Below are 229,098 nucleotides of genomic sequence, written 5' to 3'. Positions count from 1 at the left end.
CTGCGCGGCGGATCGGAGTCTATCCATTCCAATCGGGCGATTGCCGCCTGTATTGCCAAGGGCCTGGCCAAGGCCGGCTTGCCGCAACAGGCGGTGCAGGTGGTGGAAACCACCGACAGGGCGGCGGTCGGTAAGCTGATCACGATGAAAGAGTTCGTCGATGTGATAGTGCCGCGCGGCGGCAAGAGCTTGATCGAGCGCATCAGTGCCGAAGCGACGATTCCGGTGATCAAGCATCTGGACGGCATCTGTCATGTCTATATCGACGGCAAGGCCGACCTGGACAAGGCGGTGGCGATCGCGATGAATGCCAAGACCCACCGTTACGGTGTTTGCAACGCGATGGAAACCTTGTTGGTGGCGGAAAGTATCGCCGCGAAGGTGCTGCCGATATTGGCGGAGCAATATGCCGCAAAAGGCGTGGAACTGCGCGGTTGTCTGAAAACCTGCTCGTTGATTCCGAATGCGGTGCGGGCGACCGAAGAAGACTGGCATACCGAATATCTGGCGCCGATCTTGGCTATCAAGATCGTCGCCGATATGGACGAGGCGATTGTCCATATCAATCAGTACAGCTCGGCGCATACCGAAGCCATTGTCACCGAGGATTACAGCTTGGCGCGGCGCTTCCTGCGCGAGGTGGATTCCAGCTCGGTGATGGTCAATGCTTCCACCCGTTTTGCCGATGGCTTTGAATACGGCCTGGGCGCGGAAATCGGCATCAGCACCGACAAGCTGCACGCCCGCGGGCCGGTTGGTTTGCATGGTTTGACCTCATTGAAATTCATCGTGTTGGGCGATGGCCATATTCGCCAATAATGATCGGTATTTACGGCGGCACCTTCAATCCGGTTCATTACGGCCATTTGCGTACCGCCTTGGAAGTTAAGGAGCTGTTTGAGCTGGAGCAGCTGCGTTTGATTCCTTGCCGCTTGCCACCGCATCGCGACGAACCGGAGGTGCCCGCCGAAATCCGCTTGCAAATGCTGGAAGCGGCTGTCGCCGATACACCAGGGTTTAGCGTGGACCGCCGCGAATTGGATAGGGCAGGGCCGTCTTACATGGTGGAAACGTTGCAATCCTTGCGCGAAGAGTTGGGCAGGGAAGTGTCCTTATTGCTATTTATCGGCGCCGATGCCTTCGCCGGCTTGGCAGGCTGGTACCAATGGCAGCATTTGTTCGATTATGCGCATGTCGTGGTGATGACCCGGCCGGGCTTTTCCGGTCAAGCATTGCCGGAATTTTTACAACAACGTTGCGCTCGCACTGGCGAGCAATTGCGCCGTCAAGCTGCCGGTTATTTATATTTCCAGGAAGTCACCGCGTTAGCGATCTCGGCAACCGAGATCAGGCAACTGCTGGCGGTTGGCCACAACCCACAATTTTTATTGCCCGACTCTGTCATCGCTTTGATTCGTCGGTATCAACTTTATCAAGCACCTATTCATTACACAGGAAATTGAATGCAAACCGAAGCATTACTGAAATTAGTCGAGACCGAACTCGACGAACGCAAAGGCCAAAACATTAAGACTATCGATGTGCGCGGCAAAACCAGCATCACCGACTACATGGTCATCGCGACCGGTACTTCCTCGCGTCATGCCAAGTCGCTTTGCGATTATGTCGTTGAGAAAGCCAAGGAGCATGGTCATCAGCCTTTGGGCTTGGAGGGTGATCAAAGTTGCGACTGGATTTTGTTGGATTTGGGCGACGTGATTTTGCATGTGATGACCGGTCAGGCGCGGGAGCTTTATCAGCTGGAAAAACTTTGGTCGGTGGCTGGCGACAAGACCCACGGCTGATTGGCGATGGTTTGAATTGTAGATTCTTCCTCAAGAAAAACCGCAACCAGTCGATGACTTAGGCAACTGGGAGGAGGAGCGATGAACGCGTTTAACTATTTGTGCCTATCGGCTTTATTGTTGATTTTAAGCGGGTGTGCCGCAGTTGGCGGTAACAGCGCTGAGACCTACCCGGCCGGTAAAACTTTGCGCGCCAGCGGTTACAGTCGTTTCGACGACAGCGGCAATCTGGCCGTCAATCAGCGTTGGCTACAGGCGCAACAGGCCGCTAAGCTCGATGCCTATCGGGACTTGGCGGATTTGCTCTACCGAGAACCCCTGGGTAATCAAGCCACCGTTGGCACGCAGGTGATGCGCAACGAGATCTACCGGGTTTATTTGGATACTTACCTGCGCGAGGCCCGTGCTACCGATTATCGTGCGGTCAAGGACAGCCTGAAAACCACGCTGGAATTACATTTAAGCCCGCGTTTTTATCGATGCATGGCCGGCGATACTGCGGTGGTGGGGCAATGTTTGCAGGAAGACAATAAGTTGGCATTCACTCGGCTGGGATATAAGCCGGCGACGGTGACGTCCGCTAACTTGGCCTGCGGTTCTCGCGATTGCAGCGACCAATTTTACGTGCAAGGTTTTTCCAAGCAGCCCCATGTCGTTAACGATGTGTTGCTGGACCTTGGCATGTATGACGTGGAATGGACCGCCAACACGGCGGTACGTTTAATATTCAATCATCTATTGATCAATGGGTTTTTGAATGTGCTTTAAAGGTGTTCTGTTTGGAATATTGGTCGTGTTGCTGGTGGGCTGTAGTCATCCTGGCAACGGCAATAGGCGCAGCGGTGACGTCGATGCCTCGGTGTCGGGCCAACAAGTTAGCGTTCAAGGTGCGGCCCCGTTAGCTCAAGGCGGTATCGAAGACGTCCGCCGGGCAGCCATTGACGACGCAGTCAACAATGCTTCATTACAACTCAAGCGCAACAATGCTGCGGCGATGCTGATCAGCGACATTAAAGTCGTCGATGAATGGCAGGATGCTAACCTCTATCATGTACAGGTATTGGCGGTGCTGTCGGACAAACAACGTTGCGCCTCGCCGTATCGCAAAAAAATCGTCGCCACCGGTTTTCCGATCATGAATACCGAGCAGGTCAGTGGCACCGAAAGTCAGGATCTGTTCAGCGGGATTCCTAGAGAAATCAACAACCGCTTGATGGAAACCGGGGATTTTATCGGGCGTAACCTGACCAATACCATATTGTACAGACGGCCGGACATGGCACCGGAGATACAGCCGGAAGACGGCCCTGGAAACGCCGCGTTGCTGCGCATCGCCAGCATGCATAATGCCCAATTCGTGCTATCGGGAGTGATCCGGGATTTTCGGGTGGAGTCTGCCGAATATGTGCGCGGCAGCGGTATATTGGCCGAGTTGAAATCGATGGCGCGGGATTATATCGCTCGGCGTAGCATTGGTATCGATGTCTTTGTTCACGACGGTTTTAGCGGAGCTTTGCTATTTCAGCATCGCTATACCGATTCGATCATCGGCGACGTCACCTTGCCGACCGGTTATACCGTGGGCAGCGACCGATTTAACGCGACGCCGGCCGGCCATAAAATCGGCGAAATTATTCAGCAAGCCAGCGAGGACATTCACCGGCTGTTCGGTTGCTATCCGTTCGCGGTGCGGGTGGTTCAGGCCAGCAGCAATCGCGTCGTGATTGCCGCCGGCGCCCAAGACAAGATCAAGATGGGTGACAAATTGATGGTATATTCCGCTGGCGTCGGCGGGCAGGCGGGAGCAGGTTTGGGCGAGCCCGTGGGCATTTTGACGATTACTGATGTTAGCGCGACCTCGGCGGCCGGCAGCCTTGATTCGAGTGCGCACGTTGGCATAGTGCGGCCTGGCGATTGGGCCAAAAGTTTTCCTACCCCCTGAACGCTAGTCGTTTTTCAGCAAGCGTTCTATGCCCCTGCTGATCGCCGACGGCGATACTATCGGCGCGTAGCGCTTGTAGACCTTGCCATCCCGGCCCACCAGAAATTTGTTGAAATTCCATTTGATACTCTGGCTGCCTAACAAACCAGGCGCGGCGGCTTTCAGATAGTTGAAAAGCGGGTGAGCATGCTTGCCGTTCACCTCGATTTTTTCAAACATGGGAAAGCTCACGCTGAAATTCAGTTCGCAAAACTCGGCAATGGTTTGGCTGTCACCGGGTTCCTGGCTGCCGAACTGATTACAGGGAAACCCCAGTATTTCCAAGCCTCGGCTCTTATACGTTTGATACAAGGCTTCCAATTCCCGGTACTGCGGGGTAAATCCGCATTGACTGGCAGTGTTAACGATTAACAGCACTTTGCCACGATAATTTTCCAATGCGACCGTTTCGCCGGCAATACTGTTGGCTGAGAATTGGTAAATAGAGTTCATACAGGTGAAAATCCGGTTATAGGGTGATATTGGGAAGTCAATCGAAGCTATCCAAGATATATCGCTCGCGACCTTCAACTTTCGGTCTTGCCGGCCGGAGTCTTACCAAAACAGACGCGAAACCACTGAGGGAAAACTCTCCGGATTAGCTTGTCGGCCATCCGGAGTTTGTCATAGACATTGGGTAGCGTTGCGACGCGTATGACTGGTCTGACTATGCGGCGTATTCTGTCAAGCGTTGTTGCAGTTTTGCCTGCACCAAGCCTTCGTAGTGACGTTTCAAGGCGGAATCGGTCGGTTTAGGGGGCAGTTCCGCTTCAATCTCGCTGCGCAGTTGGCTCAGAACATGTCGCTTCAGTGTCGAGTCTTCCGGAATGCGCTCCTTTTCCGCAATCGGCGCTTTTACTTCGGCTTGCGGCTGGGGTGATACGGTTTCTGTAGCGGTGTTAGTGTTAGGTACGGCGACTTGGTGCATGGTGTCATAATGCCTGCGCAGCACGGAATCGGTCGGATAAGGGTTACTGATATGATCTTTTTCGGCTTGCAAGGCGGCGAGGTGATGCCGGCTGAGGACTGAATCTTCTGGAATTTTGTCTGTTTCAATTTTGGCTGGAATCGGGCTTGCGGACTTGACGGCAACGGGCTGTGCCGGGGCTGGTTTAGGCGCTAGGCTCGATTCAGATACTGAAGCGGGTTTAGTGGTATCCACGGACTTGGCAGTCTGTTCGCTCGTTGTGGTAACGGGGTTTGTTTTGGGTTGTGGATTATTGACTGCAGACGATGCTGGTTGATGGGTTGTTGTCGGGATTTTGCCGGTTGTCTTGTTCTTGTTTTTGATTACCCAAACGACTGAACCGATGGCTAACACTGCGGCAACGAATATTAAGATTTCTAACATGACCTGTCCCCCTGGAATAAAATTATTGACCCGACTGGCATTGCCAATCGGTTTTTTTGTGGCTACCCTGAATTTCCACCTGGCGGATAGCGCTTTGTTATCGACTGTCAGCGAGCACAGCACGGCCGATGGTAGCGACTCAAATAAGCAGCGCTTTATATCATAAATCCTCGAAACAGATGACACCAAGCCTTTGGAGCGTGGTTTAACTGTATGCACGGTAAAACTTGGCAAAGCCAATATCAGCCGACATTGAAATCTTCATCAATTCTTAATCTGTTCCTAATCAAGAATTAAATAATGCGCTCTACACTAATTAGCAACTGAATTACTTTTCCAGAGAAGGCGTTTTTTATGTTCAGAGTGACAGGTTTAGTTGCAATTGGTTTGTTGTGTTCGCCTTTGGCCTACGCTGATGGGCACGGTCACGGGCATGGACATCACGGTCATCATCATGGGCATCACCATGACCATTATGTTGAAGTTGAACGGGTCTATTATCCCGAGCGCGTAGTTCATTACGCGCCGGCACCGCAGCCAGCGCCGCGCTATCAAAGTTACGATCAGCGTTCGACTCAAGGTTTGGTCGGCGGCGCTTTAGGCAGCATGGCGGGTTACGAAATGAGCAAAGGCGATCCACTCGGTGCGGGTATCGGCGCGGCAGCGGGCGCTTGGATTGGCAACGGCATCAGCAGATAAACGAAACAGTATTGTCGTAGGCGGCGCCATCGATTTGGCTTTGACATGTCTCATGGAACATCGGAGGGTCGGATGAGAGCAAAAAATGCTAAAAAATATCAGCAAGAACAATACAGTAGAGTCGAAAAACTATTGAATGTATTGCTTTTGGTGTCTGTGGTTTATTACAGCTATTACGTTTTATCGGTCACCCAAATTGGGGTGTAGATATAAAAAACGCTGAGGTTAAGCTAGTCCTTTGCCGATAAATCAGTATAAGGTTTGCGCTGTTCGGTGCGAGGCGCGCCAATAACATGTTGGCCGGTACGGTAAACATTCCGAATCGATTCGAATAACTCGCCGCAGCGCAATACGCGGCTCTATGGTTTCTCCATGGTCTTGATGAACGCATCCGCTTCATTGATCGATTTTTCCATCTCCACCACCAAAGCCGATACGTCCGATTTGACCGAATCCAATTGACCTTTTAGCGCGGCAATCGCTTGGGCGTTCAGGTTGTGTTTCAAATACAGCACTTGATCTCGGAATACACTCAGCACAGGCTCGATTTTAGCCTCAGCCTTGCGCATCGCGGCTAGCAATTGCTGATAGTGAGCCTTGGTCGCGGTCAATTTTTGTTGGCTGGTTCGGCGCAACGAGGCGTTGCTGTATTGGCCCAGCTCGGTTTCCCATTCGCTGAATAGCGCGTTGGAAACGTCCTCGATATCGGCGATGCGTTTATTCACTTCCTCCGCCTTTTTGACGCTGGCTTCGTACTCACCGTTTAGTTTGTTATAGGTGGCTTCCAGATCGCCGCCCTTGAAATTGGTCAATACGGTGAATTGCTCCAATGCCGACTTGAACTGCTGCTTGGTTTCTTCCTGGGTGTCGCGGGCTTTTTCCACGCGATGCACCATCACCTCGCGCTTGGGGATGCCAATTTTCTCCAAGCCGCTGTAGTACACGGTGGAGCAGGCTGATAAGCCGAATGACAGCGATAGTGCCAATGCCAGTTGTGTTGCGCGTTTCATAAAAGCTCCCAAGCTTAATTTATTGTTTTCGAAGAAAATTGAGTTTTTCTTTGATCTTGGCTTCCAAGCCGCGCTCGACCGGAAAATAGTAGTGGCGGCCCTTTAGCGGCTCCGGGAAATAGTTTTCGCCGGCTGCATAGGCGTTCGCCTCGTCGTGGGCGTAGCGGTACTCGGCGCCGTGGCCCAGTTCCTTCATCAGTTTGGTCGGCGCATTGCGCAGATGGACAGGCACTTCCAGCGAACCACTGTTGCGGGCGTCGTTCATCGCCGCCTTGTAAGCGACATAGACCGCATTGCTTTTCGGTGCGCAGGCCAGATAGACCACCGCCTGGGCCAGCGATAATTCGCCTTCCGGGCTGCCCAGCCGTTCGTAGGCATGCGCCGCGTTCAGCGCCAGTTCCAGGCCGCGCGGATCGGCGTTGCCGATGTCTTCCGATGCCATCCGAATCACCCGGCGGGCGATATACAAAGGGTCGCAGCCGCCGTCCAGCATCCGGGCAAACCAGTACAACGCCGCGTCGGGATCGGTGCCGCGCACCGATTTATGCAAGGCCGAGATCTGGTCGTAAAAAATATCGCCGCCCTTGTCGAAGCGGTTGGCGTGGCCTTGCAAGACTTCGTTGATAACTTCCGGGTTGACGGTTTCCCGGCCGTCGACGGTCTCGGCCAGATCGGCGGCAATCTGCAAGATGTTCAGGCAGCGGCGGGCGTCGCCGTCGGCGGCTTTGGCGATCAGTTGCAGGGTATCGTCGTCTACGCTGAGCTGGCGTTGACCCAGGCCGCGTTGCGGGTCATGCAGCGCTTGTTTCAATAGATTCGTCAATGCTTCGGCGTCCAGACTGCGCAGTACGTAAACCCGCAACCGGGACAACAGCGCATTATTCAATTCGAACGACGGATTTTCGGTGGTAGCGCCGAACAGGATGATGGTGCCGTTTTCGATCGGCGCCAACAGCGAATCTTGCTGGCTTTTTGAAAAACGGTGGATTTCGTCGATGAACACCACGGTATTCAGATTGCGAGTCAGTTTGACATCTTCGGCTTCGGCGACCGCGGCGCGGATTTCTTTGACACCGGCCATCACCGCCGACAATTCGATGAAATGGCAGTGGGCGCTGCTGGCTATGATTTTGGCCAGCGTGGTCTTGCCGACGCCGGGCGGTCCCCAGAAAACCAACGAGTGCGGCACACCCTGGTCGATGGCGGCTCTGAGCGATTTACCTTTCGCCAACAGATGCTGTTGGCCGATAAAATCATCCAGTGTGGCCGGACGCATCCTGGCGGCTAGCGGCGCATGCACTTGGGTCTCTAAGGTGGCGTTTTTGTTCATTTTCTAGGCGGTTGGGTAAAACAGATAGGCAATATCGGCTTTTTTCATTAGAATTGCCGACCATTTTAGTGATTCTGACGCCGATTGACATGGATTTAAAATTCTTAGATTTTGAACAGCCTATTGCCGAACTGCAAGCCAAGATAGAAGAGCTGCGCAAGGTCGAGCTTGATAATAATTTCGATATTTCCGAAACCTTGAAGTTGCTGGAGCAGAAATGCGAAAGCCTGACCGAGAGTATCTTTTCGGATTTATCCGATTGGCAGATTTCGCAACTCTCCAGACATCCGGGCCGTCCGTATACGCTGGATTATATCGATCTGATTTTTACCGAATTTCATGAGCTGCACGGCGACCGGGCTTATGCCGACGACCCGGCGATAGTCTGTGGCCTGGCGCGTCTGGAAGGTCGGCCAGTGGTGGTAATCGGTCATCAAAAAGGCCGAGACACCAAGGAAAAGATCTATCGCAATTTCGGCATGCCGCGTCCGGAGGGCTATCGTAAAGCGCTGCGAGTGATGAAACTGGCCGAACGCTTTAATTTACCTATCATCTGTCTGATCGACACCCCCGGCGCATATCCCGGTATCGGCGCCGAGGAGCGCGGACAAAGCGAGGCGATTGCCCGCAATTTGTTCGAAATGTCCAAATTAAGAACACCGATCATCTGCACCGTAATCGGCGAGGGCGGTTCCGGCGGCGCGCTGGCAATTGGCGTCGGCGATCGCTTGTTGATGTTGGAGTACAGCACCTATGCGGTGATTTCGCCGGAAGGCTGTGCGTCGATCTTGTGGAAAAGCGCCGACAAGGCCCAATTGGCGGCGGAAGCGATGGGGATTACCTCGGACCGGGTGCGCGAACAGGGATTCTTGGACGAAGTGATTCGTGAGCCAGTGGGCGGCGGTCATCGCAATTTCGAGAAAATTGCCGGGAATTTGCAGGAGGCGTTACTGAGACATCTTGATGAGCTCAGTAACGAGGCGCAAAACTTGGATCAGCTGTTGGAAAAACGCTATCAACGTATCATGCGCTTTGGTTCGTATATCGAAGAGCCCGTTAAATAAACTTAAGCTAATTTTTGTTCGATAAAGGCCGATTTCACTCGGCCTTTTTTGTGGGTAAAACATGCCTGTACTCAGTTATAAAGCCATCGCTTCGCTGTTGCCGGAATCTGCCGGCAAAATCTACGTGGCCTACAGCGGCGGCATCGACTCGCATGTCATGCTGCATTTGTGCGCCACGCAGCCGACGCTCAAAAGCAAAATCGTCGCGGTCTACGTCAACCATGGTTTGCAAACAGTCGCAGCCGCTTGGGGCGAACATTGTCGTCGGCAAGCCGAGCGCTTGGGTGTTGATTTTCAACTGTTAATAGTCGATGCCCGTGCCGAAAACGGTCAAAGCCCGGAGGCCGCGGCGCGCGAGGCTCGTTATCAGGCGTTGCGGAATTTGCTGACGGTCGGCGATGTATTGTTATTGGCCCAGCACCGCGAGGATCAGATGGAAACGCTGTTGCTGCAATTGTTTCGGGGTGCCGGCGTGGCAGGGTTGGCAGGGATGCCGGTCGCCGCCGAGTTTGGTCTGGGGCGAATGTTGCGGCCTTTGCTAAATGTGGCCAAACAGGACATAGCGCAATATGCGCAAACCCATCGTTTGCAATGGGTTGAAGACCCTACTAATCAAAGCAGTGATTTCGATCGCAACTATCTGCGCAATCAAATCCTGCCATTATTGAAACAACGCTGGCCGTCCCTGGACAAAACCGTGGCCCGTTCGGCAGCGCATTGCGGCGATGCGACCCGGATGATCGACGACTGGACTGAACAAACCTTACAAACTATTTTCGATCCGGCGGATGGCAGTCTGTCGATAAGTGATTTACCGATCATGTCGGCCGCGCAGCGCAATGGTTTGTTACGGCGATGGCTAAGCCGGATGGGCTTGAAGCCGCCTAGCCAAGCAGTGTTGCAAACCTTGGTCGATCAATTGATCGACGGCCGGGACGATGCGCAGCCGCAGCTTTATATTCAAGGCTGTTACATCAAGAAGTACCGGCAAAAATTGTTTTGTATAGCCGCCGAGCATTTGCGCAAGCAGGCGCAGCCCATAGTCTGGCCGCGGCAGGATAAGAGCGTGGCACTGAGTAATGGCTATGTATTGAGTAAAGTGGTCTCTTCGTCCGGCATCGCCAAATCGTTATGGGATATTTCGGAAGTGGTCGTGGCTGCGCGGCAGGGCGGCGAAAAATTGAAGTTGCCGGGGCGGATAGGGCATCATTGTTTGAAAAAACTCTATCAAGAAGCGGCTGTTCCGCCTTGGGAAAGAGATGCCCGGCCGCTGATTTATCTAGGCGAGCGCTTGGCGGCGGTGGCCGGCTTATGGGTGGCTGAATGGGCTTGGTGCGATGCATTGGATGATTGTTATCGCGTGGATTGGCGTGCGCCCGAAAGCGTGTGATGATAAGCGGCAAATTGTGTTGGGAGGAGTCATGATGATGTTTCCGGATATACTTCAGGCGGCAATAGTGGGCATGATGATCGCGATACCGGCCATCTTGATCTACAAGAAAGCCGGTCTGAATCCGGCCTGGGCTGCGCTGGTGTTTTTACCTATCTTTGGTTTGTTGATTGTTTTTATGCAATTGGCCTTGCAAGCTTGGCCGCATGCTAAAAAGGAGCGCTGATCATGGAACTGTATTTTATTTTACTACCGGTCTATGTGTTGTTTTGCTTGTGGCTGGGTTATCGAATTTTGGAAAAGGCCGGATTCGATGGGCGTTGGACGCTAGTATTGTTAGTGCCGGTCGTCAATATCATCATGATCTGGGTGTTCGCCTTCAGCTCTTGGCCCAATTTGCGATCGGGTGCCGAGCAGGATTTATAAGCTCAAAAAAGTAGGCGTTTTAGCGATTGGGGCGGGGCAAGCTCAAGCGTATTCCCGGCGGCAACGCGAGGTAGTTGCTGGTTGTGTCGAATTAAAAAGGCAATTTCAAACCAAAACTGATAAAATTTGCGCCTTTTTCGACCCCTTGCTATTCGCTGAACAGGGCGCAAAACGTTCATGACAAAATTCATCTTTATCACCGGCGGTGTGGTTTCATCCTTGGGAAAAGGGATAGCCGCTTCGTCCCTGGCGGCGATTCTTGAAGATCGCGGCTTGAAAGTCACTCTCACCAAGCTCGATCCATATATCAACGTCGATCCAGGCACCATGAGCCCGTTTCAACATGGCGAAGTATTCGTCACCGAGGACGGCGCGGAAACCGATCTGGACTTGGGCCATTACGAGCGGTTTTTGAAAACGACGATGGCCAAGAAAAACAACTTCACCACCGGCCAGGTCTACGAGCAAGTATTGCGCAACGAGCGCAAGGGCGAGTACCTTGGCGCGACGGTGCAGGTGATTCCGCACATTACCGACGAAATCAAGCGCCGGGTGTATGCCAGCGCCGAAGGCACCGACGTGGCCTTGATCGAGGTCGGCGGCACGGTGGGCGACATCGAGTCGCTACCCTTCCTGGAATCCATCCGCCAAATGGGCGTTGAACTGGGCCGCGACCGCGCGGTGTTCATCCATCTGACACTGGTGCCCTACATCAAATCGGCCGGCGAGATCAAAACCAAACCGACCCAACATTCGGTAAAAGAACTGCGCACCATCGGTATCCAGCCGGATATTCTGATCTGCCGTTCCGAGCAGCCGATTCCGGCCAGCGAGCGTCGCAAGATCGCACTGTTTACCAATGTCAACGAAAAAGCGGTGATTTCCGCGATCGACGCCGATACGATTTACCGTATCCCGCTGCTGCTGCGCGAACAAGGTTTGGACGATCTGGTCGTCGACCAATTACGTCTCGATGTGCCGCCTGCCGATTTAACGGCCTGGGAAAAAGTCGTCGACGGTCTGACTCATCCGACCGATGAGGTGGAAATCGCTATTGTCGGCAAATATGTCGATCATACCGATGCTTATAAATCGCTGAACGAAGCCTTGATTCACGCCGGTATTCATACCCGCCACAAAGTCATCATCAAATACATCGACTCGGAAACCATCGAAGCCGAAGGTACCGCGCAATTGAAGGATGTCGATGCGATTCTGGTGCCGGGCGGTTTCGGCGAGCGTGGCGTGGAAGGCAAGATCTCTACGGTGCGCTTTGCTCGCGAAAACAAAATTCCTTATCTGGGCATTTGCCTGGGCATGCAGTCGGCGGTGATCGAATTCGCCCGCGACGTGGTCGGCCTGGAAGGCGCGCACAGTACGGAGTTTTTGCCGAACAGTCCGCATCCGGTGATCGGTTTAATTACCGAGTGGATGGACGAGGCCGGACAATTGAATGTACGCGACGAAGATTCGGATATCGGCGGCACCATGCGCTTGGGTGCGCAAAAATGCAGCCTTAAAGCCGATTCGCTGGCTTTCGAGTTGTATCAAAAAGACGTGATTACCGAACGCCATCGCCATCGTTACGAATTCAACAATCAATATCTCAAACAACTGGAAGAAGCCGGTATGCGCTTCTCAGGCAAATCGCTGGACGGTCGCTTGGTGGAGATTATCGAGTTGCCGGATCATCCCTGGTTCCTGGCGTGCCAGTTCCACCCTGAATTCACCTCGACGCCGCGCAACGGCCATCGCTTGTTTTCCGGTTTCGTCGAAGCGGCCGCCAAACACAAATGCTCTCAAGAGCACAAAAAACAAGGTTAAGCATGAAATTATGTAATTTCGAAGTGGGCCTGGATCAGCCGTTTTTCCTGATCGCCGGTACCTGTGTGATTGAAAGCGAGCAAATGACGCTGGATACCGCTGGTAAATTGAAGGAAATCGCCGACGAATTGAATATCCCTTTCATCTACAAATCGTCGTTCGACAAGGCTAATCGGTCGTCATTGGGCAGCTTTCGCGGCCCCGGTCTGGAAAAAGGCCTGCAGATTCTGGAAAAGGTCAAACAGCAGTTGAACGTGCCGGTGTTGACCGACGTCCACGAAGACACGCCGTTGGCGGAAGTCGCGGCCGTGGTCGATGTGCTGCAAACCCCAGCTTTCCTATGTCGGCAAACCAATTTCATTCAAAGCGTCGCCGCCTTGGGCAAACCGGTCAATATCAAAAAGGGCCAGTTTTTAGCGCCTTGGGACATGGCCAATGTCGCCGCCAAGGCCAAGGCTACCGGCAATCAACAGATCATGGTTTGCGAGCGCGGCGTGTCGTTTGGTTATAATAATTTGGTTTCGGACATGCGGTCTTTGGCTGTGATGCGCGATACCGGTTGTCCGGTGGTGTTCGACGCCACCCATTCCGTGCAGTTGCCGGGCGGGCAAGGCAATGTCTCTGGTGGCCAGCGCGAGCATGTGCCGGTATTGGCTCGGGCAGCGGTAGCGGTTGGCATTTCAGGGATTTTCATGGAATCGCATCCCAAGCCGGAAGAAGCGCTCAGCGACGGCCCCAATTCCTGGCCGCTGCACCGCATGAAAGAATTATTAGAAACGTTAGTAACAATAGACCGGGCTGTTAAATCCAGCAGCCTGATTGAAACCACACTATAGGGCAAGGTAATGGCAAGAATAGTAGACGTAAAAGCAAGAGAAGTATTGGATTCACGCGGTAACCCGACTGTTGAAGCGGAAGTCTATCTGGCGTCCGGCATTGTCGGTAGCGCAATGGTACCGTCAGGCGCTTCCACTGGCGAACGCGAAGCGATCGAATTGCGCGATGGCGACAAAGCCCGTTATTTGGGTAAAGGTGTGCTGAAAGCCGTCAACTACGTCAACACCGAGCTGCGCGAAGCGGTGGTCGGCCTGGATGCCTCTAATCAGGCTGCTCTGGACGAAAAAATGATCGCGCTGGACGGCACCTCTAGCAAAAGCCGTTTGGGTGCCAACGCCATCCTGGGCGTCTCGCTGGCCGCCGCTCGCGCTGCTGCCGAAGAAGCCGGCCTGCCTGTGTATCGTTTCCTGAATACCAGTGGCGAATTCATCTTGCCGGTGCCGATGATGAACATCATTAACGGCGGTTCGCATGCCGACAACAGCGTTGATCTGCAAGAGTTCATGATTCTGCCAGTCGGCGCGCCAACTTTCCGCGAAGCAATCCGTTACGGCGCCGAAGTGTTCCATAACCTGGCGAAAGTGTTGAAATCCAAAGGCCTGGCGACCACCGTCGGCGACGAAGGCGGCTTCGCGCCTAACCTGCGTTCCAACGAAGAAGCCATCGAAGTCATCCTGGAAGCCATCGAAAAAGCCGGTTACAAAGCCGGCCAAGACATCTACCTGGGTATGGATGCCGCTGCTTCCGAATATTTCGACGACGGCAAATATGTATTGTCCGCCGAAAACCGCAGCTTTAATTCTGTGGAAATGGTCGACTTTCTGGCGGCCTGGGTTGACAAATATCCGATCATCTCGATCGAAGACGGTCTGGACGAAAACGACTGGGACGGCTGGAAATATCAAACTGAAAAATTGGGCAACCGCATCCAGTTGGTCGGCGACGATTTGTTCGTGACCAACCCGGCGATTCTGAAAGAAGGTATCGAGAAAGGCATCGCCAATTCCATCCTGATCAAAGTCAACCAAATCGGCACTCTGACCGAAACTTTGGAAGCAATCAGCATGGCCAGAGCGGCGGGTTACAGCGCGGTGGTTTCACACCGTTCAGGCGAAACCGAAGATACTACCATCGCTGATCTCGTCGTTGCTACCGGCACCGGCCAGATCAAGACCGGTTCATTGAGCCGTTCCGACCGTGTCGCTAAATACAACCGTCTGATGAAAATCGAAGACGAGTTGGGCGCAAAAGCCAGATACGCCGGCCGTAGCGCGTTTAAAATGCTGTCTAAATAATGTAGGTTGGGTTAGGCTCTGAGCGTAGTCGAAGGGCGTAACCCAAAATGTTGGCCTTATTGTTGGGCTATGCTTTCCTGAGCATAGCCCACCTACATGATCGAGATACCCGCCATTAAAACGTTGATCGCCGTCATCATTCTATTGATTGTCCACTTCCAGTACCGGTTTTGGCTGGGCGATGCCAGCGTCTCGCAAATTAGCGATTATCGGGAACGCCTGGATACGCTGACCAAGGAAGCCCAGGAAAAAAAGGAACGCAACGATTCCTTGTATGCAGAGGTGCTCGATCTGCGCCGCGGCCTGGAAACCATCGAGGAACGTGCCCGCTACGAGCTGGGCATGATCAAGGAAAGCGAAACCTTCTTTCAAGTGCTGGAATAGCATGAACCCAATTCTCAAATGCTGGGCCGTGGTGCCCGCAGCCGGCGTCGGCAAACGCATGCAAGCCGACCGCCCCAAACAGTATCTGCCGCTGGCCGACAAGACCGTCATCGAACACACTTTGCTTCGCTTGCTGGAATCCGGCGCTTTTCAGGCAGTTGCGGTGGCGATTTCCATCGAAGATCCGTACTGGCCAGAGCTGGAAGTTTCCAAGCATCCTAACGTGATTACCGCCCCCGGCGGCAAGGAACGTGCCGATTCCGTGTTGTCGGCGCTGAAATCCTTGCAAGGCCTGGCCGACGAAGACGACTGGGTGCTGGTGCACGACGCGGCACGCCCTTGCCTGACCTCGGCCGACATCCATCTCCAGATCGAAACATTGAAGAACGATCCGGTCGGCGGCATCCTGGCGCTGTCCTCGCACGACACGCTGAAACACGTCGACGGCGACACCATCACCGCTACCGTCGACCGCAAACACATCTGGCGGGCGCTGACGCCGCAGATGTTTAAATACGGCATGCTACGCGATGCGCTGCAACAAACCGAAGGCAATCCTGCGATCACCGACGAAGCCAGCGCGCTGGAACTGTTGGGCTACAAGCCTAAGATCGTCGAAGGTCGCCCCGACAACATCAAAATCACCCGGCCCGAAGATCTGGCGCTGGCGCAATTCTATATGGAGCAACAAGCATGATCCGAGTCGGTCAAGGCTACGACGTTCACCGTTTCAACGACGGCGACCACATCATTCTGGGCGGCGTCAAAATCCCTTATGAAAAAGGCCTGGAAGCCCATTCCGACGGCGACGTGGTCTTGCATGCCCTGGCGGACGCCATTCTCGGTGCGGCGGCTTTGGGTGACATCGGCAAACATTTCCCGGATACCGACCCCGAATTCAAAGGCGCCGATAGCCGCGTGTTGTTGCGTCATGTTTATAAAATCGTCCAGGAGAGCGGCTATACGCTGATCAACGCCGACGTAACGATCATCGCTCAGGCGCCAAAAATGCTGCCGCATGTACCTGCCATGCGCGCCAATATCGCTGCCGATCTTAAGGTCGATGTCGATTTCATCAACGTCAAAGCCACCACCACTGAAAAACTCGGCTTCGAAGGCCGCAAGGAAGGCATCGCCGTGCAGGCGGTGGTGTTGATCGAAAAGTGAGCAACTTTGCATTACCCGAATGGCCTTGTGCCTACGGCGGACCGTCCGGTACCGGCGACATCAAAACCGAAGCCGACGACTTCATCGTCGAGGAAATTTTGTCGTTCGAGCCGGAAGGTAGCGGCGAGCATGTCTTTCTGTATATCGAAAAAGTCGGCGAAAATACCGAATATGTCGCTCGCCTGCTGGCTCGGTATGCCGGCGTCCGCCAGCGCGATGTCAGCTATGCCGGCCTGAAAGACCGTCACGGCCGCACCCGGCAATGGTTCAGCGTTTGGTTGCCGGGTAAGGAAGATCCTGACTGGTCCGGTGTCGAAACCGACCAGTTGAAGATTCTAAAAGCGGTTCGCCACGCCCGTAAACTGAAGCGTGGTGTATTGGCTGGCAATCGATTCACGCTGTTGATTCGTAATTGGTCTGGCGACAGGGAACTCGCCGAAAAGCAGCTGGAACAGATCAAAGCCCATGGTTTTCCGAATTATTTCGGACCGCAACGTTTCGGGCGGAACGGGCAGAATATCGTTCGCGCGCAGGCGATGTTTGCCGGCGCTAAAGTCAAACGCGAACATCGTTCCTTGTATTTGTCGGCGGCGCGCTCTTATTTATTCAATCAGATATTGGCGCGGCGGGTCGAGTTAGCTAATTGGAATCGCGCGCTGGAAGGCGATGTGTTCAAGCTGGACGGCAGCAACAGCTGTTTTACCGGCGACGCCCACGACACTACGTTGGCCGAACGCGTCGAGCAAGGCGATATTCATCCAACGGCGGTGATGTGGGGGCGCGGCGGCAGTTTGACTAGCGCGGAGGCGGGGGCGATAGAGATTGCCGTGATAGCGGCGAATCCGGCGTTGGCCGACGGTCTGATCGCATTTGAACTGGAAGCGGACCGTAGAGCCTTGCGGGTATTGCCGGAAGCCTTGGGCTGGCAGTGGCGGCCGGTGCAATTACAGCTAAGTTTTACCTTGCCGGCCGGTAGCTATGCGACGGCGTTGTTGCGGGAAATCATCGGCGACGCAGCGGACACGGCGATTTAAGCATTTTTTGAATTAGTTTTGATAAAAAAGCTTTTTGGGTTGTAATCGTCTAAATTTATAATTCTTACACGGACGGTAGCGCGTGATCGCGTTATAAAAATAATAACTTTTACGCTCATCCTACATGTTTGATAGCGTCGCCGGGCCGGGCCGGGCCGGGTCCGACGTTTGACGGTCCTGTGTTGCGGGCATCGCGGTCGGTTCTGTAATTTATTGGATATCCCGCAAACTGCGAAGGCCTTGGTCGCGGGTCTGCTTTAGCCAACAACAAGTTGACGTCGGCAGTGTTCGTTCGCGCGGCCGATATGGGTTTTCTTCGTCCTGGACAGAAAGCTGTGGTAAAACTTAGTTTCTATTTATGGTGGACCGGATGTTTCGCTGGGACATATTAGTGCCGACAGCGTTCCCGGTTAGAAAAAGACGAAGATAATTACTATTTGATTCGATTATGTACCGCAAAAAATCATCTGGAAAAAACGGCGGACGAACGACTCGAAATTATTGCCGGGATGGCAGCTGAGGTCGATATTTTAAACGGCAAGAAAACGGTACTCGATTATTTGCTAAAGCCGATATTGAAAGCCATAAATCGGGCATTAAGAGAACGATAACCCCAACGACATTTATATTATTCGTGGCTAACATACTGATTTATTCTAATAATCCTCAGCTGACCGCGCAATGGACCCACGCGCTGATCTCGGAATATAACGTTAGTATGCTGCACAGTATCCGTAGCGAATATACAGCCGATGCGGTGCTTTTCGATGCCAAAAAATTGGACGACGACGCCAGTTTGTTATCGGTTTTTGCTAATAAAAATACCCGTTTTCTGGTTATGGGTACGGATTGGCCGGAAGATAAGCAGATCGATGTGTTGATTAACGGTGCCGCCGGTTATTGCGAACAAGCCGATGCGCCGGAACTGTTGGCGCGGGCGATCGCCTGTATTCTTGCTGGTGACATTTGGATTCGTCGCGCTTTGGTACCCAAGGTAATCGGGGTGTTGACCAGCAACTGGCGAGCGCAACTGACGCCTAAAACCGCCGATACTGAACAAAAATTGAAAATGCTTGCCAGTTTATCGGTTCGCGAAGTGGAAGTGGCCAATATGATACGCCAGGGCGAGAGTAATAAACGCATCGCTTGTGCCATGAATATATCGGAACGAACGGTGAAAGCTCATTTATCTTCGATTTTTAGGAAGTTGAACGTCGATGACAGGCTACGGTTAGCCATATTGCTAAAAGAAATCGATCAATATCAAAGAGGAATGGCCTGAAGTTCAACAGGAGATTGATAGTAGATAGCAATGCAATTGGTCTGTGTATCCATGACCAAGCCAAGGATATTCGCGGTAATATCCACCGACAAGTCCTTGAAAGCATGCGTTTATCGTGGGTTCCCCATCAAACGGTCAGAAGCCAGTTGAACAGACATTTGGGTAGGACTTTACCGCAAGAAATTCAGCTGCTTAGTTCCGCTGTTTAAGTAGAGTCTGCTCAGTAAATCAGCTGTGGCAATGACGAGCAAATCGGGTCGGCCAAGTTAGAATGGGTGCGCAGATTCCAAATCTTTTGTTTCCAGGCGCGCACGATCATTTGCAGTAACCCGACCAGGCGGCATTGACCGAGGGCAAAAAAGATCCCTTGCAGGACCAGCAGGTTCATCACCAAGAAGATGGTGTTGATCCAGGCGAACGAGGTGTTGGCGCGCTTGGCGCGGATGTAGTTGAGTCGGTAACCGCTTTTACCTTGGCCGAATTTGCCTTCGATGGGGATGCGCTGCAGGTATTCCTGCCGGCGCTGTTCTTTGTCGTGTTTGAGTTGCTCCCGGTTGGCCTCGGTTTCGCGTTTGGGGCGGCCGAGCGGTTTGCCGGCAAAGCGGATACCGTGTTGCTTCAGGTAGTCGCGGTTGGCGCGCGTGCCGTAGATCGGATCGGCGAGCACCCGTTCCGGATAGTGGCCGTAGCGCGCCAAGTACGCTTCGACTTGCGAGACCAGATCCAGTCCTTCGTGAAAGGCATCCCATCGCAGGTGATCGACATGAGCTAGGCCTTCGCCGCTCAGGCTGACGCTGAGTTTGGCGCCGAATTCGACCGGCTTGTCCAACTTGCCGCGCACCATCGGCCGCACATAGGGTTGACTGATACTGACGATGCGGCGGTCGCAGCGGCGGGTCTGGTTTCGATACATGTCCCATTGTTGCTGGTACAGATGCTGAATCACCCAGTAGCGATGCAGCAGCCAACCCGGCAACGGCAGCGGCGAACCCTGAGGGATGGGCGCCAAGAGTTGTTCGATGTGGCTCAGGTTGCGGCGCAGATATTGCCACTGTTGCTTGATGCCTCGGCGTAGCACTTTCCGGCCGGGGCGCTTTTGTTTGGCGACGGCCAGATACGCACTGCGGGCTTTGTGGCGATAAGTCCTGGGTTTGTCCGTGACCTTCAGGCGCTTGCACAGGGTGTCGATGATCCGTTCCGTTAATTCCCGCGCTTCGTTCAACAGGCTCAAATCGGTGGGAAAGCGGATGGCTTGTTCGACCACGGTGGCATCCAGAATCAATTGGCCGCGCGGGGCGGCCGGTGCTTCCGGCTCCGGTGCCGATGGGACACCGTCTTTATCGGCAAAATCCAAGGCCGCTTCGGCCGCCTCGGGCTGAACCTCAGCTTCAGGCGCGGTCACGCTAGCCGCGGCCTTCGGCTCAGACGCAGCGGGCGTTGCCGCGGCCGGCGGCGTTTCCAGTTTGGTCGGGGTCGGCTTTTGCCCCTCGTGCGCCTCGATGATGGCGCGGTGAAAGCCTTCGAACACGGCTTCGCCCATGCGCTTGCGCACTTCGACCAATAACGACGGCGCAAACGGCGCCGCCGCTTGGTAGCCGGGCAAGCCGACGAAGTATTGCAGGTACGGGTTTTCCTGGATTTGCTGGACGGTTTCCACGTCTGACAAACACAGTTTGTGCTTGATGATCACCGCGCCGATTACGCGCCGCGCGTCTTTCAGCGGCCGGCCCCGGTCCGCCCTCATCCCTTGGTAATAGCATTCCGCCAGTTCGTCCCACGGGATGCACTCACTCAGTTTTACCCAGCGATTGTGTTTATCCAGGGCTGTCTCGAACGGCCAGTCGAATTCAGCTATCGTCAGTTGTTTTGAGCTCGTGGTTCGAATCATGGCTGCACGGTTTTTGAGGCTAATGGCATGTTTTTCGTGCAGCAATTATACCAAAATCCCTCAATAACTAAGCTTAATCAATGGGTTATATTTTCTGAGCAGACTCTAAGTAGCTTTCATTAGAAAGCTGTAAGCTTACCAAGCTTGTTCCCCAAGAGTTTCAGTTGGGGAAACGCCCGGTTCTCTCTGGAATGCTGTTGGTGTGAGCAGGGTGGCTTATAGCGTTGTTTTGGTAAGCCCTACTGATCAGGATTGTTTGGCAATGTGCAATACCGCTTCCGACACGATGTCCATCAATTCAGTGCCACCTTGCTGGACATACTCGACGATAGCTTTACGCATGCGGGGTTCCCAAGAGTTTCTGATGTGCTGCTCGACGCCTTGGATGGCAAGTTCTCTATCGGGTTCGGATTTGAAGAAGGCGCCAATATTATTGGCCATTTTAATGAGATTGTGGATATCCATGATTTATGCGGCTGATTCTTGATAATGTTGTAAACGATGAGGGTTGGTATAGATTACGTGATTCTCGTGACGGGCGAAACCGATCAAGGTTAATCCGCACTCTTCCGCCAGTTGAATGGCTAAGGCCGTGGGGGCGGATATCGCTGCCAGCAAGGTGATACCGACACTGGCTGCTTTTTGCACCATTTCGTAACTGGCGCGGCTGGTGACCAGCAGCCAGCCGTTTTCAAAATCGCAGTTGGCCTTGGCCAGCGAACCGATCAGTTTATCCAGCGCATTATGACGGCCCACGTCTTCTCGAACCGCGACAACGCCGCGCTCGGGATGCAGCCAAGCCGCGGCATGCACCGCGCCGGTCAGTAAATTAAGGGATTGTTTTTGCGCCATATCGGCGAAGCCGCTGCTCAATAATCCCGCATTCAACGCTAAGCCTTGCCCGACCTGATGCGGATGTCGGATGGCTTGCTCCAAAGTGCTGGCGCCGCATAATCCGCAACCGGTCCGGCCGGTCATGTTCTTGCCTTTGCCGTGCAGTTTTTCAAAACGGCCCTCCGGAATCGTCATCCGCACTTCAACGCCCTTGGAACGCTGCACGACACGTACCGATTGCAATTCCGAGGCATGGCCGATGATTTCCTCGGTCAGGCTAAAGCCCAGCGCGAAATCTTCCAAATTCAACGGCGTAGTCAACATCACCACATGTGGGATAGTGTTGTAGACCAGCACCACCGGCACTTCCTCGGCGACGTAATCTTGCTTGCTGGTATGAACCGATCCGCGCCAGCTATCGAAAGTACCGGTTCGATAGCTGGTCCAGCCCAATTCGCTTGAAACTGCATCCATAAGCCGGGCTGTTGATTATTCGCTGACCGCGATGCGATTTTCCAACAGGGACAATTGATTGTCGGAAAAGTCCTGGTATTGCTGCTGCCATTCCGACGGTTGCGCAACTTTGGCGACATGCACGGCTGTGACTTTATATTCCGGACAGTTGGTGGCCCAGTCTGAGTTGTCGGTCGTGATGACGTTGGCGCCGGAATGCGGGAAGTGGAAGGTGGTATAAACCACGCCCGGCTGCATACGGTCGGTGATCTTGGCTCTCAATACCGTTTCGCCGGCACGGCTTTTCACGCCACACCAGTCGCCATCGCTAATGCCTAATACTTCGGCATCGTGCGGATGCAATTCCAGACGGTCTTCTTCGTGCCAGGCGACGTTTTCGGTACGGCGAGTTTGGGCGCCGACATTGTATTGGGACAAAATTCGGCCTGTGGTCAGGATCAACGGATATTTGCTGCTGGTGCGTTCTTCGGTAGCTACATATTCGGTCAACATGAAACGACCTTTGCCGCGCACGAAGTGATCGGCATGCATGATAGGGGTGCCGTCCGGTGTCTCGTCATTGCAAGGCCATTGGATACTGCCCATCTCTTCGATTTTGGCGTAACTGACGCCGGCAAATTGCGGGGTCAGCCTGGCGATTTCATCCATGATTTCCGACGGATGGTTGTAATTCATCGGATAACCCAAGGCGTTTGCCAAGTCCTGAGTGACTTCCCAGTCTTCCTTGCCGGCCAGTGGCGTCATGACTTTGCGTACCGGTGAAATTCGGCGTTCGGCATTGGTGAAGGTGCCATTTTTCTCCAGGAATGAGGAGCCGGGCAAAAATACATGAGCAAACTTGGCGGTTTCATTCAAGAAAATGTCCTGAACCACCAAGCATTCCAATTCGCGCAAGGCATGGTGCACATGCTGAATGTCAGGGTCGGATTGGGCAATGTCCTCACCTTGCACGTACAAGCCTTTGAAGCTGCCGTCGATGGCGGCGGCAAACATGTTGGGGATGCGCAGGCCGGGTTCGGATGCTAGCTTAACGCCCCAAGCCGCCTCAAATTGCGTGCGGGTTGCCGCGTCGGACACATGGCGGTAGCCGACGAACTCATGCGGGAAGGAGCCCATGTCGCATGAGCCTTGTACGTTGTTCTGGCCGCGTAGCGGATTGACGCCGACGCCGTCTCGGCCGATATTGCCGGTTGCCATTGCCAGGTTAGCGATGCCGATGACGGTCGTCGAACCCTGGCTATGTTCGGTAACGCCCAAGCCGTAGTAAATCGCGCCATTGCCGCCGGTTGCGTACAAACGCGCCGCGGCGCGCATGTCTTCGGCGGGTACGCCGGTCAATTCGGCAACTGCTTCGGGCGCGTGTTGAGGTAGTGCAACAAAGGTTTTCCATTTATTGAACGACTCGACATCGCAACGTTCGAGCGCAAATTTTTCGTCTGCCAAGCCTTCGGTGACGATGACGTGGGCCAGGGCGGTAACGACGGCAACATTGGTGCCGGGACGTAGTTTCAGATGATAATCGGCTTTGACGTGCGGACTGTTGCGTACCAAGTCGATACTGCGCGGGTCAACGACGATCAGCTTGGCACCTTGGCGCAAGCGGCGTTTCATCATCGAACCGAACACCGGGTGGCCGTCGGTTGGGTTGGCGCCGATCACCATAATCACATCGGCTTTCTGCACCGAGTCGAAGGTTTGTGTGCCGGACGATTCGCCAAAGGTGACTTTCAGTCCATAGCCGGTTGGCGAATGGCAGACGCGGGCGCAAGTATCGACATTGTTGTTGCCGAAGCCGGCGCGGATCAGTTTTTGCACCAGGTAGGTTTCTTCGTTAGTGCAGCGCGAAGAGGTGATGCCGCCGATCGAGTCTTTGCCGTATTTGGCTTGAATGCCTTTCAATTTGTTGGCGGCAAAACCGATCGCTTCTTCCCAGCTGACTTCGCGCCAAGGGTCGGAAATTTTCTCGCGGACCATCGGTGTGGTGATGCGGTCCTTGTGTGTCGCATAACCAAATGCAAAACGGCCTTTGATGCAGGAGTGGCCATGATTGGCCTGGCCGTTTTTATCCGGCACCATACGTACCAGTTGTTCGCCCTTCATTTCGGCTTTGAAGGAACAACCGACCCCGCAATAAGCGCAGGTGGTAATAGTGCTGTGCTCGGGTACGCCATTGTCGATCACCGATTTTTCCATCAGTGTCGCGGTGGGGCAAGCCTGTACGCAGGCGCCGCAGGATACGCATTCCGATTCCATGAACGGTTGGTTTTGTCCCGGAGAGACTTTAGAATCGAATCCGCGGCCGTCGATGGTCAGTGCGAAGGTGCCTTGCACTTCTTCGCAGGCGCGTACGCAACGCGAACAGACGATACATTTCGACGGGTCGAAGCTGAAATAGGGATTGCTGACGTCTTTTTCGGAATTAAGATGGTTTTCGCCGTCGAAGCCGTAACGCACTTCGCGCAAGCCGACTTGACCGACGGTGTCCTGCAATTCGCAGTCGCCGTTGGCGGCGCAGGTTAAGCAGTCTAAGGGATGATCGGAGATATACAGTTCGGCGATGCCGCGCCGGATGCTAGCCAATTTGTCGTTCTGGGTACAGACCTTCATGCCGTCCGCGACCGGCGTCGTGCACGAGGCCGGATAGCCGCGCGCGCCTTCGATTTGCACCAGGCACATTCGGCAAGAGCCGAAAGGATCGAGGCTATCGGTAGCGCAGAGTTTAGGAATGTTGATCCCTGCTTCGGCGGCAGCGCGCATCACGGAACTGCCGGCATTGACAGTGACCTCGTGGCCGTCGATTTCCAGAGTGACTTGATTTGCGGACGAACTCGCTGGAGTTCCGTAATCTATTTCGTTATTGGCAGACATATTAATCTCCTGGTAATCGATCAGGCTTTGGCGGCTTCGAGGCCAAAGTCTTCAGGGAAATGATTCAGCGCGCTCAACACCGGAAAAGGTGTCATGCCGCCCATCGCACACAAAGATCCGTAGGTCATGGTGTCACACAAATCGCGCAACAACACGGTATTTTTATCCTTTTGCACGCCGTCGACGATGCGGTCAATTACTTCAACGCCGCGCGTCGATCCGATCCGGCAAGGTGTGCATTTGCCGCAGGATTCTTCCACGCAAAATTCCATCGCATAACGGGCCATGTCGGCCATATTGACGGTTTCGTCATGCACGACGATGCCGCCGTGGCCCAATACCGCCGATATAGCCGCGAAGGCTTCGTAATCGAGCGGGGTATCGAACTGGCCTTCGTGTAGATAAGCGCCCAAGGGACCGCCGACCTGCACGGCGCGTATCGGTCTGCCACTGGCAGTGCCGCCACCGTAATCGTAAAGCAATTCGCGTAAGGTCATGCCGAAAGCCGCTTCAAACAATCCCGGATGTTTAATGTTGCCGGCCAGTTGCAAGGGCAGGGTGCCGCGCGAACGGCCCATCCCGTAGTTTTTATAATATTCGCCGCCTTTGTCCAGAATCACCGGAATTGAGGCCAGTGAAATGACATTGTTGACGATGGTGGGCTTGCCGAACAGACCGACGATAGCGGGAAGCGGCGGCTTGAAGCGCACTAAACCGCGTTTACCTTCCAGACTTTCCAGAAGTGAGGTTTCTTCGCCGCAAATGTAAGCGCCGGCGCCACTGCGCACTTCCAGGTGGAAGGTCTTGCCGCTGCCTTGAATGTCTTCGCCCAAATAACCATTTTTGTAGGCCGCTTCAATGGCTTGATTCAATGCTACCTTGGCATGCGGATATTCGACGCGCAGATAGATGTAACCTTGAGTCGCACCGACCGCCAGACCGGCGATGGTCATGCCTTCGATCAAAACGAAGGGGTCGCCTTCCATGATCATCCGGTCAGAGAACGTGCCGGAGTCGCCTTCGTCGGCGTTGCAGACGATGTATTTTTGTTCGGCCGGTGCATTCAACACGGTGTTCCATTTGATGCCGGTTGGGAATGCCGCGCCGCCGCGACCGCGCAGGCCCGAGTCGGTAACGTGCTTGACGATTTCAGCGGGTTGTAAGCCTAAGGCATTTTTCAGGCCGCGATAGCCGTCGTGAGCCAGATAGTCATCAATGTTGACTGGGTCGGTCAGGCCGACACGAGCAAAGGTTAAGCGGTTCTGGTTTTTGAAATACGGTAAATCTTCGATGTTACCCAAATAGAGCGGGTGTTGCTTGCCTTCCAGCAGGCCGGCGTCGAGTAAAGACGCAACATCTTCTACTTGAACCGGGCCATAAGCTACTCGACCTTGACTGGTTTCAACTTCGATGAGTGGTTCTAGCCAGAATAGTCCGCGTGAGCCGTTACGGACAATTTCGACATTTTTGTCTATGTCGGCGGTTTGCTGCTTGAGTGCTTTGCTTACTTGCTCCGCGCCGAGAGAAAGCGCGGTGGAGTCGCGGGAAATAAATACGCGGGTCATTATTCGGTACCTTTAAATGAGGCTAGCAGTCGATCGAATTTTTCCGGAGTGACGCGGCCAAACACCTCGTCGTCTACAGTAATCGATGGTGAGCAAGCGCAGTTTCCCAGGCAATAAACAGGTTCCAGTGAAAAGGAGCCGTCGGCCGTGGTTTCATGAAAGTCGATGCCAAGCTTATTTTTTGCATGATTTTCTAAAGACTTTCCGTTCATGGCCTGGCACGATTCGGCCCGACAAATTCTGACGGTATGTTTGCCGGGTGGAGTGTCCCGAAAATAATGATAGAAACTAATAACCCCATGTACTTCTGCGTGGGAAAGATTGAGCGATTTGGCAATGTCCGCGACAGCTGCGGGCGGGATGTAGCCCAGTGTATCCTGAATGCCATGCAAAATTGGCAACAGGTTACCCGGCATCGCTTGATGAGTGTTCAGTATCTCCAACACTATGGGTTTTTGGGTTTGATAGTCTTGCATCATCGGCTCTGTGATAAATAACGGAAAGGTTATCGACGTATTTAATCATGAACAAACCCGGGTTTGCAATTCGGGTTCATGCCTCAATCCCGCGTATTTCCTCAGCAAAACTGAGAAATTACGTTATTCGACTATCTGTGCATTGGGAAGTTCGAGCCTGCAAAAAAAGCGAAGTGGGACACTTTACTTTTAAATGATAATTGTTATCATTAATCCGAACTTGGATTTTGAGAGGGCATTATGTACGTTTGTGTGTGTAAAGCGATCACCGATAAGCAGGTAACTCAAGCAATCAATCAGGGTGTGTGTAGTCGTAGGCAGTTGATGCAATGCACGGGGGCGGGCGGCGTGTGCGGAAAATGCACGGCCAGCATCAAAGCCATGCTGGACGAGAATCTGCAAAATCAGCCGATGCGAGCGCAGGCGGCTTAATTGCGGTATGTTGTGCGGCCGAATCAGATTCGGTCGCCAATGATGCGCGGGTTTAAATACAAGACAGGGCGGATATACCGCCCTGTTTTTTAGGAAGGATTACTTCGCTGTGCTTGCCGGTTCGGCGGGTTTGGCTTCGGTGGTTGGTGCTGCGGCGGCTGGTTCAGCAGGTGCCTGTTCAGCAGCAGGCGCTGGCGCGGCCGGTTCTGCCGGAGCGGCTGGTTGGGCTTCTTCCGCTTTTGGCGGTGTGGGCGGCAACAGCACTTCGACTTTAGCGTTTTTACGCAGATTTTCGATCATGGCCTGTGCTTTCTGACGCTGCAGCATCGGCCGAATTTGTTCCTTCACCGCGTCGAACGGCGGTGGGGTCAATGCTCTGGATTCTTCACGCAAAATCACGTGCCAGCCGAACTGAGTTTGCACCGGTTGTTTGCTGAATTTGCCGTTTTCCAGCGCAACAACCGCTTCGGAGAAAGGCGGGACCATGCGGTCGGCGGTAAACCAACCTAAATCGCCGCCTTCCGAGCCCATCGGGTCGATGGAATGTTTCTTAGCCAGCGCAGTAAAGTCGCCGCCTTTTTCCAGTTCCGCGATCAGTTTTTTCGCTTCGTCTTCGGTTTTTACCAAGATATGACGGGCTTTGTATTCGCTGCCCATATTAGCCATTTTAGAGTCGTATTCCGCTTTGATTTCTTCGTCGGTGACCGGGTTGGTTTTCAGATAATCTTGCAGAGCGGCTTGCGATAACAAGGAATTTCTAACGGTAGCCATACGCTCGATGACTTCCGGGGCTTTATCCAATTGCTTTTGTACGGCTTGTTGAATCAACAATTCGCGTTGAATCAGCTCTTCCAATAATTGCTCTTTAGGAAACGTCTGGCCCTGGCTGCGTTCGGCAATTTCTTTTTCCAGGGTTTCCAGAGTTTTTTTGCTGATATAAGTACCGTTAACCGAGGCAACCGCGTCCTCTTTAGTGACAACCGGTGCCGCTGGGGCAGCAGTGTCTTTAGCTTTTTCTTCGAAGCAGCCTGGTAACAGGGCGGTGCTGGCCAGTATCAGGGGGATAAGTTTCAATTTCATATCAAGAATTTCCTTTAGCTGTTTTCAGAGGGGGTTAAAGCGTTAATGCCGAGGGCATGGATTTCATCCTTCATCATGTCGCCCAGAGCTTGGTAAACCAGCTGATGCCTTTGCACCAGCGATTTGCCTTCAAATTGAGCGGATACGAGAGTGACATGGTAATGGCCGCCGCCCTTATTGCCGGCATGTCCGGCGTGAGCGGCGCTATGATCGATGATTTCGATTAATTCTGGCTTAAAAGCTTCTTCCAGCTTCTGTCTGATATGGTCGGCTGTCATTGGGGAAATACTTGTTTAAAAGGTTTAACAATAACGCTGGCATAAACGCCGGCGGCGAGATACGGGTCGGCGTTTGCCCAGTTTTGTGCATCCTGCAAGTCGGTAAACTCGGCAACGATCAGGCTGCCGGTAAAACCGGCATCGCCGGGGTTGTCGCTGTCGATAGCCGGATGTGGGCCGGCCAATACCAAACGGCCCTGGTTTTGCAGATATTCCAAGCGTTGCAGATGCTGCGGACGGACAGCTTGTCGTTTACTCAAGCTATCGGCGACATCTTCCGCAATAATGGCATACAGCATTATTCTTTCGCCTCCGGCGCCGGCACGTATTTATATAAGAAGATCATCTGCACGGCAATGAAGATGATCATCAAACCAGGGACGCCGAAGGTTTTGAAACTGACCCAATCGTCGGTGCTGTAGTTCGACATCACGTATAGATTAAGAAAGCCGATCCCGATAAAAAACAAAGACCAACTTAAATTCAGACGCTTCCATATCCGGTCCGGCAACTCCAGATTCGCGCCCATCATCCGTTCGATAAAGGTTTTCTTGCCGATAAACTGACTGACCAAAAAGGCGCCGCCGAATAACCATTCTATGATGGTTAATTTCCATTTAATGAATTGCTCGTCCTGTAAATATAGCGTGGCGCCGCCCATCACCAGAATCAAGCCTAGAGTGATCCACTGCATGGTCTCGACTTTGCGGTATACCAGCCAGTAGGTAATCACCTGGACGATAGTTGCCGCGATCACCACGCCGGTGGCGATGTAAATGTCGTACAGTTTAAAGGCGACAAAGAACAGAACGATAGGGAAAAACTCTAAAAGCGGTTTCATGATTGACGGTTAAAAATGGGCGGGATGGTTAGGCGTAAAAATCGATACCGGAAATAATTTCGGCGACTCGAAGCTGTGCGGGTTGATTGCGGTTTTCTGTATAAGCGTTCAATGCTTTCAAGGTGCGCGAATTGGTTGGCTGGTCGTTATTATTGACTGTCAAACCGTTCTCAGCCAAGGCTGCCTTGATTTGCGCGGTTGACGAGGGCTTCGGTAAGTCCAGATTGTGCTGGTTTCCACCGATGGCGTTGCTATCAGGGCTTGGCTTTTGTTCACGATTATTTTCCAGTCGTCCAGCTTGGGGCTGGGTATAACCGACCGGATAGAAAGCGAGAGATGAACTGTGTATGGTGTTCACGGAGCGACGTTAAAAGCCTGAGTAACGATACTTCATTGTAGAATCTTTGTTCGCAATTGTACATGAGCCGAGCGGCTTTGCTGCTAAAATGCCGGTTTTAAAGGAGGATTTCATGGTTCAAACCGATCATATCGAATTGGAAGCCGCAGCTTTCAGACAACTGCTAGCCCATTTGCAACAGCATACCGAAGTACAAAATATCGAACTGATGGTGCTCGCCGATTTTTGCCGGAATTGTCTAGCGAAATGGTATGCGGCCGCGGCAACCGAGCGCGGCGTTGAGATCGATTACGAGCAAGCGCGGGAAATTGTTTACGGTATGCCTTATAGTGAATGGAAGGCTAAATACCAACGCGAAGCCACCCCCGAACAACTGGCCGCTTACGACGCCAAACAAAAGTTAAAAGGACAGTCATGATGGCCAATAAGGCCTTCGATGCGATGTTCTCCGGCGTGATCGGCCAGGAATATCAAATGTTGAAGTTAATTTGCCCGCTGGCGACGGAAATGAGTCGCCTGGTTGGCGTCGAGGTGGGCACCTATTGCCAAGCACAACAGAGTCCGCAAACGGTGGTCGAACTTGGCGGCGGTACCGGCATCACCACCTTGTCGATTTTGTCGGCCGCCGATCACTTGAGCCTGCTCAGCGTCGATAACGAGCCCGCTATGCAGAATCAGGCTAAACAGAGTTTGCAGGACTGGGTAGCGGCGGGCCGCTTAAATTTTTCCGGCGACGATGCACTGAGCGCATTGCGGGCGCTGGCGAACGATAGCGTCGATATGGTGGCGTCGGCCTACACCATGCATAATTTTCAAAACGATTATCGCCGACAGGTCTATGCCGAAATATATCGGGTGTTAAAACCCGGCGGCAAATTCGTCAACGGCGATCGTTATGCCTTGGACGACATGTCCGCGCATACTCGCAGCACGCAGCGGGAAGTGGGCGGTTATTTTAAGGTATTGACCGAAATCAATCGGCTGGATTTGCTTGAACATTGGATTATCCACTTGTTCAATGACGAATCGGAAAACCATATCATGCGGGAAGCGACGGCTCTCGGACAACTGGCCGACGCCGGATTCCGGCAAATCGAGTTAAAACAACGCATGGAGGTCAATGCGTTGGTGACGGCGGTTAAATGACGCTTGGCGGCGCTTCGCAAATCAGGATTCGCCGAATAATCTGCGGCTTAAGTGAGAAAAGACATGGCTGAATCGACAGGTAGTAAAAAGACTGGCGCTAAAAACAAAAAAACCTTGGATGCGTTCGCTGACGATTTGGATGCGATGCTCAATATTGACGATATATCCAGCAAGACGGTCGGCACGATAGACGACGATGAGGCAATCGATCGCCTATTGGTTGGCGACGAAACCGTCGAGCGAGACGAGCGGCAGGAATTCGAGGAGTTTGCCGACATCGACAGCTTGCTAGCCGGCGACGACCTGAGTGCTAAGCAAAATCTGGCCGATGATTTCGATGAATTTGGCGACGATTTCGACACAGACATCGCCATCCATCCCCGTCGCACCGGACAAACGGTTGACGACGAGTTTGCCGACATTGTTGGTGCCGAAAACCGCCAAGAGGACGTCGAACTGGCGGCGGCCGAGGTATTTGACGAGGTGGCGGCATTGGAGCGCGTCGGCGAGGTCGAGGATTTGGCCGACGAAGAGCCGATGTTAGTCGCCGGCTCGGCAGTAGCGCCCAGGGATGAGTTGGAGAACATGACGGAAATCGATGAGTTTTCCGATGACTCGGCGTTGGTGGGTACTCATGCCGATTTTCTAATGGCCGATTTCGATATTTCTGCGGACGACGACTTTGTATCGCCGGTCGTGCCGCCAATCGATGAATTTGCGCTGGCCGAGGAATTTCCAGCCGCTGGCGTTGAGCCTGTCGACGAACAGCCGTTGCCGACTGGGCCGGATTTATCGATGGAGCAGGAATTGTCTGCGGCCATCGAAGAGGAACCAGTCGAAGAGGTGGTAGCTGCGCCGGTGCGAGAAGCAAATCCGGAACCGTTGCGGACGCCGGAACCGGTCCAGCAAACGCCGCCCGCGCCGATACCGGTACCGGCGGTCGATTATAGCGGCGACATTGGCACGTTGAACCGGCAAATCGTCGAGCTTAAGAAACATCAGCAACAAATCCGGCACGACTTGACCGAGTTGGCCGGCAAAGACGAATTATCGAGTTGCCTGAATGGCCTGGAAAGTTTGCAGACCGAACAGAAAAAAAACAAGCGCGGCTTGGATGCGCTTGCCGCTAAAAAACCGGTGGCGGCTTATGTCGCCAACGGCGTGGCCGCCGCGGCCTTGTTGATCGGCACCGGCCTGGGCATTCAAGGCATGATCGCCAAGTCGCAGGTCGGCGACTTAGTGACTATCATCGGCAAGTTGCAAGAACAGATCAGTTCCGCGCCGGCCAGCGATGCCGCCGACAAGGAAATGCTGCGCAAGCAGATGGACGAATTGACGGTAAGCAGCGGGGTGATGTCCACCCAGATCGGTGAACTGAACAAGGCCATACAACCCGATGCCGGAGGTGGTAAACCTACCGGCGATCTGGGCAAACAATTAGCCGAACTTGGCAACCAAAATATGCAAATGGGCGCGGCGATAGAAGCCTTGCAAACCAAGATGAGCGTGCTGGAAAAAGGCCGGTCGGCGGCAGCGGCGCCGGTGGCGAAACCCGAAAAGAAAAAGCCGGAAGTGGTTCAGGAAAACTGGGCGGTGAACCTGATCGCCTTCAAACAGGACTGGTATGCCAAACGCAAAGCCGAAGAGTTTGCCGGCAAGGGTGTGCCGGCCAAAGTCAGCAAAACCGAAGCCAAGGGCGAAAGTTGGTATCGCTTGAGTGTCGATGGTTTTAAATCCCAGTACGAGGCCGCGTCTTACGCGGCGAAGGTCAAGAAAACCCTCAATCTGGATTCGGTATGGGTTACCCGTAATAAAGACTAGCGGATCGGCAGATGGATAATCAAAAACTGGTGGTGGCCGTGTCGTCGCGGACCTTGTTCGATTTGGACGAGTCGCATACGATTTTCGAAAACCAGGGCAAGGAAGCGTTTTGTCGTTACCAGATCGAGCACGAAAACGAAATTTTGCAGCCCGGTTTCGGGTTTTCCTTGGTGAAAAAATTCCTCGACATCAATAAAGCGTTTCCCGGTGCGCCGCTGGTGGAGATCATCCTGCTATCGCAAAATAGTGCTGACACCGGTTTGCGGATATTCAATTCCATCAACCATCACCAACTGGCGATCAGCCGGGCCGCGTTTACCAGCGGGGTTTCGCCTTACGAATATATTCCGGCCTTCGGCGCGCATTTGTTTCTGTCAGCCAACGGCGAGGATGTCAGGAAAGCGCTGGCTGCCGGTTATGCTGCGGCGACCATCGTCTCGGGCGCAGTCGCCAATCCGTCGTCGCAATTGCGTATTGCATTCGACGGCGATTCGGTGCTGTTTTCCGACGAATCCGAACGGATATATCAGCAACATGGTTTGGCGGCATTTGCCGCCAACGAGCGTAGCGAGGCGCATAAGCCTCTGTCCGGCGGGCCGTTGAAGGAATTCTTAAGCGCCTTGCACCGGATCCAGAACCATTTCGATCAAGAATTGTCGCCGATCCGCACTGCACTGGTCACGGCCCGTGCCGCGCCGGCCCATGAACGGGTAGTCAGAACCTTGCGGGCTTGGGGGATTCGTATCGATGAAGCCTTGTTTTTGGGCGGCATGCCCAAGGGCGCGTTTTTAAAAGCGTTCGGCGCCGATATTTTCTTTGACGATCAGAAAGGGCATTGCGAGTCGGCGGAATTGCATCAGGTTGCCGCCGCTCACGTGCCGCACGGCGTCACGAATCAAAACGGATCCTGAAACGGGCGAAACAATCGTTGTGTTCCACGCATTCCTTCAGATAAAAGCTTGGGCCGTATTTCAGCAAGATTTTACTGTCAAGACTGTACTTGCCGCTGGGTAAAAACACCTCGGGATGGTCGGTTTCCCCGCCGATAATAATGGCTTGTTGGCCTTTATTGCCGGCGCCGCTGATGTGGTAGATCGCAACACTGTCTTTTATTTCTTCCATCAGGATCAATTTAACATCCTCATACAACGATTGTTGACGCACGATCACCAATATCGCCGGTTGCTGCGCTCGGCAAAGCAAGCCAATATCGCCGGTAGTGCAGTTCGGGCTAGTGCTTTCCGCCACCTGATACTGATTGCTATGGCTTCGTAACAGGTTTAAGACCGAACGCGTCTCTACGAAGTTAACCTTGGCCGGATCGATCGATTTGTAATGGCTAGACTCATTTTCCAGCGGAACCAGCGTCATGCCACGGGCGATGGACTTGCCGTTATTTAATTGAGCGCTGAGACGCATGATTTTGGTGACTTTGTCTTCGGCATGCAAGGATGTAGTGACGGAAGCAAAACCGGACAACAATTGCGCGGGTATCGGCTGGCCGATAATGGTCGAAGCGAATATCTGCGGGTAACCGGTCAAATGTTGCACTAGCTTGATTTGCGTCTCTGCGGGTAGCTCGGTTTTGATTTCGCCCATTTGCAAAGCATGGCCGATGGCAAGACTGTTGACCGCGACACACCCCATTGGCAGTTTCCAGTGCGCTTGTTTTTTCGGGTTCGGCTCGCCGCAGTCCGCTTCCCAGTAAAAGTTGAAGTCGGTAGCCTGATGGTCGCCAATTTCGAGTAAATGCTGATACTGATTGGCCAGTTCGAATAATTGGCTGATTTCGCCATACGAGTAACGGTTAGGTTGGCTGATTGCAAACAACAGATTGCGTCTGATGACTGCGGCAATGTTGGGATGTAGCTTAAATTCCGGAATTTTTGTCGGTATCGTTTGTTCTAGCCACTGTTGCTCGACGGCCAATTGATAAAGAAACGCGGTCTTTTTCCACAAAGTGGCAGACCACATTTCATAAAACAGTGCGCCATTGCGTTGGCAGTAACCAATTAATTGCAAGGCATGGTATATCGCCAACCGGGCTTGCGCTTCCTCCAACTCCTCATGCTCGGCTAGCTGGCAAAAAACTAGACTCAAATGTCTGGGCAGTTGGATGGCCAGCTTGGCGATCTTGACAGCTTTTTTGTCGGTGGTCGATTGGGTGTCCGGGCGCGCCAGATTCGCCAAATTGTTGGATAAATGCAAGGTCAGCGGGGTTAAATTAACCAGCAACGGTAACAATGCGTTGCTGAGCGCTTCGCCACGCGTCAGTTGTTTCAGGGTTTGATTCAATTGGTTGGCGGCATTGGCGGGAGGTAAGGCACTTAAGGATTTTAACCAGCCGGCCAGCGATTCGGTAGAAAGCTCAAAGGGCAACGAAGCGTTATGGGTCATGTACTTGCGACTTAAATTGCGTTGGAAACGATAGCAAGTTTAGTCCAGATTAAAATTTCAGGCATCCGCCGATTTTGAGTAATGCCAATGGCTGACTAAAATGCCGGCATCACTCGCTGAATACACAAGCCTAAATGAATAGACTACTAAAGTACCAATGGGAGTTGGCCGCCCCCTTCTGCGGCGCATTATTGACTTTGGCGTTTGCGCCTTACGATTATGCATACGTCGCCATCTCGGCGCTGATATTTGTTTATGCGGCATGGCAGCAACGGACGCCGAAACGCGCAGCATTGATCGGCTATTTATTTGGTTTGGGTTTGTTCGGGACCGGCATCTGGTGGACCTATATCAGTATCCACGACTTTGGCGGCGCCGATCCTTATAGTTCGATCGCGCTGACGGCATTGCTGGTGGCGGTCTGGGCTTTGTTCCCGGCCTTGACCGGCTGGCTGATTGCCAAATGGTCGGTTGTGCCGGCTAACGGCTTGCGGATCGTCGGCGCTGCACTCGCTTGGGTGGCGGTCGAGTATTTTCGCGGTTATTGGTTGTTGAATGGTTTTCCCTGGTTGCAAATTGCGTACAGTCAAATTCAAACGCCGTTGGCAGGATTTGCGCCATTGGCCGGTGTCTACGGCGTCGGTTTTTTATTGGCGTTATCGGCCTTCACTGCGGTGGAGATGCTGCGAGGCAGAGTGGCTACGCGGCACGGCCTGCCGCTTTTGCTGGTGATCTGGGCGGGCGGGGCTTATTTGCAAACCGTGCAGTGGACCGAAGCGGCCGGCGAGCCGATCAAAATCACCCTGGTGCAAGGCAATATCGGTCAGGAGCATAAATGGCAATCCAGCCAAAAACTCGCCACGCTCAAGCTTTACCGCGAACTGACCGAACAGCACTGGGATTCGGATGTGATCATCTGGCCGGAAACCGCGATTCCAGCCTTTCTGTCGCAGGTCAAAGAGTTTTATATCGATCCACTTCAGGCCGTCGCGCGTGAACACGGTGTCGATCTGGTGGTGGGTTTGCCCAGCAGCGGCCAAGGCAAGGACTATTACAATAGCGTGATGACCTTAGGCGAAACGCAGGCCTTGTATCACAAAAATCATCTGTTGCCGTTCGGCGAATATTTACCGCTCCAGCCGTTATCGGGCTGGGTTTTGGATCAACTGCAAATTCCGCTCGGCGATTTCGCCGCCGGCGGCGACCGGCAAACCTTGTTGAGCGCCGGCGGCCATGCTTTTGTCACGACTATCTGTTATGAAGACGCGTTTGGCGAACTGGTGGCGCGGCAAGTCGCCGAGGCCGGCTACATCGTCAATATGACCAATGACGCCTGGTTCGGCGATTCTTCGCAACCGCACCAGCACATGCAAATGGCGCAGATGCGGGCGCTGGAAACCGGCCGTTATCTGGTGCGCGCCACCAATACCGGCGTTACCGGCTTCGTCGGCCCGGACGGTGTCTTGCGCAAACAAGCGCCACTGTTCAATACCGTGACGATTACCGACCAAATCGTGCCGATGACCGGGCTGACGCCTTACGTTGTGTTGGGTGATAAAGGCCTGTTTGCGCTGCTGGCGGTGCTGTTAACGGTGATGTACGGGTGGCGCCGCTGGTTCGCCGGCTATACGCCCAAACCGGCCGCTGATGCAGTCGAGAGCATTGGCGATTGATTTAAACCTTAAACTGGCATCCAAATTTAACGGAATATCTTATGCTGAATCAGCAATCCAAGGCCTTGCTGTTGACTGGTTTGTTGGTCATTGCATCAACCCCGCCACTGGCCGAACCCATAGTGGAAACGCCAGCGTTCTGGCGGGAATCCGGTGAAAACGCGATTAAAGCGGCGGAGCGATTGGTCGCCAATCAGGCGTACGCTAAAAATGTGATTCTGTTTGTTGGCGACGGCATGGGGATTTCCACCATTACCGCCGCGCGCATCTTGGAAGGGCAACGCAAACCCGATAATCGTGGCGGCGAGGAAAATTCGCTGAGTTTCGAAAAAGCACCCTATGTCGCCTTATCGAAAACCTATAGCGCCAACCAACAAACCCCTGATTCAGCGCCGACTATGACGGCAATGATTACCGGCGTGAAAACCAACGACGGCGAATTGTCGGTAGGCATGCAGGTGGCTCGACAGGAAAAAAATGCCGATGTGATTAATACCTATAAGGTGAAAACCTTGCTGGAACAAGCCGAGGAAAAAGGCCTGTCAACCGGCGTGGTGTCAACCGCCCGCGTCACTCACGCCACCCCCGCCGCGTGTTATGCGCACACTTCGGAGCGCGATTGGGAGTCCGATGCGCAAATCCCGGCCGGCGCCACGGTCAGCGACATCGCCAAACAATTGCTGGATTTTGACTATGGCAACGGCCTGGAAGTGGCGTTGGGCGGTGGCCGCAGCATGTTTTTGCCCAATACCACCCCCGATCCGGAAGATAGCGATAAATTCGGCGGCCGTAAGGACGGTGTGGATTTAACCCAGCGTTGGTTAACCCAATACCCGAAATCAGCCTATGTCTATAACAAAGCCGGTTTCGATGCTGTCGATCCCAAACGCACCGAGCATTTATTAGGCTTGTTCGAGCGGTCGCATATGGAATACGAACACGATAGGCTCAGCGATAAAGGCGGCGAGCCGTCGTTGACCGAAATGACCGAAAAAGCCATCGATATTCTGTCGAAAAACAAAAAAGGTTATCTGCTGATGGTGGAAGCTGGCCGTATCGATCATGCCCATCACGCCGGTAACGCATACCGGGCCTTGACCGAGGCTGTGGAATTATCCAATGCGGTGCGCAAAGCATTGGAAAAAACTAATCCTAAAGACACCCTGATCGTCGTCACCGCCGACCATAGTCATACCTTTACCATTGCCGGCTATCCGCAACGCGGTAACCCGATCATGGGGTTGGTGAAACAAGCCGGTGAGGCGGGTTTGGCCAAGGACAGTAACGGTCTGCCTTACGCGACCTTGGGATACGCTAACGGCCCCGGTTATCGCGGAGCGAACGGCAGACCCGATCTGAGCATGGTCGATACCGCGCATCCCGATTTTCTGCAGGAAGCCGCGGTGCCGCTGGCTCTCGAAACTCATGCAGCCGAAGATGTGGCCATTTTCGCTTTCGGTCCCAAAGCGCATCTATTTCATGGCGTGCAGGAACAAAGCTATATCTATCAGGTGATGGCGCATGCCTTGAAGTTTAAAGCCGGCCGCTAATACATGATGCGATTGACGACTGGAGCCGCCTGCGGGTGTCTCTTCTTGTTTCCGGAGTAATGATGTTCAAAAAATTATTGCTAATTCCTATCGTGTTGTGGGTATTGAGCGGCTGTTCGAGTCAGCCTGCCCAGCCTTTGCAAATTCAAGTGCTGCAACAATTGCCGGCCTTGGCGGCGGAGTTTGAAACCACCGTCGAAACCGATGGCCATGGCGATGAACCGGCTCGTAGTTATCGTTGGCGCTTCTGGCGTGCGGCCGATTACGTCGAAACCCATAATTTGCACGACGACAGCGGCGAAATCTGGTCCAAATCGGCCGGTACGGTTGCCTACCAACAGGTGTTTCATAACCAACGCCAAGTCATCGATTACCTGCCTGGCGACTTGAAAGCCATCGGCGCCGAGCCGGATTGGCGGGCAATCTCGACTTTACTGAATCAAGCGACGATCGCGCCATTGCTGGCCGATAGGCGGGAAGAGGCGCTCGGTCGTCCAGCGCTGCTCTATAAAAGCCGTTCGCCGGACGATGTCATGGAAGTCAGCTGGTTGGCGCGCGAGCAATTGCCGGCGCTGATCAAACGCAGCGAACACGGCCATACCCTGACCACCCGCATCGTCGCGCTTTACCCGTTGGCGCAATCGCCCTGGCCGTATCGGCGCTCCGGTGATTACGCCTATACCGATTTTGCTGACATTGGCGATAAGGAAAACGACGCTTTCATCAAATCCATACTGCCTAAAATCAAGGGTGGACAGAGTCATCGCCATTAAAGCGGCAGAATCCGTCAATTTCAAAAGCGGTGAAAACTTAATCCATTGAAAGCTAGCGGGTCTCTGACGAAAACGGACCCGCTAGTCCGTCGAAGGCGAGACCCCGGGAAAATTAGTACCTAGAACTGTGTTTTTGCGTCGACGATTAGAGTTTCTTGAGCGCCGCTTAAGTCGCCGTTCGTATGGATTTTGCTTGAGACCGACATCAACAACCCTCGCTATTCTGCGTTTATCAAAACGTCACCGATCTGTCATTTAATTTTCATATTGATTGTCAACAATGAGCCTGCCTTGCGAAGGGCAGATGTGATTAGGTCAGCCATTATTTCTAATGAGTGGCGCCTTACTAGATGATCAATTCAATTTCGGAGTTTGAAAAATGTCAGTGTTAAACAAAAAAGCGATGGCTGTTGCTGTAGCCGCCATGCTGTCGGGCGCGGCTTATGCTGAATCGACCATCGTTAATGGTCCTATGGGCTTTGATCCGATCGGCGCTTCCGCATATGCTCAAGTAACCACCGATGCGTCCATCCTGAACAGCCAACCCTGGGTTATTCCAGCAGGCTTTACCCAGTCCATCGTTTCTGACGAAAGCGACCTGAACATCTATTCTGCTCATGACTGGAATGACATGAACACTGTCAACGAGACAGGCAAACAAGCAGGCCGCTACCTGTACCGCACGCATGAAGTGCGCCCAGATAGCGCGACTGTTGCTGGCAACTCTGCCCGCATCGACGGAAGCAGCGGCGGTGCGGTTTCCGTGGTTGATTTGCAAACCGGTGAAGCCAAAGAAGTCGTAGGTCGTGCCGATTGGGAGGCTTTGGATGGTATCGTTTGGACACCTTGGCAAACCGTATTATTTGCTGAAGAAATGATCACCGCAAACCGTCCTGATCCGGTCGCTACACAAGCTACCAGCGGCCTGGTTTATGAATTGAAAATGAAGAAAGACGACCTGACCAGCATGGAAAGCGTAGCGGTACGTCCGATGTTGGGTGCGCTGTCTCATGAAGGCCTTGAACTGGATGACGAAGGCAACGTTTATGTGATCGACGAAGACCGCAAAGGCTCGATCTATAAATTCGTACCGACCAACTATGGCGACCTGTCCAGCGGCCAACTGTACGCTTTGAAAGTAGCCAACGGTGCCAAAACCGGCACTGCCGAGTGGGTTGCGCTGGATATGGCTCAAGCCCAAATCAGTGCGCGCGTAGCCGCAACTGCCGTGGGTGCTACCCAATTCTGCCGCCCTGAAGATCTGGAACGCCTTGGCGAAACCTTGTATGCGGCGCTGACCTGTGAAGATGTCGATAACGCGGCCAACACCAGCGGTGCCAACGCTCAAGGTTACTCGGTCGGAGCGGTGCTGGCCGTGGAACTGGGCGAGCAGCCTACTGTGAAATATGTGGTGGCGTCCGGCAAGAATGCCCCGTTCGAAAAACATTCGACCGCTACCACCGGCTTCGCCAAAGTAGACAATCTGGCCCACGGCCCGGACGGTAAACTGTGGATGGTGGAAGACAATGACTACAGCGATATCTGGGTATTCGACCCTAACTCCGAAGACGCTAATAACGATGGCTACAAAGACGGTGTGCACCTGTTCGCTTCTTTGAAGGACAAACCAGCGGAAGGTACCGGCATTTACTTCGGTAAAGACCCACATACCTTGTTCGTCAATGTTCAGCACTCAGGTACTGGTAACGACAAAACCGTGATGATTACCAACCGCGACGAATAATCGTAAAGCGAGTTGGCAGCCGCCGCCGAGGGCTTGGCGGCGCTTGACGGGGTTTCCCTACTGCAAGGCTCATGGACACAAGGGTGTGGCGCATTGGCGATCGCACCCTTTTTTATTGTCAAGATAACGGGCCGTTGTCATCGCCAGTAACAGGATCTTAAAACCAGAATGCTAGCGAAGCATCTTGTCTGATGAAAGGTCGGTTCGGACCCGGTAAGTGGCGATCAGCGGAAACTCTAGGCAATATGAGTGGTAGCTACAGCCAGCCGGCATAGTCGCTGGTTAATCTTCCCGCAAAATAGCCTTTACTACCCGGATTGCCGACTGCGAAGCGCCGTTGGAATGCGTATCCTCGGTAAAGTCACCGGCAAAATACACTCGGCCTTGCGGCTTTCTCAACGATTCCGACAAGCTATCGAAGCGCGAGCGGCCTACCGGCCAAGAGGCGATGGCGCGCGGGTGGTAGCGGTAAAAACTCATCTGTTTCACCGATTGCCGAAAACCCGGCCATTGCTTGTCAAAGGCCGCCAGCAAGGCTTCCTGAATCTGGTCCGGATCGCTGATCCGCGAATTAAAGCGCTCCGCGTCGGCCCCGCTCACCAGTAAATTCAACAACGCATCCTCGCCCGGCTTCGAGGCGCCTTCGTAAATCACTCCCAGCGGTCCGTCGGTCAATATCGGCAGCACGCTTTCGCCGGCATGGGTCCAGAAACTGTTGGCGGCATTATCCACCGTCAGATGGGCGGTAAAGTAAGCGCCGGCGGATTGGGTCTGGATAGCCTGTTTGCGCTCGGCGCTCAACGGCGGGCTGAACTGGATGTCGTTGAGCCGGAACAAAGGGATCGCGGTAATCGCGTATTTGGCGCGGAACACCTGTTGCTTAAAACTGCCTTGGTCGGTGGCGGTGACTTCCACGCCGCTGTCGGTGGACTTGATGTGCGTGACCAGTTGGTTGAGCAGGATGCGCTCAGTGCCGATAAACTTGGCCAGCGCCAATGCCGCGCGTTGGTTGCCGCCGACCACATGGCGCGGCGCCAGACCGTTTCCGGAAAAGTAATGCCACTCGGCGATGCCATCCAGCGCGCTGATTTTTTGCCAGGACGTGGCATATTCCGGCTCTGTTTCGATGCGTATCAATGCCTGGGCCTTCGCCGGCAGGCCGCTGGTGTCTTTAATCCAGTCGGCAAAGGAAGTCTCTTTCAGTGCTAACAGGTGGTCCGGTAGCGGGCGCCGATCCAGTTGCCGGTATAGCTCGACCATTTTAGCGTCCCAGTTTTGGTAAGCTTTCAACTCGTCGGCATCCAGCACCGACGCCAGGAATGCCGGATTGGAATCTTGGGTAAACGGATACAGTTTGCCTTGGTAATAAAAACTGGAAAAACTGCTGTAAGCGGTTTCCATCGGCATATTCAGCTCCCGAAATATTTCGATAGCTGGATTATTTTCCCAGAACTCTTCCAAGCCCACTTCGGCATGAGCGCCATCGGCGTAGGATGCGGTACGAATCCGGCCGCCGATATGCGGACTCATTTCCAGAATCAGGGCGGATTTGCCGGCCTTTTTTAAATGATAAGCCGCACTCAAACCCGATAAGCCGGCGCCGACGATCAACACCTCGGCGCTAGCGGGTTCCGCGCACAAACCGGCCGAGCGCAAGCTCAGCGACAGCGTCAACAGTATAAAACCAACAAAACGGCTGGTTTGTTCAGGATAAAGAGGGGTCATTTGCATTGCCTGCTGGAGGTTGAGGTAGCTAATCATGTCAGCGTATTACCTTAATATTGCACAGCCATGACTAAACCCGCGAGCACAGCTTCGATATGCAAAGCGTCACATAGCGGTCACAAAGTTGTCGTATTCTCGGTTTTTACCGAATCATCCCGTACCTTTTGGCTTATGATCTATTCCGCAACCGGACAGGGCAAGAGTTTTAGTTTTCGCGATCTGCGCACCTTGATGGCCAAGGCTTCGCCGCGTCGAGCGGCCGATGAACTGGCTGGCTTGGCGGCGGAATCGGAAGTCGAGCGTGCCGTCGCTCAGCGGCTATTAGCGGATGTGCCGTTACGGCAATTCATCGAAGAGCCTTTGATTGCATCGGAGCAGGACGAGGTGTCGCGACTGATCTTGGAACGACACGATGCCGAGGCATTTTCACCCGTGGCAATGTTGAGCGTCGGTGAGTTTCGCGATTGGCTGTTAAGTGACGGAGGCGATTTGGCAGCCATCTCGCCTGGGCTGACGCCGGAAATGGTCGCAGCGGTCAGCAAGATCATGCGCAACCAGGACTTGATCGCCGTGGCCCGCCGCCGGCGTGTGGTCAGCCGTTTTCGTAATACCGTAGGCTTGTCTGGCCGGCTGTCCACCCGCCTGCAACCCAACCATCCTACCGATGACCCGCGCGGCATTGCCGCTAGTATTTTGGACGGCCTGCTGTACGGTAGCGGCGATGCGGTGATCGGTATCAATCCGGCCACCGACAATCTGGATAATGTTTACACCTTGTTGAATTTGCTCGACGAGATCATCAATCATCACCAAATTCCCACTCAATCTTGTGTGCTGTCCCACGTCACGACCAGCATGGAACTGATGCGCCGCGGCGCGCCAGTGGATTTGGTGTTCCAATCCATCGCCGGCACCGAAGCGGCCAACCGAAGTTTCGGCATCGATTTGGCCATGCTCTACGAAGCCAAGGCGATGGCCGAAGCCTTGGGCCGCGGCAGCGTCGGCAAGCAATTGATGTATTTCGAGACCGGCCAGGGCAGTGCGTTGTCCGCCAACGCCCATCATGGTGTCGATGCTCAAACCTGCGAGGCGCGGGCGTACGCGGTCGCCAGGGAATTTGATCCGCTACTGGTCAACAGCGTGGTCGGTTTCATCGGCCCGGAATATTTGTACGACGGCAAGCAGATCATCCGCGCCGGCCTGGAAGATCATTTCTGCGGCAAGCTGCTGGGTTTGCCGATGGGCTGCGACATTTGTTATACCAACCACGCCGAAGCCGATCAGAACGACATGGACACTCTGTTGACGCTGTTGGGCGTGGCCGGCTGTAATTTCATCATGGGTATACCGGGCGCCGATGACGTGATGCTGGCGTATCAAAGCACGTCGTTTCACGACGCGCTGTATCTGCGCCAAGTGCTGGGTTTGCGGCCGGCTCCGGAGTTCGAGGCATGGCTGGAGCGGATGGGTATTTTCGACAATCAAAACCGTTTGGCGTCCGGCCGGATTGCAGCGCCACTGCTGAGCGATTTCCACGGTTTGCCGGCAGCGTAGCGATGAACGATTCCTGGTACAACCTACGCCGTTTTACCCAGGCCCGCATCGCCCAGGGCCGCGTCGGCTGCGGCCTGCCGACCGCCGCGCTACTGGATTTTCAGCTCGCCCACGCCGCGGCGCGGGATGCGGTGCATCAACCCTGGGACGTGGCCGGATTTGCCGAGCGCGTGGAGAGGCTGGGATTGGAAACGTTGATTTTGGCGACGCCGGTTGCCAGTCGGCAGCAGTATCTGCAACGTCCTGACCGTGGCCGTTGCCTTGCCGAATCGAGCCGGCAATTGCTGGAGACTCGCTGCACTCAAGCGGTCGACGTGGCTTTGATCGTCAGCAATGGCTTGTCGTCGACGGCTTTGGATCGTCATGGTTTGGCCTTGTTGGAAGCAGTGGTTGCCGCTTACCGGAGTAGCTCGTTAACGCTCGGACCGATCTGTCTGGTAGCCAACGCTCGGGTGGCGCTAGCGGATCAAATAGGCGCGTTATTGAAGGCGCGGTTGGTGGTCATCATCGTCGGTGAGCGTCCGGGCCTTAGCGCTGCCGACAGCTTGGGCGCTTATTTGACCTACGCGCCGAAAATCGGCAATACCGATGCGGAGCGCAACTGCATCTCCAATATCCGCCCGCCGGACGGTTTGTCCTACCCAGCCGCTGCCGCCAAACTGGCCTATCTCGGTAATCAAGCCTTGATGCGCGGGGTTTCCGGCGTGATGCTGAAAGACGATATGCCGACAGATCGCTTATGCGGCGATGCCCATACCATTCAATCACCGTTATCGCGACAAGAGGACAATCCAAGTCTTCTTTGATAACTTTGGCCTCGGTCAATCAAACCCGCCAAATTGATTGACGAAACTGCTGGAGACGCCGACCGGCAATTGCTAATCTAAATTCACTATCTGAATTTGGAGAATGCGATGATTGATACCGCCGAGGCGATTGTGCCCGATCCCGTCCGCGAACGCTTGTTGAAAGCCGCTCTGGACAGTTTTTTGTCCGATGATTACCACAAAGTCACGACCCGGCTGATCGCGGAAAAGGCCGACGCTAACGTCTCGATGATCCGTTATTACTTCGGCAACAAGGAAGGTTTGTACGAGGAGATGATCCGGGAAACCTTGAATCCGCTGTTGAACGTATTGGACGGGCCGCTGTTGGATACGCTGGATGGCGTTAAGGATTTCCTCGAATTGTATTACCGGACGATGTCCCAGCAACCGGAATTCCCAAAGTTGATCCTGAAAGTGCTGGCATTAAACCAAGGGCCGGGCCGGCGTTTCATTCAACAGCTATTGGAACGCGGCCGCAGCCGAGGCGCCAAAAAGGTCAACGAGCTCAAATCGGCTGGACAAATCGGGTCGGCATCGGACCCCGACATCATACGGATGGCATTCGTCAGTTTGGCGATGATGCCGATGCTGCTGAAAGATTTTTTCGAGGAGCAGATGGGCCAGCCCATGGACGCCGCATTCCTTGAACGATTGGCGGCATTCAATGGCCACTTGTTTGCCGCCGGCTTGGCGCCGGCCAAAGAACAATAAGAGGAGGCAATACATGTCGTTCCAAAAAAATGCTGGCGCGGTGAGGCGCTTTGCCAAGCTGATGAAGTTTGCCGTTTGGCTGCAACAGCTTCCCAATAAGTTGATGCCGGCGCCGTTTCGGTTGATCCAGATCGGCTCGGCGTTTTGGCAGTCGCGCGCGCTTTATGTTGCCGTGCGTCTGGACATCGCCACGGTGTTGGGCAATCAACAGCTCGCAATCGAAGTGATCGCGGAACGGGTCTCGGCTCAGCCTGATGCCGTTTATAGATTGCTGCGCATGTTGGCGGCGCTGGGCATCTTCGCAGAAGTATCGCCCAGGGTTTTTAAAAACAACGCACTATCTGAGCATTTGCGTGAAGATCATCCGCACAATGTCAGAGCGATGGTGTTGATGCATAACTCGACGGCAATGAGCCGGCCTTGGTATGAACAGCTGGAGCAGGGGCTGCGCGGCGGAGCGGTGCCGTTTCAACTGGCTCATGGCCGCGAGCTATATGCCTACATGGACCAGCATGCCGAATTCGATGCGCTGTTTGCCCGCGCGATGGATAGTGTCGAGGCCTTGACCGGCGACTGTTTTGCCGACGATTTCGATTGGGGACGCTTCGAGCGCATCATCGATGTAGGCGGCTCGAAAGGCAGTAAGGCTTTGGCGATCTTGAAACGGCATCCGCAGCTAACGGCTTTAGTGTTCGACCGGGAGCAGGTGATTCAAACGGCGGCAAGCGATTGGGCCGGCAAGCAGCCGCCAGAGCTGCTGTCCCGTTTGAGTTTCCAGGCTGGAGACCTGCTCGAAGCGGTTCCCCCGGCCAAGAGCGGCAAAGACATCTATTTATTAAGCGCCGTGCTGCACGGCATGGGCGACGAGAATTGCTTGAAAGTGCTGCACAATCTGGCTACGGCCAGTGCCGGTAGCGGTGCCCGGATTGCATTGCTGGAAATGGTGGTCGCGGAATCAAAGGCGGATTTTGCCAGTGCGGCGTTCGATATGCAGATGTTCGTGAACACCCGAGGCCGGGAAAGAACGCTTGGCGAATGGCGCGGGCTTTTCGAGAAGTCCGGATGGGCGCTGGAGGAGTCGGTGGGTTTACAGACGATGGGCAAGATACTCGTTTTGAAACCCGCGTATTGAGATCGGCGCGGTAGCTTCAGCTGCAAATGCATTCGGTTCGGCAGGCGCGTGCGGGCAGTGTTCCAGTTGGCGAATGCGACGCAAAAAAAAAGCCCGCCGTATTGCAAACCGGCGGGCTAAGTACTACAGAGCTTACAACTACAATCGCTTATGGCGCCAGCAAGATACGATTCCGTGGACCGGGCTCGACGACGCCGTTGACGGTGAAATAGTTTTCCAACGCATCCAGATCCAGCGCGCCACCCAGGCGGTTAGTGCCCTGCGTCAACACATAATATTGATCGCCGCCGTCGGCCATGAAATTGTTGACGGTAATCCGGTAGCTGACGGCAGGATCGACCACGACGCCGTTGATCTTGATGCTGGCCGGATCGACGTTATCGCAAGGCGTGCCTTTTTCCTGCCATGTGTAGCTGAAGCCGTTGGAGACTTGCAGGATACGGTTGAAAGCTTGTCCGCCAGTGGGCGCACCGGCCGGATAGCCCTCTGTGCAACCGGTGAATTGTTGTTCCAGCAAGCTGTGAATTTGCGCGCCAGTCAAGGTCAAGGTCACCAAGGTATTGCCGAAGGGTTGTACGGTAAAGGCTTCGGCGTAAGTGACCTTGCCGTCGCCTTCGCCCACTGCGCTGGAGGCATAGCTTAGATCGGCACGGATGCCGCCGGGGTTCATGAACGATGCCACCGCTTCGCCGAAACCAGGTTTGCTGGTGGCCAGTAGTTGTGCGTCGGCAATTACGTCGCCCAAGGCGGATTCGCCGGCAGCAGTGGCAGCTCGGGTGATTGAGCTCTTGATCGTACCGATCACCCGGTTGGCAATGGGGGTAGCAATCAGTTTGTAACCATCCACGATGTTTTTAATGTCCGCGTTGGGTGTGACGGCAGTGTTGTTGCGATCGACCACAATGTTTTTCGCACTGACGCCGCTGACTTCGCCGTTGGCGGTGTTGATCGCGACATCAATATCGGTCAGTACCCGGCCTTGAGAATTGGCACTGGTCACTGAAATCAGGCGTCCCTCCTCGTTGGCAATCTGGCAGTTATAGGCTTGATGGGTGTGTCCGGAAATAACCAAATCGACCGCATTACTTAACTGATTAACAATAGCTTTGATCGGCGAGCCTTCCAGTTCGCCCTCGCACGAGTTGATGGTTGCAGCGCTTTGGGTAAGCGGTACGGTTCCGCCTTGGTGGATCAGCACGACCACCGCCTTAACGCCTTGGGCCCGAATCTTAGGAATCAGCGCGTTCACGGTCGCGGCCTCGTCGGCAAATTGCAGGCCGGCGACGCCGCTTGGCGTCACGATAGTGGGCGTTTCTTTTAAAGTCATGCCGATAAAAGCCACTTTGACGCCGCCCACCTCTTTGATGGCGTATGACGGGAAAATAGTGTTGCCGGTTTCGGTTTCGATGACATTGGCAGCCAAAAATTTGAAATCCGCGCCTTCGAAGGGCACCGGTGTGCCGACCGACGCGCCCTGGCAGGAATTAGGGTCGGATGGGTGGCAACCGCCGGTTTGCATGCGTTTCAGCTCGTCCTTGCCTTCGTCGAATTCATGGTTACCCACCGCGTTGAAGTCCAAGCCGAGGCGGTTCATCGTTTCGATGGTGCCTTCATCATGAAACAACGCCGAAATCAGCGGCGTTGCGCCGATGATGTCGCCGGCTGAAACTACCACGGTATTGGGGTTTTCGCTTTTCAAGTTTTCAACATAGCCTGCCATCCAGTCCACGCCGCCAACCGGGATGTTGGTTGATTGGGGGCTGGTCGGAGTTTGACGAAAAGTACCCGGCGATTCCATTTGACCGTGGAAGTCGTTGAAAGCGACGATTTTGATCGTGGTGGTTGCCGGTTTGCCGTGCCGGGTTTGATCGTCTGTCGCCAGCTCATGATGGGTGCCGTTTGCATTCAGATCGGAAGCTCCGGCTTGGGCAGTTAAGGCCGACAGGATGGCCGCGGCAAGAAACGATTTACTAAACATTCAATTGCTCCGTTAAATATTCCCACTGCCCCGATTTTCGGAGCGGGTTACTTGATTGTGGGTCGGTTGAGAAAAGTCCAGCGCACTGCTTAAAGCCGGGAGATTAGGGGATTTTTATGATGAACTTGTGATTATTCGATGACAGTTTCGCGAAACGTAATACAAATTTGGCCCGACCCGCTTTGCACGGACGTCGTCGTGGCAGTTTGTGGGTTGCTGTGGCGGTCCGTCGAGAGGGATAAGGATCAGCGTTCGCTAAAGCCGATCAGGTTTTCATAAAGCGTTAACAAGTCCGAGATCAAACGGCGGCATCATAAGAAACGCTACCGGTATACCGTTGATTGTTAGCTTAACAACAATGTTAGGACGAGCACGCCTTCGTTGTAAACAATGGTACATAACGAATATTGACCGCCGAGGTCGGAAAAAGCCGGCGATGTGCTGAGACACAGGCTTTTCGGTTCGAAAAAGACAAATGGGTAGACGGGTTTCCGAGTGACATATCATTGATCGTAGGCATAACGTATTTTACTGGCATACATGTTGCTAATTTAGTCGTTATATACCATAGGTTATAACGAATGATTAAAATTCAGCACGGACGCGAACCGTTCTCGCACAACAAACTTACGCTTGCTATTTCGACGGCGCTGGCTCTGGGCCCCATGCCGCTGCTTGCTGCCCCCACGGACGGCGTGGTCGTCAGCGGCAGCGCGGTGATCGGCCAGACTGACGCGGCGACCAACATCACCCAGCACACGCAAAAGGCGACTATCAACTGGCAGGGCTTTTCGGTGGGTCGTGGCGAAACCGTCAACTTCCAGCAGCCGGATTCGTCTTCGATCACCCTCAACCGCGTGCTGGGTAACGAACGGAGCCTGATCGAAGGGGCGCTCCACGCCAACGGCCAGATCTTCCTGATCAATTCCAACGGCGTCTTGTTTACCAAGGGCAGCAGCGTCAATGCCGCCGGGCTGGTGGCCAGCACGCTGGACATCCGCAACGAAGACTTCGAAGCCGGCCGCTACGTGTTTCAGGGTAGCGGCGGCAGCGGATCGGTGATCAACATGGGCACCCTCAGCGCGGCCGACGGCGGCTACGTGGCGCTGCTGGGCAAGGAGGCGTTGAACCAGGGCGTGATCCTCGCTACCCGTGGCACGGCGGCGCTGAGCGCTGGCGAGCGGATCACCCTCAACTTCAACGGCGACTCGCTGCTGAGCGTGAGCATCGACCAGGGCGCACTCGATGCACTGGTAGAGAACCGGGAGGCAATCTACGCCGATGGCGGCAAGATATTCCTCACCGCCCGCGCGGTCGACGAACTGCTCGGCAGCCAGGTGAACAACGATGGCTTGGTACAGGCGCGCACGCTAGCCGACCTCAAGGGCGAAATCGTCGCCTATGCCTACGGCGGCACCGCCAACATCGCCGGCACCTTGGATGCTTCGGCGTCGGGCGGCGGCGATGGCGGTTTCATCGAGACCAGCGGCGAACATGTCAAGATCGCCGACAGCGCCGTTATCACCGCCAAGGCTGCTAGCGGCAAGAACGGCACCTGGTTGATCGATCCCGACGGTTACACCATCGCCAACAGCGGCGGCGACATGACCGCTACCCAACTAGCCGGTTTCCTCTCCAACGATGCGGCGAACATCATCATCCAGTCGACCCAGGGCAGCGGTTCCGACGGCGACCTCGACGTCAACGATGCCGTCGGCTGGAACAGTAACGCCAAGCTCGCCTTGCAGGCCACCCACAACGTCAACGTCAATGCGGCCATCACCGCCGATGGGGACTCGGCCGGACTTACGCTGACCGCCGGGCAGGATGTCAACGTCAATAACGGTATCGCGTTGAGCGGCGACCATGCAGCGCTGGCGATGAATTACGGCGGCGACTACAACATCCGCACCAAGGCCAGCTACAGCGGAACGGTGCTTGATGCCAACGGCAATCCGGTCGCGAAACCCGATACCAGCGGGGGAATATACGGCAGCGTGACGCTTCCCGGTAGCAATAGCAGCTTAACGCTCAATAATCAAAACTATACCCTGATCCGTAATATGGACAGTCTGGCGGCTATCAGCGGCGTCACCGGCAAATACGCGTTGGCAACCAACTTCGATGCGACGGCCTGGAGCAGCGCCCATACCGGGGCTCTGTCGGTGGTGGATTTGTTTTCAGGCGTGCTGACAGGGCTTGGGCATACCGTCAGCAATCTAACCCTCCGGGCGTCGGTCCCCGACGCGCTCGGCCCCTTCAACGGTAACTGGGGCGGTATCGGATTTATCGGCAAAGCAACCGATCCCTCGGCGACGGCCCGCGATATCGGTATCGTCAATGCGGATATTTCCCGCGTGGACACAAACTCACGCGGTGTGGCTGGTGCCGGCATATTAGCCGGAAGCTTCTCGGGCACTACTATAAATTTTACCGGCAATATCTCCAACGCCTATAGCACCGGCAAAATCTCAGTAGAAGCTTCGGGAGGTCTTGCAGGGGGATTCGCGGGGACAATGACCAATGCTTTTTCAAGCGTGGATATTTTAGCAGGTGGCGCTGGGTTATTGGGCAGCGCTTCTAGAGGCGTGCTTAAAAACGTCCACGCGACCGGGAATGTCACCGGGAACGGTGCTGGCTTGGTCGGTGCTGCATATAACACAAGTATATTCAATGCCTATGCCCTGAGTAACATTATAGCCCTTGATTCGTCATACGCCGTTGGCGGCTTGGTCGGTCTCATGAGTTATAGCCCCGGACTTCCGGGTTCTCTAACGTCCATGACTGTCAAGGATTCCTTTGCCACCGGTAATGTCAGCGGCGGAAAGATGATTGGCGGGCTTATCGGCCAAATCAAGTTAAATGGTTCCACCCAAACCCCGGTTAATATCATAAACGTCTATGCGACCGGAAATGTGACCGCCAACTACTCGAGAACCGATATTGTAGCGGAGGGCGTAGGCGGATTGATAGGCAACGCCGATCTGGGACCTAATGCCGGGATATTAACGATGGATCGCGCCTATGCCACCGGCGACGTTGTGCTTGGCCCCGGTTACATCGGTACCGGTTATGTCGGCGGATTGATTGGCAGCTTGAGCGCCAAAGCCGGCACGATCACAAACTCTTATGAGACCGGCAATGTTTACGCGCCGAACGGAACCAATGTAGGCGGCTTGATCGGCTATGCGAATGCCGGACGTCCCGGAGGATACACGCTAAACATCAGCGGTTCTCACGCTACCGGGAATGTCACGGGCAAGCAAAACGTAGGCGGTTTAGTTGGTCAATTTAGAGTCGCTCTTGGCTCAGGGCCGGCCGGCACCATCAGTAATTCATGGACGAGCGGGACAGTCACCGGGAGTTCAGGCGTCGGCGGTGTGATCGGGCTATCGAATAAAGCGAACGTTAATTCCGATGTGTATTACAACGCCCAAGGGGTTTCCGGCGCTTTCGGCAATTCCGACAACTTCGTGAATAGCGCCGGAACTAATAGCAGTCATGGTTTGAGCGGAGATCAGGTTCCCGACATGGAGTACTACGCAAACGGCACCATCGATCAGGTGCTGGCCGAGCGGACCGCAGCAGAGGCTGCTGCACAAGCTACTGCTGACGCTGCCGCGCAAGCCGCTGCCGAGGCTGCTGCGAAAGCTGCCGCAGACGCCGCCGCACAAGCCGCTGCCGAGGCTGCTGCGAAAGCTTCCGCAGACGCCGCCGCGCAAGCCGCTGCCGAGGCTGCTGCGAAAGCCGCCGCAGACGCCGCCGTGCAAGCCGCTGCCGAGGCTGCTGCACAAGCTGCTAAAGCCACTGTCGCCAGGACGGCGTCACAGCTGGGTTCGACGCGTGCGGCAGAGGCCCAACGGCAGGCCGTCTCTAGCGCCGGCATCAATACTCGATCAGTCGAAGCTCCATCCAGCATTGACAATAATATTGTTTTCATTGACTCAGACAGCTATTCCGCGAACGTGCGGCGTATCGAGGTCGATGGGGTCATTTACGACTTAGATGAGGAGGAAAAACCGAATAGTAATAATAGTAAATAGACGCCACACCCTGCTGTTCTCCGGTTGACGATGATCGGGCATAGCTACGTTTCTGCACTGCTCGCGGAGATGCCAGCCGTCGCAGGCGTCGGCGACCGGCCTTTTACCATTCACTGTTACCAGCCATCAAATGAACCGATCTTCTCGCTGTGCCGCTGCAAAACGACGGCTATTGACCCTTTTCGCTCTGGCTATGGGCTGTACCTGTTCCGGCGCTAGCCAGGCCCAGACGCCTGTAACCCCCAGCTACCGCGCCGGCGACGCAGTCAAGGACACGCAGCCGCCGCGCCGTCCCACGCCGCGCGAGGCGCCGGAGCCGGAAATCATTCAGCAGGAGACGCGCCCGCTGGACCTGCCCAGAGGCGAAACGTTGATGGTGCGCGAGTTCCGCCTGGAAGGCGCCGAGTTTATCCCCGAAGCCGAATTGCAAGCCGAACTCGCTCCCTACCAGGGGCGGGCGCTCAGCATGGCCGAGATTCAGGAAGCCGCCGCCAAGCTCACCGCACTGTACCGCAGCCGCGGTTATCTGATGGCGCGGGCCTATGTGCCGCGCCAGGATGCCAGCACGGGTGTGCTGACCATCCGCATCATCGTCGGCAAGTACGGCAAGCTCATGCTCGACAACCAGTCGCTGGTGGACGACGGTTTGCTGCTCGGCGCCTTCGCTTCGTTGCAAGGGGAAAACGCGGTATCGCGGCCCGATCTCGAACGTGCGATGTTGCTGGTCGATGACATGCCCGGCGCGGCCATGCCCAAGCTCACCATCGAGCGGGGCATGGCCGCCGGCACCTCGGATTTCGGTATCGTCGTACCTAGAGATCAACGGGTGTTGGGCTATCTGCTGGGCGACAACTTGGGTTCGCGCTACACCGGCGAGTATCGTCTGAGCGGTGGGGTGTCGTTGAATTCGCCGTTCGGCTTTGCCGATCAGCTCACCGCGCGCGGCATGGTCAGCGACGGCACGGGGCTGGTAAATGGCGGCGCGGTATACAGCTTCCCGCTGATGGACAATGGCCTCCGGGCAGAAATTTCGGCGGCGGCGACGACCTACGAACTGGGTTCCGTCTATGCCAACCTCGACGCGACCGGCGAGGCCTATTACTTCGAGTCGTCGCTGAGCTATCCGCTGCTGCGCGGCCGCGAGGAAAGTCTCTACCTGTCGCTGGGATTGGCGAAGAAGCTGCTGCGCGACAAGGTCGGCGTGTCGGGCCTCATCATTTCCAGGGAGGCGGAAACCGGCACCGTCAGCCTGCGCCACGAGCGCTGGGGTTCCTTATTCGGGATGGGAGTCTACAGCAACCTGACGGGTGGCTTCACCTACGGCAACCTTGATTTCGACGATGCGGAACAGGAAGCGCTCAACCGGGCCGGCACCAACACCGCCGGGGATTACGCGCGGCTGAATATCGATTTTTCCGCCACGCTTGCGCTGACGCCGTTGTGGAGCCTGAACGCGACGGTGAGCCTGCAGAAGGCGCTGTTGGATAAGAATCTCGATGCCGTCGAACAGATGAACCTGACCTGCAGCAGCTGCGGCGGCCTGAAGGTTTACCGCGAGACGGTGACCGGCGACAACGGCTTCATGGTGGGGAGCGAACTGCGTTACACGCTGCCGGAATGGGGCGGCATCAGGCATGCGGCGGGCGTGTTCGCCGACACCGGCGGCGTCTATGTGGAGCATGCCGGCTATACGCAAGAAAACAGCGTCCAGCTGTCCGATGTCGGGGTGGGTTATTACGCGGGCTGGCGCGCCTTCAACAGTCTGGTCCAGTTCGCGCATAGCATCGGACCGATCCCGACCGCCGTGGCAAATGCCGAGGATTACCGGGTGCGGGCGCAAATCGGCCTGACCTTCTGAAGTCGTAAAGGGAGGTATCGGCATGAACATGGAGTGGCGGGGCGCTATGGACCAGAACCTATCCGTTCCGCTGGCTAGGGATAAGAAGATGACGTTACTGCGCTTCAGCGACATCGCCGATATTCAGGCACGGCTTTTCAAGGGTGGCCCTATCGCTGGAGGTGAACGGCTCATGATTGCGTTGGTTCAGGGAACGCGAGCGGTATATGTGAGAGCCAGGGATGTGATGCGCACGGAGACAGGGGCGAAGGCGCCCGTAGTCGCAGATTCCCGTTTTGGTCTGGCTTTCCTCAGCTTGGCCGTTTCGCTGGCGCTGCATGCAGGGCTGGCGATGGGCTTGTTAAACGAAAAGCGTAGCGAGCCGCCGAAACGCGAACAACTATTGGTGGTGGAATTTATCGGCATGGTCGGCAACCGCCAGCTCGAACAGAAGCAGAGGGGCAACGATAGTGCGCAAAAGGCGCCTGCGTTGCCTCCCCAGGAGATGGCGAAAAAGACGGCGAAAAAGGCGACGGCGCCCACACGCAAGGCGCCAAGTCCGGTAAAGGCGAAGGCGCTGCCGGAGAAGACCGAGACCAGGCCAGAACCGAAACTGGAACCGGAACAACAGCCGGAGCAGCAGGCGACAAATGCCGCGCCAGCCGCCGGCGAACAGGCGCTGCCCAAAGGGGCGGATACGCAGCAGGAGCTGCAAACCTTGAAGCCGCGAGAATTGGAAGCCAGCCTGATCCGCAAGTACCTTGCCGGCCTTAAACAGGCGATCCAGAACCATCTGGAATATCCGCAGGAAGCGCGCGATAGCGGTTACGTAGGCGCACCGGTGATCCGTTTTACCATTACCGATAGCGGCGATATCCTGCCGGGATCTCTGGCCGTCCAGAAGAGCAGCGGTTCGGCCCTGCTCGATGAAAGGGCGTTGCTGGCGGCGCGGGGCGCCGCGCCGATGGCTAAGCCGCCGCGGCAGATGGCGGTGACGATCACGGTGGCATTTACCCAGGACGGGTGACCTGGCCTGGATCAAGGACGATTTGAGCGGACGACAGGGAGCGTGCACGGAATGATTTTAAACAGATAGCACAACAACGAGAATACTATGAACCCTACTTTGAGTTTTTCCGAAACTGCCATAGTCGGTGGCACGCTATACCTGCTGGCCTGCTTCTCGGTATTGACCTGGAGCGTGATTTTGCTGAAGGCTGGCGAACTGCTGTGGCACCGCTACCGACTGAATCAACTGATGCCGCCGATCGATCTTAACGAACTGATGCCTAGTGGGGCGGAGCGAAGTCCATTACAAGGCAAACAATTGGCGACACCGGTTGGCCGCTTGTGGCAGGTCGGCCAGCAGGCCTATGGACAGGCCAGCGCACAATCTCGGAAAACCCTGCAACATACCGCGGCCTGGCATGAGCTGATCGAACGTAGTCTGCGTCAGCAACTGCAAAAGGAACGGGCTTTGTTCGATTCCGGCCTGGGCTGGCTGGCCAGTATTGGGTCAACGGCACCGTTTGTGGGTTTGTTCGGTACGGTCTGGGGCATTATGCACGCGCTGAAAGACATCAGTGTGCAAGGCAACGCCAGCCTGGAAGTGGTGGCCGGACCGATCGGCGAGGCCTTGATTGCGACTGCGGTTGGCCTGGCGGTCGCGATTCCGTCGGTGATTGCCTATAACGTTTTTCTGCGTCAGAACCGAGTGCGACTGGCACAACTGGAACATTTTGCCACCGACTTTTTACGCGTCTGCATTCAAAACGATTTAAGCAACGCTCATCAGGAGAACGAGCATGTCCATGCAACGGCCTAGCGACGACGAAGGCGGCGAACTGAGCGAAATTAACGTCACGCCGCTGGTCGACGTGATGTTGGTGTTGCTGATCGTGTTTATCGTCACCGCGCCGTTGCTGACCCAGGCGGTGAAGGTCAAACTACCAAAAACCGGACAGACCGAGCCGACACCGGACAAACACGTAGCCGTTCTGGCCGTCACCGCCGGCGGCGAAGCGATGCTGGACGACAAGCCGGTGCCTCTGCCCAATCTGGAAGGCGAACTAAAGGCCTTGCAGGAACGCGACCCCGACATTAGCGTCCAGTTGCAGGCCGACAGAGCGGCCGTATTCGATTCGGTAGCCAAGGTCATGGCCAGCGCGCAACACTCCGGGATCGGCAAGTTGTCCTTCGTGACAGTGGAGCAATAAGGCTGGGCAGCAAATATCCTCCGGCAAAGCCGGGGATATTTACTGGTTCCAACTGCGTGTTTGCCACCGTAACTTGATAGAGCACTCAGTAGAAATACTTTTTCATCCATTCACTTCAAAAACGTCGTCCGTGGGCTGATTTCTGCCCTGGATGGACGCAGCAAGTCGTTCTTGCGCTTTGGATACGCAGCCAACCCCCACTGCCAGCGTACCTTTCCCGCGACCCACGATTTATCAGGCGCTTCAGGGCGATCAGGTTCTTATGAGAGCAGTTAAGGCGCGGTTTTCATAAAGCCTTAACAAGTCCGACATCAAACAGACACATTCGAAAAGTAATTTTGTGAGCCATGTCTAGTTTTTCATTGAACTGGATAGTCCCTGCCGCCAGCGCGTAACGATCCGGTCAATGCCGGGTTTGTCGCCGGCTAAGCACTGTTATCCCCATAAAAATCAGGAAACATCATGGCTGGAAATTCATTACCTAAGCGGCATCCCTTGAGTTTGGCGGTGTTGGTCGCACTTAATTTTGTGCCGTTAGCGCATGCGGTGAGCACCGACATCGTGATTAGCGAGTTTCGCACTCGCGGGCCCAATGGCGGTAACGACGAGTTTGTCGAGTTGTATAACTTGTCCGGCCAAGCGGTCGATATCGGCGGCTGGAAAATCAATGGTTCCAGCAGCACGGGGGCTACCGGTACCAGGGCGACGATTGCGGCGGGTACTGTTCTCGCACCCGGTTGTCGTTTTTTGGCGACCAATAGCGCGGCCAGCGGATACTCAGGCGCAGTCGTTGGTGATCAAACTTATAGCACCGGTATTGCCGACAGCGGCGGGCTTGCGGTTCTAACAGCCGGTAATGTGGTGATCGATGCGGTCGGCATGTCGGCCACTTCGGCCTATAAAGAAGGCACGGTATTGGCGCAAACGACCAGCAACGCCAACCAAAGCCAGGAGCGTAATGCCATCGGTCAGAACAACCAGGATACCGATGATAATGCCAGCGACTTTACGCTGAATAGCGCTTCGAGTAATCCGCAAAATCGGGCATCGGCCTGTACCCCGATTAACGCCATTCCGAGCGTCAATCTTGCGGTTAGCGTTACGGCAGCTAGCGAAGCAGGGGCAACGGTCGTGACTGTCACGGCCACCGCTTCGGCGGCGGTCACCGACAACGAAACCGTCAGTCTGACGGTTACCGGTACCGGCATCACGGCTGACGACTATAGCCTGAGCAACGCCGTCATTACCATTCCCAGCGGTAATACTTCGGGATCTGTCACCTTTACGGTTGTCGACGACACGCTGGCGGAAGGGACGGAAACCGCAGCTTTAACGATTAGTAACCCATCCAGCGGGATCACGCTCGGCGCGACTACCAGCCAAAACATTTCGATCGCCGACAATGAGCTTGCCACGGTGCCGACTTTAACCGTTAGCGATGTTTCTCGGAACGAGGGGAACAGCGGCATCAGCAATTATGTGTTCAATGTCGGTCTATCCGCGCCGGCCCCTGCGGGCGGTGTGACATTCGACATCGCTACCGCGGATATATCGGCAACGGCGAATAGCGATTACGCAAGTCAAAATCTGACCGGTCAAACCATCCCGGCAGGCAGTTCCAACTATACCTTTACGGTGCCGGTCAACGGCGATACGGTTGTGGAAGCCGACGAAGCCTTTCTGGTTAATGTCAGCAATGTCAGCGGCGCAACGGTTACGGGCGGTCAGGCCGTCGGTACCATCATCAACGACGATGCGGTTAACGCGTGCGGCACGCCGGCCACCAAAATTTCCGCCGTGCAGGGCAGCGGTGCCAGCACGCCACTTGGCGGCGTAGCGGGCACCACGATTGAAGGCATCGTGGTCGGCGATTATCAAGGTAGCAGCGCCAATTCGCTACGCGGTTACTTCGTACAGGAAGAAGACGCCGATGCCGATGGCGACTCTGCCACTTCGGAAGGTATTTTCGTCTTCGACGGCACTACGGCATTAGCCAATGTCAGTGTCGGCGACCGAGTGCGGGTTACCGGCACGCCGGCGGAGTTTTTCAACATGACTCAACTGGGTACTCTCACTGATGTCCAGGTATGTGCCAATGGCCAAGCCATCCCGACTGCAGCCACGCTGACGTTACCGGTGCCTAATGTGCCGAATGGCAATTTGACAACGGCCACGGACGTCATTAACGCCTACTATGAAAAAATGGAAGGGATGTTGGTCACGATACCGGCGACTTTGAAAGTGTCGGAATATTTTGAACTGGAACGTTTTGGTCAGTTGGTCTTGTCGCAGGGCGGACGTATCCCGACATTTACCAGTGTCTCCAATCCCAGCGCGACCGGCCTGGTTAACCAAAATATCACGCTGGCTAAACGTCAGATCATTCTGGACGACGGCAATAATGCTCAAAACTACGCTTTGAATAGCGGCTTGCCCTTGCCGTATCCCAGCAACGGCCTCAGCACCACCAATCGCTTCCGCGGCGGCGATACCATGACTAACCTGAGCGGGGTTTTGCATTGGTCATTTGCGGGAGCCTCAGGTACCGATGCCTGGCGGATACGTCCGGTCGAGGCATTGTTCGATTACACGTTTAGCTCGGCGAATCCGCGTAAGGCGGCGCCTGAGCTGGGCGGATCGTTGCAGGTGGCCAGCTTCAATGTGCTGAACTATTTCACGACGGTCGATAATAGCGTCAGTAATGAGTTTGGCGATTGTTTGGGCGGTCAGGATTGCCGTGGTGCGGATTCGGCGGCGGAACTGGCGCGGCAAACGGCAAAGGCCGCTGCGGCATTATGTGGGATGAATGCCGACATCCTGGGCCTGATGGAGATTGAAAACAACGCAACGGCCTCGTTGAGTGCTTTGGTTGGCGCGGCCAACGGTATTAGCGGGTGCGGACCGTACAACTATATCGACACCGGCACCATCGGCACCGATGCGATTAAAGTCGGATTGCTATATAAAACCTCGACGGTTAATCCGGAAGGCAGCTTCCAACTATTAACTTCCAGTGACGATGCGCGCTTTATCGATACCAAGAATCGTCCGGCCCTGGCGCAAACCTTTAATCAGCTTTCCACCGGTGAAAAACTGACGGTTGCGGTCAATCATCTCAAGTCGAAACGCCCGTCGGGTTGTACCGACGCGGGGGATGTGGATGCGAATGACGGTCAGGGTAGTTGCAATCTGACCCGCAAAAACGCGGCGATGGCGCTGGTGGATTGGTTGAATAGCGACCCGACTGGCAGTGGCGACCCGGATTACCTGATTATTGGCGATTTGAACAGCTACGCTAAGGAAGATCCGATCAGAGCGATCGAAAGCGGCCCTGACGATATTGCCAATACCGGCGATGACTACACCAATCTGGTCAAAGCCTTTGGTGGCGAATCTGCCTATTCTTATGTGTTTGACGGTCAGACCGGTTATTTGGATCATGCCTTGGCCAGTAAAGCCCTGCTGCCGCAAGTCAGCAACACCTCGGATTGGCATATCAATGCAGACGAAGCGCCTTCATTCGACTACAACGACACCATCGCGGATGCCGGCGAAGCTAGCTTCGAAGCCAAACCGGCTGCGTTACCGTTATACGCCGCCGATCAATACCGCACCTCGGATCACGATCCGGTGATCGTTGGCCTGCAATTGGGCGAAACCATCAATATTGTCAACGGCACATCAGCCAAAAACATTTTGAACGGCACCACCGGCAAAGATCGAATCAGCGGCTTTGGTAGCGCGGATACCTTGACTGGCGGCTTAAATGACGATGAATTTGTCTATGTCGGCGTGACCGACGGTATCGATACGATCATTGACTTTACGCTGGGTGAAGACAAGATCGTGTTGACAGCGTTGCTGCAAAGCCTGGGTTATCAAGGCGCCGATCCACTCGCCGACGGTATCGTCAAGTTTGCCGCCTCCGGTAACGATACCTTGGTGTATATCGACGCGGACGGTGCCGGTCCGGCCGTGCAACGGGCTTTAATTCTGGTGCGCGGCGTCATCGCCTCTGGCCTGAATAACGCCGTTAACTTTGTTTTCTAAACAATTGCTTAGGCACCGCTCTCCATACAGGCGGGCGGTGTCAGACCCATTTTAAATAGGATGATATATGTTCAATTTTTCAAAAATTGCTGCCGCTGCCTGCTTGTGCTGGATGTTAATGATCGCCCCAACAGCCGAGGCGGCGCTGGTCGGTTACGATTTCAACGGCACCATTGATTCAGGTTCGCTGCTTGGCGAATCTTATAGCGGCAGTTTTGCCTACGATAACGCCAGCCTGACAAATTCAGGCTTGGAGTCTATTAATCTGTCGTCGTTGACGTTCAATTTTTTATCGACTTCGTTTGATTTGACCCATGCCGAATTCACGCCGACGGCCGATTTCTTGGATGGTCTATTTCTGGGAGTCAGTTATGCCGTTAGTGCTTTCGCCCCTGAGTTTGCCTTGGTGTCAAGCTCCGGTTTGCCGGGAGACGCGCCTTATCTTGCCTATCAATCGCTGTCCGGCGATGCGGGTTTTGGTTCGTTCAATATTGCTGCGGTGCCGTTACCCGCGTCGGCCTGGTTGTTTGCGAGCGGTTTGGGGTGGATGGTGTCCGCTCGACGCCGGAAAGTGGCTGAAAGGCGCTAATTGAGCGGGAAGCGAAGCTGCCGCGACTGGGGGGCTTCGTTCACAGGATTAGTCTGGATGAGGGTAATTCGGTTTTCGCTTGATGGTCTTGAAGCGGCGCTTCTTGTTTGAGCCATCTGATCAACTCAAGGCTGCCATCGTGGTGTTCGACGATGGCGGTGCAGCTTTCGACGAAATCGCCGGTATTGACGTATAAGAAGTTTTCAATTTCCTTGATTTCGGCATGATGAATATGCCCGCAAATCACGCCGTCCAGGCCTTCGTTTTTCAGGGTGCGGACGATACTTTCTTCGTAATCTGAAATAAATTGCACCACATTTTTCACTTTGAATTTAACGAAAGCCGCTAGCGAAAAATGCGACTGGCGGCCGAATAGTCGTCTAAACATCCGCAAAAATCGGTTGATTTCGATCAGCCAGTCGTAACCCAGGCTGCCAATCTTCGCTAACCATTGGTGATGCTTGGCGATGGTGTCGTATTCGTCGCCATGTACGATCAGGAAACGCTTGCCTTGCGCAGTGGTATGAATGTCGGATTTTTTGACGACGATATCGCCAAATATGTAATCGTCGTAATCCCGAACGTTTTCGTCGTGGTTGCCGGGTATGTAGATGATCTGGGTGCCGTGCCGGGCTTTACGCAGGATTTTTTGAATGATGGTGTTGTGATCGCGCGGCCAGTACATTTTTTTGGACAGTGCCCAAAAATCGATGATGTCGCCGACCAAATACAGTTTTTCGCTGTCGTTATGTTTTAAAAAATCCAGCAGCGCGTCGGCCTGACACTGGGTGGAGCCAATGTGCAGGTCGGAGATCCAGATGGTTCGATAAAAAGGTGTAGTCATAAGCAAACGCCGAATATGTAGTGTCGGTCGGGGGTATTTTTGTCTGTGTTTGTGACAGCAGCGTGACAAATCGAACTTCTCTTTCCATGGATTGAAAGTCGGTGCAAGCGGTCTTGTTTAAATGTTTGCGAATCGGAAGATCGATATTTTTCGGTGGAGATTAAAAAATTATTGTTTAAAAACAAAGGCTAACTAGCTATTTATGGCGCCAGGTCACATTCCTGTCATATTGCTGTTCTATGGTTTGCTTATTACCAATTGCACTTTAAACTAGCAAGAGACAGGGCGATGACGAATCAAATTGAGACCGTGAACAATCTACATACCTTGCATGTGTTCGACACTGAATTAGGGTATATGGGTAGCCTGCTTCTGGAAATGACCGATCTGTTGGTCTATCAGCTGGAACAAGCGATGCGCGCGCTGGATTACGGCGATGCCGAGTTGGCGCAAAAAGTCGTATCCCGGCACAAAAAAGTCGCGCATTTGGAAAGCAGGATCGATACCGAAGTCATGAACGTGATCGCCCGCCATTGTCCGGTGGCAAACGATCTGCGGTATGTCATATCAACCTCTAAGATTACCGTCGAGCTGGCCAGAATAGGCGATGAAATAGTCGATTTTGCTAAGTTGATCGTGGTGTTGTTCGATCCCGATACCAGCGATCCGAATCAAAAGCTGTTAACCGACATCGTCAACATCGGCGGATTGATTAAACTGATCTTGGATAAGTTGATGGTGGTTTTCGAGAGTCGAGATTCCAAGTCAGCTTACGTATTGTTGCAATGCGACCGGGATTGCGAAACCGAATTGCAAGAAGGCATCAAACATCAGTTGGCGCTGGTCATGCATGACGCTCGGATGATTCGGCGGGCATTGGATGTGATGCAAATGATGAAAGCCCTGGAACGTTGCGGCGAACATTGCCGGAACATTGCCGAGCATGCGATTTTCATGCTGGATGGCATCGATGTGCGGCATGGCGGCATGGCGCGCAAGCTGGCAGTTGGCTAGTTGTCGGATTTGCGGATTGTAGGGATTTATCGCGTGATAAAAACAAAAAAGCCGGCAATGCCGGCTTTTTTGTTGTCGGTTGCTACCGAAAACCTTATTTGTGAATTTCCAGATGCAGGGCTCGATATTCCTCGGTTAGCTTGTGAGTGGGCGCATAGTGAATCAAGGGCTGGGCATCGCTGTGCGATTCGCGGACTTTCACCGAGGTGGAAATTTTGGTTTCCAGCACTGGCAAGCCTTCGGCGATCAATTCGTCAACCAGTTGTCTGGGTAGATTGGCTTGTTTTTGATACTGATTGACGATGACGCCTTCCACTTCCAGCTTCTCGTTATGATCGGCCTTCACTTCGGCGATGGCACGCATCAAGGTGTACAAGGCTTCGCGGGCGAAAGTGTCGCAATCGAACGGAATCAGGCATTTTTCGGCGGCAATCAGGGCCGACAGGCTGTAAAAATTCAGGATAGGGGGGGTGTCGATATAAACCTGATCGAAACCCTCCAGTTTTTCCAAAGCCTCTTTCAATTTGTAGATTTTATGGCGCGATTCCAGCCGGCTTTGCAAACCTTCCAGGTCCGAATGCGATGGTAATACATACAGATTGGGGAACGGTGACTCATGAATCAAGCCATCCAAACCTTCCTTGCCGCCGCCGAACAGGCCCAGGCCCAGACTGTCCTTGAAAAAGTGGGCGATGGTTTTATCGGAATCGGCGATTTTGTCGCCCAGCAGATATTGGGTGGAATTGCCTTGCACATCGAGATCGATCACCAGGGTTTTTTTGCCTTCGACAGCGCTGATGGCCGCCAGATTGCAGGTAATGGTGGATTTACCTACGCCGCCTTTCTGATTAAAAATCACCCTGCGCATAATCGCCCTCGATTGCTAAAAGATAAAAGCCCGCATTATAAGGTTAAAGCCTGCAATATCAACAGCGTGAGAAACTATCGCCTTTACATTCCGGGCAAGCCGGGATAATGCTGGTCGATTTGAAGGCAATTTGCTTGCCGCAAGCATCGCAGACGAAGGTGCCGGGGCCGGCGACTTCGCCGCTTTTATAAGGATGATACAACTTGGCCTCCATCTCCAGCGCGGCCAGCTTGACGCGGGTCTTGTCGGCGATGTCCATGAAGGCATCCAGCGCGAAGTTCTCGATCAAATCGATGTCGAATTTCAGCCATTCCGATAGCGAATTGTTTTCTTCCTTCAGTGTGGTCTGCGAGGTGGCGACATGCTCGACGTCGCGCATCACGTAGTCGGCGACTTTATTGATCTCTTCCTGGGTGTGGCCGCCCAGCGCGCTGGTTTTTTCCTTGGCTATTTCCAAAGCGTCGGCAATGGTGTGCAGCGTGTCGTCCAGCGCCTCGTAAAGATGGCCCATCAGATCGTCGTACGCTTTGATCAATTTGTTTTCGCCCATGGTTCCTCCCGGTTGTTTTAATGATTTCACGCTTTAGATTTAAGCGCCTCTAAGGTATTCTAGCGCCTTTTTATAGCAAAAGACGAATAGGATGGAAGAGCATTACAAACCGTCGGCGATAGAGCAAAAAGTACAAGCCGACTGGGAAAAATCCGGGGTGTTCACAGCTTCTGAAGATACCGGCAAGGAAAAATACTATTGCCTGTCGATGTTTCCTTACCCCAGCGGTAAGCTGCACATGGGCCATGTCCGCAATTACACCATCGGCGATGTGATCAGCCGTTTTCAGCGCATGCAGGGCAAACATGTGCTGCAACCGATGGGCTGGGATGCCTTCGGCCTGCCGGCGGAAAACGCGGCGATGCAGAACAAAGTGCATCCGGCCGACTGGACCTATTCGAATATCGATTACATGCGCGAGCAGCTCAAACGCTTAGGCTTCGGTTACGACTGGAGCCGCGAGCTGGCGACTTGCGATCCGAGCTATTACCGCTGGGAACAATGGTTCTTCCTGCGCCTCTTGGAAAAAGGCTTGGTTTACAAGAAAACCGCGCCGGTCAACTGGTGTCCGCACGATCAGACCGTTCTGGCTAACGAGCAGGTCATCGACGGTTGCTGCTGGCGTTGCGATACCCAGGTCGAGAAAAAGGAAATTTCGCAGTGGTTTTTGAAAATCACCGCTTATGCCGATGAATTATTAACTTCGCTGGAGAACTTGCCTGGCTGGCCGGAGCAGGTCAGAACCATGCAAGCCAACTGGATAGGCCGCTCGGAAGGCGTGGAGATGGATTTCGCCGTCGAAGGTTTCGACGCGCCAATTCGGATTTACACCACGCGTCCGGATACCGTGATGGGGGTGACTTACGTCGCCGTGGCCGCCGAACATCCGGTTGCCTTGAAAGCCGCCGAAAGCAATGCCGACATCGCGGCCTTCATCGAGTCCTGCAAGCTGATGGAAACCTCGGAAGCGGCGATGGAAACCATGGAAAAACGCGGTATCGCCTCCGGCTACACCGCGATACATCCCTTGACCGGCGAATCGGTGCCGGTCTGGATCGCTAATTTCGTGTTGATGAATTACGGCACCGGCGCGGTGATGTCGGTTCCGGCTCACGATCAGCGCGACTACGAGTTTGCGAAAAAATACGGTATTGCGATCAAGGAAGTCATCGCATCCGCCGATGGCGCCGACGACAGCGTCGCGGAAAAAGCCTTTACCGACAAAGGCGTGCTGCTTAATTCCGGTGAGTTCGACGGTTTGAATTTCAAGCAAGCCTTCGACGCTATCGCCGTCAAACTGGCCGGCTTGAACAAAGGCGAGCGCAAGACCAATTTCAGACTTCGCGACTGGGGTGTGTCCCGCCAGCGTTATTGGGGCGCGCCGATTCCTGTGATTTACTGCGACGATTGCGGCACCGTGCCGGTGCCGGACGACCAGTTACCGGTGACCTTGCCGCGCGACGTGGTGCTGGACGGCTCGCAATCGCCGCTGGCCGCGCATCCCACCTTTCCGCATACCGATTGCCCGAAATGCGGCAAGCCGGCACGGCGCGAAACCGACACTTTCGATACCTTTATGGAATCGTCCTGGTATTTCGCCCGTTACGCCAGCAAAGACTGCGACACGGCAATGCTGGACCAGCGCGCCAATTACTGGCTGCCGGTCGATCATTACATCGGCGGCATCGAACATGCGATTTTGCATTTGCTTTACGCGCGTTTTTTCACCAAGCTGCTGCGCGACGAAGGTCTGGTGGTTTGCGATGAGCCGTTCAAAAATTTGCTGACGCAAGGTATGGTGATCGCCGAAACCTTCTATCAAACCGACGATCACGGTCACAAACGCTATTTCAACCTGACCCAGATTGACGTCGAACGCGACGCCAAGGGCAAGATCGTCGGTGCCAAATTGCTGGAAGACGGTTCGCCGGTCACGGTTGGCGCGGTCGAGAAAATGTCGAAGTCCAAGAATAACGGTGTCGATCCGCAGGTGTTGATCGACAAATACGGCGCCGACACCGTGCGTCTGTACACGATGTTCACCTCGCCACCGGATCAATCCTTGGAATGGAATGATGCCGGCGTGGAAGGCGCGTTTCGCTTTTTGAGACGTTTGTGGCGGCAGGTGTATCTGCATGTCGAGACTGGCTTGCCGGAAGCTTCATTGGATAAGTCAGTGTTGGGCGACGACCAAAAAGCTTTGCGTCGCCAGTTGCATCAAGCCTTGCAAAAAGTCACCGACGACATGGCCCGCCGCCATACCTTCAACACCGCGATCGCCGCCAACATGGAACTGGTCAACGCCTTGAACAAGTTCGAGGATGAAAGCAGCAACGGCCGGGCGGTGCGTCAGGAAGTGCTGGACGCTATCGTGTTGATGCTGGCGCCCATCATTCCGCACGTGGCTCAAGCGCTGTGGAACGAGTTGGGGCACAACGACGACATCGTGGTTGCCGCTTGGCCGGTGATTGACGAATCGGCCTTGCAACAGGACGCTATCGAGATGGTGGTGCAGGTCAACGGCAAATTGCGCGGTAAATTATCGGTAGCGGCGACGGCTTCGAAGGAGCAAATCGAAGCGCTGGCCTTGGCTGACGAGAACGTGCAGCGTTATCTCGAAGGCAAGCCGGTCAAGAAACTGATCGTGGTGCCGCAAAAATTGGTGAATATCGTTGTTTAACCGCCGTATTTTCGAGAAGCAAATGATGAAGCAAACGAGCCGGATGGTATTGATAGCTGTATTGGCGGCGATGGTTGGCTGCGGATATCATCTGCGCGGCTCGATCGAGATGCCGGAAGCGCTGAAAAATCTCTATGTTTTCGGTTCGTCGCCGCCGCTGCAAACTGAAATACTGTCGTTGATGAAAGCCTCGAAAGGCAAGATAGTTGGGTCTCCGAATGACGCCGGCGTGGTGGTGAAAGTGCTCAGAGAAGAGATGCGTAGTCGGGTGCTCTCGATCGGTTCCACCGGTAAATCCAGCGAGTCGGAGCTGGAATATTATCTGCGCTTCCAATTTTTCGATAGCAAGGAAAATGCTTTAATGGACGAGCAAGTGATCGAGATCTCCAGGGAGTTTTTTAACGACCAGACCGCCGTGCTGGCGAAGGGCAACGAAGAGCAATTGATCCGCACCGAAATCTACAAACAAGTCGCTCGTATGATTTTGGCGCGCGCCCGCATCGCCGTCGACAATCAGAAAAAATAAGCATGCGTCTCAAGCTTGACCAATTAACCGCTGCCTTGCAAAAAAACCTGGCACCGGTCTATCTGGTCAGCGGGGATGAGCCTTTGCAGCTTGGCGAGGCGGCGGACGACATTCGTCGAGCCGCCCGTCAGGCTGGTTACGCCACCCGCGAAGTGATCTCTATCGATACCGGCAACGAGTGGCCGCAATTGACTGCCGAAGCCGAATCGCTGTCGATATTTTCCGATAAAAAGCTCATCGATTTGCGCCTGCCTTCCGCCAAGCCCGGCATGGAAGGCGCTAAAGCGCTTAGCGCTTATTGCCAGCGCTTGCCAGAAGATACGCTGTTGTTGATTACCGCCGGTAAATTGGAAAGCGCAGCGCAGAAGGCGCAATGGTTTCAAGCGTTGGATAAGGTGGGCGCGATTGTGCAAGTTTGGCCCTTGCAAGGCCAGGAGCTGTTGTACTGGCTGCAACGCCGGGCTGAGCGCAAAGGCATGCATCTGGAGAACGACGCGTTAAAAAGTTTGGCGGGTCGGGTGGAAGGCAATTTGCTCGCGGCGGCGCAGGAGATCGAAAAGCTATACATCTTGCATGGCGCCAGCCGTATCGACAAAGCCATGATTGACGACGATGTGGCCGACAGCGCTCGTTTCGATGTGTTTAAGCTGATGGACGCGTTGTTATCGGGCAAGTTGAATCGGGCCGTTAAAATTCTGGCCGGGCTTAAAGCGGAGGGCGTTGCGGCACCGGTGGTGCTGTGGGCGATTAGCCGCGAAGCGCGGACGCTGTTTAATATCAAGGCCGAATTGAAACGGGGTGGCCAGCAAGAGTCTGTCTACAAAAAATACCAGATATGGGATAAGCGTAAGCAATTGGTGCAAGAGGCCTTGCATCGCTTGAAGGCCAGGGAGTTGGAAACGATTTTACAAGCCAGTAGTGATGCAGATCGCCGAATCAAGGGTCAAATTGCCGGTGACGAGTGGGAGAGCTTGTTTGCGATATGCGTGTTGTTCTCGAAAAGCCGTGGACTAGTTAATGTTACCTTCTAATATTCGTGGTTTTTTAGGCGGGGAGCATGGGCTACAATTCGGCCGCTTTGTTTAAACCATCCACAAACTGAGGATCTAAAATGGCAGAATTTAGAAAATACAAATGCAAAACTTGCGGTCACATTTACGACGAACAATTGGGCGATCCAAGACAGGGCATTGCACCTGGCACTCGCTGGGAAGACGTGCCGGAAGATTGGGGCTGCCCGAAATGCGGCGCCGTTAAAGCGATGTTCACCTTGATGCGATAACATCGGCTTTCGGCAATATACGTTTAGCCGGAAATAGAAAAGGGCGCAGATTGCGCCCTTTTTTGTTTAATCAATCCCGGAGGATTTTCGTCGTTTAAGCCAATTTTGCTTTGATGAAGCTGACGATGTCGGCAAACGCCACATCCTGGCTTTCCTTGTCAAGCCGGCCTTGATATTCGACAGTACCGCTGTCCAGTCCGCGATCGCCGATGACGATACGATGCGGGATGCCGATCAACTCCATGTCCGAGAACATGAAACCGGCGCGAACTTTCCTGTCGTCCAGCAGCACTTCGATGCCGGCATCCTGTAATTCCTGGTAGATTTTTTCGACAGTATCAACCAGACGGTCCGATTTATACATATTCATCGGGCAAATCACCACCTGGAACGGCGCCAGTTCGTTAGGCCAGATGATGCCGCGCTCGTCGTGACCTTGCTCGATCGCCGCAGCCACCACGCGGGAAATACCGATACCGTAGCAGCCCATGATCATGATCTGGTTTTTGCCGGCTTCGTTGACGATAGCCGCATTCATCGCCTCGCTGTATTTGTTGCCCAACTGAAATATATGCCCAACTTCGATACCGCGGGCGATAGTAATTTCGCCTTTGCCGTCCGGACTGGGGTCGCCTTCCACCACCATGCGCAAGTCGGCGATTTGTTCGGGTAATGGCAAATCACGTTGCCAGTTGGTGCCTTTATAATGCTTACCATCCTGATTGGCGCCGGATATAAAGTCTGACATGACCGTGACGCCGCGGTCGGCAATGATAGTCATCTTCAGGCCGATAGGGCCAATAGAGCCCGGTTTGCAGCCGCAGGCATCGATAATTTCGGCATCGCCGGCAAATTGCAGTGGTGATAGCACACCGTCGATTTTTTCAGCCTTAATCGGATTCAATTCGTGATCGCCGCGCAGCAACAAGGCTACCAACGTGTCGTTTTCGCCTCTGACGATTAAGGTTTTCAGGCATTGCTCGGCGCCGACATTAAAAAAGCGGCTGACTTCTTCGATGCTGTGCTGATTGGGCGTGTCGACCAGTGTCAGTGCTTCGGTGGCGTCGGCGCGTTGGCCTTGCGGCATCAGCGCTTCGGCTTTTTCGATGTTGGCGGCGTAATCGCTGAGCGTGGAAAAGGCGATGGCATCTTCGCCGGTATCGGCCAGCACGTGAAACTCATGCGAAACCGCGCCGCCTATCGAGCCGGAGTCGGCGATCACCGCCCGAAATTTCAAGCCAAAACGGTTGAAAATATTGGTGTAGGCGCGGTACATCACTTCATAGGTTTGTTGCAGCGATTCCTGATCAAGATGGAAGGAGTAGGCGTCCTTCATCACAAACTCGCGGGAACGCATCACGCCGAAGCGGGGGCGGATCTCGTCGCGGAATTTGGTCTGGATTTGATAATAGGTGATAGGCAGTTGCTTGTAGCTTTTCAGCTCATTGCGGGCCAGATCGGTGATGATTTCTTCGTGAGTGGGGCCCAGGCAAAAATCCCGGTCGTGGCGATCTTTCATTCGCGCCAGTTCCGGACCGTATTTTTCCCAGCGGCCGGTTTCCTGCCATAATTCCGCCGGTTGCAAGGCGGGCATCAATACTTCCAGACCACCGGCTTTGTTCATTTCTTCGCGGACGATATGTTCGACTTTGCGTAATACCCGCAGGCCCAGCGGTAGCCAGGTGTATACGCCAGCGGCGAGTTTGCGGATTAAGCCGGCACGTATCATGAGTTTATGGCTGGCGATTTCAGCATCAGCGGGTATTTCTTTGACGGTGCTAAGTGGAAATTGGGAAGTGCGCATGTTGGCCCTAAGGTTGGTTTATCAAAGTAGCTATTTTAACGGCTAAAAGCTAAAACGACGAATCAGCTAATAAGTTTCGGGTCTATACTGATGGTGCTCGGCATTGCCGATGATGGCGAAATCTGGGAAACTTGACGGGATAGATAGGTCTGGCGATAGGAAGATATGATTAAAGTGTTGTTGGTTGATGATCATGAGTTGGTCAGGAGTGGTATAGAAGCATTGTTGGCTGCGGAAAACGATATCGACGTGGTCGGGGTTTGCGATTGCGGCGAACAGGCTTTGCAAATCGTCGAAAAGAATCCGCCCGATGTAATTTTGATGGATATTAATATGCCAGGGATCGGCGGATTCGAAGCTTGTCGGCGGGTTTTGCAAACCAGTCCCTCCGTGAAGATCATCGCGTTATCGGTTCATAACGACGGTCCGATACCGCAGCAATTGCTGAAACTCGGTGTGGTCGGTTTTGTATCCAAGGCTTCACCGGTCAGCGAGATGGTGGCGGCGATCAAAACCGTGATGTCGGGCAAGCGTTATTTGTGCCAGGATGTGGCCAGTAATCTGGCTTTTCAATTTCTGCCGGGTGGGGACGTTTCGCCATTTTTGCAGTTGTCACAGCGTGAGGCGGAAGTAGTGCGCTTGATTTTACGCGGCAAAAGTATCCAAGAGATGTCGGAGGCGTTGGCGCTTAACCCCAAAACTATTAATACCTACCGTTACCGGGTGTATCACAAACTCAGTATTAAAAACGATGTGGAATTAACCAGGCTGGCCGTCAAGTTTAATTATCTCGATAGCATTTGATGGAGCAGGATTCGGTGCGGTAAAGCGCCGAATCCTGAAAGATTTACACCAGTGTGCGTGCTTTGCTAAATGCTTCGCGAAAATCCAGGAATATCGGTTGTTCGGTTTCCAGCAGCGATTTGAGCAATTCGTGTTGCAGTTGGTACTTGACGTTGCCGACTGCTAACGCACCGACGCCAACCGCATTAGCCGATTGACAGGTCAAAGGCGCGGCGAAATCGTTGAGTTCGATACCTTGGATGCCTAATGGCGGTACTGCGTTGACGTCGCCCGCCACTTTCAATTGTTTGGCCTGTGCCAGCACTGAAGCGTTGATGACGCGGATACCGGCTTTTGCAGTGCAGAATACAATGTCCGCATCGGCGATCAAGGCTGATTTTTCCTCGTCGTTACGGGCGACCGCCGCGCTCATGTGGGCACCAAAGCGCCGGTTATATTGTTTGGCAGCGTCTTGGGCGGAATCGATGGATAAATGATCCACCAAGATTGTTTCGGCGCCCTGCAAGGATGCAAGCACGCCGGTGGCGATACCAACCGGGCCGGTGCCGCCGAAAACCAGAGCCTTGCAGTCCTTCAATTCTTTGCCGTGGCTGTCCTTGAGGGCTTTTTCCACGCAGGCCACCAACGCCGCGGCAGTGGTGCAGGCGCCGCTAGGGTCGGCAAGCACCGATACCTGAAACGGTGGCACCATGGCCGGTTTGCAGGCTTGCAGCATGTCGATGGCCATCCCCATATCGCGTCCGCCGATGAAAATGGCGGTTTTTTTGATGCCCGACGGGCTGCGCGAAAAAATCGCATCCTGAGTCAAGTTATGGATACTTTCCAATTTGACGTTGGAGTAAGGCATCAATACATCAAAACCTGCATCAAGTGCCATGTTGATGTCAAACGGGCTGTTGTTTGGCATCGGGTCGAACATGTGGAGTATGCTGCGTTTTGCCATTTTTACCTTACCCTCTGTGATTGGCAGACTTTGGGGGGAACTTAGCTTGTTAATTAGTCGATTTAATAAATTCACGGGCGACTTCAAAAGCGTGTTCAAAGTGCAGAAATAGCGGTTGATCGCTTTCCAGCATTCTTTTCAGTAGGCGGCTTTGTGCCTGATACTTGATATTGCCTATCGCCAGCGCGCCGATACCCACCGCGCCGCTAATAGAGCCGGCAATGGGTTTGCCATTATCGAACGCATCGACACCGGCGATGCCTGATGGCGGTACCGCGTTAACGTCGGCCGCAACTTTCAATTGTGGGGCTTTGGCGATCAATTCGGCGCTCAGCAACTCGATGCCGGCAGCGCCAGTGGCAAACACGATGTCGGCAGTTTGCATATATTCGGCTTTGTCGGCATCGGCACCGGCGGATACGGTGATTTTGCCGTCGCCGAATTCCTCGCTACACAGCTCTGCGGTGCGTTCGGCTCTATCCAGCTGTCTGCCGATGATTCTGACATTCGCGCCGGCTTGCGCGGCAATCACGGCGGCGGCTTGGCCGACCGGGCCAGTGCCGCCCAAGGCCAGCACGTTTTTGCCTTCCAGCGTGGTGTCGAATTTATCGGCTAATTCTTTTTCGACGGCGGCGACCATGCCGGCTGCGGTGGTAAACGCGCCACTCGGGTCGGCGAATACCGATACTTCGAAAGGAGGCACCATGGAGTTCTTGGCCATTTTCAGCATGTCCATCGCCTGCTTGGTTTCGCGGCCGCCGATGAAGATTGCGGTGCGTAACAGACCTTTAGGGCTACGGGAGAAAATGGCATCTTGAACCAAACCCCTGACTTCGCTGGGCTCAACATTGATATACGGAATCGCTGAAATCCAGCCGGCATCCATCGCCATATTGACGTCGAATGGGCTTAAATTTTTGGCTGTTGTCAGCATGTGCAGGATAAAGGGTTTTTCCATGATGGCCTCTTATAATTTGATTAGCCGGTAAGTATAAAAGAAAAGGCGAGTTGATAACAATTCTAGGCTGGTGGCCGAAAGGCACTTTATTTCAAGCGTGCCGGCACATGCGGTTCGATGGCGTGGTACATCAACTGGTGCATTTTGGGATTGCCGACGATAATGTTTCCGGATTGCAAGTACTTGTCGTTAAAGGAAAAGTCGGTGGCGACGCCGCCGGCTTCCTGTACCAACAATACCCCCGCGGCGATATCCCATTCCTTGACGCCGATTTCCCAATACGCATCCAGTCGGCCGCAAGCAACATAAGCCATGTCCAATGCAGCTGCCCCGGCGCGGCGGATGCCGGCGGAGTCGGCGCAGACGGCTTTGAACATGCCCAGATAAGGCTCGATGTTTTCCATGGTTTTGAAGGGAAAGCCGGTGCCGATCAAGGCGCCGCGCATACTGCTTTGCTTGGTGACGCGAATGCGTCGATTGTTAAGCATCGCGCCGCCGCCGCGTTCGGCGGTGAACAGCTCGTCGCGGGTAGGGTCGTAAATCACGCCCAATTCCAGTTTGTTTTTGTTTTTTAAGGCGATCGACACGGCATATTGCGGGAATCCGTGCAGAAAATTGGTGGTGCCGTCCAATGGGTCGATTATCCAAGTGTAATCGTTGCCTTTGTGTTCGCCGCTTTCCTCGGCCAGAATCGCGTGATCGGGAAAAGCCGTGCGGATGATTTTGATGATTTCCTGCTCGGCAGCCCGATCGACTTCCGAGGCGTAGTCGTTACGGCTTTTTTGGTCGATGGTGAGTTTCTCGATGTTTTGAGAGGAGCGTTGGATTAGGTCGCCGGCGTTCCGCGCTGCGCGGACGGCAATATTGAGCATCGGGTGCATAGATTCGAATTGAAAATGAGCTGTTAGAAAACTCCGATAGAATAGCAAATCTTTTGCTAGAATCGCCGCTTTTTTAGCCACAGAGGCCAGGCATTGCTATCTCATTTTAAAGTGGTTTTAGTCGAAACTTCGCATCCCGGCAATATCGGCGCGGTAGCTAGAGCCATGAAAAACATGCGGATGGATCAATTACGCTTGGTTAGTCCCAAGTTTTTTCCGCATGCCGACGCCACTGCCAGAGCCTCGGGTGCCGATGATGTGTTGAGAACGGCGGCGGTCTTCGATTCCTTGTCGGATGCCATTGCCGATTGCCGGATTGTGCTGGGATCGAGTGCCCGCGATAGAACCATTAGTTGGCCGAGTTTGACGGCTCGGCAAGTCGCGGAAAAATGGGTGGGGGCGTTGCCCGTGCAAAATATCGCCCTGGTGTTCGGTCGGGAAAACTCCGGATTGAAAAACCACGAGCTGGATCTATGTCATTATCTGCTGCGCATACCCTGTAATAGCGAATATAGCTCGCTGAATCTGGCGGCGGCGGTACAGGTGGTCTGTTACGAATTATTCGTGGCGTCCGGTCAGGAGATCGTCAGCAAGGTTGGGGATTACGGCGAAGAACCATTGGCGACCGCGGAGCAAATGGAAGCTTTTTATGGTCATCTCCAGCAAACCATAGCGGATATAGGTTTCCTGCATCCGGAACGTTCCAAGTCCATCATGCGTCGCTTGCGGCGGATATTCAACCGGACCCAGCTCGATACCAAGGAGTTGGACATCTTGAGAGGCATTTTGCGCTTCTCGCAAAATCACAATACCAAGTAAGCAGATGTTGGCCAGACTGAAAGAAGATATTCACTGCGTATTCGCTCGGGATCCGGCTGCGCAATCGGCTTTTGAAGTGATTACCACCTATCCGGGTTTTCATGCGATGCTGATTCATCGCTGTAGCCATTGGTTGTGGTTGCGCGGTTTTCGGTGGGCGGGCCGTTATGTGTCTTTCTTGGGGCGGTGGTTGACCGGCATCGAAATTCACCCCGGCGCGCAGATCGGGCGGCGATTTTTTATCGATCATGGCATGGGCGTAGTAATCGGCGAAACCGCGGTGATCGGCGACGATTGTACCTTGTATCATGGCGTTACCTTGGGCGGTACCAGTTGGGACAAGGGTAAGCGGCATCCGACTTTGGGCAACGCGGTCGTGATCGGCGCCGGCGCCAAGGTATTGGGACCGATTGAAATCGGCGACGGTGCTAGGGTCGGTTCCAATTCGGTGGTGGTGAAATCGGTGCCGGCCGGTGTCACCGTGGTAGGCATTCCCGCGCATATCGTCGATGCCAAGGCCAAGCAAGAAAAAGCCCGACGCGACGCGATGGCGCAGAAAATTGGCTTCGATGCCTACGGCGCTACTGGTGATGTGCCCGACCCGATTGCCAATGCCATTAATTTGATGCTTGACCACATTCATCAACTCGATAAGCAGATCGAAGACATGCAACAAGTGTTGAATAGTGCAGGTATCGATTGCCACCGCCAATCCGTACCGAAGTTGGACGACTGCGAGATTAAGGACCAGCAATAACATTGCGTTAAGTCCCCCGAGTTGATTTCCCGTTATGAGTTTCCCGCAATGGGTTTTATGGGAATGGCTTGATTCTAAACAAAAAATAAGCGAAATAAGGCAATGCAATTGGCCGAAATTTAAATTATGACGATAGAGCGATTAGTGAATACTTGACCAAATTACTGGGTTTATTTATAGTCGCTTTCATTTTCATTAATTTATTAAGGGGTTTGACATGCGGCTTACCACAAAAGGGCGTTACGCGGTTACCGCGATGCTGGATTTGGCGTTTCACAGCCAATCCAACCCAGTAACTTTGACTGATATTGCGACTCGGCAAACCATTTCCCTGTCTTATCTGGAGCAGTTGTTTGCGCGCTTGCGCAAGGCAGGTATGGTGAAAGGGGTTAGAGGGCCGGGCGGCGGTTATACGCTGAGCCGTCATGCCCGCGAGATCAATATCGCCGACATTATCGAAGCGGTCGATGAACCGGTCGACTCGACCAAATGCGGCGGCAAGTCTAATTGCCATAACGATCAACCCTGTCTGACGCACGATTTATGGATGGGCTTGAGCGAACAGATTCGCGCCTATTTAAAGGAAATTAGCTTGGGACAGTTGCTGGAACGAGATTTTGTTAGTGACGTGGCAAAAAGACAGGGTAAGCAAGTAGAACATGTCATCGAACTGCAAGCCCGACAGGAAAAACGCACCGCGTAAATGATCTATTTCGATCACAACGCTACCACGCGTTGCGACGAACGCGTGGTGGAAGTCATGCTGCCCTATCTCAATTCGATGTATGGCAATCCTTCCAGTCTGTATAAGCTGGGCCGTATCGCCCGCAGTGCGATCGATACGGCTCGAGAGCAACTCGCCGCACTGATTGACGCGCCAGCGTCGCAAATTGTGTTCACCAGTGGTGGTACCGAAGCCAATACCTTGGCTTTGACCAATGCACAAGGCGCCGGGCTATGGATTTCGGCCATTGAGCATCCTTCGGTTTTTGAAAATGCCCACGATTACCGAGCGTCATACCGGCATGTACGAACCTTGCCGGTGGATGCATCCGGTATCGTGCCGTTGGCCGTTATTGCGGCTCAGGATTGGCGAGTAGGCGACTTTGTCTCGCTGATGCTGGCCAATAACGAAACCGGCGTTATTCAGGATGTCGAAGGAATAAGCGAACTATTGGCCGAGCGGGGCGTCAAGATGCATAGCGATGCCGTGCAGGCCTTGGGTAAAATTCCAGTCTCGTTTAGAAAGCTGGGTGTGACGATGATGAGTCTGTCCAGTCACAAAATATACGGCCCCAAGGGGTGCGGGGCGCTGGTGGTTGCCGAGGATATTAATTTAATAGCGTCACAGCGTGGCGGCGATCAGGAGCGCGGTCGGCGGGCCGGTACTGAAAATGTAGCGGCGATAGTGGGTTTTGGCAAAGCGGCTGAGTTGGCCAAAGCCGAGATGGAACAGCGCTCCGAGCGGATGCTGGCATTGAGGACTCGCTTGGAACAGGCTTTACGCAGCATTCCGGGTTTGGTGGTTTTTGCCGAACAGGCTGAAAGATTACCGAATACCGTGCAATTTGGCATTCCCGGTATCAATGGCGAAATGCTGTTGATGCAACTTGACCAGCGCAATATAGCGGTCTCCAGCGGTTCCGCGTGTTCGGCTTCTTCCGGCGAGATTAGTCCGGTGTTGGCGGCGATGGGTATAGAAACGTCGCTGGCTAAAGCGGCTATTCGGGTCAGTTTGGGTAAAGATAACCATGAAGTCGAAATCGATCAATTTGTCGATGCCTTAAAGGCATTGATAGTCAGTCATCAGGAGAGTTAACAATGAGTATTACCGTTACTGAAAGTGCCGCCAGGCAAATTCAAAAACAACTGCAAAAACGCGGTTCCGGTCTGGGTTTAAGGTTGGGCGTTAAAACCTCGGGCTGCTCGGGATATGCGTATGTACTGGATTATGCCGACCAGGCCGAAGCGGATGATGTGATCTTCGATCAATACGATGTGAAAGTGCTGGTCAAACAGGCGGATTTGGATAAATTGAGCGGCATCGAGTTGGATTATGCCAAGGAAGGCTTTAACGAAGCATTCAAATTCAACAATCCGAACGTTAAGGGAACTTGCGGTTGTGGGGAGAGCTTTTCGGTTTAACGAACTAATGCCGGCTTTGTCGATGACAAAGCCGGCGTCACCGGCGCTTATTTCATATTAGCGCCGCAATTGCCTTCCGTTTTTTTACCGTCGGCAGCTTTATCGGCAGCCGGTGCCGGTTTGTTGCCGGCGCACTTGCCTTCTGTAGCCGCTTTGGTGTCAGTGCTTTTTTTCATGGATGCGCCGCATTTGCCTTCTCCACACGCACCGTCTTTCATTTTATCTGCACCGGCTTGATCGGGTTTGGCTTCGGCGGTCAACATATAACCTGAACTCAACTCGGATAACGCAAACGGATTGCTGTCGGCTTGGGCAATATTGCCGGCCAGTGTTGGCAGCAGGGAGGCGCCGATTGCAATGGCGAAAGGGGTTTTATTGATTTTTTTCATACTATCTCCTGTGGAAAAACTAATTGTTGTAATAAACGATTGGCGACCGGATCCACGTATTTTCGGCGATGGGCCTGCCGCTAATATCACAAAAAAGCCTAGTAAAGTAAAGGCGGGAAGATTGCGCGGATCGGCAGTATACTGGCGCCCGAAACGACTATTTTCTGCAACCTGCCGATGCGATGTTCGCTACAACCATGACCTTAAAAACACCCATAGCGCAATTGGGCGCGGAAGTATTACGCCGGCAGGCGCAGCCTGTTGACGACTTTGCCAGCCCCGAGTTCCATAGCCTGATCGAAACTATGCACGATACGATGCTGGAGGCCGGTGGGGTCGGTATAGCGGCGCCGCAATTGGGCGCATCCTGGCAGATTCTGATTATTGCTTCTCGGCCTACAGCCCGTTACCCTCATGCCCCGGATATGCCGCCGATTTTGATGATCAATCCGAGCTTTGAGATTGTCGATGGCGCCTTGCATAAGGATTGGGAGGGATGTTTAAGCGTACCCGGCGTTCGGGCCTTGGTGCCGCGCTATCAAGCCATTGATATCGAGTATCGGAATCAGTTGGGCGAGATCTGTCATTTGCCGTTGCAGGGCTTTCCAGCCCGCGTCTTTCAGCATGAATTCGATCATTTGCTGGGGTTGGTATATCTGGATAGAGTCGAAAATAACCGAGATATTATTTCCGAAACCGAGTTTTTCAAACGCATCGCCGTATAGGAGTCGATTGCATGAAGTTTGTGTTTTTTTGGATGGGGATGTTATTCAGTGCCGGTAGTTATGCGTTGGAGCCCCTATCGGTCAATCAGGTAGCGCCGGGGATTTATCTACATTTATCAGAACATCATTGGCCGGATCGGGACAATCACGGCGAAATCGCTAATATTGGATTTATCGTCGGCGAACGCTGCGTAGCGGTGATCGATAGCGGCGGTAGTCCGCAGCAAGGTATAGCACTACGTCACGCCATTAAACAAACGACCGTTAAACCGGTTTGTTATGTGATTAACACCCATGTGCATCCCGATCACATGTACGGTAACCGCGCTTTCAAGGAACCGGGTGTGCAGTTCGTCGGCCATCATAAGTTGGCGCGAGCCATGGCAACGCGCGGCGAGCATTATTTGAGCCGGGCGGCGGAAACGCTGGACATTCATATCAATCAAGACAATATTATTTCGCCCGATTTGCAGGTAAAAGATACCATGACCTTGAATCTGGGTAATCGCGAATTGGTGTTGACCGCTCATCCCAGCGCCCATACCGATAACGATTTGAGCGTTTATGACAAGACCACCGATACCATGTGGTTGGCCGATTTGCTATTTCTGGAGCACATACCGGTGGTAGATGGCAGCCTTAAAGGCTGGCTGGCGGAGTTAGATAGGCTGGAGCAGAATCGCTACAAATTGGTCATTCCTGGGCATGGCAGGTTGGTAACTGATTGGCCTGTTAGTATGCAGCCGCAAAAGGCTTATTTGACCGGGTTGGCGCGTGAAATCAGGGCCATGATCAAGCAGGGCAAAACCTTGGAACAAGCTGTCGAAACGGTCGGTTTGGCGGCAAAAAACGATTGGCAGTTATATGAGCAATTCCACCGTAAAAACGTCACGATCGCGTTTGCCGAATTGGAATGGGAAGACTGAATATCACAGAGGAGCGCACTCATGCACAAACCCTACAACGTTTTTTATTGGTTGGCTTTACTGATTTTACCTACGATCGCGGCGGCGGAAGGTGATGACATCACCTGGAACAACGTTTTGAAAAACCAGTTTTTTGCCGGTAAAAGCATCGAAGAATCCAATGCGGCCATCGAATTGGATGTGCCTTATCGGGCCGAAGATCCGGCTATCGTGCCGGTTAAGGTCAGCAGTAAATTTCTGCAAAGCAAAGACAAATACATCAAAAAGATCTGGTTATTTGTCGATAAAAATCCGTTTCCGTTCGTCGGCGAATTCGAGTTTTTCCCGGAAAGTGGCAAGGCCGATCTGGCTATGCGAGTGAGGGTCAATACCTATAGCGATATTCGCGCGATCGCCGAGACCAACGACGGCAAGCTGAGTATGACCAAGAAGTTTGTCAAAGCTAGCGGCGGCTGTTCGGCGCCGATCGGCGCCGATCTGGACGAAGCTATGAAACGGATCGGCAAGGTTAAATTCCGTCTCGACGATGGGATTCAGAGCGGGCAGCCGGCGTTGACGCAACTCATGATTAGCCATCCCAACCTCACCGGTATGCAGATGGATCAGATGACTCGATTTATCAGAAAGTCGCACTTTATCGATCAATTGAGAGTGACTTTTAACGACAAACCGGTGCTCAATGCCAAAATCGATATTGCGATCAGCGCCGATCCAAATTTTCGCTTTTACTTCGTACCCGATAAAGCCGGTGAGTTGAAAGCGGAGTTCACCGATGTATCCTGCGAATCGCCGACCAGTCGGAATGTGTGCAACAAGGGTAGCAGTTACTCGCAAAGCTATACGGTTAGTCCCTAATGACTCGGCGGGCTACCTGGAAAATACTAATGGCATTGATGATGTTGGCATCTGCCGACGATGTATTCGCGTTACGCTGCGGGCATAAGCTGGTTCAGATTGGTGCTCACAAATCGGAGGTATTGGAAAGATGCGGCGAGCCGGATTCGGTTGAAGAGCGTAAGGCGATCCGCGGCAGCCGATTGCGACATCCCTACGGCTCGCTGGAGATCGATCAGTTCGAAGAAGTGTTGATAGAAGAATGGATTTATAACTTTGGGCCGCGCAAGTTCCAGCAGTTGCTGGAGTTTGAAGACGGCGAGTTGAAAAAAATCCGTAATCTGAGTTACGGATACTGAGCAAAAATGGCCGGGTTGATAGAGATCAGCCCGGCCGGCTGTTACATCCCATTAAGATCGGTTAGCGCATCCATCACCATGCCGCTACCGATGGCAATCATTAAAATATCCGACGCGACTCGTACAAAACGATAGCCGGCAGGCGCAGGGCCGATGATGGTGGAAGGGATGTCGTAATAAATAACATCTCTGGGCAATGGGTAACCTAATCGCCATTTTTTGGCTTGGCCTGGCGGTAGACAGCCGTTATGTTTCTTCCGCAGTCCGGGGGGGCAATGGCCGGAGCGATACTGATCGGTGTAATATTGGTTAATGCTTAGCCGGTGTTGGTCATTGAAATAGCGTTCTCGGCGCGAACCAATATCCTCACGGTTATATGATCGATCATCGTAATTTCGCTGATCTTCCCGTTCGTGTTTCTGATGTTGTGAATGCTTGCGCTCATTGCCATGGCCGCGGCCCGGTTTTTCTGCATATGCTGGGGCGCTGCAGAGCGCACTGACGAGCAATAGACTCAATCCATGCCAAGGTATCAAAGGTAGTTTGCGCATGTTGTATTCTCGTGATCTGGAGTTGGAGATGGAGGTCGGTTAAAGTATGAAGCATACGAGATTAGCATAGGCTATTTTGGAGTATATTCGGCAAAAAGCGTAAATTTGCGAATATGGTGTAGTCGCGGCTAACCTCAATATGAGATGCGTTTGATGTCTATGTATGTTTCTGAATCAGCAGGTATTTAGTTTGGGGTGGTTGAGTGGATATAGCATTTTTGGGATTTTTCTTCCCTTTTTTAAAAAAAGGGCTATAATTGTCGATTCGAGTATGTTGCAGTAACAAGCGCATTAAAAATGTAGGGAGATAGTATGCTTATCTTGACTCGTAGAGTGGGAGAGACCTTGATGATTGGTGACGATGTGACTGTTACGGTTCTTGGGGTAAAAGGGAATCAAGTTCGAATTGGCGTAAATGCCCCTAAGGATATATCTGTTCATAGGGAAGAAATCTACGAGAGAATTAAGAAAGAACAGTCGGAAGCAGGGAGTGCGGAAGGCTGAGCAGTTTTAGGAGAGATGGCCGAGAGGCCGAAGGCGCTCCCCTGCTAAGGGAGTATGTGCCAAAAGCGCATCGAGGGTTCGAATCCCTCTCTCTCCGCCACTAAAATAAACCTTGACATAGGTTGAAAGAAAAAAGATAATAAGCGGCTCAGATAAGCGCCCGTAGCTCAGCTGGATAGAGTACTCGGCTACGAACCGAGCGGTCGGGAGTTCGAATCTCTCCGGGCGCGCCATATCGAGAAGCAAACAAAATATTAATCCCCTGTAGCTCAGTCGGTAGAGCGGGTGACTGTTAATCACTAGGTCGGCGGTTCGAGCCCGTCCGGGGGAGCCAAATAAATCAAGGCTTTAGGTTAAAACCTAAGGCCTTTTTTTTGGCCTGATGAAAATTTGTAGGCATTTTGTAGGCAGTTTTAACGACTTTTTCGGAATACCGATCAACACTTTTGATATGCTTCCTATTGGCGGGACGACGAATGGCGAGCCATCCATTCGGACAATTTCAATAGTGTCTGTCCTCGTATTGCCGCCAGCCGGCCGCCAAGAATGGGTAGCATTACATCGAAAAACCTTAATTGTTATGGGCCCGTCTAGCGCGTAGGAGAACCGTAAAGGCAGTTGCTCGCGTGTAGATAAGGCCCACCCTCTAAACTTCAGACGCTCAGCATTGAAAGCGAACAACATGTGGTCTAAAGTGACGGTTAAGCCCGTTGTAGAGCTGTAACCCAACTTCTCGTCATTATTTAAGGCGGACGAGTCGAGGCCGGCAAACCTGCCAACGGGCTTCGCCATTTCTATCGCTTGGTGATTGCGAAAAGCCATATTCAGCTATTCATCAACATAAGCACCAGTCCTCATAGCACCACGCGCCAGCCTTGCCGCCAATGAGTCAGGGTTTCGTGCGGCTATGGCTTCCAATTCCGCTTTGGCATGCAATGGCTTTGATGATTGTTTCAGGCGTGCATTCGCTAGCCGATCAGCCAAGCCAATATCAACCGTTTTTCCCTCGAGTCGTTCCAATCGGGTTTTAATGCTCATCGTGCTTTTTCTCCAAGGCTTCGATTCGTTTGGTGAGTTCTTCCGCTTCGATAATTTTGGACTGTGCCGCGAGTGCGGTTATCAATTGGCTGCCAATGTCGGGCGGGATACGTCCGGCCATGGTTGCCTTGATGATTTCGCCGCCTTGCTCAGCCAATGAGCCATTGACCGGCAAATTGACAGACTGCGCCTGCGGCCTGCGCGGTGGGCAAACTATCAATCAAAACCTTTGCCGCTGCCACGTCTCCGCCCTTGGCTAGCTCGACCAGTTTTTTTAAAACGTCCGGCATGTCACCAAGAATCGATTTTCTAAGCAATGTCGCCGGCGTCTTGTCTTTAGGTCGGCCTGCTGGGTTTCCGCTTTGGCCGGGTTTGAATTTTGGTGTTGGCATGTTGTTCTATCTCTGCACAATTCAATAAGTTGAGGGTATCGATTCCACAACCACATGGCAAAAACCATCGGCACTGAGTGTTACCGTGTAATCGAGTTGGTGCGTCTGGCATAGTCGCCGATTAACCAACGATAGCGGCACGACGACGCGCCATGGTGAATGATTGGCGCGATAGGCTAGGATGGGTAGCCTATGTTTTTAAATAGGTTATATGTTTTTACTTAGAACAATTCAGACAAGTTATTGAATTGGGAGAGGGGCGAATTGATGAGCCGGAGGGTTTGAAAAAACGATGATTCCTACCGTTAATAGTCGCCGGGTAACGTATTTAAACTACTACCGTTTCGCTTGTGTCAATCATACGAAAATTGTGTGACATAAATATGACAATTCTTTCGGCTCATTGGCAAACGTTGATTTGAATAGCTTATTGGATTGACGTACGTAAACTTGCTAACAAATTTGTAATATTTGGCTAATAAAATTCAAGGCGCGTGAATCAGCGCTGACGTGCTTTAACTTGCTTTTTGCAACCAATTAATCTGGAAAACACCATGACCGAAGTGAACTCTAACGTACCAACCCTTACCATGGGCGACAAGACCCATCCCATCGACAGTCTTAGCGATATCGCCAAAGCGCAAATCACCAATCTACAAATTGTCGACGCGGAGATACAGCGGCTGCAACAACAATTGGGAATAGCACAAGTTGCTAGGGAAAGCTTTCTGGCGACGCTGCAAGCGGAATTTTCCAAATTGGGTTGATTTCCGCTCTCTTTCGACTAGTAAGGGCAATGCCCGAGCGCTATGGAATTCTCGCTGTTAACGCTCAATCTACATACCTATCAGCAGCACCCTCGCCACTGTTGTTTTGAAACCATGCATCTGCATGAACGGGAAGTGCACATCATTGCCGAAGCCATCGCGAACTTAAAGATCGATGTCGTCTGTTTTCAGGAGGTTGGCGAATACAGGCACGATCCGATTACCCAGCCTTATGGCGAGTCGCCTTCCAATATGGCGTTTCGGATTTGCAGTAAACTGCGTTACTGGGGGCTTTGGTATCACATCCACCAAGATTGGAGTCACATAGGCTTTTACAGGTGGCGGGAGGGCACGGCGATTTTAAGTCGTTATCCCATGCATCACAATTACTCGGCCTATGTTTCCGATGATCAGCGCAAAGATAATTATATGTCTCGCAATATCACCTTATCCTGCATCGATGTACCCTGGTTTGGGATGTTACATGTTGCCAATGTGCATTTGAGCTGGACACATCACGGTTTTTTCGATGAATACCGACGTTTGAAACAACTTATCGATTCTCGTCGGCATTTCGGCATCAGGGCGGAATTAATGGTAGGGGACTTCAATGCACCTGCCGGCGAGCAAGCCTATCGCCATATCGTAGGCCATGCGGAATATGTGGACCAATTTTACGAATTACATCCCCATCGATTTTACGAACCGAGTTTTCGCGGCCAGATAGACGGTTGGCAACATAGTCCGCCCAAACGTATTGATCATATCTTCAAGCGAAACGGTCATCCGATGCGAGTTAAATCCATGGATGTCATTTTTAATGACGGCTTTTATCCTACTGTTTCCGATCATTTCGGATATTTGGCTAGGTTTCACTTGTTTTGATTGTTTGGTGCACAGGACGCACACGGCGTCATAAAACTGTCAATTTTTCTTCGATGCTGATCGCGCTCTACATGCGTGGCTATTCCCAACGCCAATCTTACAGGCTATGAAGATTCCATTGTGGCATTGGCAGCCGAAACCAATTTTTTCGGAACACCGCTGGTCCTGGTGAATGGCGATAGTCACTATTTTCGTCTCGACAAACCATTGCCTTCGGAAGTTAAAGTCACCAAGTTTCCGATCATCGTGCCATGGGAAGCCAGCGAACGGAGGCTGCAAAACTTTATCGCGTAGAAACCTTTGGCAATTCCCATTCGGATTGGATAAAAGCCACTATATACAGACAGGATCCCAATGTTTTCTCTTTCGAAGCGCAATCGTTGAGAAAATATCGCACCACGATGTTAGGTTGCTTGGGTTAGAAAGTGCTTTGTAAACTGCAATTGCACTTTCTGATCGGCCAGTGAGATGGTTACTAACAAGTGGGTCCAAAAGCCTGATAGCTAATCAGTCTTGAAACTTGGGCGTCCCGTAGGTACTTTGTCCACGTTCTCTATGGCTTTTTTGAGTTCTTCCGGATTTGCCTGGGTCAATAGATACAAGCCAGCCCGGAGAATTTCACTTTTCTTCACATGAATTCCAGCGGCTAAGCAGGTTTTTTTCAGTTCCGAAATTTTCCGGTAATCGTGTTCTGGAAATGAAAAGCTATCTCTAATGACTTTGGTTTTTGAGACCTTTCTTTTTTTAACCGAAGTTTTTTCTTCGTTATCGGCTGTTTCAAAAGTGGTTTCGAGTTCAGGCTTTATATTTGATTCAGCAATGACCGGCTCGTTTTCGGCTGGCCGTGTAGCTTCCGTTTTTGACTTTGGTTTTTTGGTATTCATCACGGTTTCCCAAACTGGCAGCGAGGTTAACAGTATATACCGTTTATACTGTTTTTGTTGGGAATCAGTCCAAAACGATTGGGACGAGATAATGATGTCAAATCAAAAGTGATCAAACCTATCGAATCAAATATTTAAGACCATAAATCATCAGTAATCACTAATGTGTTACTGTTATATCCATCTTTTGGTAATGTGGTACCTAGGGAGGGCCGATGACGTGTACACGGAGTATGCTTTTTCCCTGGCTCTCGAATACAAATGTCAGTACGGTTCTGATAACACAAAACACAACGATTTAACCGACGCTGGTAACGGCAATAGGCGCCAATTATTAAGCGGCCAAGATGTTCCAATCTGCTGGGGCGTTCTAGGGATGTAGTCGCCTCCTTGGCGAGTAATGCGGCATAAAGTTGACGTGCTTGATTGATTAAAATGTCATTGTCCATCACAACCTCCTGGTCGTTCTGAATGTCGGAATATACTGAATCAGAATCCTGCTAAGGACTTTGATTTCCGTCAAGACATCGGCGAATTGTTTACTTTGTGGTGTTCAGAATTGCCCCCTTTTTAGCCAGTCTGACGTGTTTCATCGAAAAGTAAATGCTTAGGATTTCTGGTCACGGTTTGGTCACAAAAGTTATCCACAGACATCGAGGAGACTACGACACAGGCCCTTGTGCCGGCTCAATTCACAGGTCAATTCTTAGACGAACTGGTCGAGGCCTTTTGTCGCTGTATCTGCTCGAGATAGATCTAACAAATCTTCAATTTGAAGAAACTTGCCGCTATTCAAGGATTTCAGCAAAGTACAAATTCAAGTCATCCTTTTTTCCATTAGTAATACGCTTGAGTACTTTGGCAAGGGGAAAAATCCAAGTTTCACCCTCCAACAAGCCGATAGCTTGGTGGTCATGGTTAATCTGCCATTCACCACCCTTGTTCTGACGATATACCTCCCCTATATAACTCCCAAGCATTTTACAAACATTTTGGACGTCCTTATCTGATGGCTCTTTGCGAAAGAGCTTCGCTATGAAGCCCTTGGGTCGAGTATGAAATAGTCGGTTTGCTAGCGCTTCAACTAGTTCAACGCTCTCAACAGTAAAATCAAGTGATATGCCAAAATTGCTTTGAGCGAAATTAACTGCATTTGCCGCATAGGCAGCCATAATTTCATTCGGAGTAGGTTCAGTCATCGTCGATCTCAAAAGGATAAATGGTTTCTACAGTAATAATAAAATGAAGCGAGACAGTCTCTAACCCCAGTTATCTAGGTCAATATCACAATAATCTCTTCCCTATTGTAGAAGCTCGAGGTGATAAAGTCCGTTACTATCACTAAACAGACATCAAATAATTTGTGGCGAAGTCAGACGTTGGGTCTATTTTTTTGAAAAAGTCGGTTTTTGGTGAATTTGGCCAATTTTGCTGACAATTAATCTTTAACTTATTGTTTTCAATGATAAACAATTTAGCTAAAAATTGATTTTTCCACACAAGAGCCTTTTTCAACACAATCGGTCGAACACAGGCTTTCGTGGGTAACCGCAATAGGCGAGAATGCTAAGACCTTGTTATTTTTCTTAGGGCGCCACTTAGATATATTCTGTACCATACCAAGAAAACCAATTCCTATGGAGGATTGCATGCGAAAAACAAAATATATTATGTTGTTGGCACTGGTCCTGTCTGGTTGTGATGATATGAAAATGGATCGTAAAGTGGGTAAGCAAATGACAATTGCAGAATCAGTGGTAAGTGATTCGACCGATTTGTCGTAGCCTCGTATGTCGAAAACACTTCTTTCCTTAACCATCTGAATGCCATTATGAAAAAAACTACGACAGTTTCTGAAACACCAGTCGCTACACCTGAAAAGTCTAGGTCGGTGAAAGCGACTAAAAAAACCATTGCCAAGTCAGTTGTCGTTAAAGACACGCAAGAAGCTCCGGCTTCACCAGGCGGAACCAAAACCAAGTCCAAAGTAGCCATTGCCCATGACACTACGAAAACAACTGGCGAGGTGCCGATTTCCACAGATAGCGTCGAAAAAACGCCGGAAGCTCCGGTTGCTAAAGCAGCACCGAAAAAAAACAGTCCAAAGCCAAAAGCCCCAAAAGTAGCGCCTGCAGTGGAGCCCGAGTCGAGTGTGGCTCCAGTCGTCATTTCTATGTATGAGCGGATAGGATTGACCGCCGGGGTCATCTGGCATCATTTGGCTGAAAACGGCGCCACACCGGTTGCGAAATTAGTCTATGTGCTGCCGGAGGAAGAGGCCATCATCCAACGAAGTATTGGCTGGTTAGCGCAGGAAGACAAAATAACCCTGTCTGCTAGAGGGGGAGACCAAGTCGAGACGATCGTGCTGAAGGGGTGATTTTTCACGCTGGGGAAACTGCTCATCGCGGGGAGGGCCTCAATTGCCCAGAGCTGGGCCAGACGCTACTATAAACGGCTGCATCACCAACCCCGTCCGCCGTACCCTGCCACATACTGCTCCGAGGTGTGCCGCTGGCGCCCCGCCCCTATATGACGTCCGACATGTGCCGATTCGGGCGCCTCTGGGTGCTAGTCTAGGCTGATTTCCCTGCCTACAGCGCGAACCCCTGCAAATCGGCAGAGTTTGGCGCGAAGCACGGGGTTCGGTTCGGAAAATTCGGCGCTGGGTCGGAGCGGTAGCTAAAAATCCCTTGCGCATGTTCAGCTTAGCGGGAAAGTTCGGCTTTTTCCGAGCGAAAAGGTTCGGAATAAGTTCGGTTTGAAAGAGGCCGTAAAGGACCTCGCGGAAAAGTGTTACAATTTCTTCGACTTGCTAGCCCGAGTCGCCACTCGCCGTCGTTCTGTTAATCACTAGGTCGGCGGTTCGAGCCCGTCCGGGGGAGCCAAATAAATTAAGGGCTTGCAGAAATGCAGGCCCTTTTTTTGCCTGATCGGGTGGATTTTGATACTTCGGATCGGCGTTTGCACTGATTTCCGTTTTGCAGTCCCTTACTATTCCCCTTTATACGCCAGAGACCATACATTTTGAGTTTAACTAGTTACCTCGCGGTTGATCGCCAACAATTAGCCAACGATATTACCCAACTCCACAGGCAAGCCCTTGCCGATATAGGCCCTGAAGATGTTATCCATTTTAAAAAAATGGAACGCTGGGGGAAAATTTGTTCGCTGATTGGTTATGGTACGGCCTGGATTTTTCCTAATCCGATTTCCGCCTTGCTGATTAGCCAGGGTAGTTTCACCCGTTGGACCCAAGTTGGGCATCCGGTGGTGCATAAAGGCTATGACAAACTGGAAACGACACGCACGCAATACAGCAGCAAAACATTTGCTCGAGGTTGGCGGCGGTTTCTCGATTGGCCGGATTGGATGACACCTGCCGGTTGGCACCATGAGCATGATTTATTGCATCACTACAATTTGGGCGAAATCGCAGATCCCAACAACGCCCAACACAACATGGAATGGCTCAGGCAATCCAGTCTGCCAATGTGGCAACGTTATTTGATCGTGGCATTCTTTTCCGGTATCTGGAAAGTCAGCTATTACACGCCTCGCACCCATAAAGAACTATACCTCAATGCTGCTAGGCAACAGGGCCTGCCTGCGCCCGAGATGACGCGTGTCGGGGCGTGGAGCTTGTTTACCCCGCAAGGCCGTGCGTTGTGGGGGCAAAGTATCTTGCCTTATAGCGCCTACCGTTTTGTTTTGCTGCCGGTGCTATTCTTACCGTTGGGCAGCTTTGCCGTCCTGAGCGTATTGATCAATTCCATCTTGGCGGAAATCTTCACCAATATGCACAGCTTTTTGGTCATGATCCCCAATCATGCCGGCGATGATGTGATGGCCTTTGATGAAAAAGCCAAAGGCAAGGGCGAGTTCTATCTGCGGCAGATTCTCGGTTCCGTGAATTATCCGACCGGGTCAAATCTCAACGACTTCTTCTACGGTTGGTTGAACTATCAAATCGAACATCATTTGTGGCCGGATTTGCCGCTCAGCCAATATCAAAAACTACAGCCGCAGGTAAAGGCGTTGTGCGAAAAGCATAATATTCCGTATCTTCAACAATCGGTTTTCAAACGCCTATTGAAAGCAGTGGATATTATGGTGGGGAAAACTTCAATGTTGAAGCCGGCGGCGGCTTAGTAATTCTATGTTGCGGTTTTAGTTTTTTCGAAGGTAACGCTATGCAATTGTTCTATAGAGTTGGATGATCACCAACGCTTTACCAGTCCTCACGCCACTGTCGCTAGGCATAAAAACCCCGCTGCCTACTCATAATAGCGCCGGTGTTTTATACCGGTTCGCAATCAAACAGATGTCGGTGACCAATCAAGGATAGGAAAAAAGTATCGCGATTCTCACCTGAACGCCGTTTTTGCCACCCAGTTATCATTCCAGCGCTTGTATGCCTCCTCGGCGGAATGACCGGCTCCGATTGCGATAGGGCATGAGCAAATCCAGATATGTTTGATTGTCTTCAATTTTGGCTTTGGCATATTGTGGGTTCTCCAGCTTAGATATGTAATGTCGTTGGAAACATTTTCTCCGCGCTGTCTTATAAAATGCTTAACTGAAGCAATGATTGAGTAGCCAGGAATTTGGATGACTCGAAAGGATAAATGAAGCATCAGCCGATTTGTTTCGTCGGCCGGCCGGTTTATGAATCCATTCTACGGACCAAAACAGTAGGTGCCGACGGTAGGGTAACGACGCAATCATAAGCCAGCCCCGGTAGCGGCGTAATTGCTATTGAATGCCGGGAAAAGGCGGGGGTGGGGCGCTGGTTTTCAGACGGTAAACAACATCAACGCAAGCCCCTTATTCGTAAGCGGCGGTCGACTAGCCAATGATACAGTCTAGCCAATAAGAGCCGAATCAACGGCAGGCCGATTATCCAAGCAAGGGGTTTTAATAACGGCACTTTGTTCATCAACAGAATGTAGGCATCCAGTTCCGAAACGATCCGGCCATTTGTATCGCGCACATGTAATTCGGATAAGGCTTTTTGCGGATCGATCCCCAGTTCCTGCAATTGACTTTCTCGCCCAGTTATATCGAACCAGCAAACCTCTTCGCTGGGAGAGCCCGCCAGTTTTTCATAAGTTTCTCGATCGCGTACGCATTTTGGGCATGCACCGTCATAATAAACCACCAACTTATCTTGATCGGCGCTATCCTGATGAGTCGATCCAAGGTTTGACGGCATCGTGATATCTTACTGTGTCCGAACAAGATGCTCGAATTGGGGTAGCCAATCGGCAAAATGGGCGATGTAGTTATAGCCACAGACTGTTTTCAAGCATTTGGCACTAACGACGTCATAAATCCGCCGCGCCTGATTCAGGGTGTCCTGCTCTGGCCCGTAGGGATTGAAATACATGCCGGTCTCCGTCAGAAACACATAATCGCAGATGAACAACACATCGAGATAGATATAAAAGGTAAATCCAGGTGTGTGACCACCGACGTGATAGGCCTCAATACCATAGGCAGTAAAGTCATTGCTAAAACGCCGGTCTATATCAAATAAAGTCACTAACCGATGTTTGGCATCCAGGTCATGCAGCCAGACTTCCGAATGCCAGAGGCGCCGATATTGATTGGATGCACCGAGGAAATGATGGTGGGTGAACAAGATGGCATCCACTGGCGCCAAATTGCGGTTGAAAGCCGATGGCGAATCGATCCAGACCGCGCCGGTCTTGGTTTCGATGCGATAAGCAGCGTGCTCCAGTCCCAGTTTCGGCACCGAAAGCAATTGGCTGACCACATCGTTTACCGCGTGGGTGGTGACGCTATAGGTCTTTTCGGCGTCGTCCCAAGTCATGAAACGATCATGCCGGGCGCCGCAAAACGGACAAATGTCAGGCATTTCACCGATCATGTTATACCCGCATTGTAAGCAAACCCATTGTTGCGTGTCCCGTGGGAGATTTTGCGTAGTCATCATGCACTTTCCCGTGACGTCATCGTCATGAATAAATTTGGCGCTCAGGTTCGCCAGGGATGAGAGGGTAAATCGGACAGCCCGATCACATCCACGCCTGCTTTGGCGACCTGATGATCGTTTTCCACCGAACTGCCGCTGACGCCGATTGCGCCAATCAGCACCCCATCCTGATCGACTATCGGCACGCCGCCGGGAAAGGTAATCAGCCCCTGGTTCGAATGTTCGATGCCGTACAGTGGTCTGCCCGGCTGTGAAAGCTGGCCGATTTGTCCGGTATTCATCCCGAAGAAACAGGCGGTCTTGGCTTTTTTGATGGCGATATCGATGCTGCCGACCCAAGCACCGTTCATGCGGGTAAATGCCTTCAAATCGGCGCCGGAATCGACTACGGCGATACACATTTGCGTGCCCAGCTTTTTCGATTCGGCAAGTGCAGCGGCAATCGCCTTTTCTGCTTGTTCGTAACTGACGTGCATGATGCTCTCCTTAGGTAGTGGCGATGGAAATCTGTCTTCTTATGCGATCGAGATTATCTTTCCGATGCGATCAGGCGGCGAACGGAGGCTATAGCTGTCCGTTGGTTGGCCTAATCGCGTAGTATGCTAAAACTGTTTCGGAGATATGCCTCCGCGGTCGTCAATGTGAAGTGCAGACGCAAATTGGAAGCGGGTTAAACGGAGACCTGTTTAAACGCGCTGAGTTCCAAATGTCCCTACGTCCCGGCGCGGTCGGTCAAGGGTTGGGGAAGCGTTGCTAAATGGTTTGCCCGGATTTGATAGTAGCGAGTTAGCGCTGTAACTGGTGTTTGTTCTGTTTTCTCTAGCCGTCCCATCGTGTACCATGTAAGTATTCAGAATTTGTGTACCAAGGCGTGTACCAAAAAACATGCGCTCGTTGATCACGTCCAATTAAAACAATAGCTTATGCGCATTCTTAATATTAGCTTCAAAAATATCAATTCACTGGAAGGTGAAGGCCGGATCGATTTCGATCACGGGCCGATCGCCGATAGCGGCGTGTTTGCTATCACGGGACCCAATGGTTCCGGCAAGACTAGTATTCTTGATGTGATCACCCTCGGTTTGTACGGTGAAACTTTTCGTTTCGATAAGCCGGCAGAACACGTTATCACCAAACAGACCAACGATAGCTTCGCGCAGGTTGAATTTGCGCTCGGCGGCGAGACATTTCGTTCCAGTTGGCAGGTCAAGCGGCTTGCCGATGCCAATCAAGACCAGCCATTGCAACCGGAAATGGCCCTAATTCGTCTAAATGACGAGCAGGAGTTGCTGGCTCGGACGCCCAATACCGTGCGGACTCGAATTGCCGAATTGACGGGTATGGACTTCCACAAATTCAGCAAATCCATGGTGTTGCCGCAAGGCGATTTCGCGGCGTTTTTGAATGCGCTAGACAGCGAGCGCATGGATATTCTGGAAAAAATTAGCGGCACTGCTATTTATACCGACTATCGAAATCAGGCCGATGCCAACTATCAGCAAACCCGTAACCGTTTGGCGCAATTGCAGCAGGATATCGAGCTGATACCGCTATTGAGTCAGGAGACTTTGCAGGCCAGCGAACACGATTTGCAAGATTTCAATGAGCAGGTTGCCGAACTGAAAGACCAGCAAAATCAGTTGCGGCAGCAATTGTTAGGTTTTAAAAGTATCAATGCGATCGAAGGCCGGCGGCAGAAGCTGGCTGATCAGTCTCAACAAATCGAGGCTCAAATTGATCGCTTGCAACAGGATCTGCAGCGGATTGCTGGTATTCGGCAGGCTGCTCAGTTCCGCGAGGAAGTGGTTTTGCTCGACGGCAAGCAGGTGCAGATAGCGCAAAGTCAGGAAAGTTTGGCCGCTTATCGCCGGGAACTTGCCATGTTGCAAGAGCAGCTAGGTTCGGCAGCTGGTGATAATGCGCCTGGTTTGGTTGGCAAATCCATTGAAGAACAAAAGCAGGCGATCGATGCGCTTAAATTGAAAGTCAGCGAGCTCAAACTGGAATTGCCGCGTGAAACTGAAGCGGTGCAAGTCGTCCAACAGCAACTCGATGAAAAAAAGGCATCGCTGACCGAAGTGGAAAGCTGGTTGCAACAGCATCAGGCCGATGCCGGGTTGGCGCAAGATTTTCCCGACGTGGCGCGGTTGCGCAATCTCAGAACCGAGTTGGCGGCATTGGGTGGTAAACAAAAAACTCAAGCCAATTGGTCGAAGAATACCTCCACTGCGCTGAAAAAAAACCAATCAGCCTTGAGTGACGCCAAAACCGCCATCGCGGACTTGAAGGAGCGCATCGAGGCGGCGCAAAAAACCATGCTGGAGTTGGCGCAAGGTAAAAGCTTCGATGAATTGAAGGATTTGCTGATTGAACAGCAAGGCCGGGTCAATGATTTCCAAGAGTTGTATTCCTTGGCCAGCGTCAATGCCAAATTTACCCAGAAAGGTTTTTTTAGTTGGTTCTCGCGTAACAAAGAACCGGCTTTGCCCGACGTAGACCGTTTGCAAGCTCGGCTCGATGCATTGCAAGAGGAAATGAGTCGGGAAGAGAATATCGGTAAGGCCTTGGAACAAGCGGTTGCCAACGAGGCCTTGATCAAAAGATTTAGTGGAGAGCGCGGCAAACTGGTCGATGGTAAGCCTTGTTTTTTATGCGGCTCCTTGCAGCATCCTTACGTTACCAAGCCGCCCGCGCTGGCCAATTCGAAAAAGGCCTTGGTTGATCAGCGCGGCAAGATGCAGGCTTTGAAAACGGCTATCGATGGCATATCCATTCAGTTGGCGGTGGCTCAAAAACGCGGTACGCAATTGTCTGCCCGCGAACAGCGCTTGCAGCAGATGCGTTCGCAGTGGCAAGTGTTGAGCAATAGGTTGAATGCGGTTAGCGCGGAATTGGACATAGATAATCTGTCTTTGCAAAAACGCTTGCTGGCGGACGAAAGCCAGGAATTGGAGAAAATCAAAAATTTGGTCAATGAGCATGCGCAATTGCAGCGCAATGTGGCCAAGTGGCATGCGGAAATCGAAACCAAACAAACATTGTTAGAAAAATTAACGTCCTCCATCGAGCAACTTGATGCCGCTTGGAATAACCGGCCGCCGGAATTTATCGAGGTGGAACAGCACTTTAACAACGGCAAGGCGGAAGAAAAGGCCTTGGTTGAAAAGTTGGAAAAGCAATTAGGTTTGCTGGGTGAGAAATTGCCAGGGAAGGGCAAGGAAAACGCATTATTTGATCGGCTGAATAGTCGGCGCCAGGATTATCAGATCAGAGAATTGCGTCAGAAAGGCTTGCAGGAAGAAATCGCCAGTTTGCAGGAAAGATTGCAAGCCAGCCAGGCTAAAATTATCGCTTATCAGCAACAAATGACTGACAATTTGAGCGACTTGCAAAGCGAGGAATGGCTGGGATTGCATTTGGCGGTGCTGGAAAAACAAAAGCTGATTGCCGACCTCGAGCGGCAATTTTCCACGCAGCAAATCGAATTGGAAGCGATGCAGCGCGTGCTGGCAAGCAAAATTACAGGCAGCGGTTTTAACGATGTCGATAGTCTGAAAGAAGCCTTAGCCTTAATCGATAGGCAGATAGAAATCGAGCAAATCGCTGAGCAGCAAAACAGTCAATTGACGGCAATCCATCAGGAATTGAGCAAAGTGGATGCCGAGTTGCAACAGGAATTGGCCGGTATGCCGAGTAATCTGAATGAGGCCGATCTGCTGGCGATGGAGCGTCAGCTGGCCCAGAAACTCGATATTGCCGAACATGAGGTTCGCACATTGGAGACCAAGCTTGATAAACAGCAAGGCTATCGCGACAAATATCAAACCTTGCAAGCGCAATTGGCTGAGCAATTGGCCTTACATAATCAGGCCGAGGCGGAAATGAAGCTTATCAGCGATGAGCAGGGTGGATTCCGACGCCGTATTCAACAATTGCTGGTGGATAAGCTGTTGTCGCAAGCCAACCAAATCTTGGAAAAATTGAGTGGTCGTTACTATGTGCGTAGCGCGGTTAGCGAACACGGATTGGCTTTGGAGATTGAGGATACCAAGCAGAAAAATCTGCGGCGTTTGCCGAAAACCTTATCCGGCGGCGAGAGTTTTGTGGTCAGTTTAGCCCTGGCCCTGGCGTTGGCCGAGATTGCCAATAACGGCAAGGCCATCGATTCGCTGTTCCTGGACGAAGGTTTTGGTAATCTGGACGCCGAAGCGCTCTATCTGGCGATGAGCGCGTTAGAAAGCTTAAAAACCCAAGGTAAAACGGTAGGCATTATTTCCCACGTCGACGGGGTGAAAAAGCGTATTAAAACTCAAATTGAGCTCGTGAAAAAAGCCAACGGCTTGAGCGAAATGAAGATGGTTGCTTGATGACGGGCGCGCCAGCATCGGCCTGAAGCCGATGCTGGCGTTGGGTTAACGTTAGTGGCTGGTGCGGAAGGCTTGGCCATAAGTGGTTTCTACGTCGAAATTGTCCCAAACATATACAGGATAGACGATGGGCTGGGTCGGAATCGGTGCCGATACTAAGTCCAGTACACCCACGCCGATTCTGCCGCCCATATTCAGTAAGCCCTTGAATGTGCCGCCAATAAAGCCGTAAATGACATTGCTCCGATTGTTGACGAGAATAATGCTTTTCGGGATTTCCAGCGACGATGTGGTGATATTGGCTAAACCGTTGACGACTTTTCGACCGAAGGTTTGACCATAACTTTCGGGTTCATCGGCTTGGATCGGTAAGCTTGCGCTGAGAGATGCAGCCATTAACAGAGCGGCCAGAGTGCGGGAATTTCGTTTCATGACATATCCTGTAATTTGAGAGCGGATGTTGGTACAGCTTGACCGATTAGTATGATGCTGAATCGGCCAAGGTTTCGGCCAAAAGTATAGCAGAGCCTAGATTCTTTACTTTTTCAAAGCCTTGGCGAAAGCATTGCTCATGCTGTTCTGCAACGCCGGTTGCGGTTTTGGTTTATGCGCGGCCTTTTGCGGTTTCTCGCTACGAACGATGTCGCTGCTGTCTATGTCTTTCTTCATGCTCAGCGAAATACGCTGACGCGCTACATCGACTTCCAATACCCGGACCTTGACCATATCGCCGGCCTTGACTACGTCGCGAGGATCTTTGACGAATTCGTCGGCCAAATGCGAGATATGCACCAAGCCATCTTGATGTACGCCGATGTCGACGAAAGCGCCAAAATTGGCGACGTTGGTGACGACGCCCTCCAATTTCATGCCGGGTTCCAGGTCGGTGATTTTTTCGACGCCTTCCTTAAATTGCACGCTTTTAAACTCCGGGCGCGGGTCGCGGCCCGGTTTTTCCAGCTCTTGCAAGATGTCGCTGACGGTTGGCAAACCGAATGCTGCATTGGTGTAATTGGCGGGACTCAGGCTACGCAGAAATTGGCTTTGACCGATCAGGTCGCGGATCGATTTGCCGGTATCGTCAAGGATCGCATTCACGACCGGATAGGCTTCAGGGTGCACCGCCGAGGCGTCAAGAGGGTTGTCGCCGTTCATGATGCGTAAGAAACCAGCGGCCTGTTCGAAGGCCTTGTCGCCGAGGCGAGGTACTTTTTTCAATTGGTTGCGATTGGCGAAGGGGCCATTGGTATCTCGAAAAGCGACAATGTTTTCGCTAATACTGCTACTGAGGCCGGAAACCTGTTTCAGCAGTGCCACCGAGGCGGTGTTGACGTCGACGCCGACGGCATTCACGCAGTCTTCCACCACGGTATCCAGCATCCGCGCCAGTTGCACTTGATTGACGTCGTGCTGGTATTGGCCGACGCCTATCGATTTGGGATCGATCTTGACCAGTTCCGCCAGAGGGTCTTGCAGGCGGCGAGCGATGGAGACTGCGCCGCGTAAGGATACATCCAAATCCGGAAACTCCTTGGCCGCCAATTCGGATGCCGAATAGACCGAAGCGCCCGCCTCGGAAACCGTGATTTTTTGAAAATGCAATTCCTTATGCCGTTTCATTAGATCGGTAACCAGTTGGTCGGTTTCCCGCGAAGCAGTACCGTTACCGATGCTGACTAGTTGCACGCCGTATTGGGCGATCAAACGCGCAAGCGTAGCAATCGATTGATCCCATTGGTTTTTCGGTTGATGTGGGTATATCGTCTCGGTTGCCAGCAATTTGCCGGTAGCATCGACTATGGCCACCTTGACGCCGGTGCGGATGCCTGGATCGAGGCCCATTGTCGCTTTCGGGCCCGCCGGCGCGGCTAGCAACAGATCGCGTAAATTACTGGCGAATACTCGAATGGCTTCTAGTTCGGCGGCTTCACGCAGCCGTAGTTTCAGGTCCATGTCGATACGAGTGAATAGTTTGATTTTCCACGCGAAGCGGGCGGTTTCCGCTAGCCAGGCCTCGGCAGGTTTAGCGGTGTTCTGAATTTGCAGACGTTGGCAGACGAATTGCGTGCAGAGCTGATGTTCTTCCTGATCCAGTTCCGCCGGTTTGAGCGTCAGGGACAACAAGTCTTCGTTACGGCCACGGAACAAGGCTAGCGCCCGATGAGATGGGATTTTGTTGATGGCCTCGCTGTAATCGAAATAATCCTTGAATTTGGCTGCTTCCGCTTCCTTGCTGGCGACCAGACTGGAGTGCAAGATCCCCTTATTCCAGATGCGTTCCCGCAATTCAGTTAATAGTTCAGCGTCTTCGGAGATGCGTTCCATGATGATTTGCCGAGCGCCGTCCAGAGCGGCGCCGACATCCGCTACGCCTTTATCGGCGTCGATATAAGCAGCGGCGGCTTGTTCGGGAATCACATCGCGATTATCGAGTATGGCGTCGGCCAAAGGCTCCAGACCGGCTTCGCGGGCAATTTGAGCTTTGGTGCGGCGTTTGGGTTTGTAAGGCAGATATAAATCTTCCAGCAGGGTTTTGGTGTCGGCTTCGACTATCGCTTGTTCCAGTTCCGCTGTGAGCTTTCCTTGCGAGCGAATTGTATCGAGAATCGATGCACGTCTATCGTTAAGCTCGCGCAGATAAATCAGTCTTTCTTCAAGATGACGCAATTGCGTGTCATCTAGGCCGCCGGTCACTTCTTTCCGATAACGAGCGATAAACGGTACGGTGGCGCCTTCATCCAGCAGGCCAGCGGCGGCGGCGACTTGTTGAGGCTTAACGGAAAGTTCTTCGGCAATGCGTTGGATAACGTCCATCTGTATGAAATGTAGAATTGGTAAAACCGGTCATTCTACAGTAGGGCAAGATGTCGAAAAAGTTATCTGTTTGTTGGGCGGGAGGAGAATCTGGCAGGCATAAAAAAGGCGTCAGCCGAAACAACGGCTGACGCCTAAGTTGCAAAGCAAAATTATTTTGCTTGGCTTAACACGTCATTGTTAAAATCTTTGTGTTTTGCCAGAACTTGCGCTTCAGCTTGGGCAGAAGTTTCTCCGCCGTATTGAAGATGTTTGGTTTCGTCTTTTTTCAGCATAACGACGCCGGCAATCGCAATTGCAGTAACGACAGCAACTACAGTAAAGGTATTGTCTTTTTCTTGTTCAGCCATTTTTATAATCCTCATCTTGTTGTTGTAATAATTAGCCCTAAATAGGGGCAACTCGAGTTGTATGTCGAAGTTAGTATTATTGTTAGTCGACGGGGCATTTTTTACACTTAAATTTGTTTTGTGTCAAAACAATATTTTTTAGTTAAGTTTTTTTGTTGCTCGCGCGACTGACGAGACGAGAGTTTTCAGGAGGGCGATACCATGTTCGGAGTTTGGTCCTGCGGTATCGAGCCCCTTTTGATTGGAGCGGGTAGCGAAGACAGGTAATGTATCTCGGGCGAACTTCCTGACGAAGGGGGCATCAAGCCGCCGTGGCTCTGATTTCAAAATAGCGGGTAAGCCAAAGCCGATTGCCCGAAAGTGTTGCCACAATTGTGGTGTTTTGGGTATCGGGAAAGCATGTCAAACCCGGAGAGGATGTATACAATTCAGGTTCAACCAAAGAAGCGCAGCCGTTAGACAGTGATCAGCCGGTTTAACCAGGCGTAACTTGGCGTGATAGGATGAGGCTTCGTTATCCGCAGTTAATAAAATTTTTAAAGAGGCCTGCATTTATGCTGAAACACATCCATCTTCTTTTTGTAGCGATCTTAGTGGTCGCTTTCATTGGTCGAGTACTGCTCGCCGAATTCAAGCCTGAGTTGTTGGCGCAAAAATGGTTGAAGATAACGCCCCATGTGCTTGCGAGTCTGGTGTTGTTGACCGGTTTTGTTTTGGTTTTTCAAGGTAACTGGCTAGCAGGGGATTATGGTTGGATTATTGCCAAATTACTGATTCTGCCGGTTTACATCGGTTTGGGTGTGGTGGCGATACGTCAGCAGGGTCAAAAGCGATGGTTGGCCTTTGCCGGTGCATTGTTTTGCTTGTTTTATATTGCCAAGGTTGCCGTTGCCAAACAGGCTTTTTTCTTCTTTTGAGGTGCGCCGATTGGCCCTTGAGTCCAGAATTATCAACGTTTTCAAGCGCTTTGTTATGTAAAATAAATAATTCTTGACAAGCCATAAAAATCGTAAACTAACGAAAAAAGCTTGTCAGGCTATTTTTAATCGGTTAGTCTCTGAACCTCCTGTCAATACTCAACGTAAGGAGGGTAGGATGCGAAAAGCGAAATGGACGGCCACAATTGGGCTGTCAATGAGTCTAGCGTCTTTTAGCTCTGTAGGTTTAGCGAAAACAGAAAGACATGGTTTGTTTTCCATTGAACAAAGCGGTGTCGCGTCTTATTACAGCGACAAATTGCATGGTCAGCGGACAGCGAACGGTGAGGTTTACGATAAAAATGCATTAACTGCGGCCCATAAGAGTTTACCGTTTGGGACGGTGCTGAAGGTAGTTAACCTAAGCAACAACCGCAGTGTCGAAGTTCGGGTTAACTGCCGAGCGCCTCAGTCCAATAAGCGTTTGCTTGATTTATCCAAGCGGGCGGCTAAGGAGTTGGATTTTGTGCAAGCGGGGTTAGCCAGAGTCAAAATTGAAGTGTTGCGTTTGGGCGAGGCTGCCTAAGCTTAATGTCTCCCATACCCCGCCGCGAAGCAGCTCGGGGTATGGGCTTCAAGCCACTTTCTACATCAGAATGTTTGCCGATAAGTGGCTATGCTAGCTGATCGCTTTAAAGCCAATATCCTTGCGATAATAAACATCCTGCCAGTCGATTTGGCCGCATAATTTGTAGGCTTTTTGTTGCGCTTGCGCAATGCTATCACCCAATGCACAGGCACACAGGACTCTTCCGCCCGCGGTGACAATGGCACCGTTAATTTGTTGGGTGCCGGCATGAAAGACTTTGCAATCATCAGCACTATCGGTTGGCAAGCCGCTGATCAGATGTCCCTTGGCGTAATCGTCCGGATAACCGCCGGCCGCCAATACCACGCCCAATGCCGCGCGCTCGTCCCATTCTGTCACGATTTGATCCAGGGTCTTATTTAAAGCGGCTTGGCAGAGGTCAATCAGGTCGCTTTTCAAGCGCATCATGATCGGTTGGGTCTCCGGGTCGCCGAAGCGGCAGTTGTATTCCAGCACCTTGATGTTGCCGTTTTTGCCTATCATCAAGCCTGCGTACAGAAAACCCGTGTAATCGTTGCCATCTTCACGCATGCCTTGCAGCGTGGGATTGATGACTTCGTCCATCACGCGTTGATGAATTTCCGGCGTAACGACCGGCGCGGGCGAATATGCGCCCATGCCACCGGTATTAGGCCCTTGGTCGCCGTCGTCGCGGGCCTTATGGTCCTGCGAAGTAGCCATCGCCAGCGCATGCTGGCCGTCGGCGATGACGATGAAGCTGGCTTCTTCGCCTTCCAAAAACTCTTCGATCACCACCCGGTGGCCGGCTTCGCCGAAACTATTGCCGGACAGCATGTCTTGCACCGCCTCTATCGCCTGTTGTTCGGATTGGGCGACGATTACGCCTTTGCCGGCCGCCAGGCCGTCGGCTTTAACCACGATCGGCGCGCCTTTGCGTTGGATGTAAGTAATGGCCTGGTTAACGTCGGTAAAGGTTTGATACTCGGCGGTGGGAATACCGTGGCGGGCCATGAAATCCTTGCAGAACGACTTCGAGCCTTCCAGTTGCGCGGCTTGCGCGCTTGGTCCGAAACAAGCCAAGCCGGCGGCGCTGAATTGATCAACAATGCCTTTTACCAAGGGTACTTCCGGGCCGACGATGGTCAAGTCTATGTCTCGGGCTTGAGCGAAATTCAGCAAGCCGGCAATGTCGTCCGCCTGAATATCGACATTGTCGATGCCTGGCTCTAAAGCCGTACCGGCATTACCGGGAGCGACGAATACGTTTTTGACCTTTGATGATTGTTTGGCTTTCCAGGCCAGGGCGTGTTCACGGCCGCCGCTACCGACGATTAAAATTTTCATGGGACTGTGCAGAATAATTAGAAAAATTTTAGGGTCGAATCAGTTTCTGACTTTTCGGGATTCGACCCCGTGTATTGATGCCGTGAATTAATGGGCGTGTTTTTCAATGCCTAAAATGCCGCATCCCGGTCAACACCATCGCAATATTATGCTCGTCAGCAGCGTCGATGACTTCCTGATCGCGCATTGAGCCGCCGGGGTGTATCACTGCGGTGATGCCCGCCGCTGCGGCGGCATCGATGCCGTCGCGGAACGGGAAGAAGGCATCCGACGCCATCACCGAGCCAGGCACTTGCAAACCTTCGTCGGCAGCCTTGATGCCGGCGATTTTCGCGGAATACACCCGGCTCATCTGACCGGCACCGACACCAATAGTCTGACCGTTTTTGCCGTAAACGATGGCGTTGGATTTGACAAATTTCGCGACTTTCCAGACAAACAGCAGATCCGCCAGTTCCTGCTCGGTCGGTGCACGTTTACTCACCACTTTCAGAACAGCAGCGGTAATGCTGCCGGTATCTCTGTCCTGTACCAACAAGCCGCCGCCGACGCGTTTGAAATCCAGCGCAGTCGTGTTGCTGCTTGCCCAAAATCCTGTTTCCAAGACGCGGACATTTTTCTTTTTCGCCAGTGCGTCTTTAGCACCTTCCGAAACGACCGGAGCGATGATGACCTCAACAAATTGACGCTCGGCAATTTCGGTCGCGGTTTTTTCGTCCAGCTCGCGGTTGAAGGCGATGATGCCGCCGAAGGCTGAAGTCGGATCGGTGGCGTACGCCAGGTTGTAAGCGTCGAAGATATTGTCAGCAATCGCGACGCCGCAGGGGTTGGCGTGCTTGACGATTACACAGGCCGGTTGTTCGTCGAAGGATTTGACGCATTCCAATGCCGCATCGGCGTCGGCGATGTTGTTGTATGACAATTCCTTGCCTTGTAATTGCTGGGCACTGGCGATGCTGCCGGCTGGCGGATTTTTCTCGCCGTAAAATGCCGCATTTTGATGCGGATTTTCACCGTAGCGCATGCTTTGCAGGCGGTGGAATTGCAGATTCAAGGTTTCCGGGAAATTGCCGGCATCGACGACCTTGCTTAGATAGGCGGCGATCATGGTGTCGTAGCGGGCGGTGTGCTCGAAGCTTTTCAACGCCAGTTTGAAGCGAGTTTTATAGCTTAAAGCCGTGGCGTTGGCCTGCAGTTCGGCCAAGATGCCGGAATAGTCGGCCGGATCAACCACGATGGCAACGTCATTGTGGTTCTTGGCCGCGCCGCGAATCATGCTGGGACCGCCTATGTCGATGTTTTCGATTGCGGTTTCCAGATCGCAATCCGGTTTGGCGACGGTCTGCTCGAAGGGGTAGAGGTTGACCACCACCATATCGATGGCCTTGATGCCGCTTGCCGCCATTACCGCATCGTCGATGCCGCGCCGGCCGAGGATGCCGCCGTGTACCTTGGGATGCAAGGTCTTCACCCGGCCGTCCATCATTTCCGGAAAGCCGGTGTAGTCCGAGACTTCGGTGACGGCGATATGGTGTTCGGCTAGCAGTTTGGCGGTGCCGCCGGTGGATAATAGTTCTATTCCTAAACTGTTCAAGCTGCGGCAAAATTCCAGTATGCCGGTCTTATCGGAAACGCTGACCAGGGCGCGGGTCACTTTTTTGTTCATGCAAACCTCAAGAAGGGGAAAAGAATAGGGGCGAAATCAGCCGATACTGTAGTGCTCGAGCTTTTTACGCAGCGTGCTGCGGCTAAGGCCGAGGATAATTGCCGCTTTGCTCTGATTGTAATCGCAGTGTTTCAGCGTGGTTTCCAGTAACGGTTTTTCGACTTCGGCCAATACCAAATGATACAAGCCGCTGGAATCGTGGCCGTTTAAGTGGGCGAAGTAATCTTCGACGCAATCACGTACATGGTCCGATAGCGTCTGATCGCTGCCGGTGTCGTTATCGGTGTGATGTGTTCCCATCTAGGCGGCTCGTGGTGTAATCAGGTTGAAAGAGGCGTTGACTAGCGCGAGTTGTTGCACCGCTTGCTGGGCCTGGTTTATTGCCGCCTTCTGTGCGGTAGGCAACGTGCCAAGATGATCGAAGTACCAGCCGATGTGCTTTCGGGCGATTCTAACACCACTGTCGTTGCCGTAAAAACTGTATAAATTTTCCAGATGCTGGTTAACAACCGTTTTGATTTCGGTCAAGGAAAGCGGCAAATAGGATTTGCCATGCAGTTGGGCGTTAATCTCTCTGAAAATCCAGGGTCTGCCTTGCGTCGCTCGGCCTATCATCACCGCGTCCGCGCCGGTGTAATTCAAGACTTGCCGAGCCTTGGCCGCGCTGTCGATATCGCCGTTGGCAATGATGGGAATGTTGACCGCTTGCTTGGCTAGTTTAATGGTGTCGTATTCTGCGTGACCTTCGAACTTACAAGCTCGGCTGCGGCCATGAATGGTTAAAGCCTGAATCCCGCTGCTTTCGGCTATCTTGGCGATTCTGACAGCGTTGCGATTCGCCAAATCCCAGCCCGTACGGATTTTCAGTGTGACCGGGATATCGACTGCTTCGACCACGGCCTCCAGAATACCGCTCACCAAGGATTCGTCTCTGAGCAATGCCGAGCCGGCCGCGACCGCGCAGACTTTTTTAGCCGGACAACCCATATTAATGTCGATAATCCGGGCGCCGCGATCTTGATTGAGTCGCGCGGCGTCGGCCATTTGCCGAGGATCGGTGCCCAGAATTTGTACCGAACGTACACCCTTTTCGCCACTGTAATCGGTTTTTTTCAGCGTTCTCGGATGTTGTTGCAGGCTGCTGTTGGAAATCACCATCTCCGAGACGGTCAATCCTGCGCCGAATTGGCTGCACAATTGTCGAAACGGTTTGTCGGTAATCCCGGCCATCGGCGCGAGTAGCAGATTGTTGGGAAGTTGATATGGGCCGATTTGCATGAAAAGCAGGGCGAGTCAAAAAGGCGGCTAATGATACCCGAAAATGCGTCAGTTAACGATGGCGGATGGAATTTGAAAAGTGCTTATTTTTGTTTGTCAGCTACACATGATCGTTCAGGATTGCTTAATATTGGCCTAATCAAGTAGGCTTGCCAAATTGATTAGGCATGGCAAACGTTATGGACAAACAAAGCACAAATACGGTGTGGCATCACGCCACAGTTACTCGCAGCAGACGCGAGGCGTTAAACGGGCACAAATCGGCTATTTTATGGTTTACCGGACTGTCTGGTGCTGGCAAATCGACATTAGCGCACGCGGTTGAAGAGCGTTTACATCGCTTGAATTGCCGGACTTTCGTGTTGGATGGCGATAACGTCCGTCACGGCTTGTGCGGCGACTTGGGTTTTAGTCATCAAGACCGGCAGGAAAACATCCGTAGAATCGCCGAGGTAGCCAAGTTAATGTTGGAGTCCGGCACAATCGCATTGACCGCGTTCATTTCGCCATTTCGCGCCGAGAGGCAGCAAGCGCGTAACTTAGTACCTCATGGCGATTTTATCGAGATTTATTGCTGCTGCGATTTGGACATCTGTGAGCAACGCGACGTGAAAGGACTTTACAAGAAGGCCAGGCAAGGTGAAATTAAATTATTTACCGGCATTTCGTCGCCGTATGAAGCACCGGAAAATCCGGACCTAAAAATCGATACGGATGCGAACGATTTGGCTACCTGTGTTGATCAGGTGATGAGCCTGCTCGAACGGCGCGGTGTCATCAGAATGTCTTAACCAGTAGGTATACGGCATGAATATCGATGTTTTTAACGGCGATGCAGACGGGATCTGCTCATTGTTGCAGTGGCGGTTGGCGTATCCGGTCGATTCCGTTTTGGTTACCGGCGTTAAACGCGACATCGGGTTGTTGAGCCGGGTGTCGGCGCAGCCGGATGACCAATTGACGGTATTAGATGTGTCATTGGACAAAAATCGTGATGCGTTACGAGTGTTGCTTGAAAAGGGCGTCAGGATTTTTTACATCGATCATCATTTTTCCGGCGAAATTCCCAATCATCCCGGCTTAACCGCGCGGATCGATACCGGTGCGAATGTTTGCACCAGCTTGTTGATGGACGCTTATTTGGGCCGACGCTTTACGGCGTGGGCCGTGACGGGGGCTTTTGGGGATAATTTGGATGATGCCGCTTATCAAGCCGCCAAGGCTCTGAATTTATCGGCGCAGGAATTGCTTCAGTTAAAGCAGCTTGGGGTTTGTATCAATTACAACGCATACGGTAGTTGTGTTGCTGATCTATATTTTGCTCCTGACGTTCTATATAGGCATTTAGGAGGTTATACCTCACCAATTGATTTCATGACGGACAAGGCCGATGTTTACCAGCAACTACTCAGTGGATATGCCGAGGATATGGATTTAGCCAGACAGGTCAGTGCTACACATCAGACGGACAGCATTGCAGTATATATATTGCCCGACGAAAAGTGGGCTCGGCGAGTAAATGGTGTGTGGGGAAATGAATTAGCTAATCGACATCCGGACAAAGCACATGCCATCCTTAGCAGTAACCAAAAAGGCGGTTATCAGGTTAGCGTTAGGGCGCCTTTGAATAATAAAACCGGCGCCGATGAATTGTGTGTTCTATTTTCTGGTGGCGGCCGTAAAGCGGCGGCCGGGATTAATCACCTTGAATATGATCAATTAACTAAATTTATAGAAATTTTTCAATCCCGATATCAATGACTTAAATTTTTTTAAAAATACTTGTGAAGAATCGACTATTAACTGTCTGCATTATTTATACGGCCTTTGTTGTCTATGGCAGTCTAGTGCCGTGGCAATTTAGAAGTTTGCCATTAAACGAAGCATGGTCGCGTTTTCATAATATTCAATATTTGCCCTATGGGGTTTCCACTAGGTCGGATTGGGTAGCAAATATCTTGTTATTCATACCTCTCACATTTCTCTGGCTGACAAGGATTGCCGGTCATTGGCAGTTTCTCGGAAAGATCATGGCAACCGCTCTTATCTTGGGAGTTGGTTTTTTACTTTGTTCGACTATTGAGTTTGCTCAATTATTTTTTCCTCCCCGATCACCGTCGCTAAACGATATAGTCGCTGAAAGTATAGGGGGCGTGCTCGGTGCAGCGGCATGGTGGTTCTTGGGGCAAAGGTTTGCTAATTGGTTAGAGAGTTGGAAAATTAAAAAATCTGACTCGATTCCTTATTTACAGTTCTATTTGGTCTGTATGTTTTTTTACAATGTCATGCCATTGGACTTAACGTTGAGTCCAGTTGAGTTTTACCATAAATGGCATGAGGGGCGAGTCATATTATTGCCTTTTTCCGGTCTAAAGGGGGATGTGGCAAGGGATATATATGATTCTTTGGCCGATATTGCATTGTGGCTTCCAGTTCCCTGGTTGTGGTTAAGGTTTGAGTCGCTAAGCAAGATGCAGGTGCTAAAAAAAGTGTTCTTTGCTGCGGTAATAATTGAATTTTTTCAGTTGTTTGTCTATAGCCGCGTTACAGATGTTACGGACGTGTTACTTGCAGTACTTGGTGGTTCTATTGGTGTGGGTTTGATAGGTTTTAATTCAAAACTATTTGCGCAGATTGATAATAAAGACAACTTGAATAGGTATGAAAAATATTGTTTTTTATATGCACTGCTGTTGTATTTTTTATGGGTCTTTGTGATTATTTCTGTTTTTTGGTACCCCTTTGGTTTTGAATGGGATTATGTAAATTTTTCTAATTTTAGCGACAGATTTTTCAGGATACCATTTTATGCCTATTATTATGGAACTGAGTATAGGGCTATTACAGAAGTGTTTCATAAAATATTGTTTTTTATTCCGCTAGGGGTGATTATTGGACAGGGCGTAAGGTTCATCGTTAATCGGTATAAGTCGATAATGATTGCCTTGGTATTGATTGCCTGTACGTCATTGGTTGTAGAACTCGGGCAGATGTTTTTGCCAAATAAGAATGCCGATATTACGGATGTGGTTTTAGAGATTCTAGGTGGTTATATTGGATTTGTTGTAAGTGCCAATTTGGCGCAAGGGTCTTCTATTAGGCAACAGGTTGAGAATGGCCGGAAATTTGATCGAACTTACATGGCATCAAATTTAAATATCGGTGCTCCGCATATGTTGCGTCGAGATGATGCGTCAAATATCAATAATCTATTTGATGTTCAAAAGATGTGGTTAGTGTTTTGGGCTGGAACAGCAATTCCAATTATTGGGGCATTAATGTTTATTAGTGGCTTCGAATCGGTGCCTTATAACGTCAGAGAGTTATTCTCTGTCGATTATCCAATTATTAGCGCATTGGGTCTAACTATATTAATATATTGGTGTTTTTCGTATCCTCTATACTCTTTAATGAGGGTAGTAAAAAAAAATAAACTGGAAGTTTTTTTTTGTGTCAAAGTTGTAATGTTTCATTCTTTGGTGGCTTGGCTGTTGGTAAGAGCTATTATTCCAATCGAAAGCATACATGATATTTTAGGTTCCCCTATTTTGAGTATTCCTGTGGAATTGGAGTTAGTGCTTCGGTTTGTTGCTTTGTTCAGTGTTTATTCTTTGATGACGCTAGGTGCGACGCATGCCGCGCTTTTGTTCGTGGTTTCCGGTCGAGAGTTTGAAAGGCTATTCTTTTTAGGCGCTTTTTGGCTATTGCTACTGTTGCCTGTTGATTACTGGGTTGTTGTGATTAAGGCTGCTACTGACAATTTAACAGAGCTAATGGTCAATGATGGACATTCATTTTCAGTAATTAATTTATGCATCTATTTTTTCTTGGTTGGATGGCTAGGTGCATCTATATCTACTTTAACGATTTCTCATAACATTCGCCGAGTTGCCATTGTCGGTTTTGTCTTTTTGGTGTCCTTTCCATTAGGTTACCAATTATTGAGTTGGGGAACAGAGCAGTTTATTTTTAAATACGATACGGTTTTTTCAGCGCTAAACTTTTTATTAAGTGCCGATAGAAATAATTTTGTTTCTGACAATGTATTAAAATTGAGATTTTTTATCGTCCATTTGGGTTTGGTGTCGATGATGGTTATAACTCAAGTTCCTGTGCGCATGATATTTAAAAATATATAGTTAATATAGGTTTGTAAGTGTTCTGTGACTTTTGATTATAGTTTACTATTAAATTTTTCAACGTGGTAGTAAGGGGTTTCAGTTTGATGTCTATAAAAGTCGTTTTTCTGATTTTTATTTTTTTATCGGCAATTACAAAGGCTGAAACGCTTGATGTTAATAATCGCGCTGAAAAAATTGTTGTCAATAGTAAAAATAATACGGATAAAATGCCGGTTGTTTCAGATGAAAATCAAGATGATACAAGAAATAGCGGGTTTGAAAAGGCAACTGATAGCTTAATGCATAATTCAGAAATGAGACACGAAGCTCCTTTCATGGCTAGCTCTCCCCGTCAGTCGGCAACCAGTGAGTTTCCTACATCGCAGGCGATGATTTCGGAGCAACAGTTTGGGAATCTGGGCTTTAATTCAAATTCGCCAGTCGTTCATCTGGGAAATAAGGGCATTAGCGATGATAAACAGAATGATAAAAATCCGGATTTTTCGTATAAAAATATAGTCGAAGATGTGCGAGTAGGCTTGGGTGAGGATGTTTACGGTAAATTGACTTGGATGTATTACGACATCAAAGAATTAGATGCATGGATATATGAAAATGTGATGAGCTATGAGTCCGGCGAGAGTAATCTAATGGGTGAGTTTTGGCAATTTATTGGCGTTGATGCCCAAGTAAACGCGATGATTATTTTTGGAGGTGGCCAAGTGTTCGCTGGTGACGCGGCTGGCTTTCAACATGGTGTTAGTCAAAGGCGAGGTAGTGAGTCGCATAGTAAGGTAGTATTGGATTTGTCTTCTCAAAATCCGGTAAATATAGAGGTTGTCGAAAATGGATATTTCAAGTTTGTGATGAAATATTTGACCATCAAAAATTTTATATATTTTTTGCTTAGTATATTGGGGGCTGGTCTAATTTTACGAATATTTAGATTTTTTGTGAAACAGGATTTAAGTTAGAAGGGGACCTCGAAATACCGGCAAAATTGCCGCAGGTTCTGGGTATTCAGTTTATGCTCAAAGCAGAAAACAGATTTGGCGCCTTATTTTCACCCTGTTTGGGGCTGTTTTTATCCTGAAATCGCCATTTTTGACGATTTCAAGCGCACTATGCCTGTCAGAAGGCAAAAGCAGGCTTAATGCCGCCGGTCCTTAAACTGCAGAGGCGACGCAAATTATAAGTGGCCACCTTGAAGTTCAGTTGTAATGTGGCGCGAGCTAGCCCAATACTTCGCAAGCCTTTGCCGCCCATCTGTTCCAAACTGGCAAACACATGCTCAACCCGGACACGTGTTTTGGCAATCCGCGTATTGCGCCGCTTTTGGCAGTCGGATAGCGGTTTGCCTTTGGCCGCCTTGCGTTGGATATGCACCCGAAGACCTGACGCTTTGATTCGCGCTTCACGTTCTTTGTCCACATAGCCTTTGTCAGCATACAGTTCACGGCCGGTATTACTGCTCTTAAAGAAAGTATTGTCACTAACCTGCATATTGACATTCTGGGTGTCTGAAAAAAAATTTCACGACATGTGGGAGTTTCTGTAAGTGATGCATGGCAGATTGAACGAGTTTCTTTAATTCGATTTTATTTTCCGGCATCTGCTTGGCCACGCGTGGTTTGATATAACCCCACACTTGTTCGTCCGGATTCAGTTGTGGCGCATATGGCGGCAGAAAGGCCAACTGCAACCGGCCTTGCTGTTGTTCCACAAACGTTTTGACGATCTTAGCCTTGTGAATCGGATGGCCGTCGACGACCAAGATGATAGGCTGTTCGGCACCGCGCAGCAGACGTTTCAGGAATTCGATAAACACGTCGGCGGTGACGTTGCCTTCCTGGACCATAAAGCGAAAATCGCCCCGCGCACTGACCGCAGAGATCAGATTCAAACCATATCGCCGCCCGGTCGCCTTCACGGTCGGCGTCCGACCGACCGGCGCCCAGGTAGTACCGGCATGAAAGTCAGAACGTACGCCGGCTTCGTCGACAAAATAAATCACTGCACCCGTGCGTTTGGCTTCGGCTTTCAAGGCAGGAAACTCCTCCGACTGCCATTTTTCCACCAAGACCGGGTCCTGCTGCCAAGCCCGATACAAGGGTTTTTGCGGCGTAAACCCCAGCAACCGCATGATCCGTCCCACACTCGGCGCGGTCAGGCGTTTGCCAAACTGGCGATAGATGACTTCCCCGATGAGCGACAAGGTCCACAAGCCAAACTCCAATTTCATTTGCCAGGGTGTTTTGTCCCGCACGGTCTCGGCGATCCAGCGCATTTCGTCGGGCGTCACCAGCGGTGGGCGGCCCGTAATTTTCTTGGCCAGCAGGGCATTTTGACCGCCGGTTGCAAAGTCGGACAACCACCGAAACACCGTGCGAATGTTGACGCCCATCGCTGCCGCCACACTGGCCGCCGTCTGCCCATTTTTCACCGCTTTGACCGCCTGCTGTCGCATCACTTGCAGAGTATGGTGATCAATTTCCCGGCCGTCTGAATCTCGTTTACATTTCATGGGTATATTATCCCGCGAATATGACTTAACTTATTTTAAGAGCAGTAAAAGTGTCCAGCACCTCATCCAGATGCAAGGTATCGTGCTCGCTGGCCGTGCTGACTTTAACTTTATGAATCAGCTTGTATCGCTTATCCACGTTGGCTGACAACTTGTATCCGAAATACGATTTGCCATGCTTTTTTGTCCACATCGCATCGATGTCTTTTTGCCGACGCTTGGCGGGTGACCAGTCGATAGGCATGGCCTGCTCTTCGATCAGGGCTTTCTCGCCTTTAGGCCGATGCTGCTTGGGCGCGGGCACGATGCTGGCATCAATCATTTGGCCACCACGCGCCAGATAGCCGTGCTTATCTAATTCCCGATTCGCGGCTTCAAAGATCGTTTCACTGGCTCCCGCCGCCATCAGCCGCTCACGGAACGTCCAGAACGTGGTACCCACAGGGCATAAATGCGATCAGGGATTTGGCTGCTGTGCCTTAGCCCGGCAAACCGTTGGAAACTCAAACGATCCAGCAATTGAAATTCCAGTTGTTCGTCGCTGAGGTTGTACAGTTGCTGCAATAACAACGTACGAACCATGATTTCGGTCGAAAACGGCGGACGACCGCCGCGCTCCCGACTGGGTCGGGGTGCCGCTGCATCAATCGCAGCGGCTAAGGCGGCGAAATCGACATGCTCTTCCAGGATTTGAAGAACATCACCTAACTTGTTCAGCTTGGTTTCTCGTTCTTCGGCGGCAAACAGGCTTTCTTTGATCATGGGCTTTAATCCGGTGGAAGATGAGGCTATTTTCTCATGAGTGTCGGTTTTTCGAGGTGCCCTGAAGTGCGAGAGATGATACTGGTTAGTCAGTTCTATTCATGGTCGACTAGTTTGCTAGATCAGCGGGGACTGCCACGGTTTTGAGGGTGTCAGATAATTATACAAATGAAGGTCTTGTTTGGATGAAAAGGTAGGGTTTAGTTTTTATTTAATTGATTTTTATATAAAAACAGTTTTTGGTGTTAAATGTGCTTGTTCAGTTCAAACGCTGCTGTATTTTTAAGTTTTATGAGGGGGAAACATGAACATGCTAAAAACAAACGGGCTTTTGGCCCTAGTGATGACTGGATGGTGCGCATCTGCGCAAGCCATACCTTATCTTCAGCTGGATATTAGTCCAGGTACTTATGTCACCGGATCTGCCGATACCGTTGCGACGTCCAATCCTTTCACCCTGTATGGGTTGATTGACACATCGGGGAATGGGACTGACGGTAATGGCAATAACAACAAAGTTACATTTGACCAAAACGATGATTTCTTCATTTCGATAGCGATATTGGGTCTTCAAACTGGGCAGACTAGTTTTGGCAGTTTTGAATTCGGTGGAATTAGTTTTAATAGTTTATCTTCGCAATTTAAATTTGGTGCTCCACCCGATCCTACAGGCGATCTGGCGAAACACGGTATTTACAATACATGGTTTACCGAAGTGTTGTTTAATCTACCAGCAAATTTGGATCCGATAAATGTGTTAGAATATAACGTCCAAACGGATCCTGGCGATCCAGTTTTTAACACAAGTGGCACCTTGGCGGCTATTTCTGCTTTGGTAGATATATCTAATTTAAATGCTGGATTAACGCTGCATTTTGATTTTTATACAACTAAGTTAGAGCAAATACCCGGCACCGGTACTCCGAATAAACCTGCTGAGTTTAGAGTTGCGATTGATCAATTTGCCCCATTCTCCCATGATGCGACAAGCTGCATAGCGGGAGACACTAATTGCGGCGGCGACGATCTTCCTCCGGAAAGAATCCCCGAGCCTAGCGCCGTTGCATTATTGGGTATAGGCCTATTGGGCATGGGTTTGGCGCGCAAAGGCAGACGTCAGGTAGCTTGATAAACTCAGTGTCGGTTTTGTTTATACCGCAAAAAAAACGCCGACTTTGTCGGCGTTTTTTTTGCGGGACGTTTTTAGTGGATCTGTGTTGCTAGGCTAACTGTCCTGGTGTTAATGCCAACAGACTCACAGCAATGTTTGAAGTATCTAATTACACTTTTTCCCAATCGAAGAGTTGCTTGCTTTAAGGAATACAGAAAGTCGCGTCCCGCAGTGGATGTGGTTTTTTAGCCTGAATCGAGTGTTGATTGTGGTAGTTTTAAATCGAAAGTGAGATAGGGGTGTGTTATGAAAAGAAGAAATTTATACATATTAGGTTCCGTTCTTTTAGCGGTGCCTGCCGTCATTTATTTGAACAAGTATTTAGAGGAACACTTTTACGAGTCGATCAATAAGGATATCGCAGAACATCCAACCGCTGCCGGTCCCTTAAAAACCTGGAAAGCCGGTCAAATATTAGTGCAACCCAAAGCGGGCTTGCCGGCTGCGGAGTTTGAAAAAATAGTGAAGGGCCACCAAGGCAAAGTGGCGGAAAAAATCGGCAACTTGCCGGTGCATATCATTTCGGTGCCGGATCATGCCGAAGAGGCTGTAGTCCGGGCACTGTCCAAAAATCCGCATATTGAATTCGCGGAACTGGACATGGACCATGAAATGAGTGCCACGCCCAACGACCCCTTATTTGGCAGTGCATGGCATCTGCCAAAAATTCAGGCGCCAACCGCCTGGGATGTGGCCAACGCGGCGGGGATCACCATTGCAATACTGGACACGGGCGTCGAAGCATCTCATCCGGATTTGGCGAATCAAATGGTGCCGGGTGTGAACGCGGTGGATAGTGGTGCGGATACCTCGGATATCGAAAGTCATGGCACCCAGGTCGCCGGTTCGGCCGCTGCCGCATTTAATAACGGTGTCGGGGTGGCGGGTATTGCCGGTAACGCTAAAATCATGCCGGTTAGAATTACCAATAGAACCGATGGAGTTGCCAGTACCAGCGATATTACCCGTGGTTTAAATTGGGCGGCCGATAACGGCGCCGATGTGGCGAATATTAGTTATGCCGTGAGTGGTAGTTCATCGGTGACGACAGCGGCGCAGTACATGCGCGGCAAAGGCGGCGTGGTCGTGGTTGCCGCAGGCAATAGTGGTATCGATCCGGGGTATGCCAACAATCAATATATGATCACGGTTTCGGCTACCGGTGGCGACGATGTCAAAGCCGGTTGGTCGAATTACGGCGCTGTTGTCGATGTGGCCGCGCCTGGGGTCTCGATCCAGACCACCTCGGTGGGAGGCAGTTATGCAGCGGTGAGCGGTACGTCATTTGCTAGCCCCGTTACCGCCGGTGTGGTGGCATTGATTCAATCAGCCAATCTAAAATTGACGCCCGATCAAGTGGAAAAGGTATTGGAGTCGAGCGCCGATAAAGTTTCGGGTGTTGATTTCGATCCTAACTATGGTTATGGCCGTATCAATGCGGCGGCAGCGGTACAATTGGCTATAAATACCACGGCTGTCGATAGCCAAGCCCCCACCGCAAGTATTACCTCGCCTAGTGGCGGTAGTGTGGTGAGCGGTATCGCTTCTGTCACTGTCAACGCTGCCGATAACGTTGCTGTCAGTCAGGTTTCGCTGTTTGCCAATGGTAAGTTAGTGGGAACCGATACCACAGCACCTTACCAATTTAGTTGGGATACCAGTGCCGTAGCCAATGGCAACGTGAGCTTGACAGCAACAGCCACTGATGCGGCGGGTAATAATGGCTCAGCCGCGTCGGTAACCGTCAGCGTCCAAAATCAAACCAGCGCCACAATTACTGATCAGGCTGCGCCTACCGTGGCAATTTCTAATCCGGTCGGCGGCGCGAAAGTGAGCGGTGTAGTGGGTGTTTCCGTTGCGGCGAACGATGATGTGGCGATTGCCAAAGTGCAGCTATCTATAGATGGCAAATTAATGGCAGTTACCACTAACAAAACCTTGAGTTATAACTGGAATACCAAAAAAGCCTCGGCCGGTAGCCATTCACTTCAAGCAACGGCTACTGATACGGCGAATAAAACCTCGACTGTGACAGTTCAAGTAACTAAATAATGGCTGTCTGAAGAAGTTGTTAGCTTATCTTTAGTCTTTTTGGGTCAGGTTGTTTGCTGTAGACCCAGAACAAAGTAGGGGCGAATTTATTCGCCCCTACTGCTTTTACTGCTCTTAAAATAAGTTAAGCCATATTCATGAGATAATATTTCCATGAAATGTAAACGAGATTCAGACGGCCGGGAAATTGATCACCATACTCTGCAAGTGATGCGACAGCAGGCGGTCAAAGCGGTGAAAAATGGGCAGACGGCGGCCAGTGTGGCGGCAGCGATGGGCGTCAACATTCGCACGGTGTTTCGGTGGTTGTCCGACTTTGCAACCGGCGGTCAAAATGCCCTGCTGGCCAAGAAGATTACGGGCCGCCCACCGCTGGTGACGCCCGACGAAATGCGCTGGATCGCCGAGACCGTGCGGGACAAAACACCCTGGCAAATGAAATTGGAGTTTGGCTTGTGGACCTTGTCGCTCATCGGGGAAGTCATCTATCGCCAGTTTGGCAAACGCCTGACCGCGCCGAGTGTGGGACGGATCATGCGGTTGCTGGGGTTTACCCCGCAAAAACCCTTGTATCGGGCTTGGCAGCAGGACCCGGTCTTGGTGGAAAAATGGCAGTCGGAGGAGTTTCCTGCCTTGAAAGCCGAAGCCAAACGCACGGGTGCAGTGATTTATTTTGCCGACGAAGCCGGCGTACGTTCTGACTTTCATGCCGGTACTACCTGGGCGCCGGTCGGTCGGACGCCGACCGTGAAGGCGACCGGGCGGCGATATGGTTTGAATCTGATCTCTGCGGTCAGTGCGCGGGGCGATTTTCGCTTTATGGTCCAGGAAGGCAACGTCACAGCCGACGTGTTTATCGAATTCCTGAAACGTCTGCTGCGCGGTGCCGAACAGCCTATCATCTTGGTCGTCGACGGCCATCCGATTCACAAAGCCAAGAGCGTTAAAACGTTTGTGGAGCAACAGCAAGGTCAGTTGCAGTTGGTTTTTCTACCACCGTACGCGCCGCAATTGAATCCGGACGAACAGGTCTGGGGCTATATCAAACCGCGCGTCGCCAAGCAAATGCCAGAAAATAAAATTGAATTAAAGAAACTCGTCCAATCCGCCATGCATCGCTTACAGAAACTCCCACATGTCGTGAAATCTTTTTTCAGACACCCAGAATGTCAATATGCAGGTTAGTGACAATACTTTCTTTAAGAGCAGTAAGAAACTTGTTTGGTCGCTCACGGCTCTCATCTCGACCTGATTGGATTAATGGTTGCATTAATTCACGGGCGGTCATAAGCAAAAATGTCTGGTACAGGGGGCGTAAGGCTCCAAATCTTAATGGCGCTAGCAAATGGAGTGGCTGTTTTGTTGTTTGTCGATAGCCCTTCGTTGATTGAAAAGTTCCCATAAAGTTGTCGGTCAATATAGGTCTGCTTTCAGGTCGTGTGCGGCGTGAGCATTACAGGTAAACCATACATCGTCGCGGCTGATATCCCATGCGTAACGAAACCCGCTCCTTGTAGTTCATCACGGTGAAGGCCAAATTGTCGCCACCTTTAGTTGATTAGGCGCGCTTCGCAAAGTGTGCGGCATTCGTGGTATTCCAGTAATAGACTATTCCCAGTTCTTAATCCATTCTTAATCAAGAAAACAAGAAAACTGTTTTAAAATAACGGGTTATTTAACCGTTTAATAAAAGGCATTTTTATGTTCAGAGTGACAAGTATTCTTGTAATGGGTTTATTGAGCCAGTCGGAGGGCATGGCGCAAGGGTATGGTTACTATGATCTCGCGATCGATGGTGCTGTCACTAAAACCTGGAAAGCCGGTCAAATATTAGTGCAACCCAAAGCGGGCTTGCCGGCTGCGGAGTTTGAAAAAATAGTGAAGGGTCACCAAGGCAAAGTGGCGGAAAAAATCGGCAACTTGCCGGTGCATATCATTTCGGTGCCGGATCATGCCGAAGAAGCTGTGGTGCGTGCGCTGTCTAAGAATCCGCATATTGAATTCGCGGAACTGGACATGGACCATGAAATGAGTACCACGCCCAACGACCCCTTATTTGGCAGTGCATGGCATCTGCCAAAAATTCAGGTCCCAACCGCCTGGGATGTCGCCAATGCGGCGGGCATTACCATTGCGATACTCGATACGGGCGTCGAAGCGTCTCATCCGGATTTGGCTAACCAAATGGTGCCGGGTGTGAACGCGGTGGATAGTGGTGCGGATACCTCGGATATCGAAAGTCATGGCACCCAGGTCGCCGGTTCGGCCGCCGCCGCATTTAATAACGGTGTCGGGGTGGCGGGTATTGCCGGTAACGCTAAAATCATGCCGGTTAGAATTACCAATAGAACCGATGGAGTTGCCAGTACCAGCGATATTACCCGTGGTTTAAATTGGGCGGCCGATAACGGCGCCGATGTGGCGAATATTAGTTATGCCGTGAGTGGTAGTTCATCCGTGACGACAGCAGCACAGTACATGCGCGGCAAAGGCGGCGTGGTCGTGGTTGCCGCAGGCAATAGTGGTATCGATCCGGGGTATGCCGACAATCAATATATGATCACGGTTTCGGCTACCGGTGGCGACGATGTCAAAGCCGGTTGGTCGAATTACGGCGCTGTTGTCGATGTGGCCGCGCCTGGGGTCTCGATCCAGACCACCTCGGTGGGAGGCAGTTATGCAGCGGTGAGCGGTACGTCATTTGCTAGCCCCGTGACCGCCGGTGTGGTGGCATTGATTCAATCAGCCAACCTAAAATTGACGCCCGATCAAGTGGAAAAGGTATTGGAGTCGAGCGCCGATAAAGTTTCGGGTGTTGATTTCGATCCTAACTATGGTTATGGCCGTATCAATGCGGCGGCAGCGGTGCAATTGGCTATAAATACCACGGCTGTCGATAGCCAAGCCCCCACCGCAAGTATTACCTCGCCTAGTGGCGGTAGTGTGGTGAGCGGTATCGCTTCTGTCGCTGTCAATGCTGCCGATAACGTTGCTGTCAGTCAGGTTTCGCTGTTTGCCAATGGTAAGTTAGTGGGAACCGATACCACAGCACCTTACCAATTTAGTTGGGATACCGGTGCCGTAGCCAATGGCAACGTGAGCTTGACAGCAACAGCCACTGATGCGGCGGGTAATAATGGCTCAGCCGCGTCGGTAACCGTTAGCGTCCAAAATCTAATTCAAGCTAATCTGAAAATTGCCGATCTGACACCGCCCGCTGTGACTATTTCAAATCCGGTCAACGGCGCAAAGGTGAAAGGTGTAGTGGGTGTTTCCGTTGCGGCGAACGATGATGTGGCGATTGCCAAAGTGCAGCTATCTATAGACGGCAAATTAATGGCAGTTACTACTAACAAAACCTTGAGTTATAACTGGAATACCAAAAAAGCTGCGGTTGGGAACCACACGATTCAGGCGGTTGCGATAGACACCGCAAATAATACTGCCAATATCAGCATTCAAGTCAGTAAATAGCTTTTAATCGTATTGGTTCGGAGAGTCGGGCGTGTAAATGTAGGGTCTGCGGAAGTAAAGTCCGTTATTAAAGGCTCATAGACTGGGTGTGTCGAGATTTTTTACAGCGCTGTCAAGTTCATCTGATGTGTCATCCGGTACAATAAGGCCTCTTTAACCGCGAATACCGATTATCAAAACCATCATGAACGACTCTATTATCTACGCGCTGGATTTTGACGGCGTCATCTGCGACAGTGCGATTGAAACCGCGATCACTGGCTGGAAAGCCGCCGCAACTATCTGGAATGACATGTCGGAGGTCGCGCCGCAATCTGTGATAGAGCATTTTCGCGAAGTGCGCCCCATCATCGAAACCGGCTACGAAGCCATTCTGGTGATACGTTTATTGCATTTGGGAGAAACGACCGAATCCATCTATGGGGGCAGCTACAGCGATAAAGTTCAAATGTTATTGCAACAAACGCAACTCACGATTGACGATTTGAAAAAAATATTCGGTGAAACTCGAGACCGTTGGATTACCGCCGATTTGGTCGATTGGATCGCAATGAACCCCTTGTATCCCGGTGTTGCCGAAAAACTGCGTCGACTGGGACAGCGGCATACTTGGTATGTGATCACGACCAAGCAAGAACGTTTCGTGAAAAATATCCTGCAAGCCAATGCCATCGAATTGGTCGGCGAGCGGATTTTTGGCCTGGACCGCAATATGAGTAAGCCCGAGGTATTGAATGGGCTGAGAGCGCAGCATCCTGGGTTGACTATTCACTTTGTCGAAGATCGCTTACCGGCGCTACAAAACGTGCAAAAGCATCCGGAATTGGTCGATGTAAAACTGTCGTTTGCTTTATGGGGATACAACACTGCCGAGGACAAGGCGCTTGCCGCACAACAGGGTTTTGTTGCGGAACAGTTGGAAGCGTTTTTAAACGGAGTTTGATTTCCAGAAACATTAAATGGGCTTCGACGTTACTCGAAGTGTCGCCAGTTTTGTAATTCAATGCTATTTAACTTGGCCGGAATTGCAGCGCTATGCGGTTTATGGTCTGTCTGTTTCCGTTCCGGATGCGCTTAAATAGTAATACCCGTCACCATGACTAACCACCCGCTGATAGGGCAGGGCGTCCAGTTCAGCCAGATAGACGATGGCGTGGGTTTTGATCAGGCAATACACCACGTCTCCTTCCTGCAAGGCCATGCTCTGACAGGCACCTGGGGTGATTTCCACCAGCAAGGTGCCGCCGCAATCGACTTGCACGAGCAGGCTTTCGCCGCTGGGGATGATTGCGCAGATCCGGCCCTTGAGTTGATTCTGAATCGAGATGCCGTCGATATAAGCCCGCGATAGTGCGATGTCGTTGGCGCGGATCGAGACTTGGGTGTGGCTGCCGACCGTAAAATGGGGGCGTAGCGGCAACGCCAAGGGCAGTCCGAAGCTATCCGCCAGGCTGCAACCGGCTTGGTAATCGTGATCGCGAATGCTGACCGGCAGAATGTTGTCGATCTGGCGAATGCCGAGATAACGCAAAATACCTAGATGTTTAGCGACGGCCTGTAAAGAGCCGCTACGCAGGATTTGGCCATGTTCCAGTACGATCAGTTGGTCGGTCAGTTCCAAAATCTCGCCCAGCGACTGACTGGCGTATAACACCGGCAAGCCGAATTCGTCTTGCAGGCGTTTCAAAATTGGCAGCAGTTGCGAGCGGTAGCCATGGCCGATGGCGGCGAAAGTCTCGTCCAATAACAATAATTTCGGCGATTTCAACAAAGAGCGCGCCAGCGCCACCCGCTGGCGTTCGCCGACGGACAGCCGTTCGATGGGCTGTTCGAGGTTGGCGCCAAGCTCCAACAGCCCTACTAAATAATCCAGTTTGAACAGACGGCGTTGTTTTAAGGTCCGGTGATAAATGGAGTTCAAGTTTTCGCGCACGGTTTCGGTGGCATCAGCGCAATCGGCCTGTAATACCGCGCCGATTGGTCGTTGCTCGCGCGGCATCACGATGCCTTTGCGGCTGTCGAACAGAATTTTGCCATCCAACTGAATATGGCCACTTTGCGGCTGAATAGTGCCGGCAATCAAGCCCAGCAGCGTGCTTTTACCGGCCCCGGATTGGCCGAATAAACCCACGCTGGTATCGCCGAGCGATAATTGCGTGGTCAAGTCGAAATGACCGCGACGCAGTTTGACATTCATTTCCAGTAACATGACCAGACCTCCGGTACAGATAGTCCGCCCGGCCTTGGCCGGGCAGAGCCCCGAAATTAACCTTGCACGCCCAGGATCACCGCGCCGGCCTTGAATACCGCCGTGGCGGTTTGGCCTTTGCGCAGTCCCAATGTTTCGACGCTGTCGTTAGTGACGGTGGCCGCCACTTTATCGCCACCGGGTAGGGCGATATCGATTTCGGTGTTGACCGCGCCGGGTTTGACGTCCGTGATGGTGCCTTCCAACTGGTTGCGCGCCGAAATCCGGTAGCCGCCAAAATCGGTGACGATAATCACTTGCGGGGCTTTGATCAGCGCGATCACTTTTTTACCGGTTTCGATCGCCAAACTATCGATAGAATCCTTGGTGACGGAGGCGACGATGGTTTCGCCGCCTTTTAAACCGACATGGACTTCTGCGTTGACTGCACCGATCACGACTGCGCTGACAGTTCCGCTAAATTGATTACGTGCACTTGCTTTCATACGATGACCTCATGGGTTAATAATTAGGAGTTTTTATTCAAACGCATTAAACGGGCGACGTGGCTAATTGAACGACGGTAAGGCATAACCGTACTTTTCAATAATCGCCAAGGCCGGCGGCGATTTCAGAAACGCCAGCAAGGCTTGCGCGGCCGGATTTTCGGCGCCGGTTTTCAGCAGCACCGCGTCTTGCAGAATCGGACTATGCAGATTTTCCGGGACGATCCAGCCGGAACCGGTGCCGACCTTGCCATGGTCTATCACTTGCGATAAGGCGACAAAACCCAGCTCGGCATTGCCGGTACTGATGAATTGGTGGGTCTGGGCGATGTTTTCGCCTTGCACGAATAGCGGTTGCAGTTTTTCCAATAAGCCTTGGTTTTTCAAGACTTCCACGGCCGCCGCGCCATAAGGTGCCAATTTCGGATCGGCCAAGGCCAGATGCTTGAAGTCGCCCTTGGCCAGAATTTGACCTTGCTCATCGACATAGTCAGGATTGTTGGACCATAACACCAATTTGCCGATCGCATAAGTAAAACGGCTACCGGCCACGGCCAAACCCGATTGCTCCAGTTTCAAGGGGCTTTTGTCGTCTGCCGACAGAAACACTTCGAACGGCGCGCCGTTCTCGAACTGGGCGACGAATTTTCCGGACGAGCCGAACGAAAGCTTGGCACTATGACCGCTGGCTTTTTTGAAAGCCTCGGCGATCTCGGTCATGGGTTTGGTAAAGTTGGCGGCCACGGCGACCAACGTGGTTTCAGCTTGCGCAATCGCGCTCAGCGACGCTAGCGATATAGCCAGAATAACCCGGTTTAAAGCGATAAACGACATTATGTTTCTCCTCTATAAAAACTGATCGGCAGGTGCTAAAACCGTAACTGGCTCTGCACATAGAAATAATCGACATCCTCTTTAACTGCTGGTGCCGATGGTGCTTTTTTAGCAAATTCGCCTTTGAATAAATGTGCCCAACCGGTTTCGAAATTCAGGCTGCTGTTGAAATCCCAGCGCGCCGTTAATTCCAATTGTTGGCCGATATAGTCTCCGCTGCGACCGTTGACGTCTTGCAGCCCGGCACTAGTCCAGCTGTCTTGATTCGATGCCAGCCAATAAAAGCGATGGCTCAAGCCCAGTTGGACGTCGTTGCGCGGTGCGGCGCTGATACGATAGCCGGGCGTATTGATGTTGCTGCGGGCGAAAGCGCCGTAGATGCCGGTGGCGCCGAATTCGAAACGGCGGGCACCATATAAAGTATCGAAACGTTGGTCTTGATTGTCGTTGGGATTGTGGTCGCCGCTGGCATAGTCGTATTCCAACGCTAGACGCGGCGACCAGGGTACGTCAAAGGTATAACCGACATCGATATGTTGATACCAGGCGGCATGATCCAAGTCGCGGCCGTTGCTGGCAGCGGTGCTGGAGCGGACCGAGCCGAGCTGGCCGATAGTTTCGGTTTGAAAGTCGAACTTCGCCTTCTTGGGTTTGATAAAAATCCGTAAACCGGGCGTGAAGTAACGGCGATTGCGGGTCGGGTTGCGGATACTGTCGCCTTCGTCAAGGTGGTATAGATAAACTTCGCTGTTGATACCCCAGGCCAGGTTGTACAGTTCCAGAAAGCCGCCGGAAAACCAGGTGTGAGTATCTTCCTCGTCGAACTCGTGGGTCTCGTCGAGAAGGTCTGCGGATGCAGTTGGATAGCGGTTGACCGGCATCGTCACGAAGCCGGTGAACTGCCAATTATCGTAATCCAGCAGCCGCAGTTTTATTCCGGTAAAGCTGTTGATGGTATTGCGCATCGCGTTTCTGGCGAGCAGGCGGCGGCTGCCAAGATTCAAGCTCTGCCGGCCCGCGACCACTTCGGCGCCGATGCCGCTATAGAACAGATTTTGATCGGCCCAGGCCAGATAACCCTGAATGAAATCGGCCTGATCGGCATGGGTGTTGTTGATGCCGGAGCCGCTATCGGCCCCTAGGGCGCGAGCGTCCAGAAATTCTGCGCCGAGCCGAAACTCACCCAGATTGGCTTGCAGCCACAAATCGGTTTGCAGCGGAATTTGTTGATCACCGCCCTTGCCGTTGGCCTTGAATTGGCCGTCCTGGGTTTCGTAACGGGTACGCTGCTCAACCGAAAGCGACAACCATTTCGGCAACTTCAATGTTTCGTGGAGATTCCAGACCGGTTTCTCATATTTATCGGAGCCCAGCAAAGCGTCTGACATCTGGCTTTCAAAAGCAGCGAATGGTGGTCGGGTATAAGTTCTCTTTTCGGCTGCCTGAGCAGGGATTCGGTCCATCATACATATGCCGCTAGCCAGGGTAGTGCCAATAATCTTGTGTAACAGCGGTTTAGGAAAACATGTTTTTGGAGCGGTCATGGATCACCTATAATCGAAATTAAATACGCTGCGCGAGCAGTAGTTGTTATCGAATCGGCGTCGGTTTCTCGATTGAACGAAAACAAACGACGCTTACAGTTTACTTTTCGTTATGTATCAAAGTAAATAACGAATTTCAAAAATAACTTGTTTCTCTTATGGGAATAATGGTGGTCTGTAACGCCATCGGCGATTTTTCAATGCAGCGCATTTAAGTGAGATTATTGATGTCCGTAACCAAAATTGAGAACTCCACCCCATGGCTAGAAGGTGAACTGCGGCTAGTTGGTAGTCTGGATAGTCGTATGATCGGTTTATTGCGAGCGATAGAGCAAAGCGGTTCGCTGAATCAGGCCGCAAAGCAGGCCGGGTTAAGCTACAAAGGCGCTTGGCAGATAATAGAACGGGCCAACAATCTGGCGCCCAAGGTGCTGATCGCCACGGCCACTGGGGGCAGCAAAGGAGGGGGTACCAGGCTGACCGCCGCCGGCCAGGCCTTGTTGCAGTTATTTACCCGATTGGAGCAGCAGCATCAGGCATTTTTGCGGCAGCTCAATCAAAGCTTGGCCGACGATCCCGACGTGATGTTGCTGCTGAAGCGCCAGGTGATTAAAACCAGCGCCAGAAATCAGTTATTCGGGAAGGTTACCGACATTCGCCTGGGCGCAGTCAATGCCGAAGTGTTTTTCTCGTTGAAGGGCGGCGAACAGTTGATAGTCAGCGTTACGTTGCCTTCGCTGGATTATCTGGGGATTAGCGTTGGCGGCGATGCAGTTTTGCTGATCAATGCCTCGGATATCGTCGTGATCGACGATCAACCGGTTTTGTTGTCGGCGCGTAATCGTTTGGATGGACAAGTCATTCGAGTGCAATACGACGGGGTCGATTCGGAGGTGATCATTCAATTGCAGAGCGGCGAAACCATAGCTGCCACCGTCTCCCAAACCAGTGCCGTGGCCTTGGTGCTCAAGCCCGGCTGCCGGGCTTCGGCGATTTTTAAAAGCAACGCGGTAATCTTGGCCGCGATGGCATCCTCCGGCACATTGGCCCCGGGCCGCTAAAGCCTTTTCGTTCTAAACCCTACAAACCGCCGGGCGTCGTTTATTGGTAATTGTCGTGTTTGCGACATTGTCGGGCGGCTATGCCGCCAAATCGGTTATTTCCTCAAATTATTTCGATTGCTCGCTTCAGCCAAATCCTTATCAACCTTGGCTTTGTTAGGGTTTTAAATATCTGGCAAGTGTTTTGCTTGATAGCTGCTAAATATTTCATTCATTACCTTTCATTGGGGATTAAAGCAGATGCTACTTGAAAAATACGACAGCCAAGGCCTTTTGTGGATTACAACGCTAGTGGGCAAGACCAGCAAAGCCGGGCTTTCTGCGTTTCGCGGCGACTTGGTGTTGATCGAAGGAGAATTGCGCGAAGGGTCGACGAATATTCGCGACCGGAAAACGCCTGAGATGGTGATTAATCAATCGGCAATATTGGCTGATAGCGACAAGTTTTTATTCGTCAACGGTTTGTTTTTCCAACTGGAAGATTTACCAATCTTCGTCGAAAAATATAAAGAGGTGTTGACTCCCGAGACGGCAACACTGTTTTATGTGCAAAACATTGCCAAGCCGATGCAAGTGGTTGTCGACGGCGTGGTCTTTAACCTGTTGCCTCATCAGGAAGGGATGGTTTGGAACCTGATGTTGGAAGAGCTTTATATCGAAAAATCCGATCTGAAAGGCCAATCCGGTGAAGACAAAGTGATTACCGTTTACGAAGCCGCCAAGGGCTATAAAATCAAAGCCGAGCCAATCAGCCTGGAAGCCGCGCTGGCGCAAACCATCGAAGTGAAGAAAGACTTAGCAGTTGGGCCGGTTTAAGTTGGGTTCCGCGGTCCTTTAAAGGGGAATGCGCCATGAAAAATTTTAAAACTATTTCCGCTGTTGATTCCGAAAAGCTGATCGCCGAACAGCAACCGATGATATTGGATTGCCGCGACCTGAAGGATTACCGGGTCGGGCATATCGACAATGCCATGCATGTCCATGAGCAATTGCGCGATTCGCTACTAAAAACAGCCGATAAGGCCAAACCTATGCTGATTTACTGCTATTACGGCCATGCCAGCGAGCACTTGGCTGAAATGTTCGGCGACTTTGGCTTTAAGCAGGTGTACAGCATGGCCGGCGGTTATGCCGACTGGAAAGAACAGCACAAACTATAAAGGTAACGCTATGGAACAATTATCACGAGATTTGGCTTTGCGTATCGCGCTGGCCTCGCGGATTTTGCCGGGAGTGGATGTGCCGAAGCTGATCGGTGTGTTGCACGAAAAAGTCGGTTCGCCGTTGGACGACGAAAAACTTAAATCGATCACCGTCACCAACTTGAAGACCGGCATCGGCAGTTTGGACGGCGAGGAGGACGGCGAGGATATTGGCATCGGTTTGGAAAACATCAAACTGGCTGTGCGCTATCTGTGGGGTGAGGAAGAAGGCGATGAAGGTTTGCCGGAAATCATGCCCTACAAGGAAGGCGATATTCCTGAGTCGATCCGGGTCGCCATTGCCTCCAATAGCGGCCAGCTTTTAAACGGCCATTTCGGCTCCTGCATCCGGTTTTTGGTCTATCAACTGTCTCGCGACGATATGCGCTTGATCGACATTCGTTCCACATTGGAAGCCGATAGTGCCGACGACAGAAATCTGTTCCGGGCCAACATGATCAAGGATTGCCATGTGCTGTTCGTGCAATCTATCGGCGGGCCGGCGGCGGCCAAGGTGATACGCGCCGATATTTATCCGATCAAGGAACCGGATGTGATCGATGCGGTGGAAAAACTCACCGAGTTTCAAAAAGTCTTCGATGCCGCTCCGCCGTGGATGGCGAAAGCCTTGGGTAAAAGCGCCGAGGAGCGCAAGCGGTTTGCTCATCAGGAATAGAGACCCTAGCATTCGGTGTCTTGTTTTCCGGGTTGGCGGCTGGGTCTTCTTGACTTAAACCCGGTCGCCGAGCTGGCTTTGTTCTTAAGCCGGCGTTCAAACAATCAATTGTCCCTGGTTGGCGGCTAAAGCTATCGTCGCCACCGTGCCGGCGTTGAAGGCCAGATAATCCGCTTCGATGCCGTCCGAGAAGATCACGCCGTTTTCCGGCATTTGCGATTCCAGGGTCAGCGGCGTCTTGGGCGTGATCGCACCGAACACCAGGCTGGTGCCGGTGATTTGGCTGGGAAAAGGTTCGCGTACGGTAAATTGCAAACGTCTTTCGTGCCAGGCAAAGCCGTTCTTGAGCGGATGAGACTCGTTGCCGGCCACGCCCAAGGCCCCGGCCAGGATGGACTGAAACCAGCCGGTCGAACCAAAGCCGGTGGAAACGATGATGCCCGACGACGACTGTGTTTCCTGGCGACCGTCCCAGGACAACAGGTAGCGGGCCGAGGTATGGCTTTTCGGACCGATAAACAAGTCGTTCACCGCCAGCATGCGTTGGCCGTCGTTGGTCTTGGCCTCGGCGAAGCTGATGGTTTTGCATGCCGCTTTACCGGCTAGGGTGCGTGTCACCACGGCCGGTAAATCGCCGATTTCGAAGGGTAGCAGTTTGCCGTCCCAACGCTCCGGATCGGGGTTGATGGCGATCACCGGTTGGCCGTTCAGATATTTTAAGGTATTGGCGACCAGGCCGTCCTGGCCGATGGTGACGACAATATCGGCCGGACCGAACTGGTAATTGGGCAGCAAACGGCGTTCCAACAACTGAAACCGACCCAGGGATTTCAATGTCCGTTCCGCCTCCTGCAAGCGGCGTTGATACAGATCGTGCTCGTCCAGATAGTCCTGGGCATCGACCTGATTGTGCTCAAGATAAAAGCGGGCTTGCGGCCAAGTGTTGAAGCGTTCGATCAATTCCTGCAACCGGGTTTTGCGCGTTACCAGAATAAACCGGTATTGAAGATTTCCGCTCATCAGCTACGCACCGATTTTTTCAGCATTTGTCCAAACAAATCGGGCGTGATGTTCAATTCGCCGATCTTGCCGGCGTTTTGTGCCAACGATTCGAAGGCCATCGCCATCAGTTGTTCGGGGTCCATTTTAGCTAGTGCCATGGCTCTAAGGTTTTCCACCGGCAACTCCCTGAACGCCTTCATGCGTTCGGTAATCGCGTACGCTTCCGCATCGGCTTGCTGGCGGCTGTTTTCGCTGTTTAAAGTCACCAATGCCTTGCGTTGGGTTTCGGCGGCGATCTCGGCCTGCAAGCGCTCGCGTTCGGTTTCGACTTTTCCGCGCTGGATGGTGCGCTCGTTGAGGATGCGCGATTCCTCGATTTCCTGTTCTTTTTGCTGCACCGATAACTCGGTTTGCAGTTCGGCTTCCTTGATGGTGCGTTCCTGTTCGACCGCGGATTTACGCCGATCGTAAATCGCGTCGTCGGCTTCCTTCAAAATTGACTCCCTGGCTTCCGCCTCCAAAGCGCGGGTCGTTTCCGGGGTCGGTTGCACGGCGCTGATCGAGACATCCAGCAAGGCAATGCCCAATGCCGCCAACGGCGAATCCCCGACCAGTTGTTCCCGGAGCAGGGTGACCAAGGTTTGCCCCAGTTTCAAGGCGTCGCGCAGCCCGCTGGTTTGGACTTTATTTTGGACGATGGATTGCACGATGCGAATCACTCGATCTGACAGTTTCAACGGGTCTTCCGAAACATAACTGAGGCCGTCGTTTTTCAGGCTGTAATTCAGCATCTCGGCCATGGTTTCCGGCGCGGCCACCCGATAGGTAACCTGGCCTTGCACGGTCACTGCCTGAAAATCTGCCGTCAGCAACTTGAAAATGAACGGTGCTTCCTGGGCGTTGACCGGCACCGCCGCGATCGAAGCGGTGGCGACGTTATAGAAAAAACTCAGGCCTTTGCCTTTCTTGCGAATACGGCCGTTGACGGTTTTGATCACAAAGGTTGAAGAGTCCGCTTTGAAGTATTGAATGCCTAACATGATATTGCTCCTAATTGTGTCTAAAAGTCACTTAAGATAAATAGTGACCTATAGACACCTTGTTGTCAAGCACATAAGTGACAATAAGACACAAATTTTTGCGACAATGGCGGTTCTTTGGAAAAAATGCACCGAACTAAAATGCCTATGGACGAAAACCAGTTTTTAGCCGAATACGATAAACGCCGATACGACAGCCCGCTGCTCAGCGTCGATGCGGTGCTGTTTACCTATCACGAAGCCTGTTTGAAAGTGTTATTGGTACAACGCTCGAATCACCCGGAGCTGGGTAAATGGGGCTTGCCGGGCGGCTTTGTCGATTTGCAACAGGATAAAACCCTGGAAGATACGGTGCGGCGCAAATTGAAAGACAAGACCGGCATCGAGCCGCCGTATCTGGAACAACTGCAATGCATAGGTAATGCCAGGCGCGATCGGCGCGGCTGGTCGGTGACCATAGCCTATACCGCGTTGATGGCTTATCAGGCCTGTGAAGCGCATATCGCCAGCGTCGCGGATGTGCAATGGTTGGCGCTGGAGGCAGTCGATCAGATGGATTTGGCTTTCGATCATCAAACCATCATCGGCTTGGCGCGGGAGAGGCTGCGGCAAAAAGCGCTGTATTCCATCGTGCCGGCGTATGCGCTGCCGGAAGCCTTCACGCTGCCGGAACTCCAACATTTGCATGAAGTACTGATCGGCAAGAGTTTGCAAAAAAAATCCTTTCGCCGCCGCATCGAGCAGGCGGAATTGCTGATCGATACCGGCGAAAAACGCTCGGAAGGCGGCCGGCCGGCGAGTTTATATCGGATGAAGCAAACCTCAGGTGGTTACACCTTTGTGCGTAATCTGGAGGATTGAACCGCTGGGCAACGACGGGGCGAAGTGGCGCCGGTTCGTTTCAACAACCACGCCGTTTCGACCACGGATATTCGACTCAGACGATGTCGGCAAATTGTTCGGCAATACGATGAAATTCGGCTTCGCCGCATAAAAATGCCGCGACGATGTCCGGGTCGAAATGGCTGCCGTTGCCTTCGCTGATGATGCTGTTGGCTTGCTCGCGGGAATACGGCACTTTGTAGACGCGCCGGCAGGTCAGTGCGTCATAGACGTCGACCAAGGCCAAAATCCGGGCCGCCAATGGAATCGAGTTGCCTTGCAAGCCGTTGGGATAGCCGCTGCCGTTCCATTTTTCATGGTGGCCGTAGGCTACGTCCATGCCGCATTTGATGAAAGTTTGCGAAGGATACTGCTCGAACACCGTGCGTAGTGTATCGCCACCGATTTGAGCATGGGTTTTCATCACTTCGAATTCGTCCGGGGTCAAGCGGCCGGGTTTTTTCAAGATGGCATCGGGGATGCCGACCTTGCCGATGTCGTGCAGCGGCGATGAGCGCACCAAGTCTTGAGTAAACGCCGGGGTGACGACGCCGCGATATTTGTCGGTTTCAGCTAAAAATCGGCAAATCAGCGCGCAGTATTGTTTTAGGCGTAGCAGATGGGCGCCGGTTTCCGGGTCGCGGTATTCAGATAACTTAGCCAGCGCGGTAATGATTGCGTCTTGGGCATCCTCGAATGCTTCGCGATGCCAGTGGCTTTGCAAGGCAGTGGCGGTCACATCGGCCATGCTGGCCAAGGCTGCTAGCTCATCATTTTCCAGTGCGGCACGATCGCCGGCCAAGTTGACTAAACCCAATACGCCTGCTTTTCCCGGTAACGGAATCGACATAAAGGCCGTTCCGGCAAACAGCGATAGCTCGAACTCACTAAGCACGGTGTCGCCTGATTGACCGGCTTGCCAGATTTGCCTGTCGTTCAAGATGTTTTTGATGATGCCATCCGGGCATTGGCTGGCGTTAAATACCTTGCAGTCGGTTTGAGCCGGATAGCGGCAGCTGAATTGGCTATCCAACTGTGGGCTCAGCCACAGGCTGATGGTGCGTAAACCGGTCAACTCGCCGACGGCGTCGATCAAGGCATCGAGAATGGCCTGAGAATTGCCCATTTGCGTTATGCGGGCGACGTAGCGGTATTGCAGTTGCAAGGCGCGGGTCTTTTGCGCGACCAAGGTTTCCAGCTGGCTGTTCAGCAAATTGAGTTGTTGATTAGCCTGTTGCAACTGGTTTTGCAGAATTTGTTCGGACATCCTCAGCCGATATTGTTCCAGGCCGTCGCTCAGGGTTTCCAGCAACACTTCCTTAGGGCAAGGTTTGTTGAGAAATCGGGAAATATGGGCGTTGTGCAAGGCATTGACGGCAAGATCCAGTTCGGCGCGGCCGGTCAGCATTACCAATACGGTGTCTGGATAACGGCGATGGACTTCGTTCAGAAAGGCTATGCCATCCATGCCTGGCATGTTGTAATCCGATACCACCACGGCAAACGGCCCGTCGCAGGCTAATCTGGCCAAGGCCGCTTCGCCACCCTCGGCGACTGCGATATCGAAATCGCGACGCAACTGGCGTTTTACGCCTTCCAGCAATAGCACCTCGTCGTCGACAAACAGAGTTTTTTGGCTGATGCCGCTGGCCGATTCGGTCATAGATGCTCCAAGGCTAGTCTAATACGGGGCAAGTGCAGTTCGAAGAGGGATATATCGTCAATCTGTGGGTGCAGCTGCTGATGGGCGCGCAGTTTTGCCACGACATGATCAACCCGCCGGCTGCCGGCTGGGATGTCATGCAAAGCGTTTTTTAGGCGTTCGCAGCCAAACATGGTTTGGTCGGTGCCGATTTGTTCGGTCACGCCGTCGCTGTAGACAAGTAGCGATTGCGCTTCGTTAATAGAGTAGCAGCCGACGCTGCCGGTGAAGTCTTGTTCGGCCAGTATGCCCAGCGGTAGATTGGTGGATTGTAACGTTTTCAATACCGCGCCTTGGGCATCCAATAAATAAACGTCGGGCATGCCGCCTTGCCAGACATGGATTTCGTCGCTGTTGAAATCCAATTTGACCAGTAAAGCCGCGCAAAACAGGCCGGTAGGCAGTTTGAGACACATCTTTTCGTTGATGCTGTGTGCCAGCGCTTCGACGCTGGGCTGGCTGCTGCAAAGCACATCGAATATTTCGGCGACCAATAACACCGCCAACGCTGATTGCAAGCCGTGACCGGTCAGGTCGCCCATCATCAAATAAAGCGAGCGCTTATCGGTACTCGTGTGTGTCAGTAAAAAGTCGCCACCCACGGTTTCCTTGGCGGCGATGAAATGATCCAGACCGTCGAGTTCTTCATGACCGTATTGGTTGACCTTGCTGTAAACGATTCTGGCCATCTCCAGCTCGTGTTCCAGCAAATGCTTTTTTTGGGCCAATTTGGCGTTGCTGCTCGCCAATTCCTGGTTTTTTTTTGCCAACTCCTGGCTTAGTCGTTGTTTGGCAAGGATCAAGTGGTATTGCGCCAATGCATCGGCGATGACTTTACGCATTACCTCCACCGGACAGGGTTTGGGCATGTAGCGGAAAATATTGGTCTCATTGATGGTTCTGATCGCCACGTCCAACTCTATATTGCCGGTGAGCATCACCAACACGCTGTCGGGAGATAGGGCGCTCGCCATCTTCAGGAACTCCACACCATTAATACCGGGCATGTTGTAGTCGGACAGGATTACCGCAAAATCGCCGTGTTCGCGCAGCAAGTCCAACGCGGTTTCCGCTGAGTTGGCGGTATGAAGATCGAATTTGCGGCCCAGGGTGCGGCGAAATACATGCAAAATATTTTCTTCGTCATCGACGCAGAGAATTTTATCAGTTGATGTGACTGGCACTTCCCATCCCTATTTTGCTGAGGAAAACATGAGGACTTTCTCCGCCAGCGCTTGCCAGTCCGGCAAGCGTTGCAATTTATCCAATCTTTGCAAGTAGCCGCTATCCAGCGTCATTTCAAACAGCCGGTCATAGTCTTTCATAACCGAAGGTTTTAACAGGCATGCGGCGACGTGCACCGCGGTGAGCGCGTTGACGCCGTCGTAATCGCTGTCGCCGGGATTGTTTTGTAGCAGTATGGCTTCAATGATGCGCGGTGGAATTTTCCATAGGCTCAACACATAAGCCGCGGCTTCCGAGCGGGTGAAGCCAAAAATAGCCGTTTCTAGCTCGGGAATCGGGGTGTCGGTATTTTTCACCCTATCCATCAAGGTCTTGAGTTTATCGCCGCCACTTGACAGGAAAATCAACAGGCCCATATTGTGCAACAGTCCTCCTAGGTAAGCTTGGTCGGGGCGATCTCCTTGCTGATTTTCCGATAAGGCAATCAAGCGCGCCAGTTCGGCGACACGGCCGGCGTCCTGCCATAGATATTCCATATAGCGTTGCATTTCCGGGTTGCTGACCGGGAATGCCGTTTTGACATGCACCGACAATACCAGATTATTGAGTTTTTTCAGGCCGATCAAATTGATGGCGTCGGTCAGGCTGGAAACCACCCGATTCAAACCGAAATAAGGCGAGTTGACCAGCTGTAGCAATTTGGCGGACAGCACCATGTCGCGGGCAAAAATGTCGGCGATATCGCGGCTGGTAGTGTTTTCATTGGTCATCGCCGCATTCAGTTCTTGATAGATTTTCGGCAGACTAGGCAGTTGGTTGGCGTCGCCCACCTCTGCGGCGATGCGCGGGTTGCTGACACAGGCCTGGATTTTGAAAATCTGGGAAATCGCCTCGCGTAGCATTTCGGCGCTACAAGGTTTACTGAGATACTGGTGGGCAACTTCCAGGCCGCTTTTCAGCGAGTCTTCGTTGGCGTAACCGCTAAGTATCATTCGTACCGCGCCAGGATATTGTTCGCTGACGCGTTTTAACAGTTCGTCGCCACACATCGCAGGCATCATCATATCGCTGACGATTAAGTCTATCGGCTGTTGCGCCATGATTTCCAAAGCTTCGGCACCGCTACAGGCAAAAAACAATTGCCACTGATCGCGATAGGGGCGCAGTTGGCGCTGAATGCCGCTGATTACATTTTCGGTGTCGTCTACAAAGAGGATATGCTTTTTGGCTGTCATGGCTCAATCCTGTTGTTCGAGACGAACGGGTAATTGGATATGAAAGGTGGTGCCGGTCTCGGCACTGGATTCGAAGAACAATTTGCCGTGATGCTTTTCCACCACGATGTTATGCGACAGGCTCAAGCCCTGGCCGGTGCCTTTACCGACCGGTTTGGTCGTGAAAAACAGGTTGAACACTTTCTCTTGTATCGCTTTGGGAATGCCGGCGCCATTGTCCTGGATCAGGATTTCGATCATGTTGTCCAGTTTGCGGGTGACAATCCGAATCAGCCCCATGCCGGCCTGCTTTTCTTCGATGGCATGGGTGGCGTTGATGATCAGATTCAGAAATACCTGATTCAGATCATTGGCGTAGCATTCGATATTGCCGATATCGGCGGCAAAATCGGTTTCGATATTGGCGATATATTTATAGCTGTTGCGGGTGATGGTCAACGCACTGTTCAGCGCATCGTTCAGATCGATGGTTTGTTTACTCAGGCTGGCTTCGACATGCGAGAAGGTTTTCATGGCCTTGACGATTTCGGCGACTCGTTCCACACCTTCCTTGGCTTGGCGGATGGCTTGAGGGCTGTCCTCCAGGATAAACGGCAAATCGTATTGATCTGCCAGCGCTTGTAATTGCAGTTTTAAATGATCGTCACCCAGCGCGAACAAGGCTTGTTGGTAGGTGGCAATGTCGGCGAAGTAACCGGATAAGGCCGACAGATTGTCGCCTATGTATTGAATGGGCGTGTTGATTTCGTGAGCGACGCCCGAAGCCAGTTGACCGATGGCTTCTAGTTTTTGCGCCTGATGGAGTTGGGTTTGCAGGGTTTTGGTTTCGCTGATGTCGTCAATGACTCCAGAGAACAACATCTTGCCGTCGATCTGCATCGGATTGACTCTCAACAAGGCCGGGAAAACCGCGCCGTTTTTACGCATGGCCTCCACCTCGCGGCGTTGCCCGAGTATTTGTGGATTTCGAGAGTCGCGATAACGTTGCAAATAGCCGTCATGCTGCGCGGCGACTGCTGGCGGCATCAGACGATTGATGTTTTTGCCGATGATGTCGCCGGCTCGATAGCCGAAAATCTGCTCCGCTGCCTGATTGAAACTCATGACAGTTCCGGCCTCGTCTATGCTGATAATCGCACTGGCGGCCGTATCCAAAATGGTGTTGAGCTGGGTGGTCCGAGTTTGTAAGACGTCCATTTTTTTCTTGAGCTGATTAGCCGTTGTACCGATAAGACTACCGAATAGAGCCAGCACTAGCGGTGCGGTCCAGAGGATGAACAGATCGTAATGTACGCTATGCAGGGCGAGGATGTTGTCCCAGGAGAGAGTTTGATTTTCGTGGAGCAGCATGAACAACACTGTGCTGACGGGAAATAATAGACCGAACAGCGCTGCCAGCAGGGTGGGTAAACTAAACGGATAGCGCAGTAAAAACGTGGTCATCACTGGAGGCACAGTTGAAAAGTCAAAACACCAATTTTAGTTAAGCCTGAACAGTTTTGTGAAATTCAGTATCCGTTTTTTCCTTCCCATGGCTGGATAAATAGTTAGCGAACTCAATCCGTGGAATTGTCGGCGGATTTTAACCCTAGGTAGTGCTGGCGTGGCGTCGTTGACAAGGTTCAACCCAACTGATAGCTTTGTGCTTTGGCACTCGTTAATGTGGAGTGCTAACGAACATTGAAGGTGTTGACGTGGCAGGCGGACAGGACTTAAACGAAAGATCGCTTTATTTATTAAAAAACTTGGTGGAGCGTTACATTCAAGACGGCCAGCCGGTTGGTTCGCGACTGTTGTCGAAAGACCCGAATTTGAAATTGAGTCCGGCCAGCATTCGTAACGTGATGGCCGATTTGGAGGAAATGGGGCTGATACATTCGCCGCATACCTCGGCTGGACGAGTACCGACGGTGAGCGGCTATCGTTTGTTTGTCGACAGCTTGTTGACGGTCAAGCCCCTAGGGTCCAATGAAATGGATCAACTGCAAAGCAGTTTGCAAGGGCAGGCCGACAAGGCCAGTGATTTACTGAGCAAGGCGTCCAAGTTGCTGTCGGATGTCACTAAAATGGCCGGGGTGGTGACGCTGCCTCGCCGCGAAACCGTGACTTTGCGGCAAATAGAATTTTTGCCGATGTCCAATACCAGAGTGTTGGTGATTTTCGTCACCGATGGCGAGGAAGTCCATAACAAAATTATCCATACCCATAAACCGTTCAGCCCGGCGGAGTTGCAGCAAGCCGCCAATTATTTGAACTCGGTCTACGCCGGCCGCAGTTTGGCGAAAATTCGCGATCTGGTGGTTAAGGACATGGAACAGGATCAGCGCCAGGTCAACCAAGGCATGATAGACGCCGTCAACATGGCGCAACTCACCTTCGCCCACCAGCCCAACGACGATTACGTGCTGAGCGGCGAAACCAATTTAATGGGATTTTCGGAATTGTCGGATATGGAGCGCCTGAAACAACTATTCGAAGCCTTTAGCCAAAAACGTGGCGTGATCCATCTGCTGGACCAATGCTTGCAAGCTGATGGCGTACAGATTTTTATCGGCGAAGAGTCCGGTTACAGCGCCTTTGATCATTGCAGTCTGGTGACGTCACCCTATTCGGTGAATGACGAAGTGGTTGGCGTGTTGGGCGTGATCGGCCCGACTCGGATGGCTTACGAGAAAGTGATTCCGTTTGTGGATGTGACGGCAAAATTATTGGGCGCAGCCTTGAATCCCAAATAAATGGCCCTATCGTTAGGCCAACCTAAAAAATTTAGAACCATGGAGACAATATGAGCCATCAGCAATCGAGCCACGAACAACAAACGGATAGCGAATTGATCGCCGAAGTGTTGGAACAAACCAAGCAGACAATTTCGGAAGAGCAAGCCGGCGAAACTGTCGAAGATAAGACAGAAGTTAGCGTGGAACTCTTGCAACAGCAATTGGAACAGGCCCAGCAACAAGCCGCCGCTAATTTGGATAAAGCCATCCGCACACAGGCGGAAATGGAAAATCTGAAAAAACGCGTGCAAAAAGATCTGGATGACGAGCGTAAATATGGCTTGGCTAAATTCGCCAAGGAATTGTTAAGCGTGCTCGACAGCCTGGAACTGGGCATACAAGCCGCGACTGGCGATAGCCCGGAAGTGGTGAAACTGCGCGAAGGCAGTGAATTGACCATCAAGCAATTCGAATCGGTATTCGCCAAATTCAACATCGAAACCATTGATCCGCTCGGTCAACCGTTCAACCCGGAATTTCATCAGGCCATGGTGATGCAGCCTAGTGAGACCGCCGAACCCAATTCGGTGTTGAACGTATTCCAAAAAGGTTATGTATTAAACGGTCGTTTGTTGCGTCCGGCTATGGTCGTGGTCGCCAAAGCGGTCGATAAACCCGCCGATAGTGCAAAAATTGATGAGCAGGCTTGAAATTAAAACGATCAACCGCATATCGCTAACAACTTTAACTTATACCAATTCAAGTCTGGAGAAATTCAATGGCTAAAATGATCGGAATCGATTTAGGAACCACCAACTCCTGCGTGGCCGTGCTGGAAAACGGCACTGCGCGGGTCATCGAAAACAGCGAAGGCGCCCGCACCACGCCATCCATCATCGCCTTCACCGGCGACAACGAAGTCTTGGTCGGCCAGTCCGCCAAGCGTCAGGCGGTTACCAACCCAGAAAACACCTTGTTTGCGATCAAACGTTTGATCGGCCGCCGCTTTAAAGAAGATGCGGTACAAAAAGACATCAAAATGGTGCCTTACAAAATTATGGAAGCCAACAACGGCGATGCCTGGGTGGAATGCCATGGTAAAAAAATGGCTCCGCCTGAAGTGTCTTCCCGCGTGTTGATGAAGCTGAAAAAAGACGCCGAAGCCTTTTTGGGTGAAGAAGTCACCGAAGCGGTTATCACCGTACCGGCCTATTTCAATGACTCGCAACGTCAGGCCACCAAAGATGCCGGCCGTATCGCCGGTTTGGACGTCAAACGTATCATCAACGAGCCGACTGCGGCGGCGTTGGCGTTTGGCATGGACAAACCGAAAGGCGACACCACCATCGCGGTTTATGACCTGGGTGGCGGTACATTCGATATTTCCATCATCGAAATTGCCGAAATCGAAGGCGAGCATCAATTCGAAGTACTGGCCACCAATGGCGATACCTTCCTGGGCGGCGAAGACTTTGACTTGCGTATCATCGACTTCCTGGCCGGCGAATTTAAACGCGACAGCGGCATTGATTTGCACAACGATCCATTGGCCTTGCAACGTCTGAAAGAAGCGGCCGAAAAAGCCAAAATCGAATTGTCGTCCGCCGAGCAAACCGACATCAATCTGCCTTACATCACGGCCGATGCTTCAGGGCCGAAACATTTGAACGTCAAACTGACTCGCGCCAAATTGGAGTCGCTGGTTGATGAACTGATCGAAAGAACCAAAGGCCCTTGCTTGCAAGCGATTAAAGACGCCGGTATTTCTACGGCCAAAATCAACGACGTGATCCTGGTAGGCGGCCAAACCCGGATGCCGAAAGTACAAGCTTTCGTAAAAAGCCTGTTCGACAAAGAGCCGCGTAAAGACGTTAACCCGGACGAAGCTGTCGCGTTGGGTGCGGCGATTCAGGCTGGCGTATTGGGTGGCGACGTCAAAGACGTGTTGTTGCTGGACGTCACTCCGCTGTCACTGGGTATCGAAACCCTGGGCGGCGTGATGACCAAGCTGATCGAGAAAAACACCACGATTCCGACCAATGCGTCGCAAACATTCTCGACTGCAGACGACAATCAAACTGCCGTGACCGTGCATGTATTGCAAGGCGAACGTGAAGTGGCTTCTGGCAATAAATCGCTGGGCCGTTTTGACTTGCAAGACATTCCGCCGGCACCGCGTGGTATTCCGCAAATCGAAGTTTCGTTCGATATCGATGCCAACGGTATCTTGAATGTATCGGCAAAAGACAAAGCCACCGGCAAGAAACAATCCATCGTGATTAAAGCTTCCAGCGGTTTGTCGGACGAGGAAGTCGAACGCATGGTCAGGGATGCCGAGTTGCATGCCGACGAAGACCGGAAACTGAAAGAACTGGTTTCGGCGCGTAACTCCGCTGAAGGCATGATCCACGCCACTGAAAAATCCGTAAAAGAACTAGGCGAACAAGTATCCGGTGACGAAAAATCGGCGATTGAATCTGCCATTAAGGATTTGCATGCGGTGCTGAAAGGCGACGATAAAGACGCTATTGAAGCTAAAACCCATGCCTTGACCGAGTTGTCCGGCAAGTTGGCGGAGCGCGTTTATGCCCAGAAAGGTGCGGAAGGCGGCGCTGAGGCCGGTCATGCAGCAGGCGCGTCGGAAGGCGCAGCCGAGCATGACCACAACGTGGTCGATGCTGAATTTGAAGAAGTTAAGGACGATAAAAAGTAAAGACTATACCCGTTCCCCTCTCCGCTAAGGAGAGGGGTGAGGCGAAGGTGTACGCTATGCTGGTATCATCCCTCATTCCTTTAATTCAATACCTACTATAACCGCCGGTTTGCGCCGACGGTTTTCCTCGTTATGGCAAAAGAAGATTTTTACAAACTGCTGGAACTGGATCGCAACGCCAGCGAAGCCGAGATTAAGAAGAGCTATCGCAAGATGGCGATGAAATTTCATCCCGACAGAAATAAGGATAATCCGGAGGAAGCTGAGAAAAAATTCAAGCTGATCAAGGAAGCTTACGAAATTTTATCCGACCCTAAAAAGCGTGCGGCTTACGACCAGTTTGGCCATGCCGGCGTCGATTCTTCCATGGGCGGTGGTCGCGGCGGTTTTAGCGGCGCGGAGAATTTCAGCGATATTTTCGGCGATGTGTTCGGCGATATTTTTGGTGGCGGCCGTCAGCAACGCAGTAGCGTGCAACGCGGCGCCGACTTGCGTTATAACTTGGAATTAACGCTGGAAGAAGCCGTTGGCGGCACCGAAGCGACTGTCAAGGTGCCGGTTTTGGTGGCTTGCGGCGAGTGTAACGGTAGTGGCGCTAAAAAAGGCAGTAGCCCGGTGACTTGCTCGACTTGTCATGGTCACGGTCAAGTCAGAATGCAGCAAGGCTTTTTCTCCGTTCAGCAAACCTGCCCGACCTGTCGCGGTACCGGCAAGCAAATTAAAGACCCTTGCCCAAAATGCTATGGCCAAGGTCGAGTGCAGGAAACCAAAACCCTGTCGGTCAAAGTACCGGCCGGCGTCGATACCGGCGATAGAATCCGTCTGGCCGGCGAAGGCGAAGCCGGCGTGAATGGCGGGCCGTCCGGCGATTTATATGTTCAGGTACAGGTCAAGGATCATCCAATCTTCACCCGCGATGGTGCCAATTTGTATTGCGAAGTGCCGATCAGTTTCGCGATGGCTTGTTTGGGCGGCGAGTTGGAAGTGCCGACCCTGGACGGCAAGGTAATGTTAAAAATTCCGCCGGAAACCCAAACCGGCAGGATGTTCCGTTTGCGTGGTAAAGGCGTCAAGCCGGTCAGAGGCGGCTTGGTGGGCGATTTGTTGTGCAAGGTGCAACTGGAAACCCCGGTGCATCTGACCAAGGAGCAAAAAGCCATGATCGAAAAGCTGGGCGAATCCTTGTCTGGCGGCGGCAAGCATCATAGCCCGCAAGAGCATGGCTGGATGGATGGCGTCAAAAGTTTCTTCGATAAATTAACAGGATAAGCCATGGTTCGTGTCGCTGTAGTAGGCGCTTCCGGGCGCATGGGTTTGTGTTTGCTCAAGGCCGCGCTGGCGGCGGAAAACGCCGAGTTGACGGTAGCGGTTTCTCGACCGGAAAGCCTGGCGATAGGCAAGGATGCCGGCGAATTGGCGGGCTTGGCCGCGGCCGGTATCACAGTCGGCGACGACTTGGCGGCGCTTACCGATCGGTTTGATGTGTTGATCGACTTTACCCGTCCGGATGCCTCGATGAACTACATCGATATTTGCCGGCAAGCCGGTAAAAAAGTAGTGATCGGTACCACCGGTTACAACGATGCGCAGAAAGCGGCGATTGCCGAGGCCGCCAAGGGTGTGGCGATCGTCATCGCGCCAAACTTTAGCGTCGGCGTCAATCTGTCCTTAAAGTTGTTGGAAATGACCGCCAAGGTGATGGGCGATTACACTGACATCGAAGTCATCGAAGCCCATCACCGGCACAAGGTCGATGCGCCGTCCGGTACCGCGTTGCGGATGGGCGAAGTGGTGGCGGCGGCCTTGGGGCGCGATCTGAAAGATTGCGCCATCTATGGCCGGGAAGGCGATACCGGCGCCCGTGACCGTAAAACCATCGGTTTTTCCACCATTCGGGCCGGCGATATCGTCGGTGAACATACCGTGATGTTCGCCGACGAAGGCGAGCGGGTGGAAATTACTCACAAGGCCAGCAGCCGCATGACCTTTGCCAACGGCGCGGTACGTGCCGCCGTCTGGCTGGCCGACAAACACCAAGGCATGTTTGATATGCAGGATGTGTTGGGTTTAAAAAATTAGCCCTTCGAGCGGGCCGGCAGCCGGATTATTATGCTGCCGGCCCAATCAAATCAGACCTTGCTTATATTCTTAACGGCGTGACTTCGCCAGTCAGTTTATAATGCCGATAATCCGCTATGACCTGAGCATGATCGAAAGCCAGCAAGCTTGGCAAATCGTCGAAGCCGAATAAACCGCAGTTTTTAGCATCGTCGGCTGCCAGCGGCGTACCGTGGGCTTGAGCCAGATAAACGGCGGTGACGGTGTGATTGCGTGGATCGCGTTGTGGGTTGGAATAAAGGCCCAGCAAAACGGTTAGCTGCACATCCAGGCCGGTTTCTTCCTTGGCTTCGCGTATCGCCGCCTGCTCGATCGTTTCGCCGATGTCGACAAAACCGCCGGGCACCGCCCAGCCGTACGGCGGATATTTTCGCTCTATCAACACGAAAGGGTGCTGCGGATGATCGATCAATTCGATCAGAATATCGGCGGCGACTAAGGGCGTGATTGGTTTTGCCATGGTGATCCTAATTAATGGTGGGTTTTAGAGCATTGAAAATACTAAATTTAAACATGTTTTCAAGTGCTGCTGGAATTCGCGCTGCATTTTTCCTCGATCCATTAAGTATGAATTAATCTGCTTTTCATATCATCCCGCCGGTTTTAAGCCAGGCTGCTATTTTTTATGCATTGCTTTTTAAAGTCGAATTACATTTCCAAGACATAAATACATGAATGAGTTTATCCCCGGCCAACGCTGGATTAGCAACACCGAATCAGAACTCGGTTTGGGTATGATTATTGAGGCGGAATTCAACCGCGTCACCGTCCTGTTTTTAGCCACCGGCGATAGACGTGTTTACGCCAAGGATAACGCACCGTTGACCCGCGTTCAGTTTGCCGAGGGCGATGTAATCGAATCGGCTGATTACGCCAAGATTACCGTGCAGCAGATTCAGCAGCATGCGGGCCTGTTAACCTACATCGGCATGGACGAGGATGGTCAGCTGCAACAAATCGACGAGATGGAGCTTAACCATCACATCCAGTTCAACAAGCCGCAAGATCGTTTATTTACCGGCCAATTCGACCCGACTGCTTGGTTTTTGCTGCGTTACGAGACTTGGCGGCGCCAGCAACAACACCAGCAAGCTGCCACCAAGGGTCTGCAAGGCGCGCGGGCCGCACTGATTCCGCATCAGCTTTACATCGCTCATCAAGCTGCCAGTCGCGCGCTGCCGCGCATTATGTTGGCCGACGAAGTGGGCTTGGGCAAAACTATAGAAGCGGGTTTGATCATTCAGCATCGTTTGATCAATGGTCTCAGCAAGCGCGTGTTGATTCTGGTGCCGGAAAGTCTGTTGCATCAGTGGTTGGTGGAAATGCTGCGCCGGTTTAACCTGCGGTTTAGCATTTTCGACGAAAGCCGCTGCTTTGCCAGTCCCGATGAAAATCCGTTTCTAAGCGAGCAATTGGTGCTTTGCAGTCAGCGTTTCTTTGCCGATTCCCCGCATCGCCAGCAACAAGCGCTGGATGCCGGTTGGGACTTGGTGGTGGTCGACGAAGCGCATCATCTGGAATGGAGTGAGGCAGCGCCCAGCGCCGATTATGTATTCGTCGAGCAATTAGCTTTGGCATCTCCCGGCCTGATTTTGTTGACCGCTACGCCAGAACAGTTGGGTAAGGAAAGCCATTTCGCGCGTTTGCGCTTGCTCGATCCCGATCGTTTCTATAGGTTCGAGCAATTCTTGTTGGAAGAAAGCCGGTTCGAACCGGTGGCCAGACTCGCCAATCTGCTGATTTCCGGTGAGCCGCTGGATGTCGAGCAGCAAGGCCAGCTGAAAAATTTGTTAAAGCAGGATAATGTCGACAGCCTATTGCAGCAGGTGAATGATACCGAAAAGAATGCTCGGGAAGAATTGATCAAACTGCTGCTCGATCATCACGGTACCGGCCGGATTTTGTTTAGAAATTCCCGGCAAACCGTGCAAGGTTTCCCCGATCGACAACGTCACGCTTATCCATTGCAGGGTGAGAGTGGCGCCGATTTAGCCAACAGTCCTTATCTCGATTGGTTGGTCGCGAAGTTAAAGGCCCTGGGTGACGAAAAAGCCCTGTTAATCTGTAAGCGCGCGGAAACCGCGATCCAACTGGAGCAATTATTGCGGCAGTATGTCGGCCATGCCGCCGCGGTGTTTCACGAAGGCATGAGCATCGTCGAGCGCGATCGGGCCGCTGCGTTTTTTGCCGACGAAGAGAGTCGGGCGCAGGTGCTGATCTGTTCCGAGATCGGTAGCGAAGGCCGCAATTTTCAATTCGTCCGCCATTTGATTTTATTTGATCTGCCGGAAAACCCTGATCTGCTGCAACAGCGTATCGGCCGTCTGGATCGGATCGGTCAGAAACATGTGATACAAATACACATTCCTTATCTGCTCGATAGCGCTCAGCACGTGCTATATCGCTGGTATGACGAAGGCTTGGACGCATTCCGCCACAATTGCTCCGGCGCCGCGCAAGTACTGAAATTACTGGGCGACGAGCTGAGTAGCGCGCTAGGCAGCCGTGATCCGGGCGCAGTCGAGGCCTTGATCGCCAAGACCCAAGTGCTAAACAGCCAGGTTGAGGAAGAACTGCATAAAGGCCGCGATTTGTTGCTGGAACTCAATTCCTGCCGGCCGCAAGAGGCCGCGTATCTGGTGGAAGAGATCCGCGCCGGCGAGCACGATGGCAGTCTTTGGCCGTTCATGGAAGCCATGTTCGATTGTTATGGCGTCGATGTCGAGGATCACTCGCGCGACTGCCATATTCTCTGGCCTAGCGAAAATCTGCGCATCGCCCATTTTCCAATGCTACAGGATGACGGTTTGACGGTAACGATCAACCGCGACATTGCCTTGGCTAGAGAAGACATGCAGTTTCTGACCGCTGAACATCCAATGGTGTTGTCTGCGATGGATTTGGTGTTATCCAGCGAAACCGGCAATGCCGCGGTCAGCGTCGTTAAACATCCGCAGCTCAAGGCCGGACAATTCCTGTTGGAGTTGCTGTTTGTCGCGGAATGCAGCGCGCCTGCGGAGTTGCAGATCGGCCGGTTTTTACCGCATACGCCGCTGCGGATTTTGGTCGATCAGCATAAAAAAGATCTAACGGCTATTATTAGCCACGATAGTCTGGTCGAAACCGGCGACAGTTTCGATAAAGCGCAAATCAGTCAGTTTTTGAACAGCCAGCGCCAGCATATTCAGGACATGATTAAAGTTGCCGAACAGCTGGCCGGTGGCCAAATGCAGGCTTTGATTGCCGAAAGCGGCAATCGGATGATTGCAACCTTAACCGGCGAAATCAAACGGCTGGTCCGCTTGAAAAAGATCAATCCCGGTATCAAGGAGCAGGAAGTCGAACAGCTCAAGGAAATGACCATGTTGTCGCACGAAAGCATACAGGAGACGCAGTTGCGCCTGGATGCGGTGCGCTTCGTGATTACCAGCTAGTTTCAAATGGTTTTGATAAAGACTGTCGAATTATCCAGCTCTATGCATTCGAACATCACGTCGTCGATAGAGCCAGCGATATGATCGACATAATGCAGGCCGCATTCGGATTCGTTGTGTTGATGCTTGAGAATACCGTGTACGCTGAAGGAGGTGCCCGATTCCGGCAGAGTCATGGTGATTTTGATGTGGCCGATGATGTTTGAATCGATAGGCTGTTTGAGTTTGACTCTAATACCCGTATAACTGATGTCTACTATATCGGCTTCTAGCGTTATTTCCTGGTCGGCTGAATTGAACATCACACCGGCTTGTAAGCCTTTGGGTTTCAGCCGGGGGTAATTGCGTTTTTCCATATTCATGGGGATCGTCTCCGCGAAAGTAGAACTTGCCTGTTAGAGTTGTCATTCTAGCCATAAAGTTTGTTTTTGCCGATTTTTCGCATGAAAATCAGGCTATTTTTTATATTCACGCCCCGGTCACTGGGCGTCATACGTAATAGGTTAATGAATGTTATTTTCAGAATTAGGTTTGTCCGAGCAACTTCTTCAAGCCGTTGCCGAGCAGGGCTATCAAACGCCTACGCCGATTCAGGCGCAGGCGATACCCGTGATTCTTCAGGGTAGGGATGTGTTGGCCGGGGCGCAGACCGGTACCGGCAAGACCGCCGGTTTTACTTTGCCGCTATTGCAGTTGTTGCAAGGACAAGCCATCCCGCAAAAACCGCGTCCGGTCCGGGTGTTGATCCTGACGCCGACCAGGGAACTGGCGATGCAGGTTTACGAAAGCGTCAGAACCTACGGTAAACATTTACCGTTTTTTGCCGAAGCCATTTTCGGCGGCGTCAGCATCAATCCGCAAATTCAGAAAATCCAGCGTGGCACCGATATCGTGGTTGCTACGCCGGGCCGCTTGTTGGATTTGATTCACCAGCAGCATCTGGATTTGTCCAAGGTCGAACATTTTGTGCTCGATGAAGCCGACCGGATGCTGGACATGGGCTTTATTCGCGATATTCGCAAAATCATCGCTTTGTTGCCTAGCAAACGCCAGAATTTATTGTTTTCGGCGACTTATGCGCCGGAAATTAGCGCGCTGGCCGAACAAATACTGAATGATCCTGTAGAAATCGCTGTCGCCAAGCGCAACGCCGCCGCCGATACCGTCTCCCAGTTGGTATATGGCATTCAGCGCGAATATAAGCGCGAATTGTTGTCCTATCTGATCGGCAACGGCCATTGGCAGCAAGTGCTGGTGTTTGTCCGCACCAAACACGGCGCCGACCGTTTATCCAAACAGTTGATCAAGGACGGTATCCGTTGCGCGGCTTTGCACGGCGACAAAAGTCAAGGTGCTAGGGTGCGGGCTTTGGAAGACTTCAAAAACGGCACCATTACCGCCTTGATTGCTACCGACATCGCCGCGCGGGGCCTGGACATCGACCAATTGCCGCATGTAGTGAACTTCGATTTGCCGCAAGTCGCGGAAGATTACGTGCATAGAATCGGCCGTACCGGCCGTGCCGGCGCCGAAGGGCAGGCGATTTCGTTGGTCGATCCGGAAGAGGCGTATTTATTAGCCGCCATCGAAAAGCTGTTGAAACGGCAGATTCCGCGAGTCGAGGATACCGGTTATCCAAGCGTGTCGCTGGAAGTCACTAATAGCAAGCCACCGGCTAAGCCAAAAACTTCGCAACCGAGCAAGCCGGGCAGGAGGCCGCAAACCGGCCGGCCAGGAGAGCCAGGCAAGCGCGCGGCGCCGTCCCGCAAGCCGCGCCAGCCCAGTCGCTAAGCCTCCGCTGCGAATAGATGAATGGCCAGCCAGACGGTTTCCGTGTCCGGGCTGGTCCAGTCAACCCGGTGTTTGCAGTGGGCGGGAATCAGCAAATAATCGCCGGGATTCAACTCAATTGAGTCTGCATTGGTGAATGCCAGACGCGCTCTGCCTTGCAGCAACAGTACCCACTCGTCTTGGTTTTGATCATACCAATCGTGCTCGGCGCTGCAATGCCCCTTTGAAACGATGCGCTCGATGCGAACATTAGGCTTGGTCAACAACGTTTGGCATAATTCCTCTGGCAACTCAGTTGGAATGTCTGTAAAAATGCACGAACTGCTGATTTTCATAAAAGCGGGCACATAATAAAAATTGGGGGAGGGGATTGAAATGAATAATACGTCTTTTACGTCGTTAATGGGGATGGCGATCGATAAACTGCCGGGACTGATGCAGTTATCCCAGCGCACCTGTAATGCAGCTAAATGTGTGGATTTTTTGGCGCCGCTGTTGCTGCGCTTGTATTTGGCGCCAGTGTTCTGGATGGCTGGCACTAAAAAGTTTGCCAGTTTTTCTACTACCGCCGAGTGGTTTGGAAACGCAGAATGGGGCTTGGGACTGCCGGCACCTTACGTCCTGGTATTTTTGGTGGGCTTATTTGAGGTTGTCGGCGCGCTGTTTTTATTATTCGGTTTTGCCACTCGGCCGATTACCGTGCCTTTGATGGGCATCATGGCCGTGGCGGCCGTCACCGCGCATCTCAAAAACGGTTGGTTGGCCATTGCTACCGGTAGCGGTATTTTCGCCACCGAGCGGACGATAGGGGCAATAGAACGCTTGGAGCGCGCCAAGGAAATGTTGCAGACCCAGGGCGATTATCAATGGCTGACCGAGAATGGCGACTTGGTGATTTTGAACAACGGCATCGAATTTGCCGCCACCTATTTCGTGATGCTGTTGGCCCTATTTTTCCTGGGAGCCGGCCGCTTCGTCAGCGCGGACTATTGGTTGGCTCGCAAATACATGCTTGAACCAACACCCAGGGTCTGACCACTACAGCCCAGACTATACTGTCATCGGCGATCCAGTTGCCGGCTTGTTGGTCGGAGACATGACCAATCTTGCCGGCATTCAACCATTGCTCGACCTGAATTTTGTTGTCCCGCGAAAACTGGTAGGCCACTTCGATCAGATCCAGGTCATCGGCCACCGAAATCGCCAGCCCGGCCGCAAAAAAACGTTGCAACTCGGTCCAGGGAATCGACGAAGTTTCCAGATTCACCTTGGCTTTTTCCAGCTCGGGGAGCGCGTCGTTCATTAACATTTTCCGGTTGTTATGGGATGTTGTAGTATGCCCGGTTATTTTATCGCAACCCGGTTTATAAAACAGAAGTGAGGATCATCCATGTCGCTATTGAGTTCATTTAAAAAGCGTTCGACCCTGGACGCGGCGATCAAGCAAGTTGCCCAGGCCCGTAAAAGCGAAGCGGGTAAGGCTGAACAACTCTACAAGGGGGCCTATCAGGGCTTTGCCAGCGTGATCGCCGACCATCTGATCGTCTCCGAAGCACTGTATCACTGGGGGTTTGCGCTATTGCACGAAGCAAGAACGCAGCAGGGACAGCAGGCGATTGAGATTTATGAAGATGCGATTTCTAAATTTTCATTTTGCTTATTGACCGCGCCACATTATCTGGGCGCGGCAATCGATGGCGGCGTTGCGTTCATGGAACTGGCGCGTATCAGTTCGGAAGTAGCCAAGCCGGAACTCTACCATCTGGCGGAAGAGTTTTTCGAAAAAGCCTGTGGGATTCAAAAAGGCAGTGCGGCTTATAATCTGGCTTGTGTTTACGCGCTACGCGGCGATGGCGATGCCTGTCTGGCGGCTCTGCAAACCGCCAAGGAATACGGCAGTTTGCCCGATGAACAAAATATCCTGCAAGACGAAGACATGGCCGGTGTCATTGATGCGCAATGGTTCAAGGACTTTCTGGAGCAGGCGCGGATCAAATCCGCGCCGGAAAAAATCAAGGATGTGAGCATCGACGTAGAACCGCGCTTCAAGCTGGAAAAGAAAGAAGACTTCGATTACTACTCCTGAGCCGGATAGCAGGCATTCAGAATGGCCCGCAGTTTCTCCAATCCCAATTGGCGGGTCAATTCGATATTACGATCCGGGATGCCGGCCGGGTCGGGATGACTGGCCACGGCGCGTTCGATGCTTTCTTCGCGTATCAGGTGCAGCATCGGGTAGGGTGAGCGGTTGGTATAATTGCCGGGATCGTTTTCGGCGGTTTGCGCAAAGCAATAATCGGGATGAAAACTGGCTAATTGATAAATGCCCTCATAGCCTTGATCGATCAGCAATTGTTCGGCAATCGCCAGCAAGTCCAGAAAATCCTCAAAATCGGCAAAGTTCTCGGCGAAAATCAGCAAGCTGGTTTCGGTGTCGGGATCGGAATCGAGATGCACGCATTCGGCAATCACCGTTTCCAGGCTAGTCTCGAAGCTGTTGCCAGGCACGACTCGGTAGCGGATGCTGTTTCTTTCATGTTCGCGGCGGGCAAACGGGCAGATGTTGTAAGCAATCACAAAGGAGCTTAGCCAGGCTTGGGTGGCGGCAATAATCTGTTGGTCGGTCATGGTGTATCGTTAAAAATGATGAAAAAAACTAAAAAAACGCTGTGGCTGTTGCTGTTGCTGTTGTTGCCAGCTTTGCTGCGCGCGGAAGTTTATCAATGGACAGATCAGCAAGGCCGCCGCCATTATTCCGATCGCGGTCATGAACAGGCCAAAGTCTTAAACATCGATTCCGGCATTGCCTACTATGAAGTGGAAAAAGTTTTCGACGGCGATACTATCTTACTCAGTAACGGCCAGAAAGTACGTTTTCTGGGCATCAATACGCCCGAGGTGGCCGGCCGCAATAAATCTGCCGAAGCCGGTGGCGAGCAAGCCAAGGCTTGGCTGAAAGACAAGCTGGAGCATAAAAAAGTTTTCCTGCAAGGCGATGTGGAAAAGCAGGACAAATATCAGCGTAGCTTGGTGTATGTGTTTACCGAAAACAAGGAGCACATCAATCTGGAGCTGGTGAAACGCGGCTTGGCCTTCGTGAATATCTACCCGCCCAATCTGAAATATGTCGACGACTTACTGGCGGCGCAACAAAAAGCCGAACAAGCCAAACTGGGTTTGTGGGCTTATCGGGATTATGCGCCGTTGGCTTTTACGGCGTTGGATGAAACAAATTACCATGGCTGGAAGCGGCTGACCGGTCGGATTCGAGCGGTTAAACAAACCGCCAAGCACGGCTATTTGCAATTTTCCGACAAAGTGTCGATTTCCGTGGAGCCGACATCCTCAGCGCTGTTTCCGGGCTTGGAAACCTATGTGGGCAAACAGGTGGAAGTTCGCGGCTGGATCAGGCGCTCGAAAGACCATTTTTTCTTGCTGGTGAGGCATCCGGCAGACATCGTTCTGCGCTGATGCCCCTGAGATCACTGTTTGCGGAAAAACCGGTGAGTGGGTGTTGGGTAAAGCACAGTTTTTATAAATTGTTTAACGCCGCCAACGCGCTAACATAATCCGGCTCGTCGGCTATTTCGCCGACTAATTGGCTGTAGACGACTTTGTCGTTTTCGTCGATGACCACAACGGCACGCGCAGTCAGTCCGGCCAGGATGCTGTCCAGCAGTTCGACGCCGTAGTCGTGGGCGAAACTGGAGCGGAACGTCGATAATGGGACTACATGCTTGATGCCTTCAATTTCACAAAAACGGACTTGCGCGAAGGGCAGGTCGGCGGAAACCACCAGCACCACGGTATTATCCAGGTGTGCGGCTTTTTCGTTGAATTTGCGGGTCGAGGTGGCGCAGGTTGGCGTATCCAGGCTAGGGACGATATTCAACACTTTACGTTTGCCGGCGAAGTCCGCCAAGCCGACGTCCTGCATCTTGCGATTGGTCAATTGAAAATCCGGCGCGGCCGAGCCGACAGCGGGTAAATCGCCAATCGTGTTGATCGGTTTGCCTTGGAAAGTGATGGTTGCCATGGGAATGCTCCAGGTATCGTGATTGAGACGAAAGATGACGTTTCAGCGTTGCTCTTTCGTCTTGAGTAGCTATTTTTTCCGTTTGCTAAAGTCGATCAAACGTTTGCGCTTTTTGACTTGGCGATCGGTTAACGGGTTTTTCTGGCCGTGAAACGGGTTTTCCGGCGATTTGAACACCAAGCGTACCGGCGTGCCTTTTAGTTGCAGCTGGTCGCGGAAATAATTCATCAGATAACGTTTGTAGGCACCGGGCAATGAGTCGGTCTGGGTGCCGTGTATTACCACTACCGGCGGATTGCGGCCGCCTTGGTGGGCGTATTTAAGCTTGATCCGGCGGCCGCCGACCAGCGGTGGCTGATGCGCGGCCAGGGCGTCGGTCAATATCCGGGTCAGTAAGGGCGTAGACATATCGGTCATCGCCGAGTCATACAGGGTATGCACCACGTCAAACAGTTTACCGACACCGCTGCCATGCAAGGCCGAGATCGGGTGTTTTTCGGCGAAGTCCAGAAACGACAATTTGATTTCGATCTGCTTTTTGACGAAATCGCGGTGTTCGGCATTGAGGCCGTCCCACTTGTTCAGGCCGATGATCAAGGCCCGGCCGGCTTCCAGCACCAAGCCCAGGATATGTGCATCCTGATCGGTGACGCCTTCGCGGGCGTCGATCAAATAAATCACCACGTGGGCTTTTTCGATGGCTTGCAGCGATTTGATGATGCTGAACTTTTCCACCGTCAATGACACCCTGGAACGGCGGCGCATGCCGGCGGTATCGATCAAGGTGAATTTCTGGCCGTTGCGTTCGAACGGAATATAGATACTGTCGCGGGTGGTGCCGGCTTCGTCGAATACCACGACCCGTTCTTCGCCAAGCAGGCGGTTAACCAAGGTCGATTTGCCGACATTCGGCCGGCCGACGATGGCAATGGCGATACCCGGATCTTGTTCTTCGAATTCATCCTCTATCGCCGGCAGCAGGTCGTCGATACGATCCAGTAAGTCGTGGACATTGCGGCCGTGAGTGGCGGCGATACCGATGGGTTCGCCCAGCGCCAGACTATAAAAATCGTTGGTAACGGTGTTGCTGTCGATGCCGTCGACTTTATTCACCACCAGCACTACCGGTTTGCCGAGCTTGCGTAGCATGTCGGCAATCGCTTCGTCGGTGGCATTGAGGCCGTCGCGGGCATCGACCATGAAAAATACTACGTCGGCTTCTTGCAAGGCGATTTCCACCTGCTTTTTTGCGAAGACGTCGATGCCTTCCTGGTCGTCGGTGATACCGCCGGTATCGACGACCAGACAGTCGCGTTCGCCGCGTTTGACGCGGCCGTATTGGCGGTCGCGGGTCAGGCCGGGATAATCGGCGACTAATGCCTCGCGGCTACGAGTCAGGTAATTAAACAGTGTGGATTTGCCGACGTTGGGGCGGCCCACTAGGGCGATAACGGGTAACATAGATTTATTTTACTCTCAAGGCGGCCAAGGTGCCGTCTTTGGCGTATATGTAAACAGTGTCGTCCACGACTACCGGCTTGGCTTCTATCGCCGCCTGACTGATCTGAATCCGGCCTAACTGGCGGCCGTCGCTATTGGATAGCCAATGCACATAGCCTTCGAAATCGCCGACGACGACATAATTTTGATAGGCAATCGCGGCGGTCAAGCCGCGGTTATGCAGGTCTTTTTGCTTCCACAACGAGGCGCCGCTGCGTTGATCGAGTTGCCACACATCGCCTTGGGTATCGCTGACGTAAAGATAACGATAATCCAGGCTCAGGCCAGTATAGGATGACACAGCCTCGTTGCGCCATAACACGTCGCCGTCTACTTCGGATACTGAGGAAGCGCCGCCGGTGAAGCTGGCTATGTAAATGGCACCGCGCGCCGCCACCGGATCGACATCCAGATCGACCAGGCGTTCGACTTCGGAACGACCGCTGGGGATGGCGATGGTGGCTTCCCAGATGGCCTTGCCGTCTTTCAGTTGCAGCGCTTGCAGCTTGCCGTTCGCCGAGCCGGCGATCACATTGTCGTCGATGATGATCGGGGCGCCGGTGCCGCGGATGCTCAGGGCCGGCACGCTATGTTCGAAGGTCCAGAGTTGCGCGCCGTTATCTTCTTTCAGGCCGATGATCTTGCCGTCGGTGGTGCGAACGATGATGATGCCGCGGCTGACCACGGGGGCAGCCATCACTTCGCTGGACACGTCGGTTTTCCAGCGTTGTTCGCCACTGCCTTTATCGAATCCCACGACTTCGCCGGCACTAGTACCCATGACCACAGTATGCAAACCCAGGCCGGGGCCGGCCGAGAAGCTGTAATCGGTGTTATTTTCCCAGGTCAGACTGCCATTGCCGGCGCCGCGCGCTTGCAGATGGCCCTTGTTGTCGCCGGCGTAGATGGTGCCTTCCGCGACTGCCGGGGTCAGTTTTAGATATTTTTCGCCGGCGCCGTTACCGACCGATTCCTTCCAGACGACATCCAATTGCACTTCGGGCGTATATTCCTGCAAGGCGGCGGGCGGATCGGCATTGTCGTCGTCGCCCATGATATATTCCGTTATGCCCGAGACGAAATCACGTCCGGCATCCAGTCCCGCGCAAGCTGTCAGCATGGGCAGACAGCTGAGAAGGATTGAAAGCGAGCGGTATCTGATGTTCCTGTTCAACATGTTAAAGCGAGTATCCGATCGAATGTGCTTAATGGCCGGTAGCCGGAGCCGGTGCTGCTACGTCGTCCAGTTTGAACTGAGTCAGCGGCGTGGCTTGGCCGGTTCTGATCGCGCTTTGGTAAGCGCTACGGGCTTCGTCCAATCTATCCAATGCGACGTATAGGTCGCCTTGCAATTCGTCGTAGCTGGCCGAGAAGCCTTCGGATTTGGCCGGATCGACTTCGGCGATCAGCTGCAAGCCTTTTTCGTATTGAGCGGTTGCCAGCATCAGTTGAATCAGGCGCAGACGGGCGACGTGTCTGAGTTCGTCGCTGTCGGTGCTCTTGATTTCGTTTTCCAGGATGGCTTTGGCGCCTTCCAGGTCGCCTTTTTGCGCCTTGGTTTTAGCCAGTTGCAAACCTGCATAATTGGCGTAAGCGGTACCCGGATATTCGATAGGTAAACGTTCCGCCAGCTTTTCGGTGGATTCGCCATTGTCCTTGGCTGCGCTTTCCAATAATTGTTGGAACATTTGCGAGGCTTGGTTGCGTTTTTCCAGCTGGTGGTTTTGCCAGAGATTCCAGCCGCTGACCAACACTATTGCGGTGACGACGCCGGCGATCAATGAAGTTTGATTGGCTTCCCACCATTTTTTCAACTGTTCCAGCTGTTCTTCTTCGGTATCGTAAATTGCCACGGTATTTCTCTTTTATTGTCAGGTTACAAGGGATGATTAGCTGCGCCAGTCTTGCAGGGTTTGCAGGAGCTGATCGTGATTGAGCGTGCTTTGTTCTTGGTCGATGCGCAAGGGCTTTAATGCGACTTCGCCGCGCTGCGCTTCGTCGTCGCCGAGGATGATGGCATACTCGGCCCCGGATTTGTCTGCTTTTTTAAACTGGCTCTTGAAACTGCCACCGCCGCAATTGACTTGCAGCTTCAGGCCGGGAATCGCGTCGCGAATTTGTTCGGCCAAGCGCATGCCTGCCGCTTCGGCGCTGGTGCCGACCCGGATCATATAGACGTCGGTGCAACTTGCGACTGGAACGTTATCGAGCAATTCGAGCAAGGCCAGGATGCGTTCCATGCCCATTGCAAAGCCGATGGCATGATTGGCCTTGCCGCCCAGTTGTTCGATCAAGCCGTCGTAGCGGCCACCGGCGCAGATAGTGCCCTGCGAGCCGAGCTGATCGGTGACCCATTCGAACACGGTTTTGCCGTAATAATCCAGGCCGCGCACCAGACGGGTATTGAGCCGATAGGCGATGCCCAGATCGTCCAGTGTCGCTTTCAGGCTGTTGAAATGCGCCAGACTGTCTTCGCCCAGATGTTCGAGCAGCACCGGCGCTTGTTGCAGCATGGCTTGCATGTCGGGGTTTTTGCTATCCAGAATACGCAGTGGGTTGGTTTCCAGCCGGCGCAGACTGTCTTCGTCTAGCACGTTGAGATGTTGCTGGAAATATTCGACCAGCTTGCCGCGATAGGCCAGCCGTTCTTCACTGGTGCCCAGCGAGTTGATCTGTAATTCGACTTTGTCGCGGATGCCCAGTTGTTTCCAGAGCCGGTCGGTCAGTGCGATGATTTCCGCGTCGATATCCGGGCCGGGCATGCCGTAGGTTTCCACGCCTAGCTGATAGAACTGCCGGTAACGGCCTTTCTGCGGGCGTTCGTGGCGGAACATCGGTCCGTAATACCACAAGCGATGGCTTTGGTTATGCAACAAACCGTGTTCCAGGCACGCGCGCAAACAGCCGGCGGTGCCTTCCGGACGCAGGGTCAACGAATCGCCGTTGCGGTCGTCGAAGGTGTACATTTCTTTTTCGACGATGTCCGTGACTTCGCCGATCGAACGTTTGAACAGTTCGGTCTTTTCGACAATGGGCAGGCGGATTTCTTGATAGCCGTAGGCGGCCAATACTTGTCGGGCATGTCCTTCCAGCCATTGCCAACAAGGTGACTGTTCGGGGAGGATGTCGTGCATGCCTCGAATGGCCTGGATGGCCTGTTGTTGTTTTGCCATGATGTTTCGGTGCCGGATTATTTGCTGATCGCGGTTTTGACTTGTTGCGCCTCTTTGGAGGCTGGGAATGAGCTCAATAACAGCTCGCGGTATTCGTCGGCCATTTTGCCGTTGCCGAGTGCTCGTTCGGTCTGGAAGGCTATCCAGAGCGATTCCGGGGTGTGTTTGGCGACACTGAGATAGCGTTCCAGAAAGGCCCGGGCCGACATGAATTGCCGGTTTTGATAGCTAATCCGCTGCATTTCCTGCAAAGCCGGCGCGTAATTGGGCTGTGTTTGCAGGGCTTGGCGGAAATATTGTTCGGCACGTTGGCTGTCGTTTTGCCTGTTATAGCATGTACCCAGATTGGTTAGCGCAAACCAGGGCCGATTATTCATCGGCGATTCCATTGATTGTTGCAACAGGCTTATGCCTTTGTCGAATTGGCCTTGTTCGCACAAGAAACGGCCGTAATTGCTTTTGATGCTGAAGCTGTCGGCATCGCGGCTCAGCGCGGCTTGATAACTGTCGTTAGCGGCTTCGTTATTTTTGATGCGTTCGTAAAACACTGCCAGAGTGTTATGTGTGTCAGCATTGCTGGAATCCAGGTTCACGGCAATTTCCAGCTTTTCCTTGGCGGTTTCCAGCATACCCATGTCCAGGTAGCGGGCGCCCATTTGCAGATTGAGCTTGGCCTTTTCGGCATTGCTCATCGTATCGCGGCCACCGTCCGGTAGCAGCGCGCAGCCACTCGCCAATAAACTGATGAGCAATAATTCGCAAAGCCTTGGCTCAGCTGACATGCGTGAATCCTTGGGCTTGTAGCTTTAAATGTCGGCGGCTTTTATCTTGCACCTGGCCGACCAATTGGCCGCAGGCCGCATCGATGTCTTCGCCGCGCGTTTTTCTGACGGTAGTCACAATGCCGGCGTTATGCAAAATATCGCGAAATTTTAGAATTGCGGTGTTGCTGGAGCAGCGATAGTGCGATTGCGGAAACGGATTGAATGGAATCAGATTCAGTTTGGACGGCACGTTTTTCAGCAGTTTAACCAGGGTGCGGGCATCTTCCACGCTGTCGTTGATGCCGTCCAGCATCACGTATTCGAAGGTGATGTGTTTTCGGGGGCCGGTTTTAGCATATTCGCGGCAGGCTTCCATCAGCTCATTGAGCGGGTATTTGACGTTGATCGGGACCAGTTGGTCGCGCAAGGCGTCGTTCGGTGCGTGTAGCGAGACTGCCACGCTGACGTCGCAGACTTCGTTTAAACGTTTCATCGCCGGGACGATACCGGAGGTGCTGATAGTAACGCGGCGCTTCGATAAGCCGTAGCCGAAGTCGTCCATCATTAAATTCATCGCCGAGACCACGTTGTCGAAGTTCAGCAAGGGTTCGCCCATGCCCATCATCACCACGTTGGTGATACGCCGCTCCGGCCCCAAGCGTTGTTGGGCCAGGTAGAGCTGTCCGATAATTTCGGCGGTGGACAAGTTGCGGTTAAAGCCTTGTTTGGCGGTGGAGCAAAAGGTACAAGCCAACGCGCAGCCTACTTGAGAGGATACGCATAAAGTGGCACGGCGTTCTTCCGGGATGTAAACGGTTTCCACCCGATTGCCGCAGTGCATCTGCACCGCCCATTTGCAGGTACCGTCAGAGGCCAATTGTTCGGCGACGATTTCCGGGACTTTGATGTGGCAGTGTTCTGTTAAATAATTGCGCAGCGATTTGCTCAGGTTGGTCATTTCATCGAAATCGGTGACGCCTTCCTGATAAATCCATTTCAGCAGCTGAGTGGCCCGAAACGGCTTTTCGCCTAAACCGACAAAAAAGGCCTGCAGGCCTTTTCTGTCGAAATCCAGCAGATTGATCAACGCTGGCTTAGCGGATACGGTCGCAGAGTTCATCAGCAGAGAAGAAGTAAGCGATTTCTCTCGCAGCAGATTCCGGAGCATCGGAGCCGTGCACGGCATTTTCGTCGATGCTGACTGCGAAGTCGGCGCGAATGGTGCCAGGAGCCGCTTCTTTAGGATTGGTGGCGCCCATCAGTTCGCGGTTTTTCAGTACCGCATTTTCGCCTTCCAACACTTGTACAACGACTGGGCCGGAAGTCATGAAGCTGACCAAGTCTTTGAAGAAACCGCGTTCTTTATGCTCGGCATAAAAGCCTTCGGCTTGTTCTTGGCTCAATTGCAGCATTTTAGATGCAACGATGCGCAGGCCGTTTTTTTCGAAGCGGCTGACAATTTCCCCAATCACGTTTTTAGCGACTGCATCAGGCTTGATGATTGAGAAAGTACGTTCGATTGCCATTTTGTAACTCCGTGAGGATAGTGATTGAAAAATAATGAAACATTATATCGCGTTCGGCAGGGTGATGAAAAACACCCTGCTCATAATGCGTTGATTGCGAAGCCGAAACTAGTTTGAAAAGGCTGGATCAGTCTCTTCAAGCCAGGCCTAGATGGAAATTTTTGCGGCTTGACGGTTGCTGCCGTAGAACCAGTTGACCAGCATGCGGGTGCCTGTTACCGCAGTGAATACCGAAGTTGCAATGCCAATCATGAGTACTAAGGCGAAGCCCTTGACTGGACCGGTGCCGAAACCGAACAACAACACCGCGACAATAAAGTGGGTGACGTTGGAGTCGAGAATCGTCGCGAAGGCTTTCTCGTAACCGACGAAAATACTGGCTTGCAGACTGAAGCCGTGACGTAATTCCTCGCGAATCCGTTCGTTAATCAGTACGTTGGCGTCCACCGCCATACCGACCGTCAACACGATGCCGGCCATACCTGGCAGCGTCAGGGTGGCTTGGAGTACCGACATGATCGAAATCAGCAATAACACGTTGAAAAGCAGTGCAAAGTTGGCGATCAGGCCGAAGGCGCGGTAATAGACGATCATGAAAAAGACCACCAGGAAAAATCCGGCGGTAATCGACAGCATGCCCTGGTCGATATTTTCTTGGCCTAGGCTAGGACCGACGGTGCGTTCTTCGACGATTTCAACCGGGGCGGCCAGTGCGCCGGCTCTCAGCAACAGGGCTAGGGTGCGGGCTTCTTCCGGACTGTCCAAACCGGTCGTTTGGAAACGTTTGCTGAAACTGTCGCGGATGGTAGCGACACTGATGACTTTTTCGACTTTTTCCTTGTGTTGGACTTTTTCGCCGTTAACGACTCGGGTTTCGGATTTGTATTCGATGAACACCACCGCCATCGGTTTGCCGATGTTTTCCTGGGTCATCTTGCCCATTTTCTTGGCGCCGACACTGTCCAGCGTGATAAATACCGCTGGCGAGCCGTCTTGATCCAGGCCGGAAGAGGCATCGGTGATCTGGTCGCCGGTAACGATCACGGCCCGTTTCAACAGCACTGGGGCGCCGTTTTTGTCTTTATATAAGCGGCTGCCGATGGGTTCGTGGCCGCTTAAAGCTGATTGTACGTCATGTTCGACATCGACCAAGCGGTATTCCAGCGTAGCGGTGGTACCTAGCAGTTCCTTGGCGCGGGTAGTGTCCTGCACGCCAGGCAATTGCACGACGATACGGCTATCGCCTTGTTGTTGGATAATGGGTTCGGCTACGCCCAGTTCGTTGACCCGGTTACGCAGCGTGGTGATGTTTTGGCCCAGCGCTGATTTTTTGATTTCCCGCATATCGCGCTCGGGGATGCTCAACATGAATTCGTTGGGGCCGCTTTCGACGAGTTCCAGATTGCGGAAGTCTTTGTTCAATACTTCAACTGCGGCAACCCTGGATTCCTCGTTCGGCAGAGCGACTTTGATGCCGCCGGCTTCCTTGGAGACCGACTGATAACGAATCTTGGCATCGCGGAAGGCGGTGCGGATGTCGTTGTTGTAGCGCTCTTCGGCTTGTTTCAACGCGCTATCCATGTCTACTTCCAGTAGAAAATGCACGCCGCCGCGTAAATCCAGACCCAGATGCATGGGGTTGGCGCCCAGTGCCCGTAGCCAGGCCGGCGTGGCTGGTGCCAAATTCAAGGCGACGGTGGCTTTTCCGGATAATTGGTCGCGGAGCAGGTCGGCGGTTTTCATTTGCTCGTCGGTATTGTTGAAGCGCGCCAGAATTTTGCCGTCGGCGAATTCGAAGCTTTTAACCGCAACGCCGGCGTTCTTGATGCTGGCGGCCACTTCGTCAGCTTGGGTCTGCTGCAACGGCGTCGGGGTGGACGAGGCCAATTGCACTGCCGGGTCGTTGCCGTAAATATTAGGCAGCGCGTAAATCGTGCCGATCAGTAGAATGATCAGCACCAGAATGTTTTTCCAGACAGGGAAATGATTTTGCATGGTTATTCCATTAAAAGCAGTGACAGCCGGGCTGTTGCGAATAAAAGCAGGTGGTTCGCGGGGTTAAAGCAACCTTATTCTTTGGTTTTTTTTGTATTCAAGGTTTTGTAAGTGCCTTTAGGCATCATGTTGGCGATGGCATGGCGTTGTACTTGAATAAAGCTGTTGTCGGAGACTTCCAGTTTAACGAAGTTATCGTCCAGTTCGGCTACTTTACCCAAGATGCCGCCAGTGGTGACGACTTCGGCACCTTTGCCGAGTGCTGCCAGCATTTGTTTCTGTTCCTTGGTGCGCTTGGATTGCGGGCGGATGAACAGGAAATAGAAAAATATTAAAATTCCCAATGGGAACAGCATGCCTTCAAAACCGGGTTGTTGGGCGGCGGGTGCGGTTTGAGCCATAGCGTCAGAAATCAAAAAACTCATTGTAATCCTCTTATTGTTATCGTCGTGTAATGGTCCGGCCGGGCGGACAGGCGCGCATTATGCCACACTAGCCGTGCTTATCGCATTACGGCGTCAATTTGCCTGGCTTATGCCAGCGTGCGGCCGATTTTCTCTCCCAGTCTCACCGTTTTGCCGGCAAGCAGATCCTGGTTCCAGGCGGTTTTGTCTTTGCCGAACAATACGATAATGGTCGAGCCCATGTTGAATCGGCCCATTTCCATGCCTTTTTCCAGTACCGGCGCATCGTCTTGATAACGCCAAGTTCTGGGTTCGCTGATGGTCGGTGGCGTGACCACGCCGTGCCAGACGGTTTCGACGCTGGAGACAAAAATCGCGCCAACCAGTATCAAAGCCATCGGGCCGGCTTCGGTATCAAAAATACAGGCCACCCGTTCGTTCCGGGCGAATAGGTTCGGCACTGCGCCGACGGTTGTATTATTGACGCTGAACAGCCGGCCGGGAATATGCACCATTTCTCGTAAGGTGCCGGTCAGCGGCATATGCAGGCGGTGATAATCCTTTGGCGATAAATAAATGGTGGCGAACGAGCCGTTTGCAAAGGTCTGAGCGCGTTCCGCATCGCCGCCTAGTAATTCCAGTGCTGTGTAATCTTGACCCTTGGCTTGAAAAATCCGGCCGTCGGCGATCGGCCCGGCCTGGCTAATCGCGCCATCTGCCGGAGAGGCTATCGCATCGGCAGCGGTCGCGAGCGGACGGACGCCGTCTTTCAGTTCGCGGGTAAAGAATTCGTTAAAACTGGCGTAGTGATCCAGATTTTGAAACTTGGCCTCGTTCATATTGACGCCGTAAAGGCTGACAATCGAGTTAATGAACAGGTTTTTCCAGGTTTTATTTTGGCAGTGAGTCAGTTTTGACATTAATCCCGATAGGGCGTGGTGCGGTAAGGCGTATTGCGGGAGGACGGTGAAAATTTCTTTTAAATTCATGATTCGGAGTCGGGAGTTTTCCCGCTGATAAAATAGGCAAAGGCGATGACTTCGGCGACGGCGATGTATAGCTCGCGGGGAATTTCCTCGCCGAGCGGGACTTGCGCCAAAATGCGCGCCAATTCGGGTTCGTTTTGCAGCGGCACACCGTGTTTCTCCGCTATAGCCAGAATTTGTTGAGCGGTAAAGCCCTCACCTTTGGCGGTGACTTTTGGGGCGTTCTTGCCGTCGTATTGCAGCGCGACGGCAATGTCGCTGTTGTAGAAAGTTCTACCGCTCACAGAGAATTAAGGCAGGTTGACCAGTTCGGGCGCTTGCCAGCTCGGGTCGCGGTGTTCGGCGATCACGGTGGTGTAAATGCCGCCGCGGACATTGAATTCGGCGCGTAGGCGCATGAAGTTGGGCGAGATTGCCGCGACGATATGATCGAGAATTTCGTTGGTGACGGCTTCGTGAAACGCGCCGCGTTCGCGGAAAGTCCACATGTACAATTTTAAGGACTTCAGTTCGACGCAAAGTTTATTAGGCACGTATTCGAGGATCAGCTTGGCGAAATCGGGTTGGCCGGTCATTGGGCACAAGCAGGTAAATTCCGGGATGTCGATGCGTATCGTGAAGTCGCGGGCTGGTCTGGGATTTTCGAAAGTAGTGAGGTCTGAGCTGGGTTTTGTGGTCATCGAGATGATTTAAAGTTGAGAAATATTGGGGCGTGGCGCGGAAAAGTTTTAACCGGCCTGCTTTAGGCGGATTTTACCAGCTACGGCGGCGGAAAAAATCAAACTTTTAAATTCAATGGTTTGCGTGGCTTGTCGGCTGCGGTCAAAGTTGAGCGTTGCAATATTTGCCGTGTAAGAGTTTGGTCGCGATATTGGCATGCAATAGCCAATGTCTTGCTGGAATTACGGTACAATCGTCTACCAAGCAGATTACAGATATTGCTAGATAGCGCCACTAAAATTTAAAGGGGATACGATGATGGAAATCAACACAACGAACCCACAACCCAATGCCTTAGTCACCCAATTGCCGGCCCGCGATCAAAAAGCCGGAGGCGTCGAGGAACTCGCCGAGCGGAAGAAACTGGCTAAGCCGAATAGTGAGGCCGAAAACAGCGAACAGCGCAGTGTGGCGGACACAGTCAGCTTTTCCAGCGAATCTCAGCGGCTTGCTCAATCGGCAAATACTGTGAATGTTGATAGTCCTGTCAATCGCGAGCAAGCTCAACAAGTGCTAGGGCAACTCATTTCCGGTATTTCGAGCAATCCGGGACTGGCGTTAGCGACTTACGGTAGCGTGTCGCGCGCGAGCGTTAATACGCTATTAAACTAATCGTTGCCGGGGCTGGTGGTTTCGGAGGTCGTGCACCAATCGCCGCAAAACAGTGCTTTAATCATGTCTGTTTTTCCAGCTTAGCCAATCCACTTTGGGCACATTAGACATTGTCCGCCACAAAGCTGGATAAATTCCGGCTGCCTATTCCTATTTAATTTTTCAGACCTCCAAATTTTCCGGCGGGATGTGCGAGAAAGCCACAACCCGGTTACGCCCGGTCAGCTTGGCTCGGTATAGCGCCATGTCGGCGGCTTGCAGTAGCAACGAAAAATTTAGGCCTATATGGTCGGAGCTGGCTATGCCTATGCTAATCGTGCTCGCAATCGCTTTTTCGCGCCACTGGGCGGGGTGGCCCTCATGTAACAAGCGTAGCCGCTCCGCAAGGTTATGGGCGTCCTGTTCGCTAGTGTTGGGCAGTAATAGACAAAATTCTTCACCGCCGTAACGGGCTAAGTAGTCATCGCTGCGAATCTCGGTTTTGGCGGTGTTGATCAGTTGGCGTAACACTTCGTCGCCAGCCTGATGGCCGTGTGCGTCGTTAATACTTTTAAAATGATCGACATCCAGCATCATCACCGACAGCACTTCCTGGCGGCGTGCGCTACTGAGTAGTAAGCGTTGACACTCCTGATCCAGGCTGCGGCGATTCCAGGCGCCAGTCAGCGCGTCGGTGGTGGCCAGGTTTTCCAGCTCGGAAGCCATTCGGTAATTGACCATCAACACGAAGCCAAAGGTCAGGAATAACTGGGTGACGCTGGCCGTAAAAAACATTACCGGATTGATCGGTATCGGGTTGAGGAGCCCGTATTGGTCGGCGGGCGCAAAATATATTGCCGCCGCCCTGAGGCTATAAACGAGTGCCAGGATAGCGAATGAAAAACCGGTCAGCCAGTGTGCGGTGCGTTCGTAGGACTTGATTGGGATTAACAGCGCTCTCGCGCAGGCGAAGTTGACGCCGGCAAAGATGACAGAGTTGAATGTGGCTCGCAATTGCACATTGGGATCGATTAGCGTGAACCAGATGCTGATGCCGGCCACCGGTCCGACTATTGATAGCAGAACGAGGCATCGGTAGTCAGGCTGGGCTTTGAAAGCTTGAATGCCGAGTAATTGCAAGGCCGCGCCGGCGCCTAACAGCACGGCGCCGGTAATGACCGGCCAATGGGCGCCTGGTGCGGTTTGGGTATAAGCAATGCCGGCGCCTAGGCTGATGAACAAGCTGGCCAGTGCCCAGTGGCGGAGGCCACGGATGCCGCGGGCATGCAGGCTGGCGACTGCCAGTAATACCGAAAATAAAAAGCTGAGCACGGCAATCATTACCATCATCGTGCGCAGGTCTAGGTTCATCGAATATCTCGGTTTATGTTGAGGAGGACTGTTTTCAGCCGGCTATAAAATTACCACAGGCAATGTCACAAATATACCGACGCAAGCGGCAATGCTTCGCTCGTTACCCTCTCTGTTGCGATGAATGGGCGGCTCTTACAGCGACATGAGTCGAGGGTTTCTGTGTGCTATGGGGAGCGGCAGGTATTGTTTTAGCCCTAGGCGGTCGAAGCGATATTGCCTGACTTATCCAAATTAAGATTTGACTGAATGTTGCTAGGAAAAGGGTGCGCGAGAGCTGATATTGATGGCTGTTGTCGCGCTCGAAAACAAAATCCATTCCAATCTGAGCGTCATTTCGTCGATAATAGCTGGCTGTGTAAACGGTCTTGAGCGTCTTTAACCAGTCATGAAGCTGGAAAAAATCAAACTTTCGGGTTTCAAATCCTTTGTCGATCCCACCACGATACCGATCAACGGCAATTTGACCGCAATCGTCGGCCCTAACGGTTGCGGCAAATCCAATATCATCGACGCGGTACGTTGGGTAATGGGCGAGAGTTCCGCCAAGCATTTGCGCGGTGGCAATATGGCCGACGTGATTTTCAACGGTTCATCGGGTCGCAAGCCGGTGAGCATGGCCTCGGTGGAGTTGGTGTTCGACAACAGCGAAGGCAAGGCCGGCGGCGAGTATTCGCAGTACGCCACCATCTCCATCAAGCGCCAAGTCAGCCGCGACGGCCAATCGCTGTTCATGTTGAACGGCTCCAAATGCCGGCGCAAGGACATCACCGATTTGTTTTTGGGTACCGGCTTGGGTTCGCGCAGCTATGCGATCATCGAGCAGGGCACTATTTCCAGGATGGTGGAAGCGAAGCCGGAAGATTTGCGTATCCATATCGAGGAAGCGGCCGGCGTTTCCAAATATAAGGAGCGCCGTTCGGAAACCGAAACCCGGATGCGCCATACCCGCGAGAATCTGGAACGGCTGAACGACTTGCGCGATGAGGTCGAAAAGCAGATCAAGAATCTGGCCAAGCAGGCGGAAAAAGCCGAGAAATACACCGAGCTGAAAAAGCAGGAACGCCAATACAAGCAAGAATTGCTGGCGATGCGTTGGCAAAACTTCCAACGCTCGGCGCAAAAGCTGGAAGAAAAACTGCAAAATATCGCCGCCGAACACAATCGTTTGTTCGTGTTGCTGCGCGATACCGAAAAAGCCATGGAACTGAAACGCGGCGAACAAAAAGCCCAGCAACAGCATCTGGATAGCACCCAGGCCGAATATTATGCGGTGGTCGCCGACGTCAGCCGGCTGGAGCAGACCATCAAGCACAACCAAAAAAATCACGAAGAAACGCTGGTTGAGATCAATCGCTTGAAACTGCAGGCCGAGCAGGCGCAATCGGAATGCGAGCAGGACCGGCAGCAGCTGGAGGAAATCCGTCAGACCTTGCTGGAAGCGGAAGAGACCATGATTGTCGCTCGCGAGCGCGAGGAAGACTTGCTGGGAATTCAACAAGACGCCCATCTACAAAAGCAGCAATGGCAGCAGCAGTGGGAAGCCTTTCTGGCCGAGAACGCCGGCTATCGCGAACAGGCCGAAGTGCAGAGGACCAAGCTGGTGCAACTGGAGAACCAGAATCGGCAGTTGCAATCCCGGCTGGATAAATTGCAGGGCGAGCGCGGCGGTTTGGCGGATACCCAATTGCAACTGGCATTGGAAACCCTGGATAGCAGTATTGAATTGATCGAAGCCGAGCGCGAGCAATTGCAGCAACAGTTGGAAGTGGTGCTGCAACGCATTGCCGAACTGCGGCCAGCTATCAAACAACTGCACGATAATTTGCATGCCAGTCGTGCCGAGTTGCAAAAGGTCAACGGCAAGATCAGTTCCTTGGAATTATTGCAGCAACATGCGATGGGTAAGGACAAAAAAGAGTTGGGAGTCTGGCTGGAGCAGGTGGGCTTGGAGCAACAGCCGCGGCTGGCTGAATTTCTGGAGGCCGAAGAAGGTTGGGAAACTGCCGTGGAGACCGTGTTGGGCAGTTACCTGGAAGCGATCTGCGTGGATAGCGCCGATGCGATACTGGGCGAGTTGCAGGATTTGACCAAGCAATCGTTGATCGTGTTTGAAACTCATGCGAGTTCATCTGCCGCCGCCGCCGGTCCGACGGCTCTGGCCAGCAAGCTACGTAGTAGCTGGGATTTGTCCAGCCTGTTGAGCGGTATCTACTGTGCGGAGACCATGCAACAGGCTCGGCAAATGAAGTTGCAGCCACACGAATCTGTAGTTTTGGCGGATGGCACCTGGCTGGGCAAGGACTGGATCAAGATCAGCCGTGGCAGCGATAGCAAGGCCGGGGTGTTGCATCGGGAAAAGGAGTTGCGCGAACTGAAGCAGCGGCAGAGCGAGCTGCAGATGACGATAGCCGAGGATGAACAACAACTGGCGGACTGCGAGCAGGCATTGAAGGCGGCTGAGAGCAATCGCGAGCAATATCAACAAAAAGAAAAATTGCTTAGTGCCGAGTTTTCTGCGAAGAGCGCCGAGTACAGCGCGCAGTCGGCGCGTTTCGAACAGCAAAAGCGCCGCCTGGAACAGCTCGATCATGAGATCGAAGAGATCAGTCAGCATCTGGCGGAAAATGCCGAAAGTATCTCCGAAGCGGAGATGATCAAGCAGGACGCCGAGCAGGCCTTGGGTGATTTAGGCGACAAGAAAACCGAATTGGAGCAACTGAATCAACAAATTCAGGCTCAGCAACAAAATACCGATGCATCGGTCGATGAGGCGCGCCGGCACTTGCACAGGTTGCATGCGCAAATCGAATCCTTGAAATCTTCGGAAGTGCTGACCGCCAAGCAGATCGAACGTTTGCAGTTACAGCATCAACAATCGGCCGACCGTATCGCCGAGCTGGAAAACAAATTGCACTATTCGTTGGCGCCGCTCGACGACGAGAAAATGCAGTTGGAAGAGTTGTTGGAGAGAAAGGCGCAGTTCGAGGACAACTTGCAGTCCGAACGCCAGGCTCAGCAAGCCAGCGAACAGACTGTCAGTCAACTGGCTGAGCAATATTCGCAAACTCAGCGGTCCTTGGAAAAACAAAAAGAAGCATTGGATCAAGTACGTTTCGAGCAGCAGGACAGTCGGGTTCGTCAGCAGACCATTGCCGAACAGCTGACCGAGGTCGATGCCGATCCGGAAGCGATACTCGCCAATCTGACCGAGGGCGCCACGGAAACTAAGTGGAAAAACGCCGTCGACGATCTGACCGATCAAATCGAAAGACTGGGATCGATCAACCTGACCGCGATCGAGGAATACAAAACCCAGTCCGAACGGATGAAGTTTTTGAACGAGCAGCACGACGATCTGGTCGACGCCTTGAATACCTTGGATCAGGCAATCAGCAAGATCGACCGGGAAAGCCGTCAGCGCTTCAAGGAAACTTTCGACAAGATCAATAATGGCTTAAAGGAAAAGTTTCCGCGCCTGTTCGGCGGTGGTCAGGCCTACCTGGAATTGACCGAGGATGATTTGCTGGAAGCGGGTGTCAACATCATTGCCCGGCCGCCCGGCAAGCGCAACAGCTCGATACATCTGCTGTCCGGCGGCGAAAAGGCTCTGACGGCCGTGGCCTTGGTATTCTCGATATTTGAATTGAATCCGGCGCCGTTTTGTTTGCTGGATGAGGTGGACGCTCCGCTCGATGATGCCAACGTGGTGCGATTTTCGCAGATGGTGGAAGACATGTCGGCAACCGTACAGTTTTTGTATATTTCACACAACAAAGTCACAATGGAAATTGCAAAACATCTGGCAGGTGTTACCATGAAGGAGCCTGGAGTATCCAGAATGGTGGCGGTTGATATTGAAGAAGCAGTGAGCATGGCGGAAAGCTAATGGATAAAGAACTATTAAGAGTCGTGATTATTTTGATCGGCGTGCTGGTAATGATCGGCATGGTGTTGTGGCATTTCATCAAGTCGTTGCGGGAGAGACGCGTGCCCGACGATTATTACGATGAAGACTCTTATGAAGACCGCATGGTTGACGAGTTTTCCGTCGAAGAAGACGAAGACGAGATGGATGTGTTTGCCCTGGGCTCCGAGCTGGTTGATGGAGATGCTCTGTTAGACGATAGAGCCATCAAGCCCAGCCCGAAATCTCCCGCAGACGTTTCGCGTCGCGAATCGGAGAAAAAACAAGCCGCAACCTTGTCTAACTCAAAGCGTTTGGAATTGCCGGCTTTGATCGAATTCAGCATTGTTGCTCGGGCGGATCAAGGTTTTAACGGCGAGGATTTATTCGAGGCCTTTGAACGCGTTGGACTTAGATACGGTAGCGTTAGGGTATTCGAGCGCGTGGATGCCAATCGCATGGTCGATTTTGCTGTCGCCAGCATGGTTGATCCCGGTACTTTTCCCGACACCGGACTTGACGATTTTTATTGCCCCGGCATCGTATTTTTCATGCAGCCGCGCGAAGTCGACGAACCCCTGACGGTGTTCGACGACTTCATGGAAACCATCGACATCTTGGCCGAGGAATTGGATGGCGTGGTCTGGGACAATCAGCGTCAACCATTGACCGCGGAAACCGTCGCCCAATTTCGGCAAATACTGGCCAAAGCCGCCTAAAACAGTGCATCGCGGGGACAGGGGGTCGCCGCATTTATTCTGTAAACCTAACGAATTAACTAGAAGCTAAGTGGATCAAAAAAATATCAGAAATTTCTCCATCATTGCCCATATCGATCATGGGAAATCGACATTGGCAGACCGATTTATTCAAATTTGCGGCGGACTGAGCGACCGGGAGATGGAAGCGCAAGTACTCGATTCCATGGATCTGGAGCGGGAACGCGGCATCACCATCAAGGCACAAAGCGTTACCCTGGATTACAAAGCCAGCGACGGCGTCACTTATCAACTGAATTTTATCGACACCCCGGGCCACGTGGATTTTTCCTACGAAGTGTCGCGTTCCTTGGCGGCCTGCGAAGGTGCCTTGCTGGTGGTCGATGCCGCGCAAGGCGTGGAAGCGCAAAGCGTGGCCAACTGCTACACCGCGATCGAGCAAGGTTTGGAAGTGGTGCCGGTACTGAACAAGATCGATCTGCCGTCCGCCGAGCCGGAGCGGGTGATGGAAGAAATCGAGAATGTGATCGGCATTCCGGCTGACGAAGCGCTGAAAATCAGCGCCAAGACCGGTATTGGCGTCGAAGCGGTACTCGATCAATTGATTCAAAAGATTCCGCCGCCGGCCGGCGACGAAAACGCGCCGTTACAGGCCTTGATTATCGATTCCTGGTTCGACAATTATCTGGGCGTGGTGTCCTTGGTGCGTATCGTCAACGGCAGTCTGCGCAAGAAGCAAAAAATTACCGTGATGTCGACTGGCAAATCGTTTCTGGTCGAGAAACTGGGTGTCTACACGCCAAAACAGCTGGAGAAGCAGCAATTACATACCGGTGAAGTCGGCTTCATCGTCGCCGGGATCAAGGATATTTTCGGCGCGCCGGTGGGCGATACCATTACCGCCACCGACAATCCCGCCACCGAAGCGTTGCCGGGTTTTGAAAAAGTCCAGCCGCGGGTGTTTGCCGGTCTGTATCCGGTCAGTTCCGACGATTTCGGCGCGATGCGCGAAGCGCTGGACAAGTTGCGCCTGAACGATTCGGCATTGAATTATGAGCCGGAAACCTCGCAAGCCTTAGGCTTTGGGTTTCGTTGCGGCTTCCTGGGTATGCTGCATATGGAAATCGTCCAGGAGCGGTTGGAGCGCGAATACAACATCGATCTGATTACCACCGCGCCGACCGTCATTTACGAAGTCGAAACCCATGGCGGCGAAATCGTGATGGTCGATAATCCGGCCAAGTTGCCGGATGTCGGTACTATTGTCGAGATTCGCGAGCCGATCATTTTGGCGAATATCCTGGTGCCGCAAGCCTATCTGGGCAACGTCATCAATCTGTGTATCGAAAAACGCGGCATCCAGAAAAACATGCAATACGCCGGCAGCCAAGTTTCACTTAGCTACGAATTGCCGATGAGCGAAGTGGTGTTGGATTTCTTCGACCGGCTGAAGTCGGTCAGCCGCGGTTATGCCTCTTTCGACTATGAGTTCCAGCGCTTTGAGCCGGCGCCGCTGGTGAAATTGGATGTGCTGATTAACGGCGACAAGGTCGACGCGTTGTCTATCATCGTCCATCGGGATTTGAGCCAAAATCGCGGCCGCGATTTGGTCGAAAAGATGAAAGATTTGATTCCGCGGCAGATGTACGAAGTGGCGATTCAGGCGGCCATCGGTGCCAAGGTCATCGCGCGCTCTACCGTAAAAGCCATGCGCAAAAATGTCACAGCCAAGTGTTATGGTGGCGACATTACCCGTAAGAAAAAGCTGCTGGAAAAACAGAAAGCCGGTAAGAAGCGGATGAAGCAGGTGGGTAGTATCGAGATTCCGCAGGAAGCGTTCCTGGCGGTGTTGCAGGTCAATAAAGAATAGCGACGATAGAATTAACTTATGGATTACGATTTTTCATTTTTTCTGGTGGTAGCCAGTTTTGCAACCGGCGTCGTTTGGGGTGGGTATTGCTTGTACCTGAAACGGGCTAACCTGCCTTATCCGACCGAGAAAGAACCGCTACTGGTCGAATACGCCCGCTCGTTTTTCCCGGTGGTATTGATCGTATTATTGCTGCGTTCGTTTCTGGTCGAGCCGTTCCGGATTCCATCGGGATCGATGATGCCGACATTGTTGGTCGGCGATTTTATTTTGGTGAATAAATTCAGCTATGGTGTGCGTTTGCCGGTATTGAACAACAAGATCATCGAGATGGGCGAACCCAAGCGCGGTGACATCGTGGTGTTTAGATTTCCGAAACAGCCCGAAGTGGATTACATCAAGCGGGTCATCGGCTTGCCGGGCGACCGGATCGCTTATTTCGACAAAAAGCTGTATGTCAACGGCGCACCAATCAAGCAAGTGTCGCTGGGCCGGTATCAGGGCGTAGGACAAGGTAGCAGTATGAGCGGCGCCGAGCGCCTGGAAGAAGACTTGCAGGGTGTTGAGCATTCGATTCTGATCAGTCGCGGCGCGTCTTCGGTGGAAGATGTGTTTGTGGTGCCTCAAGGCCATTATTTCGTGATGGGCGATAACCGAGATAACAGTAACGACAGCCGCTATTGGGGTACCGTGCCGGAGGCTAATCTGGTCGGTAGAGCCTTTTTCATCTGGATGAATTGGGATTGGGAAAATAAAGGCATCGCTTTCGATCGTCTGGGAACTGTTTTGCATTAATCGTTTTTGTTGCCTATGTTTTTACTGGCAACGCTTGGCGACCGTTGTCGCAGTAAAGGCAAGCGGATTGGCAGTATCTTTTCCAATCGTCCATGGCTTAAATCTAAATTTTCGGGGGTAGCGGCATGCCGTCTTCATTAAAAAAACAACGCGGTTTAACATTTCTGTCTATCGCCTTTATTTTGGGCTTAATTGCATTTTTTACCTTGCTGATACTAAAAATTGCGCCGATTTATATCAATCATAGTCGGGTGGTCAACGCGTTGAAAGCGGTGGAAAATACCACGGACATCGTGACTAAAACCAAGGCGGAAATAAAAACCAGTTTGGAGAAACGCTTTGATTTGAACTATGTCGAGCATGTCACCAATGACGATATTAAAATTGTGGCCCAACCGGGCTACGTGCGGGTTGATATCGACTACGAGCGAATCGAGCCGATTTTCGGCAATTTGAGTGTGCTGGTACAGTTTCACGAAGGATTCGAAGCTGGCAACAAGTGATTAAAAAGCCTGAAATTCTTGCCGGAAAGCTGGGTTTGACGTTTAGCGATCCCAATTTGTTTTCAATGGCCTTGACACATCGCAGCGTGGGTGCCAGAAACAATGAGCGCCTGGAATATCTGGGCGACTCCGTATTGGGTTTCGTGATTGCCCAGAAGTTGTATGAATCGTTTCCCGAAGCGGGCGAGGGGGCTTTAAGTCGCTTGCGGGCCAGCTTGGTCAATCAAAATTCGCTGGCGGAATTGGCCAGACAGCACAATATCGGCGATTATCTGATATTGGGCTCCGGCGAACTGAAAAGCGGCGGTTTTCGACGCGATTCGATTCTGTCGGATGCGTTGGAAGCCATCATGGGTGCGTTGCTGAAAGACCAGGGAGTCGAGGTTTGTCGGCAATGGATATTGCAATTGTTTAGCGACAAGCTAGCTGCGCTAAAGGTTGACGATTGGAATAAGGATCCGAAAACGCGCTTACAGGAGTTGATGCAGGCCAGCCGCAAACCATTGCCGGTATATGAACTGGTCAGCATGTCCGGTGCCGATCATGCTCAGACTTTCGAAGTGAAATGCAGCGTCGCGGTTACTCAGAATACCTGCAATGGTATTGGCATTTCCCGAAAAAAAGCCGAACAGGCCGCCGCGGAAAATATGTTAAATCTTTTACAAACCAGGGATAAATGAACTGCGGATATGTTGCTTTAATCGGTAGGCCCAATGTCGGCAAATCGACGTTGATGAATCACTTGTTGGGTCAAAAACTCAGCATCACCTCCAGAAAACCGCAAACTACCCGGCACCGGATTCTGGGTATCAAGACCACCGAAGCAGGTCAGGCTATCTTCATGGATACGCCGGGCATGCATCAGGACGAAAAAAAGGTATTAAACCGCTATCTGAATAAAACTGCCGACAGCACACTGTTGGGCGTCGATGTGGTGGTTTGGCTGTTGGATGGTTTGTATTGGCATGAGTACGACCAGAAAATTTTCAAGAAACTCGAGCGTGCCGGGCTGCCGGTGATTTTGGTCGTCAACAAAGTCGACAAGATCAAGGATAAGGATGCGGTGCTGAAGTTTTTCGCCGATGCACAGCAAAAGTACCCATTCCAACATATCGTGCCGGTCTCGGCGTTGAAACGCACCAATCTTGAGCTGCTGGAACAGCACATCATGGCTTTGTTGCCGGAAGCAGAGCCGATTTACCCGGAAGATCAAATTACCGATCGGCCGGAGCGTTTTTTCGTCGCCGAAATCATTCGCGAAAAATTGACCCGGCGTTTGGGCGACGAATTGCCGTATGCGCTGACCGTGGAGATCGAGCGCTACGAAGAGTTTCCGGAGCTTTGTAAAATCTACGCGGCGATTCTGGTGGAGCGCGATAGCCAAAAAAGTATCGTGATCGGCAAGCAAGGCGAAATGCTGAAAAAAGTGGGCAGCGAAGCGCGCGTCGACATCGAAAAACTAATCGGCCAAAAAGTCTATTTGCAGTTGTGGGTCAAAGTGAAAAAAGGCTGGTCGGATAACGAGCGTGCCTTGCAAAGTTTGGGATTCATCGATATCGGCGATTGATGAATGGTTCTGCCGTCTATTTGCAGCCCGCGTTTATTTTGCAGCACAGGCCGTATCGGGAAACCAGTTTACTGTTAGAGGTATTCACCCGCGATTTTGGCATTGTCTCGATATTGGCCAAAGGCGTGCGCAAAGAAAAGTCGAAAATGGCCGGCTTACTGCTGCCTTTTTGCGCATTGAAGCTGTCCTTTAGCGACCGGAACGAATTAAAAGTCCTTACACAAGCGGAGTATGTCAACGGCTATGCCTTGCAACGCTTGGCGTTGTATTGCGGCTTTTATATCAACGAACTGGTGCAGATATTCGTCCATAAACACGATCCTCATCCGGAGATATTCGTCTGCTACGAGCGTTGCTTGAGCGACTTGTCGGCTGACAATCCTATCGAACAAACCCTACGCTATTTTGAGCTAGATTTATTGCAAGAAGCCGGTTATGCGGCGCAATTGGATGCCGAGGCCAATGGCAAGCCGGTGCAATTTGGGCAGCGTTACGATTTTTTGGCCGATTTCGGCATGGTGGTGGATCACAATGGCCTAATTGGCGGTGAGACGCTAACACGGCTGGCGGCAAGGTTGCCGCTTGATGGTCAGGGCTTACTTGAAGCTAAATGGCTGCTGAGAAAGATGCTGGATGGGCATTTGCAGGGTAGGCCATTGAAGAGCCGCGATGTGTTGGCCAAAATTATTAAACATCTATAAATGGATAAAATCCATGGAACTTCGCAATCGGACTGATAGATAAATGACAAAACAACCAATATTGCTAGGCGTAAATATTGATCACATTGCTACTTTACGGCAGGCCAGAGGTACGCGTTACCCCGAACCGGTCCAGGCGGCGCTGGTCGCTGAGCAAGCCGGCGCGGACGGCATTACCGCACATTTGCGCGAGGATAGGCGGCATATTCAGGATAGGGATATTTATTTGCTGAAGGACATGTTGCATACTCGCTTGAATCTGGAAATGGCGGTGACCGAGCCGATGCTGGCGCTCGCCGTTAAGGTGGGGCCGCAGGCATGCTGCTTGGTGCCAGAGCGCCGTGAAGAGTTGACGACCGAGGGTGGGCTGGATGTGGCCGGCGCGGCGGAAAAAATGCGCAGTGCTTGCCAACAATTAGCGGCGGCCGATGTCGAAGTCTCTTTGTTTATCGATCCTGATTTTCGGCAAATCGACGCAGCTGTCAACGCCGGCGCACCGGTGGTGGAATTGCATACAGGCCGTTATGCCGATGCGACCACCAAAACCGAGCAACAGCAGGAATTACAACGTATCCGCGAGGCGGCCGCCTATGCGCATCAGGCGGGGTTGCAAGTCAACGCCGGACATGGGCTGAATTTGGCGAATGTCGAGGCGATTTGCCGAATCGAGCAGATCGTGGAATTGAATATCGGCCATTCCTTGATTGCGCAAGCTGTGTTTTTCGGTTTGGAGCGAGCGGTTAGGGATATGAAACGAGTGATGCGGGAGGCACGTTTACACGGTTGATTTCATGTTGGCGGAACTTGAGTTTTATCAATTAACCTCGATCGGCAATCGCGAGGTCAATCAAGATTGCATGGCGCACAAGGTATGTGCCGATTATGCGGTATTTGTCGTCGCCGATGGTTTGGGCGGACACCAATCAGGGGAAAAGGCCTCACAATTTTTTTGTCGGGGATTGATTGCCTTGGCTGATATATATCGGCTGCAAATACAAGCGCTGGGAGAGGCTGCGGTGCAGGCCTGGATTACGGAAACGGTCGCCGGTATGCGTAAACTGTTTGCCGGCGATCCGGCTGCCAGCGACGCGCATACCACCTGTGCCATTTTGTATCTGGATGAGGAGCGAGTGATCACAGCGCATTGCGGCGATTCGCGTATTTATCGCATCAATGCCAAACGCGTCATCTGGCGCACCAAAGACCATTCGGTGCCCCAACAGTTATTTAACGAAGGCAAAATCAGCGAATGGGAAATGGGGGTGCATCCCGATCAACATAAGCTGACGCGCAGCATCAATATATCGACGCCACCGCTAGTCGATATTGTCAGTTTCCCGGCGATAAAAAGCGGGGAAACATTTGTTTTATGTAGCGACGGTTTCTGGGAGTTCGTGAAAGAGCAGGAGTTGTTGGGCTTATCGCAAGCGGACAGTGGTAAGCCAGAATTGCAAAAGATGGCGAAAATGGCCGTGTTAAGAGCGCAAGGCAAAAGCGATAACGTCACCGTGCAATGGGTGCGAAAGCGTTAGCAGGTTGAGAAAGGCCGGGAATGGCCAGGATTATTTGTTTGCGCTCCTGGTAAGGGCTATTGCAACCACCGGCTTTAGCTGGTGGTTAACAGCTAGGACCAGAATTTTAATGGGTTGCCAGTCCGTGCTTTTGAATGCGGTACAGCAAGGTGTCCCGGGATATACCTAATAGTCGCGCCGATTTGCTGCGGTTACCCTTGGTTCTGTTTAAGGCTTGCAGGATCATGTCCGCTTCGAGGGCATCTAAGTGCAATCCTAATTCTGGCAAGGTGAAGTCGGAGTTTGCCTTGGTCGTGCAGCGATTGAATTCGTGCGGCAGGTTTTCTGGTTCGATGACTTTTCCAGACAACAGAATACTGAGCCGTTCGCAGAGATTACGCAATTCACGAATGTTGCCAGGCCATTTGTAACCGCGCAGGGTTTTTAAGGTCTGTCTGCTGAAAGTAGGTGGTTCCAATGAATGAGTGGCCGAGAAATGCGCAAAGAAATGTTTGGCCAGTTCTTCGATGTCTTCGGTGCGTTGATGCAATGCCGGTAATTCCAGCGGCACGACATTCAAGCGGAAATACAAATCCTGGCGAAACTCGCCGTTCTCTATCAGTTTGTTTAAATCGGCGTTAGAGGCGGCAATCACGCGCACATTGACCATATAGGGTTTGGTGCCGCCCACCGGTAGACATTCGCCCGATTCAAGAAAGCGCAACAGTTTTGACTGAATCCCCGGCGGTAAGGAATTGATCTCGTCGAGGAACAAAGTACCGCCGTCGGCGGCTTGAAATAGGCCTTGTTTGTCGGATATCGCACCGGTAAACGCGCCTTTTTTGTGGCCGAATATTTCAGACTCAACTAAACCTTCCGGAAGGGCGGCACAGTTTAGCGTGATAAAAGGTTTGTTGGCGCGCGGGCTATCTTTTTGGATGGCCGTTGCCAGCACTTCTTTTCCCGTACCGGTTTCGCCCTTAATTAGCACGGTGACATCGGTCGCCGCGACGATGCGAGCGCTACGAATCAATGCTTCGATTGCGGGAGATTGTCCAATAATCGGATCGAAATTAGCCACTGTAAAACCTCTCAAAACGTCATGATATGTTCAACACGCATCGGGTTTAGCCAAGGAAAGGCTGCCAGTAATGCGAAGATGATAAACAAGGCGCCAACGGCATGTTTGAAACGCCGAGCTTTGGAAAGCCTCGTTAACAATGAGGTCATTATACCGACTCCCATCACGGCAGGTAAAGTACCCAGGCCGAAAGCTAGCATGGTGAGCGAACTATGGACGATGCTGCCGGTGGTTGCCGCCAGTGCCAGCGCGGTATAAATCAGGCCGCAGGGCAACCAGCCCCAGACCATGCCGAACAATATGGCTTGAGTGCGGTTTTGTACCGGAATTAGTCTGCGGCCGAAGGGTTCGATCAATTTCCAGAAACGCGCGCCCATTTTTTCGATATAGGCGAAGCGTGGGAACCAGCCAGCAAGATAAAGGCCGGCGCCGGCCATGATCACCGCCGAGACGAGTTGTAAAAGTCGGTGGGCTTGACCTTGGGTAAAGGGCAGGCTTAAAAAAGCTTCTAGTATGCCAGCGACGGCGCCGGCCAGCGCATAGCTAAAAATTCGGCCCATGTTGTAATTGAGCACGATGCCGAACAAACGACGTTTATCGTTGCGGATCTCGGGTTTTAAGCTGTAGGTCAGTGTGCCGATAATGGAGCCGCACATGCCGATGCAATGCAGGCTGCTGAATAAACCCATTGCAAATGCAGCAAGATAGGAGGCATTAAAGTCAAGGTAAAGATGCATAAACGAGGAGCCGGCAATTTTTGGGTATAAATTAAGTAGGGCCGGATTATAGACGGTTTCAGGTTTGGTCACGATGTCCGGATTGCTTTGGTGTCGGTAGCGTTTTATAGATTGTTACCGCAGACCCGGTTGCGACCCTGATTTTTAGCCTGATAAAGTGCGTCATCCGCTGCTTTCAATAAGTTCGCAACATCGTCGTGGGCGTGGGCCTGCAGTGTGGCGGCACCGGCAGAAATAGTGACAAAAGTGTTGGGGTTGTGCTTGGTGTGGGGGATCTTAAGGTTTTCGACGGCTTCCCGATATTGTTCGGCTCGGAGCATGGCACCTATGCTATCGGTGTTGGGTAGCAAAATCGCGAACTCTTCGCCGCCCATGCGCGCCACCAGGTCTTCGGGACGATGCGTTAGTTTTTGCAACGCACCGGCAACGCTTTTCAAACATTCGTCACCCATCGGATGGCCGTAATAATCGTTGTATTGTTTGAAGGCATCAATGTCCGCGATCAACAAGGATAACGGCATGCCAGTTCGCTTGGATTGATTCCATTGCCGTTCCAAGGCGGCGTCGAAGGCGCGCCGATTGGGAATTTCCGTTAAGCCGTCCAGCGATGCCAGTTTTTCCAATAGATCCGATTTGGTTTTTAACTGAATTTGAGTCCTGACTCTGGCCAAGACGATGGAGGGCGAAAATGGTTTGGTGATGTAGTCGCTGCCGCCGATCCGAAAACCGTGGACTTCGTCCTCTTCCGATCGTTTTGCTGTCAGAAAAATGATGGGAATGTTACGGGTTTTGTCCGATGATTTTAGTTGGTGGCATATTTCATAGCCGTCCATGTCGTCCAGCATGATATCCAGCAAGATCAGATCGGGAAGCTGCGTGGTGGCGATATGTAAGGCCAGATTACTTTGTACCGCCACTTTTACCGTGTAATAGGGTTCCAAAATATTCTTGATCAGATCAAGATTTTCCGGGCTGTCGTCCACGGCCAGAATGGTGTGAGTGTTTTTGTTTTCCGTCATCTTACATTCCGTGATCCAGTATGTGGCTGAGAGCTTGAGCGGCATCGACAAACTGGTAGTTGGCAATTTGCTTTTTTATCGGTAATAACGCCTCGCTCAGCGTCTTTTCGTCGATTCTGGCCAAGATGTTATCGAGTTGTTGGTCGGCATCTGAGTCGAATACTCGCAGCTTATTAATCAACAGTATCAGTTGTTCCCGGATTTCCAGCGAAGATAACTGCGGTTTACTACCCACAACACCGTCGTTGTTTGCCAGGGTGTTGTTGATACTGTTGACGATCTTGGCCATTTCCAGGGTGGTGGTCGCTAGGTTGCTGTCTATATGGGGAACATTGGCAATATTGGGCCGATAGTTGATCAGGGATTCTTCCAAGCGTACTAAGTGGCTCTGCAATTGTAGCGCTCCAAGCGAACCGACCAAACCTTTCAAAGTATGGACTAATTGGTAGGCTTTGTCGTAATCGTTGCCGGCAAAAGCCTGGCTAATATCGATCATGGTGTTGGCGTGATTTTCGGCAAATTTCTGTAAGACTTTTCGATACACGGCCCGATTGCCGGCGGTATGTTGCAAACCAGACGCACTATCTATGCCATAGAGATAAGGAATATCATGATTTTCCAGCTCTGCGTCGGAGAGGGGACGGGCATTTTGGTGGTTACAGCGCGGTGCTATCCATTTCACCAGCACGCCATAAAGTATTTCGGGCAATATCGGTTTGCTAATGAAATCGTCCATGTCGGCTTGCAAACATTTGTTGCGGTCATTGCTCATCGCGTTAGCGGTCATCGCTATCACTGGCAATGTTTGACAGCCTGGAATCGATCGTAAACGCTTTGTGGTTTGATAGCCATCCATCACCGGCATTTGCACGTCCATTAGTACACAATCATAGGGAGTTTGTTGTAACTTGGTCAACGCAATTTCGCCATTTTCGGCGATATCGATTTTTAAGTGAGCTTGTTCGAGCAACTCGATCGCTACGATCCGATTGACTTCGTTATCCTCGACCAGCAGGACGTGGGCGCCTCTGATATGCTGGAGTTTACTGGTGTCGATGGGATTCTGCTGCTGGTATTGAGCGTGGCGTATCGACGCTAGGCTGGTAATGCCGAGTTTGATACTAAACGTAAAAGTCGAGCCTAGATTTTCTTGGCTAGCAACGCTGATGGTGCCGCCCATTTGTTCCACCAATTGTTTGGAAATAATCAAGCCCAGACCGGTACCACCATAATTTCGGGTGACGCTGCTGTCGCCCTGGCTGAAAGCCTGAAATAACTTGGCTTGTTTTTCGGCGTTCATGCCGATGCCGGTGTCGCTGATGCTGAATTGCAAGCAGGTTTGCTGCGTCGAGCGGCTGAGTTCGGTCAATGTCACTTTGATTTCACCTCGCTCGGTAAATTTAATCGCATTGCCGATCAAATTAATAAAAATTTGCCTCAGGCGTTGCGGATCGCCGATAACCGCGTGGTAGGTTTGATCGGCCGGTGGCCGAATCAGCGCGAGGCCTTTGCGGGTGCTGAGCTCGGACATGGTGGAGAAGACGTTGTCCAACATTTCCTCCAGCAGAAAAGGCGTGGATTCCAAGTGCATTTTTCCGGCTTCCATTTTCGAAAAATCCAGAATATCGTCGATGATGGTCATCAGCGAGCGTGCGGCAGTTTCCACCCGTTCCAGGTAGTCGCGCTGTTTGGCGGTGATATTGCTGTTCAGGCACAGTTCGACCAGGCCGATAATGGCGTTCATCGGGGTGCGGATTTCGTGGCTCATATTGGCCAGGAATTCGGATTTGACGCGAGTGGCTTGCTCGGCTTGTTGCTTAGCCTCCAGCAGACGTTGCTCGGTTTGCAGACGATCGGTGATGTCCTGCATGGTACCTTGAATGCCGACGGTCTTGTTGTTGGCATCTCGTATCGCCTTGCCGCGTTGATGGACATGCCGAATTCGATTATTGCCGAGGACAATTCGGTGCCGGAAATCGATGATGCCGCTGCCGATGGCGTTTTGCATGGCAGATTTAAAGAAAACCTGATCGTCCGGATGAACCAGTGTATTCAGAATGCTGGTGAAATTAGGGGCAAAATTGGTTTTGCTAGTCGCGGTGATCCGGTACATCTCGTCAGACCAGCTAAAGCGATCATCGGGCACATGCCAGTGCCAATCACCAATATGGGAGATGCTTTGCGCATCCAATAAGCGCTGCTTTTGGTCTTGGAGCGCATCGATCGCCCGGCTGCGTTCTAGTTCGGCGGTAATCTGCAGCGCAAATAATTTTAAAATGTCGGCGGCAAAAACGCTGTCCGGAATCGGCCGGCAGTAGCACACTGAAATGAAGCCAAAGCTGTTTTGCTGTTTGTCCAGCAAGGGAATGCCGAGATAGCCCTCTATCTGGTAATGTCGCAACCACTCGGCATTCGGGAATTGTTGGGCGACGTCGTGTTCGTAAACGCACGGATTGCCGGAAGCCAGCTCGCGGCACGGCGAAGTGAGCAGGTCAATGTCCCGGTTTTCGACGATTTTACCTTTTGCACACAGCGATAAACTGCGGGCATGGCCGCTATCCAGGGTTTCGGCGATTAAGGCGTAGTCTGCGCCCAAGGTTTCCACCGTTAGCAAGGCCAGGTTATCCAGTAGTGTTGCGGTACCTTGCGGCAAGGTGCTGGAAATAATATTGCGGATCACGCTGCTTTGCTGGCGCTGCTGAGTGATGTCGGTCACCAGGCCTTGATAATCGATGACGCGGCCTTGCTCGTTACGGACCAGCATTTTTCGATCCTGCACCCACTTGATACTGCCGTTGTAGGTGACGATGCGATAGGGTTGATGCACTATTTCCGTGCAATGGGGATCGTTGCCGCAGCCGCCGATTTCGCGCAGAAAAGTGCCGATGTCGTCGGGATGAATCAGATTGAGATAAAACACATTGCCGGTCACCAGTTGTTCGACGCTGTAACCGAATAATTGGCAGGCGTTTTCGGTGGCGAACTCAATCGGTAAGCCTTCGGAATTATTCCATTTCAACACCACGGCGGCACTTTGGCTGATAATCTGGTAGGCGGCTTGTAGATTGCTCTCCGACTGCTTGCGCGCGCTGATGTCTTGATGAGTGCCGCACAAGCGGGCGGGGCGGCCGCTGAGCGGATCGTAAGCGACCACCGCCCCGGAACCTTGTATCCATACCCAATGGCCGTGTTTATGGCGCATCCGAAATTCCACCACATAAGGACGGCCGGATTCGATGTGTTTGGCGATTAATTCCCGGACCCGGTCTCTATCATCGGGATGGATGCGTTTATCCCAATCGCTGGCATAGTGGTCCAATTCGTCTTCAGTCAATCCGAGCATGTCCAGCCAACGCTGGTTGACGATATGTTTGCCGCTCAGATAATCCCAGTCCCAATAGCCTAGCTGAGCCCCATCAATCACCAGCGCCAATTGCTCTTCCACTTGCTTCCGCGGCGTGATGTCGGTATGAAGCTGGACCAATTCCTTATCGTTATAGCGAGACAGTCGAGTGAGCGAAATGGCCTGCCAAGTTTGATTGGGGAAGGCAAAGTCTGTGGCCGGCATGGCTTTGCCGGCTCTGATATGCTGGCATAACGGGCATTCGGTTTCAGCGTAGCTTAAGGGATGAAACCAAGCGTGGACAGGTTCGTTGATCAATTCAACAGCGTTTTTTCCGACAGCGAGCAGCGCGGCTTTATTGATCTTACGAATAAGGCAATGTGTATCGACCAGGATCATGGCTTGATCGATATTGTCGTAACAGTCGCCAGTTAGAATGAGTCGCGAGGAATATTCCTGCCGGTTTGACAATAGGCAGCTGAAAATAAACAGGATCGCCAGTCCCGGCACCAGGACACTTGCCCATAGCGTTAGCGGCCCGGGACCGTAGATATGTTGATAGAGTGCGACAGCAATATCGCTGACCAGTAATAAACACACTGTGATCATCACTATGCGTGGTATCTGATCGGCAGGGCTCGCGGGTTTATCTGTCATAGTTTACTGGTGCCAGGTGGGAAACCGTTGTCGGTTTGGAAAAATCTTAGACTGGGTATCGATAAAAGTGAACCGGTTAATCCGTAAAACTGTTCCGTGATCAGCAAATTGAGATTTTATAGGCGGCCCCTGCCTGTTCCTTAACCAATTTGGGTACCAGATACCCCGGTAAGCGCTGTTGCATATGCGAAAGCAAGCGTTTGGCATCCGTTTCGGCAACCTCAAAATGACCGACGCCGCTGGCGCGGTCCAGTAAATGTAGGTAGTAAGGCAAAACGCCCAGTTCAAACAGTTTTTCGCTGAGTTCGCAGAGAGTGTCGCCGTTGTCGTTAACGCCTTTCAGCAGCACGCTTTGGTTCAATAAGGTGACGCCATGCCGGCGTAAATGGGCGCAAGCCGATCCTACGGTCGTACTCAGTTCATTGGCGTGATTGGCATGACACACCATGACGATTGGCTGCGCTAGATCGGATAAGGTGCTTAGCAGTCGCTCGGTGATACGCATCGGCAACACGATGGGTAGCCTGCTATGGATGCGGATGCGCCTGACATGGTCAATCTCTCCTAGCCGCTGCAGCAGTTGGCCAAGTTTATCGTCATTCAGCAATAAGGGATCGCCGCCACTAAGAATGACTTCGCTGATTTCGGGACGACTGGCAATGTAAGTAAGCGCTTGCTGGATTTTTTGTGTCGATAGTTGTAGTTCGCTATAAGGGAAATTACGCCGGAAACAATAACGGCAATGCACCGCGCAAGCGCCGGTGCTGATCAACAACACTCGGCCGTGATATTTGTGGATGACGCCGGCTTCGGCGACGGCGCCGAGGTCGCCCACCGGGTCGTGAGTATAGCCGGGATAGTCGGCCAACTCGTCTTGAATCGGCAGTACTTGTCTCAACAATGGATCATCCGGGTCGCCAGGTCGCATGCAATCGGCGAAGCCGCGCGGTACTCGCAACGGAAAGGCTTTGAAATCGGCTAATGAGGCTATGCTGTTCAGCGGAATATTCAGGTACTCGCAGAGGGCGTCGACGCTGGTAAATGCGTCGGCAAGCGCCTGTTGCCAGGCGGCGGTTTGGGTGTTCAATGCTGCTCCAGTTTCCGAATAAAAATCTTATCCATTATAATCGTCCGACTATTATTTGTTTCACGAGGAAAAAATGGCGACTTTTAGCACCAACGAGTTCAAGGGCGGTTTGAAAATCATGCTGGACAACGACCCTTGTTCGATTATCGAAAACGAGTTTGTTAAGCCAGGCAAGGGGCAGGCGTTCAACCGGGTCAAAATCAGAAATCTGAAAACCGGCCGGGTGATCGAGCGTACCTTCAAGTCTGGCGATACCGTGGAAGGTGCGGATGTCGTTGATAAGGAAATGCAATATTTATATAGCGATGGCGAATTCTGGCATTTCATGGTGCCCGATACCTTCGAGCAATATCAAGCCGATAAAAATGCGGTGTCCGATGCCATCAAATGGCTGAAAGAACAAGATATTTGCACGATGACTTTGTGGAATGACTCGCCGTTGTCGGTGACGCCGCCCAACTTCGTGGAATTGGCGATTACCGAAACCGATCCCGGCCTGAAAGGCGATACCTCGGGTGGCGGCGGTAAACCGGCCACGCTGGAATCCGGCGCGGTGGTGCGGGTACCCTTGTTTGTACAAATCGGCGAAGTGATTAAAGTCGATACCCGTACCGGCGAATACGTGTCCCGCGTTAAAGAGTGACGGTTCGCTGGCAGCCAAGCTGCCCAATCGAGCATTTGCGCACTCGCGCGCAAATGCTGGCGGCGATTCGGCGTTTTTTTGATGAGCATGAAGTGCTGGAAGTCGAAACGCCGTTACTGTGTCGGGCTACCGGCACCGATCCGCAGCTGGATTTTTTTAGCAGTCAATTTAAATTTCCCCCAAACCAACAAACGCTATTTCTGCAGACTTCGCCGGAATTTGCGATGAAGCGCTTGCTGGCTGCCGGTAGCGGCAGCATTTACCAAATCTGTAAGGCGTTCAGGAACGGCGAAGCCGGACGCTATCACAATCCGGAATTCACCATATTGGAGTGGTATCGGATCGGTTACGATTTGCGGCAATTGATGGCGGAAGTTGCCGAATTATTGCAGCAGCTATTGCAGCCTTTCCATGCAGTATTGCCAATCAATCAGATCAGCTATCAGCAGCTATTTTTTGATTCCACCGGCTTGGATCCCTTGATTTTTTCCGTCGAAGGCTATCGAGCTTATGCCGCCGCGAATTCGCTTCCAGAGGCCATCGAACTATGCGGCAACGATCATTCTTTATGGCTGGATTTCATCTTTAGCCACCGCGTCCAGCAGATGATGGTCAGAGATACGATTTATTTGCTGCACGCTTATCCGGCGATACAGTCGTCATTGGCACGCCTAAACGTCGACGACCCGCGCATCAGTGAGCGTTTTGAAGTGTTCGTGAATGGCATGGAGTTGGGCAACGGTTTTTTTGAACTAGCCGACCCGCTTGAACAAGAAGCGCGTTTTGATAGGGAAATTGTCTATCGGCTCAGTCAGGGCTTGCCCGCAGTGAGCAAGGATGATGCATTTTTGGATGCGTTGAGATCGGGTTTACCTGATTGCAGCGGTGTGGCGATTGGTTTGGACAGGTTGTTGATGATCACCACCGGTAGCGCGTCGATCGGTGAAGTACTGGCTTTTCCGGTTAGCCACGCGTGATGGGAGTAGCGGGGCAAGTTCGAAAAACTCCCCCTTCGGCGAAGGGGGATAGAGTCGGTAGGTTTTCCCTAAAAGACGGTTAATCGGTTAGCTTAATAAGGCCAGCTAAGTGAGCTTTTTTGTTGGTCCGGGTGATCGGCTGCGTCCAACTCAGCTTGTATGTCGTCTAGGAAAAAGCGTCTGAGGCCGCGGCCAAGGCGTTGAGCCAACATCGGTAGTGCTTGGTCTTTATCGAGGTAGGCCACTGGTTCGCGACCCTTGCGGTATTTGCTTAGAGCCCGTCTGACCGCAGAGCAAAGATAGCACTCTGTGCCTGCCGGGAGCGTGGCGTTTAAATCGCGAAGTAGATGTGGAGTTATTTTATTCATAGCATCCCCCTCCTCATGCGGAGTGTTGGGCGGTAATCCTTATGCCATGAGAAGATCCGCAACCGGGATCTGTTATTTAACAAAAATAACGTGATTAACTTATCAATATGGCAAAAAAAGTCAACGAGTATTTGAGGGGTTTTTTTGATGTATATCAATGCGCTAATCGACTGAGTCTGCGGACTGCTGGGACGGGGTGGAAGAAGATTTACGCTGGTGTGTGGTCGTGGTGCTGAGCGCGCTAGCAAGAAAAAAGGCGGACAGATTTGTCCGCCTTTGTTTTTTGTCGGTTATTCCGGCTTTTCGTCCTTACCGGCAGGCTTACGCAGCCTGATACCCAGTTCTTTCAATTGCTCTTCGCTGACCATGGCTGGGGCATTGAATAACGGACAAGCTGCCGTCTGGGTTTTCGGGAAAGCAATGACGTCGCGGATCGAGCTGGCGCCGGTCATCAGCATCACCAAACGGTCCAAACCAAAAGCGATACCACCGTGCGGCGGCGCGCCGTATTTCAAGGCGTCGAGTAGGAAGCCGAATTTCTCTCGGGCTTCTTCGTGGCCGATGCCGAGAATGTCGAAAACGGTTTGTTGCATCGCGGTGCGGTTGATCCGGATTGAGCCGCCGCCGACTTCGGTGCCGTTCAAAACCAAATCGTAAGCACGCGATAGTGCGGTGCCAGGGTTGGCGACCAGTTCTTCAGCCGAGCAGCTGGGGGCGGTGAACGGATGGTGAATCGCCGTGTAACGTTGGGCTTTTTCGTCCCAGGCGAACATCGGGAAATCCACGACCCACAACGGTTTCCAAGGGCCGGTCAACAGATTGCGGTCCAGGCCCAATTTAACCCGCAACGCGCCCATCGCTTCGTTGACGATGTGAGTTTTATCGGCGCCAAAGAAAATCAGATCGCCGTTTTGGGCGCCGACTTTTGTCATGACTTTGGCCCAAACTTCGGCGGGGGCGAACTTGACGATAGGGGATTGCAAACCTTCGACGCCGGCGGCCAAATCGTTGACTTTGATATAAGCCAGGCCTTTCGCGCCGTAAATGCCGACGAATTTGGTCAGCTCGTCGATCACGCTACGGCTCAAGTCGCCGCCTTCCGGCAAGCGCATCGCCACCACGCGGCCATTCGGATCGTTGGCCGGGCCGGAGAAGACTTTGAAATCGACGCCTTTCATTTCTTCCGCAATATCGACCAGTTCCAGCTCGATACGCAGGTCCGGACGGTCGGAGCCATAACGGCGCATGGCTTCGGCATAGCTCATCACCGGGAATTGATCGCCGAGATCGACATCGATAATTTCCTTGAACAAGCGACGGATCATTTCTTCCATCACCGCCATGATTTGCTGCTCGTTCATGAACGAGGTTTCGATATCCAGCTGGGTAAATTCCGGCTGACGGTCGGCGCGCAAGTCTTCGTCGCGGAAGCAGCGCACTACTTGGTAATAACGGTCCATGCCGGCGATCATCAGCAGCTGTTTGTAAAGCTGTGGCGATTGCGGCAAGGCGAAAAACGAATTGGGGTGGGTGCGGCTAGGCACGATGTAATCGCGAGCGCCTTCCGGTGTAGCCTTGGTCAGGTAGGGTGTTTCGATTTCGAAAAACTCGTGGTCGTCCAGATACTGGCGCAGGTTACGAGTCACGTCGCGGCGCACTTTCATCTTTTGCTGCATCGCGGTGCGGCGCAGGTCGATATAGCGGAAGCGCAAGCGGGTTTCTTCGTTGACTTCGATATCGCTTTCCAATGGGAACGGCGGAGTTTCCGATTCGTTCAACACTTCGATGTGCTTGCCCAATACTTCGATTTGGCCGGTGGCCATATTCGGATTATGCGTGCCTTCCGGACGGTCGCGAACGATGCCTTCGATGCGCAATACATATTCGCTACGCACCTGCTCGGCGATCGCAAAGCTCTCGGCCATATCGGGATCGAACACCACTTGCACCAAGCCGGCGCGGTCTCTCAGGTCGATAAAAATAACGCCGCCATGATCGCGGCGACGGTGCACCCAGCCGCACAAGGCAACAGTTTGACCTAAATGTTGGGTGTTCAATTCTCCACATTTGTGGCTACGCATAATTTCTCTCAAATCAATTCAAAAAAAGGGGCGATAGTACGGATTTATCGTGGCTCCGGCAAGCTTAGTGACAGGCGCAGCTACCGCCGCATCCGCCGCCGCTACCGGATTTTTCCGGGGCTTTGCTTTCGCCGGCGACGTTTTTCTTGGCGCCGCTTTTGAAGTCGGTTTCGTACCAGCCGCCGCCTTTCAGACGGAATCCGGCCGCGGAAATTTTCTTTTTCAATTCGGCTTCGTTGCAAGCAGGGCAAACGACCAAGGGCTCGGCGCCGAGTTTTTGCAGGGCCTCGTGCTCATGTCCGCAAGCATTGCATTGGTATTCGTAAATAGGCATCTGCTTCTCCAGATAATGTATCGAAAATGGGCTTATTAGGGGCGGGGAGTTAAATTTTCAAGGCCCGCAATGATAGAATGGCACGATATTCTAATTGAAAACGCCGAATTTATGGATAAATTGACCATCAGCCAGCCCGACGATTGGCATTTGCACGTCAGGACAGGCAGTATTTTAAGAACGGTGATCGACCATTCCGCCCGTCAGTTCGGCCGGGCCGTCATCATGCCCAACCTGAAGCCGCCGGTGACGACAGTCGAACAGGCATTGAATTATCGGCAGGAAATTCTGGATGCCTTGCCGCTAGGTTCGGCGTTCCAGCCTTTGATGACTCTGTATCTGACCGCGAATACGCCGGTGGCTGAAATTAAGAAAGTGGCCGATGCCGAGCATGTATATGCTTTTAAGCTCTATCCGGCCGGCGCTACCACCAATTCCGATGCCGGCGTCGCTGATATAGAAGCCGCGTATCCTTTGTTCGCGGCGATGGAAAAATACGACGTGCCGTTGCTGATCCATGGCGAAGTCACCGATGCCGAATACGATATTTTCGATCGCGAAAAAATCTTTATCGACAGCAAGCTCAGCCGGCTTACCCGGCAATTTCCGACCTTACGCATCGTTGTCGAGCATTTGACGACCCAGGAAGCGGTGCAGTTTGTCGAATCGACGGGTGACAATGTGGCTGCCACCATCACGCCGCAGCATTTACTGTATAACCGTAACGCGATTTTGGCGGGTGGTATTCACCCGCATTATTATTGCTTGCCTATTTTAAAGCGCGAGCATCATCGCCAAGCGCTGTTGAAAGCGGCGAGCAGCGGCAATCCCAAGTTTTTCCTCGGTACCGATAGCGCGCCGCATTTGACCGCGTTGAAGGAAAATAGCTGCGGTTGCGCCGGTTGTTACAGTGCGCATGCCGCATTGGAGTTGTATGCGGAAGCCTTCGAACAGGTCGGCGCGTTGGATAAACTGGAAGGCTTTGCCAGTTTTTATGGCGCGGATTTTTACGGTTTGCCGCGCAATACCTCAAGCGTTACTTTAGAGAAACAAGCTTGGCGCGTTCCGGACGTGTATGCCGATACGGATGTGGCTATCACGCCTTTACGTGCCGGCGAGCAATTGCAATGGCGGGTGGTCAGTGCATAATTCCTTATGCGATATGGGGCAATTCAACCGGCGGGGCGGTTTATTTCGCCCGATTTGATTTGTTTCTTAGTGTTTGACTGCTGTTAAGCCTGTTTCTATTGCTGTTGTCTCGGGTGGCATAAAAATCGCTTAAGTCTATTGTAGGGTGGGGCTGCTTTATTTTTTAAGGCATTCTGCTGCGGCTTCGATTATCTATTTGAATAATGACAATACCAGGCAATGCTATCTACCGCTGGGGCATCTTTCCGCTCTGGCTGCTGCTGTCGGCAACTGTGTTTTTCCGTTCCCCGATCCCGATTGATGAAACTCGCTACCTTAGCGTGGCTTGGGAGATGTGGCTGCGTGGCGATTTTTTGGTGCCGCATTTAAACGGTCAGGCCTATAGTCATAAGCCGCCTTTACTATTTTGGTTGATTCAAGCGGGTTGGGGTTTGTTCGGCGTCAACGACTGGTGGCCGCGCTTGGTCGGGCCGTTGAGTGCGTTAGTCAATTTATTATTGATCCGCAAATTGGCCGAGAAGCTTTGGCCAGCATCAATTCGCGTCGCGTTGCTGGCGCCCTGGATATTGATCGCCACCTTGCTGTGGACCTTGTTTGCTTCTTCGACGATGTTCGACATTCTGTTGACCGGTTGTGTGCTGCTGGGGATGCTGGGTGTGCTAGAGGCAATGCAGGGTTCCGCTCTCAAGGGCTTCGCAATGGTCGCGGCCGCGATAGGCCTGGGAATTCTGGTCAAGGGGCCGGTGATTTTTTTACATGTGTTGCCGACGGCGGTTTTGGTCTTTGTTTGGGTGCGGCGCCCGCTTGTCTATACCCGCTGGTTTGGTTGTTTGTTCGCGGCGGTCTTGATGGGCGTGCTTATCGCGCTGGCTTGGGCGATTCCGGCGGCCATTGCCGGCGGCGAGGAATATGCCAATGCCATACTCTGGCATCAAACCGCCGACCGGGCCGTCGGCACCAAGATTCATACCCGTTCTTTGTTCTGGTATCTGCCGTTTTTGCCGATGTTTCTGTTCCCCTGGCTGTTTTGGCCGGGTTTTTGGAGCGGTCTGCGTGGTAGCCGATTTTTTACGGATAGCGGTCTGCGGTTTTGTCTGGTTTGGCTGGTGTCTACTTTTGTCGTGTTTTCCTTGTTACCCAGTAAGCAGGTTCACTATCTGATTCCGATGTTGCCGGCGTTTGCATTGCTGGTGGCTAGGCTGGTAGCGCAAGCCGAAACAACGCCGCGCAGCTTGGTCACCGAATTAATATTGCCGGCTTTGTTCGCGGCGATAGGCGTATTTTTGGTGTTGCTGCCGCGCGTGCCGGGCTTGTCGAGGCTGAATTGGGTGCAGACGGTTCAGAGTGACTGGGGCCTAAGCGTGCTGGGTATCGCCGTGGTATTGGCGGTCTCGACTGGGTATCGGCGTAAGTTGTCGGTGGCGGGGATATCCACAGCCTTGGTGGCGGCGATATTTGTTGGTTTTATCTTTTTCTTTCGCTATACCGGGCTGGCTTATGATCTGCGCCCCGCAGCCCTGCAAGTTAAAGCTTTTAACGAGCAACATATTCCCTACGCGTTTGTCGGCAATTATCAAGGGCAGCTGAATTTCTTGGGTCGGTTACCCGAGCCGTTGCCTATCGTGCAGCCTGATCAAATCGTCAACTGGGCGGCACAGCATAGCGATGGTTATCTGATCTCGCTGGAAAAAGACAAGCCCGTCGAGGCCTTCTACTGGCAACCGCACCGTGAATATTGGCTGGTGTTTAGGGGGGCGGGCCAAGCCGAGAAAGTCAAACCGCTGTAAGGTTGGCGATAACAAATCCCTTATTCAGATATAACTGTTTGATATAATTAACAACTTTTAAACTTTCACCAAACTATGAAGATTTCTGTAGTGGTCCCCGTTCATAACGAAACGGACAATGTCGATGCGTTGATCGCGGAAATTCATCAGGCCCTGAGCAGTCAGGACGCCTATGAAATGATATTTGTCGATGATGGCAGTACCGACGACACCGGTGCGAAACTGCTGCAAGCCATGCAGCAATATCCGGCATTGCGAGTGTTGAAGCATCGGCGCAGTTGCGGGCAGAGTAGGGCTGTGCATAGCGGTGTAGTGGCTGCTCAGTATCCCTGGATCGCTACTTTGGATGGCGACGGCCAAAATGATCCGGCTGATATTCCCAATTTGGTCGACGCTTGGCAGCAACAGAACGATAGCCAATTGTGGATGTTGGCCGGATTTCGGCATCAGCGTAACGATACTGGTTGGCGGAAATTTTCGTCCAAATTCGCTAATGCCATTCGCCAGGCGATTTTGCACGATGCCACGCCGGATACCGGTTGCGGCTTGAAATTATTCCTGCGAGACAGGTTTTTGGCTCTGCCGTATTTTGATCATATTCATCGATTCTTGCCGGCCTTGATCCAAATGGCCGGCGGTCGTGTAATTTCAGTAAAAGTAAATCACCGGCCCAGAAATTTCGGTCAGTCGAAATACGGTACTCTGGATCGGGCGCTGGTTGGCGTCGTTGATTTGTTGGGAGTGGTTTGGTTGAAAAAGCGCTATAGTCTCGCCGATATTAGCGAGGTTAGTCGTGGTTGATCGCTGGATTTCATGCGTACGTCTTACTGCCATGGTCGGGAGCTACTGACATGATGGATGGCATTATCTATTTCTTTACCCACCTATTGGATAAATGGCAGCACCATATATCCGTCATGGACTCGAATGACATAATATGGCTCAGTATTGGCTTGGTGGGACAGACGCTGTTCATGATGCGTTTCATCGTGCAATGGATACACAGCGAAAGGCACCAGAAAAGTGTTATTCCGATCAGTTTTTGGTATTTCAGCTTGTCGGGCGGCATCATAGTGTTGGCCTACGGCATCCATCGTGTCGATCCGGTTATCATTCTGGGGCAACTGCCTGGTACTTTTGTTTATGCCAGAAATTTAATGCTCATTCGCCGCGAACATCGAGATACCTTGGCGGAGATTGCCGGCGAAGAGCTTGGTTCATAATAAGGCTTAATTATTTAGGTAGGCGTGACGCCAACTATTTGTGAAAGGATTTTTGTCAGAGCTTGAAAACTGAGCGGGTTTTTGACTTAAACTATGGAACAAATAAATGGCGTTTTGGTGAGGTATCCGATGAGAGTGTTAGTTTTGATGGCAATGGTTTTGGTTTGCCACACGGCGAATGCAGAAGTATTTAAGTGTGTCGGAAAGGGTGGCAAAACCGTTTATCAGGCCAAACCTTGCCAAATTACCGATAAAGCCCGGCAGCTGGATATTCAAGCGGATCCGGCTCAAGAGGCTGCGGCTAAGGCCAAGCTGGAAGCCCTGCAAAACGAATACGATGCTAGGAAAGCTGCCAGGCTCGAGGCGGAAAGAAACGATACGGTATTGCGAAATCAAACCGAATCGACAACGGCCCTAAAGCAAAGCGCGTTTGCCCAGCAGCAGCAAGTCGCGGCTGAACAAAGACAAGCGGAAGCGTTGGAAAGACAGGCTCGGCAATATGGCAATCCGGCTGTGATTATTGCCACGCCACCGACAGCACCTAGGATGACGCCGCCGGATATCATGGCGCCTAGGCGGCGCTAATGCTTGGGTTTTGGGGCGCCGGCGTTGGCTGTCTTTATTGCACAATCAACATTAATCCCGCCTTCATGAGCGTGTAACTGTTAATTTCATGCGTCTCAAAAAAGGAACGTCATGCTTTGGTTAAAAGCCTTACATTTGATTTTCATGGTAACTTGGTTTGCCGGTCTGTTTTATTTGCCCAGACTGTTTGTTTACCACGCGATGAGTGAAGACGATATTGGCCGTGAGCGTTTCAAGGTGATGGAACGCAAGCTGTATTTTGGCATTATGACGCCAGGCATGATTTGTACTTTTATCTTCGGCGTCTGGATGTTGGCCGATTATGCCTGGATGCTGTATTCCGGCAGCGGTTGGCTGCATCTGAAATTAGCCCTGTTGGGGCTGCTGGTGGTTTATCACTTGTGTTGCGGGAAATGGCTGCTGGATTTTAAGCATGACCGTAACCGGCATTCGCATGTCTATTTCCGTTGGATCAACGAGATCCCGGTGTTGTTTCTGTTTGCCATCGTCTTATTGGCGGTGGTTAAGCCGTTCTAATTCAATCGGGGCCACTTGGCGTAAAGTGGCGGTCAAAGCGCCATTTCCGTCTCCGAGCGGTCGCGGATTAGGGCTGCCAACGTCTCTAACCGTTCCGCCGTACCAATATCCATCCACAGACCGGAATATTTCTCGCCGCTGATGCGTTGTTGCCTTATGGCTTGATTCAGTACCGGCCGCAGTTTTAACGGCGCGACCGGGATGCCCTCGAACAAATCCGGATGATAAACGCCGATACCGCTGAAGGTGAGTTTTTGCTCGCCTTGCTCGGATAACAGTCCGCTAGCGTTCAGTGCAAAATCGCCTTCCGGATGATGCGGTGGATTGTCTATCATGACCAAATGAGCCAAACGGGTGCTCGGCTTGCGCAAAGTATGCAAGGGGAAGTCGCAAACGATGTCGGCATTCAGCACCAGAAAAGGCTGGTCGCCCAATAACGGCAGGGCGTTGGCGATGCCGCCGGCGGTTTCCAGTGCGGTTTCGCCTTCGTCCGAATAGGTTATCGAAGCGTTCCAGCGCTTGCCGTCGCCGCAATAATCTTTAATCTGTGTGCCAAGGTGAGCGATGTTGATGATGATCTCGGTAAAGCCCGCAGCAACCAAATTTTCGATGTTGTATTCGATTAGCGTTTTGCCGGCGGCTTTCAGTAAGGGTTTTGGGGTGCGATCGGTCAGTGGCCGCATTCTTTCGCCGCGTCCGGCGGCCAGTATCATGGCTTTCATATTAAAGCTCGGTAAACAGGCAGAACCTGTTGTTGTAAAAATTGGCGGGCTTCGGCCAGTTCCGGGTATTGCTCGCAAACTCGCTCGACATAAGCCAATGTGCGAGGTATATCAGCCAGATAGCCGGATTTGCCGTCGCGTAGATGCAGTCTGGCGAAGATACCGACCGCTTTCAGATGGCGCTGCATGCCCATCAGATCGAACCAGCGCCGGAATTGCGAAAAATCCGCATCCAACAGCTTAGCGGTGCATAGGCGTTGATGATAGGCCTCGGCCCAGGCATATACTTGATGTTCCGGCCAATCGATATAGCAATCACGCAATAGCGAAACCAAGTCGTAGCTGATAGGGCCTATCACCGCGTCTTGAAAGTCGATGACGCCAGGCGAATCGTGTTCCAGCACCATCAGGTTTCGGGAATGGTAGTCGCGGTGTACGCAGACTTGCGGTTGCTCCAGCGCGGAAGCTATCAGCGTTTGATTGAGCTTGGCGGCAATTGAGTCGGGGATGGCTATGCCCAGCAGTTTTTCCAGAAACCACTCGTAAAATATACCCAGTTCTCTGAGTAGTAAGGCTTGATCGTAAGCCGGCAGCCCGCAGCCGCGCGTGTCGACGCTGGTCTGTAGTTTGAGTAAGCTGTTCAGGGCTTGGCTATAGAGCATTTCGGCGGTGTCTTGCCGCAGTTCGTCGAGAAAGCTGGTCGAGCCCAAGTCTTCCAGTAACAAAAATCCTTGCCGGCTATTTTGCTGATAGATGTCGGGGACATGAATGTATGCGGCTTTCAACAGTGCGGCGATCCGGATAAACGGCTCGGTATTTTCCCGCTCCGGTGGCGCATCCATCGCGATATGGCAGCCGCTCCGATGGGCAACCCTAAAATAACGTCTGAAACTGGCATCGCTGGAAGCCGGTGTAAGCTGTTGAATATCAAGCGCCAGGTCGTTATTAAGCCAATCGACGAGCTCCGTCAGGCGACGGTCTGAACTGGAAACGTACATTTTTATTAATTGCGGAGCAACCTAAGGTAAAATAGCAGTATGCATTTTATTCGATTTCCATTCCGCTAAGTCAATTTAGCCGCATTCGCCAAAATATGAATTATCGGTTTTATACAATTTCTTCGGCATTATTGTTTTTTACGGGCCTTGCCTCAGCTGCCAATAATGCGGCCTGGAACTGTGAGCAAACAAAAAACGGCGAATGGAGCTGTCTGAATCAAACCCCAAACGGGCAGGAGCCCGTGCAAGCGCCAGCTGCCAAGCCGATCACCCCGACGGAAGCGGTGCCGAAGCAGCCGGAAACCATCGCTCAGCCACCCGCTTTAGTTAAACCAGAGCCTGTTCAGCAAGCCGTTAAATCGCTGCCGGAGCCCGAAAAAGCAAACGCGGTTGAGAAGGTGGTCGAGAAAGCCGTCGCCGAACCGCAAAAAATGCGGGTAAAAGTCACCGAAAACCAAAAGCCGGTACTGGAAAGAGTCGAGCGTAAAACCGAGACGGCCAGCACGGACGGCAAGGTTCCCGGCTGGACTTGTAAAACCAGCGACGACAAGGGCGGCTGGAATTGCAACTTGGTCGGTGCCGATCCGAAAGGTGAGGCACAAGTGATGGTCGATGCCGGCAGAGAAGTGGCTAGCTCGTATTGGTTTACACCGACCTTCGACCGTCAGCAAGAGCGGAATTTCCAAACCCTACGCGCCGAATTTGATCGGGATCCGTGGCAAAGCTGCGAAGTGTGGGGCAAAAAGAAACGCAAAATCAGAGCCACTTCGCAGGAGGTGCGCGACGCCGCTACCACCGATATCAACGCCGATTTCTCGGAAATCTTCGAAGGCGAAGTGCTTAATTTTGCCGGTAACGTCGACATGGTTCGCGCGGATCAGCATTTGATCGCCGATAAGGCTAGTTATGATACGGTTGCCGAAACCCTGGACGCCCAAGGCAGCGTGTTATATAGCGAGGATCAATTGGCATTCTCCAGTGAGACAGCCTCTTTGACCCTCGGTAAAGACGAAGCACGGCTTAGAAAAGCCCAATTTATCGTTGCCGAGGCGCCGTTTCGCGGTAGCGCGGACGTGGTCTATCGCGACAGCAAGAGCCTGTCGCGTTATAACGACGCCGCCTTCACCAGTTGCGCGCCGGGTAATCAGGACTGGATCGTGCATGCGTCGCGCATGAAAATCAACCGCGAAACTGGGCAAGGTTCGGCGAAAAACGCCTGGCTGGAATTCAAGGGGGTGCCGGTGCTGTACACCCCATACATTGCGTTCCCGACCGATAACCGCCGTTTGTCCGGATTGTTGGCTCCAACTTGGGGTAGCACCCAACGGAACGGTTTCGATGTCTCCGTGCCGTTTTATTGGAATATTGCCCCCAACTTCGACGATATCGTTACACCGCGTTACATGAGTAAGCGTGGCGAGCAATTACGGAATAAATTCCGCTATCTGACCGATATGTCCAGAGGTACGTTTGCAGCGGAATATATGCCTAACGATCAAATGCTCAACAAGGCCCGTTACTCTGCAAGCTGGAAAGATCAGACCAGTTTATTGCCGGGTTTAAGTTCTTTGCTGGACTTAAACTATGTGTCCGACAAGACCTATTTCAACGATTTGAACAACGCCTTGGGTTTCCAAAATTCCAGTTATTTGCCCAGCACCGCCTTAATCAATTATGGCGGAGCAATTGGCGGCACCGGCGTGGGTATGACCGCCGGTGTTTACCATTATCAATCGGTGGATAAAACCATCACCGACGCGATGCTGCCTTACGATATGCTGCCTAGGGTCACCCTGAATCTGGCACATGCTTTCGAGAGTATGCCGGTCACGCTGTCGATGGCCAATGAGTTTACGCATTTCTACCACAGCGATTTGGTCAACGGTCAGCGTTTCAATATCGCCCCGTCGCTCAGCGTGCCGCTGGAAAGCAGTGCCGGCTATTTCGTTCCGAGAATTACCGGGCAATATACCCAATATCAATTAAGCAACCAGACTTTGGCCGGGCAACCGAGCAGCATCAGCCGTACCTTGCCGATCTTCTCGGTTAATAGCGGCCTGATGTTCGAAAAAGACTTGAATCTGGGCGGTTCGCCGTATCTGCATACCTTGGAGCCGCAGGCTTTCTATCTGTACATTCCGCGCAAGGATCAGAGCAATATACCCATCTTCGATACCGCGCTGTTCGATACCAACTTCTACAGCTTGTTCCGCGAAAACCGCTTCGCCGGCGCGGACCGTATTCAGGATGCCAATCAGGTTACCTTGGCCGCTACTTCGCGTTTTATCGATTCGAATACCGGCTTGGAGCCCTTGAAAGTCAGCCTGGGGCAGATCATGTATTTCCAGGATAGAACCGTAACGATGCCGGGGCAGCCGATCGAAACCAGTAATACCTCCAATTTTATCGGTGAACTCAGCGGACAATTTAGTCGAAACTTGTCTTATATGACCGGCACGCAATGGGATCCGGAAAATAACGGTTTTGCCAGAGGCCAAGTGGCTTTGAAGTATCGTAGGCAACCGAATGAAATTGTTAACTTAGGCTATCGGTATCGCCGCAACCCGTTGGATAGCCTGCAAACCATTTCCCAAACCGATGTGTCGTTCCGTTTACCCTTATTCGGCGAATGGTATGGCTTCGGACGCTGGCAATACTCCTTGAATTTCGATAAAACCACCGAGAGTTTCATCGGTCTCGAAAAAGAAAACTGCTGTTGGCGTTTCCGTATTCTGGGTCGTCGCTTCATCAACGGTGCCAACACCATTGCTTTTGTCGATCCGAGCACCAAGCCGGAAACTGCCTTTTTCGTACAGTTGGAACTGAAAGGTCTGTCCAGTTTCGGCGATAATGTCGACACCTTCCTGCAAACCAACCTGAACGGCTATCGCAAAGCCAGCTATTTTGAGTAAGCAACGCATGATAAAAAAAGGGATAGTGATTTTCTGTTTGCTGCTGAGCGGCTATGCCGGTCTATGCCGAGCCCAGCTATTGGACAGAATCGTTGCCGTCGTGGAAGAAGACGTGATTCTGGAACGCGAGCTGAACAACGAAGTGGCGGCGATAACCAGCAAGTTAAGCAGTAATAATGTGATGATGCCGCCCGAATTCGTGTTACGCAAACAAGTGCTGGAACGGATGGTGGTGGACAAATTGCAACGACAATTGGCCGCCAAATCCGGTGTGCAGGTCAGCGATGAAATGCTGAGCGCTTCGGTTAGCGACATCGCCAGTCGCAACGGCATGTCGGTCGAGGCGTTTCGCAGCGAGTTAGCCAAACAAGGCATGGATTACAAAAGCTTCGAGGATAATCTGCGCAACGAAATTATCATCAACCAATTGCGCGGTCGGGAGATAGGAGCGCGGGTCAAGGTGACCGATGCCGAAGTACTGCATTATATGGAAACTCAAAGCAAGGCCGGCCTTAGCAGCTCTCAATATCATTTAGGGCATATTCTGATCGCCATATCAGAAGCGGCCTCCGCCTCGGCCATCCAAAAGGCCAAGGACAAGGCCGATCAAGTCATCGCCGATTTGCGCGGCGGCAAGGATTTCAAGCAAGTCGCGGTTAGTGTATCCGACGACGACAACGCCTTGAAGGGCGGCGATCTGGGTTGGCGCGGTATCGGCCAGATCCCTTCACTGTTCACCGAAATCGTCACCACAATGAATCAGGGCGACGTGTCCGAAGCGATTCGCAGTCCCAGCGGCTTTCACATCATCAAGATGCTGGAAACTGAGGGTGCCGGTCAGCATATCGTTACTAAAACCAAGGTTCGGCATATTCTGATCAAGACCAATGAGTTGGTGGACGACGCCGAAGCCCAAAAACGCTTGTTGGCGCTCAGAGAGCGGATCAACGATGGCGACGACTTTGCTAATTTGGCCCGCGCTCATTCCGACGACAAAGGTTCGGCAATCAACGGTGGTTCGCTGGACTGGGTAGGTCCTGGGGCTTTAGTGCCGCCTTTCGAGGAAGCGATGAACAAGCTGGCGATTAACGAGATTAGTCAACCGGTACAAACTCAGTTCGGCTGGCATATGATCCAGGTATTGGGCCGGGAAAATCAGGATAACAGCGAGCAATTCAAGAAAGACAAAATCCGCGAAGAAATCCGCAAGCGCAAAATCGAGGAAGAAACCGAGTTATGGTTGCGGCGTTTGCGCGACGAAGCTTATGTGGAAATCGACTTGGACAGACTCTAAGGGAATATGAATACTGTCTCGGTCGAGAATCGTAAAGAAGACAAATTTAAAAGACGCTTGCAGCGGATAGTCAGAGAAGAAGATCTCACTATGCAGCGCGACTTGATTCAGCATACCGCTGCCGAATTGAATATCGATTTGCTCAGTTGCGCGGCTGCGCTGGTTTATTTAAGCCAACCCAATCTCTATCCATCCATCAAGCTACAGCCCAAGCCGGCAGCGATTCCGCCCAGTCGCAATCCGCATTCGCACTATAAAATGGTGCGTTATCGCTTGGCGGTCGGTAGTCAGCATCAGGTTAGTCTAGGCGATATTCAGGCGGTATTGGTCGAGGAATCCGGCGTCGACAAGAACCGGATCGGCAGGATCGATATTCGCGATACCTACACCTTGGTGGAGTTGCCGGACGGCATGCCGGCGGATATTTTTCAAGTCTTGACTGAAGCGGCGGTCGGGCCGCATCGATTGAATATCAAGCGCGTAAAGCCGAACAAATTCCGGCAAATGCGCCATCAAAGCAACGAGGAAAACGGCTAATCCGATAGCCGTTTCCTGCGTTTCACCCGGCTTACATCGTTAGCCGAATACCTATCCAGGCCGCGCGCGGCGCGCCGACGCCGACAAAACGACTTTGTTGGTCGCCCGGTAAGCCCATGCCATCCAATACATCGCCGGTATTGCCCCAAGTGCCGAAGTTGGCGTATTGGCGGTCGAACAAGTTCGTCACTCGTCCGAATAGCGCGACGTTTTTATTGAAACGGTATTCGCTGCGTAAATTGAACACCACGAAACCCGGCAGCTTAGCGGTCAGATTGGCTTCGTCGCCGCGCAGATATTGTGAACTGTTGTAGTTCATATCCATACCTAAAGTCCAGGCGGAGACAATGTCGAAATCGGTGCTGAACTTGAATTGATGGGCGGGGATGCCGGGAATTTTATCGCCGGCATGGACCTGAATATTGCCATCGCCATCCGCCATGGGATTGTTGGGGCTGCTGCCCAGAAACGGGGTTTCGAAGCTGGCGTCGATATAAGTGTAATGCGTCGACCAGCGCCAGCGCTCGTAAAAATTACCCGACAACCCTGCTTCCACGCCTTGCCGCAACGTCGAGCCGACATTGTCGAAATAACCGACATTGCTGCCGACGCCGCCGGTACTCTTGAAGATGATGTCGTTATTGTTGATGGTACGGAATAAAGCCAGATTCCAGTCCATGTAGCCAGGCAGCAGGTTTTTCAAGCGGCCGCGCACGCCGGTTTCGAAAGTATTAGCCACCACTTGTTTCAACGGCGGATCGGACACGAAGGCGTTGGGCAGCCGGCACGGATCGTCAGGATTGGCGCAGCTCAGCTCCATCGGCGTCGGCACCCGTGACGATTCGCTGTAGTTACCGTAAAACGTCAATTCCGGCATGAAGGCATAGGTCAAACCCGCCGCCGGGTTGAAACGGTCGTAAGAGTGAGAGCCGTTCAGATCGTTGCCGACATGGTCGCGCAGTTTGATGTGCGACTGGTTGTATCGGCCGGATACCGTCAGATCCAGTTTGTCGGTCACAGAAAAGGTGTCGGTCAGAAACAGGCCGTAGTGGTCGGTTTCTGTGGTCAAGCGCACATGGGCGTCTTGCAGCAACACGCCGGCATCGGCGACGCCGCGATCGGCAGTTAGCGAGCCTAATTGGGTGTCGGCCTGATAACGGGCGTTGCCATGGTCGAAACTGGCGCCGCCTATTAAATGGTTGTCTCGGCCGAATATCTTGTGGTCGAAAGCGTTTTGCAAGGCAAAACCGAACGATTGCTGCAGCGTACTGGAGGTGTTGATGGTGCCGCCCACTGCGGAAGGATCGTTGGCGATATTGTTACCCGCCAAATCGAAGAGTCCTTCATCGGCCAGTTCGCCGTCGGTTTCCTGGCACAAGAAAGTATTTTCACCGCCGCCTTCGTCCAGGCAGGCGCCAAATTCACTGCCGTCGCCGTTATAGGTGCCGATCTTGTTGCGGCGGTAGTACATCGTGCCTGACAGTTGATTATGATCGTTCAACCAGGTATCGCCATCCAGCGATACCAGCATCATCCGGTTGCGGGTGATATCGGGATGGGTAAACACTTGGTCGCGGCCGAATGCCAGCATTTCCTGGGGCAGGGCGCCATTGCCGCGCAAGGTGTTATCGGTGCCGGCGATACTCAAGTCCAGGCTGGATTTCACCCCGCGCCAGCTCAAAGTGCCGAAGCCTTGCTTGGCTTCGCTGGGCGAATGGGCGCGCCAGCCTTTTTCGTTGAAATATTTGAAATCCATAAAATAGCCCCAGGTGCCGTTGTTCCAGCCGCTGGTGACTTCTTCGGAATGCCGGTCCCATGAGCCGCCTTGCGCTTCGAAGCTATGGCCGGGCGCCGAGAAACCGGTCTTGGTGTTGATGTTAATCGAGCCGCCCAAGGCGTTCAAACCAAACGCCGGGTTCGAGGCGGGCTGCAAACTCATGTTGTCGATCGCGCCGTTGGGGATTAAATCCCAGTTGATCATATCGCCGAACGGCTCGTTGAAACGGATGCCGTTGACATAGGTCGCTAGGCCTTGAGGTACGCCCATCAGCGGCGATGCGCTAAAACCGCGGTATTGCACATCCGGTTGTAGCGGATTGTTTTGCGCGTCGTTGATATTGACGCTGCCTAGGTAACGGTTCATGTAATCAGCCAGCGATAACGCCTGGGCGTCCTGTAATTTCTCAGCCGACACGGTTTGCACATTGGCCGGGATTTTATTGATGTCGACGCCGCTAAATTGCAAGGGCGTCACCGCCACGACTTCAACCTCATCCAGTTTATTCGAGACTTCCGCAGCAATGGCCTCGGCCAGCGGTAGCATGCCGAACCATGGCAGCACACCTAGCGCAACTTTTTTCATAACTTTACCTGAGTCAATACAAAACAAACCCTGCATGGTAACCAAGCAGTTGATTACGCTCCATAGCTTGAAGTTAAAAGGGAAATTTTCCCGTCTAGCGTCATGGTCGCTGATGCCAATATTTAAGTTATTCTGTTGTCGGCGGAGTAAAATAGCCGGCCAGGCCGTTTAGCGGCCGTCCCGTTTATTTGCCATAGTGACTATGACCATTCAATACATCGACCGCCCCGATCAACTTGCCAGCCTTTGCCAACAAATCAGTCAGGAGCCTTGGATCGCGCTGGATACGGAATTCCTCCGCGAAAAAACCTATTATCCCAAATTCTGTTTGCTGCAAATTGCCGCGCCGGGCTGGGTGGCTTGCGTCGATCCCCTGGCGATTGCCGATTTATCCGCATTGTTCGAGGCGATTTACAATCCCAATATTGTCAAAGTGTTGCATTCTTGTCGCCAAGATCTGGAAATTTTTTACCAGATTACCGGCAGAATTCCCGCCCCGATTTTCGATACCCAGATTGCCGCGCCGCTGCTGGGTTTTCAGGAAAATCCGGGTTATGCAATGCTGGTATCCAGCTTTCTGAACGTCAATCTCAGCAAGGCGCATACCCGCACCGATTGGTCGGAGCGGCCGTTGAGCCAGGATCAAATCCAATATGCTGCCGATGACGTGATTTATCTGTGCAAAATCTACAAGCTAATGTGCGAGCAGTTGGATAAATTGGGTCGCTTGAACTGGTTGGAAAGCGATTTTGCCTTATTGCACAATCCGGAGCTGTACCAATTGTCGCCGGAAAACGCCTGGTTGAAGATCCGGGGTAAAAACAAGCTGACCGGCAAGCAATTGTCTATCATGCAAAGTCTGACCGAATGGCGCGAGCGCACCGCGCAGCAGGAAAATAAACCGCGCAGCTGGCTGCTGCAAGACGATTTGCTGCTGGAACTCGGCAAATTGCAGCCGGTGACACTGGCCGAACTCGCCAAGATCCGCAATATTAACGACCGTACCGTCAACCGTTACGGCAAAGTGATCTGCGAATTGATCGACAGCGCCCGCCAACGGCCGCCCAAACCCTTGGCCGAAAAAGATCAAGCCGCCAAGAAGACCCAACAGCACGAAGCGATAATGGATGTATTGAGCGCGGTGGTCAGGATCCGCGCCGAGGAAAATTCCTTAAATCCTATCATCCTGGCGACCCGTAAGGATCTGGAACAATTATTGTTTGGCGATGAAGATTGTCTGCTGTTGCAGGGCTGGCGCTACAACATGGTCGGACGGGAGTTACAAGGTTTGCTGCAAGGCGACTATACCTTGAGTTTGAAAGCGGACGCCGTGGTGATCAATAAGGCTTAGTCACGATGAGAGAGGGCGTAGTGGGTCGAAAGTTTCTTGCTATTCCCTGCTTCCCGTCCTGCCGAATCGCTGTTCGAATAGCTCGGCTGGCAGCGGTTTGGCAAACAGATAGCCTTGTCCGTAATCGCAGTTAATTGACGTTAATAAGTCGCACTGTTGCTGGGTTTCCACACCTTCCGCAATGACTTTTAATCCCAGTTTATGTGCCATGACGATCATGGCTTCGCAGAGCGCAAAATCGCTGGAGTCGGCTGATAAATTTTGCACAAAGGACTGATCGATCTTCAGGTAGTCGATGTCGAATTTTTTTAGATAAGACAATGCCGAGTAGCCGGTGCCGAAATCGTCGATTGCCACTTGCATGCCGGCGTCGCGGAAAGCCATCAGATGATTGTGTACCGCAAGATTGGCATCCAGCAGCAAGCCTTCGGTAATTTCCACCACAATACTTTGTCCGGATAAACCCAGTTGTTTTAGATACTCAAACCAATGGTTGGGCGAGTGGCTGGCGTTTTGAAATTGGATCGGCGATTTATTGACGCTGATTTGAAATTCGGCGTGGATGTCGGATCGCCAGGCGCCGACCTGATTAGCCGCGGTTTGAAATACCCAATCACCAATCTCATTGATCAGGCCGGTTTCTTCCGCCAGCGGTATAAAATCAGCGGGGCTGATCAAACCGCGGCTGGGATGTTGCCAGCGTAGCAAGGCCTCGGCTTTATGTACTTCACCGTTTAGCAGATCGACGATAGGCTGATAGCAGAGCGTAAATTGATTATCCGCCAGCGCGATGCGTAAATCGCTCAACAGGGCGGCCCGCGCCTGCAATGCGTCCTGCAAGGCTTTGGTAAAGAAGCTGTAGCTGTTGCGGCCTTGATTTTTGGCGGCGTACATGGCTTGGTCGGCATTCTTCAACAATTGGCCCAACTCGCTGCCGTCGTCGGGATAAAAGGTAATGCCGATACTGGCGGATACATAAACCAACTCGTCGTCCAAACTAAAAGGGGCGCTAAGTTTTTGCAGTAGGTTTTTGGCAATCAGTTCGGAATGTTCGACGCAATCCAGCTCGCTGAGAATAACCGTGAATTCGTCGCCACCCAGTCGCGCCACGGTATCGGATTCGCGTACGCAGGTTTTCAGACGCCAGGCGGCTTCCTTGAGCAGTAGATCGCCCATTTCATGGCCCAGCGTATCGTTGATTTCCTTGAAACGGTCCAGGTCGATAAACAGCAAGCCGAATAATTGCCCCATCCGGTGCGCTTTTTTGATTTCCTGCTCCAGGCGATCGCGGAACATGCGCCGGTTGGGTAAGCCGGTCAACGGGTCGAAATTGGCTTGTTGCCAGATTTGATCCTCGGATTGTTTGCGCTGGGTGATGTCGGAAAACAGCGCTACCCGGCGTTGCACGGTGCCATCGGCGTTATAAATGGTGTTGATGGTCAGTTCTTCGTCGTAAAGTCGGCCATCTCGGCGGCGATTTTTGATTTCGCCGCGCCAAGTGCCGGTGGCATTAATCGCCTGCCACATCTCACGGTAAAATTCGGTGCTATGTTCGCCGGAACTGAGAATGCGCGGATCTTTGCCAATCACATCTTCAGCCTCATAGCCGGTCATCGCGGTAAAGGCCGGATTAATGCTGAGGATAGTGTTATCGGCGTCGGTGACGACCATTGCTTCGCTGCTGTTTTGGTAAACGAGTGCCGCCAACCGTAATTTTTCTTCATTCCGGCTGCGTTCGGTAACATCACTAAAACTCCATACCCGGCCAATAATCTCGTCACCGATGCGTTGTGGACGCGAATAGCGCTCCATCAGCCTGCCGTCGTTGAATTCAATCAAGTCGTAGCTTTCTTGAGCCGGTTGGGCATAAAGTTCGTAGATTCTGTCCAAATACTGTTCGGGATGTTTGATCTGGCCGACGACAAAGGATTGCAATTGACCGCTTTCGTCGCCTTCGTGGACTAGGCTGTGTGATATGTGCCATAAATCCAGAAAACGCCGATTGAAGCTTCTGATATGGCCTTGCAAGTTGACGACCAGGATACCTTCGGCGGTCGCCTCTAAGGTAGCCTGTAGTAGTGAGATCGATTCCGCTAGCTTTTGCTGATCGAGTTTGCTTTGGGTGATGTCGTCGTATACGCCCAATACGCCGATGATTTGCTGGTCGCTGTTATACAAGGGCAGTTTAGAGGTGCGCAGCCAGATAGTGCTGCCAGCAGGTGTGGTTTGCGGCTCTTCGAAATTAAGTTTAGCTTGGCCTGAGGCCATCACGCTCAGATCGTCGGCTTGATAGAGGTTGGCTTGCGCTTGCCAGACCAGTTCGGCATCGCGGCGGCCGACTAATTCGGCAGCGTTATTTTTGCCGGCATCTCTGGCGAACAAACTGTTACAACCCAGATAGCGTGAAAGTTTGTCTTTCCAGAACACCCGAATCGGTAGGGTATCGAGAATGGTTTGTAGCAACAGGTTGGATTCGGCGAGCGCTTTGTCGGATTTAAGTTGTTCGGTAATATCGAACAGAATGACCAGATTAGTACCGACATAGGATGCACCCAAGGATACCGAGCCGGCCCGCACGGTGCGTATCTCGCCGTTTTTACAACAGATGTCGGCCTGTATGGTTTCGAAGGTTTGTGTTTGCTGGCAGGTGTCCACTAAGGTTTGCCAAGTGGCCATGACCCGCTGACGGTAGGCAGGATCCGGATACGCTTTCGGCCACCATTCGTCGAGCGTTTGAATATCGGCCAGCGTATATCCCAAGGTGTTGATGAAAGCAGGATTTACCAGGGTAATGTTGCCTTGAACGTCATAAACGGCTTGCGGTACCGGGGAGGCGTCGATAATGGCTTTTAAGCGCCGTTCGCTATCTGCCAGGCCTTGGGTAATGAGTTTCTGGTTGTGCAGCGCCAGCGCCAGCGTGTTTCCGGTCCAGGACAGCACCAAGATATAAAACCAAAGGTTTAACAAGTCGCTTTTCTGGTAGTCGTCGCCGAAGAAGCCCTGATGATGGGCGGCGCCAAGCAAAGCCTGGATGGTGATTAAGCTGGCAATCAAGGTCACACCGTGGCGATTGAAGCGGACGGCAGCCCAGATGGAGAACAAAAACATCCAATAACCACGCGCGAATTTTCCAAATAACGACTGGAAAGTTTCGAGAAATACCACTTCACCAACAAACAGGGTGAGTAAGATTAGCAGTAAAGCTTCCATGCCCCGTTTTTCGGCGAACCATTGGCTTGGCCAGTTGTGCCAAACCAGTAACATCGGCGTGGCGGTGACAATGCCGAAGGCATCGGCCATCCACCAGTGCAAAACCGTTTGCGGCATGGCCGGCATGGGTATGAAGCCCGCCCAATATAAAGCCCAAGGTCCGATGGCTGCGCTGATTGATGAACAAACGGCGCCGGTTAAACTCAGCCAGATAAAATCGCGAGGACGGGTCAGCTCCAAGCAAAAATGCGGGTTGCGTTTTAGTAAGTAGGCGGCGGTTACCGATTCCAGCGTATTGCCAGTGGCGATTGCAGTGGACAGCCCAAAAGAATCGTCCACCAGCAAGCCGGCGGCCAGGGCGCCTATGAAGATGCCGGGCCAATAGCGGAGGCCCTGTAAGATCAGTGCCGCTAATCCCAGTCCGCTGGAAAACCATATCAACGTAACATTGCCGGTTTCCGCGAAATAACTCAGCACGATCTTGGCCACCAACGCATAGAGTCCGGCCAGAGCGATTATCGCCGGCAGGTCGCGCCAACGGTAATTGAAGAATGTCATGGATTGCGTCAAAGCAGGATGGAGACTTGAAGCTGGGGCAATAAACCGGCGGCAAGCAAGCTTTGGTAAGCTTTGTAAGCAGCCACGCCCGACAAAATCAGGAAAAATAGTCCGCTGACTTTATGCAGCAGCGACAATGGAATTTTTTGCAGCACGGTGCGGCCGGCCAGAACGCCCAACGCCGAGGTAAACGCCAGTGCCAGCGTCGATCCTAGCCAAACGGACAGCGGCTGTGCGGTGCTGCTGAAAGCCACGACAGCCAGCTGAGTTTTGTCGCCGAATTCGGCAACGGTAATCAGTAGGAAGGTTGTGAAAAAAATGCCGTGACCGCTTTTTTCCACGATCTCTTCGTCATCGCTAGCGTCGTCATGGTTGAGTAGGGCATGTAAACCAAATACCGCAAACAGCAATGCCACTGTGGCGGCTACGACATACTCCGGCAGCCAGTTGGCGATTGCCGTGCCAAACACTACCGCCAGGGTATTTAACAAGGCAAAGGCAGCGATTGCTCCCCACAGTACCGGCGTCGGCCGATGCCGTGAGGCGAGGGTCATGCAGACCAGCTGGCTTTTATCGCCGATTTCCGCTGCAGCAATTAGCGCGAAGCTGGTACCGCCGGTTGCCAGCAATTCGGATAAGTGTAGCGAGTTTAGGTGGGAGATCAGAGAGTTCAGGGAGTCCATACGCGATGTTGTAGACGAAAGATGGCAGATGAAAGTGTAGAAGGCGTTTTAGACTTTCACCTTTTATCTTTCGCCTGTTGTGAGTTTCTAAGTCAATATCTTGTCCAGTATCATCATGATGATGAAGCCTATCATCAATGAAAAAGTGGCGATTCTGGAACGGCCTTTGGAGTGAGTTTCCGGGATAATTTCCTCGCTGATCACGAACAGCATCGCGCCGGCGGCAAAACCCATCGCGATCGGCAATATCGAGGCAAACAGCGTGACCATGGTAATGCCCAGCAAACCGCCGACTGGTTCTACCAGGCCGGTGAGGGTGGCAAGGCCGACTGCTTTCCATTTGTTATAACCCAACCCGACCAGCGGCAAGGCCACCGCCAGACCTTCCGGCAAGTTTTGCAAGGCAATCGCAATCGACAACACCAAGCCGTTTTTCATGTCGCCGGAACCAAAACTGACACCCACCGACATGCCTTCCGGAAAATTGTGGATGGTGATGGCGATGATAAATAGCGAGATTTTTTGTAGCGAATCCAGGGAATGATCGCTAACTGTGTCAAAATGCAAATGCGGCAACCGGCTGTCGGCAAAGTGCAAAAACAGCGCGCCGATCATCATGCCGGCCGAAACGATCCACAGGCCTTTGCCGGGCCAGACTTGTTCGCCGAAATCCATGCCGGGCACCAGTAAAGAAAATGCCGTGGCCGCCAGCATTACACCGGCCGCCGCGCCCAATAAGCCATTAAACAGCCGGTCGGAAATGTTTTTAAAAAATAAGGCCGGTAAGGCGCCGATGCCGGTGGCTAAGCCGGCCAATACGCTCGCCAGAAAACCGATCACCACCACCTTGTCGAAAATTAGATAAAGGCTGCCGAATACCAGAATTTGCGATGCCAGGAACAAGCCGATAAATACGCCCCAGCGCTGCAATAGCGGCAAAGTCATCACTTGCAGATATTTGGGATGGGCCTGTAATCGAAGATAGTAATCTTCGAAAGTTTTTTGAATATTCAGCATGTTTTTTACCCTTTCGATGATGTGGCGAAAGCCGCGATTATACTTAATTCGGTAAAATAGCCGATGTTTCCGGATAATGTTTGCCGGAGCGATGTCTACCATAGTCGTAATCCTGTGGATTTATATTGGAAAGCGGCGGGAAATTCGCGATGCGCGTTTTTAAGCGATGCGATTGTGTCGGTGAGGTATTTGGATTTAAAGTCCGCGTAACTCGGATGTGCCGACAAATCGTTAGTTTGCCGCGATTGGATTGTGCGCGTTTTCAAGATTGATTTTTAGCTGGAGTATTAAGCATATGAAATATTTGATGAGTTTTGCAGCAGTCGGCGCGATGTTAAGCATAGCCGGTTGCGCGGCGCAGCAGCCCTATACCGGACAGACATTCGCATTGGGTATGCCGCAAGCTGGCAGCGCCCCAGCAGCGCCGTATTACGGGGCGGGTTCGACCAATCCCTTAGCTAACGGTGCTGGGGTATCGGCCGAGCTGGGTTTGGTCAATATTCTGGTCGGGCAACTGGGCATCAGCCCGCAACAGGCCTTGGGCGGGGTAGGCTCGATCTTCTCGGTGGCGCAGCAACGCATGAACCCAGGCGATTTTTCGCAGCTGGGCAATAGTGTGCCGGGCATGGATCAATACCTGTCGGCAGTGCCGCAACGGGTTGCACAATCGGAATCGTCCGCCTTGCTCGGCGCGGCCGGAACCTTGATGGGCGGCCAACTCGGCGGCTTGGCGGCCTTGGCTGGCTCGTTTCAGTCGCTGGGGATGAGTCCGTCTATGGTCAGCCAGTTTGTGCCGGTGGTGTTGCAGTATGTGCAAAACCAAAGCGGCGCTGGCGCAATGAGTCTGCTTGAGCGCGCTTTATATTAATTTAAACGGCGGGCCAAGCCGAATTAAAGGCTGTTTGCCGCTGCTTATCATCTGTCATCGCTTCGCGAGACATATTTACTCTCAACAATAATTAGATTTATCACAGGATTGCTCGATGATTATTAAGCCAAAAGTTCGCGGTTTCATTTGCACCAACGCCCATCCACAAGGTTGCGCGGCTCACGTGAAAGAGCAAATCGCCTATACCAAAGCGCAAGGCAGCGTAACCGAAAAAACCGGGATTGCCGGCCCTAAAAATGTATTGGTGATTGGTTGTTCGACCGGCTATGGCCTGGCTTCGCGAATCACCGCGGCCTTTGGGGGCGGTGCGAGTAGCTTGGGGGTTTGCTTTGAAAAACCGCCGACAGATAAAACTGCGTCGGCCGGTTATTACAATACTTCGGCATTTCACGAAGCGGCTGCCGCCGAAGGCTTGTATGCCTATACCATCAATGGCGATGCTTTTTCCACGGAGGTGAAAAATCAGGTCATCGAGCGGCTGAAAAGCGACATGGGTAAGGTCGATTTGGTGGTGTACAGTCTGGCGTCACCGCGCCGTACCGACCCGGTCACTGGCCAGGTCTATGCTTCGGTGTTAAAGCCCATCGGTCATGCACACACCTCGAAAAATTTGAATACCGATACCCTTAAAATCAACGATATTACGCTTGAGCCGGCTTCCGACGAAGAAATCGCCAACACCGTCAAAGTGATGGGCGGCGAGGATTGGGAGTTGTGGATAGACGCATTGAAACAAGCCGATTTATTGGCGGATGGCGTGCAAACCGTGGCCTACACCTATCTGGGCGACAAATTGACCTGGCCGATCTACGGTCAGGCGACGATCGGCAAGGCCAAGGAAGATCTGGATCGCGCAGCGCTCGCTATCAATGATAGTCTGCAAGCTTTAAATGGCGGCGCGCATGTCGCTGTGCTGAAAGCCTTGGTGACCCAAGCCAGTTCGGCGATTCCGTTGATGCCCTTGTACTTGTCCATTTTGATCAAGGTGATGAAGGAAAATGGCACAAACGAGCATTGCATCGAACAAATCCAGCGCTTGTTTACCGAATGTTTATACAGCAAACAGCCGCGACTGGATCAGGCCAATCGGTATCGCGTCGACGAGAAAGAATTGGATCCTGCGGTACAGGCCAAGGTGGAAGCGATCTGGCCGCAGGTTGCCGAGGACAATCTGATGCAGATTACCGATTACCAAGCCTACAGCGACGATTTCCTGAAACTGTTCGGTTTTGGTCTGGAAGGTGTTGATTACGATGCAGACACCAGCCCGCAGGTAGTTACCAATTTTTAGGTGCCGGCTACTTAGCTATTACTCACAAGCCGCTTTCAGGACTTTGTCCGACATGGATCTGTGACTTGAAATCGGCTGAAGAGTCCCGATTTAATTGTTTTGTCCGCGAGAGATGTCGATTTGGCAGGCGGTTCGGAACTTTTTCATGGTTTCCGGCTCCGGCTGCCGCATGACCGATTTTGTTTTATGCATTTACGTTCTCGAGATTGCGTGATTAACAATCCGCTGTTTATCTTGTTTTTAGGTTAAATATGACTACCACCGCCTTACCAATTCACGATTATGCGTTGCTGGATGATGCCGAATGCGATGCCCGCATCGCGGCGGCCAAGGCTAAGCTCGGCAAGCGTTGCATCGTGCTTGGTCATCATTATCAACGTGATGAAGTATTTAAACATGCCGACATTTACGGCGATTCGCTGAAGCTGTCGCGGGAAGCCGCGCAATCGGAAGCCGAATACATCGTGTTTTGTGGCGTGCATTTCATGGCCGAGGTGGCCGATATTCTGTCGCGTCCGGAGCAGATAGCCATTTTGCCGGACATGGCTGCCGGATGCTCGATGGCCGATATGGCCAATAAAGTGAAGGTGCAGCAATGCTGGGACGAGCTGGCGACAGTGATCGACGTGGAAAACGCCGTGACGCCGGTGACTTACATTAACTCCGCCGCCGATTTGAAAGCGTTTTGCGGCCAGCATGACGGCATCGTCTGCACCTCGTCGAATGCCGAGAAAATCCTGAACTGGAGCTTCGCGAAACGCGAAAAAGTGCTGTTCTTCCCCGATCAGCATCTGGGGCGCAACACCGGATATCGGATGGGTATTCCGCTGGAACAGATGGTCACATGGGATTTCAACAAACCCATGGGCGGCTTGACTGAACAGCAAATCCGCGACGCCAAGATCATTCTATGGAAAGGCTATTGTTCGGTACATCAGGCGTTTCAGCCGGAGCAGATCGATGCGTTCAAGGAAAAACACCCGGAAACCATCGTGATTTCCCACCCAGAAGCCTGCTTTGAAGTGTGTGAAAAATCGGATTACATCGGTTCCACCGAGATGATTCTGAAAATAGTCCGCGAGGCAGCCCCTAATACCCGTTGGCTGGTGGCGACCGAATTGAATCTGGTCAACCGTCTGGCTCAGGAATGCAAAGCCCAAGGCAAAAGTGTACATTTCATGGCGCCGACCTTAAGCATGTGTTCGACGATGTTCCGCACCGATCCGCAGCATTTGTGCTGGGTGCTGGAAAATCTGGCTGCGGGCCATGTGGTCAATCAAGTCTCCGTGCCTGCCGAGCAGGCGGCGCTGGCGAAAAAGGCGCTGGATAATATGTTGCTGGCGTCCTAACGCCGCTTTCTCGCTACTTTCCTGGTCGCTTTTTCCTCGCGAATCGTGGCCAGTTCCACCATTTCCGCTTCTATCATCTCCGGGGTTTCCAGTGTGATTTGGCCCAAGGTGCCGGCGCGGAGTTCGTTCAATAGCAATTTAGCGGCCTTGTCCAGTTCGACTATACCGCCGCTACGCAAGCAACCGCGCTTGGCGCCGATGGCTTGCAGCAAGTTCAATGCTTCGCCGGGCAAGGTTTCCAGTTGATAACGTCGCTGGATCAGGCTCGGGTAGGCTTTAGTCAAGTATTCCAGGGCGTACAGGGCAATGTCGTCATGTTGAAACGCGGTATCCTTGATCGCGCCGGTCACCGCCAGCCGGTAACCGCTGTGGCGATTTTCCACATTCGGCCATAGCACGCCGGGCGTGTCGGATAACACGATGTTGTTGGGCAGATTGATGCGCTGCTGTTGCTTGGTGACGGCCGGTTCGTTGCCGGTTTTGGCGATGGTGCGGCCGGCCAGCACATTGATGATGGTGGACTTGCCGACATTGGGGATGCCCATGATCATGGTACGGATCACCTTATTGGCTGCGGTTTTCTCCGGCAGCATCTTGGCGCACAAGTCGATAATCTGTTTGATTTTTTCCGGCTGTTGCGTGGTGACGGCCAAAGTTTTCACCGCTTGTTCCCGTTCCAAATAAGCTTGCCATTCTCGGGTCAGGTCGGGATCGGCCAAATCGGTTTTGCTGAGCACGCGGATGGTGGGTTTGTCGCCGCGCAAACCGGCCAGCATCGGGTTTTGGCTGCTGTATGGGATGCGGGCGTCGAGGATTTCTATCAGCAAATCGATGTCAGGCAAGGCGTACTTGATCTCCTTGCTGGCCTTGTGCATATGGCCGGGATACCATTGAATTTGCATATTTTGTGTCTCTATATATCTGGATAGGCGCTTATTGTACCGTAGTTGGGCCACGCTATTTTTCGGCGAGCCGATGGAAATAGGCGGCAAGTGGTCAGGAAAGTCCTGTTGGCGATGATTGTTGACAACCGATTAGCGGCTCGGCAGGTTTAAGCGTATGGCGACGGTAGACGTAGAATGCTGGTTTTTGCTACAATCCAGTCTATTTTTGGTGCTTTCGGCACATCTCGACGCAAGTCTTTCACACTCATCCCGGAGAAAACTCTATGGCAATTAAAGTTGCAATTAACGGTTATGGTCGTATCGGTCGCAATGTCTTGCGCGCTTTGTACGAATCTGGTCGCACTAGCGAGATTCAGATCGTCGCGATCAACGATTTGGGCGATTCCAAAACCAATGCACACTTGACCAAATACGATACCGTGCATGGTAAATTCCCTTTCGAAGTGTCTGTTGACGGCGATTACATTGTGGTCAATGGCGATAGAATCCGTGTTTTGGCTGAAAGAGATCCGGCTAAATTGCCTTGGGCTGAGCTGGGTATCGACGTGGTTCACGAGTGTACCGGTTTCTTCACCAGCAAAGCCAAAGCTTCTGCTCACATTACCGCCGGCGCGAAAAAAGTCATTATCTCAGCGCCAGGCGGTGCCGATGTCGACGCCACCGTGGTTTACGGTGTCAATCACACCAGCCTGAAAGCATCCGATACCGTTATCTCCAATGCGTCTTGCACCACTAACTGCTTGGCGCCACTGGTTAAACCATTGATGGATACCATTGGTGTGGATCACGGTTTGATGACCACTATCCACTCATACACCAACGACCAGGTGTTGACTGACGTGTATCACAGCGACTTGCACCGTGCCCGTTCCGCGACTCAATCCATGATCCCCACCAAAACCGGTGCCGCTGCCGCGGTAGGTTTGGTATTGCCGGAAATGAAAGGCAAACTGGACGGTTTTGCAATGCGCGTACCTACCATCAATGTTTCTGTGGTGGATTTGTGCTTCCAGGCCTCACGCAACACCACAAAAGAAGAAATCGATGGCATTTTGCGTGAAGCAGCTGCCGGTTCCTTGAAAGGTATCCTGGCAATCAACGACGAGCCATTGGTGTCTTCTGATTTCAATCACAATCCACATTCATCTATCTACGAGTCATCCTTGACTAAAGTGACCGGCGGCAACTTCGTGAAAGTGCTGTCTTGGTACGATAACGAATGGGGTTTCTCAAACCGTATGCTTGACACTACCGTTGCATTATTCAACGCCAAATAAAGGGATTACATGCTGTTACGTAGAACCAAAATCCTAGCTACGCTGGGACCTGCCACGGACAAACCCGGCGTACTCGAGGATTTGTTCGAAGCCGGTATCGATGTTGTCCGCTTGAATTTCTCGCACGGCTCGGCGCAGGATCATATCGATCGCGCCAACCGGGTCAGAGCAATCAGCAAACAAACCGGGCGCCGCGTCGGTATTCTGGCCGATTTACAAGGTCCGAAAATCCGTATCGAGCGCTTTAAAGAAAACAAAGTCTGGCTGGAAGAAGGTCAGGATTTTGCCTTGGATATCAATCTAGGCAAACTGGATGGCGACAACACGCAAGTGGGCATCAGCTACGAGCCATTGGCGCGCGAAGTCAAGCCGGGTACCCGCCTGTTGCTGGATGACGGTCGGGTGGTGTTGGATGTGGTTAATGTCATCGACAATACCCGCGTAAACACTAAAGTCGTGGTGGGTGGCGATTTGTCCAACAACAAAGGTATCAACCTGTTGGGCGGCGGCTTGTCTGCGGCGGCTTTGACGGATAAAGACAAAGAAGACATCAAAACCATTGCGGTGATTCAGGCCGATTACGTGGCGATTTCGTTTCCACGTACCGCGGCTGACATGAACGAAGCCCGTAGTCTGCTGGAAGCGCAAGGTTGTTATGCCGGCTTGGTTGCGAAGGTGGAACGCGCGGAAGCGATGGAAGTCATCGACGAAATCATTCTGGCATCCGACGCCATCATGGTGGCGCGCGGCGACTTGGGTGTGGAAATCGGCGATGCCAACCTGCCGGCGGCGCAAAAACTGCTGATCCAACGTTCACGCGAGTTGAACCGGGCCGTGATCACCGCGACTCAGATGATGGAATCGATGATCGAAAATCCGATCCCAACCCGTGCGGAAGTGTTCGACGTCGCCAACGCCATCGTCGACGGCACCGACGCGATCATGTTGTCTGCGGAAACCGCCTCTGGCAAGCATCCGGTTAAAACCGTGCAAGCTATGGTGCGCATCTGTCTGGAGACCGAAAAACAACCGAGCGTGACCAAGTCCATGCACCGGATGACCGATAATTTCTCGCGTATCGACGAGGCTATCGCGATGTCTGCGATGTACATGGCGAATCATACCGAAATCGCCGGTATTGCCTCGCTGACCGAGTCGGGTTCTACGCCGCTGTGGATGTCCAGAATCAGCTCCGATATCCCTATCTTTGCATTCAGCAGTTGCGAGCGTACTTTGGGCCGAGTGACTCTGTACAAGGGAGTGTTCCCCATTCCGTTTGCCAAGGAAAAGATGGAATCGGCCAGCGTGACTCAAAGCCTGATTAAGGCTTTGAAAGCGCGTGGTGTAGTGAAAGCGGGCGATGCATTGATTCGAACCAAAGGCGATTTAACCGGCGCCAGCGGCGGAACCAATTCGCTGAAAGTCATCAACGTGACCGAAGATTAAGTTTTAAAAGTCGGTTGATCTGAAAGGGAGGTGTTGCGCAAGCGACACTTCCCTTTTTGTGTCTGGGATTTAACAAATGGACGTTACCCCGGAAATTGGCTATTGCATCCGTTTGTCGTGTTGCTATCGGGACGACTGTTTTTTAAAGTCGGTTTTCGCACTGACGGACGAAATACTTTCTTTTACGTCGCCAAAAGAAAGTACCTAAAGAAAGGGACCCGAAGAAAAAATGTGATCTGCCCCCTCCCTATTTCCTTTTGGTTCAAAATACCAAGTTCATTTTGTATGAAAGCTTATCTTTAGCCAAAATGGTGATTCGGCACACTATCGTCGAAAAACTTTACAGTCGTTCTGGAGAATGGCGGGTAATCAGTTGTTATGCTAGTATTTAGTACCAGTCTTTTTTTACGCAATGTGAATTGAATTGGTTGTTAACTGGTTGAGATTAAATACAGACCCAATATTGGTATAAATATTTCTTATTGATATTAAGAATGATAGTGGCTCGCCCTACTGTTCTGAAAACACTTTGAACTACTTACTTAAAAGAGGAAAAAATATGTTAAATAAAACTCTTCAAATATTACTACTTATCGTTACAACACAGACAGCTAATGCCGCAACAATTGCATTTGACAATGCTATTTCAGGGGCTACTAGCTTTAGTTTTGATGGTGATGGTGACTCAATAAATGATGTCATTTTTTCAACCACAGATCCTTCTGGGTTCAATACCGCTGGGCCGGGTCCGAATCAATCCTACATTAATGAGCCTGGCCTTGAAGGCACTACCTCACTAAATCCAGATTTACGAGTTGATTTTCTGAATGGCGCTGTAAATACATTTCAATTTGGTTTTGCAATGCTTTTAGGCACTGGATTGGTTGATGGCGTTACTTTTAATGTTTTTGACGCATCAAATCTATTGCTAGCAACAACCAATGTTCTCTCAGATTTTACATTGCCAAATGGAACAAATCCTAGTAGCTTCCCTGAAGGACTTGTCAGCCTAAGTTTTTCTGGAATTGCATCCTATGCAACATTTGACTTTTCTCAAAACCAGGCTCCCAGATACATCATCGATAACTTCCAAGGCACCTTTGGTTCAACTGAAAATATTACACCTTCCGTTCCTGAACCAAGCGTTCTTTTCTTGATGGTTATTGGATTTGCAGGTATTCGTATCGCAAGCAAAAGAGGTAATAACCTTAGATAAACGAGCATCACTAATATACCTGTGGTCACATTTGCGGTTTTTTGGAAGCCCGCAGCCCACCTACGCGGGCGCACTAGCGGTTATTGTGTAAAGGTAAGCATCCGGCGTAATATGGCTATGTTTCTGCTGATTGACAACCCTAGATGACTATTGAGCATTCGGACGGCAAGGTGTGAAGAAGCCCGGAGTGCTCGGTGTCTTCGTGGTCAATGATTAAACCGTCTCCAACTTGGCATATGCCAGCATCAGCCATTTGATGCCGGCGTTGCGGAAATTGATCTGCACCCGTTCCTGCTCGCCTTCGCCTTCCATTTGCAATACCACACCTTCGCCAAATTTCTCGTGCCTGACAGGCTGGCCCAGTTTGTAAGTGCCCTTGCTGCCCAGACTTTTGGTTTGCGGTGCGCTATTGGCGGCCGGTCTGCTGACATTGGCGCGTAACCTGATTTCCTGAATCGACTCCTGCGGCAGTTCTCGCAAAAACCGCGAGGCGCGTGGATAACTGTCCTTGCCGTAAAGGCGCCTTGACTCCGCGTGCGTCAAATACAGCTGTTGCATGGCGCGGGTAATGCCGACGTAGCAAAGCCGGCGTTCTTCCTGCAAGCGGCCGGCATCGTCCAACGCTTGTTGAGAAGGGAATAGGCCTTCTTCCAATCCCACTAAAAACACCAGCTTGAATTCCAGGCCCTTGGCGGAATGCAGCGTCATCAGTTGTACACAGTCTTCGTCGACTTCGCCTTGCATTTCTCCAGCTTCCAATGCCGCATGCGCTAAAAACATGTCCAGTTCGCCCATGTTTTCGGCGTTTTCGCTGTCGTAATCGAATAGCCTGGCGGCGTTAACCAGCTCTTCCAGGTTTTCCACCCGAGCTTCGCCTTTGTCTTGTTTTTCTTTTTTATAAAGCTCGATCAGCCCGCTGGTTTCGACGATTTGTTTGACTGTTTCATGCAGACTCAAATCTTTAGTGGTTTCGCCGAGTGCGACAATCAGATTTAAGAAGCCGCGCAAGGCATTGGCGGCGCGGGCCGGTAACTGGTTTTGTTCCAACATCGCCAAAGCTGCCTGCCACAGCGAGAGCTGTAGTTGGCGGGCCAGGATACGCATGTCGTCCAGTGTTTTGGCGCCGATGCCGCGCGTCGGCGTATTGACTACGCGTTCGAAGGAGGGATCGTCGTGCGGATTGGTGGACAGGCGCAGATAGGCGAGGGCGTTTTTGATTTCCATCCGCTCGAAAAAGCGCAGGCCGCCGTAAACCCGATAAGGTGTGGCAGTGGTCATCAAGCGTTCTTCGAACTGGCGGGATTGGGCATTGGAGCGGTACAGTATCGCGGTGTCGCTACGCAAGCCGCCATCTCTGACCCATTGCCGGATTTTCTCGACGACGAAATAGGCTTCGTCTTGCTCGTTAAATGCCGAATACAAGGAAATGGCATGGCCTTCGCCGGCGTCGGTCCACAGTTCCTTGCCCATCCGGTTGTCGTTGTTAGCGATCAAGGTGTTGGCGGCCTTTAAAATGTGGCCGCTGGAGCGATAGTTTTGTTCCAGGCGGACGATGCCGTGCTCCGGATAGTGCTTTTGGAAATTGAAGATATTTTCGATTTTGGCGCCCCGCCAGCCGTAAATCGATTGGTCGTCGTCGCCGACCACGAACAGATTGTTGTTGCCTTCGGTGAGCAGCCTAAGCCACGCGTATTGAATAGTGTTGGTGTCTTGAAATTCGTCGACATGCACCTGTTGGAAGCGCTCGCGGTAAAACGCCAGCAAATCTGCGTTATCGCGCAGCAATTCGTGAGCTCGCAGCAGCAGTTCGGCAAAATCGACCAGTCCGGAACGCTCGCAAACCTCTTCGTAAGCCAGGTAAATCTGCCGCATCTGCCGGTTATAAAAGTCACCGCTGTCTTGCAGGTGCTTGGCGCGGATGCCCTCGTCTTTTTGGGCGTTGATAAACCATTGCGCCTGTTTCGGTGGCCACTTGCTGTCGTCCAGATTCAGGTTTTTGATCAGCCGTTTGATGATCCGTAGTTGATCGTCGCTGTCCATCACTTGAAACGTGTCCGGTAGTTTGGCTTGTTTGGCGTGTTGCCGCAGTAAACGATGGGCCAGTCCATGAAACGTGCCGATCCACATGGCGCGGGCTGAGGTCTTGAGTAAGTCCTCGATGCGGTTGCGCATTTCGTTGGCAGCTTTATTGGTAAACGTCACTGCCAGAATGTTGTAGGGCGAAATATGGTTGACCTGGATGTGCCAGGCGATGCGATGCACCAGTACGCGGGTTTTGCCGCTACCGGCGCCGGCCAGTACCAGCATGGCTTGCATCGGGGCGGAAACGGCCAGACGTTGGTCGTCGTTCAATGAGGCAATGATAGAAGAGACATCCATTTTTTATAACTTGCAGATTTTGAAGAGCTGTGTATATTTGCTTGCCTTTTAAGGGAAAGCCTTGCGTCAGGACTAATAAATACAACACAGAGAGGATTGGAAATGAGCTTCGATTATAAACGTTTGATCAAGTTTGAACACAACATCGGCGATAAAGATAAAAAAGTCCGCATGGTTTCGGGTGTGGTGTTGCTGGCCGTTTCGTTGTTTACCGCCAGCATTTTGATGTTGGTGGTGGGTCTGGTCTTGGTGGCCACCAGTTATGTCGGCTGGTGTCCGGCTTACTCCGGTTTCGATAAGAACACCCTGGGTAGCAATGTGACTGACGGTCAATAAAAACTCAATGTAAATCCGAATCTTAGCTCCGGCGCGGATTCGGATTAATAAGGGGTGTTGCTAGTCTTCTTTCTTATATTCGCCTTCGATGATGGTCTGATCGGTGCGCGATTGCTTGAATACCGAGCCAATCTGAGTCTTGAGCAAATGTTGCTCGATTATGTACATGGCAATTCTTCTGCGTAGCGCCGGTATCAGGCAGGCGAATCCCAGCAAATCGGTAAAAAATCCCGGTGTTAGCAATAAAGCGCCGCCAACCAGCAAAATAGGCCCTTCGATCATTTCATAAGCTGGAATTCCGCCTTGCGCCAGCGCGGTCTGGAAACGTTGCCAGGTGGCAAAGCCTTGGCGGCGCAACAGCCAGGCGCCCAGCGCGGCGGTAAGTACCACCAAGAAAATGGTCGGAAAAGCACCGATCATTCCGCCCACTTGCAATAACACATAGATTTCTACAAACGGAACGATCAAAAAAGCGATAAATAGAACTTGCATGGTTTTCATGGCTGACTCGTTTGCGGGAAAAAGCGGCTAATACTAAGAGCATCTTCGCCCAAATTCCAGGATAATATCGCCATGCATCAATTGATTCTTTGTACCTGTCCGGACGCCGAAACCGCCGATAAACTGGCAGGTGCGTTAATCAACGAGAAGTTGGCGGCCTGCGTGAATATTATGCCGGGTATACGTTCGGTATACGAATGGCAGGGCAAAGTTGAAATTACTCAGGAACATTTGCTGCTCATCAAAAGTCATCAGGACCGCTATGCGGCTATTGAGGCCACTCTGCAAAGCCTGCATCCTTACCAACTCCCGGAAATTATTGCGGTCGCGATCGAGCGCGGCTCCTTGGATTATTTGAAATGGATAGACTCATGCCTTGCCATCGACTGATTTTGTTGTGTCTGCTGGCCGTTTTTTTTCGCAGCGCGATGGCGCTGGACAGTCAGGATTTTTTGCCGCCGGAGCAGGCGTTTAAACTAACGGCTTCTGCGGCAAGCGTCGATACAGTCGAACTTAACTGGCAGATTGCTGAAGGCTATCACCTGTATCGTGATAAGACTAAATTCCAATCTCAAACCGAGTCGATTCAACTGGGTCAGGCCGATATGCCGGCAGGTAGCGCCGAGCACGACCCAGCGTTGGGCGAAGTGGTGGTATACCGCAATGCGTTGACGGTGGTGTTGCCGCTGATTAATCAAAACCATGAGTCGCAATTAAAACTGTTGGTTAAATATCAGGGCTGCGCCGATGCCGGCGTTTGCTATCCGCCTCAGAAGGTGGTGTTGGATGTAGCGTTGCCGGCCGCACAACCGGTCGAGAATAGCGGTGCGCTCACGCAGTTCGTCAAAGGTCTGAAGGGTTTGACGCCCGGCTTGTTTTCCAGCGAATTGTTGCCGCCCGAACAAGCTTTCCAGTTTTTGGCGACGCTGAAAGACCCCTATACCGTGCAAGCCAATTGGCAAATCGCAGAAGGTTATTATCTTTACAAGGATAAACTGGCGGTAAAGCTCGTGGGGGGCACGCAGACGCGCCTGACGCCATTGCAGCTTCCGGAAGGCGCCGCTTATCACGATGCCGAGTTTGGGCAGGTGCAAATCTACCGTAATCAGATCAGCGTCGATATTCCACTATTACGCGATAGTACGGCCGCCGAAACCATCAAGTTGCTGGCAAAATTCCAAGGTTGCGCCGACCGGGGTGTTTGCTATCCCCCCATGCAATCCGAAGTGAGTCTGGATTTGCCGCAAGCAGATATTTTGCCGGCCAAGCCGGTAGCTGCAGCCACGGAATTGTCGGAGCAGGACAGAATCGTCAAGGCTTTGCGCAGCGACAGTTTAGCGTTGACGCTATTCAGTTTTTTTGGATTTGGGTTGTTGCTGGCTTTTACGCCCTGCGTGTTTCCGATGATTCCAATCCTATCCGGCATCATCGTTGGTCACGGCGATCGGATTGGTACCCGCAAAGCCTTTTTGTTGTCCTTGAGTTACGTGTTCGCGTCGGCCTTAATGTACACGGTGTTTGGTATTTTGGCGGCCTTGTTCGGCAGTAATCTACAAGCCACCTTTCAAGCACCTTGGGTGATTGCGGTTTTTTCCGGATTGTTTGTATTGTTATCGTTGTCGATGTTTGGCTTTTATCAACTGGAAGTACCGAAATCGTTGCAAGCCTTGTTACATAACTCCAGCGACAAGCATCGAGATGGCTCGTATTGGGGAGCGGGCATCATGGGTGCCTTATCGTCTCTGATCGTCGGTCCGTGCGTGGCGGCGCCATTGGCGGCCGCATTGATTTATATCGGCCAGACCGGCGATGTGGCGCTGGGTGGCTCGGCGTTGTTTTCGATGGGCCTAGGCATGGGTGTGCCGCTGTTGTTGTTGGGAGCCTCGGCCGGAAAACTACTGCCTAAAGCAGGGGCTTGGCTGAATTCCACCAAAGCCGTGTTCGGTGTGGTGATGCTGGTGGTGGCGGTGTGGATGCTGTCGCGCATCCTGCCGCCTGCGGTGACGATGTTTTTGTGGGCCTTGCTGTTGGTCGTTCCGGCGATTTTTCTCGGTGCGATCGATCCCTTGCCCGAAGCGGCATCCGGCTGGCGTAAGTTGTGGAAAGGCCTTGGCATTATAATGTTGGTATTCGGAATATTGCAGTTGATCGGAATCAGTGCCGGCAACAGCAATCCGTTGCAACCGCTACAGGGTATGAGTTTGAGTGCTGAAGCGAAGCCGGTCCAGGGTCTCGATTTTCAACGCGTGGCGTCTGTGCAGGAATTGGAACAACGAATCGAACAAGCAGCGGCGAATGGGAAATCGGTGATGCTGGATTTCTATGCCGAGTGGTGCATTTCCTGCAAGGAAATGGAGGCTTATACCTTCACCGATGCGCGGGTAAAACAACAGTTGGCTAATTTCGTAGTGTTGCAGGCAGACGTCACGGCCAATAACGAGGCCGATAAAGCGCTGCTAAAACGCTTCGATCTGATTGGGCCGCCTGGCATCATCTTTTGGGGGGCGGACGGCAGAGAGCGGGCCGCGCAACGCGTCATCGGCTATCAGGATGCCGCCACTTTTTTAAAAACCTTGCAGCAATTATGAATCGAAAAATACTAATCGTGATATTGATCGCCGTTGCCGCGTTGGCGGCCGGTCTTTTTGCGCGTCAATACCTTGCCAGTGGCGAAGCCAGCCAAGCTGTCGCACCGTTGAATTTCAGTTTGCCGGATCTAGCGGATAAGCCGCAATCGGTCGAGCAATGGCACGGCAAAATATTGATTATCAATTTCTGGGCAACCTGGTGTCCGCCGTGTTTGAAGGAAATTCCCGAATTCATCAAGCTTCAGGGCGAATATAAAGATAAAGGTGTGCAATTTATTGGCATCGCTATTGAAGATAAACAGCCGGTGCAGGACTATCTAAAGCGCATCAATATCAATTACCCGGTATTGATTGGCGGGGAGGGGGCGACGATGTTGGCTCAACAATTGGGTAACGTCATCAACACCGTGCCGTTCACTGTCATCGTCAATCAACAAGGTCAGATTGTGCATCGTCAGCTCGGCGAGCTGACACGACAGAAAATTCTGGAAGTCGTGGAGCCGTTGTTGACGACAAAATAACTGAAAAACCGGTAAAACGATGGCTAATGAGGTGAAAAACGGTTTATCTGGACAAAAACCTACAAATTAGGCAGAATTCCTTTTTATTTAGCTTATTTTTGTTCAGCACCGGCATGGCAAAGTTCACTGTTCTCAATGGACCCAATTTAAATCTGTTAGGTGTTCGAGAGCCGGGGTTATACGGTAATAAGACATTGCAAAGCATTCAGCAGGGGTTGGAGCAGTTGGCCGCAAGTCTCGGCCATCAACTGACTTTCCTGCAAAGCAACGCCGAGCATGAAATTATTGAACAAATTCATCAAGCCTATCGGCAGGGCGTCGATTTCATCATCATCAATCCTGCCGCATTTACTCATACCAGCGTGGCAATTCGCGATGCCTTGCTGGCAACCAAGATTGCATTCATAGAAGTACATTTATCGAACGTGCATGCCCGTGAGCCTTTTAGAAGACATTCGTATTTTTCGGATATCGCCGTCGGCGTTATCTGCGGATTGGGGGCGAACGGTTACGAATTGGCTTTACAAGCCGCTCATCAGATATTAATAGAGAGAACTCAGAACAATGGATATTAGAAAAATAAAAAAACTGATTGATCTTATCGAGGAATCCGATATTGCTGAGATTGAGATTAGCGAAGGCGAAGAATCAGTCAGAATCAGTCGTTATTCCGCAGCTGCGCCTGTGCAATACGCCGCGCCGGTTGCCGTTGGTCAGGCGTCAATTGCGGCTGCTCCGGTAGCAGTTGTACCAGTCGAAGAAAAAATCAGCGGCCATGTCGTCAAGTCGCCGATGGTCGGTACTTTTTATCGTTCTGCGTCACCCGGTTCGGCGGCGTTTGTCGAGATAGGTCAATCGGTTAGCACGGGTCAAACTTTGTGCATTATTGAAGCGATGAAAATTCTCAATCAGATCGAAGCCGATAAAAGCGGCAAAATCAAACAAATTCTGGTTGAAAACGGCCATCCGGTCGAATATGGCCAACCTTTGTTCATCATCGAATAACCGACAAAGGGGCTGGGCTTATGTTTGAGAAAATTGTCATCGCCAATCGCGGCGAGATTGCATTGCGCATTTTGCGGGCTTGCCGCGAATTGGGCATAAAAACCGTGGCTGTTTATTCAGAAGCGGACCGCGACCTGAAACACGTACGGCTGGCCGACGAAGCAGTCTGTATCGGACCTGCCGCATCTGCCGGCAGCTATTTGAATATCCCGGCGATTATCAGCGCGGCGGAAGTCACCGATGCCGAAGCCATCCATCCCGGCTATGGGTTTTTATCTGAAAACGCCGATTTTTCCGAAAAAGTCAGCCAAAGTGGTTTCGTGTTCATCGGCCCAAGGCCCGAAACGATCCGGATGATGGGCGATAAAATTGCTGCGAAAAAAGCCATGCAGGCCGCCGGTATTCCTTGCGTGCCGGGCAATGGCGACCCTTTGGGCGAGGATGAAGAAACTAATCTGAAAATGGCTAGAGAAATCGGCTATCCGGTCATTATCAAGGCCGCTGGTGGCGGTGGTGGCCGCGGCATGCGCACCGTACATACCGAAAGCGCGTTGCTGAATGCAATTGCGATGACTAAAGCCGAAGCGGGTACTGCGTTCGGCAATAGCACCGTGTATATGGAAAAATTTCTGGAAGATCCACGCCATATCGAATTTCAGGTATTGGCCGACTCATTCGGCAACGCGATACATCTGGGAGAGCGCGATTGCTCCATGCAGCGCCGCCATCAAAAAGTGGTTGAAGAAGCCCCGGCGCCGGGTATTACCGAGGAACAACGCAAACAGATGGGCGAACGTTGCGCGCTGGCTTGCCGGGAGATCGGTTATCTGGGTGCCGGTACGTTTGAGTTCCTCTACGAGAAAGGCCAGTTTTATTTCATCGAAATGAACACGCGTGTTCAGGTTGAGCATCCAGTGACAGAGATGATTACCGGCTTCGATATCGTCAAGGAACAGTTGCGCATCGCTGCCGGCGAGCCTTTATCGATCACGCAAGAGCAGGTGACGTTTACCGGGCATGCGATCGAATGCCGTTTGAATGCGGAAGATCCGAAAACCTTCATGCCTAGCCCAGGGGTGATCGATCAGTTTCATATGCCGGGCGGCCCAGGTATTCGCTGCGAAACGCATATCTACAACGGCTATAAGGTGCCGCCGTATTACGATTCGATGATAGGGAAATTGATTGCCCATGGCGATGACAGAGCTAGTGCCATTGCACGGATGAGAACGGCGCTGAGCGAAATGGTGATAGACGGCATAAAAACCAATATCCCCTTGCAGCAAAGCATTATGGCCGACGCCGCATTCGCCCAAGGCGGGCAAAATATCCATTATCTGGAAAAGAAATTGGGTATTCATTAATCTGCGCGGGAGGGGCTGTATCAAATGCACGACGCCTCCCGGCACCAACTCTTCATACTTATGGCATGGCATCAACTATCCGTCATCACTGACGAAACCACCGCTCCCGATATTTCGGAGTTTTTTAGCGAATTAGGTGCGGTTTCGGTGACCTATAGCGATGCCGAAGATGAGCCGGTTTACGAGCCGGCCATCGATCAAACCAAAATTTGGACCCGCACTAGGGTGACTGCGCTATTCGAGCTCGATACCGATCCCGATATCGTGCATACCTTGTTGTTCAATCAGTTTATCGGACAGTCCTTGCAGGAATGGTCGGCCGAAGTTTTGCAGGATCAGGCTTGGGAGCGGGCGTGGATGGAGCATTTTCAGGCAATGAAATTTGCCGACCGCTTGTGGATTTGTCCCAGCGGCCAGGAACAACATGAGCCAGGCACTGTTTGCATGACCTTGGATCCGGGCTTGGCTTTTGGTACCGGCACACATCCGACCACGGCGCTATGTTTGGAGTGGTTAGCCAGTAACGAGATTAAAGACAAGGTCTTGATCGATTACGGTTGCGGCTCGGGTATTCTGGCCGTGGCGGCGCTATTACTGGGTGCCAAGCATGCGCACGCCATTGATATCGATCCGCAAGCTTTGACCGCCAGTCAATACAATGCCGAAAAAAACAAGGTGCAAGCACGGCTAGACTATTATCTTCCCGAACAATTTACGGTATTTGAAGCGGATCTGGTGCTTGCTAATATTCTTGCTAAACCATTAATTGAGCTGGCGGCAACGATTGCGGTGCTGGTGAAGCCTGGTGGACAATTGATTTTGTCGGGGATTTTGAACGAGCAGGCCGATTCGGTGGCAGCGGCTTATCGGGAGCAGGGCTTAATAGTGGCCGACCCGGTTAGTCAGGAAGACTGGTGCCGATTGGATGCGTATAAGCCCGGTTGAATGGATGTACAGCCGCTGTCCACACTGCGCTAAGCAACACGAACTGACCATTGAACAATTGCGAAGTCGGCGTGGATTGTTGATCTGTTCGGCATGCGGCGAACAGTTTGATAGTTTGCGTTTCCTAAGCGAGCACGAATACAGCGAATTAGCCGAGGATTTGCCTGGCCAGCACCAAAGCGCCGGAACCCGGCAGCAGATTCCGGCGGCTTGGCTGGCGGCAAGTGTGACGATGTCGTTACTGTTGGTGGCACAAATAATCTATTTCGAGGGGCTGCGCTTAATCATGCAGCCGCAGCTCAAAGCCGGCTTGGATGCGGTCTGCGCAGCTATTCCTTGTCGGTTGCCGATTTATCGAAATCTTGATGAGCTGGCGGTTTTTCATAGCGATCTGCAAATTCAGGCAGATCACAGTTATCTATTTACCGCGGCGATCAGCAATCAAGCCTTGTTTACCCAAGCGGCCCCTGATTTGAAGTTAACATTGTTGAGTTTTAATGGCCAGCCTTTAGCCGAGCGCGTGTTTTCCGCACAACAGTATTTAGTAGGCCCAAGTAAATTGGCGGCGGACCAAATCGCCGAAATCCGTTTGGCCATCGTTGCACCCGCCACTATTGTTGGCGGTTATACCTTTACTTTACTCTAGGGCATCATGAGCTACCCGGAACTTTTTCTGAAAAAAAATGAGGACAAACGTCTTCGGCAAGGCCATTTGTGGGTATTCAGCAATGAGGTTGATAGTCAGCGTAGCCCGCTAGATCAATTTATGGCCGGCGATTTAGTCGTCGTGCATGATGCCGGTGGCAAGGCCTTGGGTGTGGCTTATCTGAACCCTAATGCCTTGATTTGCGCTCGTTTATTGACGCGTAAAACGAACGTCAAAATTGGTGAAAGCTTTTTTACAGCGCGATTGACTCAAGCTCTGGCCTTGCGCGAACGCCTGTTCGACAAGCCTTATTATCGCTTGGTGTTTGGCGAGAGCGATGGTCTGCCGGGCTTGGTGATAGACCGGTTCGGAACCGTGCTTTCTGTGCAAATTACCACGGCCGGTATGGAAAGACATAAGGATGTATTGGTTAAGGTGCTGT

The 229,098-nt window shown here is 52.2% G+C and carries 214 protein-coding genes, 3 tRNA genes and 1 pseudogene (2 of these 218 running past the window's edge); 128 read left to right on the top strand and 90 right to left on the bottom strand.

The window, feature by feature from the left end; translation table 11 throughout:
• The 5 genes from QZJ86_RS16155 to QZJ86_RS16135 all read left to right on the top strand — a co-directional run.
• On the top strand, positions 1-819 hold the 3' portion of the coding sequence (locus QZJ86_RS16155) for a glutamate-5-semialdehyde dehydrogenase (RefSeq protein ID WP_301939008.1). The gene continues 420 nt to the left of window position 1, outside the view; 819 of the gene's 1,239 nt are visible here — the last part of the coding sequence; its start codon lies beyond the left edge, outside the window; the stop codon is at positions 817-819.
• A complete protein-coding gene (gene nadD / locus QZJ86_RS16150; RefSeq protein WP_301671501.1) occupies positions 819-1,463 on the top strand; it encodes a nicotinate-nucleotide adenylyltransferase in 645 nt (214 codons plus the stop codon). Before QZJ86_RS16155 ends, nadD begins: the two co-directional genes overlap by 1 nt.
• Complete coding sequence (rsfS, locus tag QZJ86_RS16145; protein ID WP_301671500.1) at positions 1,464-1,805, top strand: ribosome silencing factor; 342 nt, start codon at positions 1,464-1,466, stop codon at positions 1,803-1,805.
• A gap of 81 nt (positions 1,806-1,886) precedes the next feature.
• The gene (locus QZJ86_RS16140) at positions 1,887-2,573 is read left to right on the top strand and encodes a hypothetical protein (protein WP_301671499.1); all 687 of its coding nucleotides are present in this window, start codon (positions 1,887-1,889) and stop codon (positions 2,571-2,573) included.
• Complete coding sequence (locus QZJ86_RS16135; protein ID WP_301671498.1) at positions 2,563-3,747, top strand: flagella assembly protein FlgT middle domain-containing protein; 1,185 nt, start codon at positions 2,563-2,565, stop codon at positions 3,745-3,747. Before QZJ86_RS16140 ends, QZJ86_RS16135 begins: the two co-directional genes overlap by 11 nt.
• 3 nt (positions 3,748-3,750) lie before the next feature.
• Here the strand turns inward: QZJ86_RS16135 and QZJ86_RS16130 are convergent, their stop codons facing one another.
• A complete protein-coding gene (locus tag QZJ86_RS16130) occupies positions 3,751-4,239 on the bottom strand; it encodes a glutathione peroxidase (RefSeq protein ID WP_301671497.1) in 489 nt (162 codons plus the stop codon).
• Between the two features lie 214 nt (positions 4,240-4,453).
• Entirely contained in the window at positions 4,454-5,137 is a 684-nt protein-coding gene (locus QZJ86_RS16125) for a hypothetical protein (RefSeq protein WP_301671496.1), read from the bottom strand.
• Positions 5,138-5,491: 354 nt separating this feature from the next.
• On the opposite strand from QZJ86_RS16125, the gene QZJ86_RS16120 reads away from it, so the two are divergent.
• Positions 5,492-5,836 (top strand): hypothetical protein, encoded by a 345-nt coding sequence (locus QZJ86_RS16120; RefSeq protein ID WP_301671495.1) that lies wholly within the window; start codon positions 5,492-5,494, stop codon positions 5,834-5,836.
• 359 nt (positions 5,837-6,195) lie between these two features.
• Here the strand turns inward: QZJ86_RS16120 and QZJ86_RS16115 are convergent, their stop codons facing one another.
• Both QZJ86_RS16115 and QZJ86_RS16110 read right to left on the bottom strand, forming a co-directional pair.
• The gene (locus QZJ86_RS16115; protein WP_301671494.1) at positions 6,196-6,846 is read right to left on the bottom strand and encodes a DUF2959 domain-containing protein; all 651 of its coding nucleotides are present in this window, start codon (positions 6,844-6,846) and stop codon (positions 6,196-6,198) included.
• 19 nt (positions 6,847-6,865) lie between these two features.
• The gene (locus QZJ86_RS16110) at positions 6,866-8,176 is read right to left on the bottom strand and encodes a replication-associated recombination protein A (RefSeq protein ID WP_301671493.1); all 1,311 of its coding nucleotides are present in this window, start codon (positions 8,174-8,176) and stop codon (positions 6,866-6,868) included.
• 89 nt (positions 8,177-8,265) lie between these two features.
• On the opposite strand from QZJ86_RS16110, the gene accA reads away from it, so the two are divergent.
• From accA to QZJ86_RS16050, 12 genes are all read left to right on the top strand, one after another.
• The gene (gene accA, locus QZJ86_RS16105) at positions 8,266-9,240 is read left to right on the top strand and encodes an acetyl-CoA carboxylase carboxyl transferase subunit alpha (RefSeq protein ID WP_301671492.1); all 975 of its coding nucleotides are present in this window, start codon (positions 8,266-8,268) and stop codon (positions 9,238-9,240) included.
• 61 nt (positions 9,241-9,301) lie between these two features.
• Positions 9,302-10,630, top strand: a complete 1,329-nt coding sequence (gene tilS / locus QZJ86_RS16100; protein WP_301671491.1) for a tRNA lysidine(34) synthetase TilS — start codon at positions 9,302-9,304, stop codon at positions 10,628-10,630.
• Positions 10,587-10,856 (top strand): hypothetical protein, encoded by a 270-nt coding sequence (locus QZJ86_RS16095; protein ID WP_320415828.1) that lies wholly within the window; start codon positions 10,587-10,589, stop codon positions 10,854-10,856. Before tilS ends, QZJ86_RS16095 begins: the two co-directional genes overlap by 44 nt.
• Positions 10,857-10,858: 2 nt before the next feature.
• Positions 10,859-11,056 carry a hypothetical protein gene (locus QZJ86_RS16090; RefSeq protein WP_301671490.1) on the top strand — a complete coding sequence of 66 codons (198 nt, stop codon included), beginning with the start codon at positions 10,859-10,861 and terminating at the stop codon, positions 11,054-11,056.
• Between the two features lie 177 nt (positions 11,057-11,233).
• Positions 11,234-12,880, top strand: a complete 1,647-nt coding sequence (locus QZJ86_RS16085) for a CTP synthase (RefSeq protein WP_301671489.1) — start codon at positions 11,234-11,236, stop codon at positions 12,878-12,880.
• A 2-nt stretch (positions 12,881-12,882) separates the two neighbouring features.
• A complete protein-coding gene (kdsA, locus tag QZJ86_RS16080; RefSeq protein ID WP_301671488.1) occupies positions 12,883-13,716 on the top strand; it encodes a 3-deoxy-8-phosphooctulonate synthase in 834 nt (277 codons plus the stop codon).
• Between the two features lie 9 nt (positions 13,717-13,725).
• Complete coding sequence (eno, locus tag QZJ86_RS16075) at positions 13,726-15,012, top strand: phosphopyruvate hydratase (protein WP_301671487.1); 1,287 nt, start codon at positions 13,726-13,728, stop codon at positions 15,010-15,012.
• A gap of 96 nt (positions 15,013-15,108) precedes the next feature.
• Positions 15,109-15,396 (top strand): septum formation initiator family protein, encoded by a 288-nt coding sequence (locus QZJ86_RS16070; protein ID WP_407081620.1) that lies wholly within the window; start codon positions 15,109-15,111, stop codon positions 15,394-15,396.
• 1 nt (position 15,397) lies between these two features.
• Positions 15,398-16,093, top strand: a complete 696-nt coding sequence (ispD, locus tag QZJ86_RS16065; protein WP_301671486.1) for a 2-C-methyl-D-erythritol 4-phosphate cytidylyltransferase — start codon at positions 15,398-15,400, stop codon at positions 16,091-16,093.
• Complete coding sequence (gene ispF / locus QZJ86_RS16060) at positions 16,090-16,563, top strand: 2-C-methyl-D-erythritol 2,4-cyclodiphosphate synthase (protein WP_301671485.1); 474 nt, start codon at positions 16,090-16,092, stop codon at positions 16,561-16,563. Before ispD ends, ispF begins: the two co-directional genes overlap by 4 nt.
• On the top strand, positions 16,560-17,597 hold the full coding sequence (gene truD, locus QZJ86_RS16055; protein ID WP_301671484.1) for a tRNA pseudouridine(13) synthase TruD: 1,038 nt from the start codon (positions 16,560-16,562) through the stop codon (positions 17,595-17,597). The genes ispF and truD overlap by 4 nt, the downstream gene beginning before the upstream one ends.
• Positions 17,598-18,231: 634 nt before the next feature.
• Positions 18,232-18,879, top strand: a complete 648-nt coding sequence (locus QZJ86_RS16050) for a response regulator transcription factor (RefSeq protein ID WP_301671482.1) — start codon at positions 18,232-18,234, stop codon at positions 18,877-18,879.
• Between the two features lie 220 nt (positions 18,880-19,099).
• Here the strand turns inward: QZJ86_RS16050 and QZJ86_RS16045 are convergent, their stop codons facing one another.
• The 6 genes from QZJ86_RS16045 to QZJ86_RS16020 all read right to left on the bottom strand — a co-directional run bounded on the left by QZJ86_RS16045 (position 19,100) and on the right by QZJ86_RS16020 (position 26,984).
• A complete protein-coding gene (locus tag QZJ86_RS16045; RefSeq protein WP_301671481.1) occupies positions 19,100-20,767 on the bottom strand; it encodes an IS5 family transposase in 1,668 nt (555 codons plus the stop codon).
• 246 nt (positions 20,768-21,013) lie between these two features.
• Positions 21,014-21,232 carry a formate dehydrogenase subunit delta gene (locus QZJ86_RS16040; protein ID WP_301671480.1) on the bottom strand — a complete coding sequence of 73 codons (219 nt, stop codon included), beginning with the start codon at positions 21,230-21,232 and terminating at the stop codon, positions 21,014-21,016.
• Positions 21,233-21,235: 3 nt separating this feature from the next.
• Positions 21,236-22,075 (bottom strand): formate dehydrogenase accessory sulfurtransferase FdhD, encoded by an 840-nt coding sequence (gene fdhD / locus QZJ86_RS16035; RefSeq protein WP_301671479.1) that lies wholly within the window; start codon positions 22,073-22,075, stop codon positions 21,236-21,238.
• 15 nt (positions 22,076-22,090) lie between these two features.
• Positions 22,091-24,943 (bottom strand): formate dehydrogenase subunit alpha, encoded by a 2,853-nt coding sequence (fdhF, locus tag QZJ86_RS16030; RefSeq protein WP_301671478.1) that lies wholly within the window; start codon positions 24,941-24,943, stop codon positions 22,091-22,093.
• Positions 24,944-24,963: 20 nt separating this feature from the next.
• Complete coding sequence (locus tag QZJ86_RS16025; RefSeq protein WP_301671477.1) at positions 24,964-26,508, bottom strand: formate dehydrogenase beta subunit; 1,545 nt, start codon at positions 26,506-26,508, stop codon at positions 24,964-24,966.
• Complete coding sequence (locus QZJ86_RS16020; protein ID WP_301671476.1) at positions 26,508-26,984, bottom strand: formate dehydrogenase subunit gamma; 477 nt, start codon at positions 26,982-26,984, stop codon at positions 26,508-26,510. The genes QZJ86_RS16025 and QZJ86_RS16020 overlap by 1 nt, the downstream gene beginning before the upstream one ends.
• 240 nt (positions 26,985-27,224) lie before the next feature.
• Between QZJ86_RS16020 and QZJ86_RS16015 the strand changes: the two genes are divergently transcribed.
• Positions 27,225-27,416 carry a (2Fe-2S)-binding protein gene (locus QZJ86_RS16015; RefSeq protein ID WP_301671475.1) on the top strand — a complete coding sequence of 64 codons (192 nt, stop codon included), beginning with the start codon at positions 27,225-27,227 and terminating at the stop codon, positions 27,414-27,416.
• Positions 27,417-27,515: 99 nt separating this feature from the next.
• Here the strand turns inward: QZJ86_RS16015 and QZJ86_RS16010 are convergent, their stop codons facing one another.
• Genes QZJ86_RS16010 through QZJ86_RS15990 form a run of 5 tightly spaced genes read right to left on the bottom strand, consistent with a single transcriptional unit; the run spans position 27,516 to position 29,973 of the window.
• Complete coding sequence (locus QZJ86_RS16010; RefSeq protein ID WP_301671473.1) at positions 27,516-28,496, bottom strand: peptidylprolyl isomerase; 981 nt, start codon at positions 28,494-28,496, stop codon at positions 27,516-27,518.
• Between the two features lie 14 nt (positions 28,497-28,510).
• Complete coding sequence (locus QZJ86_RS16005) at positions 28,511-28,774, bottom strand: BolA family protein (RefSeq protein ID WP_301671472.1); 264 nt, start codon at positions 28,772-28,774, stop codon at positions 28,511-28,513.
• Positions 28,771-29,073, bottom strand: a complete 303-nt coding sequence (locus QZJ86_RS16000) for a YciI family protein (protein WP_301671471.1) — start codon at positions 29,071-29,073, stop codon at positions 28,771-28,773. Before QZJ86_RS16000 ends, QZJ86_RS16005 begins: the two co-directional genes overlap by 4 nt.
• Positions 29,073-29,615: a septation protein A gene (locus QZJ86_RS15995; RefSeq protein WP_301671470.1), complete on the bottom strand. Its 543-nt coding sequence runs from the start codon at positions 29,613-29,615 to the stop codon at positions 29,073-29,075. Before QZJ86_RS15995 ends, QZJ86_RS16000 begins: the two co-directional genes overlap by 1 nt.
• Before the next feature lie 28 nt (positions 29,616-29,643).
• Positions 29,644-29,973, bottom strand: a complete 330-nt coding sequence (locus tag QZJ86_RS15990) for a hypothetical protein (RefSeq protein WP_301671469.1) — start codon at positions 29,971-29,973, stop codon at positions 29,644-29,646.
• Between the two features lie 112 nt (positions 29,974-30,085).
• Between QZJ86_RS15990 and QZJ86_RS15985 the strand changes: the two genes are divergently transcribed.
• The 4 genes from QZJ86_RS15985 (at position 30,086) to QZJ86_RS15970 (ending at position 33,851) form a co-directional block, all read left to right on the top strand.
• Entirely contained in the window at positions 30,086-30,391 is a 306-nt protein-coding gene (locus QZJ86_RS15985) for a DUF1244 domain-containing protein (RefSeq protein WP_301671468.1), read from the top strand.
• Positions 30,388-31,119 (top strand): class I SAM-dependent methyltransferase, encoded by a 732-nt coding sequence (locus tag QZJ86_RS15980; RefSeq protein ID WP_301671467.1) that lies wholly within the window; start codon positions 30,388-30,390, stop codon positions 31,117-31,119. Before QZJ86_RS15985 ends, QZJ86_RS15980 begins: the two co-directional genes overlap by 4 nt.
• Before the next feature lie 63 nt (positions 31,120-31,182).
• Complete coding sequence (locus QZJ86_RS15975) at positions 31,183-32,940, top strand: SPOR domain-containing protein (protein WP_301671466.1); 1,758 nt, start codon at positions 31,183-31,185, stop codon at positions 32,938-32,940.
• Between the two features lie 11 nt (positions 32,941-32,951).
• Complete coding sequence (locus tag QZJ86_RS15970) at positions 32,952-33,851, top strand: 5'-nucleotidase (protein ID WP_301671465.1); 900 nt, start codon at positions 32,952-32,954, stop codon at positions 33,849-33,851.
• On the opposite strand, the gene QZJ86_RS15965 is transcribed toward QZJ86_RS15970, so the two are convergent.
• Complete coding sequence (locus QZJ86_RS15965; protein ID WP_301671464.1) at positions 33,829-35,337, bottom strand: hypothetical protein; 1,509 nt, start codon at positions 35,335-35,337, stop codon at positions 33,829-33,831. The genes QZJ86_RS15970 and QZJ86_RS15965 overlap by 23 nt on opposite strands.
• A gap of 134 nt (positions 35,338-35,471) precedes the next feature.
• On the opposite strand from QZJ86_RS15965, the gene lnt reads away from it, so the two are divergent.
• From lnt to QZJ86_RS15945, 4 genes are all read left to right on the top strand, one after another.
• Complete coding sequence (lnt, locus tag QZJ86_RS15960) at positions 35,472-37,010, top strand: apolipoprotein N-acyltransferase (RefSeq protein WP_301671463.1); 1,539 nt, start codon at positions 35,472-35,474, stop codon at positions 37,008-37,010.
• A gap of 41 nt (positions 37,011-37,051) precedes the next feature.
• Positions 37,052-38,560 (top strand): alkaline phosphatase, encoded by a 1,509-nt coding sequence (locus QZJ86_RS15955; RefSeq protein WP_301671462.1) that lies wholly within the window; start codon positions 37,052-37,054, stop codon positions 38,558-38,560.
• Between the two features lie 59 nt (positions 38,561-38,619).
• On the top strand, positions 38,620-39,333 hold the full coding sequence (locus QZJ86_RS15950; RefSeq protein WP_301671461.1) for a hypothetical protein: 714 nt from the start codon (positions 38,620-38,622) through the stop codon (positions 39,331-39,333).
• A 379-nt stretch (positions 39,334-39,712) separates the two neighbouring features.
• Positions 39,713-41,077: an alkaline phosphatase PhoX gene (locus QZJ86_RS15945; RefSeq protein ID WP_301671460.1), complete on the top strand. Its 1,365-nt coding sequence runs from the start codon at positions 39,713-39,715 to the stop codon at positions 41,075-41,077.
• A 282-nt stretch (positions 41,078-41,359) separates the two neighbouring features.
• On the opposite strand, the gene QZJ86_RS15940 is transcribed toward QZJ86_RS15945, so the two are convergent.
• A complete protein-coding gene (locus QZJ86_RS15940; RefSeq protein WP_301671459.1) occupies positions 41,360-42,802 on the bottom strand; it encodes a flavin monoamine oxidase family protein in 1,443 nt (480 codons plus the stop codon).
• A gap of 171 nt (positions 42,803-42,973) precedes the next feature.
• Here QZJ86_RS15940 and QZJ86_RS15935 point away from each other — a divergent pair, with 171 nt between their 5' ends.
• The 4 genes from QZJ86_RS15935 (at position 42,974) to QZJ86_RS15920 (ending at position 47,026) form a co-directional block, all read left to right on the top strand.
• A complete protein-coding gene (locus QZJ86_RS15935; protein WP_301671458.1) occupies positions 42,974-44,356 on the top strand; it encodes an ethanolamine ammonia-lyase subunit EutB in 1,383 nt (460 codons plus the stop codon).
• A 2-nt stretch (positions 44,357-44,358) separates the two neighbouring features.
• The gene (eutC, locus tag QZJ86_RS15930) at positions 44,359-45,162 is read left to right on the top strand and encodes an ethanolamine ammonia-lyase subunit EutC (RefSeq protein ID WP_301671457.1); all 804 of its coding nucleotides are present in this window, start codon (positions 44,359-44,361) and stop codon (positions 45,160-45,162) included.
• Between the two features lie 108 nt (positions 45,163-45,270).
• On the top strand, positions 45,271-45,894 hold the full coding sequence (locus tag QZJ86_RS15925) for a TetR/AcrR family transcriptional regulator (protein ID WP_301671456.1): 624 nt from the start codon (positions 45,271-45,273) through the stop codon (positions 45,892-45,894).
• A gap of 13 nt (positions 45,895-45,907) precedes the next feature.
• Entirely contained in the window at positions 45,908-47,026 is a 1,119-nt protein-coding gene (locus QZJ86_RS15920; RefSeq protein ID WP_301671455.1) for a methyltransferase, read from the top strand.
• 148 nt (positions 47,027-47,174) lie between these two features.
• Here the strand turns inward: QZJ86_RS15920 and QZJ86_RS15915 are convergent, their stop codons facing one another.
• Positions 47,175-49,004: a bifunctional metallophosphatase/5'-nucleotidase gene (locus QZJ86_RS15915; RefSeq protein WP_301671454.1), complete on the bottom strand. Its 1,830-nt coding sequence runs from the start codon at positions 49,002-49,004 to the stop codon at positions 47,175-47,177.
• Between the two features lie 665 nt (positions 49,005-49,669).
• On the opposite strand from QZJ86_RS15915, the gene QZJ86_RS15910 reads away from it, so the two are divergent.
• From QZJ86_RS15910 to QZJ86_RS15880, 7 genes are all read left to right on the top strand, one after another.
• Positions 49,670-53,047: a two-partner secretion domain-containing protein gene (locus QZJ86_RS15910; RefSeq protein WP_301671453.1), complete on the top strand. Its 3,378-nt coding sequence runs from the start codon at positions 49,670-49,672 to the stop codon at positions 53,045-53,047.
• Between the two features lie 193 nt (positions 53,048-53,240).
• The gene (locus QZJ86_RS15905) at positions 53,241-54,905 is read left to right on the top strand and encodes a ShlB/FhaC/HecB family hemolysin secretion/activation protein (RefSeq protein ID WP_301671452.1); all 1,665 of its coding nucleotides are present in this window, start codon (positions 53,241-53,243) and stop codon (positions 54,903-54,905) included.
• Between the two features lie 46 nt (positions 54,906-54,951).
• On the top strand, positions 54,952-55,911 hold the full coding sequence (locus tag QZJ86_RS15900) for a TonB family protein (RefSeq protein WP_301671451.1): 960 nt from the start codon (positions 54,952-54,954) through the stop codon (positions 55,909-55,911).
• 87 nt (positions 55,912-55,998) lie between these two features.
• Positions 55,999-56,709: a MotA/TolQ/ExbB proton channel family protein gene (locus tag QZJ86_RS15895; RefSeq protein WP_301671450.1), complete on the top strand. Its 711-nt coding sequence runs from the start codon at positions 55,999-56,001 to the stop codon at positions 56,707-56,709.
• Complete coding sequence (locus QZJ86_RS15890; RefSeq protein ID WP_301671449.1) at positions 56,690-57,100, top strand: ExbD/TolR family protein; 411 nt, start codon at positions 56,690-56,692, stop codon at positions 57,098-57,100. The genes QZJ86_RS15895 and QZJ86_RS15890 overlap by 20 nt, the downstream gene beginning before the upstream one ends.
• 462 nt (positions 57,101-57,562) lie before the next feature.
• Entirely contained in the window at positions 57,563-61,150 is a 3,588-nt protein-coding gene (locus QZJ86_RS15885) for an ExeM/NucH family extracellular endonuclease (protein ID WP_301671448.1), read from the top strand.
• Between the two features lie 118 nt (positions 61,151-61,268).
• The gene (locus tag QZJ86_RS15880; RefSeq protein ID WP_301671447.1) at positions 61,269-61,739 is read left to right on the top strand and encodes a VPLPA-CTERM sorting domain-containing protein; all 471 of its coding nucleotides are present in this window, start codon (positions 61,269-61,271) and stop codon (positions 61,737-61,739) included.
• A 40-nt stretch (positions 61,740-61,779) separates the two neighbouring features.
• Here the strand turns inward: QZJ86_RS15880 and QZJ86_RS15875 are convergent, their stop codons facing one another.
• Positions 61,780-62,583, bottom strand: coding sequence for a UDP-2,3-diacylglucosamine diphosphatase (locus tag QZJ86_RS15875; protein ID WP_301671446.1), 804 nt, complete (start codon positions 62,581-62,583; stop codon positions 61,780-61,782).
• A gap of 288 nt (positions 62,584-62,871) precedes the next feature.
• Here QZJ86_RS15875 and phoU point away from each other — a divergent pair, with 288 nt between their 5' ends.
• Positions 62,872-63,597, top strand: coding sequence for a phosphate signaling complex protein PhoU (gene phoU, locus QZJ86_RS15870; protein WP_301671445.1), 726 nt, complete (start codon positions 62,872-62,874; stop codon positions 63,595-63,597).
• 94 nt (positions 63,598-63,691) lie between these two features.
• Here phoU and QZJ86_RS15865 read toward each other — a convergent pair whose 3' ends face one another.
• Complete coding sequence (locus QZJ86_RS15865; protein ID WP_301671444.1) at positions 63,692-64,465, bottom strand: ParA family protein; 774 nt, start codon at positions 64,463-64,465, stop codon at positions 63,692-63,694.
• Between the two features lie 58 nt (positions 64,466-64,523).
• Positions 64,524-65,015 (bottom strand): zinc ribbon-containing protein, encoded by a 492-nt coding sequence (locus tag QZJ86_RS15860; protein ID WP_301671443.1) that lies wholly within the window; start codon positions 65,013-65,015, stop codon positions 64,524-64,526.
• A 91-nt stretch (positions 65,016-65,106) separates the two neighbouring features.
• On the opposite strand from QZJ86_RS15860, the gene leuS reads away from it, so the two are divergent.
• From leuS to QZJ86_RS15840, 4 genes are all read left to right on the top strand, one after another.
• On the top strand, positions 65,107-67,695 hold the full coding sequence (gene leuS, locus QZJ86_RS15855) for a leucine--tRNA ligase (protein WP_301671442.1): 2,589 nt from the start codon (positions 65,107-65,109) through the stop codon (positions 67,693-67,695).
• A 22-nt stretch (positions 67,696-67,717) separates the two neighbouring features.
• Complete coding sequence (locus QZJ86_RS15850) at positions 67,718-68,221, top strand: LPS-assembly lipoprotein LptE (RefSeq protein WP_301671441.1); 504 nt, start codon at positions 67,718-67,720, stop codon at positions 68,219-68,221.
• A gap of 2 nt (positions 68,222-68,223) precedes the next feature.
• Positions 68,224-69,252: a DNA polymerase III subunit delta gene (gene holA / locus QZJ86_RS15845; protein WP_301671440.1), complete on the top strand. Its 1,029-nt coding sequence runs from the start codon at positions 68,224-68,226 to the stop codon at positions 69,250-69,252.
• 80 nt (positions 69,253-69,332) lie between these two features.
• Positions 69,333-69,503, top strand: a complete 171-nt coding sequence (locus QZJ86_RS15840; protein WP_301671439.1) for a rubredoxin — start codon at positions 69,333-69,335, stop codon at positions 69,501-69,503.
• A 94-nt stretch (positions 69,504-69,597) separates the two neighbouring features.
• Here the strand turns inward: QZJ86_RS15840 and QZJ86_RS15835 are convergent, their stop codons facing one another.
• Entirely contained in the window at positions 69,598-71,307 is a 1,710-nt protein-coding gene (locus QZJ86_RS15835) for a proline--tRNA ligase (protein ID WP_301671438.1), read from the bottom strand.
• A gap of 165 nt (positions 71,308-71,472) precedes the next feature.
• Here QZJ86_RS15835 and QZJ86_RS15830 point away from each other — a divergent pair, with 165 nt between their 5' ends.
• A complete protein-coding gene (locus QZJ86_RS15830; RefSeq protein WP_301671437.1) occupies positions 71,473-72,111 on the top strand; it encodes a response regulator in 639 nt (212 codons plus the stop codon).
• A gap of 43 nt (positions 72,112-72,154) precedes the next feature.
• Here the strand turns inward: QZJ86_RS15830 and QZJ86_RS15825 are convergent, their stop codons facing one another.
• The 3 genes from QZJ86_RS15825 to QZJ86_RS15815 all read right to left on the bottom strand — a co-directional run bounded on the left by QZJ86_RS15825 (position 72,155) and on the right by QZJ86_RS15815 (position 74,893).
• Complete coding sequence (locus QZJ86_RS15825; protein ID WP_301671436.1) at positions 72,155-73,054, bottom strand: NAD(P)-dependent methylenetetrahydromethanopterin dehydrogenase; 900 nt, start codon at positions 73,052-73,054, stop codon at positions 72,155-72,157.
• Between the two features lie 49 nt (positions 73,055-73,103).
• Positions 73,104-74,012 carry an NAD(P)-dependent methylenetetrahydromethanopterin dehydrogenase gene (locus QZJ86_RS15820; RefSeq protein ID WP_301671435.1) on the bottom strand — a complete coding sequence of 303 codons (909 nt, stop codon included), beginning with the start codon at positions 74,010-74,012 and terminating at the stop codon, positions 73,104-73,106.
• An 86-nt stretch (positions 74,013-74,098) separates the two neighbouring features.
• Positions 74,099-74,893, bottom strand: a complete 795-nt coding sequence (locus tag QZJ86_RS15815; protein ID WP_301671434.1) for an inositol monophosphatase family protein — start codon at positions 74,891-74,893, stop codon at positions 74,099-74,101.
• A gap of 93 nt (positions 74,894-74,986) precedes the next feature.
• On the opposite strand from QZJ86_RS15815, the gene QZJ86_RS15810 reads away from it, so the two are divergent.
• The 5 genes from QZJ86_RS15810 to QZJ86_RS15790 all read left to right on the top strand — a co-directional run bounded on the left by QZJ86_RS15810 (position 74,987) and on the right by QZJ86_RS15790 (position 78,614).
• Positions 74,987-75,712 carry an RNA methyltransferase gene (locus QZJ86_RS15810; protein WP_301671433.1) on the top strand — a complete coding sequence of 242 codons (726 nt, stop codon included), beginning with the start codon at positions 74,987-74,989 and terminating at the stop codon, positions 75,710-75,712.
• A gap of 4 nt (positions 75,713-75,716) precedes the next feature.
• Complete coding sequence (gene cysE, locus QZJ86_RS15805; protein ID WP_301671432.1) at positions 75,717-76,469, top strand: serine O-acetyltransferase; 753 nt, start codon at positions 75,717-75,719, stop codon at positions 76,467-76,469.
• A gap of 217 nt (positions 76,470-76,686) precedes the next feature.
• Positions 76,687-77,172 carry a Fe-S cluster assembly transcriptional regulator IscR gene (gene iscR, locus QZJ86_RS15800; protein ID WP_301671431.1) on the top strand — a complete coding sequence of 162 codons (486 nt, stop codon included), beginning with the start codon at positions 76,687-76,689 and terminating at the stop codon, positions 77,170-77,172.
• The gene (locus tag QZJ86_RS15795; protein ID WP_301671430.1) at positions 77,173-78,288 is read left to right on the top strand and encodes a cysteine desulfurase family protein; all 1,116 of its coding nucleotides are present in this window, start codon (positions 77,173-77,175) and stop codon (positions 78,286-78,288) included.
• A gap of 2 nt (positions 78,289-78,290) precedes the next feature.
• Entirely contained in the window at positions 78,291-78,614 is a 324-nt protein-coding gene (locus QZJ86_RS15790; protein WP_301671429.1) for a HesB/IscA family protein, read from the top strand.
• Positions 78,615-78,661: 47 nt separating this feature from the next.
• Here QZJ86_RS15790 and QZJ86_RS15785 read toward each other — a convergent pair whose 3' ends face one another.
• Entirely contained in the window at positions 78,662-79,003 is a 342-nt protein-coding gene (locus QZJ86_RS15785) for an HvfA family oxazolone/thioamide-modified RiPP metallophore (RefSeq protein ID WP_301671428.1), read from the bottom strand.
• A gap of 197 nt (positions 79,004-79,200) precedes the next feature.
• On the opposite strand from QZJ86_RS15785, the gene def reads away from it, so the two are divergent.
• From def to QZJ86_RS15765, 4 genes are read left to right on the top strand one after another with little or no spacing between them, the layout of a single operon-like run.
• Positions 79,201-79,728 (top strand): peptide deformylase, encoded by a 528-nt coding sequence (gene def, locus QZJ86_RS15780; RefSeq protein WP_301671427.1) that lies wholly within the window; start codon positions 79,201-79,203, stop codon positions 79,726-79,728.
• 11 nt (positions 79,729-79,739) lie between these two features.
• A complete protein-coding gene (locus QZJ86_RS15775) occupies positions 79,740-80,654 on the top strand; it encodes a quinoprotein relay system zinc metallohydrolase 2 (RefSeq protein WP_301671425.1) in 915 nt (304 codons plus the stop codon).
• Between the two features lie 21 nt (positions 80,655-80,675).
• Entirely contained in the window at positions 80,676-81,509 is an 834-nt protein-coding gene (locus tag QZJ86_RS15770) for a quinoprotein dehydrogenase-associated SoxYZ-like carrier (protein ID WP_301671423.1), read from the top strand.
• A gap of 29 nt (positions 81,510-81,538) precedes the next feature.
• On the top strand, positions 81,539-81,847 hold the full coding sequence (locus QZJ86_RS15765) for a DUF2845 domain-containing protein (protein ID WP_301671422.1): 309 nt from the start codon (positions 81,539-81,541) through the stop codon (positions 81,845-81,847).
• A 41-nt stretch (positions 81,848-81,888) separates the two neighbouring features.
• Here QZJ86_RS15765 and QZJ86_RS15760 read toward each other — a convergent pair whose 3' ends face one another.
• Positions 81,889-82,398 (bottom strand): hypothetical protein, encoded by a 510-nt coding sequence (locus QZJ86_RS15760; protein WP_301671421.1) that lies wholly within the window; start codon positions 82,396-82,398, stop codon positions 81,889-81,891.
• 312 nt (positions 82,399-82,710) lie between these two features.
• Between QZJ86_RS15760 and csrA the strand changes: the two genes are divergently transcribed.
• The 4 genes from csrA (at position 82,711) to QZJ86_RS15740 (ending at position 83,236) form a co-directional block, all read left to right on the top strand.
• The gene (gene csrA / locus QZJ86_RS15755) at positions 82,711-82,902 is read left to right on the top strand and encodes a carbon storage regulator CsrA (RefSeq protein ID WP_301671420.1); all 192 of its coding nucleotides are present in this window, start codon (positions 82,711-82,713) and stop codon (positions 82,900-82,902) included.
• Positions 82,903-82,911: 9 nt separating this feature from the next.
• A tRNA-Ser gene (locus QZJ86_RS15750) sits at positions 82,912-83,002 on the top strand.
• Between the two features lie 56 nt (positions 83,003-83,058).
• Positions 83,059-83,135: transfer RNA gene (locus QZJ86_RS15745), tRNA-Arg, on the top strand.
• A 25-nt stretch (positions 83,136-83,160) separates the two neighbouring features.
• Positions 83,161-83,236: transfer RNA gene (locus QZJ86_RS15740), tRNA-Asn, on the top strand.
• A gap of 494 nt (positions 83,237-83,730) precedes the next feature.
• On the opposite strand, the gene QZJ86_RS15735 is transcribed toward QZJ86_RS15740, so the two are convergent.
• Genes QZJ86_RS15735 through QZJ86_RS21515 form a run of 3 tightly spaced genes read right to left on the bottom strand, consistent with a single transcriptional unit; the run spans position 83,731 to position 84,332 of the window.
• A complete protein-coding gene (locus tag QZJ86_RS15735; protein ID WP_301671419.1) occupies positions 83,731-83,940 on the bottom strand; it encodes a hypothetical protein in 210 nt (69 codons plus the stop codon).
• Positions 83,930-84,160, bottom strand: coding sequence for a hypothetical protein (locus QZJ86_RS21520; RefSeq protein ID WP_320415858.1), 231 nt, complete (start codon positions 84,158-84,160; stop codon positions 83,930-83,932). The genes QZJ86_RS15735 and QZJ86_RS21520 overlap by 11 nt, the downstream gene beginning before the upstream one ends.
• Positions 84,090-84,332, bottom strand: a complete 243-nt coding sequence (locus tag QZJ86_RS21515; protein ID WP_320415827.1) for a DUF5681 domain-containing protein — start codon at positions 84,330-84,332, stop codon at positions 84,090-84,092. Before QZJ86_RS21515 ends, QZJ86_RS21520 begins: the two co-directional genes overlap by 71 nt.
• 554 nt (positions 84,333-84,886) lie before the next feature.
• On the opposite strand from QZJ86_RS21515, the gene QZJ86_RS15725 reads away from it, so the two are divergent.
• From QZJ86_RS15725 to QZJ86_RS15715, 3 genes are all read left to right on the top strand, one after another.
• Positions 84,887-85,099 (top strand): DUF6447 family protein, encoded by a 213-nt coding sequence (locus QZJ86_RS15725; protein ID WP_301671417.1) that lies wholly within the window; start codon positions 84,887-84,889, stop codon positions 85,097-85,099.
• A gap of 42 nt (positions 85,100-85,141) precedes the next feature.
• On the top strand, positions 85,142-85,984 hold the full coding sequence (locus QZJ86_RS15720; protein ID WP_301671416.1) for an endonuclease/exonuclease/phosphatase family protein: 843 nt from the start codon (positions 85,142-85,144) through the stop codon (positions 85,982-85,984).
• Positions 85,985-86,104: 120 nt separating this feature from the next.
• On the top strand, positions 86,105-86,278 hold the full coding sequence (locus QZJ86_RS15715) for a hypothetical protein (protein ID WP_301671415.1): 174 nt from the start codon (positions 86,105-86,107) through the stop codon (positions 86,276-86,278).
• A 209-nt stretch (positions 86,279-86,487) separates the two neighbouring features.
• Here QZJ86_RS15715 and QZJ86_RS15710 read toward each other — a convergent pair whose 3' ends face one another.
• On the bottom strand, positions 86,488-86,868 hold the full coding sequence (locus QZJ86_RS15710; protein ID WP_301671414.1) for a hypothetical protein: 381 nt from the start codon (positions 86,866-86,868) through the stop codon (positions 86,488-86,490).
• 788 nt (positions 86,869-87,656) lie between these two features.
• Complete coding sequence (locus QZJ86_RS15705; RefSeq protein WP_301671413.1) at positions 87,657-88,067, bottom strand: hypothetical protein; 411 nt, start codon at positions 88,065-88,067, stop codon at positions 87,657-87,659.
• Between the two features lie 632 nt (positions 88,068-88,699).
• Here QZJ86_RS15705 and QZJ86_RS15700 point away from each other — a divergent pair.
• Positions 88,700-89,248, top strand: coding sequence for a winged helix-turn-helix domain-containing protein (locus tag QZJ86_RS15700; RefSeq protein WP_301671412.1), 549 nt, complete (start codon positions 88,700-88,702; stop codon positions 89,246-89,248).
• 647 nt (positions 89,249-89,895) lie between these two features.
• Positions 89,896-91,020, top strand: a complete 1,125-nt coding sequence (locus tag QZJ86_RS15695; RefSeq protein WP_301671411.1) for a fatty acid desaturase family protein — start codon at positions 89,896-89,898, stop codon at positions 91,018-91,020.
• A gap of 661 nt (positions 91,021-91,681) precedes the next feature.
• Here the strand turns inward: QZJ86_RS15695 and QZJ86_RS15690 are convergent.
• From QZJ86_RS15690 to QZJ86_RS15680, 3 genes are read right to left on the bottom strand one after another with little or no spacing between them, the layout of a single operon-like run.
• Positions 91,682-92,083, bottom strand: coding sequence for a thiol-disulfide oxidoreductase DCC family protein (locus QZJ86_RS15690; protein ID WP_301671410.1), 402 nt, complete (start codon positions 92,081-92,083; stop codon positions 91,682-91,684).
• A gap of 9 nt (positions 92,084-92,092) precedes the next feature.
• On the bottom strand, positions 92,093-92,824 hold the full coding sequence (locus QZJ86_RS15685) for a rubredoxin-like domain-containing protein (protein ID WP_407081665.1): 732 nt from the start codon (positions 92,822-92,824) through the stop codon (positions 92,093-92,095).
• Between the two features lie 44 nt (positions 92,825-92,868).
• Positions 92,869-93,303, bottom strand: a complete 435-nt coding sequence (locus QZJ86_RS15680; RefSeq protein ID WP_301671407.1) for a GlcG/HbpS family heme-binding protein — start codon at positions 93,301-93,303, stop codon at positions 92,869-92,871.
• A gap of 447 nt (positions 93,304-93,750) precedes the next feature.
• On the opposite strand from QZJ86_RS15680, the gene QZJ86_RS15675 reads away from it, so the two are divergent.
• A complete protein-coding gene (locus tag QZJ86_RS15675; protein WP_301671406.1) occupies positions 93,751-97,194 on the top strand; it encodes an SbcC/MukB-like Walker B domain-containing protein in 3,444 nt (1,147 codons plus the stop codon).
• A 51-nt stretch (positions 97,195-97,245) separates the two neighbouring features.
• On the opposite strand, the gene QZJ86_RS15670 is transcribed toward QZJ86_RS15675, so the two are convergent.
• The 3 genes from QZJ86_RS15670 to QZJ86_RS15660 form a co-directional block, all read right to left on the bottom strand.
• Complete coding sequence (locus tag QZJ86_RS15670; RefSeq protein ID WP_301671405.1) at positions 97,246-97,626, bottom strand: exosortase system-associated protein, TIGR04073 family; 381 nt, start codon at positions 97,624-97,626, stop codon at positions 97,246-97,248.
• Between the two features lie 105 nt (positions 97,627-97,731).
• Positions 97,732-100,008, bottom strand: coding sequence for a Tex family protein (locus tag QZJ86_RS15665; protein WP_301671404.1), 2,277 nt, complete (start codon positions 100,006-100,008; stop codon positions 97,732-97,734).
• Positions 100,009-100,160: 152 nt separating this feature from the next.
• The gene (locus QZJ86_RS15660; RefSeq protein WP_301671403.1) at positions 100,161-100,358 is read right to left on the bottom strand and encodes a hypothetical protein; all 198 of its coding nucleotides are present in this window, start codon (positions 100,356-100,358) and stop codon (positions 100,161-100,163) included.
• A gap of 503 nt (positions 100,359-100,861) precedes the next feature.
• On the opposite strand from QZJ86_RS15660, the gene QZJ86_RS15655 reads away from it, so the two are divergent.
• Both QZJ86_RS15655 and QZJ86_RS15650 read left to right on the top strand, forming a co-directional pair.
• Positions 100,862-101,275: a SirB2 family protein gene (locus QZJ86_RS15655; RefSeq protein WP_320415826.1), complete on the top strand. Its 414-nt coding sequence runs from the start codon at positions 100,862-100,864 to the stop codon at positions 101,273-101,275.
• A 178-nt stretch (positions 101,276-101,453) separates the two neighbouring features.
• The gene (locus QZJ86_RS15650; protein WP_301671402.1) at positions 101,454-101,861 is read left to right on the top strand and encodes a septal ring lytic transglycosylase RlpA family protein; all 408 of its coding nucleotides are present in this window, start codon (positions 101,454-101,456) and stop codon (positions 101,859-101,861) included.
• 93 nt (positions 101,862-101,954) lie between these two features.
• Here the strand turns inward: QZJ86_RS15650 and purD are convergent, their stop codons facing one another.
• The 4 genes from purD to dusB form a co-directional block, all read right to left on the bottom strand.
• Positions 101,955-103,229, bottom strand: a complete 1,275-nt coding sequence (purD, locus tag QZJ86_RS15645) for a phosphoribosylamine--glycine ligase (RefSeq protein ID WP_301671400.1) — start codon at positions 103,227-103,229, stop codon at positions 101,955-101,957.
• A gap of 103 nt (positions 103,230-103,332) precedes the next feature.
• Positions 103,333-104,895 (bottom strand): bifunctional phosphoribosylaminoimidazolecarboxamide formyltransferase/IMP cyclohydrolase, encoded by a 1,563-nt coding sequence (gene purH, locus QZJ86_RS15640; RefSeq protein WP_301671399.1) that lies wholly within the window; start codon positions 104,893-104,895, stop codon positions 103,333-103,335.
• Between the two features lie 36 nt (positions 104,896-104,931).
• Complete coding sequence (locus QZJ86_RS15635; protein ID WP_301671398.1) at positions 104,932-105,195, bottom strand: helix-turn-helix domain-containing protein; 264 nt, start codon at positions 105,193-105,195, stop codon at positions 104,932-104,934.
• Positions 105,196-106,173, bottom strand: a complete 978-nt coding sequence (gene dusB / locus QZJ86_RS15630; RefSeq protein WP_301671397.1) for a tRNA dihydrouridine synthase DusB — start codon at positions 106,171-106,173, stop codon at positions 105,196-105,198. It lies immediately after the preceding gene.
• A gap of 179 nt (positions 106,174-106,352) precedes the next feature.
• Between dusB and cysC the strand changes: the two genes are divergently transcribed.
• The 4 genes from cysC to QZJ86_RS15610 all read left to right on the top strand — a co-directional run bounded on the left by cysC (position 106,353) and on the right by QZJ86_RS15610 (position 111,268).
• Entirely contained in the window at positions 106,353-106,964 is a 612-nt protein-coding gene (gene cysC / locus QZJ86_RS15625) for an adenylyl-sulfate kinase (RefSeq protein WP_301671396.1), read from the top strand.
• 16 nt (positions 106,965-106,980) lie between these two features.
• Positions 106,981-107,934 carry a DHH family phosphoesterase gene (locus QZJ86_RS15620; RefSeq protein ID WP_301671395.1) on the top strand — a complete coding sequence of 318 codons (954 nt, stop codon included), beginning with the start codon at positions 106,981-106,983 and terminating at the stop codon, positions 107,932-107,934.
• Positions 107,935-107,957: 23 nt separating this feature from the next.
• The gene (locus tag QZJ86_RS15615; protein WP_301671394.1) at positions 107,958-110,312 is read left to right on the top strand and encodes a VanZ family protein; all 2,355 of its coding nucleotides are present in this window, start codon (positions 107,958-107,960) and stop codon (positions 110,310-110,312) included.
• A gap of 86 nt (positions 110,313-110,398) precedes the next feature.
• Positions 110,399-111,268 carry a hypothetical protein gene (locus QZJ86_RS15610; RefSeq protein ID WP_301671393.1) on the top strand — a complete coding sequence of 290 codons (870 nt, stop codon included), beginning with the start codon at positions 110,399-110,401 and terminating at the stop codon, positions 111,266-111,268.
• Between the two features lie 157 nt (positions 111,269-111,425).
• Here QZJ86_RS15610 and QZJ86_RS15605 read toward each other — a convergent pair whose 3' ends face one another.
• The 3 genes and pseudogenes from QZJ86_RS15605 to QZJ86_RS15595 form a co-directional block, all read right to left on the bottom strand.
• Positions 111,426-111,797, bottom strand: coding sequence for a transposase (locus tag QZJ86_RS15605; protein ID WP_301671392.1), 372 nt, complete (start codon positions 111,795-111,797; stop codon positions 111,426-111,428).
• The gene (locus QZJ86_RS15600; RefSeq protein ID WP_301671391.1) at positions 111,787-112,818 is read right to left on the bottom strand and encodes an IS630 family transposase; all 1,032 of its coding nucleotides are present in this window, start codon (positions 112,816-112,818) and stop codon (positions 111,787-111,789) included. Before QZJ86_RS15600 ends, QZJ86_RS15605 begins: the two co-directional genes overlap by 11 nt.
• Before the next feature lie 49 nt (positions 112,819-112,867).
• Positions 112,868-113,580: pseudogene (locus tag QZJ86_RS15595) on the bottom strand (IS5 family transposase); the annotation flags it as partial.
• Positions 113,581-113,884: 304 nt separating this feature from the next.
• Here QZJ86_RS15595 and QZJ86_RS15590 point away from each other — a divergent pair.
• From QZJ86_RS15590 to QZJ86_RS15570, 5 genes are all read left to right on the top strand, one after another.
• Positions 113,885-114,709, top strand: coding sequence for a choice-of-anchor N protein (locus QZJ86_RS15590; RefSeq protein ID WP_301671390.1), 825 nt, complete (start codon positions 113,885-113,887; stop codon positions 114,707-114,709).
• A 288-nt stretch (positions 114,710-114,997) separates the two neighbouring features.
• Positions 114,998-116,803 carry a S8 family serine peptidase gene (locus QZJ86_RS15585; RefSeq protein WP_301671389.1) on the top strand — a complete coding sequence of 602 codons (1,806 nt, stop codon included), beginning with the start codon at positions 114,998-115,000 and terminating at the stop codon, positions 116,801-116,803.
• A 153-nt stretch (positions 116,804-116,956) separates the two neighbouring features.
• Positions 116,957-117,988, top strand: coding sequence for an IS630 family transposase (locus QZJ86_RS15580; protein WP_301671388.1), 1,032 nt, complete (start codon positions 116,957-116,959; stop codon positions 117,986-117,988).
• Positions 117,989-118,504: 516 nt separating this feature from the next.
• Positions 118,505-120,277 (top strand): S8 family serine peptidase, encoded by a 1,773-nt coding sequence (locus QZJ86_RS15575; protein WP_301671387.1) that lies wholly within the window; start codon positions 118,505-118,507, stop codon positions 120,275-120,277.
• Between the two features lie 184 nt (positions 120,278-120,461).
• The gene (locus tag QZJ86_RS15570) at positions 120,462-121,220 is read left to right on the top strand and encodes an HAD family hydrolase (protein WP_301671386.1); all 759 of its coding nucleotides are present in this window, start codon (positions 120,462-120,464) and stop codon (positions 121,218-121,220) included.
• Between the two features lie 99 nt (positions 121,221-121,319).
• On the opposite strand, the gene QZJ86_RS15565 is transcribed toward QZJ86_RS15570, so the two are convergent.
• The 4 genes from QZJ86_RS15565 to QZJ86_RS15550 form a co-directional block, all read right to left on the bottom strand.
• Positions 121,320-122,486 carry a molybdenum ABC transporter ATP-binding protein gene (locus QZJ86_RS15565; RefSeq protein WP_301671385.1) on the bottom strand — a complete coding sequence of 389 codons (1,167 nt, stop codon included), beginning with the start codon at positions 122,484-122,486 and terminating at the stop codon, positions 121,320-121,322.
• Positions 122,487-122,542: 56 nt separating this feature from the next.
• On the bottom strand, positions 122,543-122,971 hold the full coding sequence (locus QZJ86_RS15560; RefSeq protein ID WP_301671384.1) for a TOBE domain-containing protein: 429 nt from the start codon (positions 122,969-122,971) through the stop codon (positions 122,543-122,545).
• 63 nt (positions 122,972-123,034) lie between these two features.
• Entirely contained in the window at positions 123,035-123,805 is a 771-nt protein-coding gene (modA, locus tag QZJ86_RS15555) for a molybdate ABC transporter substrate-binding protein (protein ID WP_301671383.1), read from the bottom strand.
• Between the two features lie 35 nt (positions 123,806-123,840).
• Entirely contained in the window at positions 123,841-125,193 is a 1,353-nt protein-coding gene (locus tag QZJ86_RS15550) for an alginate export family protein (protein ID WP_320415825.1), read from the bottom strand.
• Between the two features lie 383 nt (positions 125,194-125,576).
• Between QZJ86_RS15550 and QZJ86_RS15545 the strand changes: the two genes are divergently transcribed.
• The 4 genes from QZJ86_RS15545 (at position 125,577) to QZJ86_RS15530 (ending at position 128,288) form a co-directional block, all read left to right on the top strand.
• Complete coding sequence (locus QZJ86_RS15545) at positions 125,577-126,410, top strand: TOBE domain-containing protein (protein ID WP_301671381.1); 834 nt, start codon at positions 125,577-125,579, stop codon at positions 126,408-126,410.
• A 240-nt stretch (positions 126,411-126,650) separates the two neighbouring features.
• Positions 126,651-127,226, top strand: coding sequence for a hypothetical protein (locus QZJ86_RS15540; RefSeq protein WP_301671380.1), 576 nt, complete (start codon positions 126,651-126,653; stop codon positions 127,224-127,226).
• A 35-nt stretch (positions 127,227-127,261) separates the two neighbouring features.
• A complete protein-coding gene (locus tag QZJ86_RS15535; RefSeq protein WP_301671379.1) occupies positions 127,262-127,570 on the top strand; it encodes a rhodanese-like domain-containing protein in 309 nt (102 codons plus the stop codon).
• Positions 127,571-127,580: 10 nt separating this feature from the next.
• Positions 127,581-128,288 (top strand): dinitrogenase iron-molybdenum cofactor biosynthesis protein, encoded by a 708-nt coding sequence (locus tag QZJ86_RS15530; protein WP_301671378.1) that lies wholly within the window; start codon positions 127,581-127,583, stop codon positions 128,286-128,288.
• Between the two features lie 96 nt (positions 128,289-128,384).
• On the opposite strand, the gene QZJ86_RS15525 is transcribed toward QZJ86_RS15530, so the two are convergent.
• Both QZJ86_RS15525 and QZJ86_RS15520 read right to left on the bottom strand, forming a co-directional pair.
• The gene (locus tag QZJ86_RS15525) at positions 128,385-129,308 is read right to left on the bottom strand and encodes a diacylglycerol kinase catalytic domain-containing protein (protein ID WP_301671377.1); all 924 of its coding nucleotides are present in this window, start codon (positions 129,306-129,308) and stop codon (positions 128,385-128,387) included.
• On the bottom strand, positions 129,308-130,330 hold the full coding sequence (locus QZJ86_RS15520) for an SPFH domain-containing protein (protein ID WP_301671376.1): 1,023 nt from the start codon (positions 130,328-130,330) through the stop codon (positions 129,308-129,310). The genes QZJ86_RS15525 and QZJ86_RS15520 overlap by 1 nt, the downstream gene beginning before the upstream one ends.
• A gap of 126 nt (positions 130,331-130,456) precedes the next feature.
• On the opposite strand from QZJ86_RS15520, the gene QZJ86_RS15515 reads away from it, so the two are divergent.
• Positions 130,457-131,191, top strand: a complete 735-nt coding sequence (locus tag QZJ86_RS15515; protein WP_301671375.1) for an NUDIX hydrolase — start codon at positions 130,457-130,459, stop codon at positions 131,189-131,191.
• A 76-nt stretch (positions 131,192-131,267) separates the two neighbouring features.
• On the opposite strand, the gene QZJ86_RS15510 is transcribed toward QZJ86_RS15515, so the two are convergent.
• The 4 genes from QZJ86_RS15510 to QZJ86_RS15495 are packed head-to-tail and all read right to left on the bottom strand — an operon-like array spanning position 131,268 to position 136,777.
• The gene (locus QZJ86_RS15510; RefSeq protein ID WP_301671374.1) at positions 131,268-132,875 is read right to left on the bottom strand and encodes an HD domain-containing phosphohydrolase; all 1,608 of its coding nucleotides are present in this window, start codon (positions 132,873-132,875) and stop codon (positions 131,268-131,270) included.
• Positions 132,872-134,098 (bottom strand): SpoIIE family protein phosphatase, encoded by a 1,227-nt coding sequence (locus tag QZJ86_RS15505; RefSeq protein ID WP_301671373.1) that lies wholly within the window; start codon positions 134,096-134,098, stop codon positions 132,872-132,874. Before QZJ86_RS15505 ends, QZJ86_RS15510 begins: the two co-directional genes overlap by 4 nt.
• A gap of 9 nt (positions 134,099-134,107) precedes the next feature.
• Positions 134,108-135,334 carry a response regulator gene (locus QZJ86_RS15500; protein ID WP_301671372.1) on the bottom strand — a complete coding sequence of 409 codons (1,227 nt, stop codon included), beginning with the start codon at positions 135,332-135,334 and terminating at the stop codon, positions 134,108-134,110.
• 3 nt (positions 135,335-135,337) lie between these two features.
• Positions 135,338-136,777: a two-component system sensor histidine kinase NtrB gene (locus QZJ86_RS15495; protein ID WP_301671371.1), complete on the bottom strand. Its 1,440-nt coding sequence runs from the start codon at positions 136,775-136,777 to the stop codon at positions 135,338-135,340.
• A gap of 251 nt (positions 136,778-137,028) precedes the next feature.
• Here QZJ86_RS15495 and hrcA point away from each other — a divergent pair, with 251 nt between their 5' ends.
• The 5 genes from hrcA (at position 137,029) to dapB (ending at position 142,843) form a co-directional block, all read left to right on the top strand.
• On the top strand, positions 137,029-138,069 hold the full coding sequence (gene hrcA, locus QZJ86_RS15490) for a heat-inducible transcriptional repressor HrcA (RefSeq protein WP_301939003.1): 1,041 nt from the start codon (positions 137,029-137,031) through the stop codon (positions 138,067-138,069).
• Between the two features lie 50 nt (positions 138,070-138,119).
• A complete protein-coding gene (gene grpE / locus QZJ86_RS15485) occupies positions 138,120-138,761 on the top strand; it encodes a nucleotide exchange factor GrpE (protein WP_301671370.1) in 642 nt (213 codons plus the stop codon).
• A gap of 68 nt (positions 138,762-138,829) precedes the next feature.
• Positions 138,830-140,764 carry a molecular chaperone DnaK gene (dnaK, locus tag QZJ86_RS15480; protein ID WP_301671369.1) on the top strand — a complete coding sequence of 645 codons (1,935 nt, stop codon included), beginning with the start codon at positions 138,830-138,832 and terminating at the stop codon, positions 140,762-140,764.
• A gap of 132 nt (positions 140,765-140,896) precedes the next feature.
• Positions 140,897-142,033, top strand: a complete 1,137-nt coding sequence (gene dnaJ / locus QZJ86_RS15475) for a molecular chaperone DnaJ (protein ID WP_301671367.1) — start codon at positions 140,897-140,899, stop codon at positions 142,031-142,033.
• 3 nt (positions 142,034-142,036) lie between these two features.
• A complete protein-coding gene (dapB, locus tag QZJ86_RS15470) occupies positions 142,037-142,843 on the top strand; it encodes a 4-hydroxy-tetrahydrodipicolinate reductase (protein ID WP_301671366.1) in 807 nt (268 codons plus the stop codon).
• A gap of 61 nt (positions 142,844-142,904) precedes the next feature.
• On the opposite strand, the gene QZJ86_RS15465 is transcribed toward dapB, so the two are convergent.
• Positions 142,905-143,342, bottom strand: coding sequence for an NUDIX hydrolase (locus QZJ86_RS15465; RefSeq protein ID WP_301671365.1), 438 nt, complete (start codon positions 143,340-143,342; stop codon positions 142,905-142,907).
• 211 nt (positions 143,343-143,553) lie between these two features.
• Here QZJ86_RS15465 and rapA point away from each other — a divergent pair, with 211 nt between their 5' ends.
• Positions 143,554-146,316, top strand: coding sequence for an RNA polymerase-associated protein RapA (gene rapA / locus QZJ86_RS15460; protein WP_301671364.1), 2,763 nt, complete (start codon positions 143,554-143,556; stop codon positions 146,314-146,316).
• A gap of 2 nt (positions 146,317-146,318) precedes the next feature.
• Here rapA and QZJ86_RS15455 read toward each other — a convergent pair whose 3' ends face one another.
• A complete protein-coding gene (locus QZJ86_RS15455) occupies positions 146,319-146,678 on the bottom strand; it encodes a PilZ domain-containing protein (RefSeq protein ID WP_301671363.1) in 360 nt (119 codons plus the stop codon).
• A 148-nt stretch (positions 146,679-146,826) separates the two neighbouring features.
• Here QZJ86_RS15455 and QZJ86_RS15450 point away from each other — a divergent pair, with 148 nt between their 5' ends.
• The gene (locus QZJ86_RS15450) at positions 146,827-148,107 is read left to right on the top strand and encodes a DEAD/DEAH box helicase (RefSeq protein ID WP_301671362.1); all 1,281 of its coding nucleotides are present in this window, start codon (positions 146,827-146,829) and stop codon (positions 148,105-148,107) included.
• Here the strand turns inward: QZJ86_RS15450 and QZJ86_RS15445 are convergent.
• Positions 148,104-148,442: a cupin domain-containing protein gene (locus tag QZJ86_RS15445; RefSeq protein WP_301671361.1), complete on the bottom strand. Its 339-nt coding sequence runs from the start codon at positions 148,440-148,442 to the stop codon at positions 148,104-148,106. The two genes, QZJ86_RS15450 and QZJ86_RS15445, sit on opposite strands and share 4 nt — an antisense overlap.
• Before the next feature lie 40 nt (positions 148,443-148,482).
• Here QZJ86_RS15445 and QZJ86_RS15440 point away from each other — a divergent pair, with 40 nt between their 5' ends.
• The gene (locus tag QZJ86_RS15440) at positions 148,483-149,142 is read left to right on the top strand and encodes an HvfX family Cu-binding RiPP maturation protein (RefSeq protein WP_301671360.1); all 660 of its coding nucleotides are present in this window, start codon (positions 148,483-148,485) and stop codon (positions 149,140-149,142) included.
• Here QZJ86_RS15440 and QZJ86_RS15435 read toward each other — a convergent pair.
• The gene (locus QZJ86_RS15435) at positions 149,084-149,410 is read right to left on the bottom strand and encodes a DUF2288 domain-containing protein (protein ID WP_301671359.1); all 327 of its coding nucleotides are present in this window, start codon (positions 149,408-149,410) and stop codon (positions 149,084-149,086) included. The two genes, QZJ86_RS15440 and QZJ86_RS15435, sit on opposite strands and share 59 nt — an antisense overlap.
• Positions 149,411-149,497: 87 nt before the next feature.
• On the opposite strand from QZJ86_RS15435, the gene QZJ86_RS15430 reads away from it, so the two are divergent.
• Positions 149,498-150,193 carry a TPR end-of-group domain-containing protein gene (locus tag QZJ86_RS15430; protein WP_301671358.1) on the top strand — a complete coding sequence of 232 codons (696 nt, stop codon included), beginning with the start codon at positions 149,498-149,500 and terminating at the stop codon, positions 150,191-150,193.
• Here QZJ86_RS15430 and QZJ86_RS15425 read toward each other — a convergent pair.
• Positions 150,184-150,735 (bottom strand): DUF1415 domain-containing protein, encoded by a 552-nt coding sequence (locus QZJ86_RS15425; RefSeq protein WP_301671357.1) that lies wholly within the window; start codon positions 150,733-150,735, stop codon positions 150,184-150,186. The genes QZJ86_RS15430 and QZJ86_RS15425 overlap by 10 nt on opposite strands.
• Positions 150,736-150,750: 15 nt before the next feature.
• On the opposite strand from QZJ86_RS15425, the gene QZJ86_RS15420 reads away from it, so the two are divergent.
• Positions 150,751-151,578 carry a thermonuclease family protein gene (locus QZJ86_RS15420; RefSeq protein ID WP_301671355.1) on the top strand — a complete coding sequence of 276 codons (828 nt, stop codon included), beginning with the start codon at positions 150,751-150,753 and terminating at the stop codon, positions 151,576-151,578.
• 61 nt (positions 151,579-151,639) lie between these two features.
• Here QZJ86_RS15420 and tpx read toward each other — a convergent pair whose 3' ends face one another.
• The 13 genes from tpx to queF all read right to left on the bottom strand — a co-directional run bounded on the left by tpx (position 151,640) and on the right by queF (position 163,171).
• Complete coding sequence (gene tpx / locus QZJ86_RS15415) at positions 151,640-152,143, bottom strand: thiol peroxidase (RefSeq protein WP_301671354.1); 504 nt, start codon at positions 152,141-152,143, stop codon at positions 151,640-151,642.
• Between the two features lie 69 nt (positions 152,144-152,212).
• On the bottom strand, positions 152,213-153,604 hold the full coding sequence (gene der / locus QZJ86_RS15410) for a ribosome biogenesis GTPase Der (RefSeq protein ID WP_301671353.1): 1,392 nt from the start codon (positions 153,602-153,604) through the stop codon (positions 152,213-152,215).
• Between the two features lie 4 nt (positions 153,605-153,608).
• Positions 153,609-154,820 carry an outer membrane protein assembly factor BamB gene (gene bamB / locus QZJ86_RS15405; RefSeq protein WP_301671352.1) on the bottom strand — a complete coding sequence of 404 codons (1,212 nt, stop codon included), beginning with the start codon at positions 154,818-154,820 and terminating at the stop codon, positions 153,609-153,611.
• Positions 154,821-154,848: 28 nt separating this feature from the next.
• Complete coding sequence (locus QZJ86_RS15400) at positions 154,849-155,496, bottom strand: YfgM family protein (protein WP_301671351.1); 648 nt, start codon at positions 155,494-155,496, stop codon at positions 154,849-154,851.
• A 36-nt stretch (positions 155,497-155,532) separates the two neighbouring features.
• Positions 155,533-156,816: a histidine--tRNA ligase gene (gene hisS, locus QZJ86_RS15395; protein WP_301671350.1), complete on the bottom strand. Its 1,284-nt coding sequence runs from the start codon at positions 156,814-156,816 to the stop codon at positions 155,533-155,535.
• Positions 156,817-156,833: 17 nt separating this feature from the next.
• Positions 156,834-157,598, bottom strand: coding sequence for a type IV pilus biogenesis/stability protein PilW (pilW, locus tag QZJ86_RS15390; RefSeq protein WP_301671349.1), 765 nt, complete (start codon positions 157,596-157,598; stop codon positions 156,834-156,836).
• Entirely contained in the window at positions 157,588-158,700 is a 1,113-nt protein-coding gene (gene rlmN / locus QZJ86_RS15385) for a 23S rRNA (adenine(2503)-C(2))-methyltransferase RlmN (protein ID WP_301671348.1), read from the bottom strand. Before rlmN ends, pilW begins: the two co-directional genes overlap by 11 nt.
• Positions 158,675-159,106 (bottom strand): nucleoside-diphosphate kinase, encoded by a 432-nt coding sequence (gene ndk / locus QZJ86_RS15380; RefSeq protein ID WP_026603896.1) that lies wholly within the window; start codon positions 159,104-159,106, stop codon positions 158,675-158,677. The genes rlmN and ndk overlap by 26 nt, the downstream gene beginning before the upstream one ends.
• Before the next feature lie 147 nt (positions 159,107-159,253).
• On the bottom strand, positions 159,254-161,101 hold the full coding sequence (secD, locus tag QZJ86_RS15375; RefSeq protein ID WP_301671347.1) for a protein translocase subunit SecD: 1,848 nt from the start codon (positions 161,099-161,101) through the stop codon (positions 159,254-159,256).
• A gap of 74 nt (positions 161,102-161,175) precedes the next feature.
• A complete protein-coding gene (yajC, locus tag QZJ86_RS15370; protein WP_301671346.1) occupies positions 161,176-161,526 on the bottom strand; it encodes a preprotein translocase subunit YajC in 351 nt (116 codons plus the stop codon).
• A 107-nt stretch (positions 161,527-161,633) separates the two neighbouring features.
• A complete protein-coding gene (asd, locus tag QZJ86_RS15365; protein ID WP_301671345.1) occupies positions 161,634-162,494 on the bottom strand; it encodes an archaetidylserine decarboxylase in 861 nt (286 codons plus the stop codon).
• Complete coding sequence (locus QZJ86_RS15360) at positions 162,491-162,775, bottom strand: EscU/YscU/HrcU family type III secretion system export apparatus switch protein (RefSeq protein ID WP_301671344.1); 285 nt, start codon at positions 162,773-162,775, stop codon at positions 162,491-162,493. Before QZJ86_RS15360 ends, asd begins: the two co-directional genes overlap by 4 nt.
• 6 nt (positions 162,776-162,781) lie before the next feature.
• A complete protein-coding gene (queF, locus tag QZJ86_RS15355) occupies positions 162,782-163,171 on the bottom strand; it encodes a preQ(1) synthase (RefSeq protein WP_301671343.1) in 390 nt (129 codons plus the stop codon).
• Positions 163,172-163,466: 295 nt separating this feature from the next.
• On the opposite strand from queF, the gene QZJ86_RS15350 reads away from it, so the two are divergent.
• Positions 163,467-163,823: a hypothetical protein gene (locus QZJ86_RS15350; protein ID WP_301671342.1), complete on the top strand. Its 357-nt coding sequence runs from the start codon at positions 163,467-163,469 to the stop codon at positions 163,821-163,823.
• Positions 163,824-163,985: 162 nt separating this feature from the next.
• On the opposite strand, the gene QZJ86_RS15345 is transcribed toward QZJ86_RS15350, so the two are convergent.
• On the bottom strand, positions 163,986-165,173 hold the full coding sequence (locus QZJ86_RS15345) for a GGDEF domain-containing protein (protein ID WP_301671341.1): 1,188 nt from the start codon (positions 165,171-165,173) through the stop codon (positions 163,986-163,988).
• 388 nt (positions 165,174-165,561) lie between these two features.
• Between QZJ86_RS15345 and smc the strand changes: the two genes are divergently transcribed.
• The 10 genes from smc (at position 165,562) to QZJ86_RS15295 (ending at position 176,767) form a co-directional block, all read left to right on the top strand.
• Positions 165,562-169,062 carry a chromosome segregation protein SMC gene (gene smc / locus QZJ86_RS15340; protein WP_301671340.1) on the top strand — a complete coding sequence of 1,167 codons (3,501 nt, stop codon included), beginning with the start codon at positions 165,562-165,564 and terminating at the stop codon, positions 169,060-169,062.
• On the top strand, positions 169,062-169,799 hold the full coding sequence (locus QZJ86_RS15335; RefSeq protein WP_301671339.1) for a cell division protein ZipA C-terminal FtsZ-binding domain-containing protein: 738 nt from the start codon (positions 169,062-169,064) through the stop codon (positions 169,797-169,799). The genes smc and QZJ86_RS15335 overlap by 1 nt, the downstream gene beginning before the upstream one ends.
• 70 nt (positions 169,800-169,869) lie before the next feature.
• A complete protein-coding gene (gene lepA, locus QZJ86_RS15330) occupies positions 169,870-171,669 on the top strand; it encodes a translation elongation factor 4 (RefSeq protein WP_301671337.1) in 1,800 nt (599 codons plus the stop codon).
• 18 nt (positions 171,670-171,687) lie between these two features.
• Positions 171,688-172,464: a signal peptidase I gene (gene lepB, locus QZJ86_RS15325; protein WP_301671336.1), complete on the top strand. Its 777-nt coding sequence runs from the start codon at positions 171,688-171,690 to the stop codon at positions 172,462-172,464.
• 125 nt (positions 172,465-172,589) lie between these two features.
• Positions 172,590-172,967 (top strand): DUF4845 domain-containing protein, encoded by a 378-nt coding sequence (locus QZJ86_RS15320; RefSeq protein ID WP_301671335.1) that lies wholly within the window; start codon positions 172,590-172,592, stop codon positions 172,965-172,967.
• Positions 172,964-173,647 (top strand): ribonuclease III, encoded by a 684-nt coding sequence (rnc, locus tag QZJ86_RS15315; protein ID WP_301671333.1) that lies wholly within the window; start codon positions 172,964-172,966, stop codon positions 173,645-173,647. Before QZJ86_RS15320 ends, rnc begins: the two co-directional genes overlap by 4 nt.
• On the top strand, positions 173,644-174,534 hold the full coding sequence (gene era / locus QZJ86_RS15310; RefSeq protein ID WP_301671332.1) for a GTPase Era: 891 nt from the start codon (positions 173,644-173,646) through the stop codon (positions 174,532-174,534). The genes rnc and era overlap by 4 nt, the downstream gene beginning before the upstream one ends.
• Positions 174,534-175,235, top strand: a complete 702-nt coding sequence (gene recO / locus QZJ86_RS15305; protein WP_301671331.1) for a DNA repair protein RecO — start codon at positions 174,534-174,536, stop codon at positions 175,233-175,235. Before era ends, recO begins: the two co-directional genes overlap by 1 nt.
• Positions 175,236-175,278: 43 nt before the next feature.
• Positions 175,279-176,022: a pyridoxine 5'-phosphate synthase gene (gene pdxJ / locus QZJ86_RS15300; RefSeq protein WP_301671330.1), complete on the top strand. Its 744-nt coding sequence runs from the start codon at positions 175,279-175,281 to the stop codon at positions 176,020-176,022.
• A 4-nt stretch (positions 176,023-176,026) separates the two neighbouring features.
• Positions 176,027-176,767: a PP2C family protein-serine/threonine phosphatase gene (locus tag QZJ86_RS15295; RefSeq protein ID WP_301671329.1), complete on the top strand. Its 741-nt coding sequence runs from the start codon at positions 176,027-176,029 to the stop codon at positions 176,765-176,767.
• Between the two features lie 106 nt (positions 176,768-176,873).
• Here QZJ86_RS15295 and QZJ86_RS15290 read toward each other — a convergent pair whose 3' ends face one another.
• The 5 genes from QZJ86_RS15290 to epmB all read right to left on the bottom strand — a co-directional run bounded on the left by QZJ86_RS15290 (position 176,874) and on the right by epmB (position 184,670).
• Positions 176,874-177,827 (bottom strand): sigma-54 interaction domain-containing protein, encoded by a 954-nt coding sequence (locus QZJ86_RS15290; protein WP_301671328.1) that lies wholly within the window; start codon positions 177,825-177,827, stop codon positions 176,874-176,876.
• A gap of 11 nt (positions 177,828-177,838) precedes the next feature.
• Positions 177,839-178,564, bottom strand: coding sequence for a sulfite exporter TauE/SafE family protein (locus QZJ86_RS15285; protein WP_301939001.1), 726 nt, complete (start codon positions 178,562-178,564; stop codon positions 177,839-177,841).
• A gap of 104 nt (positions 178,565-178,668) precedes the next feature.
• Positions 178,669-179,583 carry a diguanylate cyclase domain-containing protein gene (locus QZJ86_RS15280; RefSeq protein WP_301671327.1) on the bottom strand — a complete coding sequence of 305 codons (915 nt, stop codon included), beginning with the start codon at positions 179,581-179,583 and terminating at the stop codon, positions 178,669-178,671.
• A gap of 1 nt (position 179,584) precedes the next feature.
• Complete coding sequence (locus QZJ86_RS15275) at positions 179,585-183,583, bottom strand: PAS domain-containing protein (protein WP_301671326.1); 3,999 nt, start codon at positions 183,581-183,583, stop codon at positions 179,585-179,587.
• A gap of 100 nt (positions 183,584-183,683) precedes the next feature.
• On the bottom strand, positions 183,684-184,670 hold the full coding sequence (gene epmB / locus QZJ86_RS15270) for an EF-P beta-lysylation protein EpmB (protein ID WP_301671325.1): 987 nt from the start codon (positions 184,668-184,670) through the stop codon (positions 183,684-183,686).
• 73 nt (positions 184,671-184,743) lie between these two features.
• Here epmB and efp point away from each other — a divergent pair, with 73 nt between their 5' ends.
• Together efp and epmA are read left to right on the top strand one after the other, a co-directional pair.
• Positions 184,744-185,313: an elongation factor P gene (efp, locus tag QZJ86_RS15265; RefSeq protein WP_301671324.1), complete on the top strand. Its 570-nt coding sequence runs from the start codon at positions 184,744-184,746 to the stop codon at positions 185,311-185,313.
• Positions 185,310-186,290: an EF-P lysine aminoacylase EpmA gene (gene epmA / locus QZJ86_RS15260; RefSeq protein ID WP_301671323.1), complete on the top strand. Its 981-nt coding sequence runs from the start codon at positions 185,310-185,312 to the stop codon at positions 186,288-186,290. Before efp ends, epmA begins: the two co-directional genes overlap by 4 nt.
• A gap of 658 nt (positions 186,291-186,948) precedes the next feature.
• On the opposite strand, the gene aspS is transcribed toward epmA, so the two are convergent.
• Together aspS and QZJ86_RS15250 are read right to left on the bottom strand one after the other, a co-directional pair.
• On the bottom strand, positions 186,949-188,739 hold the full coding sequence (gene aspS, locus QZJ86_RS15255; protein ID WP_301671322.1) for an aspartate--tRNA ligase: 1,791 nt from the start codon (positions 188,737-188,739) through the stop codon (positions 186,949-186,951).
• A 64-nt stretch (positions 188,740-188,803) separates the two neighbouring features.
• The gene (locus QZJ86_RS15250; protein ID WP_301671321.1) at positions 188,804-189,073 is read right to left on the bottom strand and encodes an FmdB family zinc ribbon protein; all 270 of its coding nucleotides are present in this window, start codon (positions 189,071-189,073) and stop codon (positions 188,804-188,806) included.
• Between the two features lie 111 nt (positions 189,074-189,184).
• Between QZJ86_RS15250 and pyrC the strand changes: the two genes are divergently transcribed.
• The 6 genes from pyrC to hemJ all read left to right on the top strand — a co-directional run bounded on the left by pyrC (position 189,185) and on the right by hemJ (position 194,354).
• Positions 189,185-190,222 (top strand): dihydroorotase, encoded by a 1,038-nt coding sequence (gene pyrC, locus QZJ86_RS15245; RefSeq protein ID WP_301939000.1) that lies wholly within the window; start codon positions 189,185-189,187, stop codon positions 190,220-190,222.
• A 203-nt stretch (positions 190,223-190,425) separates the two neighbouring features.
• A complete protein-coding gene (locus QZJ86_RS15240) occupies positions 190,426-192,009 on the top strand; it encodes an ArnT family glycosyltransferase (protein ID WP_301671320.1) in 1,584 nt (527 codons plus the stop codon).
• A gap of 75 nt (positions 192,010-192,084) precedes the next feature.
• Entirely contained in the window at positions 192,085-192,810 is a 726-nt protein-coding gene (locus tag QZJ86_RS15235; protein WP_301671319.1) for a glycosyltransferase family 2 protein, read from the top strand.
• Between the two features lie 50 nt (positions 192,811-192,860).
• Positions 192,861-193,232 carry a lipid-A-disaccharide synthase N-terminal domain-containing protein gene (locus tag QZJ86_RS15230; RefSeq protein WP_301671318.1) on the top strand — a complete coding sequence of 124 codons (372 nt, stop codon included), beginning with the start codon at positions 192,861-192,863 and terminating at the stop codon, positions 193,230-193,232.
• Positions 193,233-193,361: 129 nt separating this feature from the next.
• The gene (locus QZJ86_RS15225; protein WP_301671317.1) at positions 193,362-193,817 is read left to right on the top strand and encodes a DUF4124 domain-containing protein; all 456 of its coding nucleotides are present in this window, start codon (positions 193,362-193,364) and stop codon (positions 193,815-193,817) included.
• A 111-nt stretch (positions 193,818-193,928) separates the two neighbouring features.
• Positions 193,929-194,354 (top strand): protoporphyrinogen oxidase HemJ, encoded by a 426-nt coding sequence (hemJ, locus tag QZJ86_RS15220; protein WP_301671316.1) that lies wholly within the window; start codon positions 193,929-193,931, stop codon positions 194,352-194,354.
• Between the two features lie 32 nt (positions 194,355-194,386).
• On the opposite strand, the gene murU is transcribed toward hemJ, so the two are convergent.
• Both murU and QZJ86_RS15210 read right to left on the bottom strand, forming a co-directional pair.
• A complete protein-coding gene (gene murU / locus QZJ86_RS15215) occupies positions 194,387-195,076 on the bottom strand; it encodes an N-acetylmuramate alpha-1-phosphate uridylyltransferase MurU (protein ID WP_301671315.1) in 690 nt (229 codons plus the stop codon).
• Positions 195,073-196,074, bottom strand: a complete 1,002-nt coding sequence (locus QZJ86_RS15210; protein ID WP_301671314.1) for an aminoglycoside phosphotransferase family protein — start codon at positions 196,072-196,074, stop codon at positions 195,073-195,075. The genes murU and QZJ86_RS15210 overlap by 4 nt, the downstream gene beginning before the upstream one ends.
• Positions 196,075-196,316: 242 nt before the next feature.
• Here QZJ86_RS15210 and lptD point away from each other — a divergent pair, with 242 nt between their 5' ends.
• From lptD to QZJ86_RS15195, 3 genes are read left to right on the top strand one after another with little or no spacing between them, the layout of a single operon-like run.
• Positions 196,317-198,986, top strand: a complete 2,670-nt coding sequence (gene lptD / locus QZJ86_RS15205) for an LPS assembly protein LptD (protein ID WP_301671313.1) — start codon at positions 196,317-196,319, stop codon at positions 198,984-198,986.
• A 7-nt stretch (positions 198,987-198,993) separates the two neighbouring features.
• Positions 198,994-200,280: a peptidylprolyl isomerase gene (locus QZJ86_RS15200; protein WP_301671312.1), complete on the top strand. Its 1,287-nt coding sequence runs from the start codon at positions 198,994-198,996 to the stop codon at positions 200,278-200,280.
• A gap of 6 nt (positions 200,281-200,286) precedes the next feature.
• Positions 200,287-200,817 carry a DbpA RNA binding domain-containing protein gene (locus QZJ86_RS15195; protein WP_301671311.1) on the top strand — a complete coding sequence of 177 codons (531 nt, stop codon included), beginning with the start codon at positions 200,287-200,289 and terminating at the stop codon, positions 200,815-200,817.
• 31 nt (positions 200,818-200,848) lie between these two features.
• Here QZJ86_RS15195 and QZJ86_RS15190 read toward each other — a convergent pair whose 3' ends face one another.
• Complete coding sequence (locus QZJ86_RS15190; protein WP_301671310.1) at positions 200,849-203,179, bottom strand: TonB-dependent receptor; 2,331 nt, start codon at positions 203,177-203,179, stop codon at positions 200,849-200,851.
• Positions 203,180-203,381: 202 nt separating this feature from the next.
• Between QZJ86_RS15190 and rnd the strand changes: the two genes are divergently transcribed.
• Positions 203,382-204,530 (top strand): ribonuclease D, encoded by a 1,149-nt coding sequence (gene rnd / locus QZJ86_RS15185; protein ID WP_301671309.1) that lies wholly within the window; start codon positions 203,382-203,384, stop codon positions 204,528-204,530.
• Positions 204,531-204,569: 39 nt separating this feature from the next.
• Here the strand turns inward: rnd and QZJ86_RS15180 are convergent, their stop codons facing one another.
• The 3 genes from QZJ86_RS15180 to QZJ86_RS15170 all read right to left on the bottom strand — a co-directional run bounded on the left by QZJ86_RS15180 (position 204,570) and on the right by QZJ86_RS15170 (position 209,998).
• Positions 204,570-208,298 carry a bifunctional diguanylate cyclase/phosphodiesterase gene (locus QZJ86_RS15180; RefSeq protein WP_301671308.1) on the bottom strand — a complete coding sequence of 1,243 codons (3,729 nt, stop codon included), beginning with the start codon at positions 208,296-208,298 and terminating at the stop codon, positions 204,570-204,572.
• A gap of 8 nt (positions 208,299-208,306) precedes the next feature.
• Positions 208,307-208,981 (bottom strand): TMEM165/GDT1 family protein, encoded by a 675-nt coding sequence (locus tag QZJ86_RS15175; protein WP_301671307.1) that lies wholly within the window; start codon positions 208,979-208,981, stop codon positions 208,307-208,309.
• A gap of 87 nt (positions 208,982-209,068) precedes the next feature.
• Complete coding sequence (locus QZJ86_RS15170) at positions 209,069-209,998, bottom strand: ZIP family metal transporter (protein ID WP_301671306.1); 930 nt, start codon at positions 209,996-209,998, stop codon at positions 209,069-209,071.
• Positions 209,999-210,305: 307 nt separating this feature from the next.
• Between QZJ86_RS15170 and QZJ86_RS15165 the strand changes: the two genes are divergently transcribed.
• The 3 genes from QZJ86_RS15165 (at position 210,306) to nadA (ending at position 213,527) form a co-directional block, all read left to right on the top strand.
• Positions 210,306-210,866 (top strand): DUF2780 domain-containing protein, encoded by a 561-nt coding sequence (locus tag QZJ86_RS15165; protein WP_301671305.1) that lies wholly within the window; start codon positions 210,306-210,308, stop codon positions 210,864-210,866.
• A 115-nt stretch (positions 210,867-210,981) separates the two neighbouring features.
• Positions 210,982-212,178, top strand: coding sequence for an enoyl-ACP reductase FabV (fabV, locus tag QZJ86_RS15160; RefSeq protein WP_301671304.1), 1,197 nt, complete (start codon positions 210,982-210,984; stop codon positions 212,176-212,178).
• 251 nt (positions 212,179-212,429) lie between these two features.
• The gene (nadA, locus tag QZJ86_RS15155; RefSeq protein WP_301671303.1) at positions 212,430-213,527 is read left to right on the top strand and encodes a quinolinate synthase NadA; all 1,098 of its coding nucleotides are present in this window, start codon (positions 212,430-212,432) and stop codon (positions 213,525-213,527) included.
• Here the strand turns inward: nadA and ylqF are convergent.
• Complete coding sequence (gene ylqF, locus QZJ86_RS15150; RefSeq protein WP_301671302.1) at positions 213,524-214,429, bottom strand: ribosome biogenesis GTPase YlqF; 906 nt, start codon at positions 214,427-214,429, stop codon at positions 213,524-213,526. The two genes, nadA and ylqF, sit on opposite strands and share 4 nt — an antisense overlap.
• 266 nt (positions 214,430-214,695) lie before the next feature.
• Between ylqF and gap the strand changes: the two genes are divergently transcribed.
• The 3 genes from gap (at position 214,696) to QZJ86_RS15135 (ending at position 218,371) form a co-directional block, all read left to right on the top strand.
• Positions 214,696-215,709, top strand: coding sequence for a type I glyceraldehyde-3-phosphate dehydrogenase (gene gap, locus QZJ86_RS15145; RefSeq protein ID WP_301671301.1), 1,014 nt, complete (start codon positions 214,696-214,698; stop codon positions 215,707-215,709).
• Between the two features lie 9 nt (positions 215,710-215,718).
• The gene (gene pyk, locus QZJ86_RS15140; protein WP_301671300.1) at positions 215,719-217,155 is read left to right on the top strand and encodes a pyruvate kinase; all 1,437 of its coding nucleotides are present in this window, start codon (positions 215,719-215,721) and stop codon (positions 217,153-217,155) included.
• Positions 217,156-217,714: 559 nt separating this feature from the next.
• Positions 217,715-218,371 carry a hypothetical protein gene (locus QZJ86_RS15135; protein WP_301671299.1) on the top strand — a complete coding sequence of 219 codons (657 nt, stop codon included), beginning with the start codon at positions 217,715-217,717 and terminating at the stop codon, positions 218,369-218,371.
• 213 nt (positions 218,372-218,584) lie between these two features.
• Here QZJ86_RS15135 and uvrD read toward each other — a convergent pair whose 3' ends face one another.
• Positions 218,585-220,750 carry a DNA helicase II gene (gene uvrD / locus QZJ86_RS15130; RefSeq protein WP_301671298.1) on the bottom strand — a complete coding sequence of 722 codons (2,166 nt, stop codon included), beginning with the start codon at positions 220,748-220,750 and terminating at the stop codon, positions 218,585-218,587.
• 102 nt (positions 220,751-220,852) lie between these two features.
• Between uvrD and QZJ86_RS15125 the strand changes: the two genes are divergently transcribed.
• The gene (locus QZJ86_RS15125; RefSeq protein WP_301671297.1) at positions 220,853-221,086 is read left to right on the top strand and encodes a YgaP family membrane protein; all 234 of its coding nucleotides are present in this window, start codon (positions 220,853-220,855) and stop codon (positions 221,084-221,086) included.
• 60 nt (positions 221,087-221,146) lie between these two features.
• Here QZJ86_RS15125 and QZJ86_RS15120 read toward each other — a convergent pair whose 3' ends face one another.
• On the bottom strand, positions 221,147-221,587 hold the full coding sequence (locus QZJ86_RS15120; RefSeq protein ID WP_301671296.1) for an FxsA family protein: 441 nt from the start codon (positions 221,585-221,587) through the stop codon (positions 221,147-221,149).
• 72 nt (positions 221,588-221,659) lie between these two features.
• On the opposite strand from QZJ86_RS15120, the gene cutA reads away from it, so the two are divergent.
• The 9 genes from cutA to QZJ86_RS15075 all read left to right on the top strand — a co-directional run.
• The gene (gene cutA / locus QZJ86_RS15115) at positions 221,660-221,977 is read left to right on the top strand and encodes a divalent-cation tolerance protein CutA (RefSeq protein WP_301671295.1); all 318 of its coding nucleotides are present in this window, start codon (positions 221,660-221,662) and stop codon (positions 221,975-221,977) included.
• Complete coding sequence (dsbD, locus tag QZJ86_RS15110) at positions 221,959-224,175, top strand: protein-disulfide reductase DsbD (protein WP_301671294.1); 2,217 nt, start codon at positions 221,959-221,961, stop codon at positions 224,173-224,175. Before cutA ends, dsbD begins: the two co-directional genes overlap by 19 nt.
• Positions 224,172-224,696, top strand: coding sequence for a TlpA family protein disulfide reductase (locus QZJ86_RS15105; RefSeq protein ID WP_301671293.1), 525 nt, complete (start codon positions 224,172-224,174; stop codon positions 224,694-224,696). Before dsbD ends, QZJ86_RS15105 begins: the two co-directional genes overlap by 4 nt.
• 113 nt (positions 224,697-224,809) lie before the next feature.
• Positions 224,810-225,271, top strand: a complete 462-nt coding sequence (aroQ, locus tag QZJ86_RS15100; RefSeq protein ID WP_301671292.1) for a type II 3-dehydroquinate dehydratase — start codon at positions 224,810-224,812, stop codon at positions 225,269-225,271.
• A complete protein-coding gene (gene accB, locus QZJ86_RS15095; RefSeq protein WP_301671291.1) occupies positions 225,261-225,701 on the top strand; it encodes an acetyl-CoA carboxylase biotin carboxyl carrier protein in 441 nt (146 codons plus the stop codon). Before aroQ ends, accB begins: the two co-directional genes overlap by 11 nt.
• A gap of 20 nt (positions 225,702-225,721) precedes the next feature.
• A complete protein-coding gene (accC, locus tag QZJ86_RS15090; protein WP_301671290.1) occupies positions 225,722-227,065 on the top strand; it encodes an acetyl-CoA carboxylase biotin carboxylase subunit in 1,344 nt (447 codons plus the stop codon).
• 60 nt (positions 227,066-227,125) lie between these two features.
• A complete protein-coding gene (gene prmA, locus QZJ86_RS15085) occupies positions 227,126-228,010 on the top strand; it encodes a 50S ribosomal protein L11 methyltransferase (protein WP_301671289.1) in 885 nt (294 codons plus the stop codon).
• A 4-nt stretch (positions 228,011-228,014) separates the two neighbouring features.
• Positions 228,015-228,656 (top strand): zinc-ribbon and DUF3426 domain-containing protein, encoded by a 642-nt coding sequence (locus QZJ86_RS15080; RefSeq protein WP_301671288.1) that lies wholly within the window; start codon positions 228,015-228,017, stop codon positions 228,654-228,656.
• Positions 228,657-228,662: 6 nt separating this feature from the next.
• Positions 228,663-229,098, top strand: partial view of a class I SAM-dependent rRNA methyltransferase gene (locus QZJ86_RS15075; RefSeq protein WP_301671287.1) — the start only. It continues 761 nt past the right edge of the window; 436 of the gene's 1,197 nt are visible here — the first part of the coding sequence; its start codon is at positions 228,663-228,665; the stop codon falls past the right edge of the window.

Source organism: Methylomonas montana (assembly GCF_030490285.1).
In the GTDB taxonomy this organism is placed as follows: Bacteria; Pseudomonadota; Gammaproteobacteria; order Methylococcales; family Methylomonadaceae; genus Methylomonas; species Methylomonas montana.
The sequence above is the reverse complement of the archived record's forward strand: the minus strand, read 5'-3'. Positions and strand labels throughout refer to the sequence as shown.

Excerpts from the sequence above, each read along its gene's own strand:
- nadD (WP_301671501.1), top strand. The coding sequence starts at position 819 with ATGATCGGTATTTACGGCGGCACCTTCAATCCGGTTCATTACGGCCAT.
- rsfS (WP_301671500.1), top strand. The coding sequence starts at position 1,464 with ATGCAAACCGAAGCATTACTGAAATTAGTCGAGACCGAACTCGACGAA.
- QZJ86_RS16140 (WP_301671499.1), top strand. The coding sequence starts at position 1,887 with ATGAACGCGTTTAACTATTTGTGCCTATCGGCTTTATTGTTGATTTTA.
- QZJ86_RS16135 (WP_301671498.1), top strand. The coding sequence starts at position 2,563 with ATGTGCTTTAAAGGTGTTCTGTTTGGAATATTGGTCGTGTTGCTGGTG.
- QZJ86_RS16130 (WP_301671497.1), bottom strand. The coding sequence starts at position 4,239 with ATGAACTCTATTTACCAATTCTCAGCCAACAGTATTGCCGGCGAAACG.
- QZJ86_RS16125 (WP_301671496.1), bottom strand. The coding sequence starts at position 5,137 with ATGTTAGAAATCTTAATATTCGTTGCCGCAGTGTTAGCCATCGGTTCA.
- QZJ86_RS16120 (WP_301671495.1), top strand. The coding sequence starts at position 5,492 with ATGTTCAGAGTGACAGGTTTAGTTGCAATTGGTTTGTTGTGTTCGCCT.
- QZJ86_RS16115 (WP_301671494.1), bottom strand. The coding sequence starts at position 6,846 with ATGAAACGCGCAACACAACTGGCATTGGCACTATCGCTGTCATTCGGC.
- QZJ86_RS16110 (WP_301671493.1), bottom strand. The coding sequence starts at position 8,176 with ATGAACAAAAACGCCACCTTAGAGACCCAAGTGCATGCGCCGCTAGCC.
- accA (WP_301671492.1), top strand. The coding sequence starts at position 8,266 with ATGGATTTAAAATTCTTAGATTTTGAACAGCCTATTGCCGAACTGCAA.
- tilS (WP_301671491.1), top strand. The coding sequence starts at position 9,302 with ATGCCTGTACTCAGTTATAAAGCCATCGCTTCGCTGTTGCCGGAATCT.
- QZJ86_RS16095 (WP_320415828.1), top strand. The coding sequence starts at position 10,587 with ATGATTGTTATCGCGTGGATTGGCGTGCGCCCGAAAGCGTGTGATGAT.
- QZJ86_RS16090 (WP_301671490.1), top strand. The coding sequence starts at position 10,859 with ATGGAACTGTATTTTATTTTACTACCGGTCTATGTGTTGTTTTGCTTG.
- QZJ86_RS16085 (WP_301671489.1), top strand. The coding sequence starts at position 11,234 with ATGACAAAATTCATCTTTATCACCGGCGGTGTGGTTTCATCCTTGGGA.
- kdsA (WP_301671488.1), top strand. The coding sequence starts at position 12,883 with ATGAAATTATGTAATTTCGAAGTGGGCCTGGATCAGCCGTTTTTCCTG.
- eno (WP_301671487.1), top strand. The coding sequence starts at position 13,726 with ATGGCAAGAATAGTAGACGTAAAAGCAAGAGAAGTATTGGATTCACGC.
- QZJ86_RS16070 (WP_407081620.1), top strand. The coding sequence starts at position 15,109 with ATGATCGAGATACCCGCCATTAAAACGTTGATCGCCGTCATCATTCTA.
- ispD (WP_301671486.1), top strand. The coding sequence starts at position 15,398 with ATGAACCCAATTCTCAAATGCTGGGCCGTGGTGCCCGCAGCCGGCGTC.
- ispF (WP_301671485.1), top strand. The coding sequence starts at position 16,090 with ATGATCCGAGTCGGTCAAGGCTACGACGTTCACCGTTTCAACGACGGC.
- QZJ86_RS16045 (WP_301671481.1), bottom strand. The coding sequence starts at position 20,767 with ATGATTCGAACCACGAGCTCAAAACAACTGACGATAGCTGAATTCGAC.
- QZJ86_RS16040 (WP_301671480.1), bottom strand. The coding sequence starts at position 21,232 with ATGGATATCCACAATCTCATTAAAATGGCCAATAATATTGGCGCCTTC.
- fdhD (WP_301671479.1), bottom strand. The coding sequence starts at position 22,075 with ATGGATGCAGTTTCAAGCGAATTGGGCTGGACCAGCTATCGAACCGGT.
- fdhF (WP_301671478.1), bottom strand. The coding sequence starts at position 24,943 with ATGTCTGCCAATAACGAAATAGATTACGGAACTCCAGCGAGTTCGTCC.
- QZJ86_RS16025 (WP_301671477.1), bottom strand. The coding sequence starts at position 26,508 with ATGACCCGCGTATTTATTTCCCGCGACTCCACCGCGCTTTCTCTCGGC.
- QZJ86_RS16020 (WP_301671476.1), bottom strand. The coding sequence starts at position 26,984 with ATGCAAGACTATCAAACCCAAAAACCCATAGTGTTGGAGATACTGAAC.
- QZJ86_RS16015 (WP_301671475.1), top strand. The coding sequence starts at position 27,225 with ATGTACGTTTGTGTGTGTAAAGCGATCACCGATAAGCAGGTAACTCAA.
- QZJ86_RS16010 (WP_301671473.1), bottom strand. The coding sequence starts at position 28,496 with ATGAAATTGAAACTTATCCCCCTGATACTGGCCAGCACCGCCCTGTTA.
- QZJ86_RS16005 (WP_301671472.1), bottom strand. The coding sequence starts at position 28,774 with ATGACAGCCGACCATATCAGACAGAAGCTGGAAGAAGCTTTTAAGCCA.
- QZJ86_RS16000 (WP_301671471.1), bottom strand. The coding sequence starts at position 29,073 with ATGCTGTATGCCATTATTGCGGAAGATGTCGCCGATAGCTTGAGTAAA.
- QZJ86_RS15995 (WP_301671470.1), bottom strand. The coding sequence starts at position 29,615 with ATGAAACCGCTTTTAGAGTTTTTCCCTATCGTTCTGTTCTTTGTCGCC.
- QZJ86_RS15985 (WP_301671468.1), top strand. The coding sequence starts at position 30,086 with ATGGTTCAAACCGATCATATCGAATTGGAAGCCGCAGCTTTCAGACAA.
- QZJ86_RS15980 (WP_301671467.1), top strand. The coding sequence starts at position 30,388 with ATGATGGCCAATAAGGCCTTCGATGCGATGTTCTCCGGCGTGATCGGC.
- QZJ86_RS15975 (WP_301671466.1), top strand. The coding sequence starts at position 31,183 with ATGGCTGAATCGACAGGTAGTAAAAAGACTGGCGCTAAAAACAAAAAA.
- QZJ86_RS15970 (WP_301671465.1), top strand. The coding sequence starts at position 32,952 with ATGGATAATCAAAAACTGGTGGTGGCCGTGTCGTCGCGGACCTTGTTC.
- QZJ86_RS15965 (WP_301671464.1), bottom strand. The coding sequence starts at position 35,337 with ATGACCCATAACGCTTCGTTGCCCTTTGAGCTTTCTACCGAATCGCTG.
- lnt (WP_301671463.1), top strand. The coding sequence starts at position 35,472 with ATGAATAGACTACTAAAGTACCAATGGGAGTTGGCCGCCCCCTTCTGC.
- QZJ86_RS15955 (WP_301671462.1), top strand. The coding sequence starts at position 37,052 with ATGCTGAATCAGCAATCCAAGGCCTTGCTGTTGACTGGTTTGTTGGTC.
- QZJ86_RS15950 (WP_301671461.1), top strand. The coding sequence starts at position 38,620 with ATGATGTTCAAAAAATTATTGCTAATTCCTATCGTGTTGTGGGTATTG.
- QZJ86_RS15945 (WP_301671460.1), top strand. The coding sequence starts at position 39,713 with ATGTCAGTGTTAAACAAAAAAGCGATGGCTGTTGCTGTAGCCGCCATG.
- QZJ86_RS15940 (WP_301671459.1), bottom strand. The coding sequence starts at position 42,802 with ATGACCCCTCTTTATCCTGAACAAACCAGCCGTTTTGTTGGTTTTATA.
- QZJ86_RS15935 (WP_301671458.1), top strand. The coding sequence starts at position 42,974 with ATGATCTATTCCGCAACCGGACAGGGCAAGAGTTTTAGTTTTCGCGAT.
- eutC (WP_301671457.1), top strand. The coding sequence starts at position 44,359 with ATGAACGATTCCTGGTACAACCTACGCCGTTTTACCCAGGCCCGCATC.
- QZJ86_RS15925 (WP_301671456.1), top strand. The coding sequence starts at position 45,271 with ATGATTGATACCGCCGAGGCGATTGTGCCCGATCCCGTCCGCGAACGC.
- QZJ86_RS15920 (WP_301671455.1), top strand. The coding sequence starts at position 45,908 with ATGTCGTTCCAAAAAAATGCTGGCGCGGTGAGGCGCTTTGCCAAGCTG.
- QZJ86_RS15915 (WP_301671454.1), bottom strand. The coding sequence starts at position 49,004 with ATGTTTAGTAAATCGTTTCTTGCCGCGGCCATCCTGTCGGCCTTAACT.
- QZJ86_RS15910 (WP_301671453.1), top strand. The coding sequence starts at position 49,670 with ATGCCGCTGCTTGCTGCCCCCACGGACGGCGTGGTCGTCAGCGGCAGC.
- QZJ86_RS15905 (WP_301671452.1), top strand. The coding sequence starts at position 53,241 with ATGGGCTGTACCTGTTCCGGCGCTAGCCAGGCCCAGACGCCTGTAACC.
- QZJ86_RS15900 (WP_301671451.1), top strand. The coding sequence starts at position 54,952 with ATGGACCAGAACCTATCCGTTCCGCTGGCTAGGGATAAGAAGATGACG.
- QZJ86_RS15895 (WP_301671450.1), top strand. The coding sequence starts at position 55,999 with ATGAACCCTACTTTGAGTTTTTCCGAAACTGCCATAGTCGGTGGCACG.
- QZJ86_RS15890 (WP_301671449.1), top strand. The coding sequence starts at position 56,690 with ATGTCCATGCAACGGCCTAGCGACGACGAAGGCGGCGAACTGAGCGAA.
- QZJ86_RS15885 (WP_301671448.1), top strand. The coding sequence starts at position 57,563 with ATGGCTGGAAATTCATTACCTAAGCGGCATCCCTTGAGTTTGGCGGTG.
- QZJ86_RS15880 (WP_301671447.1), top strand. The coding sequence starts at position 61,269 with ATGATCGCCCCAACAGCCGAGGCGGCGCTGGTCGGTTACGATTTCAAC.
- QZJ86_RS15875 (WP_301671446.1), bottom strand. The coding sequence starts at position 62,583 with ATGACTACACCTTTTTATCGAACCATCTGGATCTCCGACCTGCACATT.
- phoU (WP_301671445.1), top strand. The coding sequence starts at position 62,872 with ATGACGAATCAAATTGAGACCGTGAACAATCTACATACCTTGCATGTG.
- QZJ86_RS15865 (WP_301671444.1), bottom strand. The coding sequence starts at position 64,465 with ATGCGCAGGGTGATTTTTAATCAGAAAGGCGGCGTAGGTAAATCCACC.
- QZJ86_RS15860 (WP_301671443.1), bottom strand. The coding sequence starts at position 65,015 with ATGGGCGAAAACAAATTGATCAAAGCGTACGACGATCTGATGGGCCAT.
- leuS (WP_301671442.1), top strand. The coding sequence starts at position 65,107 with ATGGAAGAGCATTACAAACCGTCGGCGATAGAGCAAAAAGTACAAGCC.
- QZJ86_RS15850 (WP_301671441.1), top strand. The coding sequence starts at position 67,718 with ATGATGAAGCAAACGAGCCGGATGGTATTGATAGCTGTATTGGCGGCG.
- holA (WP_301671440.1), top strand. The coding sequence starts at position 68,224 with ATGCGTCTCAAGCTTGACCAATTAACCGCTGCCTTGCAAAAAAACCTG.
- QZJ86_RS15840 (WP_301671439.1), top strand. The coding sequence starts at position 69,333 with ATGGCAGAATTTAGAAAATACAAATGCAAAACTTGCGGTCACATTTAC.
- QZJ86_RS15835 (WP_301671438.1), bottom strand. The coding sequence starts at position 71,307 with ATGCGCACTTCCCAATTTCCACTTAGCACCGTCAAAGAAATACCCGCT.
- QZJ86_RS15830 (WP_301671437.1), top strand. The coding sequence starts at position 71,473 with ATGATTAAAGTGTTGTTGGTTGATGATCATGAGTTGGTCAGGAGTGGT.
- QZJ86_RS15825 (WP_301671436.1), bottom strand. The coding sequence starts at position 73,054 with ATGGCAAAACGCAGCATACTCCACATGTTCGACCCGATGCCAAACAAC.
- QZJ86_RS15820 (WP_301671435.1), bottom strand. The coding sequence starts at position 74,012 with ATGGAAAAACCCTTTATCCTGCACATGCTGACAACAGCCAAAAATTTA.
- QZJ86_RS15815 (WP_301671434.1), bottom strand. The coding sequence starts at position 74,893 with ATGCACCCGATGCTCAATATTGCCGTCCGCGCAGCGCGGAACGCCGGC.
- cysE (WP_301671432.1), top strand. The coding sequence starts at position 75,717 with ATGTTGGCCAGACTGAAAGAAGATATTCACTGCGTATTCGCTCGGGAT.
- iscR (WP_301671431.1), top strand. The coding sequence starts at position 76,687 with ATGCGGCTTACCACAAAAGGGCGTTACGCGGTTACCGCGATGCTGGAT.
- QZJ86_RS15795 (WP_301671430.1), top strand. The coding sequence starts at position 77,173 with ATGATCTATTTCGATCACAACGCTACCACGCGTTGCGACGAACGCGTG.
- QZJ86_RS15790 (WP_301671429.1), top strand. The coding sequence starts at position 78,291 with ATGAGTATTACCGTTACTGAAAGTGCCGCCAGGCAAATTCAAAAACAA.
- QZJ86_RS15785 (WP_301671428.1), bottom strand. The coding sequence starts at position 79,003 with ATGAAAAAAATCAATAAAACCCCTTTCGCCATTGCAATCGGCGCCTCC.
- def (WP_301671427.1), top strand. The coding sequence starts at position 79,201 with ATGACCTTAAAAACACCCATAGCGCAATTGGGCGCGGAAGTATTACGC.
- QZJ86_RS15775 (WP_301671425.1), top strand. The coding sequence starts at position 79,740 with ATGAAGTTTGTGTTTTTTTGGATGGGGATGTTATTCAGTGCCGGTAGT.
- QZJ86_RS15770 (WP_301671423.1), top strand. The coding sequence starts at position 80,676 with ATGCACAAACCCTACAACGTTTTTTATTGGTTGGCTTTACTGATTTTA.
- QZJ86_RS15765 (WP_301671422.1), top strand. The coding sequence starts at position 81,539 with ATGGCATTGATGATGTTGGCATCTGCCGACGATGTATTCGCGTTACGC.
- QZJ86_RS15760 (WP_301671421.1), bottom strand. The coding sequence starts at position 82,398 with ATGCGCAAACTACCTTTGATACCTTGGCATGGATTGAGTCTATTGCTC.
- csrA (WP_301671420.1), top strand. The coding sequence starts at position 82,711 with ATGCTTATCTTGACTCGTAGAGTGGGAGAGACCTTGATGATTGGTGAC.
- QZJ86_RS15735 (WP_301671419.1), bottom strand. The coding sequence starts at position 83,940 with ATGAGCATTAAAACCCGATTGGAACGACTCGAGGGAAAAACGGTTGAT.
- QZJ86_RS21515 (WP_320415827.1), bottom strand. The coding sequence starts at position 84,332 with ATGCCAACACCAAAATTCAAACCCGGCCAAAGCGGAAACCCAGCAGGC.
- QZJ86_RS15725 (WP_301671417.1), top strand. The coding sequence starts at position 84,887 with ATGACCGAAGTGAACTCTAACGTACCAACCCTTACCATGGGCGACAAG.
- QZJ86_RS15720 (WP_301671416.1), top strand. The coding sequence starts at position 85,142 with ATGGAATTCTCGCTGTTAACGCTCAATCTACATACCTATCAGCAGCAC.
- QZJ86_RS15710 (WP_301671414.1), bottom strand. The coding sequence starts at position 86,868 with ATGAATACCAAAAAACCAAAGTCAAAAACGGAAGCTACACGGCCAGCC.
- QZJ86_RS15705 (WP_301671413.1), bottom strand. The coding sequence starts at position 88,067 with ATGACTGAACCTACTCCGAATGAAATTATGGCTGCCTATGCGGCAAAT.
- QZJ86_RS15700 (WP_301671412.1), top strand. The coding sequence starts at position 88,700 with ATGAAAAAAACTACGACAGTTTCTGAAACACCAGTCGCTACACCTGAA.
- QZJ86_RS15690 (WP_301671410.1), bottom strand. The coding sequence starts at position 92,083 with ATGCCGTCAAACCTTGGATCGACTCATCAGGATAGCGCCGATCAAGAT.
- QZJ86_RS15685 (WP_407081665.1), bottom strand. The coding sequence starts at position 92,824 with ATGACTACGCAAAATCTCCCACGGGACACGCAACAATGGGTTTGCTTA.
- QZJ86_RS15680 (WP_301671407.1), bottom strand. The coding sequence starts at position 93,303 with ATGCACGTCAGTTACGAACAAGCAGAAAAGGCGATTGCCGCTGCACTT.
- QZJ86_RS15675 (WP_301671406.1), top strand. The coding sequence starts at position 93,751 with ATGCGCATTCTTAATATTAGCTTCAAAAATATCAATTCACTGGAAGGT.
- QZJ86_RS15670 (WP_301671405.1), bottom strand. The coding sequence starts at position 97,626 with ATGAAACGAAATTCCCGCACTCTGGCCGCTCTGTTAATGGCTGCATCT.
- QZJ86_RS15665 (WP_301671404.1), bottom strand. The coding sequence starts at position 100,008 with ATGGACGTTATCCAACGCATTGCCGAAGAACTTTCCGTTAAGCCTCAA.
- QZJ86_RS15660 (WP_301671403.1), bottom strand. The coding sequence starts at position 100,358 with ATGGCTGAACAAGAAAAAGACAATACCTTTACTGTAGTTGCTGTCGTT.
- QZJ86_RS15655 (WP_320415826.1), top strand. The coding sequence starts at position 100,862 with ATGAGGCTTCGTTATCCGCAGTTAATAAAATTTTTAAAGAGGCCTGCA.
- QZJ86_RS15650 (WP_301671402.1), top strand. The coding sequence starts at position 101,454 with ATGCGAAAAGCGAAATGGACGGCCACAATTGGGCTGTCAATGAGTCTA.
- purD (WP_301671400.1), bottom strand. The coding sequence starts at position 103,229 with ATGAAAATTTTAATCGTCGGTAGCGGCGGCCGTGAACACGCCCTGGCC.
- purH (WP_301671399.1), bottom strand. The coding sequence starts at position 104,895 with ATGAACAAAAAAGTGACCCGCGCCCTGGTCAGCGTTTCCGATAAGACC.
- QZJ86_RS15635 (WP_301671398.1), bottom strand. The coding sequence starts at position 105,195 with ATGGGAACACATCACACCGATAACGACACCGGCAGCGATCAGACGCTA.
- dusB (WP_301671397.1), bottom strand. The coding sequence starts at position 106,173 with ATGCAAATCGGCCCATATCAACTTCCCAACAATCTGCTACTCGCGCCG.
- cysC (WP_301671396.1), top strand. The coding sequence starts at position 106,353 with ATGGACAAACAAAGCACAAATACGGTGTGGCATCACGCCACAGTTACT.
- QZJ86_RS15620 (WP_301671395.1), top strand. The coding sequence starts at position 106,981 with ATGAATATCGATGTTTTTAACGGCGATGCAGACGGGATCTGCTCATTG.
- QZJ86_RS15610 (WP_301671393.1), top strand. The coding sequence starts at position 110,399 with ATGTCTATAAAAGTCGTTTTTCTGATTTTTATTTTTTTATCGGCAATT.
- QZJ86_RS15605 (WP_301671392.1), bottom strand. The coding sequence starts at position 111,797 with ATGCAGGTTAGTGACAATACTTTCTTTAAGAGCAGTAATACCGGCCGT.
- QZJ86_RS15600 (WP_301671391.1), bottom strand. The coding sequence starts at position 112,818 with ATGAAATGTAAACGAGATTCAGACGGCCGGGAAATTGATCACCATACT.
- QZJ86_RS15590 (WP_301671390.1), top strand. The coding sequence starts at position 113,885 with ATGAACATGCTAAAAACAAACGGGCTTTTGGCCCTAGTGATGACTGGA.
- QZJ86_RS15585 (WP_301671389.1), top strand. The coding sequence starts at position 114,998 with ATGAAAAGAAGAAATTTATACATATTAGGTTCCGTTCTTTTAGCGGTG.
- QZJ86_RS15580 (WP_301671388.1), top strand. The coding sequence starts at position 116,957 with ATGAAATGTAAACGAGATTCAGACGGCCGGGAAATTGATCACCATACT.
- QZJ86_RS15575 (WP_301671387.1), top strand. The coding sequence starts at position 118,505 with ATGTTCAGAGTGACAAGTATTCTTGTAATGGGTTTATTGAGCCAGTCG.
- QZJ86_RS15570 (WP_301671386.1), top strand. The coding sequence starts at position 120,462 with ATGAACGACTCTATTATCTACGCGCTGGATTTTGACGGCGTCATCTGC.
- QZJ86_RS15565 (WP_301671385.1), bottom strand. The coding sequence starts at position 122,486 with ATGTTACTGGAAATGAATGTCAAACTGCGTCGCGGTCATTTCGACTTG.
- QZJ86_RS15560 (WP_301671384.1), bottom strand. The coding sequence starts at position 122,971 with ATGAAAGCAAGTGCACGTAATCAATTTAGCGGAACTGTCAGCGCAGTC.
- modA (WP_301671383.1), bottom strand. The coding sequence starts at position 123,805 with ATGTCGTTTATCGCTTTAAACCGGGTTATTCTGGCTATATCGCTAGCG.
- QZJ86_RS15550 (WP_320415825.1), bottom strand. The coding sequence starts at position 125,193 with ATGTCAGACGCTTTGCTGGGCTCCGATAAATATGAGAAACCGGTCTGG.
- QZJ86_RS15545 (WP_301671381.1), top strand. The coding sequence starts at position 125,577 with ATGTCCGTAACCAAAATTGAGAACTCCACCCCATGGCTAGAAGGTGAA.
- QZJ86_RS15540 (WP_301671380.1), top strand. The coding sequence starts at position 126,651 with ATGCTACTTGAAAAATACGACAGCCAAGGCCTTTTGTGGATTACAACG.
- QZJ86_RS15535 (WP_301671379.1), top strand. The coding sequence starts at position 127,262 with ATGAAAAATTTTAAAACTATTTCCGCTGTTGATTCCGAAAAGCTGATC.
- QZJ86_RS15530 (WP_301671378.1), top strand. The coding sequence starts at position 127,581 with ATGGAACAATTATCACGAGATTTGGCTTTGCGTATCGCGCTGGCCTCG.
- QZJ86_RS15525 (WP_301671377.1), bottom strand. The coding sequence starts at position 129,308 with ATGAGCGGAAATCTTCAATACCGGTTTATTCTGGTAACGCGCAAAACC.
- QZJ86_RS15520 (WP_301671376.1), bottom strand. The coding sequence starts at position 130,330 with ATGTTAGGCATTCAATACTTCAAAGCGGACTCTTCAACCTTTGTGATC.
- QZJ86_RS15515 (WP_301671375.1), top strand. The coding sequence starts at position 130,457 with ATGCACCGAACTAAAATGCCTATGGACGAAAACCAGTTTTTAGCCGAA.
- QZJ86_RS15510 (WP_301671374.1), bottom strand. The coding sequence starts at position 132,875 with ATGACCGAATCGGCCAGCGGCATCAGCCAAAAAACTCTGTTTGTCGAC.
- QZJ86_RS15500 (WP_301671372.1), bottom strand. The coding sequence starts at position 135,334 with ATGACAGCCAAAAAGCATATCCTCTTTGTAGACGACACCGAAAATGTA.
- QZJ86_RS15495 (WP_301671371.1), bottom strand. The coding sequence starts at position 136,777 with ATGACCACGTTTTTACTGCGCTATCCGTTTAGTTTACCCACCCTGCTG.
- grpE (WP_301671370.1), top strand. The coding sequence starts at position 138,120 with ATGAGCCATCAGCAATCGAGCCACGAACAACAAACGGATAGCGAATTG.
- dnaK (WP_301671369.1), top strand. The coding sequence starts at position 138,830 with ATGGCTAAAATGATCGGAATCGATTTAGGAACCACCAACTCCTGCGTG.
- dnaJ (WP_301671367.1), top strand. The coding sequence starts at position 140,897 with ATGGCAAAAGAAGATTTTTACAAACTGCTGGAACTGGATCGCAACGCC.
- dapB (WP_301671366.1), top strand. The coding sequence starts at position 142,037 with ATGGTTCGTGTCGCTGTAGTAGGCGCTTCCGGGCGCATGGGTTTGTGT.
- QZJ86_RS15465 (WP_301671365.1), bottom strand. The coding sequence starts at position 143,342 with ATGGCAAAACCAATCACGCCCTTAGTCGCCGCCGATATTCTGATCGAA.
- rapA (WP_301671364.1), top strand. The coding sequence starts at position 143,554 with ATGAATGAGTTTATCCCCGGCCAACGCTGGATTAGCAACACCGAATCA.
- QZJ86_RS15455 (WP_301671363.1), bottom strand. The coding sequence starts at position 146,678 with ATGAATATGGAAAAACGCAATTACCCCCGGCTGAAACCCAAAGGCTTA.
- QZJ86_RS15450 (WP_301671362.1), top strand. The coding sequence starts at position 146,827 with ATGTTATTTTCAGAATTAGGTTTGTCCGAGCAACTTCTTCAAGCCGTT.
- QZJ86_RS15445 (WP_301671361.1), bottom strand. The coding sequence starts at position 148,442 with ATGAAAATCAGCAGTTCGTGCATTTTTACAGACATTCCAACTGAGTTG.
- QZJ86_RS15440 (WP_301671360.1), top strand. The coding sequence starts at position 148,483 with ATGAATAATACGTCTTTTACGTCGTTAATGGGGATGGCGATCGATAAA.
- QZJ86_RS15435 (WP_301671359.1), bottom strand. The coding sequence starts at position 149,410 with ATGAACGACGCGCTCCCCGAGCTGGAAAAAGCCAAGGTGAATCTGGAA.
- QZJ86_RS15430 (WP_301671358.1), top strand. The coding sequence starts at position 149,498 with ATGTCGCTATTGAGTTCATTTAAAAAGCGTTCGACCCTGGACGCGGCG.
- QZJ86_RS15425 (WP_301671357.1), bottom strand. The coding sequence starts at position 150,735 with ATGACCGACCAACAGATTATTGCCGCCACCCAAGCCTGGCTAAGCTCC.
- QZJ86_RS15420 (WP_301671355.1), top strand. The coding sequence starts at position 150,751 with ATGATGAAAAAAACTAAAAAAACGCTGTGGCTGTTGCTGTTGCTGTTG.
- tpx (WP_301671354.1), bottom strand. The coding sequence starts at position 152,143 with ATGGCAACCATCACTTTCCAAGGCAAACCGATCAACACGATTGGCGAT.
- der (WP_301671353.1), bottom strand. The coding sequence starts at position 153,604 with ATGTTACCCGTTATCGCCCTAGTGGGCCGCCCCAACGTCGGCAAATCC.
- bamB (WP_301671352.1), bottom strand. The coding sequence starts at position 154,820 with ATGTTGAACAGGAACATCAGATACCGCTCGCTTTCAATCCTTCTCAGC.
- hisS (WP_301671350.1), bottom strand. The coding sequence starts at position 156,816 with ATGGCAAAACAACAACAGGCCATCCAGGCCATTCGAGGCATGCACGAC.
- pilW (WP_301671349.1), bottom strand. The coding sequence starts at position 157,598 with ATGTCAGCTGAGCCAAGGCTTTGCGAATTATTGCTCATCAGTTTATTG.
- rlmN (WP_301671348.1), bottom strand. The coding sequence starts at position 158,700 with ATGAACTCTGCGACCGTATCCGCTAAGCCAGCGTTGATCAATCTGCTG.
- ndk (WP_026603896.1), bottom strand. The coding sequence starts at position 159,106 with ATGGCAATCGAACGTACTTTCTCAATCATCAAGCCTGATGCAGTCGCT.
- secD (WP_301671347.1), bottom strand. The coding sequence starts at position 161,101 with ATGCAAAATCATTTCCCTGTCTGGAAAAACATTCTGGTGCTGATCATT.
- yajC (WP_301671346.1), bottom strand. The coding sequence starts at position 161,526 with ATGAGTTTTTTGATTTCTGACGCTATGGCTCAAACCGCACCCGCCGCC.
- asd (WP_301671345.1), bottom strand. The coding sequence starts at position 162,494 with ATGAATTTAAAAGAAATTTTCACCGTCCTCCCGCAATACGCCTTACCG.
- queF (WP_301671343.1), bottom strand. The coding sequence starts at position 163,171 with ATGACCACAAAACCCAGCTCAGACCTCACTACTTTCGAAAATCCCAGA.
- QZJ86_RS15350 (WP_301671342.1), top strand. The coding sequence starts at position 163,467 with ATGATGGAAATCAACACAACGAACCCACAACCCAATGCCTTAGTCACC.
- QZJ86_RS15345 (WP_301671341.1), bottom strand. The coding sequence starts at position 165,173 with ATGAACCTAGACCTGCGCACGATGATGGTAATGATTGCCGTGCTCAGC.
- smc (WP_301671340.1), top strand. The coding sequence starts at position 165,562 with ATGAAGCTGGAAAAAATCAAACTTTCGGGTTTCAAATCCTTTGTCGAT.
- QZJ86_RS15335 (WP_301671339.1), top strand. The coding sequence starts at position 169,062 with ATGGATAAAGAACTATTAAGAGTCGTGATTATTTTGATCGGCGTGCTG.
- lepB (WP_301671336.1), top strand. The coding sequence starts at position 171,688 with ATGGATTACGATTTTTCATTTTTTCTGGTGGTAGCCAGTTTTGCAACC.
- QZJ86_RS15320 (WP_301671335.1), top strand. The coding sequence starts at position 172,590 with ATGCCGTCTTCATTAAAAAAACAACGCGGTTTAACATTTCTGTCTATC.
- era (WP_301671332.1), top strand. The coding sequence starts at position 173,644 with ATGAACTGCGGATATGTTGCTTTAATCGGTAGGCCCAATGTCGGCAAA.
- recO (WP_301671331.1), top strand. The coding sequence starts at position 174,534 with ATGAATGGTTCTGCCGTCTATTTGCAGCCCGCGTTTATTTTGCAGCAC.
- pdxJ (WP_301671330.1), top strand. The coding sequence starts at position 175,279 with ATGACAAAACAACCAATATTGCTAGGCGTAAATATTGATCACATTGCT.
- QZJ86_RS15295 (WP_301671329.1), top strand. The coding sequence starts at position 176,027 with ATGTTGGCGGAACTTGAGTTTTATCAATTAACCTCGATCGGCAATCGC.
- QZJ86_RS15285 (WP_301939001.1), bottom strand. The coding sequence starts at position 178,564 with ATGCATCTTTACCTTGACTTTAATGCCTCCTATCTTGCTGCATTTGCA.
- QZJ86_RS15280 (WP_301671327.1), bottom strand. The coding sequence starts at position 179,583 with ATGACGGAAAACAAAAACACTCACACCATTCTGGCCGTGGACGACAGC.
- QZJ86_RS15275 (WP_301671326.1), bottom strand. The coding sequence starts at position 183,583 with ATGACAGATAAACCCGCGAGCCCTGCCGATCAGATACCACGCATAGTG.
- efp (WP_301671324.1), top strand. The coding sequence starts at position 184,744 with ATGGCGACTTTTAGCACCAACGAGTTCAAGGGCGGTTTGAAAATCATG.
- aspS (WP_301671322.1), bottom strand. The coding sequence starts at position 188,739 with ATGCGTAGCCACAAATGTGGAGAATTGAACACCCAACATTTAGGTCAA.
- QZJ86_RS15250 (WP_301671321.1), bottom strand. The coding sequence starts at position 189,073 with ATGCCTATTTACGAATACCAATGCAATGCTTGCGGACATGAGCACGAG.
- pyrC (WP_301939000.1), top strand. The coding sequence starts at position 189,185 with ATGGATAAATTGACCATCAGCCAGCCCGACGATTGGCATTTGCACGTC.
- QZJ86_RS15240 (WP_301671320.1), top strand. The coding sequence starts at position 190,426 with ATGACAATACCAGGCAATGCTATCTACCGCTGGGGCATCTTTCCGCTC.
- QZJ86_RS15235 (WP_301671319.1), top strand. The coding sequence starts at position 192,085 with ATGAAGATTTCTGTAGTGGTCCCCGTTCATAACGAAACGGACAATGTC.
- QZJ86_RS15230 (WP_301671318.1), top strand. The coding sequence starts at position 192,861 with ATGATGGATGGCATTATCTATTTCTTTACCCACCTATTGGATAAATGG.
- QZJ86_RS15225 (WP_301671317.1), top strand. The coding sequence starts at position 193,362 with ATGAGAGTGTTAGTTTTGATGGCAATGGTTTTGGTTTGCCACACGGCG.
- hemJ (WP_301671316.1), top strand. The coding sequence starts at position 193,929 with ATGCTTTGGTTAAAAGCCTTACATTTGATTTTCATGGTAACTTGGTTT.
- murU (WP_301671315.1), bottom strand. The coding sequence starts at position 195,076 with ATGAAAGCCATGATACTGGCCGCCGGACGCGGCGAAAGAATGCGGCCA.
- QZJ86_RS15210 (WP_301671314.1), bottom strand. The coding sequence starts at position 196,074 with ATGTACGTTTCCAGTTCAGACCGTCGCCTGACGGAGCTCGTCGATTGG.
- QZJ86_RS15200 (WP_301671312.1), top strand. The coding sequence starts at position 198,994 with ATGATAAAAAAAGGGATAGTGATTTTCTGTTTGCTGCTGAGCGGCTAT.
- QZJ86_RS15195 (WP_301671311.1), top strand. The coding sequence starts at position 200,287 with ATGAATACTGTCTCGGTCGAGAATCGTAAAGAAGACAAATTTAAAAGA.
- QZJ86_RS15190 (WP_301671310.1), bottom strand. The coding sequence starts at position 203,179 with ATGAAAAAAGTTGCGCTAGGTGTGCTGCCATGGTTCGGCATGCTACCG.
- rnd (WP_301671309.1), top strand. The coding sequence starts at position 203,382 with ATGACCATTCAATACATCGACCGCCCCGATCAACTTGCCAGCCTTTGC.
- QZJ86_RS15180 (WP_301671308.1), bottom strand. The coding sequence starts at position 208,298 with ATGACATTCTTCAATTACCGTTGGCGCGACCTGCCGGCGATAATCGCT.
- QZJ86_RS15175 (WP_301671307.1), bottom strand. The coding sequence starts at position 208,981 with ATGGACTCCCTGAACTCTCTGATCTCCCACCTAAACTCGCTACACTTA.
- QZJ86_RS15170 (WP_301671306.1), bottom strand. The coding sequence starts at position 209,998 with ATGCTGAATATTCAAAAAACTTTCGAAGATTACTATCTTCGATTACAG.
- QZJ86_RS15165 (WP_301671305.1), top strand. The coding sequence starts at position 210,306 with ATGAGTTTTGCAGCAGTCGGCGCGATGTTAAGCATAGCCGGTTGCGCG.
- fabV (WP_301671304.1), top strand. The coding sequence starts at position 210,982 with ATGATTATTAAGCCAAAAGTTCGCGGTTTCATTTGCACCAACGCCCAT.
- nadA (WP_301671303.1), top strand. The coding sequence starts at position 212,430 with ATGACTACCACCGCCTTACCAATTCACGATTATGCGTTGCTGGATGAT.
- ylqF (WP_301671302.1), bottom strand. The coding sequence starts at position 214,429 with ATGCAAATTCAATGGTATCCCGGCCATATGCACAAGGCCAGCAAGGAG.
- gap (WP_301671301.1), top strand. The coding sequence starts at position 214,696 with ATGGCAATTAAAGTTGCAATTAACGGTTATGGTCGTATCGGTCGCAAT.
- pyk (WP_301671300.1), top strand. The coding sequence starts at position 215,719 with ATGCTGTTACGTAGAACCAAAATCCTAGCTACGCTGGGACCTGCCACG.
- QZJ86_RS15135 (WP_301671299.1), top strand. The coding sequence starts at position 217,715 with ATGTTAAATAAAACTCTTCAAATATTACTACTTATCGTTACAACACAG.
- uvrD (WP_301671298.1), bottom strand. The coding sequence starts at position 220,750 with ATGGATGTCTCTTCTATCATTGCCTCATTGAACGACGACCAACGTCTG.
- QZJ86_RS15125 (WP_301671297.1), top strand. The coding sequence starts at position 220,853 with ATGAGCTTCGATTATAAACGTTTGATCAAGTTTGAACACAACATCGGC.
- QZJ86_RS15120 (WP_301671296.1), bottom strand. The coding sequence starts at position 221,587 with ATGAAAACCATGCAAGTTCTATTTATCGCTTTTTTGATCGTTCCGTTT.
- cutA (WP_301671295.1), top strand. The coding sequence starts at position 221,660 with ATGCATCAATTGATTCTTTGTACCTGTCCGGACGCCGAAACCGCCGAT.
- dsbD (WP_301671294.1), top strand. The coding sequence starts at position 221,959 with ATGCCTTGCCATCGACTGATTTTGTTGTGTCTGCTGGCCGTTTTTTTT.
- QZJ86_RS15105 (WP_301671293.1), top strand. The coding sequence starts at position 224,172 with ATGAATCGAAAAATACTAATCGTGATATTGATCGCCGTTGCCGCGTTG.
- aroQ (WP_301671292.1), top strand. The coding sequence starts at position 224,810 with ATGGCAAAGTTCACTGTTCTCAATGGACCCAATTTAAATCTGTTAGGT.
- accB (WP_301671291.1), top strand. The coding sequence starts at position 225,261 with ATGGATATTAGAAAAATAAAAAAACTGATTGATCTTATCGAGGAATCC.
- accC (WP_301671290.1), top strand. The coding sequence starts at position 225,722 with ATGTTTGAGAAAATTGTCATCGCCAATCGCGGCGAGATTGCATTGCGC.
- prmA (WP_301671289.1), top strand. The coding sequence starts at position 227,126 with ATGGCATGGCATCAACTATCCGTCATCACTGACGAAACCACCGCTCCC.
- QZJ86_RS15080 (WP_301671288.1), top strand. The coding sequence starts at position 228,015 with ATGTACAGCCGCTGTCCACACTGCGCTAAGCAACACGAACTGACCATT.